General features: G+C 69.4%; 211 protein-coding genes, 1 tRNA gene and 1 pseudogene (1 of these 213 running past the window's edge). 67 read left to right on the forward strand and 146 right to left on the reverse strand.

Annotated features, from left to right (window positions below; genetic code table 11):
* Positions 1–399 precede the first annotated feature (399 nt).
* The 3 genes from ASD93_RS07505 to ASD93_RS07515 form a co-directional block, all read right to left on the reverse strand.
* Positions 400–1,242 carry a DUF4184 family protein gene (locus ASD93_RS07505; protein WP_056120983.1) on the reverse strand — a complete coding sequence of 281 codons (843 nt, stop codon included), beginning with the start codon at positions 1,240–1,242 and terminating at the stop codon, positions 400–402.
* A gap of 48 nt (positions 1,243–1,290) precedes the next feature.
* Positions 1,291–2,598 (reverse strand): tyrosine--tRNA ligase, encoded by a 1,308-nt coding sequence (gene tyrS / locus ASD93_RS07510; protein WP_056120985.1) that lies wholly within the window; start codon positions 2,596–2,598, stop codon positions 1,291–1,293.
* Between the two features lie 72 nt (positions 2,599–2,670).
* Positions 2,671–3,618 carry an aldo/keto reductase gene (locus ASD93_RS07515; protein WP_056120988.1) on the reverse strand — a complete coding sequence of 316 codons (948 nt, stop codon included), beginning with the start codon at positions 3,616–3,618 and terminating at the stop codon, positions 2,671–2,673.
* Between the two features lie 54 nt (positions 3,619–3,672).
* Between ASD93_RS07515 and ASD93_RS07520 the strand changes: the two genes are divergently transcribed.
* The gene (locus ASD93_RS07520) at positions 3,673–4,059 is read left to right on the forward strand and encodes a MerR family transcriptional regulator (protein WP_056120991.1); all 387 of its coding nucleotides are present in this window, start codon (positions 3,673–3,675) and stop codon (positions 4,057–4,059) included.
* Here ASD93_RS07520 and ASD93_RS07525 read toward each other — a convergent pair.
* On the reverse strand, positions 4,035–4,385 hold the full coding sequence (locus tag ASD93_RS07525; protein WP_235566913.1) for a VOC family protein: 351 nt from the start codon (positions 4,383–4,385) through the stop codon (positions 4,035–4,037). The two genes, ASD93_RS07520 and ASD93_RS07525, sit on opposite strands and share 25 nt — an antisense overlap.
* Positions 4,386–4,538: 153 nt before the next feature.
* Between ASD93_RS07525 and ASD93_RS07530 the strand changes: the two genes are divergently transcribed.
* Both ASD93_RS07530 and ASD93_RS07535 read left to right on the forward strand, forming a co-directional pair.
* A complete protein-coding gene (locus tag ASD93_RS07530) occupies positions 4,539–5,153 on the forward strand; it encodes a hypothetical protein (RefSeq protein WP_056120993.1) in 615 nt (204 codons plus the stop codon).
* Positions 5,154–5,181: 28 nt separating this feature from the next.
* Positions 5,182–5,778, forward strand: a complete 597-nt coding sequence (locus ASD93_RS07535; protein WP_157536903.1) for a hypothetical protein — start codon at positions 5,182–5,184, stop codon at positions 5,776–5,778.
* Between the two features lie 34 nt (positions 5,779–5,812).
* Here the strand turns inward: ASD93_RS07535 and argH are convergent, their stop codons facing one another.
* From argH to ASD93_RS07575, 8 genes are all read right to left on the reverse strand, one after another.
* On the reverse strand, positions 5,813–7,243 hold the full coding sequence (gene argH, locus ASD93_RS07540) for an argininosuccinate lyase (RefSeq protein WP_056120995.1): 1,431 nt from the start codon (positions 7,241–7,243) through the stop codon (positions 5,813–5,815).
* The gene (locus ASD93_RS07545; RefSeq protein WP_056120997.1) at positions 7,240–8,373 is read right to left on the reverse strand and encodes a heparan-alpha-glucosaminide N-acetyltransferase domain-containing protein; all 1,134 of its coding nucleotides are present in this window, start codon (positions 8,371–8,373) and stop codon (positions 7,240–7,242) included. Before ASD93_RS07545 ends, argH begins: the two co-directional genes overlap by 4 nt.
* A 16-nt stretch (positions 8,374–8,389) precedes the next feature.
* Positions 8,390–9,313, reverse strand: a complete 924-nt coding sequence (argF, locus tag ASD93_RS07550) for an ornithine carbamoyltransferase (protein WP_056120999.1) — start codon at positions 9,311–9,313, stop codon at positions 8,390–8,392.
* The gene (locus ASD93_RS07555) at positions 9,310–10,524 is read right to left on the reverse strand and encodes an acetylornithine transaminase (protein WP_056121001.1); all 1,215 of its coding nucleotides are present in this window, start codon (positions 10,522–10,524) and stop codon (positions 9,310–9,312) included. The genes argF and ASD93_RS07555 overlap by 4 nt, the downstream gene beginning before the upstream one ends.
* Positions 10,521–11,420 carry an acetylglutamate kinase gene (gene argB / locus ASD93_RS07560; protein ID WP_056121004.1) on the reverse strand — a complete coding sequence of 300 codons (900 nt, stop codon included), beginning with the start codon at positions 11,418–11,420 and terminating at the stop codon, positions 10,521–10,523. Before argB ends, ASD93_RS07555 begins: the two co-directional genes overlap by 4 nt.
* Entirely contained in the window at positions 11,417–12,574 is a 1,158-nt protein-coding gene (gene argJ / locus ASD93_RS07565) for a bifunctional glutamate N-acetyltransferase/amino-acid acetyltransferase ArgJ (protein WP_056121006.1), read from the reverse strand. The genes argB and argJ overlap by 4 nt, the downstream gene beginning before the upstream one ends.
* Complete coding sequence (argC, locus tag ASD93_RS07570) at positions 12,571–13,617, reverse strand: N-acetyl-gamma-glutamyl-phosphate reductase (RefSeq protein ID WP_056124166.1); 1,047 nt, start codon at positions 13,615–13,617, stop codon at positions 12,571–12,573. Before argC ends, argJ begins: the two co-directional genes overlap by 4 nt.
* A 224-nt stretch (positions 13,618–13,841) precedes the next feature.
* Positions 13,842–14,822 carry an NAD-dependent epimerase/dehydratase family protein gene (locus ASD93_RS07575; RefSeq protein WP_056121008.1) on the reverse strand — a complete coding sequence of 327 codons (981 nt, stop codon included), beginning with the start codon at positions 14,820–14,822 and terminating at the stop codon, positions 13,842–13,844.
* A gap of 231 nt (positions 14,823–15,053) precedes the next feature.
* On the opposite strand from ASD93_RS07575, the gene ASD93_RS07580 reads away from it, so the two are divergent.
* Positions 15,054–16,184, forward strand: coding sequence for an AAA family ATPase (locus tag ASD93_RS07580; RefSeq protein WP_056121010.1), 1,131 nt, complete (start codon positions 15,054–15,056; stop codon positions 16,182–16,184).
* 9 nt (positions 16,185–16,193) lie between these two features.
* On the opposite strand, the gene pheT is transcribed toward ASD93_RS07580, so the two are convergent.
* The 10 genes from pheT to infC form a co-directional block, all read right to left on the reverse strand.
* Positions 16,194–18,740: a phenylalanine--tRNA ligase subunit beta gene (gene pheT / locus ASD93_RS07585; RefSeq protein WP_056121011.1), complete on the reverse strand. Its 2,547-nt coding sequence runs from the start codon at positions 18,738–18,740 to the stop codon at positions 16,194–16,196.
* Complete coding sequence (pheS, locus tag ASD93_RS07590) at positions 18,740–19,780, reverse strand: phenylalanine--tRNA ligase subunit alpha (protein ID WP_056121013.1); 1,041 nt, start codon at positions 19,778–19,780, stop codon at positions 18,740–18,742. The genes pheT and pheS overlap by 1 nt, the downstream gene beginning before the upstream one ends.
* Positions 19,781–19,828: 48 nt before the next feature.
* Positions 19,829–20,743: an amino acid ABC transporter permease gene (locus ASD93_RS07595; protein WP_056121015.1), complete on the reverse strand. Its 915-nt coding sequence runs from the start codon at positions 20,741–20,743 to the stop codon at positions 19,829–19,831.
* Positions 20,740–21,387 carry an amino acid ABC transporter permease gene (locus ASD93_RS07600; RefSeq protein ID WP_056121017.1) on the reverse strand — a complete coding sequence of 216 codons (648 nt, stop codon included), beginning with the start codon at positions 21,385–21,387 and terminating at the stop codon, positions 20,740–20,742. Before ASD93_RS07600 ends, ASD93_RS07595 begins: the two co-directional genes overlap by 4 nt.
* A 66-nt stretch (positions 21,388–21,453) precedes the next feature.
* On the reverse strand, positions 21,454–22,365 hold the full coding sequence (locus tag ASD93_RS07605) for a glutamate ABC transporter substrate-binding protein (RefSeq protein WP_056121020.1): 912 nt from the start codon (positions 22,363–22,365) through the stop codon (positions 21,454–21,456).
* A 118-nt stretch (positions 22,366–22,483) separates the two neighbouring features.
* Positions 22,484–23,269 carry an amino acid ABC transporter ATP-binding protein gene (locus tag ASD93_RS07610; protein ID WP_414843708.1) on the reverse strand — a complete coding sequence of 262 codons (786 nt, stop codon included), beginning with the start codon at positions 23,267–23,269 and terminating at the stop codon, positions 22,484–22,486.
* 86 nt (positions 23,270–23,355) lie between these two features.
* Positions 23,356–24,153, reverse strand: a complete 798-nt coding sequence (locus ASD93_RS07615) for a TrmH family RNA methyltransferase (protein ID WP_056121024.1) — start codon at positions 24,151–24,153, stop codon at positions 23,356–23,358.
* 96 nt (positions 24,154–24,249) lie between these two features.
* Positions 24,250–24,633: a 50S ribosomal protein L20 gene (gene rplT / locus ASD93_RS07620; RefSeq protein WP_056121025.1), complete on the reverse strand. Its 384-nt coding sequence runs from the start codon at positions 24,631–24,633 to the stop codon at positions 24,250–24,252.
* A gap of 29 nt (positions 24,634–24,662) precedes the next feature.
* Positions 24,663–24,857 (reverse strand): 50S ribosomal protein L35, encoded by a 195-nt coding sequence (gene rpmI, locus ASD93_RS07625; RefSeq protein ID WP_056121027.1) that lies wholly within the window; start codon positions 24,855–24,857, stop codon positions 24,663–24,665.
* 69 nt (positions 24,858–24,926) lie between these two features.
* A complete protein-coding gene (gene infC / locus ASD93_RS07630; RefSeq protein WP_082569367.1) occupies positions 24,927–25,583 on the reverse strand; it encodes a translation initiation factor IF-3 in 657 nt (218 codons plus the stop codon).
* A 272-nt stretch (positions 25,584–25,855) separates the two neighbouring features.
* Here infC and ASD93_RS07635 point away from each other — a divergent pair, with 272 nt between their 5' ends.
* Positions 25,856–26,233, forward strand: a complete 378-nt coding sequence (locus ASD93_RS07635; RefSeq protein ID WP_414843709.1) for a DUF1844 domain-containing protein — start codon at positions 25,856–25,858, stop codon at positions 26,231–26,233.
* On the opposite strand, the gene ASD93_RS07640 is transcribed toward ASD93_RS07635, so the two are convergent.
* From ASD93_RS07640 to ASD93_RS07670, 7 genes are all read right to left on the reverse strand, one after another.
* The gene (locus ASD93_RS07640; RefSeq protein WP_056121031.1) at positions 26,230–27,621 is read right to left on the reverse strand and encodes a pyridoxal phosphate-dependent decarboxylase family protein; all 1,392 of its coding nucleotides are present in this window, start codon (positions 27,619–27,621) and stop codon (positions 26,230–26,232) included. The two genes, ASD93_RS07635 and ASD93_RS07640, sit on opposite strands and share 4 nt — an antisense overlap.
* Positions 27,622–27,732: 111 nt before the next feature.
* Complete coding sequence (locus ASD93_RS07645; RefSeq protein ID WP_056121033.1) at positions 27,733–28,500, reverse strand: SseB family protein; 768 nt, start codon at positions 28,498–28,500, stop codon at positions 27,733–27,735.
* On the reverse strand, positions 28,484–29,230 hold the full coding sequence (gene priA, locus ASD93_RS07650) for a bifunctional 1-(5-phosphoribosyl)-5-((5-phosphoribosylamino)methylideneamino)imidazole-4-carboxamide isomerase/phosphoribosylanthranilate isomerase PriA (protein ID WP_056121035.1): 747 nt from the start codon (positions 29,228–29,230) through the stop codon (positions 28,484–28,486). The genes ASD93_RS07645 and priA overlap by 17 nt, the downstream gene beginning before the upstream one ends.
* Before the next feature lie 55 nt (positions 29,231–29,285).
* Positions 29,286–29,936 (reverse strand): imidazole glycerol phosphate synthase subunit HisH, encoded by a 651-nt coding sequence (gene hisH / locus ASD93_RS07655; protein ID WP_056121036.1) that lies wholly within the window; start codon positions 29,934–29,936, stop codon positions 29,286–29,288.
* On the reverse strand, positions 29,933–30,541 hold the full coding sequence (gene hisB, locus ASD93_RS07660) for an imidazoleglycerol-phosphate dehydratase HisB (protein ID WP_056121038.1): 609 nt from the start codon (positions 30,539–30,541) through the stop codon (positions 29,933–29,935). The genes hisH and hisB overlap by 4 nt, the downstream gene beginning before the upstream one ends.
* Entirely contained in the window at positions 30,538–31,632 is a 1,095-nt protein-coding gene (locus ASD93_RS07665) for a histidinol-phosphate transaminase (RefSeq protein WP_200950643.1), read from the reverse strand. Before ASD93_RS07665 ends, hisB begins: the two co-directional genes overlap by 4 nt.
* Before the next feature lie 14 nt (positions 31,633–31,646).
* Positions 31,647–32,033 carry a LysM peptidoglycan-binding domain-containing protein gene (locus ASD93_RS07670; RefSeq protein WP_056121043.1) on the reverse strand — a complete coding sequence of 129 codons (387 nt, stop codon included), beginning with the start codon at positions 32,031–32,033 and terminating at the stop codon, positions 31,647–31,649.
* Positions 32,034–32,304: 271 nt separating this feature from the next.
* Here ASD93_RS07670 and lexA point away from each other — a divergent pair, with 271 nt between their 5' ends.
* Both lexA and ASD93_RS07680 read left to right on the forward strand, forming a co-directional pair.
* The gene (lexA, locus tag ASD93_RS07675) at positions 32,305–32,985 is read left to right on the forward strand and encodes a transcriptional repressor LexA (RefSeq protein ID WP_056121045.1); all 681 of its coding nucleotides are present in this window, start codon (positions 32,305–32,307) and stop codon (positions 32,983–32,985) included.
* A gap of 57 nt (positions 32,986–33,042) precedes the next feature.
* Entirely contained in the window at positions 33,043–34,506 is a 1,464-nt protein-coding gene (locus ASD93_RS07680; RefSeq protein ID WP_056121046.1) for a hypothetical protein, read from the forward strand.
* Here the strand turns inward: ASD93_RS07680 and metE are convergent.
* Both metE and ASD93_RS07690 read right to left on the reverse strand, forming a co-directional pair.
* The gene (metE, locus tag ASD93_RS07685) at positions 34,503–36,839 is read right to left on the reverse strand and encodes a 5-methyltetrahydropteroyltriglutamate--homocysteine S-methyltransferase (RefSeq protein ID WP_056121048.1); all 2,337 of its coding nucleotides are present in this window, start codon (positions 36,837–36,839) and stop codon (positions 34,503–34,505) included. The two genes, ASD93_RS07680 and metE, sit on opposite strands and share 4 nt — an antisense overlap.
* The gene (locus tag ASD93_RS07690; RefSeq protein WP_056121050.1) at positions 36,836–37,795 is read right to left on the reverse strand and encodes a methylenetetrahydrofolate reductase; all 960 of its coding nucleotides are present in this window, start codon (positions 37,793–37,795) and stop codon (positions 36,836–36,838) included. The genes metE and ASD93_RS07690 overlap by 4 nt, the downstream gene beginning before the upstream one ends.
* Before the next feature lie 213 nt (positions 37,796–38,008).
* On the opposite strand from ASD93_RS07690, the gene ASD93_RS07695 reads away from it, so the two are divergent.
* A complete protein-coding gene (locus ASD93_RS07695; RefSeq protein ID WP_056121052.1) occupies positions 38,009–39,928 on the forward strand; it encodes a prolyl oligopeptidase family serine peptidase in 1,920 nt (639 codons plus the stop codon).
* On the opposite strand, the gene hflX is transcribed toward ASD93_RS07695, so the two are convergent.
* Positions 39,925–41,454, reverse strand: coding sequence for a GTPase HflX (gene hflX / locus ASD93_RS07700; protein ID WP_056121054.1), 1,530 nt, complete (start codon positions 41,452–41,454; stop codon positions 39,925–39,927). The two genes, ASD93_RS07695 and hflX, sit on opposite strands and share 4 nt — an antisense overlap.
* 105 nt (positions 41,455–41,559) lie before the next feature.
* Here hflX and ASD93_RS07705 point away from each other — a divergent pair, with 105 nt between their 5' ends.
* The gene (locus ASD93_RS07705; RefSeq protein ID WP_056121056.1) at positions 41,560–42,201 is read left to right on the forward strand and encodes a class I SAM-dependent methyltransferase; all 642 of its coding nucleotides are present in this window, start codon (positions 41,560–41,562) and stop codon (positions 42,199–42,201) included.
* Between the two features lie 41 nt (positions 42,202–42,242).
* Here ASD93_RS07705 and dapF read toward each other — a convergent pair whose 3' ends face one another.
* The 18 genes from dapF to ASD93_RS07795 all read right to left on the reverse strand — a co-directional run bounded on the left by dapF (position 42,243) and on the right by ASD93_RS07795 (position 59,554).
* Entirely contained in the window at positions 42,243–43,115 is an 873-nt protein-coding gene (gene dapF / locus ASD93_RS07710) for a diaminopimelate epimerase (RefSeq protein WP_056121059.1), read from the reverse strand.
* 41 nt (positions 43,116–43,156) lie between these two features.
* Positions 43,157–44,080 (reverse strand): tRNA (adenosine(37)-N6)-dimethylallyltransferase MiaA, encoded by a 924-nt coding sequence (gene miaA / locus ASD93_RS07715; RefSeq protein WP_056124171.1) that lies wholly within the window; start codon positions 44,078–44,080, stop codon positions 43,157–43,159.
* A complete protein-coding gene (miaB, locus tag ASD93_RS07720) occupies positions 44,080–45,630 on the reverse strand; it encodes a tRNA (N6-isopentenyl adenosine(37)-C2)-methylthiotransferase MiaB (protein ID WP_056121060.1) in 1,551 nt (516 codons plus the stop codon). Before miaB ends, miaA begins: the two co-directional genes overlap by 1 nt.
* A 54-nt stretch (positions 45,631–45,684) precedes the next feature.
* Positions 45,685–46,563 carry an ABC transporter permease gene (locus tag ASD93_RS07725; RefSeq protein WP_056121061.1) on the reverse strand — a complete coding sequence of 293 codons (879 nt, stop codon included), beginning with the start codon at positions 46,561–46,563 and terminating at the stop codon, positions 45,685–45,687.
* Entirely contained in the window at positions 46,560–47,477 is a 918-nt protein-coding gene (locus ASD93_RS07730; RefSeq protein ID WP_056121063.1) for an ABC transporter ATP-binding protein, read from the reverse strand. The genes ASD93_RS07725 and ASD93_RS07730 overlap by 4 nt, the downstream gene beginning before the upstream one ends.
* Before the next feature lie 53 nt (positions 47,478–47,530).
* On the reverse strand, positions 47,531–48,220 hold the full coding sequence (locus tag ASD93_RS07735) for a regulatory protein RecX (RefSeq protein WP_056121065.1): 690 nt from the start codon (positions 48,218–48,220) through the stop codon (positions 47,531–47,533).
* Positions 48,221–48,222: 2 nt separating this feature from the next.
* Positions 48,223–49,275, reverse strand: a complete 1,053-nt coding sequence (gene recA, locus ASD93_RS07740) for a recombinase RecA (protein ID WP_056121067.1) — start codon at positions 49,273–49,275, stop codon at positions 48,223–48,225.
* Positions 49,276–49,536: 261 nt separating this feature from the next.
* Positions 49,537–49,758: a DUF3046 domain-containing protein gene (locus ASD93_RS07745; RefSeq protein WP_056121069.1), complete on the reverse strand. Its 222-nt coding sequence runs from the start codon at positions 49,756–49,758 to the stop codon at positions 49,537–49,539.
* 42 nt (positions 49,759–49,800) lie between these two features.
* The gene (locus tag ASD93_RS07750; protein WP_056121071.1) at positions 49,801–50,109 is read right to left on the reverse strand and encodes a helix-turn-helix domain-containing protein; all 309 of its coding nucleotides are present in this window, start codon (positions 50,107–50,109) and stop codon (positions 49,801–49,803) included.
* 159 nt (positions 50,110–50,268) lie between these two features.
* Positions 50,269–50,739 (reverse strand): CinA family protein, encoded by a 471-nt coding sequence (locus ASD93_RS07755; protein ID WP_056121073.1) that lies wholly within the window; start codon positions 50,737–50,739, stop codon positions 50,269–50,271.
* Positions 50,736–51,308, reverse strand: coding sequence for a CDP-diacylglycerol--glycerol-3-phosphate 3-phosphatidyltransferase (pgsA, locus tag ASD93_RS07760; RefSeq protein ID WP_056121075.1), 573 nt, complete (start codon positions 51,306–51,308; stop codon positions 50,736–50,738). The genes ASD93_RS07755 and pgsA overlap by 4 nt, the downstream gene beginning before the upstream one ends.
* Positions 51,309–51,334: 26 nt before the next feature.
* Complete coding sequence (locus ASD93_RS07765; RefSeq protein ID WP_056121077.1) at positions 51,335–54,016, reverse strand: FtsK/SpoIIIE family DNA translocase; 2,682 nt, start codon at positions 54,014–54,016, stop codon at positions 51,335–51,337.
* Between the two features lie 71 nt (positions 54,017–54,087).
* Complete coding sequence (locus ASD93_RS07770; protein ID WP_056121079.1) at positions 54,088–54,582, reverse strand: GNAT family N-acetyltransferase; 495 nt, start codon at positions 54,580–54,582, stop codon at positions 54,088–54,090.
* 63 nt (positions 54,583–54,645) lie between these two features.
* Positions 54,646–56,322, reverse strand: a complete 1,677-nt coding sequence (locus tag ASD93_RS07775) for a ribonuclease J (RefSeq protein WP_056121080.1) — start codon at positions 56,320–56,322, stop codon at positions 54,646–54,648.
* A gap of 117 nt (positions 56,323–56,439) precedes the next feature.
* The gene (gene dapA / locus ASD93_RS07780) at positions 56,440–57,417 is read right to left on the reverse strand and encodes a 4-hydroxy-tetrahydrodipicolinate synthase (protein WP_056121082.1); all 978 of its coding nucleotides are present in this window, start codon (positions 57,415–57,417) and stop codon (positions 56,440–56,442) included.
* Between the two features lie 46 nt (positions 57,418–57,463).
* The gene (locus ASD93_RS07785; RefSeq protein WP_056121084.1) at positions 57,464–58,228 is read right to left on the reverse strand and encodes an SDR family NAD(P)-dependent oxidoreductase; all 765 of its coding nucleotides are present in this window, start codon (positions 58,226–58,228) and stop codon (positions 57,464–57,466) included.
* A 10-nt stretch (positions 58,229–58,238) separates the two neighbouring features.
* Positions 58,239–58,748 carry a dihydrofolate reductase gene (locus ASD93_RS07790; protein ID WP_056121086.1) on the reverse strand — a complete coding sequence of 170 codons (510 nt, stop codon included), beginning with the start codon at positions 58,746–58,748 and terminating at the stop codon, positions 58,239–58,241.
* Positions 58,745–59,554 carry a thymidylate synthase gene (locus ASD93_RS07795; protein ID WP_056124175.1) on the reverse strand — a complete coding sequence of 270 codons (810 nt, stop codon included), beginning with the start codon at positions 59,552–59,554 and terminating at the stop codon, positions 58,745–58,747. The genes ASD93_RS07790 and ASD93_RS07795 overlap by 4 nt, the downstream gene beginning before the upstream one ends.
* A gap of 107 nt (positions 59,555–59,661) precedes the next feature.
* On the opposite strand from ASD93_RS07795, the gene ASD93_RS07800 reads away from it, so the two are divergent.
* The 4 genes from ASD93_RS07800 (at position 59,662) to ASD93_RS07815 (ending at position 62,071) form a co-directional block, all read left to right on the forward strand.
* Positions 59,662–60,099 carry a TlpA family protein disulfide reductase gene (locus ASD93_RS07800; protein WP_056121088.1) on the forward strand — a complete coding sequence of 146 codons (438 nt, stop codon included), beginning with the start codon at positions 59,662–59,664 and terminating at the stop codon, positions 60,097–60,099.
* Positions 60,092–60,634, forward strand: a complete 543-nt coding sequence (locus ASD93_RS07805) for a DUF4395 domain-containing protein (protein WP_056121090.1) — start codon at positions 60,092–60,094, stop codon at positions 60,632–60,634. The genes ASD93_RS07800 and ASD93_RS07805 overlap by 8 nt, the downstream gene beginning before the upstream one ends.
* An 89-nt stretch (positions 60,635–60,723) precedes the next feature.
* Positions 60,724–61,149 carry an OsmC family protein gene (locus ASD93_RS07810; RefSeq protein WP_056121092.1) on the forward strand — a complete coding sequence of 142 codons (426 nt, stop codon included), beginning with the start codon at positions 60,724–60,726 and terminating at the stop codon, positions 61,147–61,149.
* A complete protein-coding gene (locus ASD93_RS07815; RefSeq protein ID WP_056121094.1) occupies positions 61,142–62,071 on the forward strand; it encodes a TIGR01777 family oxidoreductase in 930 nt (309 codons plus the stop codon). The genes ASD93_RS07810 and ASD93_RS07815 overlap by 8 nt, the downstream gene beginning before the upstream one ends.
* Positions 62,072–62,074: 3 nt before the next feature.
* On the opposite strand, the gene ASD93_RS07820 is transcribed toward ASD93_RS07815, so the two are convergent.
* Together ASD93_RS07820 and ASD93_RS07825 are read right to left on the reverse strand one after the other, a co-directional pair.
* Positions 62,075–62,524, reverse strand: a complete 450-nt coding sequence (locus tag ASD93_RS07820) for a hypothetical protein (RefSeq protein ID WP_056121096.1) — start codon at positions 62,522–62,524, stop codon at positions 62,075–62,077.
* Positions 62,521–63,336, reverse strand: coding sequence for a 4-hydroxy-tetrahydrodipicolinate reductase (locus tag ASD93_RS07825; protein WP_056121098.1), 816 nt, complete (start codon positions 63,334–63,336; stop codon positions 62,521–62,523). The genes ASD93_RS07820 and ASD93_RS07825 overlap by 4 nt, the downstream gene beginning before the upstream one ends.
* 59 nt (positions 63,337–63,395) lie before the next feature.
* Between ASD93_RS07825 and ASD93_RS07830 the strand changes: the two genes are divergently transcribed.
* Positions 63,396–63,890 carry a GNAT family N-acetyltransferase gene (locus ASD93_RS07830; RefSeq protein WP_056121100.1) on the forward strand — a complete coding sequence of 165 codons (495 nt, stop codon included), beginning with the start codon at positions 63,396–63,398 and terminating at the stop codon, positions 63,888–63,890.
* On the opposite strand, the gene ASD93_RS07835 is transcribed toward ASD93_RS07830, so the two are convergent.
* From ASD93_RS07835 to ASD93_RS07845, 3 genes are all read right to left on the reverse strand, one after another.
* Positions 63,878–64,480: a histidine phosphatase family protein gene (locus ASD93_RS07835; RefSeq protein WP_056124178.1), complete on the reverse strand. Its 603-nt coding sequence runs from the start codon at positions 64,478–64,480 to the stop codon at positions 63,878–63,880. The genes ASD93_RS07830 and ASD93_RS07835 overlap by 13 nt on opposite strands.
* Positions 64,481–64,572: 92 nt before the next feature.
* The gene (locus ASD93_RS07840; RefSeq protein ID WP_056121102.1) at positions 64,573–65,607 is read right to left on the reverse strand and encodes an aldo/keto reductase; all 1,035 of its coding nucleotides are present in this window, start codon (positions 65,605–65,607) and stop codon (positions 64,573–64,575) included.
* Between the two features lie 276 nt (positions 65,608–65,883).
* The gene (locus tag ASD93_RS07845; protein ID WP_056121104.1) at positions 65,884–68,166 is read right to left on the reverse strand and encodes a polyribonucleotide nucleotidyltransferase; all 2,283 of its coding nucleotides are present in this window, start codon (positions 68,164–68,166) and stop codon (positions 65,884–65,886) included.
* Between the two features lie 295 nt (positions 68,167–68,461).
* Between ASD93_RS07845 and ASD93_RS07850 the strand changes: the two genes are divergently transcribed.
* Genes ASD93_RS07850 through ASD93_RS07860 form a run of 3 tightly spaced genes read left to right on the forward strand, consistent with a single transcriptional unit; the run spans position 68,462 to position 69,566 of the window.
* Positions 68,462–68,644: a DUF5302 domain-containing protein gene (locus ASD93_RS07850; protein ID WP_056121106.1), complete on the forward strand. Its 183-nt coding sequence runs from the start codon at positions 68,462–68,464 to the stop codon at positions 68,642–68,644.
* Positions 68,645–68,658: 14 nt separating this feature from the next.
* The gene (locus tag ASD93_RS07855; protein ID WP_056121108.1) at positions 68,659–68,844 is read left to right on the forward strand and encodes a hypothetical protein; all 186 of its coding nucleotides are present in this window, start codon (positions 68,659–68,661) and stop codon (positions 68,842–68,844) included.
* A complete protein-coding gene (locus ASD93_RS07860) occupies positions 68,841–69,566 on the forward strand; it encodes a YrhK family protein (RefSeq protein ID WP_235566914.1) in 726 nt (241 codons plus the stop codon). Before ASD93_RS07855 ends, ASD93_RS07860 begins: the two co-directional genes overlap by 4 nt.
* Before the next feature lie 99 nt (positions 69,567–69,665).
* Here the strand turns inward: ASD93_RS07860 and ASD93_RS07865 are convergent, their stop codons facing one another.
* Positions 69,666–71,117, reverse strand: coding sequence for a cation:dicarboxylate symporter family transporter (locus ASD93_RS07865; protein WP_056121110.1), 1,452 nt, complete (start codon positions 71,115–71,117; stop codon positions 69,666–69,668).
* 181 nt (positions 71,118–71,298) lie between these two features.
* On the opposite strand from ASD93_RS07865, the gene ASD93_RS07870 reads away from it, so the two are divergent.
* A complete protein-coding gene (locus ASD93_RS07870) occupies positions 71,299–72,558 on the forward strand; it encodes an ATP-binding protein (protein WP_056121111.1) in 1,260 nt (419 codons plus the stop codon).
* On the forward strand, positions 72,555–73,238 hold the full coding sequence (locus ASD93_RS07875; protein ID WP_056121113.1) for a response regulator: 684 nt from the start codon (positions 72,555–72,557) through the stop codon (positions 73,236–73,238). Before ASD93_RS07870 ends, ASD93_RS07875 begins: the two co-directional genes overlap by 4 nt.
* A 33-nt stretch (positions 73,239–73,271) precedes the next feature.
* On the opposite strand, the gene ASD93_RS07880 is transcribed toward ASD93_RS07875, so the two are convergent.
* A complete protein-coding gene (locus tag ASD93_RS07880) occupies positions 73,272–75,245 on the reverse strand; it encodes a glycosyltransferase (protein ID WP_056121115.1) in 1,974 nt (657 codons plus the stop codon).
* 287 nt (positions 75,246–75,532) lie between these two features.
* On the opposite strand from ASD93_RS07880, the pseudogene ASD93_RS16310 reads away from it, so the two are divergent.
* Both ASD93_RS16310 and ASD93_RS16315 read left to right on the forward strand, forming a co-directional pair.
* A pseudogene (locus ASD93_RS16310) lies at positions 75,533–75,808 on the forward strand (DedA family protein); the annotation flags it as partial.
* 204 nt (positions 75,809–76,012) lie between these two features.
* Complete coding sequence (locus ASD93_RS16315; RefSeq protein ID WP_056124185.1) at positions 76,013–76,831, forward strand: DNA/RNA non-specific endonuclease; 819 nt, start codon at positions 76,013–76,015, stop codon at positions 76,829–76,831.
* 3 nt (positions 76,832–76,834) lie between these two features.
* On the opposite strand, the gene ASD93_RS07890 is transcribed toward ASD93_RS16315, so the two are convergent.
* The 5 genes from ASD93_RS07890 to ASD93_RS07910 form a co-directional block, all read right to left on the reverse strand.
* Positions 76,835–77,488 (reverse strand): FMN reductase, encoded by a 654-nt coding sequence (locus tag ASD93_RS07890; protein ID WP_056121117.1) that lies wholly within the window; start codon positions 77,486–77,488, stop codon positions 76,835–76,837.
* A 22-nt stretch (positions 77,489–77,510) separates the two neighbouring features.
* Positions 77,511–78,713: an LLM class flavin-dependent oxidoreductase gene (locus tag ASD93_RS07895; RefSeq protein WP_056124189.1), complete on the reverse strand. Its 1,203-nt coding sequence runs from the start codon at positions 78,711–78,713 to the stop codon at positions 77,511–77,513.
* A 76-nt stretch (positions 78,714–78,789) separates the two neighbouring features.
* The gene (locus ASD93_RS07900; RefSeq protein WP_056121118.1) at positions 78,790–79,941 is read right to left on the reverse strand and encodes a N(5)-(carboxyethyl)ornithine synthase; all 1,152 of its coding nucleotides are present in this window, start codon (positions 79,939–79,941) and stop codon (positions 78,790–78,792) included.
* Between the two features lie 75 nt (positions 79,942–80,016).
* Positions 80,017–81,774, reverse strand: coding sequence for a glycoside hydrolase family 13 protein (locus ASD93_RS07905; protein WP_157536904.1), 1,758 nt, complete (start codon positions 81,772–81,774; stop codon positions 80,017–80,019).
* 43 nt (positions 81,775–81,817) lie between these two features.
* Positions 81,818–82,933, reverse strand: coding sequence for an ROK family transcriptional regulator (locus tag ASD93_RS07910; protein ID WP_056121123.1), 1,116 nt, complete (start codon positions 82,931–82,933; stop codon positions 81,818–81,820).
* Positions 82,934–83,046: 113 nt separating this feature from the next.
* Here ASD93_RS07910 and ASD93_RS07915 point away from each other — a divergent pair, with 113 nt between their 5' ends.
* Genes ASD93_RS07915 through ASD93_RS07930 form a run of 4 tightly spaced genes read left to right on the forward strand, consistent with a single transcriptional unit; the run spans position 83,047 to position 88,400 of the window.
* Positions 83,047–85,224: an alpha-galactosidase gene (locus tag ASD93_RS07915; RefSeq protein ID WP_056121125.1), complete on the forward strand. Its 2,178-nt coding sequence runs from the start codon at positions 83,047–83,049 to the stop codon at positions 85,222–85,224.
* Between the two features lie 32 nt (positions 85,225–85,256).
* Positions 85,257–86,543 carry an ABC transporter substrate-binding protein gene (locus ASD93_RS07920; RefSeq protein ID WP_056121126.1) on the forward strand — a complete coding sequence of 429 codons (1,287 nt, stop codon included), beginning with the start codon at positions 85,257–85,259 and terminating at the stop codon, positions 86,541–86,543.
* A gap of 1 nt (position 86,544) precedes the next feature.
* Positions 86,545–87,483: a carbohydrate ABC transporter permease gene (locus tag ASD93_RS07925; RefSeq protein ID WP_082569242.1), complete on the forward strand. Its 939-nt coding sequence runs from the start codon at positions 86,545–86,547 to the stop codon at positions 87,481–87,483.
* Positions 87,483–88,400, forward strand: a complete 918-nt coding sequence (locus tag ASD93_RS07930) for a carbohydrate ABC transporter permease (protein ID WP_056121128.1) — start codon at positions 87,483–87,485, stop codon at positions 88,398–88,400. Before ASD93_RS07925 ends, ASD93_RS07930 begins: the two co-directional genes overlap by 1 nt.
* A 55-nt stretch (positions 88,401–88,455) precedes the next feature.
* Here the strand turns inward: ASD93_RS07930 and ASD93_RS07935 are convergent, their stop codons facing one another.
* Together ASD93_RS07935 and ASD93_RS07940 are read right to left on the reverse strand one after the other, a co-directional pair.
* The gene (locus tag ASD93_RS07935; protein WP_056121130.1) at positions 88,456–89,337 is read right to left on the reverse strand and encodes an alpha/beta fold hydrolase; all 882 of its coding nucleotides are present in this window, start codon (positions 89,335–89,337) and stop codon (positions 88,456–88,458) included.
* Positions 89,338–89,348: 11 nt separating this feature from the next.
* The gene (locus ASD93_RS07940; protein ID WP_056121132.1) at positions 89,349–90,803 is read right to left on the reverse strand and encodes a carboxylesterase/lipase family protein; all 1,455 of its coding nucleotides are present in this window, start codon (positions 90,801–90,803) and stop codon (positions 89,349–89,351) included.
* Positions 90,804–90,886: 83 nt separating this feature from the next.
* Between ASD93_RS07940 and ASD93_RS07945 the strand changes: the two genes are divergently transcribed.
* The 3 genes from ASD93_RS07945 to ASD93_RS07955 all read left to right on the forward strand — a co-directional run bounded on the left by ASD93_RS07945 (position 90,887) and on the right by ASD93_RS07955 (position 95,364).
* Complete coding sequence (locus ASD93_RS07945; protein ID WP_082569243.1) at positions 90,887–92,086, forward strand: acyltransferase family protein; 1,200 nt, start codon at positions 90,887–90,889, stop codon at positions 92,084–92,086.
* A gap of 49 nt (positions 92,087–92,135) precedes the next feature.
* Positions 92,136–94,259: a RecQ family ATP-dependent DNA helicase gene (locus ASD93_RS07950; protein ID WP_056124197.1), complete on the forward strand. Its 2,124-nt coding sequence runs from the start codon at positions 92,136–92,138 to the stop codon at positions 94,257–94,259.
* Between the two features lie 61 nt (positions 94,260–94,320).
* Positions 94,321–95,364, forward strand: coding sequence for an isopenicillin N synthase family dioxygenase (locus ASD93_RS07955; RefSeq protein WP_056121134.1), 1,044 nt, complete (start codon positions 94,321–94,323; stop codon positions 95,362–95,364).
* 189 nt (positions 95,365–95,553) lie between these two features.
* Here ASD93_RS07955 and rpsO read toward each other — a convergent pair whose 3' ends face one another.
* Positions 95,554–95,823, reverse strand: a complete 270-nt coding sequence (rpsO, locus tag ASD93_RS07960) for a 30S ribosomal protein S15 (RefSeq protein ID WP_056121136.1) — start codon at positions 95,821–95,823, stop codon at positions 95,554–95,556.
* A 220-nt stretch (positions 95,824–96,043) separates the two neighbouring features.
* Here rpsO and ASD93_RS07965 point away from each other — a divergent pair, with 220 nt between their 5' ends.
* On the forward strand, positions 96,044–97,075 hold the full coding sequence (locus ASD93_RS07965; RefSeq protein ID WP_056121138.1) for a DMT family transporter: 1,032 nt from the start codon (positions 96,044–96,046) through the stop codon (positions 97,073–97,075).
* On the opposite strand, the gene ASD93_RS07970 is transcribed toward ASD93_RS07965, so the two are convergent.
* The 3 genes from ASD93_RS07970 to ASD93_RS07980 all read right to left on the reverse strand — a co-directional run bounded on the left by ASD93_RS07970 (position 97,038) and on the right by ASD93_RS07980 (position 99,507).
* Positions 97,038–97,601, reverse strand: a complete 564-nt coding sequence (locus ASD93_RS07970) for a YceI family protein (RefSeq protein ID WP_056121141.1) — start codon at positions 97,599–97,601, stop codon at positions 97,038–97,040. The genes ASD93_RS07965 and ASD93_RS07970 overlap by 38 nt on opposite strands.
* A 141-nt stretch (positions 97,602–97,742) precedes the next feature.
* Complete coding sequence (locus ASD93_RS07975) at positions 97,743–98,111, reverse strand: FKBP-type peptidyl-prolyl cis-trans isomerase (RefSeq protein WP_056121142.1); 369 nt, start codon at positions 98,109–98,111, stop codon at positions 97,743–97,745.
* A 184-nt stretch (positions 98,112–98,295) separates the two neighbouring features.
* The gene (locus tag ASD93_RS07980; RefSeq protein WP_056121144.1) at positions 98,296–99,507 is read right to left on the reverse strand and encodes a PrsW family intramembrane metalloprotease; all 1,212 of its coding nucleotides are present in this window, start codon (positions 99,505–99,507) and stop codon (positions 98,296–98,298) included.
* Between the two features lie 61 nt (positions 99,508–99,568).
* On the opposite strand from ASD93_RS07980, the gene ASD93_RS07985 reads away from it, so the two are divergent.
* A complete protein-coding gene (locus tag ASD93_RS07985) occupies positions 99,569–100,432 on the forward strand; it encodes a fumarylacetoacetate hydrolase family protein (RefSeq protein ID WP_056121146.1) in 864 nt (287 codons plus the stop codon).
* A 53-nt stretch (positions 100,433–100,485) separates the two neighbouring features.
* Here the strand turns inward: ASD93_RS07985 and ASD93_RS07990 are convergent, their stop codons facing one another.
* From ASD93_RS07990 to ASD93_RS08010, 5 genes are all read right to left on the reverse strand, one after another.
* Positions 100,486–100,938, reverse strand: a complete 453-nt coding sequence (locus tag ASD93_RS07990; RefSeq protein WP_056121148.1) for a DUF4190 domain-containing protein — start codon at positions 100,936–100,938, stop codon at positions 100,486–100,488.
* 87 nt (positions 100,939–101,025) lie between these two features.
* Positions 101,026–102,504 (reverse strand): aspartate ammonia-lyase, encoded by a 1,479-nt coding sequence (locus ASD93_RS07995; protein WP_056121150.1) that lies wholly within the window; start codon positions 102,502–102,504, stop codon positions 101,026–101,028.
* A gap of 118 nt (positions 102,505–102,622) precedes the next feature.
* Positions 102,623–103,597, reverse strand: coding sequence for a phosphodiesterase (locus tag ASD93_RS08000; RefSeq protein ID WP_082569244.1), 975 nt, complete (start codon positions 103,595–103,597; stop codon positions 102,623–102,625).
* Positions 103,598–103,628: 31 nt separating this feature from the next.
* A complete protein-coding gene (locus tag ASD93_RS08005) occupies positions 103,629–103,961 on the reverse strand; it encodes a hypothetical protein (RefSeq protein ID WP_056121152.1) in 333 nt (110 codons plus the stop codon).
* Positions 103,958–105,253: an inorganic phosphate transporter gene (locus ASD93_RS08010; RefSeq protein ID WP_056121154.1), complete on the reverse strand. Its 1,296-nt coding sequence runs from the start codon at positions 105,251–105,253 to the stop codon at positions 103,958–103,960. Before ASD93_RS08010 ends, ASD93_RS08005 begins: the two co-directional genes overlap by 4 nt.
* Before the next feature lie 190 nt (positions 105,254–105,443).
* On the opposite strand from ASD93_RS08010, the gene ASD93_RS08015 reads away from it, so the two are divergent.
* Complete coding sequence (locus ASD93_RS08015; protein ID WP_056121160.1) at positions 105,444–107,567, forward strand: S9 family peptidase; 2,124 nt, start codon at positions 105,444–105,446, stop codon at positions 107,565–107,567.
* A gap of 759 nt (positions 107,568–108,326) precedes the next feature.
* The gene (locus ASD93_RS16160; RefSeq protein WP_235566915.1) at positions 108,327–108,608 is read left to right on the forward strand and encodes an endonuclease domain-containing protein; all 282 of its coding nucleotides are present in this window, start codon (positions 108,327–108,329) and stop codon (positions 108,606–108,608) included.
* 113 nt (positions 108,609–108,721) lie between these two features.
* Here ASD93_RS16160 and ASD93_RS08025 read toward each other — a convergent pair whose 3' ends face one another.
* The 5 genes from ASD93_RS08025 to coaBC form a co-directional block, all read right to left on the reverse strand.
* Complete coding sequence (locus ASD93_RS08025) at positions 108,722–109,750, reverse strand: ATP-dependent 6-phosphofructokinase (RefSeq protein WP_056121162.1); 1,029 nt, start codon at positions 109,748–109,750, stop codon at positions 108,722–108,724.
* An 89-nt stretch (positions 109,751–109,839) separates the two neighbouring features.
* A complete protein-coding gene (locus ASD93_RS08030; protein ID WP_056121164.1) occupies positions 109,840–111,996 on the reverse strand; it encodes a DEAD/DEAH box helicase in 2,157 nt (718 codons plus the stop codon).
* A 200-nt stretch (positions 111,997–112,196) separates the two neighbouring features.
* Positions 112,197–112,841: a hypothetical protein gene (locus ASD93_RS08035; RefSeq protein WP_056121166.1), complete on the reverse strand. Its 645-nt coding sequence runs from the start codon at positions 112,839–112,841 to the stop codon at positions 112,197–112,199.
* Between the two features lie 84 nt (positions 112,842–112,925).
* Positions 112,926–113,822, reverse strand: coding sequence for a glycerophosphodiester phosphodiesterase (locus ASD93_RS08040; protein ID WP_056121169.1), 897 nt, complete (start codon positions 113,820–113,822; stop codon positions 112,926–112,928).
* 77 nt (positions 113,823–113,899) lie between these two features.
* Positions 113,900–115,126 carry a bifunctional phosphopantothenoylcysteine decarboxylase/phosphopantothenate--cysteine ligase CoaBC gene (gene coaBC / locus ASD93_RS08045; RefSeq protein WP_056121171.1) on the reverse strand — a complete coding sequence of 409 codons (1,227 nt, stop codon included), beginning with the start codon at positions 115,124–115,126 and terminating at the stop codon, positions 113,900–113,902.
* A 50-nt stretch (positions 115,127–115,176) separates the two neighbouring features.
* On the opposite strand from coaBC, the gene ASD93_RS08050 reads away from it, so the two are divergent.
* Positions 115,177–115,893, forward strand: a complete 717-nt coding sequence (locus ASD93_RS08050; protein ID WP_056121173.1) for an NRDE family protein — start codon at positions 115,177–115,179, stop codon at positions 115,891–115,893.
* 95 nt (positions 115,894–115,988) lie between these two features.
* On the opposite strand, the gene ASD93_RS08055 is transcribed toward ASD93_RS08050, so the two are convergent.
* The 6 genes from ASD93_RS08055 to ASD93_RS08080 form a co-directional block, all read right to left on the reverse strand.
* Positions 115,989–116,852, reverse strand: a complete 864-nt coding sequence (locus ASD93_RS08055; protein ID WP_056121175.1) for an aldehyde dehydrogenase family protein — start codon at positions 116,850–116,852, stop codon at positions 115,989–115,991.
* Entirely contained in the window at positions 116,849–118,291 is a 1,443-nt protein-coding gene (locus ASD93_RS08060; protein WP_056121179.1) for an aldehyde dehydrogenase family protein, read from the reverse strand. Before ASD93_RS08060 ends, ASD93_RS08055 begins: the two co-directional genes overlap by 4 nt.
* Before the next feature lie 11 nt (positions 118,292–118,302).
* Positions 118,303–119,310: a deoxyribose-phosphate aldolase gene (gene deoC, locus ASD93_RS08065; RefSeq protein ID WP_056121180.1), complete on the reverse strand. Its 1,008-nt coding sequence runs from the start codon at positions 119,308–119,310 to the stop codon at positions 118,303–118,305.
* Between the two features lie 178 nt (positions 119,311–119,488).
* Positions 119,489–120,223, reverse strand: a complete 735-nt coding sequence (locus ASD93_RS08070) for a hypothetical protein (RefSeq protein ID WP_056121181.1) — start codon at positions 120,221–120,223, stop codon at positions 119,489–119,491.
* Entirely contained in the window at positions 120,220–121,194 is a 975-nt protein-coding gene (locus ASD93_RS08075) for a bifunctional riboflavin kinase/FAD synthetase (RefSeq protein WP_056121182.1), read from the reverse strand. The genes ASD93_RS08070 and ASD93_RS08075 overlap by 4 nt, the downstream gene beginning before the upstream one ends.
* Complete coding sequence (locus tag ASD93_RS08080) at positions 121,191–121,640, reverse strand: hypothetical protein (protein ID WP_056121184.1); 450 nt, start codon at positions 121,638–121,640, stop codon at positions 121,191–121,193. The genes ASD93_RS08075 and ASD93_RS08080 overlap by 4 nt, the downstream gene beginning before the upstream one ends.
* A gap of 163 nt (positions 121,641–121,803) precedes the next feature.
* On the opposite strand from ASD93_RS08080, the gene ASD93_RS08085 reads away from it, so the two are divergent.
* Positions 121,804–122,937, forward strand: coding sequence for a peptidoglycan DD-metalloendopeptidase family protein (locus ASD93_RS08085; RefSeq protein ID WP_056121186.1), 1,134 nt, complete (start codon positions 121,804–121,806; stop codon positions 122,935–122,937).
* Between the two features lie 6 nt (positions 122,938–122,943).
* Here the strand turns inward: ASD93_RS08085 and ASD93_RS08090 are convergent, their stop codons facing one another.
* Genes ASD93_RS08090 through ASD93_RS08100 form a run of 3 tightly spaced genes read right to left on the reverse strand, consistent with a single transcriptional unit; the run spans position 122,944 to position 124,882 of the window.
* The gene (locus ASD93_RS08090; protein WP_056121192.1) at positions 122,944–123,312 is read right to left on the reverse strand and encodes a hypothetical protein; all 369 of its coding nucleotides are present in this window, start codon (positions 123,310–123,312) and stop codon (positions 122,944–122,946) included.
* Positions 123,309–124,196, reverse strand: coding sequence for a tRNA pseudouridine(55) synthase TruB (gene truB, locus ASD93_RS08095; RefSeq protein WP_056121193.1), 888 nt, complete (start codon positions 124,194–124,196; stop codon positions 123,309–123,311). Before truB ends, ASD93_RS08090 begins: the two co-directional genes overlap by 4 nt.
* Complete coding sequence (locus tag ASD93_RS08100) at positions 124,196–124,882, reverse strand: uridine kinase (protein WP_056121194.1); 687 nt, start codon at positions 124,880–124,882, stop codon at positions 124,196–124,198. The genes truB and ASD93_RS08100 overlap by 1 nt, the downstream gene beginning before the upstream one ends.
* Positions 124,883–124,943: 61 nt before the next feature.
* Here ASD93_RS08100 and ASD93_RS08105 point away from each other — a divergent pair, with 61 nt between their 5' ends.
* Positions 124,944–125,810, forward strand: coding sequence for an A/G-specific adenine glycosylase (locus ASD93_RS08105; protein WP_056121195.1), 867 nt, complete (start codon positions 124,944–124,946; stop codon positions 125,808–125,810).
* A gap of 3 nt (positions 125,811–125,813) precedes the next feature.
* Here ASD93_RS08105 and rbfA read toward each other — a convergent pair whose 3' ends face one another.
* From rbfA to nusA, 4 genes are all read right to left on the reverse strand, one after another.
* A complete protein-coding gene (rbfA, locus tag ASD93_RS08110; protein WP_056121196.1) occupies positions 125,814–126,248 on the reverse strand; it encodes a 30S ribosome-binding factor RbfA in 435 nt (144 codons plus the stop codon).
* A gap of 55 nt (positions 126,249–126,303) precedes the next feature.
* The gene (infB, locus tag ASD93_RS08115) at positions 126,304–129,093 is read right to left on the reverse strand and encodes a translation initiation factor IF-2 (RefSeq protein ID WP_056121198.1); all 2,790 of its coding nucleotides are present in this window, start codon (positions 129,091–129,093) and stop codon (positions 126,304–126,306) included.
* Positions 129,094–129,170: 77 nt separating this feature from the next.
* On the reverse strand, positions 129,171–129,443 hold the full coding sequence (locus ASD93_RS15725) for a YlxR family protein (protein ID WP_082569245.1): 273 nt from the start codon (positions 129,441–129,443) through the stop codon (positions 129,171–129,173).
* 77 nt (positions 129,444–129,520) lie between these two features.
* Positions 129,521–130,510 carry a transcription termination factor NusA gene (nusA, locus tag ASD93_RS08120; RefSeq protein ID WP_056121200.1) on the reverse strand — a complete coding sequence of 330 codons (990 nt, stop codon included), beginning with the start codon at positions 130,508–130,510 and terminating at the stop codon, positions 129,521–129,523.
* A gap of 123 nt (positions 130,511–130,633) precedes the next feature.
* On the opposite strand from nusA, the gene ASD93_RS08125 reads away from it, so the two are divergent.
* The 3 genes from ASD93_RS08125 to ASD93_RS08135 all read left to right on the forward strand — a co-directional run bounded on the left by ASD93_RS08125 (position 130,634) and on the right by ASD93_RS08135 (position 133,649).
* On the forward strand, positions 130,634–132,193 hold the full coding sequence (locus tag ASD93_RS08125; RefSeq protein ID WP_056121203.1) for an alanine/glycine:cation symporter family protein: 1,560 nt from the start codon (positions 130,634–130,636) through the stop codon (positions 132,191–132,193).
* 29 nt (positions 132,194–132,222) lie between these two features.
* Complete coding sequence (locus ASD93_RS08130; RefSeq protein WP_056121205.1) at positions 132,223–133,056, forward strand: DUF1206 domain-containing protein; 834 nt, start codon at positions 132,223–132,225, stop codon at positions 133,054–133,056.
* A 71-nt stretch (positions 133,057–133,127) separates the two neighbouring features.
* Positions 133,128–133,649, forward strand: coding sequence for a pyridoxamine 5'-phosphate oxidase family protein (locus ASD93_RS08135; protein WP_056121207.1), 522 nt, complete (start codon positions 133,128–133,130; stop codon positions 133,647–133,649).
* A 12-nt stretch (positions 133,650–133,661) separates the two neighbouring features.
* Here ASD93_RS08135 and ASD93_RS08140 read toward each other — a convergent pair whose 3' ends face one another.
* Genes ASD93_RS08140 through ASD93_RS08155 form a run of 4 tightly spaced genes read right to left on the reverse strand, consistent with a single transcriptional unit; the run spans position 133,662 to position 138,323 of the window.
* Positions 133,662–134,720 (reverse strand): TIGR00730 family Rossman fold protein, encoded by a 1,059-nt coding sequence (locus ASD93_RS08140; RefSeq protein WP_056121209.1) that lies wholly within the window; start codon positions 134,718–134,720, stop codon positions 133,662–133,664.
* A gap of 45 nt (positions 134,721–134,765) precedes the next feature.
* Positions 134,766–136,565 (reverse strand): proline--tRNA ligase, encoded by a 1,800-nt coding sequence (locus ASD93_RS08145; protein WP_056121210.1) that lies wholly within the window; start codon positions 136,563–136,565, stop codon positions 134,766–134,768.
* 58 nt (positions 136,566–136,623) lie between these two features.
* The gene (locus ASD93_RS08150) at positions 136,624–137,790 is read right to left on the reverse strand and encodes a hypothetical protein (RefSeq protein WP_056121213.1); all 1,167 of its coding nucleotides are present in this window, start codon (positions 137,788–137,790) and stop codon (positions 136,624–136,626) included.
* Entirely contained in the window at positions 137,787–138,323 is a 537-nt protein-coding gene (locus tag ASD93_RS08155; protein WP_056121214.1) for an RNA polymerase sigma factor, read from the reverse strand. The genes ASD93_RS08150 and ASD93_RS08155 overlap by 4 nt, the downstream gene beginning before the upstream one ends.
* Before the next feature lie 84 nt (positions 138,324–138,407).
* Here ASD93_RS08155 and pcp point away from each other — a divergent pair, with 84 nt between their 5' ends.
* From pcp to ASD93_RS08170, 3 genes are all read left to right on the forward strand, one after another.
* Complete coding sequence (gene pcp, locus ASD93_RS08160; protein ID WP_200950645.1) at positions 138,408–139,043, forward strand: pyroglutamyl-peptidase I; 636 nt, start codon at positions 138,408–138,410, stop codon at positions 139,041–139,043.
* A gap of 162 nt (positions 139,044–139,205) precedes the next feature.
* Positions 139,206–139,892, forward strand: a complete 687-nt coding sequence (locus ASD93_RS08165) for a GntR family transcriptional regulator (RefSeq protein ID WP_056121216.1) — start codon at positions 139,206–139,208, stop codon at positions 139,890–139,892.
* A complete protein-coding gene (locus tag ASD93_RS08170) occupies positions 139,889–140,908 on the forward strand; it encodes a 1-aminocyclopropane-1-carboxylate deaminase (RefSeq protein WP_056121218.1) in 1,020 nt (339 codons plus the stop codon). The genes ASD93_RS08165 and ASD93_RS08170 overlap by 4 nt, the downstream gene beginning before the upstream one ends.
* Before the next feature lie 30 nt (positions 140,909–140,938).
* Here the strand turns inward: ASD93_RS08170 and ispG are convergent, their stop codons facing one another.
* Positions 140,939–142,090 (reverse strand): flavodoxin-dependent (E)-4-hydroxy-3-methylbut-2-enyl-diphosphate synthase, encoded by a 1,152-nt coding sequence (gene ispG, locus ASD93_RS08175; RefSeq protein ID WP_200950647.1) that lies wholly within the window; start codon positions 142,088–142,090, stop codon positions 140,939–140,941.
* A 211-nt stretch (positions 142,091–142,301) separates the two neighbouring features.
* Between ispG and ASD93_RS08180 the strand changes: the two genes are divergently transcribed.
* Both ASD93_RS08180 and ASD93_RS08185 read left to right on the forward strand, forming a co-directional pair.
* On the forward strand, positions 142,302–143,558 hold the full coding sequence (locus ASD93_RS08180) for a low temperature requirement protein A (protein WP_200950649.1): 1,257 nt from the start codon (positions 142,302–142,304) through the stop codon (positions 143,556–143,558).
* A gap of 146 nt (positions 143,559–143,704) precedes the next feature.
* Positions 143,705–145,627: an anthranilate synthase family protein gene (locus tag ASD93_RS08185; protein ID WP_056121221.1), complete on the forward strand. Its 1,923-nt coding sequence runs from the start codon at positions 143,705–143,707 to the stop codon at positions 145,625–145,627.
* 417 nt (positions 145,628–146,044) lie between these two features.
* Here the strand turns inward: ASD93_RS08185 and ASD93_RS08190 are convergent, their stop codons facing one another.
* The 3 genes from ASD93_RS08190 to ASD93_RS08200 form a co-directional block, all read right to left on the reverse strand.
* Positions 146,045–147,304 carry an RNA polymerase sigma factor gene (locus tag ASD93_RS08190; protein WP_056121223.1) on the reverse strand — a complete coding sequence of 420 codons (1,260 nt, stop codon included), beginning with the start codon at positions 147,302–147,304 and terminating at the stop codon, positions 146,045–146,047.
* Positions 147,301–147,669, reverse strand: a complete 369-nt coding sequence (locus tag ASD93_RS08195; RefSeq protein WP_056121225.1) for a YciI family protein — start codon at positions 147,667–147,669, stop codon at positions 147,301–147,303. Before ASD93_RS08195 ends, ASD93_RS08190 begins: the two co-directional genes overlap by 4 nt.
* Before the next feature lie 82 nt (positions 147,670–147,751).
* Complete coding sequence (locus tag ASD93_RS08200; protein ID WP_056121228.1) at positions 147,752–149,098, reverse strand: M50 family metallopeptidase; 1,347 nt, start codon at positions 149,096–149,098, stop codon at positions 147,752–147,754.
* A gap of 81 nt (positions 149,099–149,179) precedes the next feature.
* Here ASD93_RS08200 and ASD93_RS08205 point away from each other — a divergent pair, with 81 nt between their 5' ends.
* The 3 genes from ASD93_RS08205 to ASD93_RS08215 all read left to right on the forward strand — a co-directional run bounded on the left by ASD93_RS08205 (position 149,180) and on the right by ASD93_RS08215 (position 152,292).
* The gene (locus tag ASD93_RS08205; RefSeq protein ID WP_056121232.1) at positions 149,180–149,761 is read left to right on the forward strand and encodes a hypothetical protein; all 582 of its coding nucleotides are present in this window, start codon (positions 149,180–149,182) and stop codon (positions 149,759–149,761) included.
* Between the two features lie 71 nt (positions 149,762–149,832).
* Positions 149,833–150,531: a YcnI family protein gene (locus ASD93_RS08210; protein WP_056121234.1), complete on the forward strand. Its 699-nt coding sequence runs from the start codon at positions 149,833–149,835 to the stop codon at positions 150,529–150,531.
* Positions 150,532–150,627: 96 nt separating this feature from the next.
* Positions 150,628–152,292, forward strand: coding sequence for a Mur ligase family protein (locus ASD93_RS08215; RefSeq protein WP_056121235.1), 1,665 nt, complete (start codon positions 150,628–150,630; stop codon positions 152,290–152,292).
* Here ASD93_RS08215 and dxr read toward each other — a convergent pair.
* Both dxr and ASD93_RS08225 read right to left on the reverse strand, forming a co-directional pair.
* Positions 152,289–153,374, reverse strand: coding sequence for a 1-deoxy-D-xylulose-5-phosphate reductoisomerase (gene dxr / locus ASD93_RS08220; protein ID WP_056121236.1), 1,086 nt, complete (start codon positions 153,372–153,374; stop codon positions 152,289–152,291). The genes ASD93_RS08215 and dxr overlap by 4 nt on opposite strands.
* A gap of 25 nt (positions 153,375–153,399) precedes the next feature.
* Positions 153,400–154,344, reverse strand: coding sequence for an FKBP-type peptidyl-prolyl cis-trans isomerase (locus ASD93_RS08225; protein WP_157536905.1), 945 nt, complete (start codon positions 154,342–154,344; stop codon positions 153,400–153,402).
* 187 nt (positions 154,345–154,531) lie between these two features.
* On the opposite strand from ASD93_RS08225, the gene ASD93_RS08230 reads away from it, so the two are divergent.
* A complete protein-coding gene (locus ASD93_RS08230; protein WP_082569247.1) occupies positions 154,532–155,248 on the forward strand; it encodes a lysophospholipid acyltransferase family protein in 717 nt (238 codons plus the stop codon).
* A gap of 18 nt (positions 155,249–155,266) precedes the next feature.
* Here the strand turns inward: ASD93_RS08230 and ASD93_RS08235 are convergent, their stop codons facing one another.
* Positions 155,267–155,752 (reverse strand): OsmC family protein, encoded by a 486-nt coding sequence (locus ASD93_RS08235; protein WP_056121239.1) that lies wholly within the window; start codon positions 155,750–155,752, stop codon positions 155,267–155,269.
* Positions 155,753–155,803: 51 nt separating this feature from the next.
* Between ASD93_RS08235 and ASD93_RS08240 the strand changes: the two genes are divergently transcribed.
* From ASD93_RS08240 to ASD93_RS08250, 3 genes are all read left to right on the forward strand, one after another.
* On the forward strand, positions 155,804–156,793 hold the full coding sequence (locus tag ASD93_RS08240; protein ID WP_056121241.1) for an asparaginase: 990 nt from the start codon (positions 155,804–155,806) through the stop codon (positions 156,791–156,793).
* 56 nt (positions 156,794–156,849) lie between these two features.
* On the forward strand, positions 156,850–157,965 hold the full coding sequence (ald, locus tag ASD93_RS08245; RefSeq protein ID WP_056121243.1) for an alanine dehydrogenase: 1,116 nt from the start codon (positions 156,850–156,852) through the stop codon (positions 157,963–157,965).
* A gap of 404 nt (positions 157,966–158,369) precedes the next feature.
* A complete protein-coding gene (locus ASD93_RS08250; RefSeq protein WP_056121246.1) occupies positions 158,370–158,747 on the forward strand; it encodes a DUF5655 domain-containing protein in 378 nt (125 codons plus the stop codon).
* 30 nt (positions 158,748–158,777) lie between these two features.
* On the opposite strand, the gene ASD93_RS08255 is transcribed toward ASD93_RS08250, so the two are convergent.
* The 7 genes from ASD93_RS08255 to ASD93_RS08285 form a co-directional block, all read right to left on the reverse strand.
* Positions 158,778–160,346, reverse strand: a complete 1,569-nt coding sequence (locus ASD93_RS08255) for an APC family permease (protein WP_056121248.1) — start codon at positions 160,344–160,346, stop codon at positions 158,778–158,780.
* 9 nt (positions 160,347–160,355) lie between these two features.
* Entirely contained in the window at positions 160,356–163,226 is a 2,871-nt protein-coding gene (locus ASD93_RS08260; RefSeq protein WP_056121250.1) for an FtsK/SpoIIIE domain-containing protein, read from the reverse strand.
* A gap of 66 nt (positions 163,227–163,292) precedes the next feature.
* The gene (locus ASD93_RS08265; RefSeq protein ID WP_056121253.1) at positions 163,293–164,153 is read right to left on the reverse strand and encodes a PP2C family protein-serine/threonine phosphatase; all 861 of its coding nucleotides are present in this window, start codon (positions 164,151–164,153) and stop codon (positions 163,293–163,295) included.
* 49 nt (positions 164,154–164,202) lie between these two features.
* A complete protein-coding gene (locus tag ASD93_RS08270) occupies positions 164,203–166,248 on the reverse strand; it encodes an ABC transporter ATP-binding protein (RefSeq protein ID WP_056121255.1) in 2,046 nt (681 codons plus the stop codon).
* Positions 166,245–167,978, reverse strand: coding sequence for an ABC transporter ATP-binding protein (locus ASD93_RS08275; RefSeq protein ID WP_056124214.1), 1,734 nt, complete (start codon positions 167,976–167,978; stop codon positions 166,245–166,247). Before ASD93_RS08275 ends, ASD93_RS08270 begins: the two co-directional genes overlap by 4 nt.
* 139 nt (positions 167,979–168,117) lie before the next feature.
* Positions 168,118–169,116: an aldo/keto reductase gene (locus ASD93_RS08280; protein WP_056121257.1), complete on the reverse strand. Its 999-nt coding sequence runs from the start codon at positions 169,114–169,116 to the stop codon at positions 168,118–168,120.
* A gap of 202 nt (positions 169,117–169,318) precedes the next feature.
* Positions 169,319–170,134, reverse strand: coding sequence for a large exoprotein (locus tag ASD93_RS08285; protein WP_157536906.1), 816 nt, complete (start codon positions 170,132–170,134; stop codon positions 169,319–169,321).
* A 157-nt stretch (positions 170,135–170,291) separates the two neighbouring features.
* On the opposite strand from ASD93_RS08285, the gene ASD93_RS08290 reads away from it, so the two are divergent.
* Entirely contained in the window at positions 170,292–170,789 is a 498-nt protein-coding gene (locus tag ASD93_RS08290) for a DUF4282 domain-containing protein (RefSeq protein ID WP_056121259.1), read from the forward strand.
* Positions 170,790–170,824: 35 nt separating this feature from the next.
* On the opposite strand, the gene ASD93_RS08295 is transcribed toward ASD93_RS08290, so the two are convergent.
* The 13 genes from ASD93_RS08295 to prmC form a co-directional block, all read right to left on the reverse strand.
* Complete coding sequence (locus tag ASD93_RS08295; RefSeq protein ID WP_056121262.1) at positions 170,825–171,574, reverse strand: YaaA family protein; 750 nt, start codon at positions 171,572–171,574, stop codon at positions 170,825–170,827.
* A gap of 84 nt (positions 171,575–171,658) precedes the next feature.
* Positions 171,659–171,919 (reverse strand): F0F1 ATP synthase subunit epsilon, encoded by a 261-nt coding sequence (locus ASD93_RS08300; RefSeq protein WP_056121264.1) that lies wholly within the window; start codon positions 171,917–171,919, stop codon positions 171,659–171,661.
* 34 nt (positions 171,920–171,953) lie between these two features.
* The gene (gene atpD / locus ASD93_RS08305; RefSeq protein ID WP_056121267.1) at positions 171,954–173,402 is read right to left on the reverse strand and encodes a F0F1 ATP synthase subunit beta; all 1,449 of its coding nucleotides are present in this window, start codon (positions 173,400–173,402) and stop codon (positions 171,954–171,956) included.
* A gap of 22 nt (positions 173,403–173,424) precedes the next feature.
* On the reverse strand, positions 173,425–174,321 hold the full coding sequence (locus ASD93_RS08310; RefSeq protein WP_056121270.1) for a F0F1 ATP synthase subunit gamma: 897 nt from the start codon (positions 174,319–174,321) through the stop codon (positions 173,425–173,427).
* 20 nt (positions 174,322–174,341) lie between these two features.
* A complete protein-coding gene (gene atpA, locus ASD93_RS08315; protein ID WP_056121272.1) occupies positions 174,342–175,982 on the reverse strand; it encodes a F0F1 ATP synthase subunit alpha in 1,641 nt (546 codons plus the stop codon).
* Between the two features lie 75 nt (positions 175,983–176,057).
* A complete protein-coding gene (locus tag ASD93_RS08320; RefSeq protein ID WP_056121274.1) occupies positions 176,058–176,849 on the reverse strand; it encodes a F0F1 ATP synthase subunit delta in 792 nt (263 codons plus the stop codon).
* Entirely contained in the window at positions 176,849–177,412 is a 564-nt protein-coding gene (locus tag ASD93_RS08325) for a F0F1 ATP synthase subunit B (protein ID WP_056121276.1), read from the reverse strand. The genes ASD93_RS08320 and ASD93_RS08325 overlap by 1 nt, the downstream gene beginning before the upstream one ends.
* 28 nt (positions 177,413–177,440) lie before the next feature.
* Complete coding sequence (atpE, locus tag ASD93_RS08330) at positions 177,441–177,680, reverse strand: ATP synthase F0 subunit C (RefSeq protein WP_056121278.1); 240 nt, start codon at positions 177,678–177,680, stop codon at positions 177,441–177,443.
* Between the two features lie 61 nt (positions 177,681–177,741).
* On the reverse strand, positions 177,742–178,554 hold the full coding sequence (atpB, locus tag ASD93_RS08335) for a F0F1 ATP synthase subunit A (protein ID WP_414843710.1): 813 nt from the start codon (positions 178,552–178,554) through the stop codon (positions 177,742–177,744).
* 128 nt (positions 178,555–178,682) lie between these two features.
* Positions 178,683–179,210, reverse strand: a complete 528-nt coding sequence (locus ASD93_RS08340) for a hypothetical protein (protein ID WP_056121280.1) — start codon at positions 179,208–179,210, stop codon at positions 178,683–178,685.
* Positions 179,207–180,370 carry an MraY family glycosyltransferase gene (locus tag ASD93_RS08345; RefSeq protein ID WP_056121282.1) on the reverse strand — a complete coding sequence of 388 codons (1,164 nt, stop codon included), beginning with the start codon at positions 180,368–180,370 and terminating at the stop codon, positions 179,207–179,209. Before ASD93_RS08345 ends, ASD93_RS08340 begins: the two co-directional genes overlap by 4 nt.
* On the reverse strand, positions 180,367–181,053 hold the full coding sequence (locus tag ASD93_RS08350) for an L-threonylcarbamoyladenylate synthase (RefSeq protein WP_056121285.1): 687 nt from the start codon (positions 181,051–181,053) through the stop codon (positions 180,367–180,369). Before ASD93_RS08350 ends, ASD93_RS08345 begins: the two co-directional genes overlap by 4 nt.
* Before the next feature lie 50 nt (positions 181,054–181,103).
* Positions 181,104–181,982, reverse strand: coding sequence for a peptide chain release factor N(5)-glutamine methyltransferase (prmC, locus tag ASD93_RS08355; protein WP_056121286.1), 879 nt, complete (start codon positions 181,980–181,982; stop codon positions 181,104–181,106).
* Positions 181,983–182,109: 127 nt separating this feature from the next.
* Here prmC and cysK (ASD93_RS08360) point away from each other — a divergent pair, with 127 nt between their 5' ends.
* Genes cysK (ASD93_RS08360) through epsC form a run of 3 tightly spaced genes read left to right on the forward strand, consistent with a single transcriptional unit; the run spans position 182,110 to position 184,615 of the window.
* Positions 182,110–183,048, forward strand: coding sequence for a cysteine synthase A (gene cysK / locus ASD93_RS08360; RefSeq protein ID WP_056121288.1), 939 nt, complete (start codon positions 182,110–182,112; stop codon positions 183,046–183,048).
* A gap of 26 nt (positions 183,049–183,074) precedes the next feature.
* Positions 183,075–184,028 carry a cysteine synthase A gene (gene cysK / locus ASD93_RS08365; RefSeq protein WP_056121291.1) on the forward strand — a complete coding sequence of 318 codons (954 nt, stop codon included), beginning with the start codon at positions 183,075–183,077 and terminating at the stop codon, positions 184,026–184,028.
* The gene (epsC, locus tag ASD93_RS08370; protein WP_235566917.1) at positions 184,025–184,615 is read left to right on the forward strand and encodes a serine O-acetyltransferase EpsC; all 591 of its coding nucleotides are present in this window, start codon (positions 184,025–184,027) and stop codon (positions 184,613–184,615) included. The genes cysK (ASD93_RS08365) and epsC overlap by 4 nt, the downstream gene beginning before the upstream one ends.
* A 580-nt stretch (positions 184,616–185,195) precedes the next feature.
* Here epsC and ASD93_RS08375 read toward each other — a convergent pair.
* The 11 genes from ASD93_RS08375 to ASD93_RS08425 all read right to left on the reverse strand — a co-directional run bounded on the left by ASD93_RS08375 (position 185,196) and on the right by ASD93_RS08425 (position 198,492).
* Positions 185,196–185,594, reverse strand: coding sequence for a phage holin family protein (locus ASD93_RS08375; RefSeq protein ID WP_056121293.1), 399 nt, complete (start codon positions 185,592–185,594; stop codon positions 185,196–185,198).
* A 23-nt stretch (positions 185,595–185,617) separates the two neighbouring features.
* The gene (locus tag ASD93_RS08380) at positions 185,618–186,421 is read right to left on the reverse strand and encodes an alpha/beta fold hydrolase (protein ID WP_056121295.1); all 804 of its coding nucleotides are present in this window, start codon (positions 186,419–186,421) and stop codon (positions 185,618–185,620) included.
* Positions 186,422–186,477: 56 nt separating this feature from the next.
* Positions 186,478–187,557 carry a peptide chain release factor 1 gene (prfA, locus tag ASD93_RS08385; protein WP_056121296.1) on the reverse strand — a complete coding sequence of 360 codons (1,080 nt, stop codon included), beginning with the start codon at positions 187,555–187,557 and terminating at the stop codon, positions 186,478–186,480.
* 5 nt (positions 187,558–187,562) lie between these two features.
* A complete protein-coding gene (gene rho / locus ASD93_RS08390; protein ID WP_056124222.1) occupies positions 187,563–189,617 on the reverse strand; it encodes a transcription termination factor Rho in 2,055 nt (684 codons plus the stop codon).
* Positions 189,618–189,808: 191 nt separating this feature from the next.
* Entirely contained in the window at positions 189,809–190,756 is a 948-nt protein-coding gene (thrB, locus tag ASD93_RS08395) for a homoserine kinase (protein WP_056121299.1), read from the reverse strand.
* Positions 190,753–191,841, reverse strand: coding sequence for a threonine synthase (thrC, locus tag ASD93_RS08400; RefSeq protein WP_056121301.1), 1,089 nt, complete (start codon positions 191,839–191,841; stop codon positions 190,753–190,755). Before thrC ends, thrB begins: the two co-directional genes overlap by 4 nt.
* A gap of 1 nt (position 191,842) precedes the next feature.
* A complete protein-coding gene (locus ASD93_RS08405) occupies positions 191,843–193,180 on the reverse strand; it encodes a homoserine dehydrogenase (RefSeq protein WP_056121302.1) in 1,338 nt (445 codons plus the stop codon).
* Entirely contained in the window at positions 193,173–194,591 is a 1,419-nt protein-coding gene (gene lysA, locus ASD93_RS08410; RefSeq protein WP_056121304.1) for a diaminopimelate decarboxylase, read from the reverse strand. Before lysA ends, ASD93_RS08405 begins: the two co-directional genes overlap by 8 nt.
* Positions 194,592–194,842: 251 nt before the next feature.
* Positions 194,843–195,655 carry a DUF2993 domain-containing protein gene (locus ASD93_RS08415; RefSeq protein WP_056121306.1) on the reverse strand — a complete coding sequence of 271 codons (813 nt, stop codon included), beginning with the start codon at positions 195,653–195,655 and terminating at the stop codon, positions 194,843–194,845.
* A gap of 2 nt (positions 195,656–195,657) precedes the next feature.
* Positions 195,658–197,322, reverse strand: coding sequence for an arginine--tRNA ligase (gene argS / locus ASD93_RS08420; protein ID WP_056121308.1), 1,665 nt, complete (start codon positions 197,320–197,322; stop codon positions 195,658–195,660).
* A 315-nt stretch (positions 197,323–197,637) separates the two neighbouring features.
* Positions 197,638–198,492: a transglutaminase-like domain-containing protein gene (locus ASD93_RS08425; protein WP_056121309.1), complete on the reverse strand. Its 855-nt coding sequence runs from the start codon at positions 198,490–198,492 to the stop codon at positions 197,638–197,640.
* 183 nt (positions 198,493–198,675) lie between these two features.
* On the opposite strand from ASD93_RS08425, the gene ASD93_RS08430 reads away from it, so the two are divergent.
* Both ASD93_RS08430 and ASD93_RS08435 read left to right on the forward strand, forming a co-directional pair.
* A complete protein-coding gene (locus tag ASD93_RS08430) occupies positions 198,676–199,485 on the forward strand; it encodes an SGNH/GDSL hydrolase family protein (protein WP_056121310.1) in 810 nt (269 codons plus the stop codon).
* Positions 199,486–199,529: 44 nt separating this feature from the next.
* Positions 199,530–199,602 (forward strand) — tRNA-Arg (locus ASD93_RS08435).
* A 290-nt stretch (positions 199,603–199,892) separates the two neighbouring features.
* Here ASD93_RS08435 and ASD93_RS08440 read toward each other — a convergent pair.
* From ASD93_RS08440 to ASD93_RS08445, 3 genes are all read right to left on the reverse strand, one after another.
* A complete protein-coding gene (locus tag ASD93_RS08440; protein WP_082569249.1) occupies positions 199,893–200,342 on the reverse strand; it encodes a DUF4279 domain-containing protein in 450 nt (149 codons plus the stop codon).
* A gap of 43 nt (positions 200,343–200,385) precedes the next feature.
* On the reverse strand, positions 200,386–200,562 hold the full coding sequence (locus ASD93_RS15905) for a hypothetical protein (protein ID WP_157536908.1): 177 nt from the start codon (positions 200,560–200,562) through the stop codon (positions 200,386–200,388).
* Positions 200,563–200,852: 290 nt separating this feature from the next.
* Complete coding sequence (locus ASD93_RS08445) at positions 200,853–201,443, reverse strand: hypothetical protein (protein ID WP_157536909.1); 591 nt, start codon at positions 201,441–201,443, stop codon at positions 200,853–200,855.
* Positions 201,444–201,943: 500 nt separating this feature from the next.
* Between ASD93_RS08445 and ASD93_RS08450 the strand changes: the two genes are divergently transcribed.
* Complete coding sequence (locus tag ASD93_RS08450; protein WP_056121317.1) at positions 201,944–202,198, forward strand: hypothetical protein; 255 nt, start codon at positions 201,944–201,946, stop codon at positions 202,196–202,198.
* 623 nt (positions 202,199–202,821) lie between these two features.
* On the opposite strand, the gene ASD93_RS15910 is transcribed toward ASD93_RS08450, so the two are convergent.
* Positions 202,822–203,475: an RNA polymerase sigma factor gene (locus tag ASD93_RS15910; protein ID WP_162253385.1), complete on the reverse strand. Its 654-nt coding sequence runs from the start codon at positions 203,473–203,475 to the stop codon at positions 202,822–202,824.
* Positions 203,476–203,602: 127 nt separating this feature from the next.
* Positions 203,603–205,396 carry an ATP-binding protein gene (locus ASD93_RS08455; RefSeq protein WP_162253386.1) on the reverse strand — a complete coding sequence of 598 codons (1,794 nt, stop codon included), beginning with the start codon at positions 205,394–205,396 and terminating at the stop codon, positions 203,603–203,605.
* Positions 205,397–205,752: 356 nt separating this feature from the next.
* Here ASD93_RS08455 and ASD93_RS08460 point away from each other — a divergent pair, with 356 nt between their 5' ends.
* The 3 genes from ASD93_RS08460 to ASD93_RS08470 are packed head-to-tail and all read left to right on the forward strand — an operon-like array spanning position 205,753 to position 208,894.
* Positions 205,753–206,676, forward strand: coding sequence for a ParB/RepB/Spo0J family partition protein (locus ASD93_RS08460; protein WP_162253387.1), 924 nt, complete (start codon positions 205,753–205,755; stop codon positions 206,674–206,676).
* Complete coding sequence (locus ASD93_RS08465) at positions 206,676–207,548, forward strand: ParB/RepB/Spo0J family partition protein (protein WP_162253388.1); 873 nt, start codon at positions 206,676–206,678, stop codon at positions 207,546–207,548. Before ASD93_RS08460 ends, ASD93_RS08465 begins: the two co-directional genes overlap by 1 nt.
* Positions 207,545–208,894 carry a DNA methyltransferase gene (locus ASD93_RS08470; RefSeq protein WP_056121324.1) on the forward strand — a complete coding sequence of 450 codons (1,350 nt, stop codon included), beginning with the start codon at positions 207,545–207,547 and terminating at the stop codon, positions 208,892–208,894. Before ASD93_RS08465 ends, ASD93_RS08470 begins: the two co-directional genes overlap by 4 nt.
* 367 nt (positions 208,895–209,261) lie before the next feature.
* Here ASD93_RS08470 and ASD93_RS08475 read toward each other — a convergent pair whose 3' ends face one another.
* On the reverse strand, positions 209,262–211,565 hold the full coding sequence (locus ASD93_RS08475) for a hypothetical protein (RefSeq protein WP_056121327.1): 2,304 nt from the start codon (positions 211,563–211,565) through the stop codon (positions 209,262–209,264).
* Between the two features lie 1,044 nt (positions 211,566–212,609).
* Here ASD93_RS08475 and ASD93_RS15915 point away from each other — a divergent pair.
* On the forward strand, positions 212,610–213,734 hold the full coding sequence (locus tag ASD93_RS15915; protein ID WP_157536911.1) for a dCTP deaminase domain-containing protein: 1,125 nt from the start codon (positions 212,610–212,612) through the stop codon (positions 213,732–213,734).
* A gap of 17 nt (positions 213,735–213,751) precedes the next feature.
* Here the strand turns inward: ASD93_RS15915 and ASD93_RS15730 are convergent, their stop codons facing one another.
* Both ASD93_RS15730 and ASD93_RS15735 read right to left on the reverse strand, forming a co-directional pair.
* Complete coding sequence (locus tag ASD93_RS15730; protein ID WP_082569251.1) at positions 213,752–214,774, reverse strand: adenylosuccinate synthetase; 1,023 nt, start codon at positions 214,772–214,774, stop codon at positions 213,752–213,754.
* Positions 214,775–214,777: 3 nt separating this feature from the next.
* Positions 214,778–216,886 (reverse strand): ribonuclease H-like domain-containing protein, encoded by a 2,109-nt coding sequence (locus ASD93_RS15735; RefSeq protein ID WP_082569252.1) that lies wholly within the window; start codon positions 216,884–216,886, stop codon positions 214,778–214,780.
* A gap of 622 nt (positions 216,887–217,508) precedes the next feature.
* Here ASD93_RS15735 and ASD93_RS08490 point away from each other — a divergent pair.
* The 5 genes from ASD93_RS08490 to ASD93_RS08510 all read left to right on the forward strand — a co-directional run bounded on the left by ASD93_RS08490 (position 217,509) and on the right by ASD93_RS08510 (position 223,242).
* Positions 217,509–219,698, forward strand: coding sequence for an McrB family protein (locus ASD93_RS08490; RefSeq protein WP_157536912.1), 2,190 nt, complete (start codon positions 217,509–217,511; stop codon positions 219,696–219,698).
* 8 nt (positions 219,699–219,706) lie between these two features.
* On the forward strand, positions 219,707–220,900 hold the full coding sequence (locus ASD93_RS08495) for an McrC family protein (RefSeq protein ID WP_056121341.1): 1,194 nt from the start codon (positions 219,707–219,709) through the stop codon (positions 220,898–220,900).
* Between the two features lie 62 nt (positions 220,901–220,962).
* Positions 220,963–221,382, forward strand: a complete 420-nt coding sequence (locus ASD93_RS08500) for a hypothetical protein (protein WP_056121343.1) — start codon at positions 220,963–220,965, stop codon at positions 221,380–221,382.
* Positions 221,383–221,695: 313 nt separating this feature from the next.
* A complete protein-coding gene (locus tag ASD93_RS08505) occupies positions 221,696–222,469 on the forward strand; it encodes a DUF4328 domain-containing protein (protein WP_082569253.1) in 774 nt (257 codons plus the stop codon).
* A gap of 29 nt (positions 222,470–222,498) precedes the next feature.
* Positions 222,499–223,242: an NYN domain-containing protein gene (locus ASD93_RS08510; protein WP_056121347.1), complete on the forward strand. Its 744-nt coding sequence runs from the start codon at positions 222,499–222,501 to the stop codon at positions 223,240–223,242.
* Between the two features lie 52 nt (positions 223,243–223,294).
* On the opposite strand, the gene ASD93_RS08515 is transcribed toward ASD93_RS08510, so the two are convergent.
* Positions 223,295–224,431, reverse strand: coding sequence for an epoxide hydrolase family protein (locus tag ASD93_RS08515; RefSeq protein WP_056121350.1), 1,137 nt, complete (start codon positions 224,429–224,431; stop codon positions 223,295–223,297).
* A gap of 62 nt (positions 224,432–224,493) precedes the next feature.
* Between ASD93_RS08515 and ASD93_RS08520 the strand changes: the two genes are divergently transcribed.
* A complete protein-coding gene (locus ASD93_RS08520) occupies positions 224,494–225,483 on the forward strand; it encodes a helix-turn-helix transcriptional regulator (protein WP_056124225.1) in 990 nt (329 codons plus the stop codon).
* Positions 225,484–225,528: 45 nt separating this feature from the next.
* Here the strand turns inward: ASD93_RS08520 and ASD93_RS08525 are convergent, their stop codons facing one another.
* From ASD93_RS08525 to ASD93_RS08540, 4 genes are all read right to left on the reverse strand, one after another.
* Positions 225,529–226,650 carry a hypothetical protein gene (locus ASD93_RS08525; RefSeq protein WP_157536913.1) on the reverse strand — a complete coding sequence of 374 codons (1,122 nt, stop codon included), beginning with the start codon at positions 226,648–226,650 and terminating at the stop codon, positions 225,529–225,531.
* Between the two features lie 170 nt (positions 226,651–226,820).
* Positions 226,821–227,909 (reverse strand): SIR2 family protein, encoded by a 1,089-nt coding sequence (locus tag ASD93_RS08530; protein WP_056121354.1) that lies wholly within the window; start codon positions 227,907–227,909, stop codon positions 226,821–226,823.
* A 65-nt stretch (positions 227,910–227,974) separates the two neighbouring features.
* Positions 227,975–229,174: a hypothetical protein gene (locus ASD93_RS08535; RefSeq protein ID WP_056121356.1), complete on the reverse strand. Its 1,200-nt coding sequence runs from the start codon at positions 229,172–229,174 to the stop codon at positions 227,975–227,977.
* A gap of 12 nt (positions 229,175–229,186) precedes the next feature.
* Positions 229,187–229,442, reverse strand: the 3' portion of a protein-coding gene (locus tag ASD93_RS08540) for an ADP-ribosylglycohydrolase family protein (protein WP_056121357.1). The gene runs 224 nt beyond the window's last position; 256 of the gene's 480 nt are visible here — the last part of the coding sequence; the start codon falls outside the window, past its right edge; its stop codon occupies positions 229,187–229,189.

Below are 229,442 nucleotides of genomic sequence, written 5' to 3' on the forward strand. Positions count from 1 at the left end.
TTGACAAGTGCACGCTGTTGAGTTCTCAAGGATCGGACGCACCCACCAACCAGCCTCACAGCCAGCCCAGCAGGGCAACTTCACAATCTTATCCGCCTGCGGGCCGCTCGTCAAATCGGGCGAACCGGAGTCCGAGGACTCCCGTTCGCGGTCGATGACCGCGCATCCGAGGAGGATGATCCCCTCCGTCGACCCGTGGGTCACACCTCTCGGAAGAGGTTCTGGATGGGGGTGTTTCCGCTTGAGGGGGCGGGGCCTTCCGGCCTCTCCGCTCTTCCCTTTGGGGCGAACAACAAGAACATTACGTGACAGCTCGACGTCCGTCGAATCCTGGCGACATCCCGGGCGTGTCGCGCGGCGGGAGCCGCGAGAACACGCGGCTCCCGGCGTCGCAGCGGGTCACGGTCGCGTCAGTTCCCGCGCGCGCGCCGAGCGCATCGCCTGCACGACGACGCACAGCACGACCGTCACGGCGCCCCAGAGGGCGCACGCCGGTGGGAGTACCCGATACGCCAGATGCGCCACCGTGAAGTCATCGTCCAGCGGACCCCAGATCGCGATGCCGGCGAACCAGGCGAGTCCGAGCACCACCGGCAGCGAGATCCACCACGCCCAGCGCACCGCTGCCGGAAGCACCCGCGCGACAGGCGCCGACCCTTCCCGACGGCTCAGCCAGATCAGCGCCCAAACGCCGATGATCGCCAGTCCGACGACCCCCGATCCGTACTGCAGCCACTTGAAGCCCCGCAGCGGGCCCCACTCCTCAGCGAGGAAAGGAAGGATGTCCACTCCCCACCGACCCTCGTGCGTGAACAGATCCCACGCAATGTGGCTCACGACCCCGAGGACGAGAGAGACCAGGAGGAGCAGCATCCCCCGCCCCGACACGCGCCAGCGCCGATCCGCCCCCGGTCCGGGCACGCTCGTGATCGACAGCGTCTCCTGCACCGCGGCACCGGCCCCACGATCCCACTCCCCCGGCAGCCGCGCGGAGAGCCACGACGGCGCCAGCTCGCGCGCGGCCGGGCGCAGCACCACGCGCCACACCAGCAGCAGTGCCAGCGCGAGGACGACCGTCGCCGGGACCCACGCGAGGTCGTGCGTGCGTCCGTAGTGCAGCGGAAGTCCGCGCACGAACAGCGGGAGGTCGGGCGCCATCGCTCCGACCGCGATCGCGGCGGGCACGAGCGGCGTGCGGATGAACGGCAGCGCAACCACCGCGTGGCTCGGCGTGAACGGCATGGGCCTCCGTCGGTGATCGAGGGCGGACGCACGGCGGCGCCGGCGGTGTCAGACCTGGACGAACACTCCGGCGAGAGTCTTCTTCCCTCGGCGCAGCACCGACACACCACCGGGCAGCCCGCCCGTGATCACCGCGGCCTCGTCGTCGACCTTGACGCCGTCGAGCGAGACTCCGCCCTGCGCGATCGAGCGTCGTGCCTCGGAGAGACTCGACGCGAGCCCCGTGTCGACGAGGCCCTGAAGGACCGGCGTGCCGGTCGCGACGGTCGCGTTCGGCAGCTCCTCGAGCGCCTGACCGAGGGTGGTGGCGTCGAGCGCAGCCAGATCGCCCTGGCCGAAGAGCGCCTCGGATGCCGCGATCACAGCCGCTGCGGCATCCGGTCCGTGCACGAACGTCGTGACCTCGAGGGCCAGACGCTTCTGCGCGGCGCGGCGGAACGGCTCGTCCGCGACGAGCTGCTCGTACTGCTCGATCTCTGCGCGCGTGAGGAACGTGAACACCTTGAGGCGCGTGATCACGTCCGCATCGTCGGTGTTGAGCCAGAACTGGTACATCCGGTACGGACTGCACATCGCGGCGTCGAGCCAGATCGCGTTGCCCGCGCTCTTGCCGAACTTGGTGCCGTCGCTGTTCGTGATCAGCGGCGTGCCGATGGCGTGCACCGACACGCCCTCCACGCGATGGATGAGGTCGGTGCCGCTGGTCAGGTTGCCCCATTGGTCGCTGCCGCCGGTCTGCAGCACGCAGTCGTAGCGGCGGTGCAGCTCGAGGTAGTCCAGGCCCTGCAGGATCTGGTAGCTGAACTCCGTGTAGCTGATGCCGGCCTCGGAATTGAGGCGCGCGGCCACGGCGTCCTTCTTGATCATCGTGCCGACGCGGAAGTGCTTGCCGATCCCGCGGAGGAAGTCGATGGCGCTGAGCGGCGCCGTCCAGTCGAGGTTGTTGACCATGCGGGCGGCGTTGTCGCCCTCGAAGCTCAAGAATCGCTCCACCTGTGCCCGCAGGTAGCCGACCCACTCCTCGACGGTCTCGACGGGGTTCAGCACGCGCTCGGCGTCACGGCCGCCGGGGTCGCCGACGAGCCCGGTCGACCCGCCCACGAGCCCCAGCGGCTTATGGCCGGCCAGCTGCAGGCGACGCATGAGGAGCAGCTGCACCAGGTTGCCGAGGTGGAGGCTCGGTGCGGTGGGGTCGAAGCCGCAGTAATACGTGATCGGGCCGCCGGCGAGCAGGGCGCGCAGCGCCTCCTGGTCGGTGGACACATGCACGAGTCCGCGCCAGACGATCTCATCCCAGACGTTCTCGAACGCCGGGTCGTTGGCGGGCGCGGTCGCGCTCACGACGGTTTCAGACACGCGGTTCAGGCTATCAGCGGGCAGACGGATGCCCCGCCCGCCCGCCGGCGCGGGGGGACGAGGCATCCGTGCTCAGGCGGTCTCCTCGAGGCGCGCGACCTGGGCGGCCGAGAGCTCGAATCGCACCGCGTCCATCGCCGCGTCGAGCTGGTCGAGCTTGCTCCCGCCGAGCATGGGCCGGATGCCGCGCGCGACATGCCACGCCAGCACGGTCTGTCCACGCGAGGCGCCGAGCTCCCCCGCCACGTCCTCGAGCACCTCGAGTCGGCGGGCGTTGCCGGGATGGTCGTAGATGTCGGGAATCGGCTTGGCGGGATTGTCATAGGCACCCGACAGCAGCGGGGTGTACGCCCACACCTCAAGGCGGTGCGCCGCAGCGTAGTCGCGGTGCTCGTCGCTCAGCACGCCGAACGGGTGGTTGGTGGGATTGGTGCCCGGGCGGGGGCGGAGAAAGGTGCTGTTGTGCTGCAGCGCGTCGATGGGCACGGCCCCGATGCGCCGAGCGTGCTCGCGGGCCCGCTCGACACGCCAGGCGGGGTGATTGGACGCGCCGACGCGGGCGACGGCGCCCGATGAGGTGAGTTCCGCCAGCGCGCCGACGGTGTCCTCTATCGGCGTCTTGCGGTCCTCCATGTGCAGCCACAGAAGGTCGACGGACGCGAGTCCGAGGCGGTCCAAGCTGCCCGCGAACGCCTCGCGCACCGCGCGCGGTGAGAGCCCGGCGCGCCGTGCAGGGAACGATCCCGCCCACAGCGGCTCGGCACCGAGCTTGGTCGCGATGCGCACGCGCTCGCGGACGCCCGGACGCGCGGCGAACCAGCGGCCGAGCAGTCGCTCGCTGGCGCCGCCGTGTCCGTCATCGGATGCCCAGAAGGCGTAGCAGTCGGCCGTGTCGATCCAGACGCCGCCTCGCTCGACGAAACGGTCGAGGATCGCGAACGAGGTCTCTTCGTCGACGGCGGTGCCGAACATCATCGCGCCGAGGACGAGCGGGGATGTGGGGGGTGTCGAAGTGGTCATGGTTCCAGCGTGCAACCTGGAGTTCGCTCCAGGTCAAGCCCTATCCTCGAATCCATGACCACTTACACGCCAGCCGAGGCTGCGGCGATCTCGGGCTTCTCCCTCGACACGCTCCGCTATTACGAGAGGGAGGGCATCCTCCCCCCGGTCGCACGCACCGCAGGCGGCCATCGGTCGTTCACGGATGCCGATCTCGGCACCCTCGGCTTCCTCAAGTGCCTGCGTGAGACGGGGATGCCCATCGAGAAGCTGCGACGCTACGGCGAACTGTGCCGCGATGAGCGCACGGTGCCCGACCGGGTCGCGCTGCTCGAGGAGCACGCCGACGCGGTCCGGTCGGAGCTCGACGCGCTGCGGGCTCAGCAGGCCCGGCTGGACGAGAAGCTCACGTGGTACCGGAGCGTGCTGGAGGCGAGTCAGGCGACGGCGATCTCGTCGTAGAGTCCGATCGTGTTGCCCTCGGAATCGCGGATGTAGACCCATCTCGAGTTCTCGTCGAGCGGCTGGATCTCTCCGACCTGCTCGCCACCGTTCGCGACCGCCGCGGCGACGGTGTCCTCGATGCGGTCGACGGTGAACACCACCGTCACGTGGGGCGACGCGCCCCGGAGGTGGAGGTCGCCGTTCACGCCTTCGCCTTCCGGCTGGCGAAGCATGCCCATCTCCTCCCCCCACGGCTCGTACTCGTACCCCAGGACAGTGCGGTAGAAGATCTGCGCCCGCGCGATGTCATCGACGGGGATCTCGAAGTGCTCCATCTTCGCCATGGGTCCACCGTGCCACTCGTGAGTCTCGATCGGAAGGCTGCGGCGATGAAGCCTCTAGGCTAAATTTCAGTGTATTTAGCTTAGAGACTTATGAGGATAAAGCTCAGACGCTAAACTCAACTGAATTCAGCCGTGAGACCTAAGGAGCACAGCATGTTCGTGGTGACCGCGGATCAGCGCAGGAGCCGGGCGGGCGCCGACCTGGTGCCGGCAGGACTCAGCGCCGTCGCCAGCCTCGCGGGTCCGCGTCTCACGCTTGCACCCGAGCGCACCGCCGGGGACGAGCTCCAGGTCGCGCTGGCAGACCCGCGTGCGCTGCTGGACGTCGCGCTGCACCTGACCCGGCTCCAGGCGTGGAGCGTCGGGATCGGGATCGGCGGTGTCGAGGAGCCGATGCCCGCCGATGTCCGTGCGGCCCGTGGTCCCGCATTCGTGAACGCGCGCGAGGGTGTCGACCGCGCAAAGAAGTCGCCCACGCGGGTCGCCGTCGTCGGCGGCGAGGAGGGGGCGGATGCCGAGGCGCTCCTCCGTCTGATGGTGGAACTGCGCGACCGCCGCACCACGGAGGGCTGGGAGCTGCACGACCTCCTGACCGAGGGGCTGACGCAGCGCGAGGCGGCAGGCCGTCTCGGCATCACGGAGGGAGCCGTGAGTCTGCGGGCGCGCAACGCGGGACTGCGCACCGAGGAAGCCGCGGTCCCCGTTCTCGAGCGGCTCCTGCGCCGCGCCGACGACGCTCTCGCGACGCCGGCCCCGCCACACGGCTGAGTCGGATCCCCGTGCCAGACTGAGCGGCATGATCGTGCCTCCCGAGCTGTTCTCGCTCGCGGTGCCGCTGTTCCTCTTCCTCACGCTCAGCGGCGCTCTCGTGCTCGTCGTGCTGAGCACGAAGCGCCCGCGAGAGATCCCCCTGCTCTTCGCCGGCGGGCTGATCCTGCTGTCGCTGGTGGTGGTCCTCGTGCTGCCGATCGAGATCCACCCCATTGGCGCCATCGCCATCGCGATGCTCGGGGTCGCGCTCGCCGCGGTCGGCGGGAACCCGGTGACCCGGCTCGTGCTCGAGGTCGCCACGCACGGCCGCGTGCCCGAGGGTGACAACGGCGGCATCATGCTGCGACCGCCCGCAGTCCCGGGGATCGTGCCCGACGACGCCCCGGCGCGCGAAGTCCTTCGTGGCGGGACGACGATCGGCTACCTCGAGCGCCTCGCCGTCGCGCTGGGGATCGTGGTCGGCTTCCCCGAAGCGATCGCCGTCGTCGTCGCGATCAAGGGCATCGGCCGCTTCTCCGAGCTCGCGGCCGCAGAAGCACGGGAGCGCTTCATCATCGGAACCTTCGCCAGCCTGCTGTGGGCGTGCCTCGCGGCGGGCGTCGTCCGACTCGCGATCTGGTGACCGCGGTCAGCTGACGGGCGCTGTCTCGCGGCGCTCAGAGCCCGAGCGCGTGCGCGGCGGCCTGGACGCGCTCGACGAGTTCGGCGCGCTGCTCCGCGACCCGAATCGGCGCCGTTCCTCCTGTGCCCGTGCGGCTGGCGACCGAGCCCTCCACGGTGAGCACCTCGCGCACGGCGGGCGTCAGCACCGGTGAGACCGCCAGCAGCTGTTCGTCGGTCACCTCGTGGAGCTCGATGCCGTCGTCCTCGCACACGCGCACAAGGTGACCGGAGATCTCATGCGCGTCACGGAACGGGACGCCGCGCTTCACGAGCCACTCCGCGACATCCGTCGCGAGGGAGAAGCCCTGTGGGGCGAGCTCGGCCATCCGGTCGGTGTGGAAGCGCAGCGTCGCGACCATGCCGGCGAACGCCGGGAGCAGGGTCTCGAGCGTGCGAACCGAGTCGAAGACCGGCTCCTTGTCCTCCTGCAGGTCACGGTTGTACGCGAGGGGCAGCGCCTTGAGTGTCGCGAGAAGGCCCGTGAGGTTGCCGATGAGTCGCCCGGACTTCCCTCGTGCGAGCTCCGCGATGTCGGGGTTCTTCTTCTGGGGCATGATGCTCGATCCTGTCGAGTACCCGTCGTCGAGCGTGACGAAGCGGAACTCCCGCGTGTTCCACAGGATGATCTCCTCCGCCAGGCGAGAGACGTCGACGCCGATCATCGCCGTGATGAACGCGAACTCGGCGACGACGTCGCGCGCCGACGTTCCGTCGAGCGAGTTCTCGGCCGGCCGCGCGAGTCCGAGCTCACGGGCGACCAGCTGCGGGTCCAGACCCAAGGTCGACCCGGCGAGCGCGCCGCCCCCGTAGGGCGACACCGACGCGCGCGCCGACCAGTCGCGCAGGCGCTCGAGGTCGCGCACGAGCGGCCACGCGTGCGCCTGCAGATGGTGCGCGAGCAGAACCGGCTGCGCGTGCTGCAAGTGGGTGCGGCCGGGCATCACCGCATCCGGGTGCGCCTCTGCCTGGGCGACGAGCGCATCCACCAGCCGGAGCACATCACGGGCGATCACGCGCGAATGGTCGAGCAGATACATGCGCACGAGCGTGGCGATCTGGTCATTTCGGCTGCGTCCCGCACGGAGCTTGCCGCCGATCTCGGGGCCGACCGTGCGGATCAGCGCCTGCTCCAGAGCACCGTGCACGTCTTCGTCGGACGGAGCGGGCCGCAGGGTGCCGTCCGCGACGGCGAGCGCCAGGAGATCGAGTCCCTCGTGCATCGCGGTCTCCTCGTCGGCCGAGAGGTAGCCGGCGGCGGCGAGCGCCTTCGCGTGGGCGTGCGAGCCCGCGATGTCGTAGAGAGCGAGATCCCAGTCGAAGTGCGTGGAGCGGCTCAACTCGGCCAGCTCCGGCGACGGTCCGCTCGCGAATCGGGCACCCCAGAGTGCGCCTTCGTTGGTCCCGTCGCCCTTGCTGTCGCTCACCGCACCAGCCTATCGACGGCCGAGCGCGCGGCGAGGCGGGACGACCGATCGACGACCCACTCCAGAGGCCCGCGCCCGACGAGCAGCGCCCACGCGGTGCACAGCACGATCGTCGCCAGCGCCATCGGCCAGAACGGCTCGAGATCGCGGAACCCCGCCAGGTCGCCGGGCTGCCCGAGCACGGCGGTCGCGACCGCGGCCCACACGAGGAGCTGGCCGACGTACGCCGTGAGCGGCATCGCGCCGACGGCGCGCAGCGGCAGGACGATCCACACGGCGATGGTGCGGCTGGCGAGGAGGCATCCCGCGAGCACAGCGATCGCGAAACCGCCTGAGCCGACGACTTCGAGCAGCCCCGTGGAATGCGGGCTGGCCGTCCACAGGGCGGCGAGATAGGACGAGCCCGCTTCGGTCTCCGCCACACCGGATGCGGCGGCTGCGCCATAGCCCACGATCGCGAGCGCGGCCCCCGCTGCGAGCATCCGCACCTGCACCCTCAGGCGGCGGATGTCTGCTCGCGCGAGACCGAGACCCGCGACGACGAAGGCCACCCAGGTCGTGAACGGGTAGTGCCAGCCAAGGGCGAGCGACAGCGCGTCGCCCGCGGCCGTGCCCCACAGCGGCAGGTCATCGAGCGCGACCTGCACGACCGGCATCACGACTGCCAGCAGGGATGCCGCGATCAGCAGCGGTCGGGCGCCGAGCGTGATCAGCGGCACCGCGAGAAGGAACAGCAGCGCGTACGCAGGCAGGATCACGTAGACCGGCACGCCCGTGAGGATGAGCAGGATGCCGATCACCCACAGCAGTACGGCACGCACGATCAGCTGCAGGCGGGCCGAGCGCAGCGCCGTCCCTGCCCGGGGCACGCGCCCGCCGGTCGCCAGCCCGATCGACACGCCCGCGAGGGTGGCGAACAGGATCGAGGATCGCCCGTCGACGACGGCCACCCAGGTGCCGGCATCCGTCCAGGTGAACGGATCGCGGATCCACAGCAGGTGCGCGGCGAACATGCCGATCACGGCCAGCCCGCGAGCGAAGTCGACTCCCGCGACGCGATCGGGACCGTTCAGGCGCGCCCAGCGGGACGCGAGCCATCCCGGCGCCGCCGGCGAGTCCGGCCCGCTCACGCGCGCATGGCCGTCGTCAGTCCTGCCGCAGCAGCCACACCAGGAGCGCCTTCTGGGCGTGGAGGCGGTTCTCCGCCTCGTCCCAGACGACGCTCTGCGGGCCGTCGATGACTTCGGCATCGACCTCGTAGCCGCGATCGGCAGGAAGGCAGTGGATGAAGATCGCGTCGTCCTTGGCGAGCCCCAGGAGGTCGGTCGTGACCTTGTAGCCGCCGAGGTCGCGGAGTCGCGCGAGCTTCTCCTCCTCTTTGCCCATCGACACCCACGTGTCGGTCACGATGACGTCGGCGCCGGCGGCGGCCTCGTTCGCGTCCGTGAACAGCGTCACCGACCCGCCGGTCTCGGCCGCACGGCGATCGGCATCGGCGATCACGTCGTCCCGCGGCGCGTAGGACTCTGGCGAAGCGACCCGGACGTGCATCCCTGCGGTGACCCCCGCGAGCACGTACGAGTGGGCCATGTTCGACATGCCGTCGCCGAAGAACGCCAGCGTGAGCCCGGCGAGCTCCCCCTTGTGCTCCTTGATCGTCAGCAGGTCGGCGAGCAGCTGGCACGGGTGGAAGTCGTCGCTCAGCGCATTGATGACGGGAACGCGGGTGCCCTCGGCCATCTCCTCCAGGCCGGCCTGCGCATAGGTGCGCCACACGATCGCGGCGACCTGGCGCTCGAGGACGCGCGCGGTGTCGGCGGGCGTCTCCTTGCCGCCGAGCTGGCTGTTGGCGGTCGAGATGATCAGCGGCGAGCCTCCGAGGTCGGCGATGCCGACGGCGAAGGACACCCGCGTGCGGGTCGAGGACTTGTCGAAGATCACCGCGACGGTCTGCGGTCCTTCGAGGGTCTTCAGCTTCCAGCGGTCCTTCTTGAGCGCGACCGCGAGGTCGAGGATCTCGTCCTGCTCGGCCTGGGTCAGATCGTCGTCGCGCAGCAGATGGCGGGTCATGCGTGGGCCTCCGTGGGGGTGTCGAGCAGCAGCGCGTCCTGCACGGTGCGCAGCGAAGCGGTGAGCAGGTCGATGAACTCGTCGATCTCGACGTCGCCGATCGTGAGGGCGGGCACGAGGCGCAGCGTCTCGTCGTTGGGTGCGTTGATGACCAGGCCGTGCTCCTGGGCCGCCGCGACGACGGCCTTCGCGACGGGGTGGCTCAGCGCCACCCCGAGCAGGAGTCCCCGCCCGCGCACCCCGGTGACGAGGTCCGAGTCGATGCCGAGGATCGCGGCGCGCAGCTGCTCGCCCCGTTCCGCGGCATTGCGCACGAGGTCGGCGCGCTCGATCTCGCCGAGGACCGCACCGGCGACCGCCGTGCCGAGGGCGTTGCCGCCGAACGTCGAGCCGTGCGTGCCCGGATAGAAGAGGTCGCTGGCGTGACCGAAGGTGATGAGGGCGCCGATCGGGAACCCGCCGCCGATGCCCTTGGCGACCGTGATCGCGTCGGGCGTGATCCCGGCGTGCTGGAACGCGAACCACTCGCCGGTGCGTCCTGCTCCGGTCTGGATCTCGTCGATCACGAGCAGTGCGCCGTGGCGCGAGGTGAGCTCCCGTGCCGCCGCGAGGTACCCCTCGGGCAGGTCGATGACCCCCGCCTCACCCTTGACGGGCTCGACGAACAGCGCCGCGACCCGGTCGTCGAGCGCGGCCTCGAGCGCCTCGACCGTCGAGTCGATGAACTCGACGCCCGGGGTCATCGGCAGGAACGGCTCCTGCATCCACGGCTTGCCGGTGAGGGCGAGCGTGCCCATCGTCCGGCCGTGGAAGGCGTCCTTCAGGGCGAGGATGCGCGGACGCTCGGCGCCGCCGTGGAGGCGCGCGAGCTTGAACGCGGCCTCGTTGGCCTCGGCGCCCGAGTTGCCGAAGTACACGCGCCCCGTGTCCCCCGTGCCCGCGAGGCGCTTCAGGCGTGCCGCGAGCTCGAGCTGCGGCGGGGTCGCGAAGTAGTTCGACACGTGCGCGAGGGTCGCTGCCTGACTCGCCAGCGCCGACACGAACACGGGGTGGGCGTGGCCGAGCGAGTCGACCGCGATCCCCGCGAGGAAGTCCAGGTACCGCCTGCCCTCGGCGTCCCACAGGTGAGATCCTTCGCCGCGGACGAACATCGCCATCCGCTCCCCGAAGCTCCTGACGAGGTCGCGCCCCGCATCGTCCTGCCACGTCATCCGAGCACCACCTCTGTTCCGATCCCCTTGCTGGTGAAGATCTCCACGAGCACCGAGTGCGGCACCCGCCCGTCGATGATCGCGGCGGTGTCGACGCCGCCCTCGACGGCCTCCAGGCACGCCTGCATCTTCGGGATCATCCCCGACTCGAGCGAAGGCAGCATCGCTCGCAGCTCGGTCGAAGTGAGGTGGGACACGAGCGAATCACGGCGAGGCCAGTCGGCGTAGAGCCCGGGCACATCCGTGAGCACGACGAGCTTCGCGGCGCCGAGCGCGACGGCGAGGGCGGATGCCGCGGCATCCGCGTTCACGTTGAGCGAGTGTCCCGGCTGATCCAGGTCGGGGGCGATGCTCGAGACCACAGGGATCCGGCCCGCGGCGAGCTGGTCGAGCACGGCCTGCGGATCGACCTCGACGACATCGCCGACGCTGCCCAGATCGTGCTCGATGCCCTCGATCACGACGCCGCGACGCCGGCCGCCGAACAGGCCCGCGTCCTCGCCGCTCAGTCCCGCCGCGTGCGGCCCATAGGCATTGATCTTCGCCACGAGCTGCGGGTTGATCTGGCCCGTGAGCACCATGCGCACGACGGAGATCGCCTCGGTCGAGGTGAAGCGATAGCCGCCCTTGAACTCGCTCGGGATCGCGAGGCGATCGAGCATCGACGAGATCTGGGGGCCGCCGCCGTGCACCACGACGGGCTTGACCCCGACGTAGCGGAGGTAGGCGACGTCGGCGGCGAAGGCGTCCTGCAGCTCCTCCGACACCATGGCGTTGCCGCCGTACTTGATCACCACGATCTGGTCGCGGAAGCGCTGGAGCCACGGGAGCGACTCGATGAGCGTCGCCGCCTTGTGGCTGGCTTCGTCGGGATCGGTGTCCTGGATCTCGGTCATGAGGAGTACGCGCTGTTCTCGTGGACGTAGTCGTGCGTGAGGTCGTTGGTGAGGATCACGGCGCTTGCGGAGCCCACCTTGAGGTCGATGACGACCTCGGTCGCCCGCGGCGTCAGGTCGACGGCTTCGCGCGGAGCGTCGGGGCCTCCGGCGGTGCATACGCGCACGCCGTTCATCCAGACATCCACGTCGTAGGGGTCGAATTCCGCCGCCGTCGTCCCGATGGCCGCCAGCACGCGCCCCCAGTTCGGGTCGTTGCCGAAGATCGCGGCCTTGAAGAGGTTGTTCCGCGCGACAGAGCGGCCCACCTCGACGGCGTCCTCTTCGGACGCCGCGTTGCTCACGAGAATCCGGATGTCGTGGCTCGCCCCCTCCGCATCGGACTGCAGCTGCTCCGACAGATCGAGGCACAGAGCGGCGAGCGCCGCACGGAAGGCGTCCGGATCGGGCGTGACACCCGAGGCACCGCTGGCGAGGAGCGTCACCTGGTCGTTGGTCGACATGCAGCCGTCCGAGTCGAGCCGGTCGAAGCTCGTACGGGTGGACGCCCGCAGATGCGCGTCCGCCTCCTCGGAGGTGAGCACGGCGTCGGTGGTGATCACGACGAGCATCGTCGCCAGGCCGGGGGCCAGCATCCCCGCACCCTTCGCCATCCCACCGATGGTCCAGCCGTCGCGTGCGACGATCGCCCGCTTCGGCCGCGAGTCGGTCGTCATGATGGCGAGGGATGCCGCCTCCCCGCCGTCCGCCGACAGCTCGGCGATCCCCTGCTCGGTCCCCGCGAGCACCTTCGCGCGGAACACCTCGTCGCCGGTGCCGATGAGCCCGGTCGAGCAGACGAGGATGTCTCCGGCGCTGACGCCGAGGAGCTCCGCCGCCTTCTCGGCGGTCTGATGGGTGGTCTGGAACCCGAAGGAGCCGGTGAAGCAGTTCGCGCCGCCGGAGTTGAGCACGATCGCCTCGACGACGCCGTCCTGCACCGCCTGCTGCGACCAGATGATCGGGTTCGCCTTGGCCCGGTTGGACGTGAAGACCGCCGCACCGGCCTTGCGGGGGCCGCGGTTGACGACCACGGCGACGTCGGGCTTCCCGGTCGACTTCAGCCCGACCGCGACACCGGCCGCCTCGAATCCCTGTGGTGCGGTGACACTCACGGCGCGACTCCGTTCACGGTGAGCGCGGTGCCTTCGGCCAGGCCCAGCGCGATGTTCATCGACTGGACCGCAGCGCCGGCCGTGCCCTTGACGAGATTGTCCACGGCGGTGACGACGACGACGCGATTCGCCGCTCGATCGATCGCCAGCCCCATCAGCGCCGTGTTCGCGCCGAGCACGTCGGCCGTGCGCGGAAACTCCCCTGCAGGCAGCAGGTGCACGAACGCCTCGTCGGCGTACGCGGACTCCCACGCAGCACGGATGTCGGAGTCCGACGCCCCCGGCGCGATCGGTGCCGTCGAGGTGGCGAGGATGCCGCGCGCCATCGGCACGAGCACGGGCGTGAAGGAGATGCCGATGTCGCCCGCGGCCCCCGCACCCCTCAGCGCCTGCGCGATCTCGGGGATGTGGCGGTGCGTGCCGCCGACCCCGTACGGGTTCGCGGAGCCGAGGATCTCGCTCGCGAGCAGCGTGGTCTTGAGGCTCTTGCCTGCGCCCGACGGTCCGACGGCGAGAACGGTGACGATGTCCGACGGATCGATCACCCCGGCCGCCACGCCCGGTGCCAGCGAGAGCGACACCGTCGACGCGTTGCAGCCGGGCGCGGCGATGCGCCCTGCCCCGACCAGCCGGTCGCGCTGCTTCGCGTCGCCCACCGGGAGTTCGGGCACGCCGTACGCCCACGGGTCGTGGAAGTCGCCTCCGTAGAACCGATCCCAGTCGGCGACGGATTCGAGACGGTGGTCGGCGCCGGCGTCGATCACGAGAGGGGTGTCGCCCAGAGCATCGGTGTACTGACCGGACTGCCCGTGCGGCAGCGCGAGGAACACGATGTCGTGCCCGGCCAGCACCTCGGCAGTGGTCTCCTGCAGCGTCAGACCCGCGAGCGAGCGCAGGTGCGGCTGGTGCTGGATGAGCGGCTGTCCCGCGTTGGAATGAGCGGTGACGCTGCGGATCTCGACGTCGGGATGCGCGGCGAGGATCCGCAGGATCTCGCCGCCCGCATAGCCGGATGCGCCGGATACGGCGACCGAATATGTCATGGATTCCACCTTAGAGTCTGGGTGCAGGGGCCGGAGACGGCGACGCCCGGGAGTCCATGACAGGACTGCGTGCGGGGTCGCCTAGAGTCGGCGCTCGCCCAGACGACGACGGCGCGCGGGAGCGGCGCTCGAAGCGAGCGTCGTGGGTCCCTGGGGCGCCGAAGGCATGTCGCGACGATAGCCGCCGGGTCGCGGCATCCGCAAATCGGCGCGTCACACGGCGGTCATGTGTCCATTGCGTCGAGAAGGGCGACCTCTTCGGCGCGCGACAGTCCCGCCCGGCGTTCGCGGTCGAGTCCGCGCTCGCGCTCGTCGGCCAGGGTTCGCAGGAGAGTCTCCCGCAGCGGCCGAATGCGGCCCCCGAGCAGGCGGTAGACCGCGTTGGAGCGGGTCCAGAAGCCGGGCATGTCGGCGGGGAGCCACAGTGGCAGCGAGCGCGGACCCATCCAGTAGGCGACCTCGTGCGCTTCGAGCCAGGCGTCGTCCGCCTCGCGCGTGGCGCCGGTGTGCCCGGCGACCTCGGCGGCCTCGCGCAGGATCCGATCCAGCGGCACGGGGTCGCCGACGGCGTTCGCGACGCCGGTCCACCGTTCACGTCCGACCGACACGACGAAATCGGCGAGGTCGTCGACATCGATCACCTGCGCGCCGCGGTCGATGCTGTCGGGAACGAGCACGTCCGCGGGGCCGGCGAGCGCGAACCGCCCGACCCAGTAGCCGAACCGGTCGGTGGGGTCCCCGGGTCCCACGATGAGTCCCGGCCGCGCGATCGCCGCACGGTAGCCGAGGGCGGCGCGCACGGATGCCTCGGCCGCCGCCTTCGCGCGCCCGTAGTCCGGCTCGTCGTCCGGGCCGAGCGCAGGGAGCAGCTCAGCCGATTCGTCGGCGCCGGGTTCGTCGTTCGCGGCGTAGACGGACACGGTCGAGATGCACGTCCAGTGCTTCGTGCGCTCCCCCAGCGCTCCGATCGCGGCCACCACGTGCGCGGGGTTCGACGAGATGTCGACGATCTCGTCCCACTCGCGCCCGATCACCTCCGCGTACGCGTCCGGGTGGTCGCGGTCGCCCGTCACGAGGGTCGTCCCGTACGGTGCGGATCGGCCGCCTCGAGCGAGGCAGGTCACGGAGGCTCCGGCATCCGCCCACCGCTCGGCCACACGGCCGCTCAGCCACCCGGTGCCGCCGAGGATCAGGACGTCGGTCATGGCTCCACCCAACCAGACCGGCCGCGGCCGCGGCATCCCCTCCGCTGTCGGCGGAGAGACGTGCACAACGTCGGCGATCCGTCGCGCTCGCGCCGGACCGACCGCGGGCAGGTCACTTTCCGGCGGCGATCTGCCGACGTTGTGCCCGCACGGCGCGGCGGAGCTACTCCCGCAGCGCGGCCCCTCCGCTCTCGGCGGATCCGCGTCGGACGCGCCTGCCAGGATGTCGGCATGCTGACCACCGTCGCCGTCTCGGGCTACCGATCGCTGCGCGATGTGGTCCTGCCCTTCGCAGCCCTCACCGTCATCACCGGCGCCAACGGCACGGGCAAGTCCAACGTGTACCGCGCGCTGCGCCTGCTGTCGCACTCCGCGGCGGGATCTCTGATCGGCGCGATCGCCCGTGAAGGCGGCCTGCCATCGCTGTTGTGGGCGGGTCCGGAGTTCGGCGGAGACCAAGGCACGGTGCGCAAGGGCCCGATCGCCGTCAGGCTCGGATTCGCGTCCGACGAGCTCGGCTACCTGGTCGATCTCGGCATCCCGCAGGTCGATCAGCGCAGCCTCTTCGCGCGCGACCCCGAGATCAAGCGCGAGCAGGTGTTCGCGGGTCCCTTCGCGAAGCCCGCGACGCTGCTGATCGACCGCCTGCGCGGCGCGACGCGCGTGCGCGACGGAGCGTGGATCTCCCTCGACCAGCAGCTCGCGCCGTACGAGAGCATCATCACCGATCTCGCCGACGGCGACACCGCGCCCGAGCTGCTCGCGCTGCGCCGTGCGCTCGGAGGCTGGCGGTTCTACGACCACTTCCGCGTCGACCCCGATGCACCGGCGCGGCAGCCGCAGGTGGGCACACGGTCGCAGACGCTCTCCCACGGCGGCGAGAACCTCGCGGCGGTGTGGGCGACGATTCAGGATGCCGGGCACGGCGCCGCGCTCGATGCGGCCGTGGCACGGGCCTTCCCCGGGTCACACGTGTCGGTTCTGCCGAGCGATGGCAGATTCCGGCTCGTCATGGCTCAGCCGGGCCTGCTGCGCCCGCTCGAGACGACCGAACTCTCCGACGGCACGCTGCGATACCTGCTGATGTGCGCGGCCCTCCTTCCCGCGCGCCCCGCGCCGCTCATCGTGCTGAACGAGCCCGAGGCGAGCCTGCATCCCGACCTGCTCGAGCCTCTCGGCGCGCTCGTCGCCGAAGCGTCCGCCCGCTCGCAGGTGATCGTGGTCACCCACGCCGAGCCGTTGTCGGGCGCCCTCGAGCGCAAGGGCGCGCTCACCCACCGGCTGGAGGCGCACGCCGACGGCACGCGGATCGCCGGGCAGGGCACGCTCGACCGCCCGGCGTGGCACTGGGGCTCCCGCTGAGCCCAGTGGCTACTCCCGCAGAGCGGCGCCGAAGCGCTCGGCAGCGACCGCGACCCCGCCCAGCTTCGCCTCGGTCGCCTCGGCGGCGGTGAGCGTACGGTCGGGCGCTCGGAACCGCAGCGCGAACGTAAGGCTCTTCGCCCCCTCGGGCACGCCCTGGCCGCGGTAGTCGTCGACGAGCCGCACCGACTCGAGCAGACCTCCGGCGCCCTCGGCGAGCGCCGCGCGCACGTCTCCGGCCGGCACGTCCGCCCCGAGCACGAGCGACACGTCCTGGGTGGCCGCCGGGAAGCCCGACAGCGACGCCGCGACGACCTTCTCGCCGGCGAGCGACAGGAGGAGGTCGAGATCCAGCTCCGCCACGATGACGCGTCCCGGGAGATCGGATGCCTCGGCCACCGCCGGCAGGAGCTCGCCGACGTAGCCCACCTCGACGCCGTCCACCGACAGTGCACCGGTGCGGCCCGGGTGCAGCGCGGCGCGCTGCCCCTGGGCGATCTCGACGGTGACGCCCGCCGCGGAGGCGATCGTCCGCACGGCGTCGACCGTGGCGGCGAGGTCGACGCCGACCGGCGCGAGTCCGGGCTGCTTCGCGACGAGGTTGCCGGCGAGCAGGACGGCGACATGGCGGTGCTGGGGCGGGATCGACCCGTCGAGCTCGGCAAGGGTCGCGGCATCCGGGCGCACCGCGAGCGGCGGAACGTGCGACGTACCGTACGCCACGCCCGGCTCGGGCAGGAACACCGAGCCCGTCTCGAACAGCGCGAGATCGGTGAAGCCGCGTGCCACGTTGCGGTGCGCGACCTGCAGCAGGTTGGGCACGAGCGAGCGGCGCAAGTACGCCGCCTGGCCGTCGAGGGGGTTCGCGAGCTTGACGCTGGGCAGGTGATCCCCCGACGCCGAGCCGTGGAGGTCGTTCTGCTCCTCGGTGGTGAAGGCGAACGACGGCGTCTCGACGAAGCCGGCCGCGGCGAGCGCGTTGGCGACACGGCGGCGACCCTCCTGGGCGGCGGTCAGACCGCGACCGGACGGCGGCGTCGGCAGGATCGACGGGATCCGGTCGTACCCCTCGATGCGGGCGACCTCTTCGGCCAACGTCCACTTGTCGGTGAGGTCGGGTCGCCACGACGGCGGGGTGACCCACCACTGCGGCTCGTCGGCGCGGTCGTCGGCGTCGCTGACCTCGGTGCCGACCATCTCGAGGGCGGCGACGATCTCGGCCTCGGTGTAGTCCACGCCGATCAGCGCCGAGACGAAGGGCTTCGGCAGGCTGATCGCGCGCTGCTCGACCGTGGCGAACAGGGCACCGCCGACCTCGAGGTCCAGCGTGCCGCCGGCGTACTCGACCATGAGGTCGGCCACGCGCCGCGCGGCGACGAACGGGACGAGCGGGTCGACGCCGCGCTCGAAACGCCGCGACGCCTCGCTGGGCAGCTTGTGGCGGCGCGCGGTGCGGGCGATCGAGACGGTGTCGAACGTGGCGGCCTCGATGAGCACGTTGCGCGTCGCATCGCTCATCTCGGTCGTCCCTCCGCCCATGACGCCGGCGAGGCCGATCGGGCCCGAGTCGTCGGTGATCAGCAGATCCTCGGGGCTGAGCGTGCGCATCTTGCCGTCGAGGGTCTCGAGCTGCTCGCCCGCCTCTGCCCGCCGCACGGTGATGCCGCCCTGCAGCTTGTCGAGGTCGTAGCCGTGGATCGGCTGCCCGAGCTCGACCATCACGTAGTTGGTGATGTCGATGAGGATCCCGAGCGAGCGGATGCCGGCGAGCGTGAGCCGCGCGACCATCCAGGCGGGGGTGGGCTTGGTGGGGTCGACGTCTCGGACGATCCGCGCGACGAACTCCGACGCGCCCACCCGGCCTCGGAGAGGGGCACGGTCGTCGACGACGACGGAGAACCCCTCGGTGGGCTGCTGGAGCTCGCTCCACGGACGTAGCCCGGGGTCGCGGAAGACCGCGCCGGTCGCGTGCGAGAACTCGCGCGCGACACCGCGGATGGAGAGCGCGTAGCCGCGATCGGGCGTGACATTGATATCGACCGCGACGTCGTCGAGACCGAGCAGCGCGATGGCGTCGGTGCCGACGGGGGCGTCGATGCCGAGCTCGACGAGACGCAGGATGCCGCTGTGCTCGTCACCGAGGCCGAGCTCCTTCGCGGAAGCGATCATGCCGTCCGACACGTGGCCGTAGGTCTTGCGCGCGGCGATCGGGAAGGGTCCAGGCAGCACGGCGCCGGGCAGGGTCACGACGACCTTGTCGCCGGTGAAGAAGTTGCGCGCGCCGCACACGATGCCGTGCACGGCGTCGCCGCCGTCGGCCGCCGCCTGGCCGTCGGGCGCCACACGCACCCGGCACCAGCGGATCGTCTTGCCGTTGGACTGCGGCTCCTCGACGAACTCCACAACCTCGCCCACGACGATGGGGCCCTGCAGCTCGAAGCGGAAGACGTCCTCCTCCTCGAAGCCGACCGATACCAGCGCGGCGAGAACGTCCTCGGGCGCGGCATCCTGCGGGACGTCGACGTACTCACGCAGCCAGGAGAGCGGGACGCGCATCAGACCACCATTCCGAACTGCTCGCTGAAGCGGACATCGCCCTCGGCCATGTCGCGCATGTCCTGCACGTCGCTGCGGAACATGAGCGTGCGCTCGACGCCCATGCCGAATGCGAAGCCCGAGTACTCCTCGGGGTCGATCCCCGCCGCGCGCAGCACGTTGGGGTTGATCATCCCGCAGCCGCCCCACTCGATCCACCGGGCGCCGCCCTTGAAGGTGGGGTGCCACAGGTCGAGCTCGGCGGACGGCTCGGTGAAGGGGAAGTAGTTGGCGCGGAACCGCGTCTTCGCCTCGGCGCCGAACAGCACCTTGGCGGCGTGGTCGAGCGTTCCCTTGAGGTGGGCCATCGTGATGCCCTTGTCGACGACGATCCCCTCGAACTGCGTGAAGACGGGGAGGTGCGTCGCGTCGAACTCGTCGGTGCGGTACACGCGGCCGGGGCACAGGGCGTACAGCGGCAGATCGCGTTCCAGCATCGAGCGCACCTGCACCGGACTGGTGTGCGTGCGCATCACGAGGTGGCGCTCGACGGGGTCGACGAAGAACGTGTCCTGCATCTGGCGCGCGGGGTGATCCTCGTCGAAGTTCAGCGCGTCGAAGTTGTACCACTCGTGCTCGAGCTCGGGGCCTTCCGCGATCTCCCACCCCATGCCGACGAAGATGTCGGAGATCTGCTCCTGGAGGAGGGAGATCGGATGCCGCGCCCCGGCCCGCGCCCGCTGAGGCAGCGCCGTCACGTCGACGCGCTCGGCCTCCAGCCGCGCGAACGTCTCGGCCTCGGCGAGCTCCTGCTCGCGCGCCGCGAACGCCTGGTTGACGCGCCCGCGGGCCTGGCCCACGAGCTTGCCGAACTCCGCCTTCTTGTCGGCGGGCACGGTGCGCAGCTGCGCGTTGAGCTGGGCGAGCGGCGAGCCGTCCGCGGTGTGGGCGGAACGGGCCGCCTTCAGCGCGGCGGTGTCGCCGGCGGCCGCGACGGCGGCGAGCGCCGACTGCACGGCCGCCTCCACCGCCTCGGGCGTGATCTCGTGAGCTTCAGACACGAGAACCGAGTCTACCGAGGGCGGATGCCCCGCCCCGCCCGGCCGCGATCAGGCGACCCCGCCCTGCCCGTACTTCCCAGCGCCCTTCTGCGCGATGATCAGCTCGGTGTCGGTGATCTCCTGAGTCGGTTGGTTCGCGTCGGCGACCCGCGGCGTCTTCGCCGAGCTGCGCAGCCGCTTCTCGACCGTGTTCGCGACGAACGAGAGGATGAGGCACAGGGTGATGTAGATCGCTCCCGCGACCATGGTGGCCGGGATGATCGGCGAATCGAGGTTCGCCTGGTTGCCGAGGTATTTCGCGTAGAACAGCAGCTCGGGGTACGTGATGATGAAGCCCAGCGCGGTGTCCTTCAAGGTGACGACCAGCTGCGCGATGATGACCGGCATCATCGCGCGGATGGCCTGCGGCAGAAGCACGAGTCGCATGACGCCCGCCTTGCGCAGGCCGAGGGCATAGCCCGCTTCCCGCTGTCCGCGGGGCAACGACTCGACTCCGGCGCGGATGACCTCGGCCAGCACCGATCCGTTGTACGCGACGAGCGCGATCACGACGGCCCAGTACGGCGACATCTTCACGCCGATCACCGGTAGCCCGTAGTAGAGCAGGAACATGAAGACCAGAACCGGCACAGCGCGGAAGAATTCGACGACGACCGTGAACGGCCACCGGATCCACGCATGGTCGGACATGCGGCCGATGGCGAGCACCAAGCCGAGCACCAAGGCGCCGACGGCTGCGGCGGCGAATGCCGCCAGGGTCCGCAGCGTGGCGAGGCCGAACTGAACCCACACGTTCGAGAACGTGAAGGCGTACCACTTCTCGGCACTGAGCTGCCCCGTCGCCCACAGGCGCCAGATCAGCCAGCCCAGGAAGGCGAGGACGACGAGCACCGTGAGCACGCCGAGGACGCGGTTGCGTGCGATCGCCCGGGGACCGGGAACGTCATAGAGGACCGAACTCATCGCGCCACCCTCCAACGGTTCTCGAGTGCGCGTTGCGCCCACGACAGCAGCAGGACGAGCGCCACGAAGATCACCATGACCCACAGGATCACGACCATCTGATTCGCTCCGTCCTCGCTGAGATAGTTGCGGATCGATCCGAGGTTGACCACCGAGAACCCGGCGGCGACCGTCGTGTTCTTCAGGAGCGCGATGAACACGCTCATCATGGGCGGGATGACCGAGCGGAAGGCCTGCGGGAGGATCACGAGTGTCATCACCTTGCCGAAGGGCAGCCCGAGGGCGCGTGCGGCCTCGGCTTGTCCGACGGGCACCGTATTGATCCCGGACCGGATGGTCTCGGCGACGTACGTGGCCGTGTAGATGCCCAGCGCGATGACGGCGAGCAAGAAGAACGGCATCCGCACCTGGAGCAGGATCGGCACCGCGAACGCGAAGGCGAAGAACACCAGCGTCAGCGGGGTGTTGCGGATGATGTTGACATAGGCCGTGCCCACAGCGCGGGCGACGGGGATCGGCGAGACGCGCATCGCGCCGACGATGAATCCGAGAACGAGCGCGATGAGCCCGCCCCACAGGAACAGGGCGAGGGTGCCCCATAGCGCCTCCCCCCAGATGGGGAGGTTGTCGGTGATGACGCCCACGGCGCTCCTCTCGCGTGTCGTTGAAGGTGAGGGTCCCGGGGGCTCACGCCCCCGGGACCCGTGGGATCAGTCGACCGCGGGCTGCTCGCCCGCGATACCGGATTCGGCGAGGTTGGCGTCGAAGATCGCCTGCCAGATGTCGCCGCCGTCGGTGAACACAGTGTTGATGTGCTCCTGCAGGGCGGCGTCGCCCTTGGCGATGCCGACGCCGTAGCGCTCCTCGCTGAAGGGCTCACCCGCGAGCTTGAGCGCCTCGGGGTCCTGCTGCACGTACCCGGCGAGGATCGCCTCGTCGGTCGTGATCGCGTCGACCTGCCCGTTCTTCAGCTGCTCGATGCACGCCGAGTACGTCTCGAACTCGGTGGTCTCGGCCTCCGGGTACTCGTCGCGGATCCGCTGCAGCGAGGTCGAACCGGTCACCGAGCAGACCACCTTGCCAGCGAGGTCGTCGGGACCGTTGATGTCCTCGTTGTCAGCCGCGACGAGCAGGCCCTGTCCGGTGATGAAGTACGGGCCTGCGAAGTCGATCTGCTCCTTGCGGGAGTCGGTGATCGAGTAGGTGCCGACGTAGTAGTCGATGTCGCCGTTCACGAGCGCCTGCTCGCGGTTGGCGGAGGGGATCGTGACGTACTCGATCTGGTCCTCGTCGAACCCGAGCGACGCCGCGATCCAGCGGGCGACGTCGACGTCGAAGCCTGAACGCTCGCCCGTGGTCGCGTCCTCGTAGCCGAGGTTCGGCTGGTCGTTCTTCACGCCGATGACGACGCCTCCGCGCTCGGTCATCGCGTCGAACGTGGGGCTGCCCTCGAGCGTGACGTCCGTCGCCACCTCCCAGGGCTGGCCGCTCGCCGTGCCGCCGTCGCCGCCGTCTCCGCCGTCGCTCGGGTCCGCGCCCGGCGTGCCGCTGTTGCACGCGGTGAGCGCGAGAATCGCGATCGCCGAGATGCCGATACCCGTGATGATCCGTGTCTTACGCATGTTTCCTCCTGGTTGCTGTGTGCGTACTGGTTCCGTATGTCCGACGTTTCGGGTCCGTGCGGGCTGTCGTGCGAATTGTGGTGCTGGGGTTTCTCCTGGGTCTCCTGGCCTGACCCGGTCAGTGGGTCAGGAGCTTCGAGAGGAAGTCCTTCGCGCGGTCGCTCTGCGCGTTCGTGAAGAACTCCTCGGGGGTCGCCTCTTCGACGATCTGCCCGTCCGCCATGAAGACCACGCGGTCCGCGGCCTTGCGGGCGAAGCCCATCTCATGGGTGACGACGATCATGGTCATGCCGTCCTGCGCGAGACCGACCATCACGTCGAGGACCTCGTTGATCATCTCGGGATCGAGCGCACTCGTCGGCTCGTCGAAGAGCATGACCTTCGGCTGCATCGCCAGCGCGCGGGCGATCGCCACGCGCTGCTGCTGTCCGCCCGAGAGCTGCGCCGGCAGCTTGGCCGCCTGAGGGCCGACGCCGACGCGATCGAGGAGCTGCCTGCCGAGCTTCTCGGCATCCGCCTTCTTCATGCCCTTGACCTTGATCGGCCCGAGCGTGACGTTGTCGAGGATCGTCAGGTGCGCGAAGAGGTTGAACGACTGGAAGACCATGCCGACGTCCGCACGCAGCGCCGCGAGCTCCTTGCCCTCCTTCGGCAGCTCTTTGCCGTCGATCTTGATCGTGCCGCTCGTGATCGTCTCGAGACGGTTGATCGTGCGACACAGGGTCGATTTGCCCGAGCCTGACGGCCCGATGACGACGACCACCTCGCCGCGGTTCACCGTGAGGTCGATGTCCTTGAGCGCCTGGAACTCGCCGTAGTGCTTCTGGACGTCGGTGATCTCGACCAGCGGATCGCCGCGTCGCACGGTGATGTTCGACGTCTTGGGTGCAGCGCTGTCATCCATCGTCATACGTCGACCCTAGGACCGGGCCGGGACGCTCTACCAGGGGTTGAACCGCGTCTTAACCGTGTTGTAACAGGACGCCGGGATCAGCCGGCCCGCTGCGCGAACGCCGTCTCGTAGAGGCACACGCTCGCGGCTGTGGCGAGGTTCAGCGACTCCGCAGCCCCGTAGATCGGGAGCCGCAGCGACAGATCGGCCAGCGCGAGGGCGGACTCCTCGAGGCCACGCGCCTCGTTGCCGAACAGCCACGCGGTGGGCTCGGCGAGCAGGTTCCGAGACGCGAGGAAGTCCCCGCCGCCGACATCCGCCGCGATCACTCGCACGCCCGCGGCGTGGGCCTTCTCGACGGCGGACGCCAGGTCGACGCCGACGGCGACGGGCACGTGGAAGAGGGACCCTGTCGTGGCGCGCACGACCTTGGGGTTGTAGGGGTCGACGGTGCGGCCGGTGAGGATGACGGCGTCAGCGCCCGCGGCATCCGCTGCCCGGATGATCGTGCCGAGATTGCCCGGGTCACGCACCTCCTCGCAGATGGCGACGAGACGGGGCATCGCGGCGAAGACCTCGCGCACCGACGTCGGCGCCTGCCGGGCCACAGCCACGATCCCCTGCGGCGTGACCGTGTCGGCCATCGCGTCGAGCACCGCTTCCGTCGTGAAGACGACCTCGATTCCCGCGTCGCGCGCCGCCTCGCGCACGTCGGCGTGGCGCTCGAGGGCCGCCGGGGTCGCGAAGACCTCGACGAGGGTGTCAGGACGGTGACCCAGCGCTTCTCGCGCGGACTGCGGGCCCTCCAGGAGGAACAGTCCGGTCTCCTGGCGGGCGCTGCGCTTCGTCAGCTTCGCGACGGCGCGGACGCGCGGAGAGCGAGGGTTCTCGAGCACGGGATCAGTCTAGGGTCGCGGCATCCCGATCCCCGTCATGACGGGACGACGAAAGGGCGCCCTCCGTGCGGAGGACGCCCTTTCGGAAGGGAGAGGTCAGGCGCTCTTGGGAGCGTTGACGTTCTCGGGCAGCGCGGCCTTGGCCGTCTGGACGAGCGACGTGAAGACCGCGGGCTCGTTCACGGCGAGCTCGGCGAGCATACGACGGTCGACCTGCACGCCCGCGAGGCCGAGGCCCTGGATGAAGCGGTTGTACGTGATGCCGTTCTGGCGGCTCGCAGCGTTGATGCGCTGGATCCACAGGCGGCGGAAGTCGCCCTTGCGCTTGCGACGGTCGCGGTACGCGTAGACGAGCGAGTGGGTGACCTGCTCCTTCGCCTTGCGGTACAGACGCGAACGCTGACCCCGGTAACCGGAGGCGCGCTCGAGGATGACGCGACGCTTCTTGTGGGCGTTGACCGCCCGCTTGACTCTAGCCATTTCTTCTGTTTCCTATCGTGCGTCGGCGCTCAGAGGCCGAGGAGCTTCTTTGCGACCTTGGCGTCACCCGGGGCCAGGACCTGCTCCTGGTTGAGGCGGCGCGTGCGGCGCGACGACTTGCCCTCGAGGTTGTGGCGCATACCGGCCTGCTGCTTCATCAGCTTGCCGCTACCGGTGACCTTGAAGCGCTTCTTGGCACCCGAGTGGGTCTTCTGCTTCGGCATCTCTTCTTCCTTCGTTTCACTTCCCGCCCAGGCGGGAGTCGGGTCCCGCCTGGCGGGAGTATGTGGGGCCTATTCGGCCGTGGCGGCCTCGGTCTCGACCGCGGCGTCGTCGTCTGACGCGCCGGGGCCGGTACGAGCCGAACGTGCGGCTTCCTTGTTCGCGGCGCGCTGAGCGTTCTGCTCGGTCTTCACCTCGGACTTGTTCTTGTGCGGGGCGACCACCATCACCATGTTGCGGCCGTCGATCGTCGGGTTCGACTCGACGGTGCCGAACTCGGCGACGTCCTCCGCGAACTTGCGGAGAAGGCGCACACCCTGCTCGGGACGCGACTGCTCGCGACCGCGGAACAGGATCATGGCCTTGACCTTGTCTCCCGACTGCAGGAAGCCCTCGGCGCGCTTGAGCTTGGTGATGTAGTCGTGGGCCTCGATCTTCAGACGGAACCGGACCTCTTTGAGGACGGTGTTCGCCTGATTGCGACGCGCTTCCTTGGCCTTCTGCGCAGCCTCGTACTTGAACTTGCCGTAGTCCATGATCTTGACCACGGGCGGCTTCGAGTTCGGGGCCACCTCGACGAGATCGAGGTCGGCCTCCTGGGCCAGGCGCAGCGCCACCTCGATGCGGACGACGCCGACCTGCTCACCCGCGGGTCCGACGAGGCGGACCTCGGGGACGCGGATGCGGTCGTTGGTGCGGGGATCGCTGATGCGGAACTCCTCTTTCATACGGATGTCGGCCACCGCGGCACATGGGACGTGACGCGGGCTGAAGAGGAGTTCATTCCACCCGCTCGGCGCTCAGCGCCGGCTTCTGCACCCTGTCGTCGCGCACGGTTCTCCGCTCGCGAGCATCTGCCCCGAACGCTGCGCGGTCGGGACGGAGTGCGTGACCCGGTAGCCTGGAACGGCAAGCGCGGGTGGGATGTGATCCTCTTTCGATCCGGAGCAGAACGCACCGGAGCCCGCACGAGTCTAGCAGAGAGAAGCGCGTGACCACGATTCCGCCCTCAGACGACGACCGCCACGCCCGTTGGGAGGAACAGGAACGCTCGGCATCGGCCGCAACGCGCGACATCGCCGACGTCCCCGCGGTCGAGGTCATCACGACCGCCGCCGTGCACCTGATGAGCGCCGCCGCCGTGAAGGTCGGCCTCGCGGACGATCCCGCCACGCAGACCGACCTCGACGAAGCCCGCAAGCTCATCAACGCCCTCGCCGGCCTCATCACCGCGGGTGCTCCCGAGATCAGCGACATGCACGCGCGGTCCCTGCGCGACGGCCTGCGCTCGCTCCAGCTCGCGTTCCGTGAGGCGTCGACCATCCCCGACCCGATCGGCAAGGGCCCCGGCGAGAAGTGGACCGGACCGGTCACCTAGTCCCGGATGCCGAGCGCCGCCGCGCCGCGCGCGACGGCGTCGATCGTCCGGCGCACCGCCTCCTCGCCGGTGCCGAAGTTGCTCACCGCGAAGCGCACGACGGTACGCCCGTGCCACGTCGAGGACGAGGCCCACACGGTCCCCTCGGCGCGCAGCCACTCCCCGAGCGCGGCCGTCTCCGCGTCGTCGCGCGCCGCGAGGCACACCTGGGTGAAGACGACGTCGTTGACGACCTCGAGGCCAGGAATGCCCTCGAACCCTTGGGCCAGGGCGGCCGCGGCATCCGCCAGCCCCTCGACGAGGCGAGCGACACCGGACCGTCCCAGCGTGCGCAGCGCCGCCCACACCGGGACGCCGCGCGCCCGGCGGGAGAGCTCGGTCACGCGGTCGTAGGGGTCGGAGATGCTCTCCACCGTCGGCAGGTACGCCGCGTGCGCGCCGAGCGACGCCGTCATGGCGGCCTCGTCCCGGACGATCGCGAGGCCGCAGTCGTAGGGGACGTTGAGCGTCTTGTGCGCGTCGGTCGCCCAGGAGTCCGCATCGGCGACGCCCTCGGTGAGGTGCCGCAGCCGAGGGCTGGCGGCCGCCCACAGCCCGAACGCTCCGTCGACGTGCACCCAGGCTCCCGCCTCGTGCGCGATGGCGATCGCTGACGCGAAGTCGTCGAACGCGCCGGAGTGCACGTCGCCGGCCTGCAGCGCGACGATCGCCGGTGCGTCGTCCGCGGCGAGCGCGCGCTCGAGCCCTGCGACGTCGATGCGCCCCTCACCGTCGGCGCCCACCGTGACGGGCTCGCCCAGGCCCGCCAGGCGCCCGCCCAGCACCGCCGAGGTGTGCACGGCCCCGCCCGCGAGGAATCTGATCCGAGGGCCGGCCTGCAGGCCCGCGAGCGGATCCGCGCCGGCACGCCGCAGCAGGGCGTCGCGCCCCACGGTGAGGCACGAGGTGTTGGCCATGGTCGCGCCCGTGGTGAAGCCGAGGCCGCTGGCGGCGGGCAGGCACAGGATGTCGAGCAGCCACGTGGCCGCGACCTCCTCAACGGCGGCCGTCGCCGGCGTCGGCTGACGCGATCCGGTGTTCTGATCCCACGCCGAGACGAGCCAGTCCGCGCCGAGAGAGGCGGGGTACGCGCCTCCGATGACGAAACCGTAGAACCGCGACGACCCCATCGCCATGAGCCCCGGGCCGGATGCCTCTGCCAGCTCATCCACGACCGCGGCCGCGTCCGCGCCGCCGTCGGGAAGATCCCGGACCAGGCGCGCGAGCATTCCGTCGACATCGAGCTCCGGCCGGATCGGACGCTCATCCACAGTGTCGAGCCACTCCGCCGCGCGACGGTGCGCGACCTCCAGCGCCTCGCGGTACTGCTGCCTCATCGTGACGTCCATGACTTCCCTTCCGCCGAGCCGATCCTCCGCCGGTCGGCGGAACGCGGCAAGAGGCCACGGCAGGATCGCCGACTCCTGGAGAAGAGAGCCGCGTGGCGCGCCGGATACGTGTCAGGCGCGGACGAGCTTGACGGTGAGCGAGTCGACCAGCACCGCGATGCGGTCGTCCGCCGCCCATCGGGTCGCCAGGCGCGAGAGCACCGCGTCGAGCTCGACCTTCTCGAGTCCGTGGATGAGGTGCAGGCGCACGACGAGCTCAGGGCCCCGCAGGCGCGCGTCGGGGTCACCGGGCTCGACGGCGAGATCGATCACCGCGAGCTCGCCGCCGATGCTCTCCTGAAGTCCCGCGAAGACCTCGGGCGACACGAAGCTCGGCTCCCAGGAATTGCCTTGCGCGATCGCCCAGAGGGCCGGCCGACGCAGGACGAACTCGGTGGTCGAACCGGGGTCGATGACGATGAGGTCCGTGTCGTCGGCGGATGCGGCGGCCGCGGTGCGCGTGCCGTCAGCAGGCACCGGGCGGGCAGAGGCATCCCACCGCTTCATTGCGTCGACCGATGTGAACACGGGCAGCACCCGGCGGCCGTCCGGGGCGGCGACCGTGACGATCGAGAGCTCCTGCGTCTTGTCGACCGCCAGTCCATGGGCGCCGATGCCCTCATCGCCCTTCTCTGCCAGGAGCGGGATCAGCAGGCGCGCCGCTCGATACGCGTCGACGACCTCGGTCTGACCGCCCGACCCGTCGCGGAACGCGAGGAGCGCGGCGAGCAGCGCGGGGTCGGCCGAACCGTCGTCGCCCGAATGCGGGTTCGCGTGGAAGCTGCGACCCTCCCAGGGGACGCCGGCGGAGTCCGCGTGGGGGTCAGTGTCCGGCGACATCCAGCGCCTCGGCGAGCGTGAAGGCGCCGGCGTAGAGCGCCTTGCCCACGATCGCCCCCTCCACGCCGAGCGGGACGAGGTCGCGCAGCGCCGCGATGTCGTCGAGGCTCGACACGCCTCCCGACGCGACGATCGGCTTCGGGGTGCGCGAGGTCATCTCACGCAGCAGCTCGACGTTCGGCCCCTGCAGCGTGCCGTCCTTGGTGACGTCCGTGACGACGTAGCGGCTGCACCCCGCCGACTCGAGGCGATCCAGCACGGTCCACAGGTCTCCGCCCTCGCGGGTCCAGCCGCGAGCGGCGAGTGTCGTGCCGCGCACATCGAGGCCGACGGCGATGACGTCGCCGTAGCGGCCGATGACGTCCGCTGCCCACTCCGGATTCTCCAGGGCCGCGGTGCCGAGGTTGATGCGCGCTGCACCGCTCTCGAGCGCGGCTTCGAGCGTGCGGTCGTCACGGATGCCGCCGGACAGCTCGACCTGCACGCCGCGCACCTGCTTGATGACCTTGCGCATGATGCCGGCGTTCGATCCGCGGCCGAAGGCGGCGTCGAGGTCCACCAGGTGGATCCACTGCGCACCCTGACGAGCGAAGTCCAGAGCGGCGTCGACGGGGTCGCCGTAGCTCGTCTCGGTGCCCGCCTCCCCCTGTGTCAGGCGCACGGCCTTGCCGTCGGCGACGTCGACGGCGGGCAGCAGGATCAGCTCGGGTGTTGAGGCGAAATCGTTCATGGCTCCTCGTGCGGGAAGGTCTCGGAAGAGGAGAGCTCCCGTAGACGGCACGATCTCAGAGGGTAGCCCCGCGGAGGCCGTCGATCCAATTCGCGAGAAGCCGGATGCCGGCATCCCCCGACTTCTCGGGGTGGAACTGGGTCGCCGACAGGGGACCGTTCTCGACGGCTGCGAGGAACGGCTGACCGTACGTGCACCACGTGAGCGCGGGCTGCGGGAACGGCGGCTGGACGTCGAGGGTCCAGTGCTGCGCGCCGAACGAGTGCACGAAGTAGAACCGTTCGTCCTCGATGCCGCGGAACAGGCGCGAGCCCTCGCCGGGGTCGACGGTGTTCCAGCCCATGTGGGGCAGCACCGCGGCGTCGAGCTCGGTGACCGCGCCCGGCCACTCCCCCATGCCCTCGGTGTCGACGCCCCGTTCGACGCCGCGTTCGAACAGCACCTGCATCCCGACGCAGATTCCGAGCACGGGCCGCCCGCCGGCCAGCCGCCGCTCGATGAGCTCGTCGCCGCGGATCGCGCGCAGCGCTTGCATGACCGCGCTGTACGCCCCGACCCCGGGCACGACGAGACCGTCCGCATCGCGGACGAGTCCGCGATCGGAAGTCAGGCGCGCATCGGCACCGGCGGCATCGAGCGCCTTGACCGCGGAGTGGACGTTGCCGGATCCGTAGTCCAGCACCGCGACGACGGGTCTGGAGCTCACAGAGCGCCCTTCGTGCTGGGGATTCCGTCCACGAGCGGGTCGAGCGCCTTGGCCTGCCGGAACGCGCGCGCGAACGCCTTGTATTCCGCTTCGGCGATGTGGTGGGGATCGCGTCCCGAGATCAGCCTGACATGCACGGTGAGAGCGGCGTTGAACGCGATCGCCTCAAAGGTGTGGCGCACGAGAGAGCCGGTGAAGTGGCCGCCGATGAGGTGGTGCTCGAAGCCCGCAGGCTCTCCGGTGTGCACGAGGTAGGGCCGTCCGCTGATATCGACGACAGCTTGCGCGAGCGCCTCGTCGAGGGGCACGAGAGCGTCGCCGTAGCGGGAGATGCCCGACTTGTCGCCGAGCGCCTCGCGGATCGCCTGCCCCAGCACGATCGAGATGTCCTCGACGGTGTGGTGGGCGTCGATGTCGGTGTCGCCCGACGCTCGCACGGTGAGGTCGGTGAGCGAGTGCTTCGCGAAGGCGGTGAGCAGGTGGTCGAAGAACGGCACGGTGGTGTCGATGCGGCTGCGACCGGAGCCGTCCAGGTCGAGTTCGAGCTCGACGGTGGACTCGCTCGTGGAGCGGCGGAGGGACGCGGTACGCGGGGCGGCGCTCATGCGTTCGATCCTACCGAGGCGAGCGCGTCGAGGAACGCGGTCGTCTCATCCTCGGTGCCCGCCGTGACGCGCAGGTGCTGCGGGATCCCGACGTCGCGGATCAGCACGCCGCGGTCGTACAGTGCCTGCCAGGTGGCGGCCGGGTCGGCGACGCCGCCGAAGAGGACGAAGTTCGTCCAGGATTCGTGCGGCGTGTACCCGAGCGCCTCGACCGTGGCCGAGATGCGATCGCGCTGCGAGACGATCTCGTCCACCATGCGCAGCATCGTGGACGCGTGACGGAGAGCAGCGGATGCCGCCGCCTGCGTCAGCGCACTCAGGTGATACGGGAGTCGCACCAGGCGGAGTGCGTCGACGAACGCCGGATCGGCCGCGAGATAGCCGACGCGGGCCCCCGCGAACGCGAATGCCTTGCTCATCGTGCGCGACACGACCAGCCGCTCCCGGCCGGGCAGGAGCGTGAGGGCGGACCGCTCATCGCGGGGAGCGAACTCGAAGTACGCCTCGTCCACGACCACGACTCCGGGCGCGGCGTCGTACACCGCCTCGATGACGTCGAGGCCGAGCGGGGTGCCGGTCGGGTTGTTCGGCGCGCAGAGGAAGACGACGTCGGGCGCGGCATCCGCCACCTGCGCGGCAGCGTCGGAGGCGTCGACCGTGTAATCGGCGCCGCGCGTTCCCGCGATCCACTCGGCGCCGGTGGCGCGCGCGAGGAGCGGATACATCGAGTAGGTCGGAGCGAATCCGAACGCCGTGCGTCCGGGCCCGGCGAACGCCTGCAGGACGTGCTGCAACACCTCGTTGGAGCCGTTGGCGGCCCAGATCTGCTCACGCGTGAGGCCATGGCCGAGATAGTCCGCGAACCCTTCGCGCAGATCGGTGAACTCACGATCCGGGTAGCGGTTGACGTCGCGCAGCGCGAGTGCGATCGAGTCCATGATGTCGTCGGCGACCTCCTGCGGAACGGGATGCGTGTTCTCGTTCACGTTGAGAGCGACGGGCAGAGGTGCCTGCGGCGCGCCGTACGGCGTCATACCGCGCAGATCGTCGCGCAGGGGCAGGTCTTCGAGGTGGGGACTCACCCCTCCCATGGTAGAGCGCGGACTCAGCGCTCCGTGGCGTATTCCGCCGGGATCGCGAGCGTCTGACCTGCCTGGAGCGTCACGCCCTCGAGCGCGTTCAGGCGGACGATGGCGTCGACCACATCACGCGGGTCGGCCTGCGGCGCGACTTCCTCGGCGATGGTCCACAGCGAGTCGCCGTGGAACACCGTCACGGTCTCGAACGAGCCGGCGGGTGCGCCGGCGTCGCGCGACGCGAGAGCGGAACCCCCGGAGACCATGGCGACCGCGATCGCGATGACCGCGGGCAGCGCCGCGATCGCAGCCAGCACCCGCCGGCCGCGCACCGTCAGACGCAGGCGCGTGCCGTTCGCGGCCCGCGAGAACGAGCGTCGGCTCAGTGCCGGTGTGGTGATGCTGATCGCGGTCATGATCTGCTCCTCTGAGTGGGGGGAGATTCGCATCCGCCGCTCGGCCGGGAGCGATGGATGCGAATCTCTGTACCGAAGTTATCTTCGATGCTCTACGATGTCAACAGCCGGATCCGGCGACGATCCATCGAACGCGACACGCGGTGATGCTGCCCCGTTCGGCGGTCGAAGCCGGATACGGTTTCGATACGAGTACCCCACCACGGGCCTCCGACATTCGAAGACCGCTGCACTCCACGGGCCCCCGTGGACGGCGAGACAGGAGCCGGACATGAGCGACGCCACAGGGCGCGAACGACCGCAGACGCGGCGCCGCAAGAGCCTGAGCGACAAGCAGCGCGCGATCCTCGAGGTCATCCAGCGGTCGATCGTCCGGTACGGCTACCCGCCGAGCATGCGCGAGATCGGCGACGCCGTCGGCCTCAAGTCCCTGTCGAGCGTGACGCACCAGCTCAACCAGCTCGAGCTGAGCGGCTATCTGCGCCGCGACGCCGGCAAGACCCGTGCGATGGAGGTGCTCATCGATCTTCCCGGCTTCGCGACCGAGAATCCGGCCGATTCCGCGCCGTCGGTCGGCGACGCCGCGCTCGTCCCGCTCGTCGGCAGGATCGCCGCCGGCGTGCCGATCACCGCCGAGCAGCAGGTGGAAGAGATCTTCCCGCTCCCCCGGCAGCTCGTCGGCAAGGGCGACCTGTTCATGCTGAAGGTGTCGGGCGAGTCCATGATCGACGCCGCCATCTGCGACGGAGACTGGGTCGTGGTGCGCTCTCAACCGGATGCCGAGAACGGCGACATCGTCGCGGCGATGCTCGACGACGAGGCCACGGTCAAGACGTTCCGTCAGCGAGACGGACACACCTGGCTCCTCCCGCGCAACTCCGCGTTCGAGCCCATCCTCGGCGACGACGCCGTCGTCCTGGGCAAAGTCGTGGCGGTGCTGCGCGCGATCTGATCACCCGTGACGGGTGATCCTTAGCGCAGCAGGGCGCAGGTCGGCCAGAATGTCGCCATGAGCGACATCGACAGCGCGGATGCCCAGGCTCTGACCGCGCGCATCCGCGAGCTGGAGTCCGAGAACGCCCGTCTTGCGGCCGACGCCCCGGCGAAACCCCGTCCGACGGGCAGTCGATGGCGTGCGATCGTCTCGGCCATCTGCATCGTGGTCGCCGCGATCCTGGTCCCGGTGTCGATCGTCTCAGCGTGGGCACGCGTTCAGCTTGTGGAGGAGGACGCCTTCGTCGCGACGCTGGCACCGCTCGTCGACGACGCCGCCGTGCAGTCGATGATCATCGACGAGACCATGGAGGCGGTGAACGCCAAGGTCGATTTCCACGAGCTGACTGCGAACGTCTTCGACGGCATCACCTCGATCGACGGCTTCCCGCCCCGCGCCGCGCAGGCGCTCGGGCTGCTCCAGGCACCTGCGGCCGACGGACTGGAGAACCTCGTCAACGAGGCAGTCACCCGCGTCGTCCGATCGGATGCCTTCTCCGACGTCTGGGCGACCGCGACGAGAGCCGCCCACCGGGCCCTGACCACCGCGGCGACCTCGGACGGCGGCGGCCTCGTCGTGCGCACCGACGAGGGTGTGGGCATCCAGCTCGGGGCGATCGTCGACAACGTCAAGCAGCGGCTCGTCGACCGAGGGGTCAGTGCCGCTCAGCTCATTCCGGAGATCGACCGCGTCGTCATCATCGGCGAGGGCGACAACCTCGCCGCGATCCGCACAGCGTACGCCTTGGCCACGACCCTCGGGTGGTGGCTGCCCGTGATCACGCTCGTTCTCTTCGGGCTGGGCATCGCCATCGCCCGCCGGCGCAGCGTCGCCGTGCTCGGCACCGGCCTCGCGATCGCCATCGGCGCGGGCGCATTGGCGGTCACCCTGTCGATCGGCGATACCGCCGTCGGCATCGTCGCCGGCGACCTGAGCCTGTCTCCCTCGGCTCTCAACGTGATCTACGACCAGCTGGTCGCCTCAATGGCCCAGACGGCCGTCGTGCTCAGCGTGCTCGGTGTGTTCGTCGCTCTCCTCGGCTGGGCGATGGGACGCTCCGCCGCGGCTGAAGGCGCCCGTGGGGCCGTTCGCGGGCTGAACTCCTCTGCCCGTCGCCAGCTCGCCTCGCGCGGGCTCGACACCGGAGGCTTCGGCGGCTGGCTCGCGCGCCACAAGGTGCTCGTGCGCACGGCCATCGCGGTCCTCGCGGTGCTGTGGCTCTTCGCCCTGCGTCCGCTGTCGTTCGGCGACATCGTGCTCGTCATCGTCGTCGCGTTCGTGGTGGCCTGGATCCTCGAGCTCCTCCAGCGCCGCGCAGAGGAGCACGCCGAGGCGGAGGCCGAAGCGGAGGTGGAGGCGTCCGAGATCATCGATCCCGACGCGATCGTCGTCGTCGATGAGGTCGTGGTGGTCGAAACGGCAGATGCCGCGACCACCGGGGCCGCGGCATCCACCTCCAAGAAGGGTGCGAAGGGCTAGACCGCCGCACCGACCTTGTCGCGGATCGACCGCGTCGCCTCGATGATGTTGCGCAGCGACTCGACGGTCTCGTCGTAGCCGCGGGTCTTGAGACCGCAGTCAGGGTTGACCCACACCTGGCGCAGCGGCAGCTCGGTCGCGGCGCGGTCGAGAAGCTCGGCGACCTCCGCCACCGACGGCACGCGGGGCGAGTGGATGTCGTAGACGCCGGGTCCGATGCCGTGGGTGAAGCCCGACTCGGCGATGTCGCCGATGACTTCTCCACGGCTGCGGGCCGCCTCGATCGAGGTGACATCGGCGTCGAGGGCCGCGATCGCGTCGATGACGACGTCGAACTCCGAGTAGCAGAGGTGGGTGTGCACCTGCGTGGCCTCGGCCGCGCCGGCTGTGGCGAGTCGGAACGATCCGACAGACCACTCGAGGTACGCGGGCTGAGCGGCCTTCTTGAGCGGCAGCAGCTCGCGCAGCGCCGGCTCGTCGACCTGGATGACCGAGATTCCCGCGGTCTCGAGGTCGGCGATCTCGTCGCGCAGGGCGAGGGCGACCTGGTTGGCGGTATCGGCCAGCGGCTGGTCGTCGCGCACGAACGACCAGGCGAGGATCGTCACCGGACCCGTGAGCATGCCCTTCATGGGCTTGTCGGTGAGGGACTGCGCGAAGGCCGACCACGCGACCGTGATCGGGGCCGGACGCGACACGTCGCCCCACAGGATCGACGGACGCGTCGCGCGGGAGCCGTACGACTGCACCCAGCCGTTCTCGGTCACGTCGAACCCGTCGAGGTTCTCGGCGAAGTACTGCACCATGTCGTTGCGCTCGGCCTCGCCGTGGACGAGGACGTCGAGCCCGAGGTCCTCCTGGAGCGTCACGACGCGCGCGATCTCGTCGCGGAGGAACTGCTCGTACTCCTCGGTCGTGATCTCGCCCTTGCCGTGGCGGGCGCGGGCGCGGCGGATGTCGCCGGTCTGCGGGAACGACCCGATGGTCGTCGTCGGCAGCACGGGGAGGCCGAGTGCGGCATCCTGGGCCGCCACGCGCGCCTCGTAGTCTCCGCGGGCGAAGTCGTCCGCCGTGAGGGCGGCGGCGCGCGCGCGCACGGCGCCGTCGCGCACGCCGGGTGCGCTCTGACGGTCGGCGAGGGCGTCGGATGCCGCAGCCACGTCGTCGGCGATCGCCGCGGCTCCCTCCGCGAGGCCACGGGCCAAGGTGACCACCTGGGCGGTCTTCTGGTCGGCGAACGCGAGCCACGAGGCGAGTCGAGGCTCGAGAGCGGACTCGTCGGCGACATCGTGCGGCACGTGCTGCAGCGATGTCGACGTGCCGGCGGAGACCTGCGCCGCTCCCAGCTCCTCGAGAGCCTGGAGCTTGCCCCACGCGCCGGCGAGGTCGCCGCGCCAGATGTTGCGGCCGTCGATCACACCGCCGACGAGGACCTTGCTTTCGAGCCCCGGCGCGGCAGCGGGGACCGCGCCGCGGGTGAGGTCGATCGCGAGCGCCTCGACGGGCGAGCCGGCGAGTGCGATCCACGCCTCGGCGGAGAGCTGCGCGTAGCCCGCGGTCACGAGGATCGCCGGGCGGTCGGACGCGCCGCCGAGGACGGCGTAGGCGCGCTGTGCGGCCGCGGCGAGCTCGGCGGTCGACGCGGGGAGGCTCTCGCTCACGAGGGCGGGCTCGTCGAGCTGCACCCACTCGGCGCCGGCGGCGAGCAGCGAGGCGAGCAGCGAGGCGTAGACGGGGAGCAGGTCGTCGAGGCGGCTGAGCGGATCGAAGCCGTCGGGTGCGGCATCCGACGCCTTCGCGAGCGCGAGGAGCGTGACCGGACCCACGATGACGGGGCGGACCGTGAAGCCGTCGGCCTTGGCCTCGGCCACCTGACGCGCGAAGCGGTCGTTCGACAGGGCGAACGACGTCTCGGGCCCGATCTCCGGGACGAGGTAGTGGTAGTTCGTGTCGAACCACTTGGTCATCTCGAGCGGGGCGTTCTCGCCGGCGCCCCGGGCAGCCGTGAAGTACGCATCGAGGCCGACCGTGCCGTCGGCGCCGCGCAGGTCGGCGAAGCGCTCCGGAAGGGCGCCGACGGCGAGGGCGGCGTCGAGGACCTGGTCGTAGTACGAGAACGACTCGGGGATCGAGGAGTCGGCGCGACCGAGGCCGAGTTCGGCGAGGCGCTCCCGGGTCGCGCGCCGCAGGTCGGCCGCGGTGGCCTCGAGCGTCTGCTCGTCCGTCTTGCCGCTCCAGTGCGATTCGACCGCGCGCTTGAGCTCGCGACGGCGTCCGATCCGCGGGTAGCCGAGGATCGTTCCGCGGGGGAATTCGGGGGTGGTGTCGGTCATCGTGCGGCCTCCTGTTCGAGGGGGTGGGTGAGAATGCCGGCGTCGCGGAGGACCGCGAGCACCGTGTCGTGGCTGTTGAAGGCGTAGAGATGCACGCCGGGGGCCCCGCCGGCGACGACGTCGCGTGCGAGGTCGGCCGCATGGGCGACGCCGAGCGCGCGCTGCCCTTCGGGCGTCGGCTCGACCTCCAGTGCGATGGCGAGCTCGGAAGGCAGCTCTTCGCCGCTGAGCTCGAGCACGCGGCGCAGGCGTCCGGGAGACGTGATCGGCATGATCCCCGGCAGGATCGGAATCGTCACGCCCGCCTCGCGGGAACGCTGCACGAACGCGAGGTAGTCGTCGGCATGGAAGAAGAGCTGGGTGATCGCGAGGGTGGCGCCGGCGGCCTGCTTCGCGAGGAGGGCATCGATGTGCTCGCGCGGATGCCGCGACCTGGGGTGTCCGTTCGGGAACGCCGCCACCGCGATGTCGACCTTCGGTCGCGGCTCGACGCGCACCGCTCCGGGAACACCCGGGATCGCCTGCTCCGTGTAGGGCTCGCGCTCCGCCTGCACGCGGTCGATGAGCTGAACCAGCTGTGCGGAGCTCTCGAGGTCGCCGAGGAACGCCTCCGCGTCCTCGGCGCCGGTCGGCGGGTCGCCGCGCAGAGCGAGGAAGCTCGTGACCCCGGCGTCGAGGAACTCGCGGATGAGCGCATTCGCCCCGGCATAGGTGTTGCCGACGCAGGTGAGGTGCGCCAGAGGCGCCACCGGCGTCTCGCGCAGGATGTGGCGCAGCAGGTCGAGCGAGCGCCCGCCCGTCGAACCGCCCGCACCGTAGGTCACCGAGATGAATCGCGGCCCGACCTCGGCCAGACGCAGGATCGTCTCGTGGAGCGCGAGGGTTCCGGCCTCGGACTTCGGCGGGTACACCTCGAACGAGAACGGCACCGGAGGGGCGCTGAGATCGATCGACATGGCGTGCTCTCGGGGTCGGGGGACGGAGGCCGGGCGGCCGCGGACGGACGCGCCACCCGGGCGACGGGGACGCGGTGTCATCGCGGGCGGGTGCCGGGCTCGGCTGTCGCTCCCTGCCCGAGGAGAACCCCCGGGCGACGATGGGTCCAAGCTAGCCCAGCGCCGCGCGCAACCCCCTCCCTATGACCTTGTGTTTCGCCGTACCGTGGTGTCGTGAGCACTCCCCTGCCCTACGGAACCTGGCCTTCCCCGTTGTCCGCACGGGCGGTGTCGGCGGCCTCGCCGCGGATCGAGGGCGCGCGCTACGTCGGCGAGGAGATCTGGTGGGGCGAGACGGTCGCCGAGGAGGCCGGGCGCACCGCGGTCCGGCGGCGCACGGCATCCGGCGCGGTCTCCGATGTCATCGCCGTGCCGTGGAGCGCACGCTCGCGCGTGCACGAGTACGGCGGCGGCTCGTGGACCACCGTCGAGGATGATGCTCTCGTGTTCGTCGAGAAGGGCGACCAGCGGGTCTGGGCGGTCGGCCGGGGTGGTGCCCCGCGGCCGCTCACGCCCGTCGTCGGCGACATGCGCTTCGGTGGGCTGACATGGCAGCACGGCCGGCTGCTCGCCGTGCGCGAGGTGCACGGGGCGTCGGCCGTGCCGCATCGTGACATCGTCGAGATCCCCATCGACGGACGCGCAGCGAAGGATGCTGCCCTCCTGTCGTCGCTCGTCGGGGACAGCCACTTCCTCGCTCATCCGTCGCTCTCCGCCGACGGATCGCATCTGGCATGGATCGCGTGGAACCATCCCGCCATGCCGTGGGATCGCACGGAGCTGCGCGTCGGTCGCCTCGAGGACGGTGTCGTGGCCGAATGGACCACCGTGGCGGGAGGCGCGACGGCACCGCTTCAGCCCCGGTGGATCGGCGACGACGATCTGCTCTACGCCGACGATCCGACAGGCCGCTGGAACCTCTGGAGGCTGCGACTCAACGCCGATCTCGAACACCGGCCGATCGCCCCCGCCGACGCGGACACCGGCGGTCCGCTGTGGGTGCTGGGGCAGCGCTGGTTCGCCGTGCTCGACGACGGCCGGGTGGTGGCCATCCGCACGCACGGCGCCGACGAGCTCGTCCTGATCGACGGCGAGGACGTGCGCGGCATCCCGTGCGCGGGTGTCGCAGGGCTGTCGATCGAGGATGCCCGCGGCTCACGGGTCCTCGTGAGCGGAGCGGGAGACGACGGCACCGCGCTGTGGGACGTCGACGTCGACGAGCCCGCCGCCAGCCGCACCGTGATGGGCGGCGAATCGCCCTGGGGCGCAGAGTGGATGCCGCAGGCCCGCGCCGTGACGTTCGAAGGGCCGCGCGGTCCGGTCCACGCCTTCGACTACCCGCCGACGAATCCGGAGGTCACCGCTCCCGCGGAGGAGAAGCCGCCGTACCTCGTGCTCGTCCACGGCGGTCCGACAGCACATGTCGGCGGAGCGGCATCCGGCAAGATCGCCTTCTTCACCAGCCGTGGGATCGGCGTGCTCGACGTGAACTACGGCGGGTCCAGCGGCTACGGCCGCGCCTACCGCGAGCGCCTGCTCGGACAATGGGGTGTCGTCGATGTCGACGACGTGATCGCCGCGGCGACGGGCCTCGCGCGCTCGGGTGCCGCCGATCCCGGGCGCCTCGCAATCGCCGGCGGCTCTGCGGGGGGCTGGACCGTGCTGTGCGCGCTGACGCTCGACGACACCTTCGCGGCGGGGATCAGCAGGTACGGCGTCGCCGATCTGCGCCGCCTGGCCGAAGACACGCACGACTTCGAAGCACGCTATCTCGACTCGATGGTCGGTCCGCTGCCGGGAGCGGAGGCGCTGTATATCGCGCGATCGCCCTTGTCCCGCCTCGATCGGCTGCGAACGCCGCTGCTCATCGAGCATGGATTGGACGACCGCGTCGTACCGCCCTCGCAGTCCGAGGCCGTGCGGGACGCGCTCCAGCAGAACGGCGTCCCGCACGCCTACCTGGCGTTCGAGGGCGAGGGGCACGGCTTCCGCCGGGCGGAGACCGTCGTGCGCCAGCTCGAAGCCGAGATCGCGTTCCTCGGCAAGGTCCTCGGGTTCGAGCCCGAGGGCGTCGAGCCCCTCGACCTGGACTAGCTCGGGCGCGCGAGAAGGAACGGCGCGAGGCGCGCCGCGAGATGCTCCCCGACGCGGGCGTGCACCGCCGTGCCCCCTGCTTCGTGCGCCTGCGACAGGATCATGCCCTGCTCGTGGATCGCCGAGACGAGGTCTCCACGGTCGTAGGGCACGAGCACCTCGAGCTCCACCGCCGGAAGCGGCAGAGCCGCCTCGATGGCCGCGCGCAGCTCCTCGATGCCCTCCCCCGTGCGCGACGACGCGAAGAGCGCCTTCGGCTCGAGGCCGCGCAGCACCAGCCGTGTGTCCTCGTCGACCAGGTCGGCCTTGTTGAAGACCACCAGCTCCGGAATGTCGCGTCCTCCGACGTCGCCGATCACATCGCGCACCGTCGCCAGCTGTGCGGCCGGGTCGGGGTGCGATCCGTCCACCACGTGCACGATCACGTCCGAGCCCCCGACCTCTTCGAGGGTCGAGCGGAACGCCTCGACGAGCTGATGCGGGAGGTTGCGCACGAAGCCGACCGTGTCGGTGAGCGTGTACACGCGTCCGTCGGTCGTCTCGGAGCGGCGAACCGTGGCATCCAGCGTCGCGAAGAGGGCATTCTCGACGAGCACGCCGGCGCTCGTGAGGCGGTTGAGCAGGCTCGACTTGCCGGCGTTGGTGTAGCCGGCGATGGCGACCGAAGGGATCGTGTGCCGCTTGCGCTCGGCCCGCTTGGCGTCGCGCGCCGGCGCGAAGTCGCGGATCTGTCGGCGCAGCTGCGCCATGCGGGTGCGGATGCGTCGACGGTCGAGCTCGATCTTGGTCTCACCGGGACCGCGCGAGCCCATGCCCGCGCCGCCGGCGCCGACCTGGCCACCGGCCTGACGGCTCATCGAGTCACCCCAGCCGCGGAGGCGCGGAAGGAGGTACTCGAGCTGCGCGAGCTCGACCTGCGCCTTGCCCTCGCGGCTCTTGGCGTGCTGGCTGAAGATGTCGAGGATCACGGTCGTGCGATCGATGACCTTCACCTTGACGACGTCCTCGAGCGCGCGGCGCTGGCTCGGCGCGAGCTCGGTGTCGGCGATGACCGTGTCGGCGCCGACCGCTGCGACGATGTCCCGCAGCTCCTGCGCCTTGCCGCGGCCGACGTAGGTCGCGGGGTCGGGATGCGGCCGGCGCTGGAGCACACCGTCGAGCACGACGGCGCCCGCGGTCTCGGCGAGGGCGGAGAGCTCGCGGAGCGAATTCTCCGCGTCTTCCTGCTCGCCCTGCGGATGCACGCCGACGAGGACGACGTTCTCCAGACGGAGCTGCCGGTACTCGACCTCGGTGACGTCCTCGAGCTCGGTCGAGAGACCCGGAACGCGGCGAAGCGCAGCGCGCTCCTCGCGGTCCCACTGGTCGCCGTCGGTGTCGCCGCTGCCGGTGGTGGCCTCGTCCTGCAGCGCCTGAGCGGCGCCGAACACGCGCACCCCGGATCGCGCATCGGCGCGCGCCAGCACGCGATCCACCGGGTCCACCGGCGTCTCGTCGGTGCTCTGGGGGGTTGTCGTATCCGTCATTCGTTCCTCTCGAACTGATGCTTTCCCGGCGTCATCGGCCGGTTCGAGGCATCCGTGAATTCTAGCCTCCCGTGCCGGGGAGCTCCTCCGCTAGGCTCATCAGCCATGGGGAGTGAACACTACTTCAGTGCATCGCCCGCCAGTCCCGAGAACCTCCGCCGCATCCGCGTCACCCTCGCCGGCCGTGATGTCGAGGTGACGACCGCAGGCGGTGTCTTCAGCCCCGATCACGTGGACTCGGGCACCGCGGTGCTCTTCGGCAACACTCCCCCGCCGCCACGCGGTGGGAATCTGCTGGACCTCGGCTCGGGGTGGGGACCCATCGCGCTGACGCTCGCACTCGAATCTCCCCACGCCACGGTGTGGGCGGTCGACGTGAACGAGCGGGCGCTCGATCTCGTTCGCCGCAACGCCGCCGCGCTCGGCCTCGACAATGTCAACGCCGTGCTGCCCGACGATGTTCCCGACGACATCTCGTTCCGCACGATCCGCTCGAATCCGCCGATCCGGGTCGGCAAGAACGAGCTGCACGGACTCCTCGACCGCTGGATCCCCCGGCTCGACGAGCGCGCCGATGCGTGGCTTGTCGTGCAGCGCAACCTCGGATCGGACTCGCTGCAGCGCTGGCTGACCGCGACCTTCGAGCGCGGCTACAGCGTGCACCGCGCCGCGACCGGGCGCGGATTCCGCGTGATCAAGGTGCGACGGCACGGCACGCCGCCGACCGAGGCGATCACCCTTCCCTGACGCAGGCGATCAGCGCGGGCGGGTCTCGCGCCGGCGCGGGCTCAGGCCAGCGTGACCTCGCCCGAGTAGACGAGGGTCGCCGGGCCGGAGAGCAGCACGTGATGCTCGTCGCCGACGAGCGGCATCCGCACACCGAGCGTTCCGCCGGGCACCTCCACGGTCCAGTGATCCGGCGCGGCCGGCCCCGCCCAGTGGCGCACCGCCAGAGCGGCCGCCGCCACGCCGGTGCCGCAGCTGAGCGTCTCGCCGACGCCACGCTCGAAAACCCGCATGCGGATGGATCCCACACCGTCCTGGACGAGCGGATCGCTCGGGACGACGAATTCGACGTTCGCTCCGTGCGCAGGCTCCGGGTGCAGCTGCGGCAGGACGGTGAGGTCGAGGCCCTCGAGCTCACGCGTGTCGGGGAGCGCGACGACGATGTGGGGGTTGCCGACGTCGATGCCGAGGCCGGGTCGGGCTGCGCCGATCCCCCGCGCGCGCACGAGCACGTCGTCACCCTCGACGCGCCATGCTCCGAGGTCGACCTCGAGGCCGAGGTCGCTTCGCGTCACCGCCTTGACGCCGGCGCGGGTTCCGATGGCGAGTGGCTCGCCGTCGAGCGAGGCCCAGCCGACCTCGGCGAGGTACCGCGCGAAGACGCGGATCCCGTTGCCGCACATCTCGGCGGGTGATCCGTCGGCATTGCGGTAGTCCATGAACCACTCGGCTCCGGATGCCGCGGCCTGAGCTCCTTCGTCGATCACCGACGCGCGCACGACGCGGAGGATCCCGTCGCCGCCGATGCCGAAACGGCGGTCGCACAGCACGGCGACCTGATCGTCGGAGAGCTCGAGCATCCCGTCGGGATCGGGGATGATGACGAAATCGTTTCCGGTGCCGTGCCCCTTGGTGAACGCGACGGTCTGCGGCATGCCCCAAGTCTAGAGGCGCGCGTCGCGGCGTTCGGCCGGTCTCAGGCGAGGTCGATGAGGTCGGCCGGGGGGTGCCCCGGCTCGACCCAGCGCACCGCGTCGTAGCGCTTGAACCACGACACCTGCCGGCGCGCGTACCGCCGCGTGAGCGCCTGCGTCTCGGCGATGGCCTCGCGCTCGGTCTGCCGCCCGTCGAGTTGCGCGAGCGCCTGCGCGTAGCCGATCGCGCGGCGCGCGGTGACGCCGTCCTCGAGTCCGGCGTCGCGCAGCGCGGCGACTTCGTCCAGCAGGCCGTCCTGCCACATCCGCTCGACGCGGACGTCGAGGCGCGCGACGAGCTCGTCGCGTGGCAGGGACACGCCGATCAGCGTCGTCGGGTCGTGCCACAGCACCGGCTCGTCTGGCAGGGCCGCCCCATGGGTGGGAGCGCCCTGCGCCAGCACCTCGAGCGCCCGCACGATGCGCCGGCCGTTCTTCGGGTCGACGCGCGCGGCGGTGACGGGATCGACGGCGCGCAGGCGTGCGAACAGCACTCCGGGGCCCTGCGCCTCGAGCTCGGCCTCGAGTCCGGCTCGCAGCGCGACGTCGTGGGGCGGGAAGCGGAAGTCGAAGACGACGCTCGAGACGTAGAGCCCCGAGCCGCCGACGAGGATCGCGTCGGAGCCGCGGCCGTGGATCTCGGTGATGACGCGGCGCGCGGCATCCTGGTACCACGCCACGGCGGCGTCCTCGGTCACGTCGAGCGCGTCGAAGAGGTGATGACGGATGCCGCGCCGCTCCGCGTCGGGCAGCTTGGCCGTGCCGATGTCCATGCCGCGGTAGAGCTGCATGGCGTCGGCGTTGACGATCTCGGCGGGGACACCGCTCGCGATGAGCGCCTCAGCGAGATCGAGCGACAGCGCCGTCTTGCCGGTGCCGGTGGCGCCGACCACCCCCCACAGTCGCGGCGGGCCGGCCTGAGCGATCACACGCCGATGCGCAGCGTCGGGAGTCCGAGCGACACGGCGCGTGGCGCATCACTCTCGCCTGCCGGCGCCGGGACGCCGCAGGACTCGGCCTGCGTGCGATCCCACGCATCTCCCGACCGCGTGCGGCGGATGCGCAGGGGCGCGCCGTCCGTGGAGTCCGCCAGCAGGTGGAAGGGGGCTGCGTGGGTCACGACGACGCTGACGAGGTCGCCGGGACGCGGGATGTCCGATCCCGCAGGCACCTCGAAGTGAACGAGGCGGTTGTCTTCGGCCCGCCCGGTGAGCCGGTGCGTCGCCGCGTCCTTCTTGCCCTCGCCGGTGGCGACGAGCACCTGCAGCTCGCGGCCGACCTGCTTCTGGTTCTCTTCCAGCGAGATGCGCTCCTGGAGCGCGATCAGTCGCTCGTAGCGCTCCTGGACGACCTCCTTCGGAACCTGGTCGGGCATGGTCGCCGCGGGCGTGCCCTCTCGGATCGAGTACTGGAAGGTGAATGCGCTCGCGAACCGGGCCTGCTCGACGACGCGCATGGTGTCCGCGAAGTCCTCGTCGGTCTCGCCGGGGAAGCCGACGATGATGTCGGTCGAGATGGCGGCATCCGGCATCTTCGCGCGCACGCGGTCCAGGATGCCGAGGAATCGGTCGCTCCGGTACGAGCGGCGCATCGCCTTGAGGACGCGGTCGCTGCCCGACTGCAGCGGCATGTGCAGCTGCGGCATGACCGCGGGCGTCTCGGCCATCGCGTCGATGACGTCGTCGGTGAATGCGGCCGGATGGGGGCTCGTGAAGCGGATGCGCTCGAGGCCGGGGATCTCGCCTGCGGCGCGCAGCAGCTTGCCGAACGCCTGGCGGTCCCCGAACTCGACACCGTAGGAGTTGACGTTCTGACCGAGGAGCGTGACCTCCATCGCGCCGTCGTCGACGAGGAGGCGGATCTCGTTGAGGATGTCGCCGGGGCGGCGATCCTTCTCTTTGCCGCGGAGGCTCGGCACGATGCAGAACGTGCAGGTGTTGTTGCACCCGACGGAGATCGATACCCAGCCGCTGTGGATGCTGTCCCGCTTGGTCGGAAGGGTCGAGGGGAAGATCTCGAGCGACTCCAGGATCTCGAGCTCGGCCTCGCCGTTGTGGCGCGCGCGCTCGAGGAGGCTCGGCAGCGAGCCCATATTGTGGGTGCCGAAGACGACGTCCACCCAGGGCGCCTTCTGCTGAACGGTGTCCTTGTCCATCTGGGCGAGGCAGCCGCCGACGGCGATCTGCATGCCCTCGTGCTTGTCCTTGCGCGACTTCAGGTGGCCGAGCGTGCCGTACAGCTTGCCGGCGGCGTTGTCGCGCACGGCGCACGTGTTGATGACGACGACATCGGCGTCCTCGCCCGTCTCGGCGCGGACGTAGCCGGCGCTCTCGAGTGACCCGGAGAGCCGCTCCGAATCGTGGACGTTCATCTGGCAGCCGAACGTGCGCACCTCGTAGGTGCGCGCACGGCCGTCAGCGGTGTGCGACGCGGGCGACGCCGTGATGATCGTCGGCGCGGAGGACGGAGAAGACATGGTGCTCACATTCTACGAGTCCTCGTGACCGTCCTCGGCGGTGCCGGATCTCGCTCAGCGGATGCGCCGGCGAATGCGGATCGCCGACAGGGTCGTGCACACGATCGCGAGCACGATGAGACTGACGACGACGAACCACGCGGGCACCATCCACTCGCCGACCTGCAGATCCAGCCCGTAGACGAGGCGCAGGGCGTCATCGGCGCCCGGCGCGTCGGCGGTCATCGCCGCGAGGGTGTCGTCGGAGAACTCGCGGCGCAGCAGCATCCCTGCCTGCGCGAACGGCAGAGCCGACACGACGGATGCGACCGCCGGAGGGAACACGCCCACCGGAATGTAGGCGGCAGCGACGAATCCGAGGACGGTGCCCACGATCGTCGCGAGGCCGGAGTAGGCGCCCGTCGTACGCACGAACGACACGATCAGCGCGGAGAGCGACGTGAAGGCGATGCAGGAGAGCACGACGATCCCGAGGCTTCGGACGATGGCGCCGGGACTCAGCCAGGTGCCGCGAAGGAGCCCGAGGTAGAGGACGCTGACCACGAGGACCGCTGTGGAGATCAGCACGGCGATGGTGGCGGCCGACAGGAGGTACCCGAGCACGAGCTGCCCGCGGCGCAGGGGCGCGACCAGGAAGTCCTTGAAGCGGCCGGACTGGTCGTCCTCGACGAGGACGGAGAGGCCGCCCAGGCCGGTGGTGACCGTCGTGATGAGCACGATTCCCGCGAACATCCAGCTGTCCACGAACGCCTGCACCTCGTCGGCGCTCGCACCGGGAACGGATGCGACGAGGTCTTCGGTCTGCAGGTTGCCCAGGAACAGCGTGTAGAGCGCGAACAGGATGATGGCGCCGAGCAGTGAGAAGAAGACGTTCAGCCGATCACGGAAGAACAGCCGCAGGTTGCGGCCCACGATGGCCAGCACGACGCTCATGCCGCCGTCTCCTGTGCGGATCGGCCCGTGAGCGCCAGGAACACGTCGTCCATCCGCCCATGGCGGAATTCGAAGTCGCGGACGGCTTCCCCGTGGGACGAGAGGATGCCTCGGGCGGTGTTCGCATCGCGAACGCCGATCACCACGGTGTCGCCGTCGCGCTCCGGGTCGCCGCCGGCGAGCCGTGCGAGCGTGATGAGCCCCTCGGGATCGGCGGTGGTCACCGTCAGAACACTCCTGCTGTGCTGGGCGCGCAGTCGCGACGGGGTGTCGTCGGCGATGATCCGGCCCTCGTCGATGATGCACACTCGCGAGGCCTGCTCGGTCTCTTCGAGGTAGTGGGTCGTGAGGAAGATCGTGAGGTCGCCCGGCGCGCTGAGCTCATGCAGGGTGTGCCAGACGAGCGCACGACTCGCGGGGTCCAGTCCCGCCGTCGGCTCGTCGAGGAACAGGACGGCCGGGCGGTGCAGCAGCGCGCGTGCGATGTCGACCCGCCGGCGCTGCCCGCCCGAGAGGGTTCCGTATCGCGCGTCGAGGAAGCCCCCGAGGCCGATGAGCTCGGACACCTCGGATATCCGCATGCCCATCGACGTCTTCGCGACTCTGGACAGCTGCCCCCGCAGCCGCAGGTTCTCTCGCACGCTGAGCAGCGGATCGAGGAGCGAGTCCTGGAAGACGACCCCGATGCTCTCCCGCACGCGATCGCTCTCGCTGCGCACGTCGAATCCACTGACACGGACGATCCCCCGATCGAACCCCAGCACCGTGGTGAGGCAGCCGATGGTGGTGGACTTGCCGGCACCGTTCGTGCCGACGAAGGCGAACACTCCACCGCTGGGGACAACGAAGGAGATGTCGTCCACGGCGGTCTTCGCGCGATATCGCTTCGTCAGTCCCTCGACTTCGACGGCCATGCCGCTCCTCTCGTCCCGTCCGACGATATCGGGGAGCCGGATGACCGCGCGGCTCAGCGGAACCGGACGCCGGCCGCTCCGCGGTCCTGCTCGTCGAGGGCCGCGCGCGCCGCGGCCATCGCGACCGACCCGCGATATCCGCGTCGGGCGAGCTGCCCGGTCAGCCGGCGGAGCGCAGTCTCACGCTCCACAGATGACAGCGACCTGGCTTTGCCCCGGGCGAACTCCAGAGCGCGCTCGGCGTCGTCGTCGGGCAGTGTCGCGAGCGCCGCGTCGGCGATATCGCGCCGGATGCCCCGCTTCGCGAGGGTCTGCGCGATCGCCTGTCTACCTTGATCCTTGCGATCGACGGCGGAGTGAATCAGCTGGTCGGCGAGGGCCGCGTCGTCGAGGTACCCGTACTCCTCGAGGCTCTGCAGCACCCGTTCGGCAGCCTCGGTGTCGAGCTGGCGCTCCCGGAGCACCGCGCGGGCCTCCGATACGGAAAGAGAGCGCGCCCGGAGCTTCTTCAGGAGCGCCTTCTCGGCGAGGTCCGTCGCCTCGGCGATCGCCTCGTCGACGTCGGGAGAGTCATGCTCGGCGACCCACGTGGGGTGCCACTCCTCTGCCTCGGTCGGCTCAGCCGCTTCGGCGCGCGACACCGACCGCGCGGCGACCTGCGGCTCGGAGCCGCCGAACAGAGGGATGACGGGGGCGAGCCCATCGGCCGCGACCGACCGCTCGCCCCCGTGCGATGCCGTCATGATCAGGCCGGGCGGCGCTGAGCCAGCTCGTCGTCAACGGGAACTTCGACGGCCTTCGGCTGGCCGATGCCGAGCTTCGCCTTGATCTTCGACTCGATCTCGGCCGCGACGTCTTCGTTCTTGATGAGGAAGTTGCGCGCATTCTCTTTGCCCTGGCCGAGCTGTTCGCCGTCGTAGGTGTACCAGGCGCCGGACTTCTTGACGATGCCGTGCTCGACGCCGAAGTCGATCAGGCTGCCCTCGCGCGAGATGCCGACGCCGTAGAGGATGTCGAACTCGGCCTGCTTGAAGGGCGGGGCCATCTTGTTCTTCACCACCTTGACGCGCGTGCGGTTGCCGACAGCGTCGGTGCCGTCCTTCAGCGTCTCGATGCGGCGGATGTCGAGGCGGACGGAGGCGTAGAACTTCAGCGCCTTGCCACCGGCAGTGGTCTCGGGAGAGCCGAAGAACACACCGATCTTCTCGCGCAGCTGGTTGATGAAGATCATCGTGGTGTTGGTCTGGTTGAGCCCACCGGTGAGCTTGCGCAGCGCCTGCGACATGAGGCGCGCCTGCAGACCCACGTGCGTGTCGCCCATCTCGCCCTCGATCTCGGCCTTGGGCACGAGCGCGGCGACGGAGTCGATGACGACCAGGTCGATCGCCCCGGAGCGCACCAGCATGTCGGCGATCTCGAGCGCCTGCTCACCGGTATCGGGCTGCGACACGAGCAGGGAATCGATGTCGACGCCGAGCTTCTGCGCGTAGTCCGGGTCGAGCGCGTGTTCGGCGTCGATGAACGCGGCGATGCCGCCCGCGCGCTGCACGTTGGCGATCGCGTGGAGCGTGAGCGTGGTCTTACCCGACGACTCGGGACCGTAGATCTCGATGATGCGGCCACGGGGAAGACCACCGATGCCGAGCGCGACGTCGAGGGCGATCGATCCCGTGGGGACGACCTCGACGGGAGCACGCTCGTCGCTGCCCAGTCGCATGACCGAGCCCTTTCCGAACTGCCGGTCGATCTGGGCGAGGGCCGATTCGAGGGCCTTCTCGCGGTCAACTGCTGAGGGCATGACGTGCTCCTAATGCTCGCGTTCCGTCGCCTGTAGGCTGTCGCGCTCCGGCCCCGGTGGGACGGATGCTGCGACAAGGCGTGAGGTGTCGTTCGACGTTGTCCACGCTAGGGAAGGGCTCCGACATCCGTCTTCGCTCCCCCGCTCTCGGGGACAGAAACGTCCTCGACACCTGCTGTGCAGAAGCCTACGCCGGTATCGAACACCCGTTCGAAAGGACACGCCGCGATTTCTCCACTCGCGCGGCCTCGAACGCGTGGCTCAGCGCTTGGGCTCGAGGCGACCGGCGCCGTAACGCCGTTCGAGCGGAACGTCGGTCTCGGCGCACAGCGCCAGCCACACCTCGCGCGGCGGCACGCCCGCCTTCAGTGCTTCGGCAGCGGTGCGGCCGCCGGCTCCGGGCAGCACGAGGTCGACGACGAGCGCGTCGCCACGCAGCCCGAATTCGTCGTCGACGGCCCGGTCGAACTCACTGCGGCGCATGAAGGCGTGCGACTCCCGGAGAGGCGGTGGAAGAGGAAGGCGTCAGCGGAGCGACAGCTCGGCGTCGACGGCGGCGACGAGATCGTCGGGGACCACGTCGGGGAAGGTCTGGAGGCCCTCGAGCACCGAGATGCGGTCGCCGACTTCGCGCATGATGATCGAGATGGGCACATCGAGCGCCTCGGCGACCGATGCGAGGATCTCGCTCGATGCCTCTTTCTGGCCTCGCTCCACCTCGCTCAGGTAGCCGAGCGCCACGCTGGCGCGGCTCGCGACCTGACGGAGGGTGCGACCCTTCTGCTGGCGGAAGTCACGAAGCACTTCGCCGATCTCTTGACGAACCAGGATCATTGTGGGCCCCCTCCTCACTTCTGATTCCGCTTGTCCGGGTGGACAACAGTACAGCACCGGATGATGCCAATCTAATCCCGCGAACTGGGGAATGGGTGGGAATCACCGAATGTAACCGAGAAGAAACACGGTGTGTTCCCACATCGTGCGACCGATCGCTCACGGGTCGGAGACCCGGGCGATCGCCGCTCTCAGCGCCCCCGTGGCCGCCGCCTCCCGAATCGCCGTGCGATCGCCCTCGAGCACGAGAGTCGACCCCGAGGAGCCCTCCGGCGTGACCACGGCGATGCACACCGTGCCAACGGGTGTGCCGTCCTGCGGGTCCGGCCCTGCGACGCCCGTGGTGGCGATCCCCACGTCGGCACCCAGAAGGCGTCGGACGCCCACGGCCATCTGCCACGCGACCGCCGGGTCGACCGCTCCCGCCGAGGCGAGCAGAGCGGCGTCGACCCCGAGCACGTCGCGCTTGACGTCTGTCGCGTAGGCGACGACTCCCCCGCGCAGAGCGGCGGACGCTCCCGGCACCTCGACGATCGTGGAGGTGACGAGACCTCCGGTGAGCGATTCCGCGACCGCGACGGTCCACCCCTTCGCGGCCAGCGCGGCCAGGAGCGCTGCGGCCGCCGTCATGCCGAGTCCTTCGCGCGCCGCGCCCCCCGAGCCTCGGTGATGACGTAGTCGATGCCGCTCGCGACCGTCAGCACGACGGCGATCGTCATCGTGATGCCGTTGACCCAGAAGATCCAGTCGCCGACGAGGGTCCACAGCGGCAGGAGGGCGAGCGACAGGGCCACCCCCTGCGCGAGCGTCTTCAGCTTGCCCATCCATGCCGCCGCGACCACGTGGTCGCTCGCGACGATCAGACGGTGGACGGTGATGCCGACCTCGCGCACGAGCACGACGATCGTGATCCACCATGGAAGCTCGCCCAGGATGGAGAGCCCGATGAAGGCGAACCCGGTGAGCACCTTGTCGGCGATGGGGTCGAGCAGCTTGCCCAGGTCGGTGACGATGTGGTGCCGGCGGGCCAGGTACCCGTCGATGCCGTCGGTGGCGATCGCGACGATGAACAGCACCGCCGCCCACCAGCGCAGCGGGCCGTCGGTGCCGCCGTCGGCCAGCAGCATCCACAGGAACACGGGCGCGCACAGGATGCGCACGATCGTGATGGTGTTCGGAAGCTGCCGCGGAATCGCCATGGGCCGAGCCTAACCGTGCGACCGCGTCAGTCGCGGCCGGTCAGGCCCCAGGCGTCCTCGGACCCCTCGTCGCCCTCGACCACCGGGTAGCCGCCGTACTGCGCGTCGACGGCGTCGGCGCCGTAGGGATCGGATGCCGGTGCCGGCGCATCCGGAACGTCCTGGCCCCGCAGGCGGGCCAGCACCGCCGGAAGCTGATCGGGCGTGACCAGCACATCGCGGGCCTTCGAGCCCTCGGACGGGCCGACGATCTCGCGGGATTCGAGCAGGTCCATCAGCCTGCCGGCCTTCGCGAAGCCGACGCGGAGCTTGCGCTGCAGCATCGAGGTCGATCCGAACTGCGTCGAGATGATCTGCTCCGCAGCCGCGAGCAGAAGCTCGAGATCGTCGCCGATGTCGGCGTCGATCTCCTTCTTCTCGGCCGCGACGGCGACATCGTTGCGATACTCCGGACGGGCCTGCGCGGTGACGTGCTTGACGACCTTCTCGATCTCCAGCTCGCTCACCCAGGCTCCCTGAACGCGCAGCGCCTTGGAGGCTCCCATCGGGAGGAACAGCCCGTCGCCCTGCCCGATGAGGCGATCGGCGCCCGGCTGGTCGAGGATGACGCGCGAGTCGGTCACGCTCGTCACCGCAAACGCGAGACGCGAGGGGACGTTGGCCTTGATGAGTCCGGTCACCACGTCGACGGACGGGCGCTGCGTGGCGAGGACGAGGTGGATGCCGCTCGCACGCGCGAGCTGGGTGATGCGCACGATCGAGTCCTCGACGTCGCGCGGGGCGACCATCATGAGGTCGGCGAGCTCGTCGACCACGACGAGGAGGTACGGATAGGGCTTGAGCACCCGTTCGCTGCCGGGCGGGAGGATGACCTCGCCGGCGACGACCGCCCGGTTGAAGTCGTCGATGTGGCGGAAGCCGAAGGACGCGAGGTCGTCGTACCTCATGTCCATCTCCTTCACGACCCACTGCAGCGCTTCGGCCGCCTTCTTCGGGTTCGTGATGATCGGCGTGATGAGGTGCGGCACGCCCGCGTAGGAGGTGAGCTCGACGCGCTTCGGGTCGATGAGCACCATACGGACGTCGGCGGGCTTGGCCCGCATCAGGAGGCTCGTGATCATCGAGTTCACGAAGCTGGACTTGCCCGAGCCCGTCGAACCCGCCACCAGGAGGTGCGGCATCTTCGCGAGATTCGCCACGACGTACCCGCCGCCGACGTCCTTGCCGACGCCGATCGTCATCGGATGCGTGGACTGCTGCGCGTTCTGCGACCGCAGCACGTCACCGAGCGTCACGATCTCGCGGTCGGCGTTGGGGATCTCCACGCCGATCGCGCTCTTGCCGGGGATGGGCGCGAGGATGCGGACCTCGTTCGAGGCGACCGCGTAGGCGATGTTGTTGGTGAGCGCCGTGATGCGCTCGACCTTCACGCCGGGCCCGAGAGAGATCTCGTACTGCGTCACGGTCGGGCCGCGGGAGAAGCCGGTGACACGCGCGTCGACCGAGAACTGCTCGAGCACGCTGGTGATCGCCTTGACGGTGTCGTCGTTGGCCTGCGAGCGCGCGACGTGCGGTGTGCCGGCTGCGAGTGCAGTGACGGCGGGCAGTCGATAAGGCGCCGTGGTCGCCGCCGCGGGCGCGTCGGTGCCGATGCCCGCGAGTCCGGGCAGCACGCCGTCCTCGAGCGGGTCGTCGCTGTCGTCGCGCAATGACGTCTTCGACGCCTTCGACGCCTTCGCGGCGGTCAGCACCGCCGGGTCGATGATCTCGGTGAGCGCGTCGGCCGGGTCGGGTTCGGACGCGGGCGGCGCCTCGAAGACCTGGTCGAATCCGCCCTGCGAGGCGCCGGGTGCGAGCAGTGCGGTGAGGTCGTCCGACCCGAGCACCCCGTCGGGATCCTTCTCACGCCCGGTCTTGTTGCGGCGCCACCACGGCAGCGACGGGTCGTCGGTGTCGGCGTCGTCGGATGCGGCATCCGTCACGTCCGTCGCGGGACGGGGCTCGGCGCCGAACATCCACGCGTACAGCTCGCCGAGGCGTCGCCCGATGCGGTTCGGCGGAGTCTTCGTGATGATCAGGATGCTGAGGACGGCCAGCAGCGAGAGCACGATGTACGCGCCGACGTCGGTGAGCACGAGCGCGAGCGGCTCGCCGAGCATCCACCCGAACAGGCCGCCGGCTTCACTGAGCGCGGGGAGACCCTCGCTCGGCTGCGGGCGTCCGCCGGCGACATGGCAGAAGCCGGCGATCGTCCAGATGAGCAGGCCGAAGCCGATGCCGATGCGTCCGTTGTCATGCACCGAGGACGGGTGGCGGAACATCCAGCCCGCGAGCACGAGCAGCAGGACGGGAAGGATGAAGGCCTCGCGGCCGATGAGGCCGCCGACCGTGAAGGCGCTGATGCCACCGGCGACCTCGTTGCCGATGAAGAACCACTCGTTGACGGCGCCCGCCACCGCGAGCAGCACCAGCAGGAACGGGAAGCCGTCGCGGCGCTGATCCTTCTCGAGCGTCTCGGGTCCGAACGCCCGGAACAGTGCGCCCGTCGCGTGCGCGAGGCCCAGCCACGCGCGTGCGAGCAGCGGAGGCCGATCGGTCTCGCCGACATAGCGCGTCGGCGCCGGCGCGGGTTTCTTGGCGCGCGACGAGGATGCCTGCGTGCGTGAGGGCGCGCGACCGTTCTTGGTCGGGCTGGAGCTCCTGGCCATTCCCCCACGGTATGCCGGGCCCCCGACTTTTCCGCGGAGCCGCGCGGAGCTTCCGCGGCGCCGGATCCGCCTCAGCGCAGGCGCTTCACCATGGTGTCGCGCCCGTGACCGGCCTCGACGACGGCGAATCCCTCGCTGCGGTACAGCGTCGCAGCGAAGTTGCCGCGCTCGACGCTGAGGCTCATGCGCCCGAATCCCTGCGAGCGCGCGTGGTCGCACAGGCGCTGCAGCAGCGCGCGGCCGACGCCGTGCGCGCGCCAGATCGGCCGCACGCCGATGATCAGCTCGGGCACGCCGGTCCCGACGTAGCCGAACCCGGGATCGCTGCGGGGCAGCATCCGGTACCACGCGGCCCCGATCGGCTGGCCGTTCGCATCCTCGGCGACGAAGCCGGCGTCGCTCGGGCGCATCCATCCCGAGACGTAGCGGCTGTGCTCGGAGCTTGCGATCAGCTGATGCTTCGGCTGACCGCCGCCCGGGCGCCAGTTGGCCGCCTCGACGACCATGTCCCCGAGGAACGCGCCGTCCGCCTGCGTGGCGGCGCGAACGGAGAAGGAGGGGGGCATGCCGCGAGTTTAGCGACGGACGACGGATGCCTCGTCCCGCACGTCAGTGCGTGACGGAGGGTGTCACGCCTCGATGACGAGCGGGATGATCATCGGCCGCCGGCGCAGCGACTGGTTCACCCAGCGGCCGATCGTGCGGCGCACGACCTGCGACAGTGCGTGCGGGTCGCGCACGCCCGACTTCGCGGCCTCGGCCAGCGCGGCAGCGATCTTCGGCTTGACGCTGTCGAACACCGCGTCGTCCTCGGCGAAGCCGCGCGCATGGATCTCGGGTCCCGAGATCACCTTGCCCGTGGAGGCGTCGACCACGACGATCACCGAGATGAACCCCTCCTCGCCGAGGATCCGGCGGTCCTTCAGGTCAGCATCGGTGATCTCCCCGACGGACGATCCGTCCACGTACACGAAGCCGAGATCGAGCTGTCCGACGACGCGCGCGTCCCCGTCCTTGAGGTCGATCACGGTGCCGTTCTCAGCGAGGATCGTGCGCTCGGGGTCGATGCCGGTGTCCTGCGCGAGGCGCGCATTGGCCATGAGGTGGCGGTACTCGCCGTGGATCGGCAGCACGTTCTTCGGCTTGAGGATGTTGTAGCAGTAGAGCAGTTCGCCGGCCGCGGCGTGACCGGACACGTGCACCTTCGCGTTGCCCTTGTGGACGACGTTCGCTCCGAGCTTGGTGAGGCCGTCGATCACGCGGTAGACCGCGTTCTCGTTGCCGGGGATGAGGCTGGACGCGAGGATGACGGTGTCGCCCGGACCGGGCTCGATCGCGTGGTCGAGGTTGGCCATGCGGCTGAGCACCGCCATCGGCTCGCCCTGCGACCCGGTCGACATGTAGACGATCTGGTCCTCGGGAAGGTCTCGAGCCTTCTTGTAGTCGATGAGGACGCCCTCGGGGACGTTGAGGTACCCGAGATCCTCGGCGATGGTCATGTTGCGCAGCATGCTGCGACCGAGGAGCGCGACACGGCGGCCATGGGCGGCTGCGGCATCCAGCACCTGCTGCACGCGGTGGACGTGGCTCGAGAAGCTCGCGACGATCACCCGGCGCGGCGCCCTGCCGATCACCTGGTCGAGCACCGGGCCGATCGAGCGCTCCAGCGGGGTGAACCCCGGCACGTCGGCGTTCGTGGAGTCGACGAGGAAGAGGTCGACCCCCTCCTCGCCGAGGCGGGCGAATGCGCGCAGGTCGGTGAGCCTGCCGTCCAGCGGCAGCTGGTCCATCTTGAAGTCGCCCGTGGCCAGCACCAGGCCGGCCGGCGTGCGCACGGCGACGGCGAGCGCGTCGGGGATCGAGTGGTTCACCGCGATGAACTCGAGGTCGAACGGCCCGAGGGTCTCGCGCTGGCCCTCCGCCACCGTCAGGCTGTACGGCCGGATCCGGTGCTCCTTGAGCTTCGCCTCGGTGAGCGCGAGGGTCAGGCCGGAACCGACGATCGGGATGTCGGACTTCAGCTTGAGAAGGTAGGGAACCGCCCCGATGTGGTCCTCGTGGCCGTGGGTCAGGACCACGCCGACGATGTCGTCGAGGCGACTCTTGATCGGCTCGAAGTCCGGAAGGATCAGATCGACGCCGGGCTGATGCTCCTCGGGGAACAGAACGCCGCAGTCGACGATGAGGAGCTTTCCGCCGTACTCGAAGACGGTCATGTTGCGGCCGACCTCTCCGAGTCCGCCGAGCGGCGTCACACGGAGGGTGCCCGGCTGGAGGGCGGGCGGGTCGAACGGGGTGCTGGGCATGGTCGGCCTCCTGGACTCATTCCGATGCGCCGGCGGGGCCGGTGCATGCTCCGGATGCCGCAGCATCCGCTTCGTTCTCGCGCCGGCGTCTCGCTCTGGAGGCGCCGGTGCTCATTGTCATCTCGTGGTGCCCGAGACCTTCGGCAGGGCGCCGCCGGCGGCGGCGTTGCGGTCGGGGCGGAAGTTGGAGAAGTCGGCGCCGGGGACGCCCGTCACCAGGGCGAGCTCGTCCTCGATCTTCGCGGCCTCCCACTCCTCGGGTCCGACCAGCGGCAGGCGCACGCGCGGGCTGCCGATACGGCCGAGGCCGTGCAGGATGTACTTCGCCGAGACCGTTCCGGGCACGTGCGTCATCACGGCGCGCACGAGCGGCTCGAGCTGCTGGTGAGCGGCGGTCGCGGTCTTCAGGTCGCCCGCGTTGACGGCGTCGACGATGGCCCGGTACGGCGCCGGTGCGATGTTCGCCGTCACGCCGATGAGGCCCGTCGCGCCGATCGCGAGGTGCGGCAGCACGTTGGCGTCATCGCCCGAGAAGTACATCAGGTCGGTCTGGTTGAGCACACGGCTCACCTCGCTGAAGTCGCCCTTGGCGTCCTTGATCGCGAGGATGTTCGGGTGCTTGGCCAGGCGAAGGATCGTCTCGTAGCGGATCGGCACACCGGTGCGGCCGGGGATGTCGTAGAGGATCACCGGCAGGTCCGTGGCATCGGCGACGAGCCGGAAGTGGGTGAGGATGCCCGCCTGCGTCGGCTTGTTGTAGTACGGCGTGACGATCATGATGCCGTCGGCGCCGACCTTCTCGCTGGCCTTGTAGAGCTCGATCGCGTGGGCCGTCTCATTGGAGCCGCCGCCCGTGATGATCTTCGCCCGGCCCGCGGCGACGTCCTTGCCGACCTCGACGAGACGGATCTTCTCGGCATCGGTGAGGGTCGAGGTCTCGCCGGTGGTGCCGGTGACGACGATGCCGTCGGCGCCGGCGGCGATCACGTCGTCGATGTGCTTCTCGACAGCGGCCCAGTCGACTTCGCCGTCGGCCGTCATCGGGGTGACGAGCGCGACGAGAACCTGTCCGAAGGGGTTGCCCGTGTGCGTCATGTCCCCAGGTTATCGGGATGCCGCGGCCCGCGCGGTGCGGGAGGGCTCAGCGTCCTGTTGCGGCGGCGCGTGCCACGAGCGCCGAGGGGGCGAACCGCGTGAGCGCGACCAGCGTCTTGTACTTGGTGGACGGGATCGACACCGCGCGCCCACGCGCGGCGTCTCGGAGTGATTCGCCGACGACGGTCGGCGCGTCGAGCCACATCCAGTCGGGCACGCCCTCCTGCCCGGGTGGGAGCCCCGCGCGCTCGTGGAAGTTCGTGTGGGTGAACCCCGGGCACACCGCGGTCACCGTGACTCCGCGCTTGGCGTACTCGACGTTCGCCCAGCGACTGAAGCTGATGAGCCAGCCCTTGCACGCGCCATAGGTGGAGCGCGGTGTGAACCCGGCGACGGATGCCACATTGAGGATGCGGCCGTGACCGCGGGCGAGCATCGGGCCCAGTGCCGCGTGGGTGAGCCGCAGCGGCACCTCGACGTGCAGGTCGAGGTGTCGCACCTCGTCCTCGACGTCGTTGCGGTCGAACGCCAGCGGCAGCCCGAATCCGGCGTTGTTGACGAGCATCTCGACGGGATGCTCGTGATCGGCGAGGCGCCGCTCGAGCTTCTTGCGCTGTCGCGGCTTCAGCAGGTCGAGCGCCATCACCTCCACGCCGACGTGGTGTCGGGGGATCAGCTCGCGAGCCAGGTCGTCCAGTGCCTCGCGGTCTCGCGCCACGAGCACCAGGTCGGCGCCGCGAGCCGCGAGCTGCCGCGCGTACTCCGCACCCAGACCTGAGCTCGCTCCGGTGATCACCACTGTCTTCGCCATGCGGGAAAGCCTAGGCCGGTCGCTCCAACCGGAGGAACCGGTAGCGGATGCCGCTCCTCGACGTGTTCCAGTCTTCGGCCGGCTCCGCGGCGACGGTGCGCCATTCCGAACGGTCGGGCGCGAAGGTGTCGCCGTCGACCGCGAGATCGAGCTCGGTCACCTCGAGGCGATCGGCCGATCCGATGCTCTCGCGGAAGAGCTCGCCGCCGCCGATGACCCAGATCCACTCGGGCGAGGAGTCCGCCGCCGTCGCCAGCGCCGCTTCGAGCGAAGCAGAGCGCTCGGCGCCCGGTGCAGTCCACTCGCCGGAGCGCGTCACGACGATGTTGCGTCGCCCGGGGAGGGGACGGAACCCGTCGGGAAGTGACTCCCAGGTCCTGCGGCCCATGACGACCGGCGCCCCGGAGGTGACCTCCTTGAAGTGCGCCAGATCCTCGGGCACGTGCCACGGCAAGCCGCCCTGCGCACCGATCACGCCACCGGATGCCTCGGCCCACACGAGGCCGATGCGTGCGGTCATACCGCGACCGCTGCCCGGATCGCCGGGTGGTGCTGGTAGTCCTCGACGACGAAGTCCTCGAACGCGTAGTCGAAGATCGAGTCGGGCGTGCGCGCGAACCGCAGCGTCGGGAAGGGGTAGGGATCGCGCGTGAGCTGCTCGCGCACCTGCTCGAGATGGTTGTCGTAGATGTGGCAGTCGCCGCCCGTCCACACGAAGTCACCCGGCTCGAGTCCGGTCTGCTGAGCAACCATGAGCGTCAGGAGGGCGTACGAGGCGATGTTGAACGGAACCCCGAGGAAGAGGTCGGCGCTGCGCTGGTACAGCTGGCACGAGAGCCGGCCGTCGGCGACGTAGAACTGGAACATGGCGTGGCACGGCGCGAGCGCCATGTCGGGGATGTCGGCCGGATTCCACGCCGAGACGAGGAGGCGCCGGGAGTCGGGGTTCGCGCGGATCTGGTCGATGACCTGCGAGATCTGGTCGATGTGCGCACCGTCGGGCGTGGGCCACGAGCGCCACTGCACGCCGTAGACGGGGCCGAGTTCGCCCTCGTCGTCGGCCCATTCGTCCCAGATCGTGACGCCGTTCTCCTGCAGCCAGCGCACGTTCGATTCGCCGCGCAGGAACCACAGCAGCTCGTACGCGATCGACTTGAAATGCACGCGCTTCGTCGTGATGAGCGGGAAGCCCTGCGACAGGTCGAACCGGATCTGACGCCCGAAGGCGCTCGTCGTTCCGGTGCCGGTGCGGTCGTCCTTGTGCGTGCCGTGCTCCAGCACGTCGCGCAGGAGGTCCTCGTACGGGGTGGGGATCGCGCTGGTCACGGCTGCCACGATACCCGCGCCCTCCCCCACGGGGCTCTGTTACGCCCGGAACGTCACATTCCGGCATCCGGTATCCATTCAGGTGAACAGAGCTAACCTGATCAGTTGTGAACCTCGTCGCCGCGCTCGTCGCCATCGCCGTCCTTCTGGCGGTGACGATCGGCATCGGCGCCTACCTGCGCTACGCGCAGTCCCGGCCGCGGCGTCACGTGCCGCACGAGGTCGTCGAGCCCGGGCGTCTGGGCGCGGACGGACTCGGCGAAGTCGCCACACTGCTGCAGTTCAGCACCGAGCTGTGCGCGCGGTGCCCCGGGGTGCACCGCACCCTCGCGTCCATCGCCGACGCCCACGAGGGCGTGCGGCACCTCGACGTCGATCTCACCCATCGACCCGACATCGCCCGGCACTTCCACGTGCTCCAGACGCCCACGACACTCGTGCTCGACCGCGACGGCGTGGTCCAGACCCGCTTCGGCGGCGCCCCGAGCCGTGAGGTGCTCGAACTCGAACTGAACCGCCTGATTTCGGAGGACGCCAATGTCTAGAGACGCGGATGCTCCCGCCCCGCGCGGCATCGACCCCCGAGGTCCCCGGTTCGTGGCCGGGATCACGGCGCTGCTGCTCCTGATCGACGTGTTCCTCGGGCTCACCGGGCTCTCGACCGCCTACACCGCGTCCGGCTGGGCGGTGGCGACGGCGTCCCTTGCCGAACGCGCACTCGACCCGGCGTTCCTCCTCCTGCTCGCGATCGCGCTCCTCTTCCTGTGGGGTGTGCTCTCGCCCCGCACCGCGCCGTGGGCCGCGCTCTTCCGCACGTTCGTGGCGCCGCGACTGGCGGCCCCGACCGAGCTCGAGGACCCTCGCCCCCCGCGCTTCGCGCAGGGCGTCGGCCTGTTCGTGGCGGCGATCGGCCTCGTCCTCCAGCTGTTCGGCGTGCCGTGGGCGCTCACGATCGCGGCCGCGATGGCGTTCGTCGCGGCATTCCTCAATGCCGCGTTCGGGCTGTGCCTCGGCTGCCAGCTGTACCTGCTGCTGCAGCGGGTGGGCGTGGTCGGCCGCGCCCGTCCGGCGTCGGTCTGACCGGCTGTCAACCCGTCGCGCGGCACCACCGCCGCCGTTAGGCTGACCGCGAGACGCCCGGTCGTCGGGCGCAGCGACAGGAGGCACCCATGACGGTCACGAGCGAAGCCACCACCGCCTGGAAGGGCGGCCTCTTCGACGGATCGGGCGAGGTGACTTTCGTGTCCTCGGGCCTGGGGACCTTCGACGTGAACTGGAAGGCCCGCAGCGAGGGGTCGACCAGCACCACCACTCCCGAAGAGCTCATCGCGGCTGCCCACGCATCGTGCTTCAGCATGGCCTTCTCGCTCGCCCTTGCCGAGAACGGCACCCCGCCGGAGTCGATCGACACGACGGCATCCGTCACCTTCAAGCCGGGGACCGGCATCACCGGCAGCCACCTCAACGTCAACGCCGTCGTACCGGGCCTCGAGCCCGAGGACTTCGAGCGGCTCGCCCAGGAGGCGAAGGCCGGCTGCCCGGTCTCGCAGGCGCTGGCCGGCATCGACATCACGCTCGAGGCGACGCTTGCCTGATGCTGCGGCTCCGCGATCCGGCGCACGCCGGGTGGTGGTCGCGGGCGCGTCGGGCCTGATCGGTTCCGCGCTCGTCCGGAGCCTTCGCGCCGACGACATCGAGGTGACTCGCCTCGTGCGTCACGCGCCCGTCGCGGCGGACGAGGTCGAGTGGCTCACCGATGCCGCGCCCCTCGACCCGAGCGTGCTGGCCGGCGCCGAAGCGGTGGTCGGGCTCAACGGCGCGAGCATCGGGCGCTTCCCCTGGACGCCGAAGTACCGCAACACGCTCCTCTGGTCGCGGGTGACCCCCACGCTGGCGATCTCGCGCGCCGTGCGGGAGCTGGGGACGGATGCTCCCGCCTTCGTCTCCGCGTCGGCCGTCGGCTTCTACGGCTCGGCGCCGGGGAGGCGCCTGGACGAGACCTCGCCGCGTGGGGAGACGTTCCTGGCCGACCTGTGCGGCGAATGGGAGGCGGCGGCGCACGCGGCCGGTGACGACGCACGGGTCTCGGTGCTCCGCACGGCGCCCGTCGTGCACCGGGACGGCGTGCTCAAGCCGCTCATGCTTCTCACGGACCTCGGCGTGAGCGGGCCGATCGGACGCGGGACGCAGGCGTGGCCGTGGATCTCGCTGGACGACGCGGTGCGGGCCATCCGCCACGTCATCGACGCGGGACTCACCGGACCGGTGAACCTCACGGGGCCCACCCGCGCGACGGCCAACGACCTCGGCTTCGCCCTCGCGGTGCGACGAAATCGCCCGTTCCTGCTGCGGGCGCCGACGTGGGCGCTGCGCGCGGTGCTGGGCTCGGACGCCACCGAGGCGCTGCTGACCACGGACGCTGACGTCGCACCCGCCGTGCTCGAGGCATCCGGGTTCACGTTCGAGCACCGCACGGTCGAGGATGCCGTCGCCGCAGCCGTTCCCGCGGCGGACTGACGGTCAGGCCCGGCGCTCGGCGCTCTCCAGGCGGATCGCGCGGCGCACCGCCTCGCGGGCTCGACGCCGGTCGCCGGACGCGTCGTACGCGAGTCCGAGCCGATACCACGCGCGCCAGTCCTCGGGGCGGGCCTCGACGTCGGCGCGGTAGGCGGGGAAGAGCGCATCGGCCTCGGACCGCACCGCGCGTCCGCTCGGTCGCACCTCGACCTCTTCGGTGGGCAGGGCGTCCTCCGACTGCAGCCGCCGGGCGAGCTGCTCCGCGCGCACCCCGAACCAGATCTCCCTGCCGAGCGCCCACACCGCGATGACGGGCAGGACGACGAGCGCGACACCCATCAGCACCCCCACCGGATCGCCGCTCACGAGCAGCAGCCACGCCCGCTGTGCCACGAGCGCGACATACAGAGCCAGGAGCACCGCCATGACGGCGACGCCGATGCGCGCGTTCATGCGCCGGTGGCCCTCGCGACCTGTCCGGGCACGCCGCCCTCGTCGACCGGAGTCTCGGCGACAGCGGCGCCCGGGGATCGCAGCCCGATGTCGAGGAAGCTGTCGAGTCCCACGATGACACCGGTGGCGTCCTTCGCGGCCGCCAGGGCGAGACGGATGCCGGGACCGTACGCGAGCGCAGGCTCGACGGTGTCGTGGACGATCGTGAGAGATTCGCCGGCGCCCGCGAGGATCGTCTCCTGACGGGCCATCACGCCGGGGCGCCGCAGCGAGTGGATCGGCACACTGGCGACCTGCTGGCCGCGGGCGCGCTGGTCGACATGGGGCGATTCGACCGGCCCGACGCCGGCGCGGGCCGCGGCGATGAGCTCCGCGGTGCGCACGGCGGTGCCGCTGGGCGAGTCGATCTTGGTCTCGCGGTGCGCCTCGACGATCTCGACGGACGGGAAGAACGGCGCGGCGGCCGCGGCGAGAGCCGAGCCGATCACGGAGCCGAGCGAGAAGTTCGGGATGAAGACGGCGCCGGTCCCGGCGGCCTCGACGAGCGGGCGCACGAGTGCGATGCGCTCCGCCGACCAGCCGGACGTCCCGACGAGCACGTTGATGCCGCGCTCCACGGCGGCGCGCACGACGTCGATCGACACCGCGGGGACCGAGGCATCGATGACGAGATCGGCGCCGTCGAGCTCGGCGAACTCGGAGCGCGACGTCAGCACGGCGGCCACCTCGAACCCGTCTTCGTGCTCGACCACCTCGCGGATGATCCCGCCGAGTTTGCCGGTGCCTCCCACGATGGCCACGCGCGTCGTCATGCGCTCCATCCTAGGCGCGACGGCACTCCCGACCCGTTGCGCCGCCTACGCTGGATGACGTGGCAGCACTTCGCGAATCCCCCGTCGATGCCCCCGCGGCGCATGAGCTCCTCGCCGAGTACTTCCAGGCGCGCACCGCCGGATTCGCCGATCAGAACGTTGCGTACACGACGACATTCCCGCTGCCGGCCGCGTTCGTCCCCCCTGCCGGAGTGTTCCTCATGGTCCACGACGACGAGGGCCGCGCCGTGGGCTGCGGAGGCATCCGTCACATCGCGGACGGCGGGCACGGCACCCGCTACGAGGTGAAGCACCTCTACCTGCGTCCAGAGACCCGCGGCCGCGGCTGGGGACGGATGCTGCTCGACGGCCTCGAGGAGCGCGCACGCAAGCTCGGTGCTCGCGAGCTCGTCCTCGACACGCACCACTCGCTCGAGGCTGCCGGTGCGCTCTACGCGCGCTCGGGCTTCGTCGCGATCGAGCCGTACAACGACAATCCGAACGCATCCCGCTGGTACGGGAAGGCGCTCGGTGAGGGCGCTCAGACCGGATAGACCTCGGGGAGCCCGGTGCGCAGCTCCACCGGGAGATGCGCGAGGTCGTTGTGCGACAGCAGGGTCCACGGGCGGCCCTGCTTCTGCGCGATCACGGTGAGGCCGCAGTGCGCCTGGTTGAGGGTCATCCAGCGCCACTCCGGCGCCTGCAGCACCTCGCGCACGAACCACGCGATCACGAAGTTGTGCGTGATGATGAGCTCGTGGACCTCGCCGCGCTTGCGGGCGAGGTACTCGCTGACAGCGTCGGCCATCTGAGCCCGGCCGGCCTCGACCTCGGCTTCCGTGACGGAGCCGAAGAAGGGCTCGAAGGCGGAGGGGGTCTCGACGGTCATCCCCGTCGGCACGCAGTCGAAGAGGAGTGCCGAGGGCTCGGGCCGGAGTGAGGGCATCCGCTCCTGCACCGCGCGGGCGGTCTGGCTCGCTCGCTCCAGCGGCGAGTGCCAGACGGCGTCGAACGGCACGCCCGACAGACGATCGGCGAGGAGTGCTGCCTGGCGGCGGCCCCGCGGCGACAGGGGTCCGTCGACGAGGCCGTGCTCGGCATCCTGGTGCTCACCATGCCGCACGAGGTAGATGTAGTGCGTCACGCAGCTCACTCCGTCGGGGGTCGCGTGCCCCGACGGGACACTCATTCAGCCTACGTCACGAAACGATCACGGCCCGTCGACGTGTCGGCGTGCTACTCGGCGGCGCGGGCGATGTCGGCCAGCTGCGCGCGACTCAGGCGCACGCCCACACCCTGCACGAGCTCTTCGACGTGCTCCGGCGCGTAGGCGTTCACGATGGGCGCCGTGACGAGCCTCTGAGCGAGCAGCCACCCGAGCGCGACGGCGGCGTCGGGCACCCCCAGCTCGCTGCCGACGGCGTCCAGCGCACGCAGGGTGCGACTCCCCCGCCGGTTCAGATTGGCTGCGAGCTGAGCGCCGCGCACGGAGAGCGTTCCCCGCTGCCGCGTGCGCTGCCGACCCGCGAGGAAGCCGTGTTCGAGCGCGTGCGACGGCGTGACCGCCATGCCCTGCGCCCCCGCGACGAGGCGCAGATCGGAGTCGAACTCGTGACGGCGCAGCACGTTGAACGGCACGTCGAGCACGGTGATGCGCGGGAAGCCGGCCGACGAGTAGATGCGGGCTTCCACCAGCTGCGCGGGCGTGTAGCCCACCGCGCCGATCGCCCGGACCTTTCCGGTCTCGACCAGCCACTCCGCGGTGGCGAGGGTGTCTTCGAGGGCCGACGTCGCGTCGGTCGTCGCGTCGAGGAAGAGCACATCGATGCGGTCGGTGCGCAGCCGCGTGAGCGATGCCTCCACGGCGCGGATCAGGTTGACCGATCCGAGTCCGGGGTTGTCGGCATGACCGCCGATTCGCACAGCGAGGACCACCTCGTCGCGCAGGCCGCGCGAGTGGATCCACTGGCCGATGATGTGCTCACTGCGGCCCGAGGAGTAGCTGTCGGACGTGTGCACGGCGTTGCCGCCGAGCTCGGCGTAGGCGTCGAGGATGGCGTGACTGGACTCGAGATCGACGTTCCAGCCGAACTCCGCTCCGCCCAGGATGAGCGGGAACACGTCGAAGCCGCTCTCGCCGAGGGCGACACGCACATTGGTGCCGATCGACGGTCCCTGCACGGGAATCGGGGCCGATGGATGCACGCCCAGCGGTGCACCGGCTTGAGCGCTCTGCGAAGAGAGCGTCGATCCAACGCCGAAGAAAGCCATGTGTCACCCCCTCACGACGACTCCCGCAGGTGTCTTCGTGATCGCCTGTTCCGCACCCCCCGGCACGTACCTATGAGGGTAGGCCAGTCCGGACATGAGCCCGGCCATTGACGCGTACAACCGGTAAACATTGCATAACGCTTTCATCACGTGGCGGCTCGCCTCTCCCTCGTGTCCCCCATTCGGCGGACCGATCGCGCGCCACCACGTGAGACGACGGATGCCCGCCCCCTCCGCGAAAGGAGGGGACGGGCATCCGGACACTGCGTCGGGCGATCAGCCCTCGGCGGGAGCGTCTCCCGGGCCTTCGCTCGCGGCCGCGGAGCCTTCCTGGTCCGCCGCCTCCTCGAGCACCGGCTCGAGCGACAGCTTGCCGCGGTCGTCGATCTTCGTGATCTTGACGAGGATCTTCTGGCCGACGCCGAGCACGTCCTCGACGTTCTCCACGCGCTTTCCGCCCGCGAGCTTGCGGACCTCGCTGACGTGCAGCAGGCCGTCCTTGCCGGGAAGGAGCGAGATGAACGCACCGAACGTCGCGATCTTCACGACCGTGCCGAGGAACTGCTCACCCACCTCGGGGTTGGTCGGGTTGGCGATCGCGTTGACCTGGGCGCGGGCGGCCTCGGCCGACGCGCCGTCGGTGGCGCCGATGTAGACGGTGCCGTCCTCCTCGATGGAGATCTGCGCGCCGGTCTCATCCTGGATGGCGTTGATCGTCTTGCCCTTGGGCCCGATGAGCTCGCCGATCTTGTCGACCGGGATCTGCACGCTGATCACGCGCGGCGCGGTGGGCGCCATCTCGTCCGGGCCGTCGATCGCGGCGTTGAGCACGCCGAGGATGGTGAGGCGGGCCTCCTTGGCCTGGGTCAGCGCGGCCGCGAGCACCGACGACGGGATGCCGTCGAGCTTCGTGTCGAGCTGGATCGCCGTGACGAACTCGCTCGTGCCGGCGACCTTGAAGTCCATGTCGCCCAGCGCGTCCTCGGCGCCGAGGATGTCGGTCAGCGCCGCGTAGCGGGTCTGGCCGTCGACCTGGTCCGTGACGAGGCCCATCGCGATGCCCGCGACCGGCGCGCGCAGCGGCACACCGGCGTTGAGCAGCGACAGGGTCGACGCGCAGACCGAGCCCATGGACGTCGAGCCGTTGGAGCCCAGCGCCTCGGAGACCTGACGGATCGCGTAGGGGAACTCCTCGCGGCTGGGCAGCACCGGCACGAGCGCGCGCTCGGCGAGGAAGCCGTGCCCGATCTCGCGACGCTTGGGGCTGCCGACTCGGCCGGTCTCACCGGTCGAGTAGGGCGGGAAGTTGTAATGGTGCATGTAGCGCTTGCTGGTGACGGGCGACAGCGAGTCGATCTGCTGCTCCATCTTGAGCATGTTGAGCGTGGTGACACCCAGGATCTGGGTCTCGCCGCGCTGGAAGATCGCCGACCCGTGGACGCGCGGGATGACCTGCACCTCGGCGTCGAGCGGACGGATGTCGGCCAGGCCGCGACCGTCCATGCGGACACCCTCGGCGAGGATGCGTCCGCGGACGATCGTCTTCGTCACCGACTTGTATGCGGCGCTGAACTCCAGCGTCGCGACGGCGGGCAGCTCGCCCGACTCGACTGCGGCGAGGAGCTCGGCCTTCACGGCACCCTTGAGCTCGTCATCGGCGTTCTGACGATCCTGCTTGTCGGCGATCTGGTAGATCGGGACGAGCTTGTCGTAAGCGCGACCGGCGACGAAGTCGTAGGTCTCCTGGCTGTAGGGCAGGAAGACGGGGAACTCCTTGACCTCCTTCGCAGCGGTGCTCGCGACGGCGTTCTGCGCCTCTACAAGCTGCTTGATGAAGGGCTTGGATGCCTCGAGACCCTGCGAGACGATCTCTTCGCTGGGCTTGACGGCGCCGGCCTTGATGAGGTTCCAGCTGTGCTCGGTGGCCTCGGCCTCGACCATCATGATCGCGACGTCGCCGTCGGGCAGGACGCGGCCGGCGACGATCAGGTCGAAGACGGCCTCCTCGAGCTGGGTCACGGTCGGGAAGGCGATCCACTGGTCGGCGTTCTCACCGTGGCCGGGGATGAGCGCGAGGCGCACGCCGGCGATCGGGCCGGAGAACGGCAGACCGGAGATCTGGGTCGACAGCGACGCGGCGTTGATCGCGAGCGCGTCGTAGAACTCGCCGGGCGCGATCGAGAGGACCGTGACGACGATCTGCACCTCGTTGCGAAGACCGTCGACGAACGACGGGCGCAGCGGGCGGTCGATGAGACGGCAGACGAGGATCGCCTCCGTCGAGGGACGACCCTCGCGACGGAAGAACGAGCCGGGGATCTTGCCCGCCGCGTACGAGCGCTCTTCGACGTCGACGGTCAGCGGGAAGAAGTCGAAGCCCTCGCGGGGCGACTTGCCGGCGCTGGTGGCCGACAGGAGCATCGTCTCCTCGTCGAGGTAGGCGGCGACAGCGCCCTGCGCCTGCTGGGCGAGTCGTCCGGTCTCGAACCGGACGGTGCGGGTGCCGAAGCGTCCGTTGTCGAGGACGGCTTCGGCGGCGGTGATTTCAGGACCTTCCAAGAGGTCTCTCCTTCTTTGTTTAGACTCGCGGATCCGTGTGATGCGCGAGCACTTCGAAGGAGCAGGAACAGGCAGATCTCGGCGCGCGGCGGTAGCCGCGGATGTGCGCCAGCACTGGCCACCAGTAGAAATCCACCCGGCGCGAACGCGACGAGGAGACCACCACAGGGGACCAGCTAGCTGCCGGCCTGCTCCGTGAGCTCATGTTGAATTGAGCGGATGCCTCAGGGCAACCTTTGCGATCCTACCAGTGACGGCCCTCCATCGACGGATCGGGGGCGGCTAGGGTGGAGACATGAGCACCGACGAGAAGCCGGCGGGCGCGGCATCCGATGAGATGAAGCGCAAGTTCAAGGAAGCACTCGACAAGAAGAACTCCCAGCACCGCGAGGGCGAGGCGCACATGGACGGCGACTCGTCCGTGCACGGCACGCACGGCGCCGTGACGAAGCGGGAGTTCCGCCGCAAGAGCGGCTGACGATCGAGGCCGGCATGAGCGACTTCCGCGAGCGGAACCCCGACGACGAGCGTGACGTGCCGCTCGACGACGAGGTGGAGTTCGAGCTGCCTCCGGCGACTCTCGATCCGATGGAGTCCGTCGAGGACCAGATGGACGAGCTCGACCTCGAGGAGCGCGAAGCGGCCATCGAGTCCGGCGAGATCGACTCCGGGGCGTGAGCGATGGCGCATCCCGGCCCTGGGAGGGTGCCGGGACCGTGAGCAACGCCTCGAGCACGGCGCCCGCCCGCGTGCGGCGACTTCGTCGCGAGGCGTGGGGATTCGCCATCGGGTCGCTCTGCTTCCTGGCCGGCGCACTCCCGTTCTACGCGGACTGGGCCGGCGCCGTATGGACGAACGTCACTTTCTTCGTCGGCTCGATCTTCTTCACCGCCGCCGCGCTGATCCAGCTGCTTCTGAGTGGCCGCCGTCCGCCGCGGCAGCACACGAACCGACCCGATCGGGCGGACTGGTGGTCAGCGGCAATCCAGTTCGCCGGGACGCTGGCGTTCAACGTCTCCACCGCGGTAGCCCTGATCGCGGCGATCGCCCGACCGGATATGGTGGGCGCCGGCTGGCGCCCCGACTTCTGGGGATCGATCGCGTTCCTCGTGTCGAGCTTCCTCGCGATCGAGGCGACCCGCGGGCGTGAGCGACTGTGGGATCGAGACGCCCGCACCTGGCACGGCACCGGGCTCAACATGCTCGGGTCGGTGGCGTTCATGGTCTCGGCGATCGCCGCCTTCGTGGTCCCGGCCACGGGAGACCTGGTCAGCGTGCAGTGGACGAACACCGGCACCGCCGTCGGAGCCGTCTGCTTCTTCACGGCCGCCGTCCTGTCCCGCCGGACCATCCATCGCGGCGCGCTGCTCCGCCGCCTCCGCCGTCACCCGGCGACCTGATCCCGCCGCCGACCGCGCGCAGTGCACGTCGGCGCTCCGGCCGTCCGCACACGGGTCCGCGCCCCGACGCGGTGGCGAGGGGGCGCGGATGCGCGAGGATCAGCGGCTGAGCTGAGTCTCGCGGTCCCGCGCACGCTGCGCCTTGGCATCGGCCTCGGCGACGGCGGCTTCCTCGAGCCCCTGGATCCCGACGGCGTCGGGCGAGTCGGACATCCCGTCGTGGTCGTCGCCCGACAGCGTGTTCTCGTCGAACGGCAGCTCGCCGGCGAGCACCCGACGGGCACGATCCGCGTCGAACTCCTTCGTCCACGACCCGATGAGCACGGTCGCGACCGCGTTGCCGGTGAAGTTCGTGAGTGCGCGACCCTCCGACATGAAGCGGTCGATTCCGACGATGACGCCGACGCCATTGACGAGGTCGGGGCGATAGGCCTGGAGTCCACCGGCGAGCGTCGCGAGCCCGGCGCCTGTGACGCCCGCGGCGCCCTTCGACGCGATGATCATGAAGACCAGCAGGCCGATCTGCTCGGGAATCGACATCGGCGCGCCCATTCCGCTGGCGATGAAGAGCGAGGCCATCGTCAGGTAGATCGCCGTGCCGTCGAGGTTGAACGAGTAGCCAGTCGGCACCGTGATGCCCACGACGGGCTTGGAGACGCCGAGATGCTCCATCTTCGCGATCAGGCGGGGCAGCGCCGACTCGGAGGAGGACGTGCCGACGATCAGCAGGTACTCGCGGGCGAGGTACTTCACGAGGCTGAAGATGCTCACGCGCGTCACGGCGTAGAGCAGCGTGCCGAGGATTCCGACGATGAACACGATGCACGTGATGTAGAACGCGACCATGAGCAGGCCGAGGCTCCAGATCGCGGCGATCCCGGTGTCGCCCACCACCGCGGCGATCGCGCCGAACGCGCCGAGCGGCGCCAGCCACAGGATCATGCCCAGGATGCGGAACACCAGCGCCTGCAGGTTCTTGACCGCGTTCATGATCGGCTGGCCCTTAGGCCCCATCTGCTGGAGCGCGAAGCCGACGAGGAGCGCGATGAACAGCACCTGGAGCACGCTCTCCCCCGTGAACGCCGAGAAGAACGTGGTGGGAATGATCCCGAGGATGAACTCCTCGGTCGTCTTGGCCTCAGCGGTGGCCTCGTACGTGGCGCTGGCCATGTTCAGGCCTTCTCCCGGGTGGAGGATGTTGCCGACCACGAGCCCGATCGCGAGGGCGAAGGTCGACATCACCATGAAGTACAGGAGCGCAAGCCCGCCGATCTTGCCGACGGTCGCCGCCTTGGCGATCGATCCGACGCCCACCACGATCGTGCAGAAGATGATCGGCGCGATCATCATCTTGATGAGGCTGACGAACGCGACGCCGAGCGGTCTCATCGCCTGCCCGACCTCGGGCCACAGAAGTCCGACGGCAGCGCCCAGCACCACCGCGGCGATCACCGCGACGTAGAGCCACGTGTGCTTGTCCCATGCCTGCTTGCCGCGGCGCCAGTTGAAGCCGGGAAGAGTGAACGAAGTCGTCCGGGTCGAAAGAGCCATCATCGCCTCCTGAGGGGACAGTCGCTGTCCGTGCGCCGGGCCCGAGCGGGCCGGTGGTGACCCCCAGAGTGCGGGAGGCTCCCGCCGTCGACGAGTTGTGGTCGTATTGGTCGCAGTTCGACCGGTCCGGATTGGGCTCCGACCGGCGAGGATGGAGCGAGCACAGCCACGAGGAGGTCGCATGCCCGCAGTCGGCCGTCGCGTCAGCGCCGCCTCGCTCGTGTTCGTCGCCGTCGCCGCGGGCGTGGTGGTCCTGGTCGCCGTGCTCGCGGTGCTCCTCGTCGTCGATGCGCAGCGCTCCGCGCGCGTCGAGGCCGAAGAGGTCACCCGCGGTGTCGCGACGTCGATCGCGGTGACGCCGGCCGTGGCCGACGCGCTGGCCGGCGACGATCCCACGGCGGCCCTCCAGTCGTACGCCGAGGCGATCATGAGCGAGGCGGGCGTGGACTTCGTGACGATCATGACGCCGGACGGCATCCGCGTGTCGCATCGGGACCCTGCGGAAGTCGGTCGCCCCTACCTCGGCACGATTCCGCGGGATCCCGCTCCGCTGACGGAGGAGTTCACCGGCACGCTCGGCCCGTCGGTGCGCACGATCGCGCCGATCGAGGCCGATGGCGAGCTCGTCGGATGGGTATCCGTCGGCCGGACGGTGGGCAGCATCGCGACGGACCTCCTCCCACGGCTGCCGTTCGTCGTCGTGATCGCACTTGCGGTGCTCGTCGCCGGGCTCGGCGGCGCGATGCTCGCTCGGCGGACGACGCGTCGGCTGGCCGGAGATCTCCCCGCCGGAAGCATCCGGGACGCGGTCGCCTCCTACGAGTCCGTCCGTACGCTCGGCGAGGCGCTGCGCGCGCAGACCCACGAGCACGGCAATCGCATGCACACCGCGGTGTCGCTGCTCGAGCTCGGACGCACTCCGGAGGCGATCGAGATCCTCACGGAGACGTCCCGGCAGAGTCAGGCGCTGGTGGACCAGGTCGCCGCGCGTCGCGACGGCGACCCGACCGTGGGCGCCCTGCTGCTGGGCAAGGCCGCGCAGGCGCGCGAGCGCGGCGTCGAGTGGAGCGCCGAAATCGATCCGTCCGCGCCGCGGAGCGTGCTCTCCCCCGTGGATGCCGTGTCCGTGGTGGGGAACCTGATCGACAACGCGCTGGATGCTGCAGCGGCCGGCGCCCCGCCGCGCTGGGTGCACATCTCATTCGAGCCCGCCACGACCGACCTGCTCAGGATCGTCGTGTCGGACAGCGGCGCCGGCATCCCGGAGGATCTGCAGGAGCGGGTGTTCGAGCACGGGTTCTCGACGAAGCCCGCGGGGACGGACGGCCGCGGTGTGGGGCTGGCCCTGGTGAGGTCGATCGTGGAGGATGCCGGGGGCAGCGTCTCGATCGCCTCCGCGCCGACCACGTTCACGGCCGTGATCCCGGCGAGGCGGGCATGATCGGCGTCCTGCTCGTCGACGACGACGCGCTGACCCTCGAGCTGCACCGGTCGTATGTCGAGCGTCTCGACGGCTTCCGTGTGACGGGCGAGTGCACCGGCGCGAGGGCCGCCGTCGCCGCGATCCTCGACGGGTCGGGCGAGGTCGACCTCGTGCTTCTCGACGTCACGATGCCCGACGGCACCGGCCTCGACGTGCTGCGCCACATCCGCGCGCGGGCGTCCGACGTCGACGTGATCGCGGTCACCGGTGTGCGGGACGCCGACGTCGTGCGGCAGATGGTGAGTCTCGGCGTCTCGCAGTACCTCGTGAAGCCCTTCGCCTTCGGCGTCTTCCGCGAGAGGCTCGAGCAGTACCGCGAGTACCGTCAGCGGGCGGCGGAGGCAGCAGGCGCCCCGACCCAATCCGAGATCGACGCGCTCCTGGGGGCCTTCCGCCCGTCGATCCCGGTGGCCCTCCCCAAGGGGCTGTCGGTCGACACGCTCGCGAAGGTGACGGCGGATGTCCGGGCGCACGGCCCGGTGTCGGCCGTGGAGTCCGCCGCGCGGCTCGGGATGTCCCGCGTCGCCGCTCGCCGCTACCTCGAGCACCTCGTCGGGGCGGGCCGCGTCATCCGCTCGCCTCGCTACGGCGCTCCCGGGCGACCCGAGTCGGAGTACGTCTGGCGAGACGGCGCGTGAGGCGATCACGGCCACGAGGAGCGGGACTGCGCCTCACGGAGTACGCGCGCGAGATCGCACGTCGCCGCGTCCACCGATGATGACGTACCCGGAGTGCTTCGCCGCGATGCCGTCGCCGGCCTTGCGGCCGTGGAGGCGGCGCCAGACCCAGGGCAGCACGTCGCGCCCCAGCCACGTTCCCTCCGCCACCGGGTCGTCGTCGACGTGCAGGGCCGCATCGAGGCCGCCCAGGGCCCCGGCGTCCGGGACGCCGAGCGCATCGGCGGCGCGGTAGGCGAGGAAACGGTGGCCGCGTGAGCGAAGATGCACGCGATCCGACGCCCACAGCTCGAGGTCGCCGATCGCGGGCAGCGACTCCATGTCGAGCAGGATCGCGCCCGTGTCGGCCGCCACGCGCCTCAGCTCGGAGGCGAAGGCCGCGAATCGCCGTCCGAGCAGCACCGCTGCCCTCCGCCGGGGAAGGAACGGCGTCACCAGCAGGACGTCGGCGCCGGCATCCCGGAGCGCCCGGACCGACGTCTCGACCTCGGCGGCGAGCGCCGCGATGTCGACGGGGCGCCCGACGAGGTCGTTGGCGCCTATGAGGATCGACACCAGGTCGGGGCGCAGCGCGAGGGCGCGAGGCAGCTGCTCCTCGGTGAGGTCGCGCACGCGGCGGCTGCGGACGGCGAGGTTCGCATAGCGGAACGGCTCCGCGTCCGAGCCCTCATGGGCGAGAAGCTGCGCGAGCCGGTCCGCCCACCCGCGATGCTGCCCCGCGGGCATCCGCGACGTGTCGCACAGTCCCTCGGTCAATGAGTCGCCCAGTGCGACATACCGCGACCAGCGGGGGCGCGCGGCGGGAGCCGCGGGGGGCGCCGAGGGCCGGGTCGCAGCCCGCCGGAGCAGCGCGTCGTCGATGGGACGCAGCATCCGTGCGTCTTCGTAGTGCCCGATGAGCTGGCTGCACAGCGCGTCCCACGTGCGGTGCCGCACGGACTCCTCCGCGGCGGCCGCGAACGCGCGCCGTTTCGCGTCGTCGCCGACCAGGTCGGCCACGCGGGCGCGGAGGTCGCTGAGATCGCCGGGGCGGTAGAGCCAGCCGTCGATGCTCGAGCGCACCAGATCGACCGGACCCCCCACGCCGGTGGCGACCACGGGGACGCCGCTGGCGAGGGCCTCCTGGATCGTCTGGCCGAACGTCTCGCTCTCCCCCGGGTGCACGAAGACGTCGAAGCTCGCCAGGGTCTCGGCCAGGGCGGCGCCGCCGAGGTGGCCGGTGAACAGCGCACGGGGCAGCATCCGCTCGAGCGCGGGCCGCGACGGACCGTCACCCACGATGACGAGCCGCGTGCCCGGCAGATCCGCGACCGCGGCGAGATCCTCGACCTGCTTCTCGGGGGCGAGCCGCCCGACGTAGCCGATGACGGTCTCACCGGGGGCGACCTGCGACCGCCAGCGCTCGCTGCGGCGGTGCGGGGCGAAGCGGACGCTGTCGACGCCGCGACCCCAGCGACGGAGCCGGTCGACCCCGAGCTCCTCGAGCTGGCGCATCGCCGGCGACGACGGCGCGAGCGTGATCGTCGCACGTCGATGCAGACGCGAGACGTGGCGGCCGACCAGGGAGGTGGCGCGGGGCATCCCGTACTTCCGCGCGTAGGCCACGATGTCGGTCTGGTAGACGGCGACCGCGGGCACGCGGAGCGCATCGGCCGCAGCGAGCCCCTGCCATCCCAGCACGAACGGCGACGCCAGGTGGATCACGTCGGGGCGGAAGTCGCGAAGGATCGCTGTGAGACGGGCGGCACGGGCGAACACCACCCGCACGTCGGGATACCCGGGCAGCGGGACCGAACGCAGCAGCTCGGTGCGGGCACCGTGGAGGTCGCCGTCGACCTCTCCGGCTCGGGGGGCGATGACGAGCGTGTCGTGCCCTTCGGCTGCGAGGTGGCGCAGGATCTGGAGCACGGACCCCGTCACCCCGTTCATGTGGGGCAGGAACGATTCGGCGAGCAGTGCGACTCTCACGCCTCCAGCGTGGGGGCAGGGCAGCGAGCGGATGCCGCAGACCGGCGTGTGCGCACGAGTGTTCACCCGATCCACGCCCGGGTGTCACCTCCCCGACTCTCCGGCGCCGGGCGTTCGCCGGCCGTTCACCGCCGCCTGATACCCAGAGGGACGTGCTCGAGGATCTGCTCACCGGTGTCGCCGCGAGTCCCTGGGCGCTGCCGCTGCTGTTCGCCCTCGTGCTCGGGGACGCCTTCCTCGTCGTCGTGCCGGGCGAGGCGGCCGTGACGGCGTTCGGGGCGCTGGCCGTGGCCCAGGGCGAGCCGCCGCTTGGAGCGGTCGTCGCGGTCGCAGCGGTCGCCGCCACGATCGGCGATGCGGCCTGCTACCTGGTCGGCCGCACGATCGGGCTCGAGCGATGGCGGTGGATGCGAACGCCGCGCGCGCGCGCGGCGTTCGCATGGTCCCGCGCACGTCTCGAGCGCCGCGCGGCGCTCGTGCTCTTCACGGCCCGGTTCATCCCGTTCGCGCGGCTCGCGGTGAACCTGACCGCCGGCGCGAGCCGCATCCCGGCACCCCGCTATCTCGCGATCGCCGCGTGCGCCGCACTGGCGTGGGCGGGCTACCAGGCCTTCGTCGGGGCGCTCGTCGCTGCGATCCTGCCCGGGGGGCCGGTGGCGGCCGTCGTCGTGTCGATCGTGCTCGCGGTCGGGATCGGCGTCGCCGTCGATGCCATCCTCGCGCGCCGGCTGCGGCGCGCCGCGGGCGGGGCGGGCCAGGATGGGGATGTGACAGCAGCGACCGGCTACGACGACGGCTTCCTGGGCATCCCCCTCCCCCTTCCGCGGCCGGTGGGCGATGCGCCGGTGCGCGAGCTCCCCTACCCGCGGTTCACCGTGCTGCTCGACCCGGTGCGCCGCCTCGCGGCCATGACCGGCGTGAACATCGACGGTGCGATGCTGCAGGACCTGCCCCGCACCGGCGAGTGGGAGCTCGACCCCCGTGTCCCGGCGTCGGAGCAGGCGGGGCCGGCGGTGTATGCCGACAACGACCTCGACCGCGGGCATCTCGTGCGCCGGCGCGATCCCGGGTGGGGCACCGTCGCCGAAGCGCGCGCGGCGACCGAGGCGACGTTCTTCTACACGAACGCCGCGCCGCAGGCCGGCGCCTTCAACCAGTCGAAGGAGCTCTGGCTCGGGCTCGAGGACCACGTGCTCGCGTACGCCGACGCCACCGACCAGCGGGTGAGCGTGTTCACCGCACCGGTTCTCGCCGCCGACGATCCGCCGTACCGGGGCATTGGCATCCCGCGCCGCTTCTTCAAGGTCGCCGCCTGGTCCGCAGCGGACGACGAGGGGATGCCGCGGCTCGAGGCCGCCGGATTCGTCCTCGACCAGTCCGAGCTCATCGACGACGCGCAGGGTGTGCTCGAGGTCGAGCGCCTTGGGGCGTTCCGCACGTTCCAGGTGCCGATCGCCGACATCGAGGCTCTCGCGGGCGTCGACCTCGGACCGCTCGTCGAGGCCGATGTGCTGCCGCGCACGACGCTGCGCGGAGAGGACGCGTGGCGCCCCCTCCGCACAGCGGAGGACGTGGTGCTCGGCTGAGGTCTACTCGCCCGCGAGCCCGCCGAGCAGGTGACCGAACGAACGGCCCTCGCCGAGGTAGTTCGCCGGGTCGAACGGGTCGTCGTTCTTCGCTGGCTCCCGTCGCGCGACCGCCTCGGCGAGCTCGCGCGCGCCCCGGTCGATCCGCTCGCCGAGCGGGGCGACCTGGTCGCCGGCTGCGCCCCAATCGCTCGACGCCGCGAACACGCCGGTCGAGACCGGCTCCGCGTGCAGGTAGGTGAACAGCGGCCGGATGGCGTAGTCGATCGCGAGCGAGTGCCGGGCGGTGCCCGCGTTCGCACCGATGAGCACCGGCTTTCCGGTGAGCGCATCGGGGTCGAGCACGTCGATGAACGACTTGAACAGCCCCGAGTAGCTCGTCGAGAAGATCGGCGTCACCGCGATGACCGCGTCGGCCGAGACGACGGCGTTGACCATCGACTCGAGCGCCGGCGGCGCGAACCCGGTGAGGAGGTTGTTCGTGATGTCGTGCGCGTAGTCGCGAAGCTCGAACACGTCGACCTCGACCGGGATCTCCCACTCCGACAGCTGCTTCGCGGTCGCGGAGGCGAGCCGGTCGGCGAGCAGGCGGGTCGAGGAGGGGTTGGAGAGGCCGGCCGAGATGACGGCGATGCGGCGGGAAGTGGTGGTGGTCATCGTTTCGTCTCGCTTCGCTCGTTCAGCGACCGGTGGCGTTGCCGAGGCCGAATGCCGCGCCGGCGGGGGCAGGGGTGTCGCGGTACGGGCTGTCGCCGACGAGGTTGTCGCCGCGGTTCGCACCGGGGACCGCCTGACGCGGCGCCTGGTCGCCGTACGCCGCCTTGACGAGGTTCGCGTGGCTCGGGGCATCCGGGATGTCGGCGGGACGGTTCTCGGCGAGCTCCTTGCGGAGCACCGGCACGACCTCGCCGCCGAGGATGTCGAGCTGCTCGAGCACCGTCTTGAGCGGGAGCCCGGCGTGGTCGATGAGGAACAGCTGACGCTGGTAGTCGCCGTAGTAGTCGCGCATCGCGGCGTACCGGTCGATGACCTGCTGCGGCGACCCCACGGTGAGCGGCGTCATGTCGCTGAAGTCCTCGAGCGACGGGCCGTGACCGTAGACCGGGGCGTTGTCGAAGTACGGGCGGAACTGGTTGACCGCGTCCTGCGACTTCGCGGCCATGAACACCTGGCCGCCGAGCCCGACGATCGCCTGCTCGGGCGTGCCGTGGCCGTAGTGGGCGTAGCGCTGCCGGTACAGGGCGATCAGCCGCTGGTAGTGCTCCTTGGGCCAGAAGATGTTGTTCGCGAAGAACCCGTCGCCGTAGTACGCGGCCTGCTCGGCGATCTCCGGGGTGCGGATCGAGCCGTGCCACACGAAGGGGGCGACGCCGTCGAGGGGGCGCGGAGTCGAGGTGAATCCCTGCAGCGGGGTGCGGAACTGTCCCTCCCAGTCCACGACGTCCTCACGCCAGAGGCGGTGCAGCAGGTTGTAGTTCTCGATCGCGAGCGGGAGGCCCTGGCGGATGTCCTTGCCGAACCACGGGTAGACGGGTCCGGTGTTGCCGCGGCCGATCATGAGGTCGACCCGGCCGCCCGACACGTGCTGCAGCATCGCGAAGTCCTCGGCGATCTTCACCGGGTCGTTCGTGGTGATCAGCGTCGTGGCCGTCGACAGGATGAGCCGCTCGGTCTGGGCGGCGATGTACGCGAGGGTCGTCGTGGGCGAGGAGGACCAGAACGGCGGGTTGTGGTGCTCGCCCAGGGCGAAGACGTCGAGCCCGACCTCTTCGGCGTGCTTGGCGACGGTGATGGCGTTGCGGATCTTCTCCGCCTCGCTCGGCGTGGTGCCGTTCGTCGGGTCCTCGGTGATGTCGCTCACCGTGAAGATGCCGAACTGCATCTGGGGTGTGATGTCGTTCACGTCGCTCCTCGCGTTTTCTATGCATGTGAATGTATCTCATGCAACGCGGCGTGCGTCAGGATATTCCGATCCGGTGGGGAAACGCCGATTCGCGTCGCTGGAACTCGAGGATCGCAGGGTTCCCGACGACTCCGTCGGCGATCTCCGTCGCCCGGTGGATCGTCTCGTTCGCCGTCCACGCGGCCGATCCGCCCATCACCACCGGAACGAAGTTGAGGAGCGCCTCACTGATCTCCCAGCTGGCCGAGTTCCACAGGTAGGACGGGCTGTGGTCCACCCCGTAGTAGTTGATCGTCCCGCCGACGGTGAACATCGGGTCGAGGAACGAGGTCGGCCGCGCCCACTCGAAACCCATCCCCTCGTCGCACGAGACGTCGACGATGAGGCTGCCCGGCCGGAAGGCGCCCAGGTCGCTCTCCCGGAGGTAGAGCAGCGGACGGTTCGGGTCCTGCAGCGTGCAGTTCACCACGATGTCGCTCTCGGCGAGGAACGGCGCGAGCGGCACACGACCGTCGTCCGTGATCACCTCGCTGAGATACGGCTCGTCGTCGTGGTCGAACTGGATGATGTGCGCGGCGTGGATGGGAGCGGCCACCGAGGCCGTCCGGCGGTTGGTCAGCACGCGCACCTCGTGCACGCCGTGCGCGCGCAGCGCGGTGACGGCGCCGCGGGCGGTCGCCCCGAAGCCGATCACGACGGCCGTCAGGCGTCGCCCGTAGTCGCCGGTCGATCCGCACAGCTGCAGGGCGTGCAGCACCGAGCAGTACCCGGCGATCTCGTTGTTGAGGTGGAAGACGTGCAGCCCGAACGCGCCGTCGCTGCCCCAGTGGTTCATCGCCTCGAACGCGATGACGGTCAGGCGCTTGTCGATGGCGAGCTGCGTCATCGCCTCGTCCTGCACCAGGTGCGGCCATCCCCACAGCACCTGACCGTCGCGCAGACCGCGGAGGTCCTCGAGCTGGGGCTTGGGCAGCAGGACCACGTCGGAGGTCGCGATGACGTCTTCCCGCGAGGCGATCCGTCCCACGAGCGGACGCAGCTCGTCGTCGGCAACGCCGAAGCGCTCGCCGTAGCCCGCTTCGACGGTGATGCGGCTGCGCAGCTCCTCGTTGATGCGCTCGAAGTGCGCGGGGTGGATCGGCACGCGCCGCTCATCGGGTTTGCGCGACGTGCCGATCACGCCGAGAGTCAGTCCGGCAGCGGTCATCATGGGCCTCGTTCCGTGCGGAGAGCAGGACGGTCCCCGGGCTCCCGACGCTACACCCGGGCGCGACGCACGCCGTCAGTCGCTCGATCGGCGCACGCGGAGGACGACCGCTTCCCACGGGCGGAGCGAGACGACGTCACCGTGGATCGCCGGCTCGCCCGGGAGGTTTCCGAGCACGAGTTCGCCCGGGACCGCGAGCTCGGCGATCGAGGCGGATCGCGGCGAGCCGGAGATGTTGCACGCGACGACGAGCGTCGTGCCCTCGAGCGATCGGGTGAAGGCGTACACGTCCGGGTCGTCGGGAAGCAGCATCCGGAAGTCTCCGAACCTCACCACGCGATCGTCGTGACGCAGCGCGATCAGCCGTCGGTAGTGATGGAAGACGGATGCCTCGTCGACACGTTCTGAGGCGGCATTGACATCGACGTGGTTCGGGTTCACCTGCAGCCACGGCTCTCCCGTCGTGAACCCCGCGTGCGTCGTGGCATCCCACTGCATCGGCGTGCGGGCGTTGTCGCGGCTCCCGAAGGCGAGCGCGCCCACCAGCTGCTGCTCGTCGAGGAGTCCCAGCGCCCGTGCAGAGGAGGCGAAGTTGAGCGACTCGATGTCGCGGTACGAGGAGAGCGCGGCGAAATGGGCATTCGTCATGCCCAGTTCCTCGCCCTGATAGACGTAGGGCGTGCCGCGATGGAGGTGGAGCAGCGTGGCGAGCGCGGTCGCCGAGTCCCGCCGGTGGGCGCCGTCGTCGCCGAACCGCGAGACGATGCGCGGCTGGTCGTGGTTCTCCCAGTAGAGCGAGTTCCACCCGGTCGATTCGAGCCCGTGCTGCCAGCGGGCCATCGTCGCCTTCAGGTCGCGCAGATCGAGCGGTCGACGATCGAAGCGACCGCCGGGGCCGTGGTCGAGTCCCATGTGCTCGAACGTGAAGACCATGTCGAGTTCGGCGCGTGCCGGGTCGGTGAGCAGCACGCCGTCCTCGACGGTCGCCCCCGGTGTCTCGCCGACCAGCAGCAGGCCGTCCCGGCGCCCGTGGAAGACGTCGCGGTGCATCTCCTGGAGGAACTCGTGCAGCCGCGGTCCGTTCATCGTGAACGGTCCCGCATCGCCGAACAGCCCGTGCGCGACCGCGCCGTCCGACAGCGAGCCGTCGGGATGCGTCGCCTTGGAGATGAGGTTGATGACATCCATCCGGAAGCCGTCGATCCCGCGATCCAGCCACCACCGCATCATCGCGTACACCGCGTCGCGGACCTGCGGGTTCTCCCAGTTGAGGTCGGGCTGCTTCCTGCTGAAGAGGTGGAGGTAGTACTCCCCCGTATCGGCGTCGAGCTCCCACGTCGACCCGGAGAAGAACGACTCCCAGTTGGTCGGCTCCGCACCGGGCTCCCCCGGCGCGAATCCCGCCCGGGCAGGGCGCCACCAGTACCAGTCGCGCTTCGGGCTGTCGATCGACGAGCGGGACTCCGCGAACCACGGATGCTCGTCGCTCGTGTGGTTGACGACGAGGTCCATCACGACCTTGATGCCCCGTGCGTGGAGAGCCGCGACGACCTCGTCGAGGTCGTCGAGCGTGCCGAAGAGCGGGTCGATGTCCTGGTAGTCGCTGATGTCGTAGCCGTTGTCGTCCTGCGGGCTGCGGTACATGGGCGAGAACCACACGACGTCCACGCCGAGCTCGGCGAGGTGGTCGATGCGGCGGAGCACCCCGCGCAGGTCGCCGACCCCGTCGCCGTCCGAGTCCTGGAACGAACGCGGATAGATCTGGTAGACGACCGCGGACGTCCACCACGCGGGCGTGTGCGCAGCGGGCGGAGTCGTGGGGTGGGCGGACATCATGGCCTCCTCGCGATCGTGTGCGGGTTCGGGAGCGTGTCGGTCAGTCGAGACGGATGCGGTCGACCGCGGCCTGGATCGCGACAGCGGCCGCGCCGCGGGCCCAGGCGATGAAGCCGGTGTCGTCGACGTAGAGCTCGACGGCCTGCGCGCGAGGATCGCGCTCGGCGGCGATTGCGGCGCGCACGACGCCCTCGGCGAGCCGGAAAAGTCCGATGCCCTCGCCGGCCAGGACGACCGCGGGCTGCAGCGTGAGATTGGCCGCGACCACCGCGAAACGTCCCAAGGCGGCGGCGGAGGCGTCCACGATCGCGGCGGCCGCCGGAACCCCCTGCGCCGCCAGCTGCAGCGCCTCGTCGTAGTCGACCGGCCGCTGCAGCGCCGACGAGACCTGCGCCGCGATGGAGCCGGAGCTGAGCATCGCCTCCGAGCATCCGTGATGCCCCGCGCTGCACACCGGGCCGCCGTCACGAAGCGGGATATGGCCGCCGAGGCCGAGGCCCGCGTCGGGCGAGCGCACAACCTCTCCGCCGACGACGAGGGCGTAGCCGACACCGGCGCCGATGGTGATCACGACGAATCCGGCGATGCCACGGCCGAGCCCGAACCAGCGCTCGGCTTCGGCGAGCGCGATGAGGTCGTTCTCGAGCGACACCGGTGCACCGACGGCGGCTTCGAGGATGGGGCCGAATGCGACATCCTCCCACCCGAGGAAGGGCGCATACACGACCGTGCCGCCGCGCACCGCTCCTCCGAGCGCGACGCCCACTCCGGCGAGCGTTCGCGACGTCATCCCGCCGAGGAGCGTGGCGACCTGCGCTGCCACGCGCGCGGGCTCGTGGCTCTCCAGGGGCGCGGAGGCCTGGGCGAGCGGCTCGGCGCGCACGCCGGTGATGACCGCGTGGATGTGTTCGCCGGTGATCTTCACGCCGGCGAAGGTCCCGATCCCCGGTGCGACGTCGAGGGGGCGCACGGGTCGGCCGACCGAGCCGTCCGCCGAGTCGTCGAGTTCGACGAGAAGTCCTTTGTCGAGGAACGGTTTGGCAAGTCTGGTCAGGCTCGCCGGCGACAGGCCGAGGCGCGAAGTCAGTGCACTGCGCGCAATCGGGCCGTGAATCAGCACGGCGCGGGCGAGTGCGCTCTCGCTGTCGGTCAGCATGGCGAATCCTCCCTGATTGGTTCCATGATGACACGAACTGGCACACGTTTCCGACTTGTCCGCGCGAATTCCGCCCTCTTGTCCCTGTATTAATTCCGTGCTAGAACTAACCCATGAACTCCTCGGACCGATCGCTCGATGTCGAGACCTCCTCGATCACGGCTTCGCCTTCGGCCGAGCCCCAGGTCCTGCACCTCTGCCGAGGCGGAACGAGCGTGGTCGTCGACCTCGCGTCCCACCCCGCTCCCGCGATCGTGCACTGGGGTGAGGGGCTCACGGATTCCACCGAGGCGACGCTCCGGGGCATCGCTCGTGCCGCCCGTGGCCAGCGGGTGTCCGGGGGGCTGGACCGCACGCCGTCGCTCAGCATCCTCCCGACCGCCGCCCATGGGTGGTTCGGCACGCCCGGCCTCGAAGGTCACCGCAGCGGCGCCGGCTTCAGCGCGCTGTTCGACGTGGTCGGAGTCCAGGCGAATCAGCACCGCGCGACGATCGCACTGAGCGACTCCGAGGCGCGGCTCGCCGTGCAGGTCGAGCTCCGCGTCGGTCCGAGCGGCCTCTTCCACCAGCGCATCACGCTACGGAACACCGGCGACACCGACTACATGGTCAACGGCGTCCTTGCGACCTTCCCCGTTCCCTGGGATGCCACCGAGATCCTCGACACGACCGGCCATCATCTCCGCGAGCGTTCGCCCCAGCGCCGCGCGTTCACGCTCGGCACCCATCTCCGCGAGAGCCGCCGCGGTCGACCGGGAGCGGATGCGACGCTCCTGCTCGCAGCGGGCCGTCCCGGCTTCGGCTTCGAGTCCGGCCGAGTGCACGCCGTCCATGTCGCGTGGAGCGGTAACCACCGGGTGCTCGCCGAGCGCACGGTGACAGGGGACGCCTTCCTCGCGGGCGGCGAGCTCCTCGGACCCGGCGAGATCATCCTGCCGCCCGGCGAGTCGCTCGCCGCTCCGTGGACGATCGGCTCGTGGGGAGACGGTCTGAACGAGCTCTCCCACCGGTTCCACGACGAGTGGCGCCGCCGTCCGCAGCATCCGCGCCGTCCGCGCCCGGTGACGTTGAACACCTGGGAGGCGGTCTACTTCGATCATTCGCTCGAGCGGCTGACGGCGCTCGCGGATGCCGCGGCAGGCGTCGGTGTGGAGCGATTCGTGCTCGACGACGGCTGGTTCTCCGGGCGGCGAGACGACACCGCCGGACTCGGCGACTGGTTCGTCGACCCCGACGTCTGGCCGCGGGGACTGCACCCGCTGGTCGACCATGTCCGCGCGCACGGCATGGAGTTCGGGCTGTGGGTCGAGCCGGAGATGATCAACCCCGACAGCGACCTCGCCCGCGCCCACCCCGACTGGATCCTGCGCGGCCGCATGGCGCTGCCGCCGTCAGCGCGCCAGCAGCAGGTCCTCGACCTTTCGCACCCGGAAGCGTACGACCACATCGCCGGCCGGCTGCACGCTCTCCTCGACGAGTACCCCATCGCCTACCTCAAGTGGGATCACAATCGCGACCTCGTCGACGCCGGAAGCGGACCCGAAGGGGTCGCCCGCGTCCACTCCCACACGCTGGCCGTGTACCGCCTGCTCGATGAGCTCAAGGCCGGTCACCCGGGCCTCGAGATCGAGAGCTGCGCATCGGGCGGCGCGCGCGTGGATCTCGGGATCCTCGACCGCACCGACCGGATCTGGACGAGCGACAGCCTCGACCCACTCGAACGGCTGGACAACCAGCGCTTCACGGGGCTCGTGGTCCCGCCCGAGATGATGGGCATGCACCTCACGAGCCCGATCGTGCACTCCTCGGCGCGCGCCGTCTCCCTCGATCTGAGCGCGGCCGTCGCCCTTCTCGGTCACTTCGGCATCGAGTGGGACCTCACCACGGCGGACGAACCGACGCGCGACGCGATCGCTGCGTGGGTGAGGCTCGCCAAGCGGGTGCGGCCGCTCGTCGCCACCGGTCGCGTGATCCACGTCGACGGGACCGAGCCGGGGATCGACCTCCGTGGCATCGTCGCGGACGACGCGGCATCCGCTCTGTTGATCGTCACCCAGACGGCATCGACGGTGGCGCACCCGCCCGGGCGGATCCGGATGCCGGGGCTCGAACCGGCACGGGTCTATCGCGTCCGCTCGCTCGGCGGCGACCCCGAACCGGCGCAGTCCCCGCTCGAGTGGGCGATGCACGACCTTTTCCTCACCGGACACGAACTCGCGACGGTCGGGCTCCGGCCCCCGGTGCAGTTCCCCCAGCACTCGACCGTGATCGAGATCACCTCGGAGCCCTGAGCCCCGAAAGACAAGCGCAAGGAGGCGCAACGATGAGACTCACTCACCGACGGACGACCAGGGCGATCGGAGTGCTCGCCTTGGCGAGCGCTGCGATCGTGCTCGGAGGCTGCGCATCGGGCTCCGGCGGGGTCACGACGCTGAACTTCTTCCAGTTCAAGGGCGAGGCGCTCGATGACTTCAACGAGATCATCGCCGACTTCGAAGCCGAGAACCCCGACATCCGCGTGGTGCAGAACCAGGTCGCCGACGCGGACACGATCATTCGGACGCTCCTCGTCAAGGACAAGGCGCCGGATGTCATCACCCTCAACGCCAATGGCGGATTCGGCAAGCTCGCCCAGGCGGGAGTGTTCTACGACTTCTCAGACGAACCGGTGCTGCAGACGATCAACCCCGCCGTTCAGGAGATCCTGGCGGCCCTCGGCAACAAGACAGGCGAGGTCAACGGCCTCGGCTATGTCAACAACGCGAACGGCGTGATCTACAACCAGGACATCTTCGACGAGCAGGGCCTCGAGGTCCCCGAGACGTGGGACGAGTTCATCGCCGTGTGCGACGCACTGCAGGATGCCGGAATCACCCCGTTCTACGGAACTCTCGCCGATTCCTGGACCGGACTGCCCTCCTTCAACGCGCTGGGTGCGTACCCGTCCCAAGGCGACTTCTGGGACGAGATGAGGGCGGAGGGCGAGAACGTCGGCCCCGACTCAGCGGTGTCGTTCCAGAAGGATTTCGCGACAGCGATGGACCAGCAGTACGAGCTCTTCTCCTACATGCAGGACGGATACCGCGGCAAGACGTATGACGAGGGCAATGCCGCGTTCGCGAACGGCGAGGTCGCCATGCTGCTGCAGGGCATCTGGGCGATCAACCCGGTCAAGGCTGTCAATCCCGACATCAAGGCCGCGATCTTCCCGTACCCCGCGGTCGACGATCCCGACGACAGGCTTCTCGTCTCCGGCGTGGACGTCGTGGTGACGATGGGCAAGAACACGCCTCGCAAAGAGGAGGCGCTGCGGTTCATCGACTACCTGTTCGAAGTCGGTGTGATCGAGGAGTTCGCCGCATCCCAGAACATGGTGCCCTCCGTCGAAGGCGCTGAGATCAGCGATGACCCGTCGCTCCAGTCGGTGAAGCCGTTCTTCGACGAGGGCCGGATCACGGGCTTCATCGACCACCAGATCCCGCCGAGCATCCCGCTCGCGTCGATCGACCAGCAGTTCCTTTACAGCGGCGACGCAGAGGCGGCGCTCGCCACGCTCGACAGCGAGTGGGCCAAGGTGGCCGCCCGCACGATCCCCGTGACAGGAGAGTGACATGACGACGATGACGGAGGCCGTGCGCGCCTCATCGACGGGCGGCACCGCGAAGAAGCGAGCCACCCGGGTGCGATCCGGCGAGAAACGGGCCGGCTCCACGTTCTACTGGATGGTATGGCCGGCGGTGATCGCCTTCGCCTTCTTCCACACCCTTCCTGTGCTGATCGGCATCTTCTTCAGCTTCACGAACTATCCGGGCTACGGCGACTGGAACTTCATTGGGCTGTCGAACTACATCAACCTGTTCAAGGACAGTCGGGTGCTCAACGCATACGGCTTCTCGTTCCTGTTCGCCATCGTCGCGACGATCCTGACGAACGTGATCTCGCTGGCTATCGCGCTCGGCCTCAACGCCAAGATCAAGGCGCGCAACTTCTGGCGAGGTGTCTACTTCGTCCCGTACGTGCTGGCCATCCTCGTGATCGGCTTCGTCTTCCAGTTCTTCTTCTCGAACTCGCTCCCGAAGATCCTGGCCGGCATTCCTCTGTTCGCCGACAACATCCTCACGAACGAGACCTGGGCGTGGACCGCCATCGTCGCCCTCGGCGTCTGGCAGGCCTGCGCGTTCGCGATCATCATCTATCTCTCGGGGCTGCAGACGATCCCGGGCGAGCTGTACGAGGCAGCAGCCATAGACGGCGCCAAGCCGTGGCGGCAGTTCACCTCGATCACGTTTCCTCTCATCAGTGCCTTCTTCACGATCAACGTGGTGCTGAGCCTGAAGGGGTTCCTGCAAGTGTTCGACCAAGTCGTCGCGCTCACCAACGGCGGACCGGGCACCGCGACCGAATCCGTCACGCTGCTGATCTTCCGTGGCGGCTTCACCGGCGGCGAGTTCGCCTACCAGGCGGCGAACGCCGTGGTCTTCTTCATCGTGATCACGATCATCTCGCTGCTGCAATTCCGTGTCCTTCAGCGCAGAGAGGCCGATTTCTGATGACCAGCACGACCAACACCGCGGCCCAGCTCGAACAAGACGTCGCCGCGGTCGACGCACCACGACGACGGTGGCGCACGTCCGGCGACGCCGATGACACTCGGAGGACGAACTGGTGGGCGACTGCGCTCATAGCGGTCTGCTCGCTCACCGTTCTGATCCCGCTCTACCTCGCGGTCGTCGTCGCCCTCAAGACGCCGGCACAGCTCACCGAGGGAACGGGCTTCGAGTGGCCCAACCCGGTCCGGTGGGAGAACTTCCCCGAGGCGTGGCAACGGACCAACTTCGGCCAGGCCCTGACGAACACGGCGCTGATCACCGTGGGCGCGGTGGCCTTCACGCTGCTGACCAGCTCGATCGTCTCGTACGCGATCGCGAGGAACATCCATCGCCCGTTCTTCAAGGGAGTGTTCTTCTACTTCCTGGCGGCGCTGTTCATCCCGTTCCCGATCATCATGCTGCCGCTCGTGAAGCAGACGGCGATCCTAGGACTCGACAACCAGGCCGGCATGATCATCCTCTACACGATCTACGGCCTGTCGATAAACATCTTCATCTACACCGCCTACATCCGTTCGATCCCGATCGAGTTGGAAGAAGCGGCGCGGATGGACGGGGCATCGACCTGGCGGGTGTTCTGGTCGGTGATCTTCCCGCTGCTCATGCCGATGAATGCCACGGTCGGCATCCTCACGTGCGTATGGGCATGGAACGACTTCATCATGCCGCTCGTGGTGCTCACAGATCCGGCCGCTCGGACGCTGCCGCTCGCGCAGTACGTGTTCCAAGGACAGTTCAACACCGACTACACGGTGGCATTCGCCTCGTACCTGATGGCGATGGCGCCCCTGCTGATCGTCTACATCTTCTCGCAGCGGTGGGTCATCTCCGGGGTCACCCGCGGCTCGATCAAGTAGACCGCGGATGCGCGCCCGGTGGCGAGGCCGGGCGCGCATCCGTTCCTGTGGATCGTCAGGCCTCGGCGAACAGCGCGAGCATGTCGCGCACGAGCTGGTGCGGGGCGGTCTCGCACGGGGCGTGGCCGGTCGGATAGACCGCGAGGTGCGCTCCGATGCGCGCGGCGTACTCGGCATGCTGCTCGGTGGGCCACAGGTCGGACTCGCCGACCGCGATCAGCTTCGGGATGCCGATGCGGGCGACGTCGTCGGCGAAGTCGGGGGTCGTCATCATGAGTCCCACGACGTCGTCGATCACCGGGCGCTGCGTGACGGCCATCCGCTCGCGCACGAACGCGATCCGCAGCGGCGGAGTGCGATTGAGGTTGTAGCGGATGCCCCACAGGATGAGCCCCGCCGCGCGGTGCGGGGGCATGTCGGAGATCGGGCCGATGTGCTTGACGCCGCGGAAGACCTGGCCGGTCGCCGGCGGCGCGGCCATGAGCGTGATGCTCGCGAACAGGTCGGGGCGCTCGACGAGGGCGAGCTCGGCGAGGAGGCCGGCGAAGCTGTAGCCGAGGACGTGCACCGGGCCGCCGCCGTCTTCGAGGATCGCGATGAAGTCGTCGAGGAAGAGCCGGTAGTCGTAGTGCTCGCGCGGCGGGTCGAGGTTCTGCGGCCCCGCGTCGACCGAACCGTAGTGGCCGGCGAGGTCGTAGGACTCGACCCGGTACCCGGCCGCAGCGAACAGCGGGAACAGCAGGATGAAATCCTCCTTGGAGCCCGCCACGCCCGAGACCAGCAACACCCGCGGCGCCGCGGCGTCGCCCAGGCGCACGCGCGCCAGTGGGCCGCTCGGCGCGGCGAACAAGTCGTGGACCGTCCCCTCGGGGAAGACGCGCCAGTCGATGTCGGGGATGGCGCGGTCTTTCTCGAGCGCGTCGTCGATCGTGGTCATCGCGCGGAAGACTACCGCTCCGGGAGCCCGATGAGCTCGTCCTGCCGCGGCGCGTAGTCGATATGCCCGCCGTCGGCGTCGAAGGCCTGTACCGGGCGGCGTGGCGACCAGGGCTCCCATCCGGGGTCGCCGTCGACCACGAACGACACCCACGCGTGGTGCGTCGCGTCGGCGAGTGCGCGCGGGCCGTCGCGTCCGCCCAGCGCGATCGCGTCGGGGGTGTCGAGGCGATCGAACACGAAGCCGAGCTCCATCGCATGTGCCGCCCCGAGTCCGTCGACGGGGCTGCGCCACCGGAACTCGTACACCCACGTGGGAGCGCCGCGATCCGTGCGGCTGTCGGCGAACCGCGTGATCGGGCCGCGCAGCAGCACGTCGGTCATCACCTCGCCCAGCAGCTGACCGGGCGACGCGTCGGGACTGCGTCGACGATGCGCTTCGAGCACCCGCTTGGGCACGCGCGCCGCCATGCGCGCGAGTGACAAGGTGGCCGCGGTGATCCGGTCGATCGCGCCACCGGGCACGAACCAGAGGCGATACTCCTCGCTGGTGCTGCCGATGAGCACCGGGATGCCGCGTCCCGCACCCGCGAGCAGCGCGTCGAGCGGGTTCTCGGGCACGGTCTCGCCGTCGATCACCAGCGCGACGGTCGGTCCGCGGCCGAGGGGAGAGCCCCCTGCCGCGACCTCGGTCTGCGCCGCGACGAGGTCGTCCGCAGCGACGCCGGCGAAACCGTCCCGCGTCGGCGCGACTTCGAGACGCTTGGCGATGGCGCGCGTCATCCGGCTCGCCTTCCTCGGCGGCTGGGCGACCAGGGGTCCACTCTGCAGGATGGCGCGGTCGAACAGTTCCCCGGCATGGGGAAGGGCGAGCAGCGCGGTGAGCGTGTTCGCGCCCGCGGACTGCCCCATCGCCGTCACCCGGGCGGGGTCTCCCCCGAAGGCGGCGATCTCGCGCCGTACCCAGCGCAGCGCCGCCTCCTGGTCGAGCACGCCCAGGTTCTTCGGCGCGTCGTCGAGGACGGCGAAGCCCTCCTGTCCGAGCCGGTACTGCACCGAGACGTAGACGATGCCGTGGCGCGCGAACGACGCGCCGTCGTACCCGGTGAGCGCGGCCGAGCCCCGGCTCAGGGCGCCGCCGTGCACGAAGACCAGGACGGGCATCGGCCCCCGATCGGCGCGGTCCGACGGGGTCCAGACGTTCACCGTGAGGAAGTCGTCGCCGGCGACCTCGACCGTCGGCAGGTACGGGGCGAGGGCCGGCGGGTACACCGCCTGCGGTGCCGTCGCACCGAAGGCGGCGGCATCCCGCTCCCCTTCCCAGTGGGGAGGCGCAGCGGGAGCCCGGAACCGGAGCTCGCCGACCGGCGGAGCCGCGTACGGGATGCCGAGGTACTTGTCGATCCCGCCCTCGCTCGCGCCGCGCACGAGCCCGCTCGAGAGCGACAGGACGGGGGAATCGGGCATGCGGGTCTCCTCGCGTCATCTCGGCTCCTCGGCGCCGCGCAGCCGCGGTGGTCGAGAACCCCAGGATAGGGTGGCTGGGCGCCATGACCGATCCAGCGAACACCGCGAGCGCGGCATCCTCGGCTCCCCCTCCGACCGGGAGCACCGGCGTCGTGCGCATCAAGCGCCGCGTGCCGTTCTGGGACAACGCCCGCTTCGCGTGCATCGTCCTCGTCGTCCTCGGCCACTCGGTGCAGCGCCTCACGTACGACTCCGACATCGCGCTCGGCCTCTACCTGCTCGTCTATGCGTTCCATATGCCGGCATTCGCGATCATCTCCGGGTACTTCTCGAAGTCCGACGCTCCCAACCGCCGGCAGATGGCCCGCGTCATCACCGACATCCTCGTGCCCTACGTGATCTTCGAGGGTCTGTGGAGCCTCACCAAGTGGATCGTCGAGGGCAGCGCCAACCCCAACCTCACGGAGCCTTCCTGGACGCTGTGGTTCCTGCTCGCGCTGGGGATCTTCCGGCTCGTCCTGCCGTACCTCGCGCTGCTGCGCTGGCCGCTGCTGTGGACGGTGCTCATCTCGATCGGCGCGGGCTACCTGCCCAACATCGACTCGACGTTCTCGCTCTCGCGGACGCTCGGGCTGCTCCCGTTCTTCACCCTCGGCTGGTGGCTGCGCGAGCACGACGTCGTCGCGCGCTTCGGCCTGCTTGCCCGGCGCCGGTGGGGCGTGACCCTGGCTGCGGTCGGCGTGTTCGCGCTCGCCGGGTGGTCGGCATGGTTCTTCGTCGACGACTGGCGCGCGATGAACCTGCGCGAGTGGCTGTTCTACGACGACAACTACGCCGCACTCGGCGGCACGCAATGGTGGGCGGGCGGCGTCCGCCTCGCGCTCATGGTCGTCGCGATCGTGCTGAGCGCGGCGTTCTTCGCGCTGCTGCCCCTCGGGACCCACTGGTGGACGCACTTCGGGCAGTACACGATGTACGTCTACCTGCTCCACTCGTTCGTGCTCTATCCCTTCCGCGAGTCTGGAGCGCTTCGCGACCTCGAACCGACGTGGCTGTGGCTTCCGATCGTGATCGTGGCGTCGGTGCTCATCGCGCTGGGACTTGCGACGAAACCGGTGCGGTGGGTGTTCCGCCCCCTCGTCGAGCCGCGTCCGGGGTGGCTGTTCACCGACCGCACGCTCGCGGGACGTGAAGGCCGTCGCAACGACCCGACCGGATCCCGTCGACCTCGCGCGCAGCCGAAGCCGCCACAGGCGCACGCCGATCCCCGTCAGAACGGATGAGCCGGCGCACGGCGCCGGGAACGTCGGCCACGGCGTGTACGGTCGCGGGGTGAGCGACGACACGACCGAAGACCTGCATGCCGAGGCGCTCGAAGCTCTGCGCCGCCTGGTCGACAGCGCGGACGCGTCGTTCCACGACGGCCAGTTCGAGGCGATCGAGACGCTCGTGCGCGGGCGCTCCCGGGCGCTCGTCGTCCAGCGCACCGGCTGGGGAAAGTCCGCGGTCTACTTCGTCGCCACCCTCCTTCTCCGCCGCCGCGGGACGGGGCCGACGATCCTGGTGTCGCCGCTGCTGGCCCTCATGCGCGATCAGGTCGCGGCGGCCGAGCGGGCGGGTGTCCGCGCAGCGAGCATCAACTCCGCCAACCCGCTCGAGTGGAACGACATCCTCGCCCGGCTGCGCTCCGACGAGCTCGACGTGCTCCTCGTCAGCCCGGAACGGCTGAACAACCCGAGGTTCCGCGACGAGCAGCTGCCTGCGCTCATGGCGCGCGTCGGGCTGCTGGTCGTCGACGAGGCGCACTGCATCTCGGACTGGGGCCACGACTTCCGGCCCGACTATCGCCGTCTGCGCGACCTGATCGCGGGAATGCCCGTCGGCGTGCCGGTGCTGGCCACCACCGCCACGGCGAACGAGCGCGTGGTCCACGACGTCGAGGAGCAGCTCGGGTCCGGCGGCGTGGGCGTCCTCACGATCCGCGGGCCGCTTGCGCGCAAGTCGCTGCGCCTCGGGGTGCTGCGCTTGCCGGATGCCGCCACTCGGCTCGCGTGGCTGCTCAGCCACCTCGGCGACCTGCCCGGCAGCGGCATCATCTACGCCCTCACGGTGTCGGCGGCCGAAGACACCGCGCGACTGCTGCGCGAGGCCGGCCACGCCGTGCGGGCCTACACCGGGCAGACCGACCCCGCCGAGCGCGAGGAGTCCGAGCGACTGCTCAAGGAGAACCGCGTCAAAGCGCTCGTCGCCACGAGCGCGCTCGGAATGGGGTTCGACAAGCCCGACCTCGCATTCGTGCTGCACCTCGGTGCGCCGTCGACCCCGGTGGCGTACTACCAGCAGGTGGGCCGCGCCGGGCGGGCGTCCGACCGAGCCGACGTCCTGCTGCTGCCCGGGCCGGAGGATCAGGCGATCTGGCAGTACTTCGCAACGTCTTCGATGCCCGACGAGGCGAAGGCGACCGCGGTGCTCGACGAGCTCGCGCACGAAGGCGGCCCGCTCTCGACCGTCGCCCTCGAGGCCCGCGTCGACATCCGGCGGAGCCGGCTCGAGCTGCTCCTGAAGGTGCTCGACGTCGATGGGGCGGTCGCACGCGTGCAGGGCGGCTGGTTGTCGACCGGGCTGCCGTGGAGGTACGACGCCGAGCGCTACGGCCGCATCGCCGAGGCGCGCACCCGCGAGCAGCAGGCGATGATCGCGTACGAGACCACGACCGGCTGCCGGATGGAGTTCCTCCAGCGCGAGCTCGATGATCCCGCCGCCGCGCCCTGCGGGCGGTGCGACAACTGCACGGCGCCCTGGTATCCGACCGACGTCGCCGCCCAAGCGTCCGCGTCCGCGGACGCCGCGATGAACCGTGTCGGAGTCCTCGTCGAGCCCCGCGCCCAATGGCCCTCCGGCATGGACAAGCTCGGGCTCGGTCTTCGCGGCAACATCGCCCGCGACGACCGCCTCGAGCCCGGCCGGGTGCTCGCGCGACTCACCGATCTGGGGTGGGGCGGCCCGCTCCGCGCGCTGTTCGCCACGGGGACGCCCGACGCCGAGATCTCCCCATCCCTCGCAGACGCCTGCGTCCGGGTGCTGGCGGACTGGGAATGGGAAACCCGCCCGGCCGCCGTCGTGGCGATGCCGTCGCGCTCGCGTCCGTTGCTGGTCGCCTCGCTCGCGCGCACCATCTCGGAGGTCGGACGCCTCCCCCTCCTCGGATCGCTCGCTCTCACCGCCGCGGCGCCCAGCGGCGACGGCGGGAACAGCGCGTATCGACTCGCGGGCGTGGCCGAGAGCTTCATGGTCGAACCCGAACTCGCGGAGTCCCTGGCTGCCCTCGACGGCGCCCCGATCCTGCTGGTCGACGACCTGGTCGACAGCCGGTGGACCATCACGGTCGCCGGTCGGCTGCTGCGGCGGGCGGGAGCGGGGCCGGTGCTCCCGTTCGCGCTGGCCGCGCGCGCGTGACGCGCGCTTAACCCTCGGAAACAAACGGGCGGATGCTGCGGCATCCGCCTACTCTCGCTGCATGACCGACCTCAACCTGCCGATCCTCGACCTGTCCGAGCTCGATCACGGCCCGGAGGCCGCCGCGCGGTTCCGCGACGACCTGCGCGCCGCCACGCACCAGGTCGGGTTCTTCTACCTCACCGGCACCGGTGTCACGCCCGACCTCGAAGCGCGACTGCACCGGGCCGCGCGGGACTTCTTCGCCCTGCCCGAGGCCGACAAGCTGGCGATCGAGAACGTCAAGAGCCCGCACTTCCGCGGCTACACCCGCATCGGCGGCGAGCGCACCCAGGGCAAGGTCGATTGGCGCGAGCAGATCGACATCGGCCCGGAGCGCGAGGCGATCTCCGACCCCGAGGCGGCCGACTTCTTCCGCCTGATCGGCCCGAACCTGTGGCCCGCGGCGCAGCCCGAGCTGCAGGACGTCGTCTCGGAGTGGCACGACCACCTCTCGGGAGTCGCCCGCAAGCTCCTTCGCGCGTGGGCGCTGTCGCTCGGCGCGCCCGAGAACTACTTCGACGAGCACTTCGGCGAGCCCTCGACGCTGATCAAGATCGTCCGCTACCCGGGCAAGGAGGATCCCACTCCGCAGCAGGGTGTCGGTGCCCACAAGGACTCCGGCGTGCTGACCCTCCTGTGGGTCGAGCCGGGCAAGGGCGGGCTCCAGGTGCAGCGTCAGGACGGCGCCACCGGGGAATGGCACTGGGTGGATGCACCGCCGGTGCCCGGCGCCTTCGTCGTCAACATCGGCGAACTCCTCGAGTACGCCACGCAGGGGTACCTCGTCGCAACGAATCACCGCGTGATCTCGCCGCGCTACCCGGACGACCGCATCTCGGTGCCGTTCTTCTTCAACCCCGCGCTGGACAAGCGCCTTCCGCTGATCGAGCTTCCCGTCGAACTGGCCGGCGAGGCGCGCGGAGTCACCCAGGATCCGGCGAATCCGATCCACGCCCTCTACGGCGAGAACGCGCTCAAGTCGCGCCTGCGCGCGCATCCCGACGTCGCGGCCATCCACCACGCCGACCTCGTCGCAACCCGCGCCTCGGCCTCGACGTCGTAGCCCCGGCATCCGTCCCCGCCACTTCTGCGGAGATCGGCGGTTCTCCGGAGAGTTCGGCCCGGATCGGTCCGGAGAACCGGCGATCTCCGGAGAACCGGCGCGGGCAGCCCCGGCGAATGGAAGAAGGCCTCCCCACACCGTGGGGAGGCCTTCACAAGAATGTTCTGCGCGATAGAACGCTGGTCGCGATTAGCGGCGCAGGCCGAGACGCTCGATGAGCGAGCGGTAGCGGTTGATGTCGATGTCCTGGAGGTAACCCAACAGGCGACGACGCTGACCGACCATCAGGAACAGGCCACGACGCGAGTGGTGGTCGTGCTTGTGCTCCTTGAGGTGCTCGGTGAGGTCCTTGATGCGCTGCGTCAGCATCGCGACCTGCACCTCGGGGGATCCGGTGTCACCGGGGTGCGTCGCGTACTCTTCGATGATCGCCTTCTTGGCGTCTGATTCGAGCGGCATAGATGGGATCCCCTTTCTCGTCGTTGCGCGGTGCCCGACGCCTGATGCGTGAGCTCTCTTTCTCCGCGGCCGATCAAACGGCAACCTCAAGAGTCTACCAGCCCGGAAGACCCGGACGTTAACCGGCGCAGACGTAGTCCAACGGTCGCTCTGCGGCGGATTTCGGACGTCGCACTCGAGCGCGCCGCGGGGCGTCGCCTGCCCGGCGTAGAGTCGCCGGGTGCCCACCACCGACGCCCCGTCCGCCGACGCGTCGCGCGATCGGACGCCGTCGTCCGGCTGGATCACGACCCAGTTCGTGCTCGCCGGGATCGTGTGGGGTGCGAGCTTCCTGTTCATGAAGGTCGCGCTCACCGGCATCTCCCCGGCGCAGGTCGCGTGGACCCGCATCCTCCTGGGCGCGCTGACCCTCGGCGCCCTGGTGCTGCTGCGCCGCGAGGCGCTCTCGCGCAGCCTGAAGGTGTGGGCGCATCTCCTGGTGCTGGGCCTCACGTTCTGCGTGATCCCGTTCCTGCTCTTCTCGTGGGCGCAGCAGCACGTGAGCTCCGGTGTCGCGAGCATCTTCAACGCGACCACGCCCATCATGACGGCGATCATGGCGTGGCTCGTCTTCCGCGTCGAGAAGCTCCGGCTGCTCCAGGTGCTCGGGATCGGCGTCGGCATCCTGGGCGTCGTCGTCATCATCGCGCCGTGGCAGGGCATCTCTCTCGACGGCAGCCTCGTGGCGGAGCTGGCGATCCTGGGGGCGACCGCGAGCTACGGCTTCAGCTTCGCCTACATGCGCAAGTTCGTGTCGAACACGGGGATGTCGGCGCTCGGGTTCACCTTCGGGTACATCGCGATGGCCGGCGTGGTCATGGCGCTGCTCACGCCCTTCCTCGTGCTCACGCCGGTGGCTCTCGATGTGCCGATCATCGTCAGCCTCGTGCTGCTCGGATGCCTCGGCACAGCGATCGCCTACGTGTGGAACCAGAACACGGTCCGCGCGTGGGGACCGACGCGGGCCTCGACGGTGACCTACATCACCCCGGTGGTGGGCGTGATCCTCGGCATCCTGATCCTCGGCGAGACGGTGACGTGGAACGAGCCCGCCGGCGCGCTGATCGTCTTCCTCGGCATCCTGCTCGCACAAGACCGCCTCCGGCTGCGACGCCGGAACGACGAAGGGACGGATGCCGCGGCATCCGTCCCCCCATCCGCCGAGGCGGACGATCTCAGTCCTGCTGCAGAGCGCCCTGCAGGTCGAGCGTGATGGTGATGTCCTTGCCCACGAGCACGCCGCCGGTCTCGAGCGCGGCGTTCCAGGTGAGTCCGAAGTCCTCGCGGTTCACGACCGTCTTCGCCGTCGCGCCGGCCTTGTAGTTGCCCCACGGGTCGGTGCCGAAGCCGCCGAACTCGAACTCGAATGAGACGGGCTTGGTGATGCCGCGGATCGTCAGGTCACCGTCGACGAAGAAGTCGTCGCCTTTGACGTGGGCACCCGTGGAGACGAACTCCATGGTCGGGTGGTTCTCGACGTCGAAGAAGTCGGCTGAGCGCAGGTGGTTGTCGCGTCCGTCGTCCTTCGTGTCGACCGAGGTGACGTCGACGCTGGCCTCGACCTTGGCGTCGAGCGGGTTCTCCGGCGCGATCAGCGTGGCGCTCTTCATGCCGAAGGTGCCGCGCACCTTCGAGATCATCATGTGACGCACGCTGAAGGTCACCTCGCTGTGCGACGGATCGAGCACCCAGGTGCCCGTCTTGTAGCCGGGAACGTCGATCGTGGTGGAGTCGGTCATGCTCTTCCTTCGTCTGGGGAGTGCCGCGGACGCGGCGGCATGACGTATCCAACGTGCGGCGGCGCGTTCTATTCCCATGAATAGAAAAAAGAGGGGCGGATGCCGCGGCATCCGCCCCTCTCGGAGCTGTGTGCGGGCCGGTCAGCCGACCGCGATGAGGTCGATGATGAACACGAGGGTCTTGCCGCCGAGGAAGTGGCCGCCGGCAGGACCGTAGGCGAGGTGAGGCGGGATCACGAGCTCGCGGCGGCCGCCGACCTGCATGCCGGGGATGCCGTCCTGCCAGCCCTGGATCAGGCCGCGGAGCGGGAACTGGATGCTCTCACCGCGGCTCCACGAGGAGTCGAACTCCTCGCCGGTCTCGTACTCGACACCGGCGTAGTGCACGGTGACGGTGTCGCCGGGCTTCGCCTCGGCGCCGTCGCCCACGATGATGTCGCGGATGACGAGGTCGGTCGGAGCCGGGCCCTCGGGGGCGTCGAACTCGGGCTTGGTGCGGTCGTCAGTCATGGTTCCATCCAACCCGAGCCGGTCGCCGGGGTCAACGCGAGCAGCGCTCATGACAAGACTCAGCGCCCGGTGTCGCGGCGATGCCTGCGTTCCATCCGGGCGCTGAGTTGATCTGCCCTCAGGATGCCGGGGCGGGAGCGAACGTGTCAAGACCCTCCCCGTGACGCCCGCCGCCCACCCGACGTCACGGGGCGAACAGCGCCGCACGCGCCGCGACGGTGCGCTGCAGGAGCACCCGCTCGTCCTCGGCGGCGTTCGGGTCGCGCCCCGTGATCGCCCGCTGCCGGGCCGCGGCGAGGGACGTGGCATCCGTGATGAAGCCCTTCATCAGCGCCGTGCGGTCGCCGCGCAGCGTCGCGGCCCACGCGAGCCCGGCCTTGCGGCCGGCGCCGGTCGCGAGCATGTCGGCCTCCTGAGGGGTGAACCAGCCCGCGTCGGCGTACTCCCCCAGTCGCCGGCGCGTGAGACGCGACTCCTCGCGGCGCAGTGCGATGACGCCGAGGAGGAACCCCACGAACAGCGGCACCTGCAGCGTGAGGTAGAGGCCCCAGAAGTCGCCGAGCACGGCCGAGGCGTTCCAGATCGCATGCAGGATCGTGGCGCCGATCATGCCCACGATCCACGCGCCGAACGCCCGCGCTCCGCGCGAGCCCCGGCGGGCGGCGAGCCCCAGCGCGAAGCCGGTGACGCTCGTGAACATGACATGGGCGAACGGCGACAGGATGCCGCGCATGAAGAACGTGATCGTGGTGTCGGCCGCGCCGCCCTCGAGGAAGCTGATCGCGAAGTACTGGATGTTCTCGGTGAAGGCGAAGCCGGCGCCGATGAGGGCGCCGTAGACGATCCCGTCGACCGGCCCGTCGAAGGCCCTCCGCGCGACGAGGAAGATGATGTACACGCCCAGGCCCTTGCCGAACTCCTCGACGATGGGGGCCTGGATAATCGCGGACACCGCTTCGGCCTCGGGGGTCGTGGCGCGACCGAAGACCATGGTGAGAAGGACATCGACGCCGAGCGCGATGCCGACCGCCGCGATAGCGCCCCAGGCGACGGCGAAGATCACCAGTCCGCGCGGCTCGGGCTCCCACCTGTCGACGATCCGGACAGCGAGCAGCACGCCCGCGAGCGGGATGAGCGCGAGGAGCATGCCGATGAGCGAGGCCGCCGGCCCGATCGCGTTCAGGAAGTAGCCGACGAGGGCCACGAGGACGACCACCAGGATGCCGGCGATCCAGATCGGCGCCGTGCGGCCGCGCTTCGGCGGGACCGGCATCACGGCGGGCGAGACCGTCGCCGGCGCGATGGCGGCCGGAGTCGCGTGCCGGGGCTGGGCGAGTGCCGACGGGAAGTCAGGAGGCACCAGCGATGGCCGCTCGTCACCGTGCGCGGACGTCATGGGCTCAGCCTATGGCCGTCCAGGCCCCGAGCCCGGCGTGCGCGGCGGGTAGGTTGGAGGAATGCGTTTCGCCCATGTGATCCGGCCTGGGTCCGACGACCCTCGCCTCGTCCTCGTGGACGGCGACGACGCCGTGCTGGTCGATGAGCTGTTCGATGGGGCGCCGCGGCGGCTGGAGGATCTCATCGCCGGCGGCGACGCCCTGCTCGATCGTGTGCGCGAGACGGCGGATGCCGGGGTGCGGCATCCGCTCGCCGGCGTCCGCTACGCATCCGCCCTGCTCAACCCTCCGGTGATCCTCGCGATCGGCCTGAACTACGCCGCGCACTCGAGCGAGCTCGGTCTGAAGACCGACTCCACACCCACCGTGTTCGTGCTGTGGCCGAACTCGCTGACCGGCCACGACGCGACGACGACGTGGCCGCGGTCGCTCAGCGAATCCGTCGACTACGAGGCCGAGTTGGGAGTCATCATCGGCAGGCCGGCCAAGGACGTCTCCGCCGACGACGCACTCGACCACGTGTGGGGGTACACCGTGGTCAACGACATCACCGCACGCGACATCCAGTACTCCGAGGCGCAGTGGTCGCGGTGCAAGTCCTTCGACGGCTTCACGCCGACGGGACCCTTCGTCGTGACGCGGGACGAGATCCCCGACCCGCAGGACCTCCGCATCTGGACGGTGCTCGACGGTCACACGATGCAGGATGCCTCCACCGGCCAGATGGTCCGCACGGTCGCGACCCTCATCGCACACCTCTCGAAGTCGGCCACGCTGCTTCCGGGCACGCTCATCTCGACGGGCTCCCCCGGCGGGGCGGGCTACTCGCGCGACCCACAGGTGTTCATCCGCGATCGGTCGACGGTGACCGTGGGGATCGACGGCATCGGCGAGCTCACCACGCACTGCCGCATCATCGGCTGACACACGACGAAGCCCCCTCGCCGCGATGCGGGAGGGGGCTCGGCCGACGAGTGCTAGTCGCTGACGTTCGAGCAGTCCACCGGGAGCCCGCGAACGGTGATGGTGCCCTCGAATCCGACCGCCTGGCACGCCTGGTACGTCTCGGTCCCGAAGGTGATGAGCGGGATGATCACTGCGAAGAACAGGATCACGCCGAGCACCATCAGCACGGCGCTGATGATGATGGCGGCGAGCGCGAAGCCGTTCTTGTGTCCGGCCTTGCGGCTCTGCACGAGCGCGATGATGCCGAGGATCAGCGCGATGAGCTGCACGAAGAACGACAGGATGAACGCGACGATGCCCATCGTCCGCCCGGGGACGGGGGCGTCCACGGGTGCGCCGTACGCCGGCGGCGGTGCCGACGCGTACTGGGGCGCGGCGCCGTACTGCGGCTGCGGAGCGCCATAGGCCGGTGGCGCCGGCGGAATGTTCGACGCGGGGTCGTTGGGGTTCTGCGGATCGGTCATGCGTGTTCCTCTCGCGTAGGTCTGTGATCGACCGTAGCGGGCGGCGCGGCGGCCCGGCAATCACCGCGCCGGTGCCGGGCGCGCGGGTCAGATCTGCGGATCGTCGACGACGATCGGCTCGTCCACGGTCGCGATGACCGGAATCGCGGCCGTGATGACCTCCAGTCCGGACAGCCGTGCCGGCGAGAGCTGCTTGGCGACCTCATCGGCCGACATGAGCCCGGCCTCGACGACGAGGTCGCCGACATTGCGCCCTGTCAGGAGTGCCGCCTTGGCGAGAGCCGCGGAGGCCGCGTACCCGATGAACGGGGTGAGCGCCGTCACGACGCCGACGGAGGAGCCGACCATCGCCCCGAGCCGCTCACGATTGGCCGTGATGCCGTCGACGCAGTTGACGCGCAGGGTCCACATGGCCCGGCGCATCCAGGTGATCGACTGGAAGATCGAGTGCGCGATGACCGGCTCGAACGCGTTGAGCTGCAGCTGCCCGCCCTCGACCGCCATCGTGACAGTGAGGTCCGCGCCCGCGACGGCGAAGGCCACCTGGTTCACGACCTCGGGGATCACGGGGTTGACCTTGCCGGGCATGATGCTCGACCCCGCCTGACGGGCCGGGAGGTTGATCTCGCCGAAACCCGCCTGCGGACCGGACGACAGCAGTCGCAGGTCGTTGCAGATCTTCGACATCTTGATCGCGTTGCGCTTGAGCGACGAGGAGAACGACATGAAGGCGCCCGTGTCGCTCGTGGACTCGACGAGGTCGGTCGCGAGGTCGAGGTCGAGACCGCTGATCTCGCGCAGGTGGCGCAGCACGGCCGCGCTGTAGGCGGGATGCGTCGTGATGCCGGTGCCGATCGCCGTCGCGCCCATGTTGATCTCGTAGAGGAGATAGGCGTTCTCGTTGAGTCGGCTGTAGTCCTCGCCGAGGGTCGTCGCGAAGCCGTGGAACTCCTGCCCGAGCGTCATGGGCACGGCATCCTGCAGCTGCGTCCGCCCGACCTTCAGGACGTCGTGGAACTCGACCGCCTTGGCGAGGAAGGCCTTGCGGAGCAGATCGAGTTCGTCCAGCAGGGAGCGGAGGTCGAGGCCGAGCCCGACCTTGATCGCCGTCGGATAAACGTCGTTCGTCGACTGGCTGCGATTGGTGTGGTCGATGGGCGAGAGGTAGGCGTAGTCGCCCTTCTCTCGTCCGGCCAGCTCGAGCGCGATGTTGGTGATGACCTCGTTCGCGTTCATGTTCGTCGACGTGCCGGCCCCGCCCTGGATGACGCCCACGACGAACTGGTCGTGATGCTCACCGTCGATCACGAGCTGTGCGGCGCGGTCGATGAGGTCGGCCTTCTCGGCATCCAGCACACCGATCTCGCGATTGGCGCGGGCCGAGGCCTGCTTGACCATCGCGAGCGCGACGACGAGGTCCTTGTAGACCGAGATCGGCCGCTTCGAGATGGGGAAGTTCTCCAGTGCGCGGGCGGTGTGGATGCCCCAGTACGCGTCGGCGGGGATCTCGAGGGATCCCAGGGAGTCGGTCTCGGTGCGTGTGCGCGTCATTGCGTCCAGAGCCATGGTGCTGGTCCTTGTGGGTTGGTCACGGCGGTGTGGGAACGCCTCAACCCTACGCGCGGACCCGGCGCGGCACCGGTGTACTCCGGGTACACCCGGCGCACCGCCGTGTACATCGCGTCTATCGCGCGGGCTTGCGCGAGAACACCTCGAGACGCTCCTCGGGCGTGAGCCGCGACATCCGCTCCACCCACTCGGCGGAGAAGAAGTCGCCGGTCGGGGCATCGACGACGGGCACGACGGCATGCGTGATCGTGTCGTCGTAGACGTGGACGAGGTGGAAGGACTGCCCGGCGTCCATGCCGTTCACCTCGGACGCCGGCCGGGCCAGGTTCATCGTGTAGCAGGTGGCCGCGGCCACACTGACCGGGACACCCACGAACGTGCCGTTCGTGGAGTAGTGCAGGTGACCGGCGAGGATCGCCCGCACGTCGGAGCCGGCGATCGCCTCGGCGAGGCGGCCCTGGTCGCGCAGCTCGAGGATGTCGAAGAGCGGCACATGCGACGGCAGAGGCGGATGGTGCATCGCCAGCACCGTTCCGAGCGGCGCGGGCGTGGCCAGCACGTCGGCGAGCCACTCGAGCTGGGCGGCGTCGAGATCCCCGTGGTGCCACCCCGGCACCGTGGAATCCAGCACCACGAGCCGCAGTCCTCCGAGGTCCCACACGCCTGTCACCGGCTGCTCGGAGGGCTCGAGCCCGAGCAGGTCGCGTCGCAGAGCGGGACGCTCGTCGTGGTTGCCGGCGACCCAGATCACCGGTGCGCCGAGGCGCGCCGCGATCGGTTCCACCGCCTCGCGCAGGGCGAGGTAGGCCTCGGGCTCGCCGAGGTCGGTGAGGTCGCCGGTGAACACGATGGCATCGGGGCGGATGCCGGTCCTCTCCGCCGCCTCGAGGGTGAGCGTCAGATTGGCCGCCGTGTCGAACCGGCCGGCCAGCGCGCGGTTCCCCGCCAGCAGATGGGTGTCGCTGAGGTGCAGCAGCGTCCGCCTCGCGGGGGCGTACTGCCCGAACCGGACGGATGCCGCGGCCTCCGCGTGACCGGGGAGTCCGGGCGAGGCGCCGTCGGCGGCGGAAGAGGGTGGCGTGGCGACCATTCCCTCAGCCTAGGGCCGGGCTCGGACGGGCTCAGTGGTTGAAGATGATCAGCAGCAGGCCGCCGGCGACCGCCGCCCCCGCGACGCCGAACGAGAGGTAGGCACCGACGAGCGCCATGCGCTTCTGCCCGTCGGTGAGCGGGCTCCGCTTGGCGGCCTTCGCAGCCGCCTTCTCGGCCTTGCGGGCCTCCTTCTCGGAGATGACGGTGATCGCGTCGGTGAACTCGGCCGGCGCCACGACGGGCGCACGACCGGCACGGACCAGGAGTCGGAGGCCCGTGGCATAGGCGGCGACGACGATCGTGGCAGAGATGAAGGCGGCGACGAACACCTGGACGAAGGCCAGCCAGTTGATGACGATCACGCGTCGCCTCCGCTCTTCGGTCCGCGCGCGGATCGCTCGGCGGCTTTGGCGGCCCTCTTGGCTTCGGCCTCCTGCGCGGCGCGCTGGCGGGCCTCCTCCCGAGCGATGGCTCGCTGACGTCGCGTGGGCGGCGGGTTGCGCTTGACCTTGACCGCCTTGCCGGAGTCCGCCACCTCGCTCATCGCGTTGGCCGCGGTGACCTCGTCGCGGCGCGAGCGCATGTACAGGAACAGGATGATCGCCACCGCGATGATCGCGTCGATGATCACACCCCACACCGGCAGCCAGACCACGAGCAGTGCGGCGAGCGCTCCCACGGTGCCGGCGGCGGGGAGGGTGAGCAGCCAGCCGACCATGATGCGGCCCGCGGTCCGCCAGCGCACCGTCGCGCCGCGTCGGCCCAGGCCCGAGCCGATGACCGATCCCGACGCCACCTGCGTCGTCGAGAGCGCGAAGCCGAGGGCGCTCGAGGCCAGGATCGTCGAGGCCGTCGAGCTCTCGGCGGCGAAGCCCTGCGCGGGCTTGACGTCGGTCAGTCCCTTGCCCAGGGTGCGGATGATGCGCCAGCCGCCCATGTACGTGCCGAGGGCGATGGTGATGGCGCACGCGAAGATCACCCACGTCTGCGGCTCGGGGTCGCTCGCCGACTGGAGGCCGGAGGTGATCAGGAGGAGGGTGATGATGCCCATCGTCTTCTGCGCGTCGTTCGTGCCGTGCGCGAGGGCGACCAGCGAGGACGTGAAGATCTGGCCGACGCGGAACCCGTCGCGGCCGTCGGGCCTGCTGTCGTAGCGGCGCGTGATCGCATACGCGATCTTCGTCGCCGAGAACGCGATGATGCCCGCGGTGAGCGGCGCGATGATCGCGGGGAGGATCACCTTGGACATCACGACGCCGAAGTCGATCGCCGCGACGCCCACGCCGACGATGGTGGCGCCGATGAGACCGCCGAAGAGCGCGTGCGAGGACGACGAGGGCAGCCCGAGCAGCCACGTGAGCATGTTCCAGGTGATCGCGCCGATGAGACCGGCGAAGATGATCTCGGGGAAGATGGCCGCGGAGATCTCGGATTCGTTGATGATTCCGCCCGAGATCGTCTGGGCGACCTCGGTGGACAGGAACGCCCCGACCAGGTTCAGCAGAGCGGCCAGCAGCACCGCCGTCTTGGGCTTGAGAGCGCCGGTCGCGATGGGCGTCGCCATCGCGTTCGCCGTGTCGTGGAAACCATTCGTGAAGTCGAAGAACAACGCGAGTGCGATGACCAGCACGATGATGAGGGTTGCGGTTTCCACCGTTCGCTTTCCGTAAGGGGATGTGGAGAAGATGCCGACGGGATCGGCGTGACGAACGAACAGTTCACCTTGAGTTCAGGAACCGGCAACCGGCCAGAAAGAATCCTTACACCGCCCCGCCCTGCGGTCAACTCGGGACGCGGTGCGGGAGGAGGGGTCTCCCGCCCTCCGACACGGCTACCGTGGGACCGTGACCGTTCACGACACCCCCGCAGCAGCATCCGCCCCCGTCGCCGAATCACGGCCCGTCGTCCGCAGCCATCACGGCGACGACGTCGAGGACCGTTACGAGTGGCTGCGCGCCAAGGAGGACGTGGCCGTCCTGGCGCACCTCGAGGCGGAGAACGCGTACACCCAGCAGCGCACCGCGCACCTCGACGGATTGCGCGCGAAGCTCTTCGACGAGATCAAGGGCCGCACTCTGGAGACCGACCTGTCGGTGCCCACGCGCCGCGGCGACTGGTGGTACTACGGCCGCACGATCCAGGGCAAGCAGTACGGCATCCAGTGTCGATCTCCGCTCTCCTCCCCCGACGACTGGACGCCGCCGGAGCTCTCGCCCGAGGCGGACGTCCCCGGCGAGCAGATCCTCCTCGACGGCAACGTCGAGGCGGACGGCCACGAGTTCTTCTCGCTCGGCAGCTTCGAGATCTCGAACGACGGCACCCTCATGCTGTACGGCGTCGACGTCGCCGGCGACGAGCGCTACACCGTGCGCGTGCGCAACGTGGTGACCGGCGAGCAGCTTCCCGACGAGATCCCGGGCACCTTCGCCGGGGCCACGTTCTCGCCCGACGGGCGCTTCATCGTCTACACCACCGTCGATGACGCGTGGCGGCCCGACACCGTGTGGCTGCACGAACTCGGCACCCCCGTCGACAGCGACGAGAAGCTGTTCCACGAGCCCGACGAGCGGTACTGGGTCGGTGCCGGCTTCACCCGCAGCGACCGCTTCCTCATGATCGAGGTGGGGTCGTCCATCACCTCCGAGGAATGGCTGGTGGATGCCGCGGCCCTGCGCACCGAGCCGCGCGTGGTGTGGCCCCGGTCCGAAGGGGTCGAATACGAGTCGTCCCACGCCGTGATCGACGGCGAGGACGTGCTCTTCGTGCTCCACAACGACGGCGCCCTGGACTTCGAGCTCGTGCGGGTGGCGGCATCCGATCCCCGCGGCGAGCGCGCCGTCGTGATCCCGCACCGCCCCGGACATCGGCTGCTCGGCGTCTCGACGTTCCGGGACTGGGGCGTGGTGGGCTATCGCCGCGGCGGACTCCCCCGCCTCGGCCTGCTCGACTACACCACCGGCGACGTCAACGAGCTCGAGTTCGACGAACCGCTCTACGCCGTCGGATCCGGGGGCAACCCGGAGTGGGCTCCGCCGCTGCTGCGCATCGGATACGGCTCGTTCACGACCCCCGGCACGGTCTACGACTACGACCTCGCGACCGGCGACCTGCTGCTGCGCAAGCGCCAGCCGGTGCTCGGGGGCTACGACCCGGAGGCCTACGCCCAGGCACGCGTGTGGGCGACGGCGCAGGATGGCACGCAGATCCCGCTCTCGCTCGTCTGGAAGCGCTCGTTCGGCGACGCAGGCGAGACGCCGCGGCCGCTCCATCTGTACGGTTACGGCTCGTACGAGCATTCGATCGAGCCCGGGTTCTCGGTGCCGCGCCTGTCGGAGCTGGACCGCGGCGTGATCTTCGCCGTCGCCCACGTGCGCGGCGGCGGCGAGATGGGTCGTCAGTGGTACGAGGACGGCAAGCTCCTCCACAAGCGCAACACCTTCACCGACTTCGTCGACTGCGCCCGGCATCTCGTCGACCACGGGTACACCACGCCGTCGCAGATGGTGGCCGAGGGCGGCTCCGCGGGCGGTCTGCTGATGGGCGCCGTCGCCAACCTCGCGCCGGAGCTGTTCGCGGGTGTGCTGGCCGACGTGCCGTTCGTCGACGCGCTCACCACGATCCTCGACCCCTCGCTCCCTCTGACCGTGATCGAGTGGGACGAGTGGGGCGACCCCCTGCACGACGCCGACGTCTACGCCTACATGAAGTCGTACTCGCCCTACGAGAACGTGCGGACGGATGCTCCCTACCCGCGGATCCTCGCCGTCACGTCGCTCAACGACACCCGTGTGCTCTACGTCGAGCCGGCGAAGTGGGTCGCGCGTCTGCGCGAGGTCGGCGCCGACGCCCTCCTCAAGTGCGAGATGGTCGCCGGTCACGGCGGCGTCTCCGGCCGCTACAACGCCTGGCGCGAGCGGGCGTTCGAACTGGCGTGGATGCTCGACGTGCTCGGCGTCGCCGACGCCTGACCTGACCTGCCCTGCCGAGGTCAGGAGATCTGCCGACGTCAGGACCGGTCTGCCGGCATCGGTCCTGATCCGGGAAGGTCTCCTGATCCCGGGTGCAACGTGATCTGAGCCGCCGGCTCCTCCACACACCTGCATGGAGGCGAGGAGCCCACCGGCGCGCTCAGAACGACGATCGTAGGGGACGCGCGCGAGCACGCTTGGCGGGTGCCCCGGGACTTGACAGCGTGGATCACTCGACAGGGCGGAGTCGCTCACTCGAGCGTCGCCCGCGACCACGGCTTCTCAAAGCACGACGCCGCGACCTCGGTGGCCGCGGGCCGTCTGCAGTGGGTTCGGCGCTCATGGCTCGTCGCTCCAGCTTGCGACCCGGCGCTTCGCGCCGCGGCGGAAGCCGGCGGACGAGCGACCTGTGTGAGCAGCACGCGGCGACTCGGTCTGTGGACGCCCGAACACGACTGCCCGCACGTGTCCGTCTCGCCCGGTGCGTCCAGGTTCTCCGCCGGCGGGCTTGTCGTGCACTGGGCAGTCGGCCCGGTGCCGGTCCCCCGCCATGTTGCCCATGAGCCGCTCCTCAACGTGTTGTTCCACGTTGCCCGCTGCCTACCGCCGGCGGATTCACTCGCGGTGTGGGAGTCAGCGCTCCGGACAGGACAGACCGACGCCGCTGTCCTTCGCGCGGTGCCCTGGAGCAGCACTCGCGCGCAGGGGCTGGCCGACCGCGCAGGAGCCCTTTCCGACTCCGGGATCGAGTCACACTTCATGCGGCTCATGCACGGAATCGGTGTGAAGGTACGCCAGCAGGTGTGGATCGACGGTCACCCCGTCGACGGTCTCATCGGCGAGCGGCTCGTCGTGCAGGTCGACGGGTTCGAACATCATCGGGCGGCGGATCGCCGCCGAGACATCGCCGCGGATGCGCGCTTGATGCTGCGGGGGTTCCACGTCCTGCGGTTCGACTACGTGCAGATCCTCTTCCACCCCGAGCAGGTGATCTCTGTGATCCAGACAGCGATCGCGCAGCGACGACACCTCGCTCAGTGATTCTCCCTGGTCAGGAGAAACGCTCAGATCAGGATGCTGGAGCCCGCCCCGCTCCTGATCTCGGCAGATGACCTGATCTCACACGGATGCCTCGGTGGAGGCATCCGCAGGGCTCAGCCGAAGAGTGCAGCGGCCTCTTCGTACCGGTAGAGGGGCACGGTGTTGAGTTCACCGAGAGCCTCGGCGAACGGCACGCGCACGATGTCGGTGCCGCGCATGGCCACCATCTGGCCCCACGCGCCGTCGATGACGGCATCGGCGGCGTGCAGACCCAGGCGCGTGGCGAGCACGCGGTCGAAACCGGAGGGCGATCCCCCACGCTGGATGTGACCGAGCACGGTGGAACGGGTCTCGATGCCGGTCCGGCGCTCGATCTCGGGGGCGAGCACCTCGCTGATGCCGCCGAGGCGCGGACGGTTGAACGCGTCGAGGCCCTTGTCGGAGAAGGCCTCGTCCTGCCCCTTGAGCTTGAAGCCCTCGGAGACGACGATGAGCGGCGCGCGGCCGCGGTCGTGCGCCTTGGAGACGAGGTCGCAGATCTCCTCGATCGACATCGGCACCTCGGGAATGCAGATCGCATGGGCACCGGCGGCCATCCCGGCATGCAGGGCGATCCACCCGACGTGGCGCCCCATGACCTCGGCCACCATGCAGCGCTGGTGCGAGTCTCCCGTGGTGCGGAGTCGGTCCATCGCGTCGGTGGCGATGTTGACGGCCGTGTCGAATCCGAACGAGTAGTCGGTCGCACGCAGGTCGTTGTCGATCGTCTTCGGCACGCCGAGCACGTTGATGCCGTCGTTGGCCAGACGGTTGGCGGCCGCGAGGGTGCCTTCGCCGCCGATCGCGATGATGCCGTCGATCCGGTGGCCGTACAGCGTCTTGGCGATGTTCTCGGCGCCGCCGCGCGGCCCCTCATACGGGTTGGTGCGGCTCGTTCCGAGAATCGTGCCGCCGACCTTCGACAGGCCCTTCACCTCGTGGCGCGTCAGCGGGAAGAAGTCCGCGTCGACGACCCCGCGCCAGCCGTCGCGAATACCGACGAACTCCAGGTCGTACGACGTGGTCCCCTTGAGGACGACGCCGCGGATGACCGCGTTGAGCCCGGGGCAGTCGCCGCCGCTCGTCAGGATGCCGATCTTCATGGCTGTGGTCCTCGCTGTCGGGGGAAGAGGGTCGGCGACGCTGCCTCACCCGACATTAGTGCCCGGATGCCGCACCCTGCCACACGCGGTCAGTCCGCGCCGAGGGCCCGGCGCGTGAGGTGCATGAGCGCCGACAGCTGCACCGAGTCGCTCGACTGCGGGTCGACGGCCTCGCCGTCGAGCGCGCGGGCGGCGAGCCCCTGCTTGGAGTCGATCAGCTCGGCGATCTTCGTGTCGATCGTGTGCGCGGCGATGATGCGCCACGCGGTGACCGGCTCGTCCTGGCCGATGCGGTGCACGCGGTCGATCGCCTGCGTCTGCTCGGCGGCTGTCCACGACAGCTCGGCGAGCACGACGTTGGACGCGGCCTGCATGTTGAGGCCGACGCCCGCCGCGGTCAGCGAGCAGACCGCGATCCCCACGCCCGCGTCGTTGTTGAAGTCGTCGATCGCCTGCTGGCGCACCGGCGTCGTCTGGTCGCCGCGGATCGACACCGTGCGCAGGCCGGCGCCCGCGAAGTGCGCCTCGGCGGCATCCATCACATCGATGTGCTTGGCGAAGAACACGACCTTGCCGACCGAGCGCTGCAGCTGCACGGCGTAGTCCGCCGCGAGAAGCGCCTTGGCCTGACCGATCTTGCGCACCATGGTGAAGACGTTCTCGGAGCCGGTCCCGGCGGCCTTGGACTCCTCCAGCTCGTTCTGCGCGACGAGACGCACGATGTCGCCGTCGATCTCGCCGGGGGCGAGGCCGCGATCGCCGCGGGCCTCGATGATCCGGCGGTAGCGGGCGGCCAGTCGCTCGCCGAGCTCGCGCTCCGCCTGGCGGATCGAGCGGCCGAACTCGTCGTCCAGCTCGACCGGGAGGTCGGCGATGAGCTTGTCGGGCAGGTCCGCGGCGACATCCTTCTTCTTGCGCCTCACGATGCCCATCGAGATCACCGCGTCGCGAGCCTCGGGGTAGAACGCCTTGTCGGCCGGTGTGAGACCCGTCTCGTCGAGCTTCTCCATCAGCTCGGGCCCGGGCTTCTCGCCGGTCGTCCAGCCGAGGAATCGCCAGATCGCGTCGAAGTCCTCGACGTCGTTGATGAGCGGCGTTCCGGTGAGGGCGAGCAGGAGCGGGTCGCGCACCTGCTCGCGAATACGCGCGGCGAGCGCGAGCACGTTCTGCGAGCGCTGCGAGCCGAGATTCTTGATGAAGTGCGCCTCGTCGACGACCATGCCCTTCAAGCCCAGGTCGCCGAGCCAGGACAGGTGCCGGTCGAGCACCTCGTAGTTGACGATGAACACGTCCGCGAAGGCGTCGATGGCCTCGCCGTCGCCGTGGATGACGGTTGCACGCCGGTGGGGCGTCCAGCGCTCCACCTCGCGGGCCCAGTTCATCTTGACGACATTCGGCACGACCGCCAGCAGCGGATACGCGCCGGCGACGGATGCTGCGAGCACGGACTCCGCCGTCTTCCCGAGGCCGGGCTCATCGGCCAGGAGGAAGGTGCGGTGCCCTTCGCGCACGGACTCGAGGAAGCGCGACTGATGCACCATGATCTCGAGGCCCTTGGGCGAGAGGCGGTCGAACTCCGGCACGGGCGGAAGGTCCATGGTCGCGGCACCGCCGCCGGCGCCCGTCTCGAAGGCCTTGTAGAGCGGACCCATGAGCTCCCAGCCGTCGAGGCGACGCCGCGGCGTCTGCTTGGGAGCGCGGAGGGAGAGGTCGGGCGCGAGGAACGGGTTGGACTCGCGGCGCGCCTCCACCTGCTGCGGTACCACCTGGCGCTCGGCCAGTGCGGCGGGGACGACCGTCGCGGCGGCCGGGGCGGCATCGGTGATGATGAGCTCGTCAGGCGGCAGCTCCGCGCCGGATTCGAGTAGCCAGTCGCGGCGCATGCGCCGCGCGACCGGCGAGGCGGCCTGATCGACCTCGAGCAGCTGGATGAGCGACGTGTCGCGCGCAGCCGTCTTCGCGAGGATGGTGGCGACGCCGTCGAGCCGCTTGAGGAGCTCGGCGCGAGCGGCGTCGGTCACCGAGGTGTCGGCCTTCACACGGGCGCGCTCCTCGCGCACCAGGAACGCGATGACCTGGAACTTGACGCGGTTCGTCGGTCCGAGCTTTCCTCGCTGGGCCTTGGCTTCGACCTCACGCACCTTGCGGGCGAGGATCGGGATGATGGGGGCCTCGTCGTCTCGACGTACGGACGAAGACTTGCGGCGACGCTGCGCCGACGTCTGGGCGGGTGCCGTGGGCGGCATGCTCCTCCTGAGCGTGAATGCCGGCGAACCGGCGGTGAATCGGTGTGGACACCGAAACGGCTGCGATGCTCCCGCTGGCGGCGCGGACGCCGTCGCAACACGGGACGGGTGCTCTCGCCGTCGGCCGCGGGCACTCGCTTCTGCGAGCTGCGACGTCGACAGCGGATTCCCCTGGTGCCAGTCTAGCGGACGCGGGCGGCTCAGCCCCAGACCGTGTCGACGATGTCCTCGGTGTAGCCCTGCGGGGCGAAGTTGATCCACGAGGTCGACACCCAGCCGCCGTCGCCGACGTAGTGGGTCTCGCCGCTCGCGTACTCCTCGTCGTCCTGCGTGACGCCCTTCTGCTCGAAGCGGCACACGGTCCCGCTCCCGAGCGACTCGCACGCGGCTCCCGAAGCGGCGAGCTCGGAGGTGATGAACTCCTCCTGCCCGGCATCGATCGCGGTGACGTTGGTCGCCAGCCCGTACTCGCCCGGCATCCCCCACGAGCAGCGGATGGTCGGCGCCCCGCCGTCGATGATCTGGATGAGGTCGACGTCCTGCGTGGAGAGCATCGTCACGCCCGGGTCGTTGAGAGGCGGATTGTCGGCGTTGAGGCTGGCGAGCATCGATGGGGAGTAGAGCTCTTCGCACGCCTGCGGAACGTCGAACTCCGCGCCGGGGAGCTCCGTCTCGATCGGGGTGGGCGAAGCACCCGTGGGGCGTGGCGAGATCGACGGGGTCGCATCTCCGCTGGCGTCGGGCGCCGGCTCGGGGCGGCACCCCACGATGAGGGCGGCCGCGACGGAGAGGAGGGCGATCGCGCCCAGCGAGCGGACCGCGATCCGACGTCGATCGTGCAGCATCCGGCCTCCGTGCTCTGGGGAACCCTTCGACCCTACGATGCCCCTCGCACACCTGTCGGGGGACGCGCCGCGCGCATCGAGGCCCTAATCGTCGGCCGACGCCACCTGCCACTGCGACAGCAGGTGCGGATCATCGGTCACGATGCCGTCCACGCCGAGCGCGGTGACCGCGTCCCACTGCGCATCCTTGTTGAGCGTGTAGACGACGATGCGTCCCCCGGCTGCGTGTATCTCGTCGACGACCTCCGGTCGCGCGAGCACAGCCTTGCGCGAGACGACGATGCCGCGCACGCCGGCCTGCTCGGCCGCCGCCACGACGTCCTTCGGGAGGTGCTTGAGGATGAGAAGGCGCGAGACGACCTCCGACTCGATCGCGCACAGGGCGAGCGTGCGGGCGTCGAAGCTCGCGAGGGCGATGCTGCGATCGAGATCCCGCGCGGCGATCTCGTCGATCGCTCGGGCCACCGCGGCAGCATCCCACGTTCCCTTGAGCTCGACGATCGCGCGGCCGCCCGCGGCGGCGAGCACGTCGAGGAACTCGGGGAGCGTCGGCACCCGCGTACCGGCGTAGGCCGGATCGAACCACGACCCGGCGTCGAGGGACTGCACCTCGGCGAGCGTCAGATCGGCGAGGTACCCGGTGCCGTCGGTGGTGCGATCCACCTTGCGATCGTGCAGCAGCACGGGGTGGCCGTCGGCGGTCAGCGCGACGTCGACCTCGACGTAGCCGAAGCCTCCGGCCAGCGCGGCCGTGATCGCCGGCAGGGTGTTCTCGGGAGCGGTGGCGCCGCCTCCCCGGTGGCTGGCGATGAACGCGGCGTCACCCGGACCTCGCGGGTCCCCCATGAGCTCCGTGGCGCTCACGCGCGCGGGACTGGCGCCGAGGAAGGCGATCACCAGGCTGGCGGCCGCGAGCACGCAAACGACGAGCAGAGCGTGGGTCCGGTCGCGCGTGCGATCGGATGCCGCGGAAGGGGGCATCGGGTATGTCCTCCGGGTCGTACACCGTGTCCTCTTCGACACGGTGCGCCCACTCTACATGCGCCGTTACCTTTCCGTTACCTCTTTTCGGAACGGATGCCGCTTACGGCATCCCAGATCGCGTCGGCGACGTCGCGCTTGGTTCCGTCGGCCGTCGCGACGACCTCGCCGGCGGCATCCAGCAGCGTGACCTCGTTGCGATCCGCCTCGAATCCCTGCGCCCACCCCACCTGGTTCACCGCGAGAAGATCGGCGCCCTTGCGCGCGGCTTTGCGGCGTCCGCGGTCGAGCAGGGTCTCACCGTCCTGCGGGGTCTCCGCCGCGAATCCGACCACGATCTGCCCATCGCGACGGCTCCTGACCAGGCCCGCGAGGATGTCGGCGTTCTCGACGAGGTGCAGCGTGATGCCCGGCCCCTCCGCGGCATCCTTCGACAGCTTCGCGTCCGACACCTCGGCGACGCGATAGTCGGCGACGGCAGCCGCCATGACGACGACGTCCGCCCCGGCGGCGGCGTCGCCGACCGCGACAGCGAGCTCCGCCGCCGTGCCGGTACGCACGACGCTCACGCGCGGGTGCGTGGAGGCGCCGGAGAGCACGCCTTCGTCGACGTGCGCGGCGATGAGCAGCACGTCCGCACCGCGATCGGCCGCCGCGAGGGCGACCGCGATCCCCTGCTTCCCGCTGGAGCGGTTGCCGATGAAGCGGACCGGATCGATGGGCTCGCGTGTGCCGCCGGCCGACACGACCACGTGCATTCCCGAGAGATCGGCGCTGCGGGCCCCCGCCGCGGCGAGCGCCTCCGTCACGATCTGCTCCGGCTCCGACATCCGTCCTGGGCCGCTGTCGCCGCCGGTGAGTGCGCCGTCGGCGGGGCCGACCATAACCACTCCGCGCTCGCGCAGCGTGGCGATGTTGTGGACCGTCGCGGGGTGCCGCCACATCTCGGTGTGCATCGCCGGGGCCACGACGACCGGTGCCGTGGTGGCGAGTAGGGTCGTTCCCAGGAGATCGTCCGCCAGCCCGGCTGCCATCTTCGCCAGCGTGTTCGCGGTCGCGGGCGCCACGATCACGAGATCGGCCGACTGGCCGAGCGCGACGTGACGCACGCGAGCGACGTCCTCGTGGACGGAGGTCGTGACAGGGTTGCGGCTGATCGCCTCCCACGTCGGAAGGCCGACGAAGCGCACGGCGTCCGCGGTCGGCACGACGTGCACCTCATGTCCCTCCTTCACGAGGAGGCGCACCAGGTGCACCGTCTTGTAGGCGGCGATCCCGCCCGAGACTCCGACGACGACGAACACCCTCCGATCTTGGCACGACCCGGATCCCGGCAGGCAGGAGAACGCCCTCGATGTGCACCGTCGTCATCCGCGTGCCCGACTCCCCCGATGAGCCCACACGAGTGCTCGCGGTCCGCGACGAGGACCCGGAGCGACCCTGGAACCCGCTCGGACCCTGGTGGCCCGAGGCGCACGACGGCGTCGTCGGCGTGCGCGATGCGCGAGCCGGCGGTGCGTGGCTGGCCGCCGATCCCGGCACCCGCCGGCTGGCGGTGCTGCTCAATCGAGCGGATGCCTCGGCCCGACCGGAATCGGAGCTCATCTCGCGCGGCGGCATCGTGCTCGACGCGGTAGCCGGCCGGTCCCCCGAGGGCGCCCCGCCGACGCACGGCTTCAATCTGGTCGAGGTCGATCCGGCCGGCGCGCGGGTGCTCACCTGGGACGGCGAGCGGCTGCGCACGACGGAGCTCGCACCGGGGACGCACATGATCGCGCACGACGACGTCGATGACCCGGGCACGCCGCGCATCGCGCACTGGCTCGCCGAGTTTCAGGCGGCCGGTCTCTCCGGCGACGCCGAGTGGTGGATGCCGTGGGTCGACGTCCTGCGCCGGTCGGCGCAGCTGGAGCCGACGGATGACCGGGCGATCATCCGCGACAACCGCCCGTACGGCTACCCGACGCTGTCGCTGCTCGCGTGCGTCGCGTCCGTTTCGTCAGAAGGCGTCGACGTGCACTACGGGGAGCTGGACGAGCCCGGCCGCTGGGGCGGGCTCGACCTCGACTGATCCGCGCCCCCCGCTTGCCGAGAACGCGCCTGTGTCCTCGACACGCGGAGTCGGGCGTACACAAGTGCGTTCTCTGCAAGCGGTGCGGGGCGGGGTCAGACCAGGCTCTTGGTGTGCCAGACCGTCTTCGTCTCGGTGAACGCGGCGATGCGCTGCAGGCTCGGAGCCGCGGCATCCGCTCCCGACTCGGGGGGAAGCACGCGTGTGAGCGTCTCAGCGGCGGCGATCTGCAGGTCGACCCAGTCGAGGTCACCGGCGCCGACGAGGTCGAGGCCGTGCACATCGGGGTGCGACGCGAGCCACGGCGCGAGCTCGGCGGGCGATCCGGTGAGGACGTTCACCACGCCGCCCGGCACGTCGGAGGTCGCGAGCACCTCGGCGAGGCTGATCGCCGAGAGCGGGAAACGCTGCGAGGCGACGACGACCACGGAGTTGCCCGAGACCAGCGCCGGCGCGACCGCGGAGACGAGCCCGAGCAGGGCGGTGTCCTGCGGGGCGATCACGGCGACCACACCGGTCGGCTCGGGCACCGAGATGTTGAAGTACGGACCGGCGACGGGATTGCCGTTTCCGGCGACCTGGCCGAACTTGTCGCACCAGCCGGCGTACCAGACCCACCGGTCGATCGCCTCGTCGACCTCCGCCTGCGCGGCGGAGCCCGACACGCCCGTCTGCTGCACGATCTCGTCGACGAACTGCGCACGGCGGCCCTCGAGCAGCTCGGCGACGCGGTAGAGCACCTGGCCGCGGTTGTACGCGGTCGCGCCGGCCCAGCCCTTCACGGCTCCGCGGGCGGCGGTCACCGCGTCGCGGGCATCCTTGCGCGAGGCGAGCGCCGCGTTGGCGAGGAACTCGCCCTTGGCCGAGACGACCTCGTAGGTGCGTCCGGACTCGGTGCGGGGGAAGGCTCCTCCGATGAACAGCTTGTACGTCTTCGGCACGGTCAGTCGCTTGCTCACGCCGCCGCTCCCTTCAGGTACGCGAGGAGGCCGTGGCGGCCGCCCTCCCGGCCGTAGCCGGACTCCTTGTATCCGCCGAACGGGCTCGACGGGTCGAATCGGTTGAACGTGTTCGCCCAGATCACACCGGCGCGCAGCCGGTCGGCGACCGCGAGGATGCGCGAGCCCTTGTCGGTCCAGATGCCCGCCGACAGGCCGTACGGCGTGTTGTTGGCCTTCTCGATCGCCTCCGCGGGCGTGCGGAATGTGAGCACCGACAGCACCGGACCGAAGATCTCGTCGCGAGCGATCCGGTGGGAGGCCTGCACGTTGGTGAAGATCGTCGGAGCGAACCAGAACCCGCTGTCGGGGATGACGCAGTCGGCGCTCCAGCGCTCCGCGCCCTCCTCCTCGCCGATGCGGCTCAACTCACGGATGCGGTCGAGCTGCTCACGCGAGTTGATGGCGCCGATGTCGGTGTTCTTGTCCAGCGGGTCGCCCAGACGAAGCGTCGACAGGCGCGACTTGAGCCGGTCGACGACCTCGTCGTGGATCGACTCCTGCACGAGCAGTCGACTGCCGGCGCAGCACACGTGACCCTGGTTGAAGAAGATGCCGTTGACGATGCCCTCGATGGCCTGGTCGATGGGGGCGTCCTCGAAGACGATGTTCGCGGCCTTGCCGCCCAGCTCGAGGGTGAGCTTCTTGTCCGTGCCGGCGACGGCCTTGGCGATCTCGCGGCCGACCGGAGTCGAGCCAGTGAAGGCGACCTTGTTCACATCGGGGTGGCGGACCAGAGCGGCACCGGTCGCCCCGGCGCCCGTGACGATGTTCACCACGCCCGGCGGCAGATCGGCCTGCTGCAGGATCTCCGCGAAGATCAGCGCAGACAGCGGCGTGGTCTCGGCCGGCTTGATCACGACCGTGTTGCCTGCCGCCAGCGCCGGCGCGATCTTCCACGCGAGCATCAGCAGCGGGAAGTTCCAGGGGATCACCTGGCCCGCGACGCCGAGGGCGCGCGGGTTCGGACCGAGACCGGCGTAGTCGAGCTTGTCGGCCCAGCCGGCGTAGTAGAAGAACCACGCGGCCACCAGCGGCACGTCGACGTCGCGGCTCTCCTTGATCGGCTTCCCGTTGTCGAGGCTCTCGGCGACGGCGAGCTCTCGCGCGCGCTCCTGCACGAGGCGGGCGATGCGGAAGAGGTACTTGCCGCGATCGCGGCCGCTCATCTTCGACCACGTCTTGTCGTGGGCGCGGCGCGCGGCGGCGACGGCGGCATCGACATCTGCTTCACTCGCCGTCGCGATGGTCGCGATGTGCTTCTCGTCCGCCGGGGAGATGGTGGCGAAGCTCTCCCCGCGACCGGGACGGAACTCGCCGTCGATGAACAGCCCGTACTCGTCGCGGAGGTTCAGGATCGCTCGCGACTCGGGAGCGGGCGCGTACTCAAGAAAACTCATGTCTCGGGTCCTCAGTCGATCGTCACGTAGTCGGCGCCGGAGTAGTGGCCGGTCTTCAGCTTCTGGCGCTGCAGCAGCACGTCGTTGAGCAGACTCGACGCGCCGTAGCGGAACAGGTGGGGCTGCAGCCACTCCTCGCCCACCGTCTCCGCGACGGTGACGAGGTATTTGATCGCGTCCTTGGATGTGCGGATGCCGCCAGCCGGCTTGACGCCCACCTTCTCGCCGGTCGCGCGATGCCAGTCCCGCACGACCTCGAGCATCAGCAGCGTCACCGGCAGGGTCGCGGCGGGCTGCACTTTCCCGGTCGACGTCTTGATGAAGTCGCCGCCGGCGAGGATGGCGAGCCATGACGCGCGCTTGACGTTGTCGTAGGTGGTGAGCTCACCGGTCTCGAGGATCACCTTGAGCGACGCGTAGGTGCCGTCCTCACGACGACAGGCCTCCTTCACACGGGCGATCTGGTCGAAGACCAGGCCGTACCGGCCCGCGAGGAATGCGCCGCGGTCGATCACCATGTCGATCTCGTCGGCGCCGTGCGCGACGGCTTCCGCGGTGTCGGCGAGCTTGATCTCGAGCGAGGAGCGCCCGCTCGGGAACGCTGTCGCGACCGCCGCCACGGAGACCAGCCCGTCGTCGGGGTCGCCGTGCGCGGAGCCCAGCGCCTCGACGGCGTACGGCACCATGTCGCCGTACACGCACACGGCGGCGACGCGCGGGCAGGTCGGGTCGGACGCATCCGGGTTCAGCGCCTTGGCGACCAGCGATCGCACCTTGCCCGGCGTGTCGGCGCCCTCGAGCGTGGTCAGGTCGATGAGATCGATGATCTTGTCGAGCGCCCACGCCTTGGAGGATGTCTTGATCGAGCGGGTGCCGAGGCCGGCCGCCCGCTGCTCCAGGCCCACGGCATCGACGCCGGGCAGGCCGTGCAGATAGCGGCGGAGGGTCGTGTCGTCGGGTTCCCCGCCGAGCAGCGCGACGGCCCGCTCGGGCAGCGTCTGCAGATCGGTGCGGCTCATGGTGCTCCCTCTGTCTGGTGATCCTGCTCGCGGGGGCGAGGATCGCTCACCTCGTCGCGCAAAACGTCAAGCCTACCCGGCTCGGTCGGGTGCGCCGCGATCGCCGGTGACCGTCGGATGCCGCGCACGGCTCGATCGTAGGCTCGTCGGGCCTGGCCGGTCTACGGGTCGGCGGGCCCTACGCCGGGGGCGCGGCCGGCCAGATGAGCTCCGCCACCAGTTCGTCCGGCGTCATGCCGCGTCGCGCGGCCTCTGCCTCGAGCCGGGCGATCGTCGAGGGCGACAGCGCTCCCGGCCGGGCAGCGGCGTCGGCGGGTCGCTCGCGAAGCAGCAGCGACAGCACGGGCACGACGATGGCGCCGAGGGCAGCGAGGATCGAGGCGATCCCCATCGTTCGCGAGTACGCTTCGCCGCCGGTCTCGTCGGTCCACACCGGGTACACGACGAGGACGAACACCAGCGCGAACAGCGCGAGCGTCACGATGAGGCCGATCCGCACGACGCGCTGACGACGATCCGCCAGCAGCAGGAGCAGGCACGCGAACGCCAGGCCGACGGATGCCGCGACCATCGTCCACAGGACATCCCAGAACAGCTCCGCCTCCCACGACGGCTGGGCCCACAGCGCGATGATCGCGAGGACGGCGGTGATGACCGCCACCGCTGCGCCGACGAGCCCGACGATCTGCAGGCGCCGCCCGAGCAGCGACGCGCAGCAGAGCACGGCCACGCTGAAGGCGCCGACGAGACCCGTCGTGCCGAGGACCTTCCACGCCGGATCGCCTAGCTCGGCGCCGAGCAGTACGACGATGCCGCCGAGGGCGGCGAGCCCGAACGAGACGATGATGATGCCGACGATCACGCGGCGGAGAACGGACATCCGGGGTCGGGTCTGCTCCACCGCGTCCGTCATGTCAGCTCCTCGCGCACCCGGATGACATCGTCGGTCATCTGCTCGATGAGCGGACCGATCCCCTCGAACGCGACCATACCGCGGATGCGGGCCACGAATTCGATCTCGACCGTGTGTCCGTAGAGATCGAGGTCGGTCTCGTCGAGCACGTACGCCTCGACCTGCCGCAGGACGACGTCGTCGAAGGTCGGGTTGGTGCCGATGCTGATCGCGGCGGGATAGCGGATGCTGCGCCGCGCGTCCCGGTGATGATCGGCGTCGAGTGCGCCGCCGTCGACCAGCCAGCCCGCGTAGACCCCCTCAGCGGGCACGAAGCCCTCGAGGTCGGACGACAGGTTGGCGGTCGGGAATCCGAGCTCGCGGCCGCGCTTGAGTCCGTGCACGACCACGCCGCGCACCGAGTGTGAGCGGCCGAGGATCCTCGCCGCTCCGGCCACGTCGCCCTCCGCCAGCAGTTCGCGCACCCAGGTGGAGGACACCCTGCGCCCGGCATCGATCGCGCGCACGTCGTCGACGATGTCGACCTCGAAGCCGAACTCGGCGCCGAGCTCTCGCAGGAGGTCCGGCGTGCCCGCTCCCCCACGGCCGAAGCGGAAGTCCCCGCCCACCAGGACGATGCGCACGCCCAGGGCGCCGACGAGGACGTGTTCGACGAACTCGCGCGCACCGAGATCGGCGAGGGCCCGGTCGAACGTCAGCAGCAGGGTCGCGTCGACGCCCGCGCTGGCGAGCAGGTCGAGCTTCTGGTGCGCGCCGACGAGACTGTCGGGGCAGATCTCGGGGCGGAGGAGCGCCAGCGGATTGCGGTCGAACGTGACGGCGACGACACGCGCGCCCGCCTCCGCAGCATCCACCCTTGCGCGATCGATCACGGCTCGATGTCCGGAGTGGACACCGTCGAACTTGCCGATCGCGACGACCGAGGGTCCGAAGCCCTCAGGCACCTCCGCGGGATCGCGGAAGACGATCACGAGGCCACCACAGCACTCTCGAGCGCGGTCTCGCGCTCCGCCGGGCGATGCGTCATGAGCCACCACAGCCCGAAGAACGGGAGGACGAGGGGGACGAACACGTACCCGAGCCCGAACCAGGACCACACGCTCGGATGGGCGAACAGCTCGGGCAGCGCGAGGCTCAGCGCACCGACGACCAGCACACCGACCAGTTCGAAGACGATCGCGATCCACGCCACGAGATACCAGCCGCGAGAGCCGGCGAATACGAGCGCCAACGTCGCGACGATGTAGACCAGCGCCGACAGCGCCGACAGCGCGTACGCGAGCGGGGCCTCCTCGTATCGCTCGACGATCTGGACGAACGAGCGACCGGTGGCGGCGAGCGCCATGATCCCGTAGACGACGACGAGGACACGGCCGATTCCGGTCATGCGGCGGCGAGGACGAGCGGGGGATGTCATGGCTCGTCAATCTTAGTTCGGGCCGCACGGTTGACCTCGCGAGGCAGTCACATAGGCCACTTGTTTAACACCAGTAGACAGACACACCGATAAGTGACAATATTCACAGCACGGACCCGTGCCGTACTTCCCTATCCGCCTCTCCCCTTGCGAAGTACCCACCATGCGATCGATCCGTACCCTCTTGCTCGCCGGCGCCGCCGCTGCGGCGCTGACCATCGGCATCATCTCCCCCGCTTCGGCGATTCAGCTGAGCGCTGCTACGCCGACGCCCACGCCGACCGCGACCGCGAAGGCCACGCCGACGCCCACGCCGACCGCGACCCCGAAGGCCACGCCGACGCCCACGCCGACCGCGACCCCGAAGGCCACGCCGACGCCCACGCCGACGGCGGCGACGTTCCGTCTGCCCCTCGCCGCGAAGAGCTACTCCGTCTCCTCCTACTTCGGCCCCCGCTGCATCCCGGTCCGTTACGGCCCCACCGTTCATCGAGGCGTCGATATGGCGGCCGCGGGCGGCGCTCCCATCCACGCCGTCGCCGCGGGAATCGTGACGGCGACGGTGAACGGGACGTCCTCCCAAGAGGGCTACATCTCCGTGCGCAGCATCATCGACGGCGTCGAGTACAAGACCGTCTACATGCACATGTGGTCCGCGACGACACACGTCAAGGTCGGCCAGACCGTCACCGCGGGCCAGCGCATCAGCCAGGTCGGCACCAGCGGAGCCTCATCCGGAAACCACCTCCACCTGGAACTGTGGAAGTCGACGCCCGCCGGCATGGTGGCGACGGATGCCGCGGCCTTCCTCAAGAACAAGGGGGTGGACCTGTACACCTCGGCGTACCGGGTGAATGCCAAGCCGACGCCGGCGACGTGCACGTACTACACGGTGGGGGGCGTGAACTTCCGCACCGGACCATCGACCGGCTACTCGGTCATCCGCATGCTGCCTCTCGGCACCGCCATGGTCCACGTCCCGGGCACGATCACTGCGGGCTTCATCCCCGTCAAGGTCGGCACGCAGACGGGATGGGTGTCGGCATCGCTGGTCTCGCCGACCAAGCCTCCGGCTCCGGCGGTCGTCGCGCCGCGCCCCGTACCGAAGCCGCCCACGTATGCCGCGACGGCGGCACTCAACCTCCGCACCGGACCTTCCACCGCCAACGCCCGGATTCTGTTGATCCCCAAGGGCGCGAACGTCGGCGTCATCAAGGCGTCCAGCGGCCAGTGGCGCCAGGTGTCCTACGCCGGCAAGACCGGCTGGGTGCACTCGACGTATCTCGTCAAGCGCTGACCCCGCTCACGCGATCTGGACCGTCCAGATCACGTGCATGCGCCACACCATGACGGCGACTGCGAGCGCCGCGATGCCCATGATCACCGTGCTCCAGCGGCTGCGCTCGAGCAGGGCCCAGGCGACTCCGGCGATCGGCAGCAAGGCGGCCGAGATCAGGTACACCCAGAACTCGAGCGCGCTGCCGGTCGGGGTGTTGCCCGCGAACGGTGCGATGACCGCCACGACGATCTGCACGACCAGCAGCAGCTCGACGAGCGCCAGGGAGCCCACGGTGAGGTCGCTGGGCCGGCGGCCCGCAAGCCCGGCGATGAGGCACAGCGATCCGGCGAGCACCGCGACGGCGACCTCCGCGATCGTCAACCACAGGATCATCGGGGAGCCTCCTCGGGCATGTTCATGATGCTCTTGACGTCGGAACCGCGCCCGCCCACGATGCCCACGAGCGTGCCGGAGGGGTCGATCGCCGCTGCGCGCTCGTGCTCGAGCCGGGCGGCGGCGCCGGCGAGCCGTTTGCCGTGGCGCAGGTCACGCGCCTCATCGGCGGTGACGTCGAACCGGCCCAGCACGGATGCCGCGACCTCCGCGGGGGCGATCAGGGGCCGATCGCCGATCTCCTCGACGCGCGCGGCGTCGGTGACGTCGAACGGGCCGATGCATGTGCGCCGGAGCGCCGTGAGGTGCCCCCCGACCCCGAGCGCGGAGCCGAGGTCGCGCGCGAGCGATCGGATGTAGGTGCCGCTCGAGCAGTCCACCACCACGTCGAGGTCGACCACCTCCGCTTCCCGCCGCTCGGCCAGGACCTCGAAGCGCGACACCGTGACCTCGCGGGCCTTGAGCTCGACCTCCTCGCCGGCGCGGGCGAGGTCGTAGGCGCGGCGGCCGTCGACCTTGATGGCCGAGTAGGTGCTCGGAACCTGCGAGATGCGGCCGGTGAGCGGCGCGATCGCGGCGTGGATCGCGGCGGAGGCGAGGGACGAGGCATCCGTCGCCGCCACCGCCTGGCCGTCTGCGTCGTCGGTGTCGGTCGCGACGCCGAGTCGGATCGACGCCGTATAGGTCTTGTCGAGACCCACGATGAATGTCAGCAGGCGCGTCGCCCCTTCGACGCCGAGCACGAGGAGTCCGGTCGCCATGGGATCGAGCGTGCCCGCATGCCCGATCTTGCGCGTCCCCAGGGCACGGCGGGCGCGCGCGACGACATCGTGCGAGGTGATCCCGGCGGGCTTGTCGACGAGAAGGATGCCGGCGGCTGCCATCAGCCGGACTCCCGCGCCGTGCGCCGCGGGTGCGCGAGGTCGCTGTTGTCGACGATGGCGGATGCCGCGGCCTGAGGCTGCGCCTCGCGGAGGTAGATCCTCTGCCCCTGGCGATACCGCGCGTTCGACGGCGCTTCCGGATCGGGGTCGCTCCCGTCACGGTCCGCCAGGCGCCGCGCGGCGACGGGCTCCGGCACGTCGAGCCAGAGCGACCAGTCCCACAGATCGCGCAGTTCCGGGCGGTGCAGGAAGATGCCGTCGACCACGAGCACGGCATCGCGCGGAGCTGTCACCCATTGAGACTCCTCGACCGCGTCGCGGGCCACGTCGAAGGAGGCGAGTTGGAACCCGGTCGCGCCCGAGGTCTGCGCGCCGTCGCGGAAGGGGTCGATGAGCACGCGACGGAAGGTGCCGTAGTCGAAGGAGTCGCGGTAGAACCCGTCGGGACTCGTCCGCCCGCGTGCGTAGCGCTCGGATCGCGGGCGATGGAAGCCGTCGATGCTCGCCCGGTAGACGGCGGCGCCCTTCTCGGCGAAGACCTCCGCGAGACCGTCGGCGAATGTCGTCTTCCCCGCTCCGTCGACGCCGTCGATCGCGACGATCACGCGGCCGCCGGGGTTCCTCCGCCTCACCTCGTCGCGCAGTTCGCGCCACAGCGTGGTGACGGGGGTGATCGGCAGGCGCATGCCCCCAGCCTACGGCCGGACACGGCGCTGCCCGGCTCGCGTCGAGCATAGGCTGAACGGCATGCCCGACCTCGCGACGCCGCTCATCGGGTGGTACCGCGACAACGCGCGGGACCTGCCCTGGCGGCATCCGGGCTTCGGCGCGTGGGGCACGCTCGTGAGCGAGTTCATGCTCCAGCAGACTCCGGTGAACCGGGTGATCCCGCACCTCGAGGCGTGGCTCGCACGCTGGCCCACGCCGGCCTCGCTCGCCGCGGATTCTCCGGCCGAGGCCGTTCGGCAGTGGGCGAACCTCGGCTACCCGCGACGGGCTCTGTGGCTGCATCGCGCCGCCGTCGAGATCCGCGACCGGCACGACGGCATCGTTCCCCGCGACGTCGACGCCCTCCTCGCACTGACGGGCATCGGGGATTACACCTCGCGCGCCGTCGCCGTCTTCGCCTACGGGGACCGTCACCCGGTGGTGGACACGAACACGCGGCGTGTTCTCGCGCGGGCGATCGGCGGACGGTCGCAGCCGGGGCCGCCGTCCAGAGGCGACCTCGCCGCCATGACGGCGATCCTCCCGACCGGCGACGCCGACGCCGCGGTGACGAATGCCGCCGCGATGGAGCTCGGAGCCGTCGTGTGCACCGCCCGATCGCCGCGGTGCGACGTGTGCCCGATCGCGGATCGGTGCGCGTGGCGAGCGGCAGGGTATCCGGACACCGGCGATGACCGCCGCCGCCAGGCGCGCTACGAGGGCAGCGACCGACAGGCGCGCGGTGCGGTGCTGCGCGCGCTGAGGGATGCCTCGGCCCACGCCGTGGCCCTCATCGACGTCGCGAGCGACTGGCCGGACATGCTCCAGCGCGATCGGGCGATCGATTCCCTCATCGCAGACGGGCTGGTCGAGGCATCCGATGGGCTCCTGCGCCTGCCGGCGTGAGGATCAGTCCTCGTCGTCGGCTTCGCGCGGCTTCACGTACGGATCGGCGTCGCCGGCATACGAGGCCGACGATGCGAGCCCGGCCACAGCCGCGTCGCGCTCGCGCGCCTCGCGGAGCAGATCGGCGATGTGGTCGGCGTTCTCGGGAATCGCGTCGAGGATGAACTCGAGCGACGGGGTGAGCCGCGTGTTGAGGTGCTTGCCGACCTCGGAGCGCAGCATCCCGGTCGCCGAGGTGAGCGCCTCCGCGGACGCCGCCCGCTCCTCCTCGGTGCCGAGCACCGTGTAGAACACCGATGCGTGCTGAAGATCGCCCGTCACGCGGACGTCGGTGATCGTCACGAACCCCAGCCGGGGGTCGCGCAGGCCCTTCTCGAGCCGTTCGGCGAGGATCACGCGGATGCGGTCGCCCAGTCGTGCCTGACGTTCGCCGGCCATGTCCGTTCCTTTCGACAGGTGAGGGGCGCCCTCGGGCGCCCCTCACCGATTGCGATCAGCCGCGAGGCTTCTCGACCATCTCGGTGGTCTCGATCTCGTCGCCGATCTGGATGTCGTTGTACTTGCCGAGGCCGATACCCGCCTCGAAGTCCGTGCGGACCTCGGTGACGTCGTCCTTGAAGCGGCGCAGCGACTCGATGGCCAGGCCGTCGGCGAGGACCACGCCGTCGCGGATGACCCGCGCCTTGGCGTTGCGCGTGATCGTGCCCGAGCGGACGATGACACCGGCGATGTTGCCGAACTTCGAGGAGCGGAACACCTCTCGGATCTCGGCCACACCCGACTGGATCTCTTCGTACTCCGGCTTGAGCAGGCCCTTGAGCGACTGCTCGACATCGTCGATCGCGTTGTAGATGACCGAGTAGAACCGGACGTCCACGCCCTCGCGAGCGGCGCGCTCGCGCGCCTTCGTGTCGGGGCGGACGTTGAAGCCGATCACGATCGCGTTGTCGATCGTGGCCAGGTTGATGTCGGACTCGGTGATCGCACCGACGCCGCGGTGGATGATCCGCAGCTGGACCGAATCGTCGACCTCGATCTTGAGGAGCGACTCCTCGAGCGCCTCCACGGCACCCGACACGTCGCCCTTGATGATGAGGTTGAGCGACTCGACCTTGCCCTCTTCGAGAGCGCGGGTGAAGTCCTCGAGCGAGATGCGCTTGCGGGCCTTGGCCAGCTGGGCGTTGCGCTCGGCAGCCTCACGCTTCTCAGCGATCTGGCGGGCCAGGCGGTCCTCTTCGGTCACGATGAACGTGTCGCCGGCACGCGGCACCGAGTTCAGACCCTGCACCTGCACCGGACGCGAGGGGTAGGCCTCTTCGACGGCGTCGCCGTTCTCGTCGGCCATCGCACGCACGCGGCCGTAGGCCGTGCCCGCCACGATCGCGTCGCCCACGCGCAGCGTTCCGGACTGGATGAGCACGGTGGCCACCGAGCCGCGGCCCTTGTCGAGCTTCGCCTCGATCGCGACACCGCGGGCAGCCTTGTTCGGGTTGGCCGTGAGGTCCAGGCCGGCGTCGGCGGTCAGCAGGACCGCGTCGAGCAGCTCCTGGATGCCGGTGCCCTGACGGGCCGAGACGTCGACGAACAGCACGTCGCCGCCGTACTCCTCGGCGACCAGGCCGTACTCGGTGAGCTGCTGGCGCACCTTGGCCGGGTTGGCGTCGGGCTTGTCGACCTTGTTCACCGCGACCACGATCGGCACGTTCGCCGCCTGGGCGTGGTTCAGCGCCTCGACCGTCTGCGGCATGATGCCGTCGTCGGCCGCGACCACCAGGATCGCGAGGTCGGTCACCTGCGCGCCACGAGCACGCATGGCGGTGAACGCCTCGTGACCCGGGGTGTCGATGAAGGTGATGGCGCGCTCGATGCCCTCGTGCTCGGTCCACACCTGGTACGCACCGATGTGCTGCGTGATGCCGCCGGCCTCGGCCGCGACCACGTTGGTCTGGCGGATGGCGTCGAGCAGTCGCGTCTTACCGTGGTCGACGTGGCCCATGACGGTGACGACCGGAGGCCGGATCTCGAGGTCTTCCTCGTTCTCCGCCTCCAGCTCGGCCTCGAGGTCGAGACCGAAGCCCTCGAGGAGCTCCTTGTCCTCGTCCTCGGGCGAGACCATCTGGATCTTGTAGCCGAGCTCGGCGCCGAGCACCTCGAACGTGGCCTCGTCCAGCGACTCGGTGGCCGTGGCCATCTCGCCGAGGTTGAAGAGGATCGTCACGAGCGTGCCGGGCTGGACGGTGTAGCCGCGCAGTGCCTCGAGCTTGTCGGCGAAGTCGGCGATGGACGCGCCTCGGCGCAGGCGGATGATCTCGCCGTTGCCCTTCGAGACGTTGACGCCGCCGACGACCGGCGCCGACCGCATCTCGAATTCCTGCCGCTTCGCGCGACGCGACTTGCGCTGCTTCGACTTGCCGCCGCCCTTGCCGAACGCGCCGGCGGTGCCACCGCCGGGGCCGCGGCCGCGGCCGCCACCGCCGCCGGGACGACCGGCGAAGCCGCCGCCGGGCGCACCCGCGCCGGGCGCGCCGCCGGGACGCTGGAATCCGCCGCCGCCGCCGGCACCACCGGGACGGCCGGGGCCGCCGGGACGCTGCTGGAACGGCGCGCCGGGACGGCCGCCGCCACCGGGACGACCCGCGCCGCCGGGGCGCGGGGCGCCGGGGCGGGGCGCGCCGGGGCGCGGAGCCTGCGGGCGCGGGATGTTGCCGGGGCTCGGGCGCTGGCCCATGCCCTGTGCCGACGCGAACGGGTTGTTGCCCGGACGCGGTCCGGCGGGGCGCTGGCCCATGCCCTGCGCGGACGCGAAGGGGTTGTTGCCGGGGCGCGGAGCCGCACCGCCGGGGCGGGGACCCGCGGGAGCGGGTGCACCGGGCTTCGGGCCGGAGGCATCCGGCGCGGCCGTGTCGGCAGCGGGTGCCTCAGCAGCGGGTGCCTCGGCAGCAGGTGCCTCGGCGGCCGGAGCGGCCGGAGTCGAAGCAGCCGGAGCCGGCGCGGGAGCGGCGGCAGCGGGTGCGGGTGCGGGGGTGTTCGCCGCCGGGGCAGCGGGCGCCGCAGGGGCGGCCGGGCGCGCGGGACCGGGCCGCGCCGCGGGGCGGGCCGGAGCGGCCTGCTTCGCGTCACCGGCGGGCGCCGCGGTGCCGTCGGCCTCGAGGGCGGCGCGCAGCTTGCGGGCGACCGGGGGCTCGATGGTCGACGACGGGCTCTTCACGAACTCGCCGAGCTCCTTGAGCTTCGCGAGAGCGACCTTGCTGTCGACGCCGAGTTCGGAAGCGATCTCGTGCACGCGTGGTTTGGCGTTTGCCACAATTCTCCTGTCTGGGATCTACCCAGGCAGGGCAGACCGTTAGTCGCGGACGGGTCTCATTTCGAGCCGTTCACTTTTTTTCCATAGCCGTTCAGCCGTTTCTCGATGGTCTGCGTGTCAAGCGGGCCTGACACACGCAATGCCCGCACGAACGCTCGGCGCCGCAGTGCGGCATCCAGGCATTCACTCGTCTCGTGCACCCACGCACCCCTCCCCGGCAGGACTGCGTGCTCGTCTGGGACGAGGACGGAATCGATGACGACCACCCTCAGCAGGGCGGAGCGGGAGGCACGCGTGCGGCATCCGACGCACGTTCGTACAGGATCCATTCTACACCGGAGGAAAGATCCCCCGGACCCCCCTTTCCCACACCGAGCCGCCGGGACCACCGTCGCCGGGGCGACGGTCAGGCATCCTCCAGGATGCTGTCGGGCTGGATGTCGATCTTCGCGCCGGTCAGCTTGGCGGCCAGACGGGCGTTCTGGCCCTCTTTGCCGATCGCGAGGGACAGCTGATAGTCGGGCACGAGGGCGCGTACAGCCTTGCTGGAGGCATCCAGGATGAAGCTCGAGGTCACCTTGGCCGGCGACAGGGCGTTGGCGACGAATTTTGCCAGCTCCGGGTCGTAGTCGACGATGTCGATCTTCTCGCCGCCGAGCTCCTCGGTCACCGCGCGGACGCGGCGTCCAAGCTCGCCGATGCAGGCGCCCTTGGCGTTGATGGTCGGGTCGTTGGCCTTGACGGCGATCTTGCTGCGGTGACCGGCCTCGCGGGCGAGCGACACGATCTCGACCAGTCCGGCGGCGATCTCGGGCACCTCGAGCGCGAACAGCTTGCGGACGAGTCCGGGGTGCGTGCGCGAGACCGTGATCTGCGGCCCCTTGGTTCCCTTGGACACCGAGGTCACGTAGACGCGCAGGCGCGATCCGTGGGCGTACTCCTCGCCGGCGACCTGCTCCTCAGGCGGAAGGATGGCCTCCACCGTGCCGAGGTCGACGTGCACCATGCGGGGGTTGGGCCCCTGCTGCACGACGCCGGCGACGATGTCGCCCTCCTTGCCGCGGAACTCGCCGAGAACGGCGTCGTCGGCGATGTCGCGCAGACGCTGGCTGATGACCTGCTTGGCGGCGAAGGCGGCGATGCGGCCGAAGTCCTCGGGCGTGGACTCCTCCTCGCCGATGACCACGTCCTCGTCGTCGAGCACCGGGATGAAGACGGCGACGTGGCCGGTCTTGCGGTCGAGCTCGGCGCGTGCGCCCTCGGGAAGCTCGCCCGTGGGCGACGTGTGCTTGGCGTATGCCGTCAGAATGGCCTGCTCGATGATCCGCACGAGCTCGTCGAAGGGGATTTCCTTCTCTCGCTCGACAGTCCGCAGCAATCCGAGATCGATGTCCACTCTGGGCCTCCGTATTCAGCTCTCACCGACGCATCCTGCCGCCGGAACCCTCCCACGTTACCGGATGCCGGGTCCCTCGACGCTGGGAACGGCCTGGCGGGGCGGCGCGAATCACCCCGTCGGATGGTGGCCTCCGCGCGGGGCGATCGCCATACTGAGCGCGTGGACGCTGTCAACGAGTGGATGGTCGCGTGGGGCGACAACCTGTGGAACTGGATCGTCCTTCCCGTCGTGGTGCTCCTCGGCCTGTATTTCACGGTGCGCTCCGGAGTCGTCCAGTTCCGGATGATCCCCGAGATGTTTCGCACCCTCACCGACAAGACGCCCCGCGGCGAGGGCGGGAGAACGCAGTCGGTGTCTGCGTTCCAGGCCTTCACCATCTCCGCTGCGTCGCGCGTCGGCGTGGGCAATATCGCCGGAGTGGGCACGGCCATCGCGCTCGGCGGTCCCGGAGCGGTGTTCTGGATGTGGGTCATGGCCTTCATCGGCGGCGCCTCGAGCTTCATCGAGTCGACTCTCGCGCAGCTGTTCAAGGTGCGCGACCGCAACGGCTTCCGCGGCGGACCCGCGTACTACATGCAGCGCGGCCTCGGCCGCCGATGGATGGGGATCCTCTTCGCGGTGATCCTCATCGTGTGCTTCCCCTATGCCTTCAGCGCGCTCCAGGCGAACACGATCACCGCCACGCTCAGCGCGACGGTCGGTCCGCAGGCGCCGCCGTGGCTCCCCTGGGCGGTGGGCTTCGTGCTCGCCGTCCTCACCGCCCTCGTCGTGTTCGGCGGCGTCCGGCGCATCGCCTCGGTGACGCAGGCGGTCGTGCCCGCGATGGCTCTGGCCTACCTCCTGCTCGGGCTCGCCGTGGTCGCGACCAACGTCGACTACATCCCCACCGCCTTCGCCGAGATCTTCACGCAGGCGTGGGGCTACAACGAGGTCGTGGGAGCCACGTTCGGCTACATCGTTCTGCAGGGCGTGCGCAGAGGCATGTTCTCCAACGAGGCGGGCCTCGGCTCGGCGCCGAACGCCGGTGCGACCGCCGCCGTGACGCATCCGGTCAAGCAGGGTCTCGTGCAGACCCTCGGCGTCTACTTCGACACCTTCCTCGTGTGCTCGATCACGGCGTTCATCATCCTCGTGTCCGAGCCTGACCTGGCGAATGCGTCGCGCGGCATCAGCCTCACCCAGAACGCGCTGGTCTCCGCACTCGGCGACTGGTCGAGCGTCGCGCTCACGGTGATCATCTTCCTGCTCGGCTTCAGCTCGATCCTGGCGAACTACTACTACGGCGAATCCAACATCGAGTTCATCACCGAGCGCGGCGGCGTTCTCGCGGGCTACCGGATCCTGGTCGTGCTGGCGGTGCTGGCCGGCGCGGTCGTCAGCGCCGACTTCGTGTGGAGCTTCGCCGACGGTGTGATGGGGTTCATGGCGCTGACGAATCTCATCGCCATCGCACTGCTCTCGGGTATCGCCTTCCGGCTGCTGAACGACTACACGCAGCAGCGCCGGAGCGGCCGTGATCCGCTGTTCACGCGCGACCTGATGCCCGACGTCAAGGGGATCGCGGTGTGGGAGGACGCGCGCAGCGTCAGGGGGCCCGCCGATCCGGTCGCCGAGGACCGCCAGGCCGCGAAGCACCGCGACCACCTGCACACCGACAAGGGCGGGCGCAAGACGACCTAGCCCCCGCGCGCTCGCCGTAGGCTGACCGCATGGCGGCATCGTCACCGAGGACCGCCGCGAAGACCGCGGCCAGAGAAGCCGAGTCGAGTGCGACCTTCGAGGTGCTCGCCAGGGCGGGATATGTCGCCAACGGCATCGTGCACGTCCTGATCGGCGTCATCGTGCTCGTGCTCGCCTTCGGCGGAGACGCCGAAGGCGACCAGGCCGGCGCGATGAAGGCCCTGGCCGCGGCGCCCCTCGGATTCGTGCTGCTGTGGCTCATCGCCGTCGCACTGTGGGCGCTGGGACTGTGGCACCTGGCCGAGGGGGTCCTCGCGCGGGACCGGTCGGACGACGTGGCGGGGGCGGCGCGGAAGTGGGGCCGCCGCGCGGCGGAGTGGGGGCAGGCCCTCGTGTTCGTCGCACTCGGGCTGATCGCGGCGGCCATCGCGCTCGGCGCGAGGCCCAACGCCGAGAAGACGGCCGAGACCGCCAGCCGTGGCCTCCTCGACATCCCCGGCGGGCCCGTCGTGCTCGCACTCATCGGGCTGGGCATCGTCGCCGGCGGTGTGTCGTTCGTGATCATGGGCACCCTCCGCAGCTTCCGCAAGCGTCTGGACATCCCCGAGGGCGCACGCGGGCGCGCCGTCGAGATCGCCGGCGTCGTCGGCTTCGTCGCGAAGGGCGTGGCGCTCGTGATCGTCGGCATCCTGCTGCTGATCTCGGCGGTGCGGTCGGATGCCGAGACCGCGGGCGGTCTCGACGGTGCGGTCGAGGCGCTGCTCGCCCTCACCCTCGGACCGTTGCTGGTGGGGATCGTGGGCGGCGGTTTCATCGCCTACGGAGGGTTCACGATCGCCCGCGCGCGCTACGCGCGCATGTGAGGTCGCTAGGCCGCGGCATCCGCCCTGTCAATGCCTTGCCGCGCGCGGGAGCGCGGAGGAGCGTCGAGGGCATGGCAGAGACGACACCCCAGGAAGTCACCGGTCCCGACGCGATCGAGCGCGTGCGCGAGCTCGTCGAGGACATCGACTTCACCATGCTGACGACGAGGGATGCCGCAGGCAACCTCGTGAGCCGCCCGATGAGCACACGCCAGATGGATGAGGGCGGCGACATCTGGTTCTTCACGCTCGAGCACACCGACAAGGTCGTCCAGGCCGAGAGCGACCCCGAGCACGATGTGGGCCTGTCGTATCTCGACGCGAAGGACCATCGCTATGTCTCGGTGGCTGGCCGCGCGAGCGTCGTGCATGACCGGGCGAAGATGGAGGAGCTCTACTCCCCCGACCTCGACATCTGGTTCGAGAAGGGTCTCGACACCCCCGATATCGCGCTCCTCCGCGTCACTCCGGTGGAGTGCGAGTTCTGGGAGCCGGCACACGGAAAGCTCGTCGCCGCGGCAGGCATGCTCAAGGCGCTCGTCACCAAGGACACGCCCGACGACATGATGCGCCACGGCCGGGTCAGCTGCTGAGGCGTCGCGGGTTCAGGCTGCGCGGGCGGGTCCCTGCGGTGCACTCGGCAGGGCGTTGATCGCGCGGATCAGGCGATAGAGCGAGCCGACGTGCACGGGATTCAGCCGCAGCACCAGCCTTGGCAGCGTCGCGCGCGCCTCGTCGTCCGCCTCGGCTCGCAGCGGGCCGGTGCGCTCGATGCCACCCGACTCCAGCAGGGAGGCGAACTGGTCGTTCAGCGCGTCGACCTCGGCGTCGGTGGGGGTCGCCTTGAGGCGCAGCACGAGCCGGTCGCCGATCCACCGCAGGGAGTCGTAATTGCGCCAGAAGCCGGTGACCGCAGCGGCGGCCTCGTCGACCGAGTCGGTCAGCAGCAACCGGTCGAAGTCGTCCGCCGAGATGAGTCCCGATCCGGCGAGCTGCTCGTGAACGAAACGCTCCAGCCCGCGCCAGAAGGTCCCGCCCGGCTTGTCCAGCAGCACGATGGGCGTCGGCTCGGCTTTGCCCGTCTGCTGCAGCGTGAGCAGTTCGAACAGCTCGTCGAGAGTGCCGAACCCGCCGGGCACGCAGACGAACCCGTGCGACTCCTTCACGAGCATGAGCTTGCGCGTGAAGAAGTACTTCATCGCGACGTTGCGCGCGTTCTCTGCGATGACCGCGTTCGGGCGCTCCTCGAACGGCAGGCGGATGGAGACTCCGAGGGACCGCTCCGAGCCCGCCCCTTCGGCGGCGGCCTGCATGATGCCCGGGCCGGCGCCGGTGACCACCAGCCATCCGCTTCCGGCGAGCGCCTCGGCGACGCGCGCGGCGGCGAGATAGACGGGATCGTCCGGCCGCGTGCGCGCGGAGCCGAAGATCGTCACCTTCGGCACGCCGGCATACGGTGCGAAGTGCCGGAAGGCGGCGCGCATCTCGGTGAGCGCGGCCGTGGTGATCTTCAGATCGAGCCTGCTCGCGCCGTCGAGGCCGAGGCCGACTCCGGTGGCGAGGATGCGGGCGATGAGGTCGGTGTTCTCGACGATTCCCGCATCCGCGATGACAGCGCGCAGGTCGTCGGTGACAGCTGCCGAGACGATCGCATCGCGGGCCATGCTCCCAGCCTCCCACGCGTTGCGCGGCGCGGGGCGATCCCTGGATCAGCGGGCGGTGAGGCGTGCGACCGCGTCGGCGGCCGGGACGACCTCGCGGTCGCCCGTGCGGCGGTCCCACAGCTCGACCTGGCCGTCGGCGGCACCGCGTCCGACGATCAGGATCTGCGGAACGCCCACGAGCTCGGCGTCCCCGAACTTCACGCCGGGAGACACCTTGGGCCGGTCGTCGTAGAGGACGTCGCGACCGGATGCCTCGAGCTCGGCCGATATCCGCTCCGAGAGTTCGAACACCGCGGCATCCCTGCCCGTCGCGACGACGTGCACGTCGAACGGCGCCACCGAAGCGGGCCACACGAGCCCCCGCTCGTCGTTGTTCAACTCCGCGAGGATCGCGAGGATGCGCGTCACGCCGATGCCGTAGGAGCCCATCGTGACGGTGACGAGCTTGCCGTTCTCGTCGAGGACCTTGAGCCCGAGCGTCTCGGCGAAGAAGCGTCCGAGCTGGAAGACGTGGCCGATCTCCATGCCGCGCGCGAGCTCGACCGGGCCGGAGCCGTCGGGCGCGGGGTCGCCGGCGCGCACATTGGCGACCTCGACGAACCCGTCTCCCGTGAAGTCGCGCCCGGCGACGAGGGTGTGCACGTGCTTCTGGTCGATGTTCGCGCCGGTCACCCATGCCGTGCCGTCGACCACGCGCGGGTCGAGGAGATAGCGGATGCCGGTGGCCGACTCCTCGCCGAGCACGGGGCCCGTCTCGGACCACGGACCGATGTAGCCCTTGACGAGCAGCGGGTGCTTCTCGAAGTCCTGCTCGGTCGCGGGCTCGACGGCGGCCGGGGCGAAGGCGACCTCGACGCGCTTGTCGTCGATGTCGCGGTCTCCGGGCACGCCGACGATCACGAGCTCACGGGTGCCGTCGAGGTGCGTGAGCGCCAGCACGACGTTCTTGAGCGTGTGGGCCGCGGTCCACTCGGTGAGGCCATCGGTGCCGGGACCCGCGATCCCGGGGGCCGGCGCGGCGAGGTGGGCGTTGGAGTGATCGACGAGCGTCTGAATGGTCGGCGTGTTCGGCGAATCGAAGATGACGGGCTCGCCGATTCCCTCGAACGCGATGGCATCGGGCACGGTCGTCGTGTACGCCTCGACGTTGGCGGCATACCCGTCGGCGGAGCGCACGAACGTATCCTCGCCCACAGCGATCGGGTGCAGGAACTCCTCGGACCGGGCACCGCCCATGAGCCCGTTGTCGGCCGCGACGATCACGTACTCCAGACCGAGCCGCTGGAAGATGCGCTCGTACGCATCGCGCTGCGCCTGGTACGAGGCATCCTGCCCCTCGTCCGTGTAGTCGAACGAGTAGGCATCCTTCATCGTGAACTCGCGGCCGCGCAGGAGGCCCGCGCGGGGGCGTGCCTCATCGCGGTACTTGTCCTGGATCTGATAGATCGACAGGGGAAGGTCCTTGTACGACGAGTACAGGTCCTTCACGAGGAGGGTGAACATCTCCTCGTGCGTCGGCGCGAGCAGGTAGTCGGCGCCGCGGCGGTCCTGCAGACGGAAGATGCCATCGCCGTAGGACGTCCACCGGCCCGACTGCTCGTAGGGCTCGCGCGGGAGCAGCGCCGGGAAATGCACCTCGTAGGCTCCCGCGTTCGACATCTCGTCGCGGATGATGCCCTCGATCTTCGCCTTGACCCGAAGGCCCAGCGGCAGCCACGTGAAGATGCCCGGCGCAGCGCGGCGGATGTAACCGGCGCGCACGAGCAGACGGTGGCTCGTGACCTCGGCATCGGCCGGGTCTTCGCGGAGCGTGCGGAGGAAGAAGTGCGACAGACGGGTGACCACGAGGGTCAAGTCTAGAGGGGTCGGGCGGAGCCGCCTCGGGCGAGCGGGTTCCTCGCGCTCAGGGATGCATCATCCCGAGCACCGCCGCCGCCAGCGGCGCGGCCTCTGCCGCATCGCGCGAGAAGTCGGGCGTCAGCGTGAGGATGTTGACCCCGTCCGTCACGACGACGACCGACTCCGATCCCTCGTACCGGTTCAGTCCCGGAACGATGACCGCGCCCTGAGCGCCGTCGACGGACACGGCACGGGCGTCCGCCGCGTCGAGCGCCGTCTGGAACGTGATGGCACCGCCCGGGACGACGCCGATCCGGACCACCTCACCGGAGATCGCGTCGCCACTGCCGGACGTAAAGTGCAGGTCGCACCAGTTCGTCGCCTCGGCGAAGAGCGCGATTCCCTCCATCTGCTCCGTGGGCTCCCCGCGGCTGCTCTGGGCGAGCAGTGCCACCCGCTCGAACCCGTAGACGGCCGGATCGATCGACGCGGCGAGCCCCTGGCAGTCGGCCAGCCGCCACCACTGCGGGGTGCGCGTTGCCGGGCTTGCCGCGGGGTGCTCCGCGAGGCGTTCCGAGGCAGCCGTGAAGAGCCCCTCCACTGCTGCCTCCGTCACGGCGACCTCGGATCCGAACGAGCGCACCACGAGCCACGTGCCGTCGACGGATCCGGCCTCCGTGCACTCCATGCCGCCCTCCACCCCGACGCATCCCGTGGGGGTGCCCTCGCGGAGATCGTTCCCGACCACCGAATCCGGGTACGCGTGGAGGTGCGTGATCGCCGCGAGATAGACGCCGTCGGACACCCACACGCAGTCGATCCCGCCCAGTACGTCGTCGGCGCCCGTCCTCCAGCGATAGTCCGAGAGCATCATGTCGATGCCCGACACCGCCTCGACCGCCGCTTCGTCGAGGGCGTTCTCGCACTCCCCGCCGAACGGGAGCACGCCTTGCGCGGGTGGAGCCGGCGGAGTCGGCTCGGGTGTCGGCGACAGCGTGGGGGTCGGCCGAGGCGTCTCGCTCGGCGTGGCGAGGGTGCCCCGGTCGATGCCGAGCCCGACAAGCGAGGCGGTCGCGACCGCTGCGCCACCTATCCCCGCGACCAGGACGAACGCGACGGACGCAGCGATGATCTGCATGCGCCGCTGGCCGGCGGGGTGGAGCCGCTGGGCACCGGCGCGGAGCGCGTCCCGCATGTCGGAGAGCTCGCGTGGGGTGAGTTCGGCGTTCATGCCCATGCTCCTTCCATCGCGGCCAGCTCGTGTCGCAGTTTGGCCTTCGCCCGGGCCTGGCGGGACTTCACGGTTCCGATCGGGATCCCGAGCGTCTCGGCCGCGACACGGTCCGGATACCCCTCGAGCACGGTGAGCACCAGGACGCTCTGCTCGCGCGCGGGAAGGCGCTTCAGAGCGGCCAGCACTCCCGACTCGTCGGGCGCGGCGGGTGCGGGCTGATCGCGCACGGCCGGCGTCCGGGCGAGCAGCGCGCGATATCGGCGACTCGACCGCTCGAGATTCCGCGCGGAGTGCGAGACCGTGTTGAGCAGCCACGGCAGCGGCGAGCCGTCGACGAGGCGCACGGCCTCCCGCTTGCGCCAGAGCTCGAAGAAGGCGATCGAGACGGCATCCTTGGCGTCCTCCCGCGTGGTGAGCAGCCGGCCCGCCTGGCGGAACAGACGCGCCTGATGCAGGTCGAACAGCTCGGTGAGGGCGGACTCCTGGCCCTCGCACAGCCGCGCCCACACCGCCGCGTCTCCTTCGCTCATACCCTGTAGTGTCCGCGCTCGGGCGAATGGTTCCCAGAGGGAGGCCATTCGCGCCCAAAAAGTGCGCGCCGTACGCTGGATCGTGTGACCACCGTGCTCCTCACCGGCTTCGAGCCCTTCGGCGGCGACGCCGGCAACCCCTCGGGCGAAGCCGTGCATCTGGTCGCCGCCCACTGGGCGGGACCCGAGGTGCTGGTGACCGCGGTGCTGCCGGTCACGTTCGCCGGTGCGACGTCCCGGCTGCGCGAGCTCATGGCCGAGCACCGGCCGGACGTCGTGATCGCCGCCGGTCTCGCCGGCGGCAGGACCCGGGTCGGCGTCGAGCGCGTCGCCGTCAACCTCGTCGATGCGCGCATACCCGACAACGACGGCGCACAGCCCATCGACGAGCCGAGCGTCGCAGGCGCACCGGCGGCTCGCTTCGCGACTCTGCCGGTGAAGGCGATCCTCCGTGCGCTCGAGGACGCGGGCATCCCCGCCGAGGTGTCCTACTCGGCCGGCACCTTCGTGTGCAACCACGTGTTCTTCACCGCGCTGGACGCCGCCCCGCCGGGCACGCGCGCCGGATTCGTCCACGTCCCCTGGTCCGCCGAGCACGCGCCGGATCCGGATGCCGCCACCCTGCCGCTGCGCGAGATCGGCCGGGCACTCGAGATCGCGGTGCGCACAGCCCTGACGACAGCGGCCGATACCTCGGTTCCCGGCGGCGCTCTCCACTGACCTCGACGAGCACAGCGTCGGCGACTTCGCCCGCGCCGTACGGCGGGCGGCGGCACGCGCCGGGAATCGGGACGGACTGCCGACGGTGTGCTCGGCCGTCGCGGACTGAGTGCCGGCGCCCGCGCGCTCGCCAGCGCGCTCCGCGTGCAATATATTGCATATATGCCCATTCCTTCCGAGACGCTCGCCCCCCGCGCCCTGCTGCGCGACGAGGTCCTCGCCCGCCTGCGCGACGCCATCGTCGACGGCACCCTCGCACCCGATGAACAGCTACGCGACACCGAAATCGCGAACTGGCTCGGTGTGAGCCGCACGCCGGTCCGTGAAGCGATGCTCGAACTCGGCCGTGCGGGTCTCGTCCGCGCGTTGCCGGGCCGTTCGACCGTCGTCGCGCCGCTGGAGGCGCGGGCGATCCTCGACGCTCGCGACGTCGTCGCGGCGATGCATCGCATCGCGGTCGCCGCCGCGGTCCCCCGCATGACGCCGGCGGATCTCGACCGCATGCGCGCCGCGAACGCCCGATTCGCCCAGGCGCAGCGAGACGGCGACACGGATGCCGCGCTCGCCGCCGACGAGGAGTTCCACGCCGTCGCGGTCGAGGTGTGCGGCAACTCCGCCGTTCGGGCCGTCATCGGCCAGTACGAGCCCGTTCTGCACCGGGCCGAGCGACTGCGATTCGCGTCCACGGAGGGCCGGGACTCCGCCTCGCGGCACGAACGGCTGATCGAGCTCTGCGCCGCCGGCGACGCAGAGGGCGCAGCATCCGTCGCCGAACAGACCTGGCGGAGCCTCACCGTGCCGTCGCCCACCCACCCGTCCCCCGACGCCCGGCCCGAGGAGACCTCGTGAAGCTCGATCAGTTCCCCCGCTACCCGCTCACCTTCGGCCCGAGCCCGCTGCAGCACCTCAAGCGGCTCACGCAGCACCTCAGCGGTGCGCAGGTGTGGGCGAAGCGCGAGGACGTGTCGAGCGGCCTCGCGTACGGCGGCAACAAGGTGCGCAAGCTGGAGTACATCGTCCCCGACGTGCTCGCCTCCGGCGCCGACACGCTCGTCTCGATCGGCGGCTACCAGTCCAACCACACCCGGCAGGTCGCCGCCGTCGCCGCGCACCTGGGCCTCAAGGCCCGTCTCGTGCAGGAGAAGTGGGTGCCGTGGGACGACCCGGTGAATGACAAAGTCGGCAACATCCTGCTCTCGCGCATGATGGGTGCCGACTCCCGGCTCGACGACGCCGGATTCGACATCGGCATCCGCGACTCGTGGAAGGACGCGCTGGCCGAGGTCGAGGCATCCGGCGGCACGCCCTATCCGATCCCCGCGGGCGCGTCGGAGCATCCGCTCGGCGGACTCGGCTTCGCGAACTGGGCCTTCGAGGTCGCCGAGCAGGAGAAGCAGCAAGGCGTGTTCTTCGACACCATCGTCGTGTGCACCGTGACCGGCTCGACACACGCCGGCATGATCGCCGGCTTCGCGGCACTCGAGGACCTGACGGGCGTGAAGCGCCGCGTCATCGGCATCGATGCCTCGGCGACTCTCGAGAAGACGCGCGATCAGGTCGCACGGATCGCACGGAACACCGCGGCGCTGATCGAGCTGGGCCGTGACCTGCGCGACGACGAGATCCAGGTGCTCGAGGGCTGGGCCGGCGAGCTCTACGGCCTCCCGGTGGAGTCGACGATGGACGCGATGGCCCTCGGCGCCCAGCTCGAGGCGATGATCACCGACCCCGTCTACGAGGGCAAGTCGCTCGCCGGACTGATCGACCTCGTGAAGACCGGCGACATCCCCAAGGACTCGACGGTGCTCTACGCGCACCTCGGCGGGCAGCCGGCCATCAATGCCTACCACTCGCTCTGGAGCTGAGCGGGGGTCGCCTCGACCCGATCCGTGCGGTCAGCTGGTGACGACCTGCGCGGTGCCGACGGGAGCGGCGGGACCCATCTCGGCGGCGATGCGGTTCGCCTCCTCGATGAGGGTGGCGACGATCTCCGACTCGGGGACCGTCTTGATGACCTGGCCCTTGACGAAGATCTGTCCCTTGCCATTGCCCGAGGCCACACCGAGGTCGGCCTCGCGCGCCTCGCCGGGTCCGTTGACGACGCAGCCCATGACGGCCACGCGCAGGGGCACGGTCATGTCCTTGAGGCCCTCGGTCACGTCGTCGGCGAGTGTGTAGACGTCGACCTGGGCGCGGCCGCACGACGGGCACGAAACGATCTCGAGCTTGCGCTCGCGGAGGTTCAGCGACTGCAGGATCTGGTGGCCGACCTTGACCTCTTCCGCCGGCGGCGCCGACAGCGAGACGCGGATCGTGTCGCCGATGCCCTCGCCGAGCAGGATGCCGAAGGCCGTCGCGCTCTTGATCGTGCCCTGGAACGCGGGGCCGGCCTCGGTCACGCCGAGGTGCAGCGGCCAGTCCCCCATCGCCGCGAGCAGGCGATACGCCTGCACCATGATGACCGGGTCGTTGTGCTTGACCGAGATCTTGAAGTCGTGGAAGTCGTGCTCCTCGAACAGGCTCGCCTCCCAGCGAGCGCTCTCCGCGAGCGCCTCGGGCGTCGCCTTGCCGTACTTCTCGAGCAGGCGCGGGTCGAGCGAGCCCGCGTTCACGCCGATCCGCAGGCTGACCCCGGCAGCAGAAGCGGCCTGTGCGATCGCACCCACCTGATCGTCGAACTTGCGGATGTTCCCCGGGTTCACGCGCACCGCCGCGCAGCCGGCATCGATCGCCTGGAAGACGTACTTCGGCTGGAAGTGGATGTCGGCGATGACCGGGATCTGGCTCTTCTTCGCGATGATGTGCAGCACATCGGCGTCGTCCTGCGAGGGGACGGCGACGCGCACGATTTCGCATCCGGATGCCGTCAACTCGGCGATCTGCTGCAGCGTGGCGTTGATGTTCGTGGTCGGCGTCGTCGTCATCGACTGCACGCTGACCGGTGCGTCGCCGCCCACGAGCACCTTGCCGACCTTGATCTGGCGGCTCTTGCGGCGGGGGGCGAGCGTGACGGGGACCTTGGGCATCCCGAGATTGACGGCTGGCACGATCCCAGCCTACGCGCAGCGAGTGAGGCCCGGCCGCTTGCGGACGGGGCCGAGCGAGCAAGCGTCGAGCGCCGTAGGCGCGAGCCCACGCGCAGCGAGTGAGGCCCGGCCGCTTGCGGACGGGGCCGAGCGAGCAAGCGTCGAGCGCCGAAGGCGCGAGGGACGTGGCCGAGCGTCGACGATGCGGATGCCGCGCCGGTATCGTGCCCGCATGAGCGAAACGACCGCGACCGCCCGCAGCCATCGCGTCGCCAGGATGACGGGCCGTGACCCGCTCGAGCGGCACAGGGCGGCCACTCCCCTCGAGCTGCTGTTCGATTTGACGTTCGTCGTCGCTTTCAGCCAGATCTCGACCGAGGCCGCGCACTTCCTCGAAATCGGCGAGGTGAGCACGGCGCTGCTCGGTTTCGCCTTCGCCGGCTTCGCGGTCACGTGGGCGTGGATCAACTACTCCTGGCTCGCCTCGGCCTACGACAACGACGACGTCTTCTTCCGCATCGCGACGCTGATCGAGATGGTGGGCGTCCTGATCCTGGCGCTGGGCGTTCCGCCGTTGTTCGAGTCGATCCACGAGGGCGAGTACGTCGACAACGGAGTGATCGTCGCGGGCTACGTCATCATGCGCATCGCCGCGATCGCCCTCTGGCTGCGCGCTGCCGCGCACGACCCCGCACACCGCAAGACGTGTCTCGCGTACGTCGTGAACATCTCGATCGCCCAGCTCGGCTGGATCGCGCTGATCTTCGTCAACCTCCCCCTCCAGACGACGCTGATCTGCGCGACGATTCTGGCGTTGTTCGAGCTCGCCGGGCCCCCGTTCGCCGAGTTGAAGTTCGGCCGGACGCCGTGGCATCCGCACCACATCGCCGAGCGCTACGGGCTGCTGGTGATCATCACCCTCGGCGAGGTCATCCTCGGCACGATCCTCGCGATCTCCGCCGTCCTCACCGCGCAGGGCTGGACGTTCGAGACCGCCCTGGTCGCCTTCGGCGGCACGAGCCTCGCCTTCGGCCTGTGGTGGGTGTACTTCATGATGCCGTCGGGCATGTTGCTGGCGCGGCATCCGGAGCGCGGATTCGTGTGGGGGTACGGACACATCATCCTGTTCGCATCCCTCGTCGGAGTCGGGGCGGGCCTGCACGTCGCGGCGCAGGTGATCACGCACGAAGCGCACGTGGATGCCACGTTCGCCCTGCTCTGCGTCGCCCTCCCGGTGCTCGTCTTCGAGATCATGCTCTTCACGCTGTACACGCTGCTGCTGCGCCAGTTCGACCGCTTCCACATCTGGCTGTTCGTCGGCGCCGTCGTGATGCTCGCACTCAGTGTGGTCGCGGTGAATGCCGGGGCGTCCATCGGCACCGCGCTGCTCATCGTCGGCGCCTCGCCCGTCGTGATCATCGTCGGCTACGAGACGGTCGGATGGCGGCACCAGGCAGCGGCGCTCGAGAAGGACGCCGCCCGAGCCTGACCGGTGCCTGTGGTAGGTTCGCCCCATGTCCGCACGCCTCACCTGGTGGCTCACCGCATAGGCGGTGGGTTCGCGCGACCACAGACCGCCCTCGTGGCGGTCTTCTTTTTCGTAGGGTTGACCGCCCCCACGACGAAAGACCGATCATGACCGGGCCTGCCCACCCCTCCCTCCGTGAACTGGCCGCGCGCGGCATCCCGTTCGCCCTCATCGCCCGCGACGGCGCGACGGTCGAGATCCTCACCGGCGACGTCGTCGACGTCGAGCTGCTCGCCGACATCCCGCTGACGGACTCCGCCGGCGTGTCGCGGGAGGTGCTCGCGCTCGTCCCGTTCCGCCAGGTGCGCGAGCGCGGGTTCGCCTGCCACGACGACGGCGCCCCGCTGCGCTGCCTCGTCGTGTCGGAGCACACGAGCGTGCCGCGCGAGGTCGCACTCGCCGACCTGCCGAGCGCGCCCGTCCCGCTCACCGACGCCGGCTTCGACATCGCCGACGAGGCCTACGCCGAGATCGTGCGCACCGTCATCGCCGACGAGATCGGACGCGGCGAGGGCGCGAATTTCGTGATCCGCCGCGACTTCACCGCGGGGGTGGAAGCGGATGCCGCGACCGCCGCCCTCACATGGTTCCGCGCACTGCTCGAGTACGAGCGGGGCGCCTACTGGACGTTCGCGATCGTGACGCCGGGGCACGTCGCAGTCGGCGCGAGCCCGGAGGCGCACGTGAGTGCGCAGGGCGGGGTCGTGACGATGAACCCCATCTCGGGGACCTTCCGCCATCCGGCCGGCGGCGCGACCGCCGAGACGCTCACGGAGTTCCTGGAGTCGACCAAGGAAACCGAGGAGCTCTTCATGGTCGTCGACGAGGAGCTGAAGATGATGAGCGCCGTCTGCTCCGACGGTGGCCGCATCACCGGCCCGCACCTCAAGGAGATGTCGCGCCTCACGCATACCGAGTACGTGCTGCGCGGCCGCAGCCGGCTCGACCCGCGCGACATCCTGCGCGAGACGATGTTCGCGCCGACGGTGACCGGGTCGCCGATGCAGAACGCCTGCACAGTGATCACGCGCCACGAGCAGACCCCGCGCGGCTACTACTCCGGCGTCGCCGCGCTGTTCACGCCGAGAGCGGATGCCGCGCCCGGCGGGCAGTCCCACGATCTCGATGCCCCCATCCTCATCCGCACCGCCTACCTCGAGGACGGCCGGCTGCGCGTGCCCGTCGGCGCGACGCTCGTGCGGCACTCCGACCCGTACGGCGAGGTCGGCGAGACGCACGGCAAGGCCGCCGGAGTGCTGGGCGCGATCGGCGCGATCGCCCGCGACCTCGCCGCCGAGCCGCTCGAGGCGATCGACGAGGACGCCCCGGCCGCCGAGCCGCTTCCTCTCGCCGACGATCCCGCCATCGCTGCGCTGCTCGCCTCGCGCAACGGCCGCCTCGCGTCGTTCTGGCTCGAGCCGCAGGGCGGCGACGACGGCCCGTTCCGCGGCCGCGGCGCGCTGGTCGTCGACGCGGAGGACCGCTTCACGACGATGCTCGCGCACCAGCTGCGCCACCTCGGGCTGGATGCCCGCATCGTTCCGTGGAGCGCCGTGACCGATGCCGAGATCGACGAGGCGGAGCTCGTGGTCTCCGGGCCTGGCCCCGGAGATCCCCGTGACCCTGCCAGTCCCCGCATGATCCGGATGCGCGAGGTCGTCGCCCGCCGCCGGGCGTCGGGACGGCCGCTGCTGGCAGTGTGCCTCAGCCACCAGATCCTCGCCGACTCGCTAGGGATCGAGCTGGCCCCTCTCGCCGCACCGCACCAGGGCCTTCAGAAGACCGTCGACGTGTTCGGGGAGCCCGCATCGATCGGCTTCTACAACACCTTCACCGCCCGCGTTCCCGTTGGCACGACGCACCGCGGCGAGACCGAGATCGCCGCGGATGCCGACACCGGCGACGTCTACGCGCTCCGGGGGCCGGGCTACGCGTCGGTGCAGGGGCACCTCGAGTCGATCCTGTCGCGCGACGGCATGGTGACGCTCGAACGGCTCGTCGCCGCCGCGCTGGAGCCCATCGGATCCTAGGCTCGCGCACCGCGATGCACCCTTGCGCGGCCACGCCGACGCTCTCGTTTCGGCATGTGAGTTCCGGCTCACACACACCTTCGGCTGAGCCCCACGCACCCATCGTCATGTGAGCCCCAGCTCACATGACCTTCGCCCAGGGCGATCCGGGTGTGTGAACGCGAACTCACATGCCGACGCTCTCGTTTCGGCATGTGAGTTCCGGCTCACACACACCTTCGGGTGAGCCCCACGAACCCATCCTCATGTGAGCCCCAGCTCACATGATCTTCGCGCAGGGCGATCCGGGTGTGTGAACGCGAACTCACATGCGCAGAGCTACTTATGCGAACCGCAGCAATCCGAATCACGCGAAGAGGTTCCCATCTCCCCGCTCCCCATGTCCCCGCGAGTGCCAGCGCTCGAGAGCCCCCACGCTCAGCGGCCGGCACGCGCCGCGAGCAACCTGCGCTCGGCCTCGTTCGCCGTGAGCTCGAGCGCCAAGAGGTCCTCGGCGAGCGCTTCGGCGTCGCGGCCGGCCTCGCGCAGCAGCGACGCGCGCACGGCGTGCCACAGGTGTGAGCGCGCGAGCGGGTCGGCCAGCGCGTCGACTTCGGCGAGCGCCGCCTCCGGGCCATCGACCCGTGCAAGCGCGACGGCCCGGTTCAGCCGCACGACGGGCGATCGGTCGTACGCGAGCAGCATGTCATAGAGGGTGAGCACCTGCAGCCAGTCCGTGGCCGAGGCATCCGCCGCGTCCGCGTGACAGGCCGCGATCGCCGCCTGCAGCTGCCAGCGGCCCGGACGACGCAGCCGGGCAGCCCGCTCGAGAACGACCCGCGCCTCGGCCAGGAGTCGGGCGTCCCATCGAGATCGGTCCTGATCGCCCAGCAGCACGAGCGCTCCGTCGACCGCACGCGCCGACTCGCGCGCACGGTGGAACGCGAGCAGCGACCGCAGGCCGAGCGCCTCGGGCTCGCGGGGCAGCGCGTCGGCGACGACGCGCGCCAGCCACAGCGCATCCTCCGCCAAGTCGCGGTCCGCCGACGCGTCCCCGCCGGCGACGAGGTGCGCCTCGCTGTACATGACCGACACGATGGTGAGCACGATGTCGAGGCGCTCCGCGCGCTCCTCGCCCTCCGGAATCCGCAGCGGGATCCCCGCCGTCCCGATCTTGCGCTTCGCGCGCACGATCCGCTGACCGACGGCTGCGTCGGCGCTGAACGTCGCCCGCGCGATCTGCGCCGTCGTCAGGCCGCACACCGCCCGCAGGGTGAGCGCGAGCTGCGCCTCCGGCGCGAGGGCGGGGTGACAGCAGCCGAACAGCAGCGGAAGACGCTCGTCCGCGTCGACGCTCTCCGCGTCGCTCGCCGCGCTCACGGTCACGTCGGCCGCCAGGAGGGGAAGACGATCGCGCATCCCTCGATCGCGCCGCAGGAGGTCCAGCACATTGTGGCGGGCGGCCTGCAGCAGCCACGCGCCCGGCTTCGGCGGGATACCGCGGACGCGCCACGCCCGCAGCGCCTCCTCGACCGCTTCGGCGACCGCCTCTTCGGCGAGATCCAGACTGCCGAACGAGCGGGTCAGCGTCGCGACGAGCTTCCCCGACTCCTCGCGCACGGTGCGGGCGAGGAGAAGGTCGGATGCCGCGGCCCCGGCGACGGGATCGTCAGGGGTCGCGGCATCCGTCCCGCTCACTGGTCGAACTGGCTGTAGTCGGTCACCATCGGCCGCACTTCGACCGACGTGCCGGGCAGGTCGAGCATCGGCCAGGAGCGGGCGAGTGCCAGCGCCGCGTCGAGATCCTCTACGTCGATGACCGAGAAGCCGCCCACCGCCTCGCGTGCCTCGGTGAACGGGCCGTCGACGAGGACGGGACCGTCGGCCCCGTGGCGCACGGTCGTCGCGGTCGTGACGGGCTGCAGTTCGGCGCCGGCGTCGCTGATCTTGGCGTCGTGCTCCTGGAACCACTCGTAGACGCGGCCGTAGACCTCCTGCGCGCGCTCGGGTGGCACCGCGGCGTCGAGCTCGGGCGTCGAAGTGAACATGATGACGTACTTCACGGTCGTGGTCCTTTCGTCAGTGGAACCGTTTCATCCCCACAGCGAACGGGCAAGACCGTTTTCGACAGCATCCGCGAAAAAACTACGGACCGAACAGCGATAGCGGATTGACGATGTCGGTCAGGATCAGCACGCCGCCCATGACTATGAGGGCGACCACGACCACGAACGTGATCGGGACGAGCTTCGTGGCGTCGACCTGCCTCGGCGGCGGACGGTGCATGAGCTTCGCCCACGCGCGCCGGATGCCGTCCCACAGCGCGACCGCGATGTGACCGCCGTCCAGCGGGAGGAGCGGGACCAGATTGAAGACGAAGAGTGCGATGTTGAGCGAGGCCAGCAGGGAGAGGAACCCCGCGACGCGGTTGAGCACCGGCGCCTCCGCCGCGGCGACCTCGCCGGCGAGGACGCCCGCCCCGACGATGCTGAGCGGCCCGTTCGGGTCGCGCTCCGCGCCCGTGATGAGGGTGCTGCCCGCCTCCCACACCTTGACGGGCATCTGCCAGATGATCCCGGCGACGGCGCCGACGTTCCCGATCGCCGTCTGAGGACCGACCCAGATGGGTTCACGCAGGTAGTCGACCTCCTGGCGGATCCCCGCGATCCCGACCTCCTCGGTCAACGGATCGCCGTTGTCGTCGAGCACCGCTCTGCCGCGCTCGTCGGTGACGGCCTGCTCCACGGTCGCCGGGGTGAGCGTGAGGGTCTGCTCGTCGCCGTCGCGCTCGACGGTGATGTCGATCGCCCGGCCAGGGGACGCCTGGATGAGCGCAGCCGCAGCGGCGAAGGTCGCCACCTGCTGCCCGTCGACCGCGACGATGACGTCTCCGGGCTGGATTCCGGCCGCGGCAGCGGGGGCCGCGGGATCGGATGCCGCGCACTCCGTGCGATCCGCATCGGACGGGATGATGCATTCGCTGACGCTCGAGACCGTGGTCGTCGCGGTCTGCACGCCGATGCCGGAGATCAGGATCGCGAAGAGCACCATGGCGAACAGGAGGTTCATCGTGGGTCCGCCGAGCATGATGATCACGCGCTGCCAGATGGGGAGCTTGTAGAAGACGCGGTCCTCGGAGGCCTCGAGCGTCTCGTCGTTCGCCGCGCGGGCGTCCTGGACCATCGTGGCGAAGAATCCGCCACCGGCGCGGCCGGAGCGCTGCCCGGCTGCCGCGGCCGCGAGCTCCTTCGGCGACGGCGGATACATGCCGGCCATCGAGATGTAGCCGCCCAGCGGGATCGCCTTGATGCCGTACTGGGTCTCGCCGATGCGGCGCGACCACAGCGTCGGGCCGAAGCCGATCATGTACTGGCCGACGCGGACGCCGAACTTCTTCGCCGGCCACAGGTGCCCGAGCTCATGGAGGGCGATCGACACGGCGAGCCCCACGACCAGGAGCACGACGCCGATGACGAATGCAAGAGCTTCCACACCCACACGGTACCCGCGTCCGCCTTGGAGTTGGCCTGGACCCCGCTCGGAGGAGCCTAAGCTCGATCCGAGGAGGATCCGGTGACCCCACGTCATGTCCGCACCCTGCGCGGTGCAGCGGCGGCCTGGGTCGCGACGATCGTGGCGGCGACCTCTCACACCCTCGCCGGCGGCGGGGCCCCCGCTCCCGTCCTCGTCGGGGTGGTGAGCATCCTCGCCTGGCCCGCCGGCATCGCGCTCGTCGGTCGCCGCCTGTCGGTCGGGCGCATCGCCGCGGCCGTGGCCTCGGCGCAGCTGCTCTTCCACGTCGCCTTCGCGGTCGCCGCCGGCGCCGACCCGTCGGCCGCCACGGGCCACCTCCACCATGTCGTGCTCGACGGCGCCGGACTCGGCGCCAGCCTCGTGCCCGACGCCCCCATGCTCCTCGCACACGCCCTCGCCGCGGTGGCGACCCTCCTCGGCCTGTACGGCGGCGAGCGGATGCTGCGAGCCCTGGGCCGCGGCATCCGGTCCGTCCTGCAGCGGGTCGAGGTCACGCTGCACGCCCCGCGAGCCGCGGTGCGGCGCACGGTCGCAGGATTCACCCTCGCGCCGTCACGCGGCGTCGTCCTCTCGGACCTCTCGCGGCGGGGTCCCCCGTCGTTCGTCGACGCGGTCGTCTGACCGCGGCATCCGACGGCACGCGCATCCGCGCGTGCCGGTCATCCCTGCATTCCTCGACGAAAGAGATACCCATGACCACCACCCGCTTCCGCCGCACCCTCCTCCTCGGCTCCGCCGTCGGCGTCGCCCTCGCGCTGGGCGTGCCGCTGGCCGCCTCCGCACACGTGCACGTCGACCCCGGCACCGCCTCGGCCGGCTCGACCGAGACCCTCACCTTTGCCTTCTCGCACGGCTGCGACGGCTCACCCACCACGGCCGTCGTGATCGACGTGCCCGAGGGCGTAGGAAATGTCACACCCGTCGTGCAGGGCGGCTGGACGATCTCGCGCGAGCTGGGCGCCGACGGCGTTCCGACACAGGTCACGTTCACGAGCGAGGTCCCCGTCGAGGACGGCCTCAAGGCGACCGTCGCCCTCGACGCGCTGTTCGACGAGTCCGCGGCCGACACGTCGATCGCGTTCCCCGTCACCCAGGTGTGCGTGGACGGCGAGACCGCGTGGACCGAGGTCGCCGAAGACGGCCAGAGCGAGGACGACCTCGAGTCCCCGGCACCCGTGGTGGAGGTCGGGCCCGTCTCCGCGGAAGGCGACGGCCACGGCGACCACAGCGACTCGGCCGCAGGCGACGGACACGATGAGGGCGACTCCTCCGAGGCCGCATCCTCGGACTCGGCCGACCCCGTCGCCCGCTGGCTGGCCGCCGGTGGCCTGGTCGCCGGCATCGCGGCGCTCGTCGTGGTGCTGGTGCGCGGCCGCTCCCGCAAGAGCTGACGCCGGACGAGGAGGCGCCGGTTCGCCGGCGTCCTCCTCGCCCCGGTTGCAGAGAGCATGGGTGCCGGGCGCCGCGGATGAGAGGATGGATCCGCCATGCCGACCGATGCGCCTTCGAACCTCCCTCCCGTCCTGCGACCGGATGCTCCCCCCGTCCACTCCCTCGACGATCTCGCCGCACGGTTCGCCGTCGACGTGCGCGGCGACGTCTCGGGCGTGACGCTCACGGGCATCACCCTCGCCACGGCCGATCTGCGCCCGGGCGACGTCTTCGTCGCGGTGCGCGGCGTGAACCGCCACGGAGCGGAATTCTCCGCCGCCGCGGCCGAGAAGGGCGCGGTGGCCGTGATCACCGACCGCGACGGCGCGGACCTCGCTGCGGCGAGCGGCCTCCCGGTCGTCCTCGTCGACGACCCCCGCGGCCTCCTCGGGGACCTGTCCGCGTGGGTCTACAGCACCGGTCGCGACGACGAGCTCCCCCTGCTGTTCGGCACCACCGGCACCAACGGCAAGACCAGCGTGTCGCACCTCCTCGAGGGGATCCTCGGCCAGCTCGGCGCCGTCACCGGGCTCTCCTCGACCGCCGAGCGCCACATCGCCGGCCAGGTGGTCGTGTCGCGACTGACGACGCCCGAGGCCTACGAGATGCACGCCCTGCTCGCGCTCATGCGCGAACGCGGCGTGGAGGCCGTCGCCGTCGAGGTCAGCGCACAGGCGCTCAGCCGACGCCGCGTCGACGGGATCGTGTTCGACGTCGCCGGCTTCACCAACCTCACCCACGATCACCTCGACGATTACGCCGACATGCGCGAGTACTTCGACGCGAAGCTCCCGCTGTTCCTCCCTGATCGATCGCGACGGGCGGTCGTGTGCGTCGACTCGGACCAGGGTGCCGAAGTGGTCGCACGCAGCCAGGTCCCGACGGTGACGGTGGGCACTCCTGCGCTGGCCGCCGATCCGACGGCCTCGGCCGATGCGGACTGGGTCGTCGACATCCTCGACGAACGGCAGATCGGCACGGAGTTCCGCCTCACCGCACGCGATGGTCGCTCGCTGACCACCCTCGTGCCGGTCATCGGGCGGCACATGGCCGCCAATGCCGGCCTCGCGATCGTCATGATCCTCGAGGGCGGCTACTCGTGGGAGCGCCTCGTCGCGGCGCTGGACGGCGAGCGCATCGACGCCTACCTCCCCGGGCGGACGGAGCTCGTCTCGGGCGAGACCGGCCCGGCCGTGTACGTCGACTTCGGTCACTCCCCCGACGCGTTCGAGAAGACCCTCGCCGCCGTGCGACGGGTGACTCCCGGCACGGTGGTCATGCTCTTCGGCGCCGACGGCGACCGCGACGCGACCAAGCGCCACGACATGGGGCGCACGGGCGTCGAAGGTAGCGACATCCTCGTCATCACGGACCACCACCCGCGCAACGAAGACCCCGACTCCATCCGCGCGACGCTGATCGAGGGGGCGCGGCGCGCGCGACCGGATGCCGAGATCCACGAGTTCTCGCCGCCCGAGCGCGCGATCATCGAGGCCGTCGCGCTCGTCGGCGACGGCGACGCGATCCTGTGGGCCGGTCCCGGCCACCAGGACTATCGCGACATCCGCGGGGTTCGCACGCCCTACTCGGCCCGCGAGCTCTCGCGCCGCGCCCTGCGCGCCGCGGGGTGGCCCGTCCCCGAGCCGCACTGGCCGGTGCCGTATCCCGAGGACGAGACGCCCGCCTCGGATCCGCTGCGTCCGGTCTTCCCCGAGTCCTAGCCCGCGGCGGCGATCTCGCGGTCGGCGGCTTCGCGCGCCCACCGCTCGGCCTCAGCCAGCGTCTCGCGCGTCAGCGCATCCGGCGCCTCGTGGCGGTCGACCACGCGCTGCACGGTCTCGAGGATGCCCAGGAAGCCCAGGCGTCCCTCGTGGAAGGCGTCCACGGCCTGCTCGTTGGCGGCGTTGAACACGGCGGGGAAAGTGCCGCCGGCCCGTCCGACGGACTTCGCCAGCCGCACCGCGGGGAACGCCCTCTCGTCGAGGGGCTCGAAGGTCCAGGATGCCGCGACCGACCAGTCCAGCGGACGCCCGACACCCGCGACCCGATGCGGCCAGTCCAGCCCCAGCGAAATGGGAAGGCGCATATCGGGCGGCGACGCCTGGGCGATCGTCGATCCGTCGCTGAACTCCACCATCGAGTGCACGATCGACTGCGGGTGCACGACGACGTCGATCTCGCCGTAGGGCACGCCGAACAGCAGGTGCGCCTCGATGACCTCGAGTCCCTTGTTCACGAGCGTCGCCGAGTTCGTCGTCACGACCCGCCCCATGTCCCACGTGGGGTGCGCGAGGGCTTCCGCGGGTGTCACGCTCTCGAGTGACGCGCGACTGCGGCCGCGGAACGGACCGCCCGACGCGGTCAGCACCAGCCGGCGCACCTCCGCGCGATCGCCCGATCGCAGCGCCTGGGCGATCGCGGAATGCTCGGAGTCGACCGGGACGATCTGCCCGGGCCGGGCGATCGCCGTGACCAGGTCGCCGCCCACGATGAGCGACTCCTTGTTGGCGAGCGCCAGGGTGCGCCCGGTCTCGAGTGCGGCGAGTGTGGGGCCGAGACCCACGGAGCCGGTGATGCCGTTGAGCACCACGTCGGCCTCGACATCCCGCACGAGCTGCTCGGCCTCGGCCGCGCCCATCGCCACGTGCTCGACGCCGAATTCGACGGCCTGCGCCTCGATGGCGGCGCGATTGGCGCCCGCCGACAGGCCGACGACCTCGAAGCGCCCCGGATTGGCGCGGATGACGTCGAGCGCCTGCGTTCCGATCGAACCTGTGGAGCCGAGGACGAGGACGCGTCGCATCGCGCCAGCCTACCGGCGACCCGGATTACTGCTCGGTGACCTCGACGATCTCCAGCGCGAAGACGAGGGTCTCGCCGGCCAGCTCGTGCTCGCTCGAGCCCGCCTCGCCGTAGCCGCAGGTCGGCGACATCGAGACGAGGATCTTCGAACCGACGGTCTGGCCCTCGAGCGCACGCTGGAAGCCGGCGACGACACCCGTCGTCGAGAACTGCGCGGGCTCGCCGCGCTCGTAGCTCGAGTCGAACACCGAGCCGTCGCTCCACTTCACGCCCGTGTAGTTCACGGTGACGGTGTCGCCCGGCTCGACGGTCGCGCCGTCGCCCTCTTCGAGCACCTCGAGCTGCACGCCCTCGGGTGCCTCACCCTCGGGGATCGTGATCGTCGGGATGCCGTCGGCCGAGTACTCGACCGTGGGGAAGACGTCGCCGGGCTCGGTCGCCGCGCACCATGCGTCGGCCGGAGTCACTTCGAGCACGTCGATGACGTACACGAGCGCGCCGCCCGACTGGCTCTCCGGGGTGGCGACCACGAGGCGCGAGCCTTCGGTCGCGCAGCCGAAGTACGCGTCGGGGCCCGAGCCGATGGTGATCGGCTGCGGCGGGATCGGCTCGCCGTCGAAGCCCCCGGCCTGCAGCTGCTCGCCGGTCGCCGCGTCGTAGACGGCCAGGGCGTAGGTGACGTAGTCCCCGTCGGCGATCTGGGTGCCGTCGCCCTCGACGGCGACGACGCGCTCGGCGCTGGTGAACTCGAGCGGCGCCTCGAACTCGACCGTGGGGAGCTCGCCGACCTCGCCGGAGACACTCACGGACGCGGCGACATCGCCTTCGGGCACGGCGACCGCGCACAGGTCGCTGGCGGCGCCGGTCTCGCTCGCGGTCGGCGTCGACTGAGGCGCCGACCCCGCGCAGCCCGCGAGGAGGACGGCCGACAGGGCGGCGACGGAAAGAGCGACGAGCGGGCGAATGCGCACGGTGAGACCTCGAGTCGATGTCAGGGAACGCTCCATCATTCCGCATGTTTCCTCTGTCTGCGCTGAGAGCCCGGTCATGCCTGTGGCGGCATGAAAACGGGAGTACCCTCGACGGGTGACTTCCGACCTGGTGCCCGACGCGGACGACCCGACCGCCGACGAAGCGCCGGAGCAGCCGGTGACACGCATGGGCGCGACGTATTTCCTCGGCCGATTCGTGCTCACCCCCCTCGCCCGACTCATCTACCGACCTCATGTGGAGGGCGGCGCGAACGTCCCCAAGAGCGGGCCGGTCATCTTCGCGAGCAACCATCTGTCGTTCATCGACTCGATCGCGATCCCCGTCTCGGCCCCGCGCCCCGTGCACTTCCTCGCGAAGGCGAGCTACTTCGACAGCCCCGGCTTCAAGGGATGGGTGTCGAAGGAGTTCTTCACGGCGATCGGCGCCATCCCGGTCAAGCGCGGAGCGGGCCAGGCTGCGCTCGACGCGCTCGAGCAGCAGCGCCTCCTCCTCGAGCACGGCAGCGCCGTCGCCCTCTACCCGGAAGGCACCCGCTCCCTCGACGGCCGCCTCTACAAGGGCCGCACCGGCGTCGCCTTCCTCGCTCTCCAGACCGGCGCTCCCGTCGTTCCCGTCGGGCTCATCGGCACCGACAAGGTGATGCCGGTCGGCGCGAAGCGTCCGTCTCTGAGCGAGCGCGTGACCGTCAAGTTCGGCGAACCGCTGGACCTCGCGCACCACGGCCCTGCCGAGTCGGGCCGCGCTCGACGGCTCGCGACCGACGACATCATGGCCGCGATCCACGCGCTGTCCGGCCAGGAACTCGCGAACGCCTACAACGAGGCGCCGGCGCACACGCCGATCGAGCGCATCAAGCAGGTTCTCCCGCACGAGCGCCGCTGAGCGCCCGGTCCACCTCTGTCACGCAGAGGACGTCCCGGCGACGACGATCGTCGGCTCGTGGCGCACCGGGAAGTTGACCGAGTTCGCGATGAAGCACCACTCGTTCGCCTGCGCGTGGGCGGCGGTGGCGGCATCCGTCATCGATGCATCCGCGACGGTCACTCGCGGCCGCAGCACCACCTCGCGGAAAGCGCCCCCGCCGCGACCGTCCTCGACCATGAGCCCTGACGCGTCGTCCTCGTAGCCGACCACCACGACGCCGGCCGTGACGCACGCGTGGAGGTACGACAGCAGGTGACACTCGCTCAGCGACGCGAGGAGGAGGTCCTCTGGGTTCCAGCGCGACGGATCGCCGCGAAAAGGCTTGTCGGATGAGGCCAGCAGGGTCGGCTTGCCCTCGATCTCGACCGTCGAGGAGCGGTCGTATTCCCGGTAGCCGGAGGTGCCGGTGCCCCGGTCGCCCGTCCACGTGGTCCGGACGGAGTATCGATGCTCGCCCAACATGTGCACAGTCTGTCATGCGGGCCCGTGGCGACTCGGCGGTAGGCTGGCCGGGTGCCGCAGACCTTCGCCGCAGCCGACGCCGTCGAGCTCGCCGTCGTCGACCGCAGCGGGTTCATCGAGTCGCGGCATGCGGGCATCGCGGTGGTGCTCGGGGCGGACGGATCGATCGTCGAGCGCCTCGGCGACCCGTCGGCGCTGATCCTCCCCCGGTCGAGCCTCAAGCCGCTGCAGGCCGTCGCGTGCCTCTCGGCGGGCGCATCGCTCCAGGGCGTCCCGCTCGCACTCGCGACGGCGAGCCACTCCGGCACCGACCGCCACGTCGAGGCCGTTCGCGAGATCCTCGGCGCCGCCGGTCTCGGCGAGGAGGATCTCGGCTGCCCGCCCGCCTGGCCGGGCGACACCGCCACGCGCGACGAGCTCGTGCGCGACCGCGCCGAGCCCGCGCGCATCCGGATGAACTGCTCGGGCAAGCACGCCGGCATGCTCCTCGCGTGCGTCGCGAACGGCTGGGACACGGCGGACTACCTGGCGCCGGGGCATCCGCTGCAGCTCCACATCCGCGAGGTGGTGGAGCGCCTGCTCGGCGAGAAGACCTCGGCGACCGCGATCGACGGGTGCGGCGCCCCGGTGTACGCGACGACGCTGTTCGCTCTCGCGCGCGCGATCCACCGGATCGGCACCTCGTCCACGACCTCGCCGTTCGCGCTGCACCGCAGCGCCGGCACCCTCGTGCAGGCCGTGCGTGAGAACCCCTGGACGATCGACGGACCCGGCCGAGCCGACACGATCGCGATCGAGTCGCTCGGGGTGTTCGCGAAGGGCGGCGCCGAAGGCGTGATGGTGATGGTGGCTCCCGACGGAACCACGGTCGCCCTCAAGATGCTCGACGGCAGCGGCCGAGCCGCGACCGCCGTCGCCCTGCGGCTCCTCGAGCGCGCCGGCGCGCTGTCCCCCGCCGACGTGTCGGCCACCATGCAGAAGCTTCCCCTGTCGATCTCCGGCGGCGGGCAGGATGTCGGGGCGATCCGCCCCGCTTTCTAGAGGCGCTCCCACGAGGAGCCCGAGCGCTCCAACGGCGGAGCGGAAAGGATCACACGATGCGGATCAGCGTCCCCACCGAGGTGAAGAACAACGAGTATCGGGTGGCACTCACGCCCGCGGGCGTGCACGACCTGGTCTCCGCGGGTCACGAGGTGTTCGTGCAGCGGGGCGCGGGCACTGGCTCGTCGATGCCCGACAGCGAGTACGAGGCCGCCGGCGCGATCCTCCTCGACGATGCCGCCGAGGTCTGGGCGCGCGCCGAGCTGCTGCTGAAGGTCAAGGAGCCGATCGCCAGCGAGTACGGATACTTCCGCGACGACCTCGTGCTCTTCACCTATCTACACCTCGCGGCCGACCGCCCGCTGACGGATCAGCTGATCGCCGACGGCATCACCGCGATCGCCTACGAGACCGTCCAGGTCGCCGGCGGCGGCCTCCCCCTCCTCGCCCCGATGAGCGAGGTCGCGGGGCGTCTGGCTCCGATGGTGGGCGCCGCGACGCTCATGCGCTCGGCGGGCGGCCTCGGCCTGCTCATGTCGGGCGTCCCCGGCACGCGCCCGGCGCGCGTGACCGTGATCGGCGGCGGCGTGGCAGGGGCCAACGCGGCGGTCATCGCCGTGGGCATGGGCGCGGACGTCACGGTCTTCGACACCAACGTCCAGCGCCTGCGCTACCTCGACGACCACTTCCAGGGCCGCGTCAAGACGGCGGCGTCGAACCCGTTCGACCTGGACCGCGCCGTGGTCGACTCCGACCTCGTCATCGGCTCGGTGCTGATTCCCGGCGCCAAGGCGCCCAAGCTCGTCACCAACGAGATGGTGTCGCGCATGCGTCCGGGAAGCGTGCTCGTGGACATCGCGGTCGACCAGGGCGGATGCTTCGCGGACACGCGGCCGACCACCCACGCAGACCCGACCTTCAGGGTCCACGACAGCGTGTTCTACTGCGTCGCGAACATGCCCGGCGCGGTGCCCAACACGTCGACCTCGGCCCTGACCAACGCGACCCTCCCCTACATCCGTCAGATCGCGCGCCGCGGCTGGCAGGACGCCCTGCGCGCCGATCCGGCTCTCGCGGCCGGCCTCAACGTGGTCGGCGGGAAGGTCGCGAACGCCGGCGTCGCGACGGCTCACGGCCTCGAACTGACGCCTCTCGAAAGCGCCCTCGCGTAAGGACGAACGGATGCCGCGCCCTGCGTTCTGCGCGGGGCGCGGCATCCGTGTGTCGGTCTGATCCCGGAGGCGGCACGCCCAGGGGCGCCGAAATCAGGAGATTCGACGAGATCAGGAGCGCGGGGCGCCGATCGACCTGATCCGGGCGAATCGCCTGAGCTCGGAGGCGGAAGCATGCGAGCGGATGCCGCGCCCCGCGTTCTGCGCAGGGCGCGGCATCCGTGTGTCGTTCTGGCGCCTTCTCAGGCCAAAAGACGGCTTCGTGCGCCGACACGCCGGGGATGGATGCCTCGTCCTCGGCGTGTCGCGTGACGGGGCCGTCTTTTCGTGCGCGGGCGAGCGCGGCGGGCAGCCGATCCGCCTTATCTCGGCGCCTCCGCGTCCGCGGTGCAATACTCGACGGCATGATCGAGCGCGCCGAGTGGACGGTCGAGGATCATCTCGCCGCGGGCGACGAGCGGACCGTCGCCCTGTGGCGCCGTTTCGCCGCCGTCCTCGAGGGCTTCGGCCCGGTCACAGTGTCGGTGAGCAAGACGACCGTGACATTCAAGGGGTCGCGCCGCGGCTTCGCGGGCGCACGGCCCACCGCCACGGGTCTGGTCGGCTACTTCGACCTCATGCGTGCGCTGCCGGCCGACCGTCGCATCCGATCGTCCTCGCCCTACGGCCGGAAGCTGTTCGTCCATCAGTTCCGGCTGACGGGCGACGACGACCTCGACGCGGAGTTCGTCGGCTGGCTCGAAGAGGCCCACGCCGTGGGGTGCTGCGCGCATCTCGCCTGACCGGGCCCGCGCTCGGAACGGGCCCGCGGGTCAGGCGAGTCCGCCGTCGATCGAACGGGTGTAGTCGGCGGGGTCGTCCGGAACGAGCACCTCGGTGTCGCGGTTCAGGCTTTCGCCGCGGAAGAACGGCTTCGAGCGCGGGAAGAAGAACCACAGGAACATCAGCAGCACACCGAATGCCAGGGCCCCGATGCCCATCAGGAACGTGCTGCCGACGGGGCCGATGCCGCCGCCGTAGCCGTAGTCGGGGCTGTACATGTCGATCGCGGACTGCACGAACGCGTAGGTGAGCATCAGCGAGCCCAGCAGTGGGAACAGGAACTTGTAGAAGAAATTGCGGGCGGACGTGAACAGCTCGCGCCGGAAGTACCAGACGCACGCGTACCCGGTGATGCCGTAGTAGAAGGCGATCGCGAGGCCGAGCGACAGGATCGAGTCCTGCAGGATGTTGTCACTGATGAGCGTCATGCCGACGTAGTAGACGATCGCAACGATGCCCATCACGAGCGTCGAGAACGACGGCGTCTTGTACACCGGGTGAACCGTCGCGAACTTTTTCGGCAGTGCCTTGTAGGCGGCCATCGCGAGCGTTCCGCGCGCCGTAGGGAGGATCGTGGTCTGCGTCGACGAGATCGCCGAGATCATCACGGCGACGACGAGCACCCAGCCGAGGGGGCCCAGGAGGCCGTCCTTGATCGCGAGGAAGAAGTCGTCGGCGTTCGCCTCGTTCCCGAGGCCCGTGCCGCTCTCACCGAGTCCGGCGTACATCATGGCCGCGATCGTGACTCCGACGTAGGTCACCAGCAGGATGACCGTCGTCAGCAGCGCCGCGCGGCCGGGGATGCGCTTGGGGTCCTTGGTCTCCTCGTTGAGGGCGAGGCAGGTGTCCCAGCCCCAATAGATGAAGAGCGCGAGCAGGATCGCCTCGACGAAGCCCGACCACTCTGTGAAGGCGAAGGGGTTGAACCACGACCAGTCGAACGGCGTCGGGTCGGGGGCGGTGCCGGCGAAGAAGTGCCACAGCGCCGCGACGACGAAGATCGCGAGGGCGATGTACTGGATCGCGAGGAGGATGTTCTGGATGCGCTCGCCGATCTCGACGCCGCGCCAGCTGACCCAGGTCATCGCCGCGATGAAGACGACCCCGGTCACGGTGACCAGGGGCACGTTGTCGGAGAGGAGGGCCTCCTCGGGGCTGCGCACGATCCCGTCGATCAGTGCCCAGAAATAGATGCCCGCGATCTGCGCGAGGTTGGCGAGCACCACCATGCCCGCCACCGCGACACCCCATCCGCCGAGCCACCCCACCCACGGACCGAATGCCTTGGTGCCCCACGTGAAGGTGGTGCCGCAGTCGGGGATCTCGTTGTTGAGCTCGCGGTACGCGAACGCGATGAACAGCATCGGGATGAAGGCGATGACGAAGGCGATGGGCGCCTGCGCGCCGACGGCGAGCACGACGAAGCCGAGGGTCGCCACGAGCGAGTAGACGGGTGCGGTCGAGGCGAGGCCGATGACGGTCGAGCCCCAGAGTCCCAGCGTCCCTGCTGCGAGTCCTTTGCCTGCCGGCCGTTCGAGATCGATAGGGGATGTAGCCACACTGTGAAGCTATGGGGTGCCTCCCGGACGGTCAAGGAGCCCCGAGGAACGGATCGGCCGGACTTGCGATGACGAAAGGACGATGCGAACGGGTTCAGCACCGCCGACCACGAGCCAGGCTCGCCCGCGTCCGGGCTCGCAGTAGGGCGGCAGCCCCCGTGCGCCGGTGAGGAGCCGCAGCTCCGCCGCGCACGACGCGTCGACGACGAGCTCGTGGTCGCCCCGCACGTCGGAGAGCAGCCGCCAGTGGCGCTGCCAATCGTCCGGCTCCCCGGATACGACCACCGGGCCGTGCGCGGTGATGGAGGGGTCGGCGACATAGGCGTCGAGATCCGAGATGCGGATGCCGCGCGCCTCCCAGTCCGCCAGTGCGGCTCGTGCCGACGGCGATCGTCGCGAGACGAAGCCGGTGAGGTGCGCTGTCGGACGCCACTCGCCGGGGTCACTGCGCGCCTCGTCGGCGAGGGCCGGGGCGAGCGCCACCTGCACCTCGACGCCGCCGAGCATGCCCCGGCCGGCGGGCGTGCCCGCTCGGAATCGGTCGGCCTCTCCCCCGGCGGCGATGTGCTCGACCCTCGTCGGAAACGCGAGCAGCAGGCGACGCGGAAAGAGGTCGGCGACACGCGCGACGGCTCCGGTGAGGCGCCGCGCGGAGGCGACGACGAGGAAGCCCCCGGGTCCGGTGCCGCGCAGGAGGTCTTCGAGCCTCTCGACCACGACCTGCGCGTGGTCGGGCGGCAATCGGGCCGTGATCGCATCGAGGTCGTCGATGCAGACGACGGTGCCGGGTCGCGGCGGTTCGGCCGCGAGCGCGGCGACGGCATCCCACACCCCCTCCGGATCGCCGGGCACACGAACGACGTCGCCGGTCGCCTGCGCGGCGAGGAGCCGGAGCGCGTTGCTCGCACCCGCGCCGGGCCCGCCCAGCACCAGGAGGCCGCGGTCGGAGACCTCGATCGTCGCGACGCTCTGGCGCTGGAGCCCCGGCTCGTCGGCCAGACCGAGGACCAGCTGCGCAGGATCGCCCCCTCGGAGCCGCGGGTCGTCGAGGGCGAGCCGCCGCGGGAGCTCCGGGAGCCAGGGCCGGCGCGGGTCGGGTCCGTCGTGAGGTGCGGAGGCGGCGGCGACGTCGGCGGGCGCGGACAGGGCGACCCGGACGCGTCGCGGGCGTGCGTCGCCGGCGCCGCGCACGAACGCATGCCCACGGCCATCCGGCCCGCCCGGCAGGTGGGCGGCATCGTCCGTGCCGAGGACGGTGCGACTGTCCGCCGCGTCGGACACGCGGAGGCTGATGCGCAAGGGGCAGTTCGCCAGAAGGCTTTCGCGGATCACGCCGGCAGAGCGCTGGGTGCCGAGGATGAGATGGATGCCGAGTGCCCGTCCTCGCGCGGCGACGTCGGTGAACACCGCGTGCAGCTCGGGATGGTCGGTGAGCAGCGCCGCGAACTCGTCGACGACGACCACGAGGCGGGGCAACTCGACCCGCGGATCCAGGATGTCGCGCGCTCCGGCGCCCGCGATGACGCCCTCGCGCCGCCGCACCTCGGCGCGCAGGCTCTCGATCGCCCGGCGCGCGCCCGTCCCGTCGAGGTCGGTGATCACACCCGTCACGTGGGGAACGCCTGCGAGGACGTCGAAGGCCGTACCCCCCTTGAAGTCCGCGAGCAGGAACGAGACCTCGCGCGTCGAGTGCGTGCGGCACAGCGAGAGGATCCACGTGATCAGCAGCTCGCTCTTTCCCGACCCGGTCACGCCGGCGACGATCGCATGGGGTCCGTCCGCGACGAGATCGATCGCCGCCGGCACCGTGCCGTCGAGACCGATGACAGCGGTGAGAGCCCCCGTGCGGGCCGTGCGCGGGTCGATGAGGGGCCCGAGCTGGATCGGGCCCGCGTCGCGCCCCGCGATGCCGAGCGTGCGCTCCGCGCGGCGTGCGAGCGTCTCTGCGAGCGCTGCCGCCTGGTCGCGGGCGATCGCCTCCACCTTCACCTCTGCGGCCTCGCCCGCGCGCTCGAGGCGCCCCACCCCGGGCGACCCGACCGTCAGCACGGTCGCGCACCGTGGCGGCAGCGGCTCACCGGGGAGGCGACGCGCGATCGCGATGTCGGCGTCGGGCGGCACGGCCTCGCCCGGCGCGATGATCGCGACTCGCCGGCCCCCGGCCACGCGCCGATGCGGCAGGCGGTCCGCCCACCGCTGCGACGCGTCGAGCCCACCGACCAGGGCGAGCTCCCCCGGAGGGAGCGCGAGACACAGCTGCAGGACGAGCGCGCGCTGCACGGCCGCCGCGAGCAGCGGTGCACCGACGACGACGACGCCCTGCCCGGCCGGCACGACGACGGGACCTCCCGTCAGCCGGCCGGCGCGCACACGGAGAGCGGCGGCATCCGGATCTCCTTCGCCGCCGGCCAGACGCAGCGCGCTCGCGATCTCGCCCTCTCCGGCGACCAGCGCGTCGGCGCGCTCCGGAGACTGCCGCCAGACGTCATCCTCCCGGGCGACGAATGCCGCGACGTCGGGATGCCGTGTCCACAGGCGCCGGCGTTCGGACGCGTGGCGGGCGTCCACGGCGCGGGAGATCTCGGCGCGTGTGCGGACCGCCGTCGCCAGATGTCGCTTGCGATCGCGGCGAGCGGAACGCGCGGCATCCGCCATCGTCGCGACCGCGATCAGGGGCCCGAGGGCTGCGAGCCACAGCGACAGGATCGACCCGGTGACGAACCAGAGCCCGACAGCCCCCACGACCGGCACGATCGCCGCCACGACAGGGAAGGGCGGCCGCGCGGGCGGCGACCACGCGGCGGGGAGTGAGAGCGGCTCAGCGGCGTCGTCGGCGGGGTTCACGAGCGCGGAGAAGGCGGGGGCCGGCGAGAGGTGCACCGCTCCAGTGCACCGCTGCGACGCGGCGCGAGGCCCCCGTCGGGGCGCATTCGTGGAACCGGGGCGTCAGTCCGCCGCTGTGGAGGAGGCGTCCTCGTCGGCGCGCACCTCGCGCGCGCTCTCGGCAGTGTCGTCGTCATGGTCGTCGTCGTCGAGCGGCTCGGGCATTCCGACGTCGAGCACGATGATCGTGATGTTGTCGCGCCCGCCGTTCTCGAGCGCGGCGTCGAGCATCGCGGTCGCTGCGGCGGCCGGATCGCGATTCTCGTCGAGGAAATGACGGATGCCGTAGTCCGTGAGTTCCTTCGTGAGCCCGTCCGAGCAGATCACGAACCGATCGCCCTCGGCCACCTCCAGCCGGACGTAGTCGGGCGTCACGCCCTCACTCGGCCCCACGGCGCGCGTGATGACGTTGCCGTAGGGGTGGTTCTCCGCCTCTTCCGGGCTGAGACGCCCGGACGCGATGAGCTCCTGCACCACCGAGTGATCCGTCGTGATCTGGATGATCGATCCCTCGCGGACGAGGTACACGCGTGAGTCGCCGATGTTGAGCGTCACCCAGTGCGCGGCCTCGCCGCTCGTGTCGAGGTAGACGCCCGTGAGGGTCGTGCCGGTGCCGTCGTCGGTGGCCTCGGGGTGGGAGGCGATGTCCTTCACCGCGCGCGCGAGCGCCTTCTCGATCGTCTTGGGGTTGACCGTGCCCGCCTCGGTCATCGCCTTGAGCCGGTCGATGGTGCTGGCGCTGGCGATCTCCCCGCCGACATGGCCGCCCATGCCGTCGGCGACGACGAACAGCGGGTACGCGGCGAAGACGGCGTCCTGGTTGACCTCGCGGCGACGGCCGGTGTCGGTGACCGCCGCCCAGGCGAGGTCGAGCGATCCTCCCGGCACGGGGACCGTGCGCGACTGGGTGGAGACCTCGGGCACGCGTGTCCTCCCGATCGACGTTCGCGAGGCCCGGCGGCCTGACGCGTCCTCACATACTAGTCGGTTCCCCTCCCCCGTCCTCGGCGGCGGGGCTGGGCGACGCGCCGGATGCCGGGGCTCCGACGGTCACCGGATCGACGAGCACCTCCTCGTCCATGGGCGCCTCGAACTGCGCGTTGTAGAGGCGCCAGTAGGCGCCCTTCGCCGCGAGCAGCTCGTCGTGCGTGCCCTGTTCCACGATGGCGCCGTTCTCCATCACGAGGATGAGATCGGCGTCGCGGATCGTCGACAGGCGGTGCGCGATGACGAACGCCGTGCGATCCTCGCGCAGCCGCGACATCGCCCGCTGGATGAGCAGTTCGGTGCGGGTGTCGACCGAACTCGTCGCCTCGTCGAGGATGAGGATGCGCGGATCGGCCAGGAAGGCGCGCGCGATCGTGATGAGCTGGCGCTCGCCCACACTGAGGTTGGTCGCCTCGTCGTCGAGCACCGTGTCGTAGCCGTCGGGCAGTGCGTGGACGAACCGGTCGACGTAGGCGGCGGTGGCCGCTCCGACGATCTCCTCCTCCGAGGCATCCGGTCGTCCGTAGGCGATGTTCTCGCGAATGGTCCCCGAGAAGAGCCACGTGTCCTGGAGAACCATCCCGGTGCGCGAGCGCAGGTCGTCGCGCGTCATGGCACGGGTGTCGACGCCGTCGAGCGAGATGCGGCCGGAGTCGACGTCGTAGAACCGCATGATGAGGTTCACCAGAGTCGTCTTGCCGGCGCCGGTGGGGCCGACGATCGCGACCGTGCTCCCCGGCTCGGCGGCGAGCGACAGGCCGTCGATGAGCGGTTTGTCCTCGACGTAGCGGAACGAGACGTCTTCGAATGCGAGACGGCTCGCGTGGTCGGGCGCCGTCTGCGCGTCGGCATCGTCGGGCTCCTCCTCCGTCTCATCGAGAAGCTCGAACACGCGCTCGCCGCTCGCCACGCCGGACTGCAGCAGGTTGGCCATCGACCCGAGCTGGCTCAGCGGCTGCGTGAACTGACGCGAGTACTGGATGAAGGCCTGCACGTCCCCGATCGAGAGCAGGCCGGCAGCGACCTGGAGTCCGCCCACGACCGCGATGGCGACGTAGACCAGGTTCCCGATGAACATCATCGCGGGCATGATGATGCCGGAGAGGAACTGCGCGCCGAAGCTCGCCCGGTAGAGCTCCTCGTTCTCGGCGCGGAAGTCGGCCTCGACCTCTTTCTGGTGACCGAACACCTTCACGATCGAGTGACCCGAGAAGGTCTCCTCGACGCGCGCATTGAGGATGCCGGTCGAGGTCCACTGCGCGACGAACAGCTTCTGCGAGCGCCGCGCGACGAGGACGGTGATGAGGATCGTGAGCGGGATCGTCACGAGCGCGATCACCGCCAGGAGCGGCGAGATGACGAACATCATCACGAGCACCCCGACCACCGTCAGCAGCGAGATGACGACCTGCGAGAGGGTCTGCTGCATCGTCTGGCCGATGTTGTCGACGTCGTTCGTGACGCGGCTCAGCAGCTCGCCCCGCTGCACCTTGTCGAAGTACGAGAGAGGCAGTCGCTGGATCTTGTCCTCGACCTGGAGGCGGAGCCGGTGCATCGCACGCTGCACGATCCCGTTGAGGAGCCGCGCCTGGAGCCAGCCGAAGAGGCTCGCCAGCACATAGACCGCAAGCACGCCGGCGAGGATCCAGGCCAGCTGCTCGAAGTCGACACCCGCTCCCGGCACGAAGTCCATCGCGGCGATCATGTTCGCCTGGTCCTGGTTGCCCTGGGCGATCAGCCCGTCCACGACCTGCTGCTTGGTCGCGCCCGCCGGCACCTGCAGCGAGACGAAGCCCGCGAACACGACGTTCGTCGCGTTGCCGAGGAGCTTCGGACCGATCACGCTCAAGCCCACGGAGAGCACCGAGAACACCAGCACCACGATCAGGAGCGGCATGTCCGAGCGCAGTGTGCCGAGGAGGCGCTTGGCGCTCGGACCGAAGCTCTTCGCCTTCTCGCCGCCGGCGACCTGACCCATCGGACCGCGCTGGAGCGGCATCCGCTGCTGTGGTCCCCGCTGCGGGCCGCTCATGCCGCCGCCTCCGCCGTGAGCTGGGATTCGACGATCTCGGCGTACGTCTCGCAGGTCTCGACGAGCTCGTCGTGGGTGCCGATCCCCACCATGCGCCCGTGGTCGAGCACGACGATCTGGTCGGCGTGGCGGATGGTCGAGACGCGCTGGGCGACCACGATCCGCGTCGCATCGGGCAGCCGGGTGTCCAGCGCCCGGCGGAGCGCGGCATCCGTCCTCAGATCCAGCGCAGAGAACGAGTCGTCGAAGATGTAGACCTCCGGACGTTTGACGAGGGCTCTCGCGATCGCGAGCCGCTGTCGCTGCCCGCCCGAGACGTTCGTGCCGCCCTGCGCGATCGGGGCCTCGAGCCCCTCGGGGAGCCCCTCGACGAAGTCCCGCGCCTGCGCGAGGTCGAGCGAGTCCCAGAGCTCCTCGTCGGTGGCCTCGGAATTGCCGTAGCGCAGGTTGGACGCGATCGATCCCGAGAAGAGGAACGCGCGCTGCTGCACGAGGCCGATGCGCTGCCACAGCTCATCGGGGTCGTACTCGCGCACGTCCACGCCGTCCACGCGCACCGAACCCGCGGTGACGTCGAAGAGCCGGGCCACCAGGCCGATGAGCGTGGTCTTGCCCGCTCCGGTCGAGCCGATGATCGCCGTCGTCGTGCCGGGCTCCACCGAGAAGGAGAGGTCGCGGAGCACCGCGTCCTCGGCGCCGGGATAGGCGAAGTCGACCGCGTCGAACTCGACGCGCCCGGCGGGCACCGGCGCCTGCGCCGCGACCGCGGGAGCCGCCACCGACGGCGATGTGTCGAGCACCTCGCCGATGCGGTTCGCGCACACGGCGGCGCGAGGGATCATGACGAACATGAAGGTCGCCATCATGACCCCCATGAGGATCTGCATCAGGTACTGGAGGAAGGCGAACAGCGTGCCGATCTCGACGCCGTTCTCCTGCACCTGGAACGCCCCGAACCAGATCACCGCGACGCTCGACACATTCATCACCAGCATGACCGCGGGGAACATGAGCGCCATCAGGTTGCCCGCCTTGAGTGCGGTCTGCTGCACCTCGTCGCTCGCGGCGGCGAACCGCACGCGCTCCTCGCGCTCGCGCACGAACGCCCGCACCACACGGATGCCGGTGAGCTGCTCGCGCATGATCTGGTTCACGCGGTCGATGCGCTTCTGCATCTTCGTGAAGGCGGGGACCATCCGCCACACGATCGCGCCCACGATCACTAGCAGCACCGGGATGGCGACCGCCATGAGCCACGCCAGCCCGGCATCCTGCCGCACCGCCATGATGACGCCGCCGATCGCGAGCATCGGAGCCGAGATCATCAGCGTCGCCGAGACCTGCACCAGCATCTGGACCTGCTGCACGTCGTTGCTGTTGCGCGTGATCAGCGACGGAGCGCCGAACTGGCCGACCTCGCGCTGCGAGAAGGCGACGACGCGGTGGAAGATGTCGCCGCGGAGGTCGCGCCCTATCCCCATCGCGAGCCGCGATCCGAAGTAGACGGCGACGATCGCGCATGCGACCTGCACGAGGCTGACGGCGAGCATGACGCCGCCCGTCTGCCAGATGTACGGGATGTCTCCCGTGACGACGCCGTTGTCGATGATGTTCGCGTTCAGGGTCGGCAGCAGGAGCGACGCGATCGACTGCGCGAGCTGGAACACGACGACGGCGATGATGAGGGCCCAGGCGGGGCGCAGGTAGCGCACCAGGAGCTTTCCGAGCACGGTGGTCCTTCCGGTGCGCGAGAGGGCGCCGGAAGGCGGCATGCGCACAGAGTGCGACGCTACGCCTCGCGGAGTGCGCGTGACAAACCCTCCGCGTACGCCCTCGGCGAACCCGCGCGACGCGGGTGGGAAAGCGGTCTCAGACGCGCGCGGCCGGGTCCTCCGGCAGCGGGAACAGGGCGTCGATCGTCGTCAGGTCGTCCGGCGTCGGCGACCACGCGGACGCCGCGGCGGCGTTGGCGCGGATCTGCTCCGGCGAGGTCGCACCGGCGATCACGCTCGCCAGCGACGGCCGCGCCAGCAGCCAGCCGAACGTGGCCTCGAGCATCGTGACGCCGCGCTCGTCGCAGAAGGCCTGGAACGCCTCGAGCGCGTCCCACGGCGCCTCCTGCCAGACATGCTGCCGCTGGCGCATGATGCGGGTGTCGCTGGGCGCGTGGTCGCGGGTGAACTTGCCGGTGAGCAGGCCGTTGTGCAGCGGGAAGTACGGCAGGAAGCCCAGCCCGAAGCGCTCGACCGCCGGCAGCACGTCGCGCTCGGCCGCTCGCGCGAGGAGGCTGTAGTGGTTCTGTGCCGAGACGAACGGCACGCCCGCGCGCTCGGCGGCGACGTAGTGCGCCTCGGCGATCTGCCAGCCGGCCAGGTTCGAGTGGCCGATGTAGCGCACCTTGCCCTCGCGCACCAGGTCGGCCAGCACGTCGAGCGTCTCCTCGATCGGGGTGCCGGGGTCAGGGGTGTGCAGCTGATAGAGGTCGATCCACTCGGTCTGCAGCCGGGTGAGGGATGCCTCGACCGCACGCCGCACGTACGTGCGCGACGCCTTCGATCCCGTCACCTCGTACCCCATGTCGCGTCCGAAGTGCCCGAACTTGGTCGCGAGCGTCACCCGGTCTCGACGACCCTTCAGCGCCTCGCCCATGAGCGTTTCTGATAGCCCGGGATCCTTGCCGTACATGTCGGCGGTGTCGAGGAGCGTGACCCCCGCATCGATCGCAGCATCCAGCACCTCGCGGGTGCCCTCGAGCGTCTCCGTGCGCGTGCCGGCGCGGCCGAAGTTGTTGCAGCCCAGGCCGACGGCGGAGACGAGGAGGCCGGAGGCGCCGACGCGGCGCAGGGGGACGGCGGGTTCGGAGGTCATCCCTCCACGTTATCCGGCGCCGCGGCATCCGCTCTCCGACCCGGCGGCTGTGCGATCGTTCGTCGGAGATCTGCGGTTCTCCGGACCCGCCGCCGCGATCTCCTCCGCAGAAGCGCAGATCTCCGGAGAAACGACGACAGAACGACCCCGGGACATGCGACGACCCCCCACCTGAGAGGTGAGGGGTCGTCGTGTCGAGAAGCTACGGCTTCGGCTCTTCCGGTGCTGCGGGCGGCGGCGTGACCGGCGCGGGCGGCTCGGTCGCTGCCGGGGGCGCCGGCGGTGCGGCGGCCGGAGGCGGCGTCACGGGCGGCTCGGCCGCTGCGGGCGGCGGCGTGACCGGCGCGGCGGCGGGCGGCGGCGCGACGGGCGGGGCGGCAGGGCCCGCCAGGGGTGCGGGCGGCGGGGTGTAACCGGCCGGGGGCTGGTAGCCGGCCGGGGGCTGGTACCCCGCAGGCGGTGCGGAGTACCCGGCAGGTGCGGCGCCGGCGGTCGCAACCGGGGCGCCCGGCTGCACCGGAATGCCCTGCCACACGACGTTGTCCTTGAGGAAGGTGTTTCCCCACGGCGCCGGGGCGATGTTCGGGTTCCAGGTCGAGCGGCCGAACGCGAGAATACCCAGCCAGATGAAGTAGCCGATCGGGAAGATCAGCCACAGCAGCAGGTACGGCCAGTCCTTCTGCAGCTTGAGGCCGACACGCCACCCGACGAGCACCGAAGCCGCCAGGGATGCGAGCCCGAGGATCCAGCCGACGACAGGGATCTGACTGAGGAGCGACGAAGCAACGATCGCTCCCAGCATGACCCATGGGTTGAGGTCGCCGAGCTTGGCGAAGACCATCATGTTGTACACGGGCACCCACGCCCGCCACTTGCCCTGCACACCGGCCTTCTCGAAGATCCTCATCAGGAACCACGAACCGATGACGTATGCGGCGATGGCGAAGATCACCAGCAGCGGCAGCAGCACGAGCCAGAGCGCGATCAGCGCCCCCACCCCGTAGTCGTCGTCGTACATGAACGTCCTCTCCGGAACGATCTTCGGCATGCACCGCACGCCGAGCGGGGCGCCACGCCCCGCGCGTCACATGCTATCGAGGCATGCGCGACCGTGTCAGCAGACACGTCGCATTCGGGGGCTGACCCCCGTGGCCGCGGTGGGTAGCCTGAGGATCATGACCGACTCCACCTCCGTCCCGCCCCTTCCCGACCTGACCGCATCCGAGGCGGCGCAGGCGGCTCGCGCGGGAACCGCGCCCGCCCCGGCGACCACGCCCGCGTACGACCCGGCGGCGGACCCCGACAACACCGGTGTGCCGACGTCGCTCAGCGACGACGCCACGGCCGTGGGCCGCGGATTCTTCTCCGCGCTGTTCGACCTCAGCTTCCGCACCTTCATCACCCGTCGCCTCGCGAGCGTCTTCTACCTCGTCGGGCTCATCGCGATCGCGATCGGGTTCCTCGTCTACCTGGTGAACGGCCTCGTCGGCGGTATCTCGTTGCTGTGGATCAACGCGGGCGCCGGCATCACGGCGATCATCGCGACGATCATCATCGTCCCCCTGGTGTCCTTCATCGCGATCATCGCGCTGCGGTTCATCATCGAGGCCGTCGTCGCCCTCATCGCGATCGCCGAGAACACCGAGCGCACGGCGCAGCACACACGCGACTGACCCGCAGTACGCCCGACTCACCTCAGGAAGCCGGGTCAGGCGAAGAGCTCGAGCTCGCCCTCGGCTCCGTCGCGCACGCGCAGGCCCGCAGCATCCGCCCATCTCACGAAGCCGTCGCGGCTCGCGATGCGCGGACGCTCCTCGGCCAGGCGCCGCACCAGCGCACCCTTGGCGTGCTTGTTGAAGTGGTTCAGCGCGCGCACGGCGCCGCCCTCCCCCTCGGCGACCACCCGCACGTACGCAGACGCGATGCCGGCCGGCACGGGACCGAGCGCGACGTACGCCTCGGAGCGCAGATCGAGCACGAAGCGCGGCCTCTCCTCTGCGAGGGCCACGGTGACGGCATCCGCCCACACCCGCTTCAGGGACGGCAGCCCGGGCAGCGACGCGGTCGCGCCGAGGCGGTACGTGGGGATGGCGTCGAGCGCGCCCACGGGGCCGAAGGGAGCGGAGTGCACGCGCACGTGGGCTCCGAGCCAGCGGCGCGCCGCCGGCGGGAGGGATGCCGCGTCCAGGGCCTCGAACAGCACGCCGGTGTAGCGGTCCACCGCCGGCATCGTCGGGGCACCCTGCAGCGCGGCGTTGACGGCCACCTCGTGCCGCTGCGTGGCGCTGAGCTTCAGCACGCGCGCCGCGGCGTCTTCATCGGCCGACAGCGTGACGAGCGCTTCGACGACGGCGGCCCGCTGCGGCGCGAGCGAAGGAAGGGCGAGGGATGCCGCATCCAGCGGTCGCGCACGGCCGCCCGGGCGCTTCGTCTCGGATGGGGGCAGGAGGATCAGCATGGTCACCGCGGTCGTTGAGCGAGCGAAGCGAGACGAAACGCCCCGCGTCCGGTGACGAACGGGGGCGTTTCGCTCAGAGTGGTGTCAGGAGATGAGCGCCGCGTTGCCGGCGACGATCGTGAGATCGTCCCCCTCCATGGAGAGGAAGCCGTCCTGCGCGTTCGCGACGATCTTCGAGCCAGAGGTCTCGGTGATGCGCACCTGACCCTCGGCGAGGATCGCGAGCACCGGCTCGTGACCGGCCATGAAGCCGATCTCGCCCTCGACGGTCTTGGCGACGACGAGCGACGCCTCTCCCGACCAGACCTCCGCGTCGGCGGAGACGAGACTCACCTTGAGGGGCACTTCGACTCCCTTCGCTCGCTCAGCACAAGCATGATCAGCCGTTCTCCTTCTGGATACGGGCCCAGTTCTCCTCGACGTCGGAGATGCCGCCGACGTTGAAGAAGGCCTGCTCCGCCACGTGGTCGAAGTCGCCCTTGACGATCGCGTCGAACGACTCGATGGTCTCCTTGATCGGGACCGTGGAGCCCTCGACGCCGGTGAACTTCTTGGCCATGTAGGTGTTCTGCGAGAGGAACTGCTGGATGCGGCGTGCACGCGACACGACGATCTTGTCTTCCTCGGACAGCTCGTCGACACCGAGGATCGCGATGATCTCCTGCAGTTCCTTGTTCTTCTGGAGGATCTGTTTGACGGCGGTGGCCACGCGGTAGTGGTCTTCGCCGATGTAGCGCGGGTCGAGGATGCGGCTCGTCGAGGTCAGCGGGTCGACGGCGGGGTACAGACCCTTCGAGGCGATCTCACGCGAGAGCTCGGTGGTCGCATCGAGGTGGGCGAACGTGGTCGCCGGAGCCGGGTCGGTGTAGTCGTCGGCGGGCACGTAGATCGCCTGCAGCGAGGTGATCGAGTGTCCGCGCGTCGACGTGATGCGCTCCTGGAGCACACCCATCTCGTCGGCGAGGTTCGGCTGGTATCCCACGGCCGAGGGCATGCGGCCCAGCAGCGTCGAGACCTCGGAGCCGGCCTGCGTGAAGCGGAAGATGTTGTCGATGAACAGCAGCACGTCCTGCTTCTGCACGTCGCGGAAGTACTCCGCCATCGTCAGCGCCGACAGGGCCACGCGAAGACGCGTGCCCGGCGGCTCGTCCATCTGGCCGAAGACGAGGGCCGTCTTGTCGAAGACACCCGCCTCCTCCATCTCGTGGATGAGGTCGTTGCCCTCACGGGTGCGCTCGCCGACACCGGCGAACACCGACACACCACCGTGGTCCTGCGCGACGCGCTGGATCATCTCCTGGATGAGGACCGTCTTGCCGACGCCGGCGCCGCCGAAGAGGCCGATCTTGCCGCCGAGGACGTACGGCGTGAGGAGGTCGATGACCTTGATGCCGGTCTCGAACATCTGCGTCTTGGACTCGAGCTGGTCGAAGTTCGGCGCCTTGCGGTGAATCGGCCAGCGCTCGGTGATCTCGATGGTCTCACCGGGCTCGCCGTTGAGGACCTCGCCGATCACGTTGAAGACCTTGCCCTTGGTGACATCGCCGACGGGAACGGTGATCTGCTCCCCCGTGTCGCGCACCTCCTGGCCGCGGACGACGCCGTCGGTGGGCTTGAGCGCGATGGCGCGCACCAGGTCGTCGCCGAGGTGCTGCGCGACCTCGAGGGTGATCTCGTTCGACTCGCCGTCGATGACGATGGTGGTCTTCAGCGCGTTGTAGATGTCGGGGATCGAGTCGTGCGGGAACTCGATGTCGACGACCGGACCGGTCACGCGCGCGACGCGGCCGACGACCGGGGTCTCGGTCTTCTCTGCGGTGAGGCTCATGGCTTCTTCTCTTTCGTGTGGTCTATTTGCCCGACGCCAGAGCGTCGGCGCCGCCGACGATCTCGGCGATCTGCTGCGTGATCTCGGCCTGGCGTGCGTTGTTGCGCAGGCGGGTGTAGTCGGTGATGAGCTTGTCGGCGTTGTCGCTCGCGGACTTCATCGCCTTCTGCGTCGCGGCGTGCTTGGCCGCCGACGACTGCAGGAGGGCGTTGAAGACACGGCTCTGGATGTACACCGGCAGGAGCGCGTCGAGCACCGTCTCGGCGTCCGGCTCGAACTCGTAGAGCGGGTACACCTGAGCGGATGCCGATTCCTCGGCCTCGACGACCTCCAGCGGAAGCAGGCGCACGGTCTCGGGCGTCTGCGTCATCATGCTGACGAAGCGGTTGTAGACGAGGTTAATCTCGTCGACGCCGCCGTCGTCGCCACCGCGGTCGTACGCGTCGAGCAGTGTCGCCGCGATCTCCTCCGCCGTGTGGAAGTGCGGGGTGTCGGTGTCACCCGTCCACTCGGCGGCGGCAGCCATACGACGGAACTGGAAGTAGCCGACGGCCTTGCGGCCGATGAGGTAGAACACCGGCTCCTTGCCCTGCTGCCGCAGCAGCTCGGCCAGCTCGAGGCCCTCGCGGAGGATCTGCGAGTTGAACGCGCCCGCCAGGCCGCGGTCGGACGCGAAGATCACGACGGCGGACCGGCGGATCACCTCGCGCTCCCGCGTGAGCGGGTGCTCGACGTTCGAGTGCGTCGACACGGCGGAGACGGCTCGCGTCACGGCACGCGCGAAGGGCGAGGACGCGCGCACACGCGCCATCGCCTTCTGGATGCGCGAAGCCGCGATGAGCTCCATCGCCTTCGTGATCTTCTTGGTCGTCTGAGCAGTGCTGATCTTCTGCTTGTAGACCCGGAGTTGTGCGCCCATTGTCTCTGTCCGGTATCGCCTTAGCGGCGGCCCTTGACGATCTTCTCCTGGTTCACGTCTTCGGCACCCGCCGCCGCGACCTCTTCGTGGCCGGGCTTCGAGATGGCCTGGCCCTTGCCGGCCTGGAACTCGAGAATGAACTCGTCGGTCTTCTTGGTGAGCTCGGCCACGGTGTCGTCGTCGAGGACGTTGGTGTCGCGCAGCGTGTCGAGCACGGTGGTGTTGCGACGCAGGTAGTCCAGGAGCTCGCGCTCGAACGACAGGACGTCCTCCACCTCGATCGAGTCGAGCTTGCCGTTCGTTCCGGCCCAGATCGAGACGACCTGCTCCTCGACGGGGTACGGCGAGTACTGCGGCTGCTTGAGCAGCTCGGTCAGGCGCGCACCGCGGGCGAGCTGACGGCGCGAGGCGGCGTCGAGGTCCGAGGCGAACATCGCGAACGCCTCGAGCGAGCGGTACTGGGCAAGCTCGAGCTTGAGCGTGCCGGAGACCTTCTTGATCGACTTCACCTGGGCGTCACCGCCGACGCGCGAGACCGAGATGCCCACGTCGACCGCGGGACGCTGGTTCGCGTTGAAGAGGTCGGACTGCAGGAAGATCTGGCCGTCGGTGATCGAGATCACGTTGGTCGGGATGTAGGCCGAGACGTCGTTCGCCTTGGTCTCGATGATCGGGAGGCCCGTCATCGAGCCGGCGCCGAGCTCGTCCGACAACTTCGCGCAGCGCTCGAGCAGACGCGAGTGCAGGTAGAAGACGTCACCGGGGTACGCCTCGCGGCCCGGCGGGCGGCGCAGGAGCAGCGACACGGCACGGTAGGCCTCGGCCTGCTTGGTCAGGTCGTCGAAGATGATCAGGACGTGCTTGCCGTCGTACATCCAGTGCTGGCCGATGGCCGAGCCGGTGTACGGCGCCAGGTACTTGAAGCCGGCCGGGTCCGAGGCCGGGGCGGCGACGATGGTGGTGTACTCCATCGCTCCGGCGTCTTCGAGCGCGCCCTTGACGGCGGCGATCGTCGAGCCCTTCTGGCCGATGGCGACGTAGATGCAGCGCACCTGCTTGTTGGTGTCGCCCGAGTCCCAGTTGGCCTTCTGGTTGATGATCGTGTCGATCGCGATCGCCGTCTTGCCGGTCTGGCGGTCGCCGATGATCAGCTGACGCTGGCCGCGGCCGACGGGGATCATCGCGTCGATGGCCTTGATGCCGGTCTGCAGCGGCTCGTGCACCGACTTGCGCTGCATGACGCCGGGCGCCTGCAGCTCGAGGGCGCGACGGCCCTCGATGCCGGTGATCTCGCCGAGACCGTCGATCGGGTTGCCGAGCGGGTCGACCACGCGGCCGAGGTAGCCCTCGCCGACGGGGACCGACAGCACCTCGCCGGTGCGGGTGACGGGCTGGCCCGCCTCGACGCCGGAGAACTCGCCGAGGACGACGACGCCGATCTCGTGCTCGTCGAGGTTCTGCGCGAGTCCGAGCGTGCCGTCCTCGAACGTCACGAGCTCGTTCGCCATCACGCCGGGGAGTCCCTCGACGTGGGCGATGCCGTCGGCGGCGTCGATGACGGTGCCGACCTCGGTCGCCGCTGCCCCGGTGGGCTCGTAGGCGGCGACGAAATCCTTCAGCGCGTCACGGATGACGTCGGGGCTGATTGACAGTTCTGCCATGGTCTTCCCTTTGTTCCAAGTTCTGTGTGTGGGGCGCTCGGCCCCGAAATCTCCGCCCGCGGCGGGAAGTGTGTGCTAGCCGGCCAGTCGCTGGCGGAGATCCGCCAGCCGGGACGACACGCTGGCGTCGATCACGTCGTCGGCGATCTGCACGCGCAGCCCGCCGACCACCGTGGGATCGATGACCGTGTTGAGCGACACCTGGGTGCCGTAGCGCTTGGTGAGCGTCCCGGCGAGACGATCGACCTGCGCGGCGCTGAGCGGGGCAGCGGTGTAGACCGTCGCGACCGTGCGTCCGCGCTGGTCGGCGACCAGCTTGGTCGCCCGCGACAGCAGCTGGCGCACGCGACGCTCGCGCGGCGCCTGGACGAGGGATGCCGCGATCAGCGTCGTGGCCGGGCTGACCCGGCCCGCGAGCAGCGTCTCCACGAGCGTGCCCTTGGCCGAGGCATCGCCGAGCCTGCTGCCCAGCGCGAGCTCGAGCTGAGGGTTCTCGGCGACCGTGCGAGAGAAGCGGAAGAGCTCCTCCTCGACATCGGCCGTCGGCTCGGCGACCGCGGCTGCGCGCACGGCCAGCTCTTCGATGCCGTCGACCAGGTCGGACGCCGAGGACCAGCGCTGCGCGACCACGGTCGTGAGCAGCGACGCCGTCGTCGGTGAGACCGCCGTGCCGAACACCGCTGCGACGACCTGGGCGCGAGCCGCGGCGGGCGCGGCGGAGTCGGCGAGCGCACCGCTCAGCTGCGACGAGCCGCCCACGGCGTGCGCCGCGGCGAACAGCTCGCCGGCCACGTCGAGGTCGACGCCCGACGCGGCGTCGAGCGCCTTCGTCGTCGCCGCGACGGCCTGAGTGGTCGCACTGCCCATTACTTCGTCGCCTTCTCTGCCTCGGATGCCTCGAGCTCGGCCAGGAAGCGGTCGACGACGGCCTGAGCCTTCTTGTCGTCGGACAGCGTCTCGCCGATCACGCCGCCGGCGAGGTCGAGGGCGAGTGTGCCCACCTCTCCGCGGAGCGACACGAGAGCGGTCTGGCGCTCGGCCTCGATCTGCGAGTGCGCCGTAGCCGTGAGGCGCGCGGCCTCCGCGGTGGCGGAGTCCTTGGCCTCGGCGACGATCTTCTTGCCGTCCTCACGGGCGGCATCGCGGATCTCACCGGCCTCCTTGCGCGCGTCGGCGAGCTGCGCGGTGTACTCCACCAGAGCCGCCTCGGCCTTGCGCTGGGCCTCGTCGGCCTTGGCGATGTTCCCCTCGATCGCGGTCGAGCGCTCGTCGAGCAGCTTCTTCATCCGCGGAAGGGCGACCTTCCAGAAGATGACGAGGATGACGATGAAGCACACCGACGACCAGATGATGTCGTACCAAGCGGGAATGAGAGGGTTGTGCGCTTCCGCACCCTCTTCCGCGGCGTACGCGACAAGAGCGTTCAGCATCCTGTCTCCTTTGTAGAGGTCGAGTGGATCAGGCGTAGCCGAAGATGAAGCCGGTGGCGATGCCGATGAAGGCGAGCGCCTCGGTGAAGGCGATACCGATCCACATCAGCACCTGCAGGCGGCCGGCGAGCTCGGGCTGACGAGCAACGCCCTCGATCGTCTTGCCGACGACGATGCCCACACCGATGGCGGGGCCGATCGCTGCCAGGCCGTAGCCGACGGTGGCGATGGAACCGGTGACCTCGGCGAGAACCGTAGTTGCGTCCACGGGGGTGTTTCCTTTCGGTTGTGGGCGGCTCTGCGTCCCTTGGCTGCAGAGCCGTCCCGTATCAGTGCTCTTCGGCGACCGCGAGCTGGATGTAGACCGCGGTGAGAAGGGCGAAGACGTAAGCCTGGAGGACGGCCACCAGGATCTCGAACAGCGTGAAGATGAAGCCGAACGCGAGGCTGCCAGCGCCGAGGATGGACCACCAGCCGCCGAGCTCGACGATGAAGAACTGCGTCGCGGCGAAGAAGAGGACCAGCAGCAGGTGGCCGACCATCATGTTCATCAGAAGTCGGAGGGTCAGGGTGACCGGACGGATGATGAAGGTCGAGATGAGCTCGATCGGCGTGACGATGATGTAGATCGGCCACGGCACGCCCGACGGGAAGAGGGAGTTCTTGAAGAAGTTCTTCGGGCTCTTCCTGATGCCGGCGTAGATGAAGGTGACGTAGCTCACGATCGCGAGCGTCAGCGGCACCGCGATGGTGCTCGTGCCGGCGATGTTCAGGAACGGGATGACTCCCGTGATGTTCATGAACAGGATCATGAAGAACATCGTCGTGAGGATCGGCAGGAAGCGCTGGGCGTCCTTCTTGCCGAGCAGGTCCTCGCCGATGTTGACGCGGACGAAGTCCAGGCCCATCTCGACGAGGCTCTGGAACCGTCCCGGAACGACGCGCATGCGGCGCGTGCCGAGCCAGAAGACCACGATGACCGCAACGGTCGCGAGGAACTGGATCAGATGGATCCGGTTGATCGTGAGCGGATCGCCGAACAGCACGATCGCGGGAAAGGTGATGAGACCATCCGGGAAGAACTCAACGATCGAAGGACCGTGGAACTCCGGCGGAGCGTCCGCGGCAGTGGGGGCGATCAGGGTCGCAGCTTGAGTAAACAGCGCTGGCTCCAGCTTCGGGGCATCGGTCGAGAACCGTTGCGACGATGGTCGATGAGCGTCACTCCGCAAGTGCTCGCAGAGCGAGCGGCGGGCGCGGAATCAGCCTATCAAACTTGAGAGGTCCCTGAGTCCTGTCCCGGACGATCCTGTCCGCGCTCGGCCGGTTCGTCGCGGCGATCGCCGGCATCGGGGTCGGTCGGCAGCTGCACGTCGCTGACGTGGGGCACCCGCATCCGCATCAGCACGACGACGTCGACGGCGAGCGATGCGAGCACGCTGACCACGACCGCGAGGAAGAACACGGTGGGCTGGATCCACGGCTGCCCGCGCAGCACGAGCAGGATCACGATGAAGACGAGGAACTTGAGGATCCAGCCGCCGAGCACGATGCCGAAGAACACCGGCACGTACAGCGGGTCGCCGTACCAGCGGTTGGCGATGAGGATGCTCGCGACGGTGATGCCGAGGAATCCAGCGGCGACCAGCACGCCCACGAGCGCGCTCCAGAGGCCGTCGGTGCCGGCGACGAGGTAGCCGATCACTCCCCCGACGAGCGCGAGGCCGCCGGTGACGATGCCCGCCCACACCAGGACGGTGCGCAGGATCGGGGTGCTCGAGACGGGGCTGGGGGTCATGCTGCGTCCTCCAGGACGGGTCGGGGCGCGGCCGCAGGGCGGCGCGAGGGGATGAGGGTCACGACGAGGCACGCGGCGGCGCCGACGACGCCGAACGCGACGCCGAACAGGTAGTCGCCGGGCCAATTCTCGGACGTGCCGATGTACATGAGCAGCACGGCGATGCTGACGGTCGCCGTCCACGCGTAGAAGATGAGCACGGCCCCGAGGTCGGAGTGGCCCATGTCGAGCATCCGGTGGTGGAGATGCTTGCGGTCGGGTGAGAACGGGGACTTGCCGCGACTCATCCGCCGCACGACGGCGAGGCCGAAGTCGAGCAGCGGCAGCAGGACGATGACGACGGGGAGCAGGATCGGGATGAAGGCACCCAGGAGCTGCGAGCGGCCGAACTCGTCGTTGTCGCCCACCATCGCCGGTGTGATGCTGCTGGTGACCGCGATGGCGGACGACGCCATCAGCAGCCCGATCATGAGGGCGCCGGAGTCGCCCATGAACAGCTTCGCCGGCCGCCAGTTCAGGGGCAGGAACCCGGCGCAGACGCCGATGAGCACCGCCGCGATGAGCGACGCGAGGTTGAAGTACGAGCTGGCACCCGTGTCGCGCGAGAGCATGTACGTGTAGGCGAAGAAGACGCTGTTCGCGATGAGGCAGACCCCGGCCACGAGGCCGTCGAGCCCGTCGATGAAGTTCACCGCGTTCATCACGACGACGATCGCGAACACGGTGAGGGTGAAGCTCATCCAACTCGACCCCATCGCGATCCCGCCGATGGGGAGCGAGTAGATCTGCAGCTCGCCGAACCAGGCGATGATCCCGGCGGCGAGGAACTGCGCGCCGAGCTTGATCATCCAGTCGAGGTCCCACAGGTCGTCGGCGACGCCGACGAGCACGATGAGGAACGTCGCCCCGAGGATCGCCCAGATCTGGACCGGCTCGCTCCAGATGATGGCGAAGAACGGATGCTGCGACGAGACCAGGAACGCCGCCACGACGCCGGCGAACATCGCGATTCCGCCGAGCCGCGGAGTCGGCGTCTTGTGGACGTCGCGCTCACGGATGCCGGGATACAGCTTGTACCGGAGGCTGAGACGCCAGACCGTCCAGGAGAGCGCGAAGGTGACGCTGGCCGTGAAGAGGACGATGAAGACGTACTGCTTCACGGGGCGCTCGGGTCGTCGGGGTCGGGCTCCAGCAGGTCGCCCAGCACGTCGCGGAGCTGCGCGCGGGAGATCGCCCCCTCGCGCAGCACGCGGACGACGGGCTCCTCGCCGCCGACCAGGCTGGTCGCGTCGATGATCGTCGAGGCGATGCCGTCGGCAGACATGCCGTCAGCGAGATATACCGCGACGCTCTCGCCCAGCATCGCCTGGGCGTCCTCCGCGGCGATCGCGGCGGCCTTGCCGGTGAGGTTGGCGCTGGACACCGCGAGCGGTCCGGTCTCCTCGAGGAGGGCGAGCGCGATCCGGTGCGCGGGCATGCGCACGGCGACCGTGCCGCGCGTCTCGCCGAGATCCCACGACAGCGACGGCTGCGCGGGGAGGACGATGGTCAGCCCGCCGGGCCAGAACGCCTCGACGAGCGCCTCGACCGGCTGCGGCACCTCGGCCACGAGGGCCCGGAGCGTCGCGACGCCGGCGACCAGCACGGGCGGCGGCATCTGGCGTGTGCGGCCCTTCGCGTCGAGGAGCTTCTGCACGGCCTTCGCGCTGAACGCATCGGCGGCGAGGCCGTACACGGTGTCGGTGGGAACGACGACGAGATCGCCGCGGCCGATGGCCTGGCGCGCCAGGCGCATGCCGGCCAGCAGCTGCGCCTCATCACGGCAGTCGAAGATGGGGGACATGTCGCGCACAGTCTAGTTGCGGGCTCGTGAACGGATGCTGCGAGCCGGGGTCAGGGCCGGATGGCGGTCGTCGCCCGGTCGCGCATCGTGAGGTCGGGGTGCGTCGATGCCGCGCGCCACCCGTCGGCGCGCAGGATCCCGCGGATCGCCTCGCCCTGCCACTCTCCGTGCTCGATGACGATCGTGCCGCCCGGATGCGCCAGCCGGAGACCCACCCCGCTCAAGATCCGCACGACGTCCAGCCCGTCTTCTCCCCCGTACAGCGCGGCCGGCGGGTCGAAGAACCGCACCTCCGGATCGCGCGGGATCGCGGCATCCGGAACGTACGGCGGATTGGATGCGACGACCGAGACCGTCCCGTCGAGGTCGGGGAACGCGTGCGCGAGGTCGATGAAGGCGAGCTGCGCGTTGTCGGCGCCGACGCGTGCGAAGTTCTCCTTCGTCCACACGAAGGCCTCCACCGAGTTCTCGGCCGCGAAGACACGGGCGTGCGGGACCTCGGTCGCCATCGCGAGGGCGATCGCGCCGCTTCCGGTGCCGAGGTCCACGGCGACAGGAGAGGCGGATGCCGCGGCCCGCAGCGCGTCGATCGCCAGCTGCGCGACCATCTCGGTCTCGGGGCGGGGCACGAAAACGCCGGGGCCTACGCGCAGCTCCAGGTGACGGAAGGGCGCGAGGCCCACGATGTGCTGCAGCGGCTCCCTCGTCGCCCGGCGGGCGACGAGGGACCAAAGGCGCGCGGCGTCGTCGGGTGAGAGCACGTCTCCGCGGATGGTCGCCGCCTGCACTCCCCCGCGACCCGTGCCCAGTACGAAGGCGGCGAGCAGTTCGACGTCGACCTCGGGATCGGGGACGCCGGCGTCGCCGAGGCGCGCGGTCGCGGCGCGGAGGGCGTCGGACAGGGCGGTGGGGGGTTCGGGTGCAGGCATGAGCCCGTCCAGCCTAAGCCCGGCAGGGTACCGGGCCGAGGCCAGGCCGCTGTCACACAAGGACTCACGAAAGCCGTGCCCCCGTAGGCTGTCTCCCACCCGCTGACCTTCCCTCGAAAGGCCCGAAATGACCGGCATCCACCCCGACATCACCTCCGCCTTCGGGAACACCCCGCTGGTGCGCCTCAACCGCGTCGCAGAGGGCGTCGGCGGCAACGTGATCGTGAAGCTCGAGTTCTACAACCCGGCGTCGAGCGTCAAGGACCGCCTGGGCATCGCGATCGTCGACGCGGCCGAGGCATCCGGCGAGCTCAAGCCGGGCGGCACCATCGTCGAGGCCACCAGCGGAAACACCGGTATCGCGCTGGCCATGGTCGGCGCGGCACGCGGCTACCGCGTCGTGCTGGCGATGCCCTCGTCCATGTCGATCGAGCGTCGCCTGCTGCTCAAGGGCTACGGAGCCGAGCTCGTGCTCACCGACCCGGCCGGCGGCATGAAGGGCGCTCTCGCCAAGGCCGACGAGATCCTCGCCGAGATCCCGGGTGCTGTGCTCGCCCGCCAGTTCGAGAACCAGGCGAACGTCGAGATCCACCGCAAGACGACGGCCGAGGAGATCCTGCGCGACACCGACGGCCAGGTCGACTACTTCGTCGCCGGCATCGGCACGGGCGGAACCATCACCGGCGTCGGCCAGGTGCTCAAGGAGCGCGTGCCCGGCGCGAAGGTGATCGCCGTCGAGCCGGCCGATTCGCCCCTGCTCACCAAGGGCACCCCCGGACCTCACAAGATCCAGGGAATCGGCCCGAACTTCGTGCCCCCGATCCTCGACCAGGGCGTCATCGACGAGGTCATCGACGTCGAGTTCCCCGACGCGATCGAGACCGCACGCGCGGTCGGGACCCAGGACGGCATCCTCGTCGGCATCTCCTCGGGCGCCGCGATCTGGGCGGCGCTGCAGATCGCCGCACGCCCCGAGGCCGAGGGCAAGAACATCGTCGTGATCGTGCCGTCGTTCGGCGAGCGCTACCTCTCGACCGCACTCTTCGAGAACCTGCGAGAGGATTGACGCACACCGCTGCAGAAAGGCGCTCCGTGCCAGGGATCCACTCCGACATCTCCACCGCCTTCGGCGAGACCCCCCTGGTGAGGCTCAACGCTCTCACCGAGGGCCTGGGCGCCGAGGTGCTCGTCAAGCTCGAGTTCTACAACCCGGGATCGAGTGTGAAGGACCGCCTCGGATACGCGCTGATCGCGGCGGCCGAGGAGTCGGGCGAGCTGAAGCCGGGTGGCACGATCGTCGAGTCGACGAGCGGGAACACCGGCATCGCACTGGCGCTGATCGGCGCCGCGCGCGGGTACAAGGTCATCCTGACGATGCCCGCGTCGATGTCGAAGGAGCGTCGCACGCTCCTCAAGGCCTACGGCGCCGAACTCGTGCTCACCGACCCGTACAAGGGCATGACCGAGGCCGTCGCCGAGGCGGAGCGCATCGTCGCCGCCACCCCCGGCGCGATTCTCGCGAAGCAGTTCGAGCACGAGGCGAACGCCGATATCCACCGGCGCACGACCGCCGAGGAGATCTGGCGCGACACCGAGGGCAGGGTCGACTACTTCGTCGCCGGTTCGGGCACGGGCGGCACGATCACGGGCGTCGGGCAGGTGCTCAAGCAGCGCAACCCCGAGGTGAAGATCGCCGTCGTCGAGCCCAAGGACTCCCCCATGCTCAGCGAGGGTCGCGCGGGCGGTCACCGCATCCAGGGCATCGGACCCAACTTCGTGCCCGCGGTGCTCGACCGCTCCGTGATCGACGAGATCTTCGACGTCGAGTTCGACGACGCGATCCGGGTCGCGCGCGACCTCGCCACCCGCGAGGGCATCCTGGCGGGCATGTCGGCCGGCGCGGCCGTGTGGGCGGCGCTCGAGATCGCGGCACGGCCCGAGGCCGCCGGCGCGCGCATCGTCGTGATCGTCCCCGACTCCGGGGAGCGCTACCTCTCGACCGCCCTGTACGAGCACCTGCGCGAGCCCGAGAAGGCGTCGTCGTGAGCGAGCGGATCGGGACCCTCGCGCGCGTGCGCGAAGACCTCACCGCGGCACGTCTCCGCGATCCCGCGGCGCGCAGCAGCCTCGAGATCGCCCTCCTCTACCCCGGCCTCCACGCGATCTGGGCGCATCGGGTGTGGCACGCGCTGTGGGTGCGAGGCCTGCGGTTCGTGGCGCGCGCGGGCTCGCAGATCACCCGCTGGCTGACGGGCATCGAGATCCACCCCGGTGCGACCATCGGCCGCCGCTTCTTCATCGACCACGGCATGGGCGTCGTCATCGGTGAGACAGCCGAAGTCGGCGACGACGTCATGCTCTACCACGGGGTCACACTCGGCGGACGTCAGCGCGAGGGCGGGAAGCGGCATCCCACCATTCAGGACGGCGTCGCGATCGGCGCGGGCGCGAAGGTCCTCGGCCCGATCACGATCGGCGCGGGGTCTGTCGTCGGCGCGAACGCCGTCGTCACGAAGGATGCTCCGGCCGACAGTGTGCTCGTCGGCGTGCCCGCCAAGCCCCGTCAGCGCCGCGACGGCGAGGAGACCCGCGCCATCCTGACGGCACCCGAGCACCTCGAGTACCACATCTGACGCCTCCGGATCGCCGGGCCCCGCCGGCTCGCGGGGCCCCGTTCCGTTTGTGCGCGCGCCCCGTTCCGTTTGTGCGGGAGAAAGTGCGTGTCGAGCCCGGGCCAGGCGTGCATACGCCCGCACAAACGGAGCAAACCGAGGTGAGGAGCCGCGGGGAGGCGGAGGGGGCGACGCATCCAGCGATCCGAGGTCGGGCGGCGAGCACAACTCCGGCAGGTAGACGAGGTGGTGAGGCCGCGCCCCCGGAGTTCCGTGGCCGGAGCCCGCGGCGCGGGCAGAACTGCCGGAGTTGTGCACCAGAGTAGGTCGACGGGCGCCCTGATCCGTTTGTGCGGGCGAAAATGCGTGTCAAGCCTGGGTCGGGCGCGCATGCGCCCGCACAAACGGAGCAGACCCAGGTGAGGAGCCGCGGGGGCGGAGGGGGCGACGCATCCAGCGATCCGAGAGACCTGCCCTACGCCCGCCGAACCCGCCGAGCCGGACCCTCCGCCTGATCCGTTTGTGCGGGAGAAAGTGCGTGTCAAGCCCGGGTCGGGCGCGCATACGCCCGCACAAACGGATCACATCAGGGTCGGCAGGGTCAGGACCGCCGCTCGTCCACCTTCTTCTTGATGAACAGGGGCGGGAGAAGCCAGGTCGCGAGCGCGGTCACGAGCCACACGACGAGGGTGCCGATGATCCAGGCGACGGGGCCGTCGATGCCGATGCCGGCCGCCGGGATGACGACGGCGATCAGCAAGGCGACGAAGGTCGACAGCAGTCCGATGCCGCCGATGAGGGCGTTGGCGTGGCGGCGCGTGATCTTGAAGAGCCACGGCGCCAGGATGCTCTGCAGCACCGCGAAGATCACGACGGCCAGGACGATCCCCCACCAGTCGTTCCAGTGCAGGGAGAAGCCGGGCAGCAGCAGGTCGGCCGCCACGAGACCGAGGAACGCCGAGACGAGGAAGATCAGGGCGCGGATGATCAGCGTGAGCACGGGCCGAGCATAGCGCCGCGGCGTCAGGCGACGAGCCCGGCGCGCCTGAACAGATCCGACAGGAGCATCCTCACCAGGTCCGGCTTCTCGTGCGGCAGCGCATGGCCGGCATCGTCCACGATCACCACGCTCGCGCGGCCCCATGCCTCGGCCGCGGCCACCTGGGACCGGTACCCGATGAGGCTGTCGCGGCGGCCGAGCATGAGGAGCGTCGGCAGGTCGTCGGCCCCGTGGCCAACGTCGAAGTCGGCCGACTCCATGATGCGACCGACGATGTCGGCGTCATAACGGTCGAGCGAGCCGGCCACCCCGTCGCGGAATCGCGCGACCGCCTCGGCGGTATGCCAGACGAAGTACCCCTCGAACTCCCCGCGCTCGCGCTCGCTCAGGGCGTCCAGCGCCCCGTCCTCGGCCTCGACGACCGAGACCGGCTCCGGCCGCAGGTCCGCGGGCAGCGTGCAGAGGAGAGCGACGGCGCGCACCTGATCGGGCATGCGCGCGGCCACCGCCCGCGCGAGGAAGCCGCCCAGCGAATGCCCGAGCACGACGAACGGTCTCCCACGGAACTCCGCCGCGATGAAGGCGCACAGCAGATCCGCCACCTCCTCGGCGCTGTCGACGGACGTGCGGATGCTGTCGCCCATGCCCGGGAGGTCGGGCGTCCAGCGCTCGAAGGCCGGCGCAGCGGGCAGCACCAGGTCGAGGATCGCCTCGATCTCGCCCCGCGACGAATAGCCGCCGTGGAGCGCGAGGAGCGGCATCCCCTCCCCCTGCCTGCCGCCGTGCAGCTGGGCGCCGGAGGGTGCGGTGAACACGAACGCGGGCATGGGGTCCTTTCGACCCGCCCGACGCTAGAGCACGATGACGCCTCGCGCCAGCGGTCCTAGCCGTCGCCACCCAGCGCCGCGAGCCGCGCCTCTTCGTCGGCCTGGATGGCCGACTCGACGAGGGGCTCGAGCGCGCCGTCCATGACCTGGTCGAGGTTGTAGGCCTTGTAACCGGTGCGGTGGTCGGCGATGCGGTTCTCGGGGAAGTTGTACGTGCGGATGCGCTCGGACCGGTCCATGCCGCGGATCTGCGACTTGCGGGCATCGGATGCCGCCGCCTCGAGCTCTTCCTGCTGGCGGGCGAGGAGCCGCGCGCGGAGCACGCGCATGCCGGCCTCGCGGTTCTGCAGCTGCGACTTCTCGTTCTGCATCGACACGACGATGCCGGTCGGGACGTGCGTGATGCGCACGGCCGAGTCGGTCGTGTTGACGGACTGCCCGCCGGGGCCGGACGAGCGGAACACGTCGATCTTCAGGTCGGCCTGGTTGATGTCGATCTCGTCGGGCTCGTCGACCTCCGGGAACACGAGCACACCGGTGGTCGAGGTGTGGATGCGCCCCTGCGACTCGGTCGCCGGCACGCGCTGCACGCGGTGCACGCCGCCTTCGTACTTGAGGTGCGCCCACACGCCCTGCGCGGGGTCGCTCGAGGAGCCCTTGATCGCGACCTGCACGTCCTTGTAGCCGCCGAGGTCGGACTCGTTGCGCTCGAGCAGCTCGGTCTTCCACCCCTTGGAGGCGGCGTACTGGATGTACATCCGCAGCAGGTCGGCGGCGAACAGCGCCGACTCGGCGCCGCCCTCGCCCTGCTTGATCTCCATGATCACGTCGCGGGCGTCGTCGGGGTCGCGCGGGATCAGGAGTCGCCGCAGCTTCTCCTGCGCTTCGGCGAGCCCGGCCTCCAGGCTGGGCACCTCCTCGGCGAACGCGTCGTCCTCCTTCGCGAGCTCGCGCGCGGCGACGAGGTCATCGGATGCCGCGACCCAGTCCTCGTACGCCTTCACGATCTTCGACAGCTCGGCGTAGCGCCGGTTCACCCGCTTGGCGCGCGCCGCATCGGCGTGCACCGCGGGGTCCGACAGCTCGGTCTGGACGGCGGCGTGCTCCTCGATCAGCCCTTTGACGGACTCGAACATGGAGATCAGCGGATGCTGTTGTCGTCCGCGTGGCTGCGTCCGCCGCCGTGGCCCGTGGTGGGCGCCGGGATCGACTTCTGCATCTGCACGAGGAACTCGACGTTCGACTGCGTCTCCTTGAGCTTGCCGAGCACGACCTCGAGGGCCTGCTGGGGCTCGAGGCCGGCGAGCGCGCGGCGGAGCTTCCAGGTGATCTTGACCTCGTCGGCCGAGAGCAGCATCTCTTCGCGGCGGGTGCTCGACGCGTTGACGTCGACGGCCGGGAAGATGCGCTTGTCGGCGAGCGAGCGGTTCAGGCGCAGCTCGCTGTTGCCGGTGCCCTTGAACTCCTCGAAGATGACCTCGTCCATCTTGGAGCCGGTCTCGACGAGCGCCGTGGCGAGGATCGTGAGCGATCCACCGTTCTCGATGTTGCGCGCCGCACCGAAGAAGCGCTTCGGCGGGTACAGCGCGGACGCGTCGACACCACCGGTCAGCACGCGACCCGAGGTCGGCGCCGAGATGTTGTAGGCGCGGCCGAGGCGCGTGATCGAGTCGAGCAGCACGACGACGTCGCGGCCCAGCTCGACGAGGCGCTTCGCGCGCTCGATGGCGAGCTCGGCGACCGTCGTGTGGTCCTCGGCGGGGCGGTCGAACGTCGAGGCGATGACCTCGCCCTTGACCGTCCGCTGCATGTCGGTGACCTCTTCGGGGCGCTCGTCGACGAGCACGACCATGAGGTGTACCTCGGGGTTGTTCGTCGCGATGGCGTTGGCGATCTGCTGCAGCACGATCGTCTTGCCCGCCTTGGGCGGCGCGACGATGAGGCCGCGCTGGCCCTTTCCGATGGGCGCGACGAGGTCGATGATGCGCTGCGTGAGCTTCTCGGGCGCGGTCTCGAGGCGCAGGCGCTCCTGCGGGTAGAGCGGCGTCAGCTTGCCGAACTCCACGCGGGTCGCGGCATCCTCCACCGACAGGCCGTTGACGGCGTCGACCTTGACGAGCGCGTTGTACTTCTGGCGGCTCGACTGCTCGCCCTCGCGGGGCTGCTTGATCGATCCGACGACGGCGTCGCCCTTGCGGAGGTTGTACTTCTTGACCTGGCCGAGCGAGACGTAGACGTCGCTCGTGCCGGGCAGGTAGCCCGAAGTGCGCACGAAGGCGTAGTTGTCGAGCACGTCGAGGATGCCGGCGATCGGGATGAGGACGTCGTCCTCGCCGATCTCGGTGTCGAACTCGTCGGTCGTCTGCGTGGCGCCGCGGCGCTTGTTGCGCTGACGGTTGCGGGCGTTGCCCTGGGGCTGCTCGTCGTCGCCGTCGGCCGGAGCGGACTCCTTCGGGGCGTTCTGGTTCTGGTTGCCCTGGTTCTGGTTGCCCTGCGCCTGGTTGCCCTGCGCCTGACCACCCTGACCACCCTGACCGCCCTGGGCGTTGCCGTTGCGGTTGCGGCTGCGGCTGCGGCTGCGGCCACGGCCACGGCTCGGTGCCTCGTCGCCGCCGTCGGCGGACTCGCCGGCGTCGGTGTCGGATGCCTCGGCCGCGGCGTCGCCCTCAGCGGGCGTCTCAGCGGTCTCGGCCGGAGCGTCGGCGGCAGCCTCGGCCGGAGCATCGGCGGCGGTCTCGGCCGGAGCCTCGACCTCGGCCGGAGTCTCGGCGGCAGCCTCAGCAGGAGCCTCGGCCGGAGCGGCCTCGGCGGGCGCCTCAGCGTCGGCGGCAGCCTCGGCCGGCGCCTCGGCGGCGGGCTCGGGCTGCGGGTCGGTGCTCTTGGCACGGCGCGGCGCACGCTTGCGGGGCGCCTTGGCCGGTGCGACCGGAGCCTCGGGCTCGGCGGCCGCGGGCTCTGCCGGAGCGGCCTCCGCCGCGGGCTCGGCCGGAGCCTCAGCCTCGGGGGCCGGGGTCTCCGCAGGCGCGTCGGCGTCAGCGGTGTCGGTGGCCTCCGCCGGAGCGGCGGCCTCGGTCTCAGCCGGGGCGGCGGCCTCGGCCGCGGTCTCGGCGATGCCGGCGTTCTCGACCGATTCGGGCGCTTCCGTGCGCTCTTCGGCCGATGCGTCGGCAGTGTGGATCTCGGAGATGGACTCCACGAGTTCTCCCTTGTCATACGAATGGAAATGCACGTTCGCACGGACGCGCTGCAGAGCAGGCATCTACCCGATCCTTCGGCGGAACTCAGGCCCTTCGGTCGGCGTATATGCCGTGATGGTGCTCAGAGACCGTCAAGAGGATGGGGGGTCGTGCGCGGTTCGCAGATTGCGACGGAGGCCAGATTCACGACTTACGTGGAACCCTCCGCGTACTCCTTCACTGTACCACCCTTGAAGTCGACGGCGAGCATGAGCGACTCCCACGGGGTGTCACCCGCCTCGGCGGCCAGAGCAGCGGCCTCGAGCCGGCGGCCCGGTCCGTCGGCGAGCACGAGCACGCTCGGACCCGCCCCCGACACCACGGCCGCGAAGCCCTGAGCGCGCAGCATCCGGACCAGTTTGTCGGTCTCGGGCATGGCGCTGGCCCGGTAGTTCTGGTGCAGCTTGTCCTCGGTCGCCGCCTGCAGCAGCTCGGGGCTCTGCGTCAGCGCCGCGATGAGCAGAGCCGAGCGCGACACGTTGAACACCGCGTCTTCGCGCGGCACCTGCAGCGGCTGCAGGCTGCGCGCGACCTCGGTCGACATCGTGAACTCGGGCACGAACACGAGCGGCGAGACGCCGCGGTGCACGAGCAGCTTCTTGTGCTGAGGGCCGTTCTCGTCGACCCACGCGATCGTCAGTCCGCCGAACAGCGCCGGGGCGACGTTGTCGGGGTGTCCCTCCAGCTCGGTGGCCAGGCGCAGGAGTGTGTCATCCGAGAGCGTCACCTCCGGCTCGAGCAGACCCTTGGCCGCGAGCAGGCCCGACACGACGGCGGCCCCCGACGAGCCGAGTCCGCGGCCGTGCGGGATGACGTTGTGCGCGCGCAGGCGGAGGCCCGGCATCGGTCGTCCTGTCGACTCGTACGCGTAGGCGATCGCCCGCACGACGAGGTGGGAGGCGTCGCGCGGCACATCCTCCGCACCGGCCCCGCTGACCTCGATCTCGAGCTCGCCCTCGGGCAGCGCCGTGACGTCGAGCTCGTCGTACACGCTGAGCGCGAGGCCGAGCGTGTCGAATCCCGGTCCGAGGTTCGCGCTGGTCGCCGGCACCCGCACGACGACCCGACGCCCCGTGACCGAGGCGGCGGGTGCGTTCACGCGGTCGCCCCCACGGGCGAGAGCTGCAGGACGGATGCCACTTCCGACGTCGTCGCGTCGACCACCGTGGGCTCGACCTGGCTGCCGTCGGCGTTGCGCAGGGCCCACTGCGGGTCCTTGAGCCCGTGGCCGGTGACGGTCAGCACGACGCGTGCGCCCTTCGGGACCACGCCGGCCTCGATGCGGTCGAGGAGCCCCGCGACACTGATCGCCGAGGCGGGCTCGACGAAGATGCCGACCTCTCCGGAGAGGAGCTTCTGGGCGGCGAGGATGCGCGCGTCGTCGATCGCACCGAAGTAGCCGTCGGTCGCCTGACGCGCCTCGAGGGCGAGCTCCCACGACGCGGGATTGCCGATGCGGATCGCGCTGGCCACCGTTTCGGGGTTGCGCACGACCTCGCCGCGCACGAGGGGTGCGGAGCCCTCGGCCTGGAACCCGAACATGCGGGGAATGCGGGTCGAGACGCCGGACTCGGCCTCTTCGCGGTAGCCGCGCGTGTAAGCGGTGTAGTTGCCGGCGTTGCCGACCGGGATGAAGTGGAAGTCGGGGGCGTCGCCGAGCTGCTCGACGACCTCGTAGGCGGCCGTCTTCTGCCCGTCGATGCGGTCGGGGTTCACGGAGTTCACCAGGTGCACGGGGTAGTGCTCGGCGAGCTCGCGCGCGATCTCGAGGCAGTCGTCGAAGTTGCCGCGGATCTGGATGAGCTGACCGTTGTGGGCCACCGCCTGGCTGAGCTTGCCCATCGCGATCTTGCCCTCGGGCACGAGCACCGCCGCGGTGATGCCTGCGTGCGCCGCGTAGGCGGCGGCCGACGCCGACGTGTTGCCCGTCGACGCGCAGATCACGGCCTTCGCGCCGTGGTCGATCGCGCGGGAGACGGCGACCGTCATTCCGCGGTCCTTGAAAGAGCCCGTCGGGTTCATGCCCTCGAACTTCACCCAGACATCGGTGCCGGTCAGGCGCGACAGCGCCGGGGCCGGCAGGAGGGGCGTTCCGCCCTCCCCGAGGGTGACGACGGTCGAGGCATCCGTGACGCCCAGACGATCGCCGTATTCGCGCAGGACTCCGCGCCAGACGTGTGCCATGTCAGTCTCCTTCCACACGCAGGACCGAGACGACGCGCTCGACGACGCCGCTCGCGGCGAGACGGTCGACCGTCTCGCTGAGGTCCTGCTCCAAAGCCTTGTGCGTGCCGATCACCAGGCGCGCGGTGCGGGCGTCCTCGCCCACGACGGTCTGCTCGAGGCTCGCGATCGAGACGCGCCCGTCGCTCAGGGTCCCGGCGACGGTGGCGAGCACGCCCGGCTCGTCGTCGACCTCGAGGGTGATCTGGTACCGGGTCGTGACGCGCCCGATGGGGACGATCGGCAGGTTCGCGAGGGTCGACTCGCCGACCCCGACACCGCCGGCGATGTGGCGGCGGGCGGCCGAGACGACGTCGCCGAGCACGGCCGACGCAGTCTGCACGCCGCCGGCGCCGGCGCCGTAGAACATGAGGTTGCCGGCAGCCTCGGCCTGCACGAAGACGGCGTTGTTCGCGCCGTGCACGCTCGCCAGCGGGTGGGCGCGGTCCACCAGCGCCGGGTACACGCGCACCGAGATCGCATCTCGATACGCGGCTTCGCCGCTACTCGATGGGCGGGGCTCGTCGCCGGTCAGTCGCTCGCACACCGCGAGGAGCTTGATGACATAGCCGGCGTGGCGCGCGGCATCCATCATCGACTTGTCGATCGCCGTGATGCCCTCGCGGTGCACCGCGTCCAGCGGAACGGTCGTGTGGAAGGCGAGGCTCGCGAGGATCGCGGCCTTCTGCGCGGCGTCGTAGCCCTCGACGTCGGCCGTCGGGTCGGCCTCGGCGTACCCGAGGCGCTGCGCGTCGGCGAGCACGTCGGCGAAGTCGGCGCCCTCGGTGTCCATGCGGTCGAGGATGTAGTTCGTCGTGCCGTTGACGATCCCCATGATGCGCTGCACGCGGTCGCCCGCGAGCGAGTCGCGCAGGGGGCGGATGATCGGGATGGCACCGGCCGCCGCGGCCTCGTAGTAGACCTCGGCACCCACCTGGTCGGCCGCATCGAAGATCTCCGGGCCGTGCGTGGCGAGGAGGGCCTTGTTGGCCGTCACGACATCAGCGCCCGAGTTGATCGCCTGCAGCAGGTAGGTGCGCGCCGGCTCGATGCCGCCCAGGAGCTCGATGACGATGTCGGCGCCCACGATGAGCGACTCGGCGTCGGTGGTGAGCAGCTCGCGGGGCAGGTCGGCGTCGCGCGGAGCGTCGACGTCGCGCACGGCGATCCCGACCAGCTCCAGTCGGGCACCGGCGCGGTCGGCGAGCTCGTCGGCGTGCTGCTGCAGCAGCGACGCGACCTGCGAGCCGACGGCGCCTGCTCCCAGCAGTGCGACGCGGAGACGGCGGTAGTCAGTCATGCGTTCCCTTCGGGTGGTGGAGGCCGGCGTCGCGGGCGAGCAGATCGTCGATCGTCTCACCGCGCACGATGACGCGCGCCTCTCCCCCGCGCAGCGCCACGACGGGCGGGCGGGGGACGTAGTTGTAGTTGCTCGCGAGCGAGAAGCAGTACGCGCCGGTGGCCGGCACCGCGAGCAGGTCGCCGGGCGTGACGTCGCCCGGCAGGTACTCGGCGTCGACGACGATGTCGCCGGACTCGCAGTGCTTTCCGACGACGCGCACGAGCGCCGGGGCCGCGTCGCTCGTGCGGGAGGCGAGCCGTGCCGAGAACTCGGCGCCGTACAGCGCCGGCCGTGCGTTGTCGCTCATGCCGCCGTCGACGCTCACGTACAGGCGCTGCGCGTCGTCGCCGACCTCGACCGCCTTCGTCGTGCCGACTTCGTACAGCGTCACGCCGGCGGGGCCGACGATCGCGCGGCCGGGTTCGAACGCCAGGTTGGGGACCGGGATGCCGCGCACCTCGCACTGGCGGGCGACGGCATCCGCGATTCCGACGGCGAGCTCCTCGATGGGAGTCGGGTCGTCGGCCGAGGTGTAGGCGATGCCGAAGCCGCCGCCGAGGTTGAGGACGGGCAGGTCCCCGCCGGCGCGGAGCTCGGCGTGGAGCTCGACGATGCGGGCGGCGGACTCCTCGAACCCGGCGGTGCCGAAGATCTGCGAGCCGATGTGGCAATGGAGGCCGACGAGCGTCAGCCCCGGAAGCTCGCGGATGCGGGCGGCCGCGGCGGGAGCATCCGTCAGCGTGAAGCCGAACTTCTGGTCTTCGTGGGCCGTCGCGAGGAAGTCGTGCGTCTCGGCGTGCACGCCGCTGTTGACGCGCAGCAGCACCGCCTGGTTCACGTCGCGGCGGTCGACGATGGCCGCGAGGCGCTCGATCTCGATGAGGCTGTCGATGACGATGGAGCCGACGCCCGCCTCGACGGCGGCCTCGAGCTCTCGCACGCTCTTGTTGTTGCCGTGGAAGCCGAGCCGTGCGGGCTCCGCTCCGGCGGCCAGGGCGACGGCGAGCTCGCCGCCGGTGCACACGTCGAGCGCAAGGCCCTCCTCGGTCACCCAGCGCACGACCTCGGTGCTCAGGAACGCCTTGCCGGCGTAGTACACGCGCGCCTGCACGTCGTAGAGGGCGGCAGCGGCGCGGAACGCGTCGAGGGTGCGGCGGGCCCGGGCGCGGACCTCGTCCTCGTCAAGCACCCACAGCGGCGTGCCGAAGCGGTCCCGCAGCGCGGTGGCGGGGATGCCGCCGAGCACGAGGACGCCCTCGTCGTCGCGTGCCGCGGCCTCGGGCCACACCAGGGGTGCGAGCGCGTTCGCGTCATCGGGCTCGACGAGCCAGTCCGGTGCCAGGGAGCGGGACTGCGAAGGGGCGGACACGGGTAGGACCAATCGGTTCGAGCTTCGGCGCAGAGCCGTCCGGGGCGACCGGATCGGCGCGGATGCCTCGGCCGGATTGCACGTGCCGAGCGTCCTTGCAGTCTAGGGCACAGCCCATGCCGGGCCCGTGATGTGTGACGCCTGCGGCCCCCCGGTCGTTGAGCGAGGAAGCGCAGCGACCGAAACGAAACGCAGCCACCCCCGGTCGTTGAGCGAGGGAGCGCAGCGACCGAGACGAAACGCGGCAGACGTCAGCCGCAGCTGCCGTTCGCCTGCAGCGCGGGGTCGGTCACGATGGCTCCGTCGACGTCCGCCTCGGCGACGAGCGTGTCGCCGACGACCTCGACGCCGGTGAGCGTGACGCCGGCCGGGATGTACTGGGCGAGGCACACGCTCCAGTCGCGCACGACGATGTCGGCGAGCGCCCCGAAGCGGTCCGACAGGGCACCCGCGTCGATCTGGGCGCCGGCGAGCTCGAACGACGCCGGCGTGAGCACGAGGTCGCCGTCCGACACGGAGGGCGTGAGCGCGACGCCGATCGGGAACTCGATCCCGAAGAACTGCAGCTCGGTGCTCATGGTGACGTTCGGCGCCGCGAGACCGAGCGTGTCGGCGGGGAAGCCCTCGACCGTCGCCATCAGGCTGCGCAGCTGCTCCTCGTCGAGGGTGACCGTCGCGGTGGCGCCGCCCATGTCGACGCCCTGCTGGATCGGCACCTCGGTCGCCGTCACGGTGACGTCGCCCTCGAATGCGCCGACGGGGACATCCTGCGACGACACCGTCACCTCATTGAGGCTGCCGCCGATCAGCTGCGGGATCAGCAGGCCCGGCACCTCGACGTCGACCTCCTGGTCGGCGGGAAGCGACAGCTGCTTCGAGATCTCGTTCTTGACCGTGCGCTCGACCATGTCGCGCGCGACGGCCTCGGCGATGAAGAACGCGGCCACGGCGAGCGCGACGAGGATCACCAGGGCGACGATCCACGGCCACACGCGCCGACGGCGGCGCGGGGGCTCTGCGACCTCCCAGCCGGGAGGCAGCTCTACGGTGTCGCCGGTGCTCATCGCTACATCCGTTCCGGCGCACCCACGCCGAGCAGGCCGAGCCCGTTGCGGAGCACCTGGCCGGTGGCGTCGTTGAGCCACAGACGGGTGCGATGCACGGCCTCGACGGGTTCGTCGCCGAGCGGGATCACCCGGCAGTTGTCGTACCAGCGGTGGTAGACGCCCGCGAGCTCCTCGAGGTAGCGCGCGACGCGGTGCGGTTCGCGCACCTCCGCGGCGAACGCGACGATGCGCGGGAACTCCTGCAGCACGCCCAGCAGCGCCGACTCCGTCGCGTGCGAGAGCAGCTCGGGGGCGAACTCCGAGCGGTCGACTCCGGATGCCGCGGCATTGCGTGCGACGTTGTGGGTCCGCGCATGCGCGTACTGCACGTAGAAGACGGGGTTGTCGTTCGTGCGCTTCTGCAGCACGTCGAGGTCGACGTCGAGGTTCGAGTCGGTGGAGCTGCGGACGAGTGCGTAGCGCGCAGCATCCTTCCCCACCACCTCGACCAGGTCCTCGAGGGTGACCACGGTGCCGGCGCGCTTGGACATGCGCATCGGCTGGCCGTCCTTGACGAGGTTGACCATCTGGCCGATGAGGATCTGCAGGTTCACGCCCGGCTCGTCGCCGAAGGCCGCGCACATCGCCATCAGGCGCTGGATGTAGCCGTGGTGGTCGGCGCCGAGCATGATGATGCAGCGGTTGAAGCCGCGCTCGCGCTTGTCGAGGTAGTAGGCGAGGTCGCCCGAGATGTAGGCGGGCGTGCCGTTGGAGCGGATGACGACGCGGTCGCGGTCGTCGCCGAAGGTCGTCGAGCGCAGCCACACCGCGCCGTCCTCCTCGAAGATGTGTCCCTGCTCGCGCAGACGCTCGACGGCGCGCTCGACGGCGCCGGATTCGTGCAGGTCGTTCTCGTGGAAGTACACGTCGAAGTCGACGCCGAAGTCGTGGAGGCTCTTCTTGATCTCCTCGAACATGAAGCCGACGCCGAGCGCGCGGAACGCCTCCTGCTTGGCGTCGGGCTCGAGCGCGTCGATGTCGCCGTCGTAGGCGAGCGCGACGCGGCGCGCGATGTCGCCGATGTAGCCGCCGCCGTAGCCGTCCTCGGGGGTCGGCAGGCCCTCGTGCGCGGCGACGAGGCTGCGCGCGAAGCGGTCGATCTGGGCGCCGTGGTCGTTGAAGTAGTACTCGCGGGTGACCTGCGCGCCCTGGGCGGAGAGCATGCGGGCGAGCGAGTCGCCCACCGCGGCCCAGCGGGTGCCGCCGAGGTGGATCGGCCCGGTCGGGTTCGCCGAGACGAACTCGAGGTTGATGATCTCTTCGGTGCGGGTGGTGTTGGTGCCGAAGGCGGCGCCGGCGTCGACGATGGTCTTCGCGAGGGCTCCGGCGGCCGCGGCATCCAGTCGCACGTTGATGAAGCCGGGACCGGCGACGTCGACGCTCGCGACGCCGTCGAGCGCGGCAAGACCGTCGGCGATCTCGGCGGCGAGCTCACGCGGGTTCGCGCCGATCGTCTTGGCGAGCTTGAGCGCCGCGTTGGACGACCAGTCGCCGTGCTCGCGGTTCTTCGGACGCTCGAGCGGCAGGTCGGCGGCGGTGAGACCCTCGGCGGCACCGGGTCGTCGCGCCTCGGCGAGGGGGACGATGACGGCGAGCAGAGCAGCGGAGAGGGCGTCGGGGTTCATAGCCCGCTAATTCTACGGGCGCGAGCGGCGCACCCCGCTCCGCCCGGTCGTTCACCTCGGTCGTTGAGCGAGCGAAGCGAGACGAAACGCCGCCCCGGTCGGTCACCCCGGTCGTTGAGCCAGCGAAGCGAGACGAAACGCCCCACCCCGCGCCCCCCGGTCGCTCCCTCGGTCGTTGAGCGAGCGAAGCGAGACGAAACGCCCCCCGGTGGCCCGGTCGTTGAGCGAGCGAAGCGAGACGAAATGCCCCCCGGTGGCCCGGTCGTTGAGCGAGCGAAGCGAGACGAAACGCCCCACCCCGCGCCCCGGCCCCCGTCAGGCCAGCTGCACCAGCGACGTGAAGTCGTCGAGCGACGGATCGGATGCCTCAGGCAGCGTCTCCGGGAGCATGTCGAGCCCGTCGAGCGGCGGAGCATCCGGAACGACCCACGCGTCGACGCGCATGCGATCGAGCCCGACGTACCCGCCGTGGTAGCTGAGGAAGGCGCAGTCCGCGGCATCCCTCCCCGTGGCGATGCGCACGAGCGAGCGGCGGTTCGCGAGCCGTGTGCCGTCGATGACGTACCAGGCGCCGTCGTGGTAGGCCTCGGCGACGGCGTGGAAGTCCATGGGCTGCAGCCCCGGCGCGAAGCAGGCGGCGTAGCGGGCGGGCATGTCCATCGCGCGCAGCAGGGCGATGACGACGTGGGCGTAGTCGCGGCACACGCCCTGACCGGTCATGAGGGTGGTGACGGCGCTGTCGGTGCCCTGGCTGAGTCCGGGCGTGTAGGTGGTGCTCGTCGCGACGAACTCCGACACGGCCGCGATGAGGTCGTGGCCGGAGAGTCCCTTGAACTGGCGGCGGGCCTGCTGGAACACCTCGTCGGACTGGCAGTAGCGGCTCGGACGCAGGTAGGTGATGGCCTCGAGGTCGCTCGTGCGGCTGGTCGCGGTCTGCCCGTCGACGGTCGCCTCGTAGCGGACCTCGAGCCGGCCGGCCTCGCCGAGCAGGCGGTGGAGGCGGCTGCCGGACTGGTCGACGATCTCGGTGGGCGTGTAGACGCGCTCGCCCTGGGTGAAGGTCAGCTGCTCGCTCGCCAGGGGCACTCCCTGGGCCGCCGTGATCTGGAAGATGAGGTCGACGGACGACCCCAGATCGAGGTCGAGTTCGGCGGTCAGGACACGTTGCACCGAAGTATCTTACGCACGCCGAATGGGGTGTTCCTGCGGGTGCGCAGAATGCGCGCGGAGGGGCCTTCGCGCGCCAGATCTGCACTGCTTTCGGCGGGCCGTGCGGCTCAGGTTCTGCACCGTGTTTCCCAACGATTCGGGGTCGGAATCGGTGCGCGCCGATTCGTGACGTAGCCTCGCTTCATGCACGCGCCCGGGAGCCTCCGCGTACGGCGTCCGTGGCTGCCGGTCCTGGGCGCTGCGCTCGCCATCGCCGCGGTGTGCGCGCTCGGCATGTGGCGGCCCTGGGTGACCCCCTCGGCACCAGTCGCGAGCGAGGCCGATACGGTCGTCGCCGTGGCTCCCGCGATGCTCGAACTCCCCGATGCGCCGCGCGTGCTCGTGTTCGGAGACTCGTGGGTCTACGGCTCCGCCGCGACCATCCCGGCCCTCGGCTTCGCATACCGCCTCGGTGAGAACCTCGGGTGGGATGCCGTGGTCGACGGCGTGCGCGGCTCCGGCTATCTGAAGCCCGGCATCGACGGCGGCTCGTACGGCGAGCGCGTCGCCGCCCTCGACCCGGCACTCGACCCCGACCTCATCATCCTCGAGGGTTCGATCAACGATCGCCGGCTCCCCGCCGAGGGGTACACGGATGCTGTCACCGCCGTGTGGAACGCGCTCGAGTCCCGCTATCCCGACGCCGCGATCGTGATCCTCGGCCCGGCGCCGCAGGTGCTCCCCGTCGAGTCCGCGACCGCGCGCATCGACAGGGATCTGGCGAGCTTGGCCGCTGCCCGCGGCTGGTGGTACATCTCCCCCATCGCCGGCGATTGGATCACCGAGGCCAACTACCTCGACGTCATCGACATCGGCCCGGTCGGCCGCAACCACCCCTCGACCGACGGTCACGCCTACCTCGCCGAGCGCGTCGCCGAGGCGATCATCGAGATGACCGCACCCACGGATGTCGTCGCCGACGCACCGCTGGACGAGGAGATCGTCGCCCCCTGACGCGGCGGGAGCGCCGGCCGCAGGGTGATAATCTCGACCGGTACGCCTCCGTAGCTCAGGGGATAGAGCGTTGGTTTCCGGTACCAAAGGTCGCAGGTTCGATTCCTGTCGGGGGCACGAATGCGAGAAGGCCGGCCCGGAGGGTCGGCCTTCTCGCATTTGTGTCTTTGACAGCAATCGAACAGCCCGCGAAGCGGGCGTGTTCGGGGGCCCCACGCGCCGAGGCTCCGCGCGCCGCGAAGCGGCGTGTGGAGAGCGCGAGGGATCCTGTCGGAGGCTGAACCATCGAGATCGTTGAGCCGGCGCGCAGCGACGGCGTTGGCACCAGCCCTGCTCGGCGTGGACGTCCGCGGTCTTGGTCGCTAAGCCCCGCTGCTGGATCCCCGAGCAGTGGTCTTCTCGACCACCTACGCGCTCTCGTCCTCGTCCTCGTCCTCGTCGTCGAAGTAGACCGTTCCCAGGACGTCCACGCCGAGTGCGGCGATTTCGACCGCCAGGTCTGCAGGCAGAAGAAATCCTCCCTGCCATGAATCCGAGTTGGCGGACCAAGTGATGTGCGCGTCGCAGTCGGCCGGCAGACTTGCGATCCGCCCGAACGCGGGGCGGCATGCGCTCAAGAGTTCGCGCACGGCCCGAGTTCCGGTCTGGTCGTCCTCGGTGTTGTCGAGCCGGCCGGTGTCGTACGACCAAACGTTGAGTTGGCGAGCATGTCCCGACCGCGTGATCGACCCTCTCAGCTCAGATTGGGTCGGCTCGACTCCGAGCAGTTCGGTGACGATGGCCGGTGGGGTGTCGCTCGATAGCACGACCAATGACGCGAGCCCGGAACGAATCACCCGGCGAGAGACAGCCTGCACGCGACCGCACCACCTCCCGCACGCGACGGGTGGATCACTCGGCTCATGCGTCGCGGCAGCTGGATCCCTTCAGCGGGGCGGCGGACGAGTCCTCGATCTCGAACAGCGAAGAAGACACCGGCGAGAAGACGGCGAAGGTGTTGCGGACGGTCTGCGGCGCGAGCGTCTTGGAGAGCCCACTGATCCAGCGTTGAATCTCGGCATAGTCGACATGGCTCAATCGGCGGCTCCCCCACCGCGGGATGATGTGCTTGTTCAGCGCTGGTACCCGATCAGCGTGGTCGGCTTCAGCTGGCTCGGCTCTTGAGCCAGTCCCTCGCCCACGAATCGACCGTCACTTGCGCGAGCGGAGGGTCGACGTAATCACCTGGCGCATTGGCGAACTCGACTGTGCAGAGGAACCCCCGCCTCACGCTTGGTGCGGTACCCGCGCTTGTCGATCTCCGTGTGGTCCGCTTGCGGTACCGAACGCGATACCGCCGACCTGACGACGTGTTGCAACGCGAGACACTACCCATCCACCCGTCGACCGGCGATGTAGCTCATACCCTCGAGATGTCCCGCTTCCCGCGCCTTACTAATCCAGTCCGCCGCGGTGCGGTGCGGGATCCCGAACTCACGCTGTACCGCCTGCGTCGGTGGCTGATTGGACAGCGCAGCGACACCGTAGACGATCTCGACCGCCTCCATGCGGCGCTCGGTGTTCTTGCGCTGCCTGACCATGTCCACAATGAACCATGGCAGCACTCGCTCGCGGCTCGTCGTGAGCTCGCTCGCCTTGATCCACTTGCCGCCGTCCATCAGGTTGAGCGTGATGCACTCCGGAGCCGCCGCCTTGAGCACGTCCGCGGTGCGGGCCTTTCGGAGTGTCACCGCGTTGATCTCGGCGCCTTCTCGAGCCGTGTAGGTGGCCTCGGCGATGACGTAGCGACCCGCTCTCTCGTCGAATCGGGCGTGGATCGCCGTGTCGAACGGCACGTCGGGTTGATCTGTGGCCATCGCTCGGAACTCGGGCACGATGCGCAGCCCTGTTCCGATGGGCCGAGTGGCATGGCGGACGGTGACCTTCGCGCCGGTGAGGGATCGCACGTCGATTTTCACCCCTTAAGTATTGCGTAGCCGAGCCACGAATTAGCATGTACAATGCTGGCATGGGTAGGCATGCCGCACCAGTGCCTGGGCAAAGAGTCTGTATCCGCCGAAAGGAAGCGAGGGCAATCACCATGTCGAGGCGTCTCTGACGTTGACAGGCGCTTGCGTCCGGCCTAGTAGTCGATCTGGACCTGAAGTGGAATGGGCGCTGCTCGCCGCCGGAATAGGTGCTAACTCACGTGACGGCCGAAGAGGCGTGCCGCGCTAGTCGGCGAACCACCTAAGACCCAATCGAACAATGAGTCCCCCGCATGCCTACGGTCGTCTGGCTTACAGGCCGATCGTAGCTCGCTCCTGCGGCCCCGTGCCGGGCTTTCGCGGCATATGGTCCCGCGCTTCACTCAGTCCGTTTTTCCACGACCCGAAACTAAGCGGCGTCCCCTCACACTCGATCTCCCTGCCAGACAGGCGAACCAGAAATCTTGACCAGCATTCGGAAGGAGCCCACCGTGTTGCGTTTCACGATGCATCTCGATTTCACCGGGTCCGAGGGCGCGAAGTCGATTACAGACCTCGCAGCGCAATTGGAGTTGATCGCAATCAAGCTACGAGACTCGGTATCGAGCGACCTTGCGAGCAATCAACCTCGCCAGATTCCGGCGAGCACCGAGCGCAGCAGCTCGATGCCCATCGCGGACTGGCTCGGTTATCGGGTCGGGCAGTGGAAGGTCGCGTCCAACCCCCGGCGAACATCGCCAAAGTGATCGAACGGATGCGTCAACCAGTCAAACAACCGGGGTTGCGACAGGGTCGACAGCGCCAATCTCGGGTTTCCGACTTTCGCGTGTCGATGACACACCGGCTCAGTCGCAGATACCTCTCGCGTATAGCCGGGGCGAGGTCTCGACGAGCACTTCTCGCAGGCGACTCTGGAAGTCGCCGCCGCGAGTGCGCCTGTGTTTGTCCGCGACGTATTGATGCCAGCGCGAGGGGTGCCTCGGGGAATCCCCGACCGTCCACACACGCGGGCGGTCCAACCGACGCGAAATCTCGCGTTCGACCCATCCGACCTGCGCCTCGAAGTGATTCCGAGCTTCGCCGCTAAACCCTCCACCTAGCCCCCACCCGAGGAGCAGCTGATCAGCCGAGCCAATCAGCGACCGCAGCTGGGGGCGCGCAATATCCCACCCGTCGAGCGCTGACCCAGCCGTTGTGATCTCCAGGACACTCCGGGTGGGAACCGCCAAGAGGTTCGCTATTCGCATCTCGTCGCAGCCGAGCAGATCGCGGACGACCTCCAGCCGGCGAGTAGTTGCCGTGCCAGGACCCAATGCCGGGTTGATAAGGATTGCGCCCAGAACCTGAGGAGAATCCGTGGCTCGACGGTTCATGCTGCAGCCCCGAGGGAGGCGCGAAGTCGAGAATGCGCAGACGAAAGACGCTTCGAGATCGCGGGCGCCTGAACCCCCGTCCTTGCTGCAATCTCGCGGCCGGAATAGCCGAGGTCGATCAGGAGGACAGCCTCGAGCTCCATATCGGGAAGCGCGGCAAGCGCAGGTCCCAGCGAACCGAAAGGAAGCGCTCCACGTTCGATCACGTCGCGGTCGCGCTCGAGGTGCAGCACCCTCGTCATTTCGGCAGCTGCGACTACATCTCGCGGGTTTCGCTGTCCGGTCAGCCGCATGGACTCACGCCGTGCCTCGTTATACATAGCTGTGGTCACGTAGGGGGTAAATGGGCGACCTCTGTCCGAACAGAATGCGCGAGCGACGCGGGGAATCGCCATCAGCGCCGCGTTGGCTACATCGTCGCGGTCAGCGGCGTGGTGGCACACGGTCGCGGAGATCCTGCGCGCACTATCGCTCAGTCGCCGAACCAGCTCATTCATCGCCCGCGTGTTGTCCGCCTCGCAGGTCTGTGCTGCGAGAACCAGCTCATCGACAGTCAGCTCAGCGAGCTCAAAAACAGAAAAACCTTCCATGAGGTGCTCCTTCGGAATCTGGGAAGGGGCGACCTGGAAGGTCGGAAAGAATAGGTTCACTTCTCGGTCTGTGGCCCCAGGGACTTGCCCCAGGAAAGAACGAACCCCTTCAGGGTGGTGTTTAGTTGGCGCTACCAGCCTAGAGCGCAACAGGGCTTTCGTCCATGCTGCGCCCCAGGCTTAGTGCCTAAGCCGCTTCCGCAGCCTCGGCAGAGTCAGGAGAAGTAACCAGGTCGATGTGGCCGAGCGACTTGAGGGTGTCATCAAGATTCGGGGACCACACACTCGCGCGCTCGCGCTCGTAGAACGTGCGACGCTCAGAGTCGGGGTCCGCGTTCACCTCGGCGTCCCCGAGTGTGAGGAGCAACACTTCCAGCGCCGCGCGGAGGCGAGGGTTCGTCCCATGACCCATGTAGAGGTCGCTGTAGAACCGATGGGCCTGGTTGACGAACAGCACACGCTGCGCGCCACGCTGGATGCACCGGTAGAACGGCGCTCCGGGCAAGTCCTCGAACTCGATAGCGTAGTGATTCTCGGCCTGCTGGGCGGTCAGCTCCTGCTCGATCAGGGATCTGTCGATCCCAGTTTCCTTAGCCTTCTTGTCCACTTCGCGCTTGAAGTTCTCGTCGGCCTCCTTCTTACGCACAGGAGTCTCGACGGGAGCCTTTTGCGTCTGGAATTTCTTCGCTTCCTCGAGCGCAGCGATCGAGGGCTTCTTGTCCTCACCCTCAGCCGCTTCGCGGATGACCTTCGCGTTCTTTTCGTAGTCCGACTTCATCTGATTGATTGCGGCGAAGATCCCCGCCTTGTCCTTGAGCATGTCCCAGATGGCGTCGCTGGGCGTCACCTGCTGCTTGGACGTGGTGATCGAGAAGTAGTCGTCGAGCGTGGCCTCGAAGTCGACCTCCACCGCCCAGAACCGGTCTGTCGTGGCGTTGAGCACGCCGAGGTGCTGGCGCGGGGGACGGACGACATCGATCTGCCTGCCATTTCGAAGGAAGATGATGCCGTTGTTGCTATCGGCGATCCCAAGACGCTCGTTCATGTCTCTGCGCGGGTTGGGGCGAGGCTTAGCCTTCGCCTCAGGCTTGCGGAAAAACGACGCCGGGAACCGCGAGAACCGCACGCGCATACGCCCGATGACTTCTCCGGTCTGCTTGTCCGCGACTTCGAGTGTCGCGGGCGTGTACGCCACAGCTCGATCTTCATCGAGGTCGTAATAGCGGAAGCCTTCCGTGAGAAACAGCGGATCGCAAGGCTCCACGACCTGGCCATCAACGGAGATCGGAGTGTCCAGGAGGTAGTTGCGGTAGATGATGCCGATCTCGGTGACGAGCTTGCCGCGCAGTGCGTCGCGTTGGCGGAGGTCCACACGATCGAGGTTCTCCCAGATGATCACTGTGCCGTGATCGAGGTCCGCGCGACCCAGCCTTTTCAGTTCGTCGAAGACAAACCTCGGCGGGCGCTCCTGCGTTTCCTTCGGCATCTCGATGCGGTTTCCGCTCGTCCACTTGCCATCGCCGATTTCATCGACATCGAGATAGGCGCTGGTCCAGTCAGTGCTCTCGGTCTTCGAGTACACCGTCACTCGACGCGCCTGGCTCACCGAGGCGCTCGGGAGCCCGTAGCCGTACTTGCCGAACCCCACCCGGTTATTGTGCCGCGTGCCGGCGCCCCATACGAGCGAGGCTCTAACCATTGCGGGTACCATTCCGTGGCCGTCGTCGACGATCGCGATCTTGGTGGGCTTGTGTCCCTGATCGAACCCGAAGAGAAGGTCGATGTGGCCGGCCCCCGCCTGAACGGAGTTGTCGAACAGCTCGCTGAGAGCGAAGGCGGTCGACTTGTACCCGATGTCGCGCATGCCGCGCACGAACGCGTCACCGACGACGATGTCCCAGCCGAACTGGCTTCCCTCGAGGTGGCGGATCAGATCGTGCTGAGCCTCGATTCCCGGGATGGGCGTGGTGTCCATAGTCATGATTCGTATCCTTTCCGTAGGACGGGCAGTGCACCCGTCAGTGGCTACATATGGGTATAGGTCTCGCGATGCCGAAAAGTTTCCGTGTCCATCCAAGTTCGTTGCGATGCCGGTCATACCGCGGCCAGGGGCAGAGTGGGATGCGGGTGTGTTCGGTCCGCCGAGTATCGAGCCGGCGGGTATGGTGGGGACCGCTCGTGCAACCCACTAGCGCCGCGTACCACCGTTCTCTACCTCCGAAGGGCGCGGTCTACGAGCCTCGACCCAAGCGCGACGCGTGCCGGATCGCGCATCAGACGGAGAGATCAACCGTCTTCTACCGCGATGCCGTGGCTAGGACGCGTCGTGTCGGAAGCATGCGGCAGGCTCGCAGAAAGTATTTTGGAAGGGTGGCGGCCAGGTTGGAGAGAGTTTCTGAAGCGATCAGGGATCAGGCGGTCGCTGGCGTGGAACCACACCGGTTCGAGCAGGGCGGGCGGCACCCCGCACTCGAGGTGCAGGACATCCCAGTATCCAAGATTCGTCCCGAATATGGCCTAGGACGCAAGCGCGATCGCGACGGCCACCGGGAGCTCCGCAGGTCAATTGAACAGTTTGGCGTGCTCACACCGATCACTGTGCGGCTTGCGCCCGACGGAAGTGGTGACTACCTCCTCATCAAGGGTCAGGGGCGCACGCTGGCGTGCGAGATGCTCGGACTCGCGACTATCCCGGGAATCGTAGTCGCCCCAGACTTCGCTGAGGATGAGAAGGTCCAGCAGTTCCTGGTCGAAAACGTGGCCCGACTTCGGATGCGGCCAGTTGACAGGGCTCTCCTGATTTCGCGTGCCCGGCAGCGCGGCGAGGAGACCGTGGACGTCGCGCGGCGGTTCGGAGTGACGCCCGCAACTGTTCGTCGACTGCAGGCTCAGCTCGAAACCGCATCCAAGACTGAAGTTGCAGCGCTGAGAGATGGCAGCGTAAACCTCGCCCTTCACGCCGTGATCTCCCGCCATGTGCTCGATAGCGCGGAGCGGGCCGATGTGGTCGGTGAGATTGCAAAGTTCGATTTGCGCACCCGCGAGGTCGATGAGTTATTCCGCGCCATCGGATGGGCAAGTCTGGTAGAGCTTGGCGGCAAGGCCCATCGCCGGTCAAGGTTGCTATTGATTTCTTGGGCGTGCCACGCTCTTTCGGGACTCGGTAAGGGAGCGATCGATGACCGGCTCAGCCAGCTCGCCGAACGGCTGCCGCTCTCCTTCGGTGAGGAAACCCATGTTGCTGGAGTGGTAGGCGCATGATGAGACTGATCGAGATTCCGCCGAGCGAGCTCGTCGTCGGCGATGAGCTGCGGCGGTCTGGTAGCGCCAAGCAGTTTGAAGAGCGGCTGCGTTCATCGATTGAAGAGATCGGGCTGGCCGAGCCGATCAAAGTGGCGCCGATGCCGTCAGGGAAGTTCCTCGTGGTTGACGGCACGATGCGACTCCGCGCGATCAACGCAATTCGAGAGAGCGACGACACCGCCTTCGACACAGTGCCGGCCTACCTGACCGACTACGAGCGTCGCTATGAGATTCGCTTTCAGACCGACATCTATCAGGATCTGCTCCCGAGCCAGCTCGCACAGCTGGTCGAGCACCTCCACGAGTCGGAGGGCGTGAAGAAGGCCGACATCGCGCGCTACATCGGGGTTTCTCCGGCGACGCTGCGCAACTACACCGGTCTTTGGCGCCTCGTCCAGCGCGCGGGGCAATTCGCCAAGGTTGTGGAACTGATGGACGCCGGCGTCTTCCCCGCTTCAAACCCTTATGCCTGGCTCCGCCTCACGGCGGGTGGTCTCGATCTGGTTCTCCAGCAACTCGCGGGGGACGCAAAGACGCCTGAGACTTGGATATCTGAGGTGACCTACGCAACGCGCCAAGGTCACGTCACTCGATACACGACGAGCGAGATCGAGTCAGTCACCGGAGCGCTGGCCGACGCCTACTACGTCTCGGACTCGGAGACCCGCAGCGCTAAGAAGGATCTCGGGACCCGCCGGGCGATGAGGGCCGCGCCCGTCGAGCGACGCCGCTCCAAGGCAGCGGTGAAGAACTTAACGCGTGTGTCGCAGCACTCGACTGACCCGGTGCTGAAGGCCGCTGCAACCTCCTTCAAGGTGTACCTGACATGACCAACTCAGCGACGGACTGGACGCAGTCCTTCTTCGATGTGGCCGAGTCCGACTCGATCGACGGTGGCACGACGAGCATCGGTCCGCTTTGGCATGCCGCGGGTGCTCGATGGGGCCACTCGATGCACACGATGTGCTCGTATCACGGCATGTTTCCGGCGCGGCTCGCGCATTACTTCATCCAGACGTACTCGAATCCGGGCGATGTGGTGGTCGACCCTTTCAGTGGTCGAGGCACAGTGCCGTTGCAAGCTCGGGTTGAGGGCCGGCGGACCATCGCAAATGACCTCAGTCCTCTCGCCTATGTACTGTCGAGCGCGAAAGCGAACCCTCCATCATGGGGGAAGATGATGGACGCGGTGGGTGTGCTGGAGAAGGGCTACCGGGCGCCTCAAGACGACGTGGATGTCTCGCCCGACATTCGCATGCTTTACCATCCCGACACTCTCAAGCAGCTCGTCTATATTCGCAGCTGGTTGCTGAGCGAGGAGCGGACGACTTGGGCTCCTCAAAAGCATATGATTGCGGGCGCGTTGGCCGGAATCATGCACGGCGGGCATCGACGCGATGGCAGTTCACAGTACTTGAGCATCTCAATGCCAAATACATTCAGCATGTCACCTCGATACGTAGCGAAGTTCATCCGTGAGAAGAGTCTGGTGCCACCAGATCAGGATGTTTTCGCCCGCATTAGAGACAAGCTCGCCCGACTCTACCTCGATGCGATCGAGGGCCCCGAGGGGGTCACCTATTCGGCGGATGCGACGAGCTTGCTGGCTGACGGCGTCGTCCGGCCGGGTAGCGTCGACCTGATCGTCACCTCGCCGCCGTACCTTCGCGTGGTGAATTACGCCACCGCAAACTGGATACGCCTGTGGTTGCTCGGCGTCGACGAGGTGGGTCGTGACCAGGGCGCGGGTAGAAAGCAGCTGGACGGCGTCTTGGATCATGGGCACGGCTACCCCGCATATCAGACGTTCATGCAGCGCCTCCTTTCGGGGATCGAGACATCTCTCAAACCGACCGGCGTCGCCGCCGTGGTGATCGGCGACGTCATCGAGCCCGGTAAGGAACGAGTGCCGCTCGCTGAGCAAGTCTGGAGCGAGCTGAGCGCCGGCTCAGGCCTAAAGCTAGTTCAGTTGATCGAGGACCATCTTCCGGTTGAGAAAAAGGTCAGCCGCATCTGGGGCGACACCAAAGGACAGGCGACCGACAAGGATTGCGTACTGGTGCTGGCCCGTAAAGACGCAGAGATTTCCGCGATCGACTCGGAGCTCGACTGGGACGAGCCTTATAAGGATGGAGGCCCGGACGCGGCTCACGAGCGCCTTCAACGGAAGCCCTAGATCAGAGGCACGCCTGCGTGAATCGCGGGTGGCAGGGCTCGGAGCGTTTCGACAAGGAATAAGAAAGCGCTGACTCCGGCACCGCGTCTTCCCGCGAGTAGCCGACCGCTGAACGCCCGAACGCTGACGATCAGTGATGGGCCACCGGCGACGTCGTCCGGAGCATAACCTCCCGGCGTACGACTGCCTCATACCCCTCTGGGCGAGGGAACTCCGTCAGGCGGTCCTCCTGGATGGCCGGCATGGGCACGCACGGCTGAGCCGAGCCACCCAGTCTGCCACACCCCGGGCCGACCTCGAACGGTGGTTCTCAGACCGCCTTCTTGTGTCCGATAGCCAGTCACCGCGATACCAGCGCGCATCTGAGCTAGTCGTCATCATCGAGGCTGTCACCGAGGATCCCCTCGGTATCGGTCGCGACCAGCACCGAATCGGCCACGATCATCTGGAGTTGCTTCAGCAGCTCCGGATCGAGTTCTGCTTTCTCTTCGACCTCGTGAATTCGATAGAGCCCCAAAGCCACCGGGATCATGTAGGCAGACTTGCGGGCCTCCTGAACGGCCAAGGTGTAGGAACGGTTGCTCAAGACATCTTGGAGCTTGTCGAAGTCAAGGTTGAGGTAGATATCGACACCCTTGCCGCTATCGTCGACTCGGCCGACTGATCGCGCGTCGAAGTCATGTGTATCCCAGCCTGACTTGTCGACCCAGGAGACCTGCGGTCCCACGGGCACAGCTTGCTTGACGACCCTCTTGACCTTTTGCTCTCCGGCCCGCCCCGATCCGCCATCCGGTTCACGCGGAGCTATCACCGAGATATCGACCGTGTCGATGAGTTCCCCGCCAGGTACCTGAAGGCGCGCGGTCAGCTTGTAATCGCCGAGCTCTGCGTCCTCCGTGGCGGCAACCAGCCACTGAGCTGCACCGCCGAGGAGTTGAGAACGCGTCGTGGGGTAGACGTCCTTGGTTTCGCCCTCCGGACCCTCCACGGTGATCGTCAGGTCGGCGTCATGTCCCGGGAGATAGCCGTTCTTGGCGTCAAGATTCACCATGAGCCGCTTCTTTGTGCCGCCTTGAGTGACGACGAGCACATGGGGCGCAAACTGGAGCGTGGTCGGAATGACAGGCAAAGCGGTGTCATCGGTGTCGCGAGGTTGTCCGGCGCCACCCTTCTTGTTCTTTTCCCCGTCCGCCTCGACCTCGATCTCGACATCAACCTCGGCAGTGCGCCCACCAAGCTTCCCGATGATCTTGGCCAGCTTCTTGAGATCCTTCTCACTGGCTTTGCTCGCAGTATCCTTCAGCGACTCCTCACGAAGCTTCTCCTGAAGACGCTGCAGCTCCTCATCCTGAATCAGCAGCTCCGCGAGCTCACTGAAGATGCGCTCGTGCATCGCGCCCCTCAGCCGCTCGCGCGTGGACGCGAATGCGCGGATCTTTGCATCCTGGCTCAGGAAATCGGCTTCGACTTCGATGATGATGCGCGAGTAGAGGTGAGGATATTTACAGACCCGCTTGATCCATTCTGCCTTGCCGGAGTCTTGACGCTGGCCGTTGAGTGTCACAACTATTGCGCTATCGGCATCCACGAATGCCGATGCCGTGTTTGCTCCGGGCTTGACCCCTTCCCTGTCGATGACCCACACGTGCACTTTGATCTCGCCGTCGTCCCCGAGATCGATCGTTGCGCGGTTCTGGTAGCCGACCTTTGTTCCTTTGGAGCCCTCGTCCTCCGTACCGCGGGACTTCAGCGCGCCGCCGACACCGACCATTGTGCGGCGCCCAGGGGTCTTGTCGACGAGGCGATTCGAGCCGAGATAGTAAGGAATAACAGGCTCGTAAAGCGCGGCGTTGTAGTACTTGTACTGGTTGAGGAGAGGACCCTTGATGCCCAGGTCGTATTCGACATGGACGATCTGAGTGCCAAACGGGAAGCCGATCACGTCAGCAGCTTCCCCGTCGAGCGAGAGAACTTTCTGGTTCTCGTCGACGGCGAAATAGTACGCCGGAGTTCGCATGTCTGCGGAGTACACCTTCTTAACGACGGTGACCGCCACGCCATCGACCTCGCCGTCGAGCAGAGCAGGGTGGCGCCGCGACACGATCGCGGTACCGCCTTCGGCAAACCCCAGAGCATTGGAACCACCCCAGCCGTACATCCCCATGAGGAAGGGCTTATCGCGCTTGTTACCTCTATGGATGGACAGGATCGTTTCGGGCAGGCGGTCGGCCGTCTGCCCGATTCCACGGTCACGCATGACCGCCGTTGGCCGATCGGGAGCGCCGGACTCCACGAAGTCGATTGCAACGTCCTCGGCTAGACGTTGTCTGTCGGCAATCGAGAGCTCGCCCACTCCGCCGTCAGGTACGCCGAACAACACCGTCGCCGCCTCCAGAGGACTGCTCATGGCCCCAATCATCGCCGACAGGTCAGTGCCAAACGTAAGACGCGCCTCCCTCTCCAGGACGGCATCGATCATGTTGGTGATTCGTTCGTTGAGTGCAAGCCGACTGTCGGACGCGGCGTTGATAGCTCCGAAGTTGTCGTCCATGTCCCCAACCGCGCGCCACCTGATCGCGCCCCTTTCAGCCAGCGCGGCCTCAAGTGCAGCGAAGTCGACAGTGGTCTTGACATCGAGCGCAGCACGGAGGATGTCAATGTCGCTAGTCACTTGGGGGTTCCTTCCCTGGCGGCGGCGTGGTCGATCACAGTCGGACGCCGACGCACGCCTGCGCTGTGCTGGTTGGGCAATCCACGAGATTCCGCGCTGAAGGCAACGGCCGCGAAGTCTTTCGAACCCAGGCTTTCAACCCCGCGGCGAAAGCGTTAGGCCCTGGTCTCATGTGCAGCCGGAACGTAGCACGTCATCACCACCAGATTCCCCCACGGCCGATTATGGCAGTCCGCGCTTTTGTCGGGCGCACATGTCAAAGGCGAGTCCTGTCCTGCGCGCCGAAGGTTCGATCCCGCGACCTGGCACGGTAGCGCAGTTCAGGGGAGCGACGGCATGCCTCTGTCACTCGACCCAACCTGGGAGGTAGTTCCACTGCTCAGCCTACTGATCACGCTTCTATGGCCCCGGTCTGGATGGGATGCTCACGGAGACAGTCGGCCACCGACGATGACGCGAGCGCGCCCGGCCACGAACGAGCGCGGTGACACCGAGGAAGAACCGCAATGCACATATCACTTCTTGCGAGGATGTGCCAGCGTTTGACATATGCCCGTACCCTGACAGCATGCGCGGTGGTCTGCGGCAGTGGAAGCGAGATGGTGGCCACTGCGACTTACCGCACCCTCCCTGTTGGGTCAGGCCGTCCAGTCGAGCGCGGATAGCGGACCATCACCGCGTAATCATCGGACGGCTTATGCGGGCGACGCGGGCGTGTTTGAAGTTGCCGCTCGCCTTTCGTCCGTTACCCCCCACTCCGACATCTCGCATGTCAAAAGGTGGCGCCGCGATGCCCAGCCGTGAGCCGGCTTTACGGCAGCCAGCCTCATAGGAGCGCGGCACCACCAGCGCCTTCAGGGACCGACCTGAGTGCCAATACGAGCGAACCCGCTCGGATGGCGGCACCTGCTTTGCAGGCACCGGAAGTCGGGTGGCCGAACGCCACATGCCACCTATCCCGCTGCGCCACTCGCATCCTCATCCACTTCATGCGCTACCTTTGCGGATGACCGCTTCGAGTCAGTCCCCCGGCAAGGAAACGACATGGATCTAGTCGCAAAGTTCAAAGACTGGGGTAAGAAATTCGAAGACTGGCGTAGCAATAGGGCGCCGGCCCAAGAGTCGCCAGCCGAAGTTCAACCCGACGCTAGCGACGCCCACTCGATCGCCGGGTCGAACTCTACCGATGCCATGGACGACTGGGACCGGAATAAGGAGCGCGACAGCGCTCGCCAGCATAACTCCTCGTTGGACTTTGCGGCAACCGACGAGGAGGCTACCTCGCGGTTCCGCGTGACCCGCTCGACCGACCCATTCCCGGATGTGCCACCTGCCCTCCTGAACAGCGCAGACATCGCGGACTATGTAGCGCGCACGGGCATGATCTACCCTTTCAACCCGGACCGACTCAAGACCGCAAGTTATGAGATCGCGGCGCTGGGACGATACATCTACATCGACGCGAACGGTCAGCGGATTGAGGGTGAGCTGAAGCGCGGGCAGTCGCTAACTCTACCCAAGAACAGCATTGCATTTCTCACAACCGAGCCCTTCCTTCGACTCCCGGATTACATCGCTCTTCGCCACAACCTAAAAATTGACCACGTCTACAAGGGTTTGCTGGTAGGCACCGGCCCTCTCATCGACCCCGGTTTCGTTGGCAGAATTTCGTTGCCTCTTCACAACCTCACCGAGCACAATTACACGTTGGTCGGAGGGCAGGGCATTATCTGGGTGGAAGTCACCAAACTGAGCCCGAATCCAGCGTGGGGAGCCATCCCTCGAACGCCCGATCGCGCACGTTACGTCAACTTCCGCGCTGACCGGACTCGCGATCGAGTCGTTGACGACTACATTCAGCAGGCGGTCGGCACACTCGGGCTACCCTCGAGCAGCTCCGCAACAATCGCCCGCAACGCGGCAGAAGCCAAGAGCGTTGCGCAAAAGGCGCAGAAGGATCTTGCAAGGAATACGACCTGGCTCGGCATTACCGGAGTAGCCGGGGTGATTGCTCTAGCCGTCGCAATCTTCAGCATGATAATCCCGATGACCTTCAAGCTAAGCGAATTGGAGGTGCGCGTGAATGACGTCGATACGGTTCAGAGTCCGACGCCAACTCCTAGTTCATCGCCATCGCAAACCCCGGCGCCTACAGCGCCCACCCCGTAGCTGAGGCTCGTCGGCAGTCAAATCACCGCGTGGAACTCCTCGCGACTCACGATCCTCGCCGCATCAAGTCCGAGATAATCAATTCTTGACTGCAGCGCCTCTTCAATCCTTTGCACGAAGCCCGCCGCCTCAGCTCTGCCACGATCGGTTTGAACATCTGACACGTAATCAAGATGGTTCAAAATGATGTGGGAAGGACTGTTCGCGTAGATGGCGCGGCGAACGACCTCAGGCTCGAAGTCTCCTACTCTTCGAATTCTGTTGGTGACCGTCGTTCGTTCGATCAACTCTTTGCGGCCAGTCTTTGCGCCGATGTCTTCCCAACTGCGCTCGAAAGCCAGGCTTCCACTGTTTCCAGCCACGCGAATCGGAAAGGACCTTGCCACCAGTACGACTTGGTCAACGTCTCGAGGGCTCAGACCTGTCTCCGACAGGAATCCGGCTGCGGTGGTATCGCGACTTGTAGCAAAGTCACCTTCGAGGCCGTGCAGCAGTGAAAGGCCGTAGCCCTGCGTCCCCTCGATGAGCACACGCCCGCGTTCACTTATTGTCGCGTGCAGCAGCGGGAGCGTGTCTCCGAGGTAGGGCCTCAACTCCTCGACGTCCGCAGCGCGGACAGTGCTGCCGTCCCGCCTGATGCGACGTGCCACTGCCGAACCAGTCCCGGAACCGGTGCTGCCGATTCTTCGCGCCAACTGAGCCTCACGCTCCGCGTCAACATCGGCGGCGGTGACGACCACCGCACGGGGATCCACAACGAGTCGATCTGGCCCGAGCCCGAGCGATTCGATTTCCCGTAGAAGCAGCGATGCGTCTATGTAGCTCCCGGGTGGAAGGACAGCAACGATCCCTGGCCAGAGGACCGCCGTTGGAAGCTGCCGGAAGACGTGCGTCTGTCCGTCGTGCACCGCAGTGTGACCGCTATTGGGTCCCCCGACGCGTACAGTTACCGAGGCACCGTATCGACTTGCCCAGGCATGCGCCACCTTCCCTTTGCCTTCGCTCCCGTACTGCGCTCCGACGATGATCGAGATGGGCATGACTTAGGGTCTCTCCTTCGCGAGCTTGTCGGCGAACGCCTCAACGGCGTTCATCGGTCCTGTGTTGTCGAAGACGATCGATGCGAGTCCCCGGAGGGCATCAACTTCCCTCTCCGAGATTGAGTTGTCTACTTCATCGAATCGCTCCGCTGTATCGGCTCTTTCAGAGTATCTGGACCGACGGACAGCGGCGTCAGCCTCGACGAAGACTTTGAAATGAGCAGGCCCCGCCTGCTCGGTCCAGAAGGCCGAGTCCTCGGGATAGCGAACACCGTCCACCACAACGCGGTCTGCCTCACGCACACGTGCGAGAACCTCATGACTCAGCCAGGTCTGACGACCGGAGGCGTGTAGTCGCTCGCCTTCGACCCTCAGCGCCAAACGATCCGATGTGCCAAGGAGTTCTGCGATCACCTCGCTATACCTGACACGTCTGAATCCTCGCACCTCCAGCAGCTCGGCGAGCGTCGACTTCCCCGCCGCGAAGTGGCCGGCGATGGTCACGACGGATGCTCGCGGGCGGACTGAGTCGGTCGTTGGAACAATCAGGTAACCCTCACGGTCGTCGCCAACCCCCTCATACTTTCCTTCCCAAAACGCCTGACCGACGATCGCGCTGCTCAGGGCGTCAATCTCATCGTGGGTGCGGGACTGTCCATCCGACAGCCCCGTCAGCCCGTACTCGGACAGGCACTGGGCGAGGGCAGACAGGCTCACTCCCTTTCGTGGCATACCAAGGATGTCCTGCATAGCGCCTGGGAAGCTTTCAATTACCGGTATCCCGAGCTTGCGGAGGTCAGTTGCCAAGCGGATTCCGCGAGCTGTGAGTTGCTGCATGCTTCGGATGAGCGCGGGGTATGTCTTGACGCCTCGAGCCCAGAGGACGCGCTCCGCCGTCCGCACGATTCCGGCTTCAGCGAACGCGGGATCATCATCCGTTACCGACGTGCGGCCGAATGGCAAGGAGAGTGGGGCGTCAATAGACACCAGAGTCGGTTTCGCAGCGACCGTCGCCTCGAGGATGTCACGATCCGAGCCGATCATGCGGGTGCGAGCAGAAAAACCGTCGAGCACAGCCCATCCAGTCGGCTTCGACTCGCTACCAGTGAGGTCGATCCCGACCACTGTCACCCCTTCTGCAGCGGGCAGGTCGTTACGAGTCAACCGCGGTGATGTAGAACCGGTGAAAGCTCTCACAACTGCCCTCCCAGATCTGGATTCTCGCCACGATTCGAAGGACGAGCGACTGAATTCCACTGGCTCCGCCCCTGGGTCGAGCGTCCAGGCAGCGTGCTCGAGGAGGAACTTCATGTTCTCGACGTCTGCATGGTTGTACCGCAGGAGCGACTCCAGCGCCGCCAAGTCACCGCGCTGGTACCAAAACCAGAGGCCAGGAGCGACTGCGCCGTTCAATCGCGCGACCCGATCGTCCCGAGCCAACCCGACCGCGGCCTCAATCCGCTTCAGCCCGCCGGAGTACCCGGCGCGCGCGAGGACATGGCGAAGATCGACATGTCCGAGAGGTTCAGGGAGGCGAGGAATCTTGTGTCGAAGGAAGGGCAGATCGAAGTGAGCCCCGTTGAACGACACGACGACGCTGTCACCGAGTTCGGCCGCAAGGAGGTCGAGGCCCTCTCGCCAGTTCTCCGCAGCCGTGACTTCGAAACGATCATCCCGCGACCAGCCGATCACCGTGACGTCATGGTAAACCCGGCTCAGGCCGGTCGTCTCAATGTCTAGGAAGAGCGCGCGACGTGGCATCGATGCGGGAATGCGCCATCGTTCTGGCGGGGGGACCCGGGCGACAAAGTAGGAGACGTCTTCTCGCTCAAACGCCTCGATCGCGCGATGTGCCGAGCTAGTCACCCGAGCACGCATACCCCGAGGAAGACTAAAGGGATCGTCGACGACATCAGTCCAAGTCGTGATGTCATGCCCGTGGAGCTCGCGAGCAGTCTTGGGACCCACACCGTCCAATACTTCAAGGCTCCGCACAAGAGGTGATCCCGGCGCTCGGTGGTAGGTCCTCGAACGCCCTTCGTCCACGTCAAAGTTGAGCTGCTCCTGGGACCAGGATTGGACCGCAGGCTCCGCGCTCTTGTAGTTCGCCATAGCCCTCAAGTATCGCTGCTGTCTGCGGTCTCAGCCTCGCACTGTACCGCGCGATCTCGGCGCCTGACATGCGCCGACAGGCGGTCCGGCTCGAGCGTTCGATCTAGGACTCCACAGGCGACCAGGATCACAGCGCTGGGCCTCACGCCGTGCCGTGCCCCGCTTCAATTTGCGGGAGGACGACGTGCCCGACAGACGTCCACGCCGTACGGGTATTCCTTCTCGAAGGGCCAGCTAACAATGACGGTTCAACCTGGGCTTCGCTTACGGGGCCGAGACTCCGGCGCTTCCCTGCGGGTCACCGATGTCCTGAGGCAGAACTGTCACCGATGTCCTGAGACATCAAAACCCCGCTGTCTGCGCCGTGAGGACATCTTGCCCACAATCGGTGAAATCTCAGGTGTATCCGGGAAATCGAAACGTGCCCCTGAAACCTCCAAGATCTGCGTGATTCCGCGGGACTTGGCGTGTTTCCGCGAGTGCCCGAAACCCTCCTGGGACGCTACCGGTACCAAACGTCGCGCGGACCGACACGATTGCGGACTCGACGCCGAGCGCGGCAATCTGCCGTAGTGCGAAGCGCCTCCATAGACTCAAGCGGAAGCGGGAGTCAGGAGCACCGGTGGCAGAGACGGACGTGCGTAGAGCGGCGCGAGCACGAGCTGGACTGGAGTACCTGGCGCGGACAGCGCCGACGGGCGACTATGTGCCGATCAACGAAGTTTGGGCGGATGCGGAGCACACGGTCCCTCTCACCGATCATGAGACCGAGCTGAATAGTTCGCGCGGACGCCGTCGCGGCGAGACCGACTGGCGTTGGGCAAGTGCCGATCTCGTTGCAGCGGGTTGGCTGCGGAAGCATCCTGACGGTTCAGGGAAGTGGGCGATCACCGAAGCAGGCTTGCGTGCGCTCGACGACTTCCCTGCGGACGACTTGTTCGCCGAGGCTCAACGGCGGTACGCGACGGGACGTATTGAACTGCAGGCAAACATAGAGGACGCACTCCCGACTGTGTGGGTTTCTTCGGACGCCGCGCAGCGCAAGCTCCTACTTGCCGCCCGCGCGTGGGTGGATGAAGGGTTGAAGAAAGGCGGATCGATCTTCAGCCCCGGGCTGTCGGTCTGGGAGCCGTCAACGGTGACCGCGCTCCATGCGAAGTGGACTAGCTCGGCAAAGGTTGAAGGCAAGAACTTCGTCGAGAATCTCGAGATCCAGCTTCAGGACCAGGCGGACGCCGTCAAGCTGCTGATGGCGGAGATCGTCTCCGTTCAGGTACTCCCGATCGCAACCGTGATGGGACACGCGAAAAAGACGGAAAAGGTCCAGTCGGTCCTGCGGCTGATGGAGCACCCGGTGTCGATCCCCACGGTGTTCGATGAGGCATTCGGCGGCGGCGCCTTCAATCCCGGTACGGGGATGATGTCCCGCATCAATCACGCTGTGACGATCATCATCAATCTCGCGAAAGCCTGGGTGGACCTAGATGCGGACGCGCAGGAGCGTGTTCTGGGTGACCCACGCGCGTGGCGCGAATTCGTGCTCTCGGTGGATGGCGATTCGTTCCCGACTCAGCGATATGCACTGATGTACCTGGTGCACCCTGGGTTCTTCGGGCCGATCGTCTCGGAGGATCACCGTCACCGAATCCGGCAAGCCTTCATCGGCGAGATCGGAGGGCAGTTCAGCAACGACGCAGATGACGATCTGCGGCGGATCGTGATCGCCCTGCAGACAAAGGGCGGCAAGCCGGTCAACTTCTACGCGAGTCCGCTGCGGGACGTTTGGCACGCGGACCCCACACCGCACCATCCGACCGTCATCCACGAAAATGACGAGCCGGAGCCGGAAGATGAGGATGCAGTGTCGGCGGATCCGCGAGGCTTCGCTCCCAGCGAGATTGACCACGTCGGGCTCAGTCAGACACTGAACCTAGACGACCAATGGGTTGCCCGTGTTGTTGACGCGCTTTATCGGCGCGGTCAGGTCATCCTCTATGGCCCCCCCGGCACCGGCAAGACCTTTGTCGCCAAGGCCTTGACCGACGCCATTACGGGCCGACCCGACGCAGCCCGACGGATCCAGTTCCACCCTTCCTACACGTACGAGGACTTCTTCGCGGGGTACCGGCCGCGTGAGAAGAATGGACAGCTCGTGTTCGAACTCGCGAAAGGGCCGCTGAGTCGCATCGCGGAGGACGCGCGCAGAGATCCGGACGTTGCTCACGTGCTGCTGATCGACGAGATCAACAGAGCAAACCTCTCGAAGGTGTTCGGGGAGCTGTACTACCTGCTCGAGTATCGGGACGAGGCGATCGATCTCCTGTACGCCGGCTCAGGCACCGACGGCGGCGACACGTTCTCATTGCCAAAGAACGTCCTGATCATCGGCACGATGAACACGGCGGACCGCTCTATCGCCCTGCTCGACTCGGCCATGCGCCGACGATTCTCATTCTTTGAGCTGCATCCCGATGTGCCGCCAGTCGCCGGGATCCTCGAGCGTTGGGTCGACGCCAATCCGCAGAGTCTTCCGTTGCCAGCGCTCTTTGCCGAGCTGAATGCTCGAATCCGCGAGCGCGAGGATCGGATCGGTCCGAGCTATCTGTTGCGTCGAGAGAACCTCGCTGCGACGGACCTCGAGGCAATCTGGACCGAGAATCTCCTTCCGCTCCTGGAGGAACGCCATCTGGGAACGGGAGTCGACGTAGCATCACGATTCGCACTCAAGTCTCTGTTCGATGCTGTCGAGCCGGACCCTGCCCCCGACATCGAGGGAGTGAGCGACGGCTCGACCTCGGCCGAGGCGAACTGAACGCGGCCGTGTCTCATCGCATCTCGATCAGCGAGAAGGGCGAGAGCTTCGTTGATCTGACGCTCGCGCAAGCGATGGAGATCCAGGCGCTGCGCTTCTGTCGCGTCACGCCGACTTCCATCGCCGGGCGGTGGCGGATCACCGACGTCGGGAAGATCGGTGTGGCCGTCGTCGAGGGCCGGGAGCTGCGTGTTGTGCCCAAGACCTCGCTCGAGAACATTGTCTTCATGGCCTCGATGGGCGGAGTTCAATTGAACCTGGCCGCGACCGAGACACAGCACGGAGCTGAAACGTCGATCCCGACTGCGATCGCCAGTGCGTTTGTAAATGCACTCGACCAGGCGACCCGGCGCGGACTGCTCAAGGGCTACAGAAGCATCCAAGAATCGAGCACAGTCGTGCGCGGTCGATGGGACATCGCACGACAGCTGGCTGTGAGACCCGGGATCCCCATCCCGGTTGAGATCGACTTCGATGACTTCACAGAAGACATCGACGAGAACCGCATCCTTCATACGGCGCTTCGCGTGCTCGATCGGCTCGACGGTCTGACCATCGGCCTGGGTCACACCCTGAAGGGGATGCAGGTACTTTTCGTCGACGTCGAGTCCTTGCCGCGTGGCCTGCCCCTCCCCGAGATCCGGCTACACCGCCTGAATCAGCACTACGCCGCCCCACTGCAGCTCGCACGAGTGATCCTTGAAGCAGTGTCGTGGACACATCGCGAGGGGGCCACGGTCGGAGGCACTTTCCTCGTGGACATGGCACAAGTCTTCGAGGGCTACGTCGCGAATCGCCTCCACACGATCCTCGCTGAAGACGGACTCACGGTCACTGCGCAGGACCGCCACTACTGGCTCGATACGGATCGCGCGATCGCGCTACGGCCCGACATCGTCATTTCAGCCCACGGAGTTCCTTTGACCGTCGCCGACACCAAGTACAAAGTGCTGGGCGCCGGGCATGGTTCGCCACCGAACGGCGACGTCTATCAGGCGGTGGCGTACGCACTCGCACTGAACGTGCCGGACGCTCACCTCCTCTATGTCTCAGGTGATGTCATCGAGCGCACCCTTGAGATTCCTACGGCGGGAGTGCGCGTCTACGTCCATGCGATCCCAATCTCCGGAACCATCGAACAGGTCGAAGCTGGCGTTGCCCACCTCGCTCGGACGCTCACGGCGGACGCAGCATTCGCCTAGCGAAGCAGGTCATCGCGTCGTCACAAGCCTTCACCGCGTCGGTGCACCGATAGAGTCCGGTCATGGTTGACCGCTACTCGCTCAGCGATCGGCAGATCTATGGCGCCGAGGACGACTTCGAGATGGACATGATCCTGAATGCGCTCGATCGTGCCGTACGCGATCCTGCTCCCGCGCCAGCCGAGCCCGCGAGCCCCAGCATCAAGAACGTGAACGCGTCCAAGCCCGCCGCGGCACTCGAGCTATGCAACAAGACTCCGTACAGGACCCAGGCCGCGGCCCGTGATGCGCTCGCCGGCTGGCGGAACGCGAAACCAGACGACCCGAAAGTCCCGCAACGCGTGTATCCATGTGATCGCTGTGACGCGTGGCACCTGACGCGCAAGCGGACCGGGAGTCACGTCCCGCCGTGGGATCGGAACGCCGCTTGGGTACGACCGGCGAGTCAGCTCGCCAAGTTGCAGCGACGATTCGAAGACTGAATCCGGGCGCTCGCGGAGCCCGTGGCACGCCGTTGCACCAGCCTGCCTGCGTCTCGGGCGCGCGATCGACTTTCCGTCAGTCATTGATCTGGATCTCGGTCAGGTTGCACGATAGCGAGCGCCATGGCCACCCGGGCGCGGCCCCTGGATGGGGCTAGCGTTGCCGAGTACTCATGCCGTCATCGTGCGCCGAGGGCGGCATCCGGCGTGTCGCTTTCAACTCTTCAGCGGATCGCTAGAGTGAGCAATCGATCCGCGGACTTCGCTGTCCGGATCGCACGATAAGTCCACAACATCACAAGGATGCCCGCCGATGAGCACCACCCCTGCCCCACCTCCTGCCGGCTGGTACCCAGCGCCGAACGGATCGTCTGAGAAGTGGTGGTGGGACGGCGTGCAGTGGACTCCTCCGGCTCCGCAGCCGGGCTCCCAGCCGGCGGCATCCAGAGTTCCTGTCAGGTTGGCGGTGGCGACGCAGGTGCTGCTGATCGTCTCTGGCTTGACATCCGTTCTCACCATCGGAGTCGAGGTGTTCGGGATCGGCGCGGTGACGCGCTACCTCGACGGACTCGACTACGACATCGAGCTGCTCAACGCGTACGACCGAGTCAGCCTGATGTCCACGGTCGTGTCGTCCATGGCCCTCGTCGCCACCGGCGTGCTGTGGCTCATCTGGCAGTACCGGGCCGCCAAGCAGGTGCAGGGCCGCACGCGACGCTCACCCGGCTGGCACGTCGGCTCCTGGCTGATTCCCGTTGTCTCGTTCTGGTTCCCGTACCAGAACATCTCGGACCTTTGGCGGGCGACCGGACGCTCCCGGCCCGCGTGGCAGATCCTCTGGTGGCTACTGTGGATCTCGAGCGGCACCCTCATCCAGGTGTCGAGCATTATCTACAACAACGCCGAGGTGCTGGAGCAGTTCCGCGATTCGATGTGGGCGAGCATCGCCGGCGAGGTTCTGCGGGTGGCCGCCGTGCCGTTGGCGTGGATGGTCGTTCGGGGAATCACCCGGGGCCTCTCCCGCGGCACCGCACTTCCCGCACCAGCGCGGTGGAACGCGGACCCGGGACTCCCGCTCGGGCGCTGAGGTCCGGGCGCAACTGCCATGCTGATCCCATGGCGCAGCCCAACGACCTTCTCGCAGTCCTCATCGACGCGGACAACGTGCCGCCGTCCAGCATCGGCGCGGTGCTCACCGAGGTCGCACGATTCGGTACGGCATCCGTGAAGCGCGTCTACGGCGACTGGACCCAGCAGCGCCTCAGTAGTTGGAAGGCGCCGGCGAGCGAGCACGTCATCCAGCCCATGCAGCAGTTCGCGAACACGGTTAAGAAGAACGCCACCGATAGCGCACTCATCATCGACGCGATGGACCTGCTGTACACACGCCGCTTCCAAGGGTTCTGCATCGTGTCGTCCGATAGCGACTTCACTCGCCTGGCCTCGCGCATCCGGGAGGACGGCGTGACCGTCTACGGGTTCGGGGAGCGGAAGACTCCTGAGGCGTTCCGGAACGCGTGCGACCAGTTCACCTACCTCGACGTGCTGGACGAGCCCGCCGCCGAGGGGGCTGTCAAGGCTCCGGCGCCGACTCGAGCGACGCGCGCAGAACTCCGGTCCAACACGAAACTTCTGTCAGGGCTTCGAACTTCCATCGCGACTGCCTCCGGAGAAGATGGTTGGGCCAACCTCGCGGTGGTCGGTGCCCTAATGCGCAAGCAGCAGCCTGACTTCGATCCGCGCAACTGGCACTATGCGAAGCTCTCCGACCTGGTGCGAGCGACCGAACTCTTCGAAGTCGAGTCGCGACCAACCGGAGGCGTTCAAGTCCGCAACAAGCCCAAGACTGCCGCCAAATAGCGGAGTCGGCGCGCCGCGGCATCCGCTCTCCTTCGCCGCGGCGCGCCTCTCCTCACTCCAGCCCGTCGAAGAAGTCGCGGATGTCGTCGGCCAGCAGTCCCGGCTCCTCCATGGCCGGGAAGTGTCCGCCCTCGGCGTGGTCGGTCCAGTGGCCCACCGCTCCCCACGGATCCAGGGCGCGGCGGATGATCGGGTGCGTGTCGAACGCGACCCAGGCCGAGGGCACCTCGGGGGCGTAGGCGAACGCGAGCTCGGTGTGCTCGGCCTCGTAGTAGAACTGGGGGCTCGAGGCGCCGCTGCGCGTGAACCAGTACAGCGCGACGGTCGTGAGCAGCTGGTCGCGATCGACGGCCGGCACGTGGTGGCCGTCGTCGCGGCGGGTCTTGAACTTCTCTCCGATCCACGCGAGCAGTCCGACGGGCGAATCGGTCAGCGCGGGGCCGATGGTGTCGGGGCGGTGGTTGTGCATGCCGAGGTATCCGCTCTCCGCCTTGAGCTCGGCCTGCAGCGCTTCGAGCTGACCGGCCTCGTCGTCGGTCAGGCCGTCCGGCATGGGGAACTTGTCGCCGACCACCCCCAGCACCATGCGATCCACCCCGAGGTGCGTGCCGATGACCCGCTGCGGGAAGACACCGGCGAGGCGGGCGGCGATGCCCGAGCCGATGTCGGTTCCGTGCACGGCGAAGCGCTCGTAGCCGAGCCGCGTCATGATGTCGGCGTAGGCATCCGTCGTCCGTCCCAGCTCCCACCCGCTCGCGGACAGCGGAGTGGAGAAGCCGAAGCCCGGGGGCGATGGGATGACCACGTGGAACCGGTCGGTCAGCAGTGGGATGAGTCGCTGGTACTCGACGAACGATCCCGGCCAGCCGTGGCACAGCAGCAGCGGAGTGGCCGCCGCGTTCGCCGATCGCACCTGCACGACGTGGAACGTCTGCCCGTCGACGACGGTGGTGAACTGGTCGAGCGCGTTGAGCTTCGCCTCCTGCTCACGCCAGTCGAATCCGTCACGCCAGTAGTCGGCGAGCTCGGTCAGAAACCGAAGCGGGATGCCGCGGCTGAAGTCATCGCGGTCATCCCGGTCGGGTGCGGCGATCGGCCAGCGAGTGCGGGCGAGTCGATCGTGCAGGTCATCGAGGTCGGACTGCGGGATGTCGATGCGGAAGGGCGTGAGCCCGGTGTCGTTGTTCATGACTCCGACGATTCCAACCAATGCGGCAGGTTAGCTTCCGCAATATGCGGAATGATCGGATCGTGCTCGAAACCTCCGCCCGCCTGCTGGAGTTGCTGTCGCTGCTGCAGCTCCAGCGAGATTGGACGAGCTCCGAACTCGCAGACCGGCTCGCCGTGAGCACGCGGACCGTGCGGAGCGACATCGGCAAGCTGCGCTCGCTCGGGTACCCGGTGGATGCTCGACCCGGCGTCGCCGGCGGCTACCGGCTCGCCGCGGGTGCAGCGATGCCGCCGCTGCTGCTCGACGACGACGAAGCCGTCGCCGTCGCGATCGGGCTGGGCGCGGTGGCGACATGGCGACTCGGGATCGAGGAGACCTCGCTCACCGCGCTCGCGAAGATCGAGCAGGTGATGCCCTCACGCCTGCGTCGGCGCGTCGACGCGGTCCGCGAGGCGACGAGTGTGGTCCCTGGCCCGGAACCGCAACCCGACCTCGCGGTGCTGAGCGCGGTCGCCGCGGCGATCCGAGGCCACGAACGCCTGCGGTTCGGGTACACGACGCACGATGGCAGCGCGTCGGCACGCCATACCGAGCCGCAACGGCTCGTGAGCTGGGGACCTGTCTGGTATCTCTTCGCGTGGGACCTCGACCGCGATGACTGGCGGGTCTTCCGAGTCGACCGCATGGTGCAGCATCCCCCGACCGGCGTGCGATTCCGTCCCCGCGTCATCCCCGAAGACGCCCTGGTCGAGCACGTCGTCCGCCGCATCGTCCAGGCGAGCTGGACGTACCGGGCGCGGGTCGTCGTGCATGCGTCGGCCGCCGCCGTCGCTGCCGCGATCCGCATTCCCGTCGACGTCGAGGCGATCGACGAGTCCACGTGCCGGGTCGAGCTCGGATCGGACGACCCCGACCAGCTGGCGTTGCTGCTGGCGCAGCTCGACGCCGACGTCGAAGTCGTCGACGGCGACGAGCTGAAGGGGGCGTTCGAGCGCCTCGCCGCGAGGTTCGCGCGGGCGGCGAACCCCGACGGCGAGACACGCCTTCACGCCTCCCGGCCGCAGCGGTGAGGCCGGCTGGGGCTACCCGGCGGCCGAGGCCCTACCGCCGTGCGATCACACCAGCGCGGTCCAGGTCGCCCACACCCAGGGCAGCATCCCCAGGAACACGAAGCCCGCCACGTAGCTCAGGGCCGGGTAGACGGGTGAGGAGAGGTGGCGAGCCCACGCGACCTTCGTCGTCATCCGCGACTCCCGCGGTGGCGGGGCATCGAGCGAGCTCAGCAGGTCGAGCCCGATCCAGTCCTTCATCGCGCGACTCAGCTCTTCGGTCGACTCGCGACTCAGCAGCGCGACGAATCGGCCGCTGCGCCGCACTCGGTACATGTCGAACGTGAGCCAGATCCACGCCAGGAACCCCACGATGGCGGCGATGACGGCGACGGGCACCAGCACCTGCGATTCCAGCAGCTGCACGCTCCATCGATCGTCCTCCTGGAGTCGTTCCAGCTCCTCCGCGCTCACGAACACCGCCACCAACGCTCCGATGAGCGCACCGAAGAACAGGAGCGCGGTACCCCACGTCGCCGACACGAACCACATGATCCGGGTGAGAAGGAGATTGCGCTCGGCGAACGGAGCCGGCCGCGGCAAGCGGTAGGCGATGTAGAAGCAGAGGAGGCACGGGGCGACCACGATCGTCGCGAGGGCCGTGGACGTCAGGACGTTGAGCACTGCCCGCCCCTGTCCCTCCCACGGCAGCACGTTGAGGAAGCCGAGAGACACGAGGATCGCCATCACGACGAACGCGATGCTCCACGGAGGCCGAGCGATCCATCGGCGATTGTCCTGCATCTCACTCTCGAACGAACGCCAGAACGCCGGCGGGTCCCAGCGCTCGACGAACTCGGCGATCGCCGGCATCTGGAGTGAACTTGCCGCCCGCCCCGGGCCGAGATCATCGTCGAAGGTCTCGAAGCGGTGCTGGAACGTCTTCGCGAAGGTCATGACGCCGACCTGGTACAGCTTGCCCTCGTAGTCCGCGAACTGCTGTCGCAGGTCTTCCGTGAGGTCCAGATCCTCGGCCGGCTGACGGAAGGCCCGGGCGACATGCTCGCGAAGGAGTTCGTTCACGGGTCCCGTGAGGTACTTCACGGCCGCGCGCATGAGCTCCGTGGCGTCATCCCAATCTGATGGAGCGGATGCCGCGAGCGACATCGCCACCGCGCGAATCCGCACTCGATCGATCCGATCGAGTTCCCGCGCCGAGGCCAGCTCCGCGAGCGGTCGTGCGATCCGGCCAGGCACCTTCCGAGCAACGCGCAACCGGCGCGACGAGCTTCGCGTCATCCGTCTCCCCCAGACTCGGACGCCCCCGCGCCCCCTGGACTGAGGTTACCGATATCTCGTCAGGCCACCGTCCCGTAGACGGCATCCCAGTCCCCCGCCGTCTCGTAGACCGGCGCAAGGACCTCGGGGATCTCGGGGTAGTCCCGCACCCACACCACGTGCACACCGAGCGGTCGAAGCGTGTCCTCCGTCGCGCGGTCGGCCTCGGGGTTCTTCTGCTTCAACAGAGCGACGTGCCGCCCCACTGTTTCGCGGATCTCCTCGATGTCCGTCACGCCTTCGGCCACGAGCGCGGCGACGCGCTCCCGCTTCGAGTAGTGGAGCAGGCGACGGAGGTTGTGATCCTCCATCGAGAGACCGACGAAGACGGCCGTGTGCTCGCGAAGCAGGTGCAGGAAGCTGTAGTTGAACATGCTGGTCGCGTTGTTGAACACGTCGAAGTAGTCCTGCTCGGTCAGTACGAGCCCGTCCGGAGCGTGCTTGCGCAACTCCTCCAGGGGTTGGTCGAACCGCATGAGGCCGTGCACGTGGTAGACACTCGTCTTGCTCAACCTCGACGACGCCGAGGCGCGCTCGACGGTGCGGAGGATGAGATTCCTGCTGCGTTCGCCGCGAAGTGCGGACGAGTAGCGCGCGCAGTACTTCACGACCGAATGGGACTGCAGCAGGTTGTCGAGGTTGAAGGTGACGACCGCCCGTACCTTCGGATTCCGCGTGAACGTGTCACCCTCCCGCGCCACGCACATGGCCGAGACGGCCTTGAGTGTCGTGTTCTTGTCGAGCCGCTCAACGAGCTGCGCCGCCGTGCCGTGGGTGATCTTGGTGCCCAGGGTCCACTCGAAGTCTCGATACAACGCGTTCCACACGAGCTCGGCGAAGGCCTTGCGCTGCTCCTTGGTCGAGTCGCCCGTGAAAGGCGTCCGCTCCTCGAGGAGGCTGGCGAGCATGGGTGCCGACATGTCCTCAAGGCCCGGATACGGCGGCGAGCCGTCGTGCAGGTCGGCGAACACCCGCTCCATGAGCCCCGCCCAGTTCGGCAGCCCAGAGGCGTACGAGACGCCCGCTCCGAGCACGAGAGCGATTCCGCGACGCGCGTACGCTTCCCGCAGCCTGGCCCTGCCGTCTCGAATCGGCTGCTTCTTGATCACTGGAGGACCCCCAAGCGGTCCGCTGCCCATCGGCATTCACCGTGCGACAGCATCCGGTATCGCCGCTAACTCGACCTCGCCCCGACGAGCCGCGCGCCGCCGGCGGTGATGGCGACGGGTGCCTTGCGGGCCTTGAGGTCGCGACCGGTCGCCGCGCTCCATTCCGTGAGGACGCGCTGCACCTGCGGGCCGAGCGGAGCGGGCGCTCCCGTCGGGGGGTTCGTAACGCCGTTGGGAATGACCGTGGCGTAGAGGAGCCACGAGTCAGCGCCGTTGCGAAGGATGCGGCTCTGCACCACGCGGAGAAGCTCCGAGAGCGGAAGCGCCAGGCCGAAGAGCGCATCGGACCGGCTGTGTGGCGCCATCTTCACCTTCTCGCCGACGAGCTTCAGACGCCCCTCGACACTCACGCCCTCGGCCCGGAGATCGCGGATCACGTCGTTATTCGAACTCAGCACGACTTCGATCCAGGATGCCGCGGCGACGGCCGCGAGCTCCTCCCGGGCGAGGTTTCCATTCTGCGTGCGCTCGTCGAGCATGAAGGCGAGCTCCTCGGCGATCCGGTAGATGCGGTCGTCATCGGTCTCGTTCATGCCGACCTGGTTGCGGATGTTCGTGATCGCACGCCACGCCTCGTAGAGCAGGTCTTCGAGCAGCGAGACGAAGGTGCTGTTCGCCGCGATCGCCTTCGGGTACTCGGCCGGGCCGTTCACCTCGGTGCCGAATGCCAGCTGGAGCTTGAACAGCCTCTCGTAGGCATTCCGCCGCACTGACTCGGGGTTCGACCGCAGCTCACTCACCGCACGGAAGGTCGGATAAGGCGCTTCCGCACCGAAGAACAGCGCCTCGGTCGTGTCGAGCCAGCGCTGCGTGAGCGGCGAGGCCGAGCCGAGCGCCTCACCGGTGCGGAACTCGCGGACGAGTCGCCCGAAGATCTGCAGCGCCCGCGTGTTCTCGATCATGTACGCGTAGATGAGATGCTCCCACGAGCGGGGCATCGGGAGTCCCGTCGGCGACGTCGGCGGCGGCCACTGCGAGAAGTAGCCCTCCGCGTGCCGCGTCGTTCGCACGGGCGGCGGCTGCGCCGGGCTGCCCGCCAGAACGGCGAGGGCCGGCGTCGCGGGCGTGCCGAGCACGTTGGCCGCGGACCACGCCTGGTCGATGGCGAGCAGGATGTCAGTGGGATCCGCCTGCAAGACGGCGGCGACGACGGCGGGCGGCTGATTGCCCGCCTTCTCCATACGGTCGATGAGTTGCTTGAACACGGGCCGACTCCTTCAATTCGCCGCCGCGGACGCGGCGCCCGTCGGTGGCTGTTGCTGCTGCTGTTGCTGCTGCTGCTGCTGCTGGACCTTCGCTTCGAGATCTCTGCGCTCCTGCAGCAGTCGCGTGGCCTCCGCCATGGCACGCGGATCCGTCGCCGGGACGTACGCCCAGGGGTCGACCCGCATGTCGCGCTTGAGATCCGCCGCTTCCATCGCCGCGAGTACCGTGTCGAGCTTGTCCCATTGGCCAGCATCGAAGTCCGGCCGG

This window comes from Microbacterium sp. Root180 (assembly GCF_001428485.1).
In the GTDB taxonomy this organism is placed as follows: domain Bacteria; phylum Actinomycetota; class Actinomycetes; order Actinomycetales; family Microbacteriaceae; genus Microbacterium.

Bases quoted from the DNA above. Each gene is read 5' to 3' on its own strand.
- deoC (WP_056121180.1), bottom strand. From the start codon at position 119,310: ATGAGCCGCACCGATCTGCAGACGCTGCCCGAGCGGGCCGTCGCGCTG.
- ASD93_RS08140 (WP_056121209.1), bottom strand. From the start codon at position 134,720: ATGGCCCGCGATGCGATCGTCTCGGCAGCTGTCACCGACGACCTGCGC.
- ASD93_RS08080 (WP_056121184.1), bottom strand. From the start codon at position 121,640: ATGACATCCCCCGCTCGTCCTCGCCGCCGCATGACCGGAATCGGCCGT.
- ASD93_RS08230 (WP_082569247.1), top strand. From the start codon at position 154,532: ATGGGCGCGACGTATTTCCTCGGCCGATTCGTGCTCACCCCCCTCGCC.
- ASD93_RS07985 (WP_056121146.1), top strand. From the start codon at position 99,569: ATGCGTTTCGCCCATGTGATCCGGCCTGGGTCCGACGACCCTCGCCTC.
- ASD93_RS15915 (WP_157536911.1), top strand. From the start codon at position 212,610: ATGGATCTAGTCGCAAAGTTCAAAGACTGGGGTAAGAAATTCGAAGAC.
- atpD (WP_056121267.1), bottom strand. From the start codon at position 173,402: ATGAGCCTCACCGCAGAGAAGACCGAGACCCCGGTCGTCGGCCGCGTC.
- ASD93_RS08210 (WP_056121234.1), top strand. From the start codon at position 149,833: ATGACCACCACCCGCTTCCGCCGCACCCTCCTCCTCGGCTCCGCCGTC.
- ASD93_RS07995 (WP_056121150.1), bottom strand. From the start codon at position 102,504: ATGGCTCTGGACGCAATGACGCGCACACGCACCGAGACCGACTCCCTG.
- thrC (WP_056121301.1), bottom strand. From the start codon at position 191,841: ATGGCACACGTCTGGCGCGGAGTCCTGCGCGAATACGGCGATCGTCTG.
- ASD93_RS07535 (WP_157536903.1), top strand. From the start codon at position 5,182: ATGATCGTGCCTCCCGAGCTGTTCTCGCTCGCGGTGCCGCTGTTCCTC.
- ASD93_RS08100 (WP_056121194.1), bottom strand. From the start codon at position 124,882: ATGCGCCTGCCGATCACCCCCGTCACCACGCTGTGGCGCGAACTGCGC.
- ASD93_RS07930 (WP_056121128.1), top strand. From the start codon at position 87,483: ATGACCAGCACGACCAACACCGCGGCCCAGCTCGAACAAGACGTCGCC.
- infC (WP_082569367.1), bottom strand. From the start codon at position 25,583: ATGAAAGAGGAGTTCCGCATCAGCGATCCCCGCACCAACGACCGCATC.
- ASD93_RS07530 (WP_056120993.1), top strand. From the start codon at position 4,539: ATGTTCGTGGTGACCGCGGATCAGCGCAGGAGCCGGGCGGGCGCCGAC.
- ASD93_RS07990 (WP_056121148.1), bottom strand. From the start codon at position 100,938: ATGACCGATCCGCAGAACCCCAACGACCCCGCGTCGAACATTCCGCCG.
- ald (WP_056121243.1), top strand. From the start codon at position 156,850: ATGCGGATCAGCGTCCCCACCGAGGTGAAGAACAACGAGTATCGGGTG.
- ASD93_RS08340 (WP_056121280.1), bottom strand. From the start codon at position 179,210: ATGACCCCCAGCCCCGTCTCGAGCACCCCGATCCTGCGCACCGTCCTG.
- ASD93_RS08040 (WP_056121169.1), bottom strand. From the start codon at position 113,822: ATGCCCCCTTCCGCGGCATCCGATCGCACGCGCGACCGGACCCACGCT.
- dapF (WP_056121059.1), bottom strand. From the start codon at position 43,115: ATGCCGCAGACCGTCGCGTTCACCAAGGGGCACGGCACCGGAAACGAT.
- ASD93_RS08470 (WP_056121324.1), top strand. From the start codon at position 207,545: ATGACCAACTCAGCGACGGACTGGACGCAGTCCTTCTTCGATGTGGCC.
- argF (WP_056120999.1), bottom strand. From the start codon at position 9,313: ATGACCCGCCATCTGCTGCGCGACGACGATCTGACCCAGGCCGAGCAG.
- ASD93_RS08320 (WP_056121274.1), bottom strand. From the start codon at position 176,849: ATGGGCAGTGCGACCACTCAGGCCGTCGCGGCGACGACGAAGGCGCTC.
- ASD93_RS08085 (WP_056121186.1), top strand. From the start codon at position 121,804: ATGCGATCGATCCGTACCCTCTTGCTCGCCGGCGCCGCCGCTGCGGCG.
- ASD93_RS07975 (WP_056121142.1), bottom strand. From the start codon at position 98,111: ATGACTGACGACCGCACCAAGCCCGAGTTCGACGCCCCCGAGGGCCCG.
- ASD93_RS08270 (WP_056121255.1), bottom strand. From the start codon at position 166,248: ATGAGCGGCCCGCAGCGGGGACCACAGCAGCGGATGCCGCTCCAGCGC.
- ASD93_RS07705 (WP_056121056.1), top strand. From the start codon at position 41,560: ATGGGGAGTGAACACTACTTCAGTGCATCGCCCGCCAGTCCCGAGAAC.
- ASD93_RS07775 (WP_056121080.1), bottom strand. From the start codon at position 56,322: ATGCCCAGCACCCCGTTCGACCCGCCCGCCCTCCAGCCGGGCACCCTC.
- ASD93_RS07955 (WP_056121134.1), top strand. From the start codon at position 94,321: ATGACCGACCTCAACCTGCCGATCCTCGACCTGTCCGAGCTCGATCAC.
- ASD93_RS08180 (WP_200950649.1), top strand. From the start codon at position 142,302: ATGAGCGAAACGACCGCGACCGCCCGCAGCCATCGCGTCGCCAGGATG.
- ASD93_RS08460 (WP_162253387.1), top strand. From the start codon at position 205,753: ATGCGGCAGGCTCGCAGAAAGTATTTTGGAAGGGTGGCGGCCAGGTTG.
- ASD93_RS07970 (WP_056121141.1), bottom strand. From the start codon at position 97,601: ATGACCGACTCCACCACGATCGACGTTCCCGGCTACAAGACGGGCACC.
- ASD93_RS07745 (WP_056121069.1), bottom strand. From the start codon at position 49,758: ATGCGCCGCAGTGAGTTCGACCGGGCCGTCGACGACGAATTCGGGCTG.
- ASD93_RS08515 (WP_056121350.1), bottom strand. From the start codon at position 224,431: ATGAACAACGACACCGGGCTCACGCCCTTCCGCATCGACATCCCGCAG.
- ASD93_RS07670 (WP_056121043.1), bottom strand. From the start codon at position 32,033: ATGACCGCGATCAGCATCACCACACCGGCACTGAGCCGACGCTCGTTC.
- ASD93_RS07755 (WP_056121073.1), bottom strand. From the start codon at position 50,739: ATGACGGCGGCCGCAGCGCTCCTGGCCGCGCTGGCCGCGAAGGGGTGG.
- ASD93_RS15735 (WP_082569252.1), bottom strand. From the start codon at position 216,886: ATGGCGAACTACAAGAGCGCGGAGCCTGCGGTCCAATCCTGGTCCCAG.
- ASD93_RS08215 (WP_056121235.1), top strand. From the start codon at position 150,628: ATGCCGACCGATGCGCCTTCGAACCTCCCTCCCGTCCTGCGACCGGAT.
- ASD93_RS08050 (WP_056121173.1), top strand. From the start codon at position 115,177: ATGTGCACCGTCGTCATCCGCGTGCCCGACTCCCCCGATGAGCCCACA.
- ASD93_RS08325 (WP_056121276.1), bottom strand. From the start codon at position 177,412: ATGCTGAACGCTCTTGTCGCGTACGCCGCGGAAGAGGGTGCGGAAGCG.
- ASD93_RS08130 (WP_056121205.1), top strand. From the start codon at position 132,223: ATGGCGGCATCGTCACCGAGGACCGCCGCGAAGACCGCGGCCAGAGAA.
- ASD93_RS07840 (WP_056121102.1), bottom strand. From the start codon at position 65,607: ATGGCTTTCTTCGGCGTTGGATCGACGCTCTCTTCGCAGAGCGCTCAA.
- ASD93_RS07750 (WP_056121071.1), bottom strand. From the start codon at position 50,109: ATGATCCTGGTTCGTCAAGAGATCGGCGAAGTGCTTCGTGACTTCCGC.
- ASD93_RS07640 (WP_056121031.1), bottom strand. From the start codon at position 27,621: ATGGACGTCACGATGAGGCAGCAGTACCGCGAGGCGCTGGAGGTCGCG.
- ASD93_RS07515 (WP_056120988.1), bottom strand. From the start codon at position 3,618: ATGACCACTTCGACACCCCCCACATCCCCGCTCGTCCTCGGCGCGATG.
- hisB (WP_056121038.1), bottom strand. From the start codon at position 30,541: ATGAGCGCCGCCCCGCGTACCGCGTCCCTCCGCCGCTCCACGAGCGAG.
- ASD93_RS08380 (WP_056121295.1), bottom strand. From the start codon at position 186,421: ATGCCCGCGTTCGTGTTCACCGCACCCTCCGGCGCCCAGCTGCACGGC.
- ASD93_RS08285 (WP_157536906.1), bottom strand. From the start codon at position 170,134: ATGTACGACGACGACTACGGGGTGGGGGCGCTGATCGCGCTCTGGCTC.
- ASD93_RS07935 (WP_056121130.1), bottom strand. From the start codon at position 89,337: ATGACCACGATCGACGACGCGCTCGAGAAAGACCGCGCCATCCCCGAC.
- ASD93_RS08505 (WP_082569253.1), top strand. From the start codon at position 221,696: ATGAGCACCACCCCTGCCCCACCTCCTGCCGGCTGGTACCCAGCGCCG.
- ASD93_RS07735 (WP_056121065.1), bottom strand. From the start codon at position 48,220: ATGACGGCATCGCACGGGGGCGAGCGGTCGGTCGCGGCCGATGGGCTC.
- ASD93_RS07855 (WP_056121108.1), top strand. From the start codon at position 68,659: ATGAGCGACTTCCGCGAGCGGAACCCCGACGACGAGCGTGACGTGCCG.
- ASD93_RS07770 (WP_056121079.1), bottom strand. From the start codon at position 54,582: ATGCCCCCCTCCTTCTCCGTTCGCGCCGCCACGCAGGCGGACGGCGCG.
- ASD93_RS07980 (WP_056121144.1), bottom strand. From the start codon at position 99,507: ATGACGTCCGCGCACGGTGACGAGCGGCCATCGCTGGTGCCTCCTGAC.
- hflX (WP_056121054.1), bottom strand. From the start codon at position 41,454: ATGACGGATACGACAACCCCCCAGAGCACCGACGAGACGCCGGTGGAC.
- ASD93_RS07725 (WP_056121061.1), bottom strand. From the start codon at position 46,563: ATGAGCGTCGTGCTGGCCATCGTGGGCCGCAACCTGCGGCTGTTCTTC.
- priA (WP_056121035.1), bottom strand. From the start codon at position 29,230: ATGAACGATTTCGCCTCAACACCCGAGCTGATCCTGCTGCCCGCCGTC.
- prmC (WP_056121286.1), bottom strand. From the start codon at position 181,982: ATGCCTGCACCCGAACCCCCCACCGCCCTGTCCGACGCCCTCCGCGCC.
- ASD93_RS07870 (WP_056121111.1), top strand. From the start codon at position 71,299: ATGCCCGCAGTCGGCCGTCGCGTCAGCGCCGCCTCGCTCGTGTTCGTC.
- ASD93_RS07785 (WP_056121084.1), bottom strand. From the start codon at position 58,228: ATGGCGAAGACAGTGGTGATCACCGGAGCGAGCTCAGGTCTGGGTGCG.
- ASD93_RS07900 (WP_056121118.1), bottom strand. From the start codon at position 79,941: ATGACCGCTGCCGGACTGACTCTCGGCGTGATCGGCACGTCGCGCAAA.
- miaB (WP_056121060.1), bottom strand. From the start codon at position 45,630: ATGTCTTCTCCGTCCTCCGCGCCGACGATCATCACGGCGTCGCCCGCG.
- ASD93_RS08250 (WP_056121246.1), top strand. From the start codon at position 158,370: ATGATCGAGCGCGCCGAGTGGACGGTCGAGGATCATCTCGCCGCGGGC.
- dapA (WP_056121082.1), bottom strand. From the start codon at position 57,417: ATGACGCACACGGGCAACCCCTTCGGACAGGTTCTCGTCGCGCTCGTC.
- ASD93_RS07865 (WP_056121110.1), bottom strand. From the start codon at position 71,117: ATGGCTCTTTCGACCCGGACGACTTCGTTCACTCTTCCCGGCTTCAAC.
- ASD93_RS07730 (WP_056121063.1), bottom strand. From the start codon at position 47,477: ATGGCCGTCGAAGTCGAGGGACTGACGAAGCGATATCGCGCGAAGACC.
- ASD93_RS08090 (WP_056121192.1), bottom strand. From the start codon at position 123,312: ATGATCCTGTGGTTGACGATCGCGGAGGTCGCCGTCGCGGTGCTCGCC.
- ASD93_RS08060 (WP_056121179.1), bottom strand. From the start codon at position 118,291: ATGAGTTTTCTTGAGTACGCGCCCGCTCCCGAGTCGCGAGCGATCCTG.
- lexA (WP_056121045.1), top strand. From the start codon at position 32,305: ATGAGCGACGCCACAGGGCGCGAACGACCGCAGACGCGGCGCCGCAAG.
- ASD93_RS07805 (WP_056121090.1), top strand. From the start codon at position 60,092: ATGTCTAGAGACGCGGATGCTCCCGCCCCGCGCGGCATCGACCCCCGA.
- ASD93_RS08465 (WP_162253388.1), top strand. From the start codon at position 206,676: ATGAGACTGATCGAGATTCCGCCGAGCGAGCTCGTCGTCGGCGATGAG.
- ASD93_RS08125 (WP_056121203.1), top strand. From the start codon at position 130,634: ATGGTGGCCTCCGCGCGGGGCGATCGCCATACTGAGCGCGTGGACGCT.
- ASD93_RS08415 (WP_056121306.1), bottom strand. From the start codon at position 195,655: ATGAGCACCGGCGACACCGTAGAGCTGCCTCCCGGCTGGGAGGTCGCA.
- ASD93_RS08150 (WP_056121213.1), bottom strand. From the start codon at position 137,790: ATGAACGCCGAACTCACCCCACGCGAGCTCTCCGACATGCGGGACGCG.
- ASD93_RS07665 (WP_200950643.1), bottom strand. From the start codon at position 31,632: ATGGGAGGGGTGAGTCCCCACCTCGAAGACCTGCCCCTGCGCGACGAT.
- ASD93_RS08310 (WP_056121270.1), bottom strand. From the start codon at position 174,321: ATGGGCGCACAACTCCGGGTCTACAAGCAGAAGATCAGCACTGCTCAG.
- ASD93_RS07810 (WP_056121092.1), top strand. From the start codon at position 60,724: ATGACGGTCACGAGCGAAGCCACCACCGCCTGGAAGGGCGGCCTCTTC.
- ASD93_RS08510 (WP_056121347.1), top strand. From the start codon at position 222,499: ATGGCGCAGCCCAACGACCTTCTCGCAGTCCTCATCGACGCGGACAAC.
- ASD93_RS08235 (WP_056121239.1), bottom strand. From the start codon at position 155,752: ATGTTGGGCGAGCATCGATACTCCGTCCGGACCACGTGGACGGGCGAC.
- ASD93_RS08295 (WP_056121262.1), bottom strand. From the start codon at position 171,574: ATGCTGATCCTCCTGCCCCCATCCGAGACGAAGCGCCCGGGCGGCCGT.
- prfA (WP_056121296.1), bottom strand. From the start codon at position 187,557: ATGTTCGAGTCCGTCAAAGGGCTGATCGAGGAGCACGCCGCCGTCCAG.
- atpA (WP_056121272.1), bottom strand. From the start codon at position 175,982: ATGGCAGAACTGTCAATCAGCCCCGACGTCATCCGTGACGCGCTGAAG.
- ASD93_RS08280 (WP_056121257.1), bottom strand. From the start codon at position 169,116: ATGACCTCCGAACCCGCCGTCCCCCTGCGCCGCGTCGGCGCCTCCGGC.
- ASD93_RS07910 (WP_056121123.1), bottom strand. From the start codon at position 82,933: ATGCTGACCGACAGCGAGAGCGCACTCGCCCGCGCCGTGCTGATTCAC.
- ASD93_RS07595 (WP_056121015.1), bottom strand. From the start codon at position 20,743: ATGAGTTCGGTCCTCTATGACGTTCCCGGTCCCCGGGCGATCGCACGC.
- ASD93_RS08030 (WP_056121164.1), bottom strand. From the start codon at position 111,996: ATGCCGCCCACGGCACCCGCCCAGACGTCGGCGCAGCGTCGCCGCAAG.
- ASD93_RS07765 (WP_056121077.1), bottom strand. From the start codon at position 54,016: ATGGCCAGGAGCTCCAGCCCGACCAAGAACGGTCGCGCGCCCTCACGC.
- ASD93_RS08185 (WP_056121221.1), top strand. From the start codon at position 143,705: ATGACCGGGCCTGCCCACCCCTCCCTCCGTGAACTGGCCGCGCGCGGC.
- ASD93_RS08455 (WP_162253386.1), bottom strand. From the start codon at position 205,396: ATGACTATGGACACCACGCCCATCCCGGGAATCGAGGCTCAGCACGAT.
- ASD93_RS07850 (WP_056121106.1), top strand. From the start codon at position 68,462: ATGAGCACCGACGAGAAGCCGGCGGGCGCGGCATCCGATGAGATGAAG.
- ASD93_RS08000 (WP_082569244.1), bottom strand. From the start codon at position 103,597: ATGGTCGCCACGCCACCCTCTTCCGCCGCCGACGGCGCCTCGCCCGGA.
- ASD93_RS07605 (WP_056121020.1), bottom strand. From the start codon at position 22,365: ATGCGTAAGACACGGATCATCACGGGTATCGGCATCTCGGCGATCGCG.
- ASD93_RS07915 (WP_056121125.1), top strand. From the start codon at position 83,047: ATGAACTCCTCGGACCGATCGCTCGATGTCGAGACCTCCTCGATCACG.
- rpmI (WP_056121027.1), bottom strand. From the start codon at position 24,857: ATGCCGAAGCAGAAGACCCACTCGGGTGCCAAGAAGCGCTTCAAGGTC.
- ASD93_RS07825 (WP_056121098.1), bottom strand. From the start codon at position 63,336: ATGACGACGCGCGTGGCCATCGTGGGAGGCACCGGCAAACTCGGCGGG.
- ASD93_RS07580 (WP_056121010.1), top strand. From the start codon at position 15,054: ATGCTGACCACCGTCGCCGTCTCGGGCTACCGATCGCTGCGCGATGTG.
- metE (WP_056121048.1), bottom strand. From the start codon at position 36,839: ATGACCGACACCACCCCCGAATTCCCCCGCGGAACGATCCTCGGCTAC.
- ASD93_RS07525 (WP_235566913.1), bottom strand. From the start codon at position 4,385: ATGGCGAAGATGGAGCACTTCGAGATCCCCGTCGATGACATCGCGCGG.
- ASD93_RS07820 (WP_056121096.1), bottom strand. From the start codon at position 62,524: ATGAACGCGCGCATCGGCGTCGCCGTCATGGCGGTGCTCCTGGCTCTG.
- ASD93_RS08155 (WP_056121214.1), bottom strand. From the start codon at position 138,323: ATGAGCGAAGGAGACGCGGCGGTGTGGGCGCGGCTGTGCGAGGGCCAG.
- ASD93_RS08430 (WP_056121310.1), top strand. From the start codon at position 198,676: ATGCACGCGCCCGGGAGCCTCCGCGTACGGCGTCCGTGGCTGCCGGTC.
- ASD93_RS07555 (WP_056121001.1), bottom strand. From the start codon at position 10,524: ATGACGTGGCAGGACGATGCGGGGCGCGACCTCGTCAGGAGCTTCGGG.
- ASD93_RS07925 (WP_082569242.1), top strand. From the start codon at position 86,545: ATGACGACGATGACGGAGGCCGTGCGCGCCTCATCGACGGGCGGCACC.
- ASD93_RS08025 (WP_056121162.1), bottom strand. From the start codon at position 109,750: ATGAAGATCGGCATCCTGACGAGCGGCGGCGACTGCCCCGGGCTCAAC.
- recA (WP_056121067.1), bottom strand. From the start codon at position 49,275: ATGCCCTCAGCAGTTGACCGCGAGAAGGCCCTCGAATCGGCCCTCGCC.
- cysK (WP_056121288.1), top strand. From the start codon at position 182,110: ATGACCGGCATCCACCCCGACATCACCTCCGCCTTCGGGAACACCCCG.
- ASD93_RS07895 (WP_056124189.1), bottom strand. From the start codon at position 78,713: ATGCAGTTCGGCATCTTCACGGTGAGCGACATCACCGAGGACCCGACG.
- ASD93_RS16160 (WP_235566915.1), top strand. From the start codon at position 108,327: ATGCGGCTCATGCACGGAATCGGTGTGAAGGTACGCCAGCAGGTGTGG.
- ASD93_RS07505 (WP_056120983.1), bottom strand. From the start codon at position 1,242: ATGCCGTTCACGCCGAGCCACGCGGTGGTTGCGCTGCCGTTCATCCGC.
- argS (WP_056121308.1), bottom strand. From the start codon at position 197,322: ATGAACCCCGACGCCCTCTCCGCTGCTCTGCTCGCCGTCATCGTCCCC.
- rbfA (WP_056121196.1), bottom strand. From the start codon at position 126,248: ATGGCCGGCGAACGTCAGGCACGACTGGGCGACCGCATCCGCGTGATC.
- ASD93_RS15725 (WP_082569245.1), bottom strand. From the start codon at position 129,443: ATGGATCCTGTACGAACGTGCGTCGGATGCCGCACGCGTGCCTCCCGC.
- ASD93_RS08070 (WP_056121181.1), bottom strand. From the start codon at position 120,223: ATGACGGACGCGGTGGAGCAGACCCGACCCCGGATGTCCGTTCTCCGC.
- argC (WP_056124166.1), bottom strand. From the start codon at position 13,617: ATGACATATTCGGTCGCCGTATCCGGCGCATCCGGCTATGCGGGCGGC.
- pheT (WP_056121011.1), bottom strand. From the start codon at position 18,740: ATGCGCGTCCCGCTCTCCTGGCTGCGTGAGTACGTCGACGTCCCGCAG.
- ASD93_RS08135 (WP_056121207.1), top strand. From the start codon at position 133,128: ATGGCAGAGACGACACCCCAGGAAGTCACCGGTCCCGACGCGATCGAG.
- dxr (WP_056121236.1), bottom strand. From the start codon at position 153,374: ATGCGACGCGTCCTCGTCCTCGGCTCCACAGGTTCGATCGGAACGCAG.
- ASD93_RS07610 (WP_414843708.1), bottom strand. From the start codon at position 23,269: ATGGATGACAGCGCTGCACCCAAGACGTCGAACATCACCGTGCGACGC.
- truB (WP_056121193.1), bottom strand. From the start codon at position 124,196: ATGGCAGCCGCCGGCATCCTTCTCGTCGACAAGCCCGCCGGGATCACC.
- ASD93_RS07790 (WP_056121086.1), bottom strand. From the start codon at position 58,748: ATGACCGCACGCATCGGCCTCGTGTGGGCCGAGGCATCCGGTGGCGTG.
- rpsO (WP_056121136.1), bottom strand. From the start codon at position 95,823: ATGCCGCTCGAATCAGACGCCAAGAAGGCGATCATCGAAGAGTACGCG.
- ASD93_RS08035 (WP_056121166.1), bottom strand. From the start codon at position 112,841: ATGCTGCACGATCGACGTCGGATCGCGGTCCGCTCGCTGGGCGCGATC.
- ASD93_RS15730 (WP_082569251.1), bottom strand. From the start codon at position 214,774: ATGCCCATCTCGATCATCGTCGGAGCGCAGTACGGGAGCGAAGGCAAA.
- ASD93_RS08105 (WP_056121195.1), top strand. From the start codon at position 124,944: ATGCCCGACCTCGCGACGCCGCTCATCGGGTGGTACCGCGACAACGCG.
- ASD93_RS08290 (WP_056121259.1), top strand. From the start codon at position 170,292: ATGACCGACTCCACCTCCGTCCCGCCCCTTCCCGACCTGACCGCATCC.
- ASD93_RS08405 (WP_056121302.1), bottom strand. From the start codon at position 193,180: ATGACTGACTACCGCCGTCTCCGCGTCGCACTGCTGGGAGCAGGCGCC.
- ASD93_RS07940 (WP_056121132.1), bottom strand. From the start codon at position 90,803: ATGCCCGATTCCCCCGTCCTGTCGCTCTCGAGCGGGCTCGTGCGCGGC.
- ASD93_RS07680 (WP_056121046.1), top strand. From the start codon at position 33,043: ATGAGCGACATCGACAGCGCGGATGCCCAGGCTCTGACCGCGCGCATC.
- ASD93_RS07920 (WP_056121126.1), top strand. From the start codon at position 85,257: ATGAGACTCACTCACCGACGGACGACCAGGGCGATCGGAGTGCTCGCC.
- rplT (WP_056121025.1), bottom strand. From the start codon at position 24,633: ATGGCTAGAGTCAAGCGGGCGGTCAACGCCCACAAGAAGCGTCGCGTC.
- ASD93_RS07520 (WP_056120991.1), top strand. From the start codon at position 3,673: ATGACCACTTACACGCCAGCCGAGGCTGCGGCGATCTCGGGCTTCTCC.
- ASD93_RS08350 (WP_056121285.1), bottom strand. From the start codon at position 181,053: ATGTCCCCCATCTTCGACTGCCGTGATGAGGCGCAGCTGCTGGCCGGC.
- ASD93_RS07645 (WP_056121033.1), bottom strand. From the start codon at position 28,500: ATGTCGCCGGACACTGACCCCCACGCGGACTCCGCCGGCGTCCCCTGG.
- argB (WP_056121004.1), bottom strand. From the start codon at position 11,420: ATGACCGAGATCCAGGACACCGATCCCGACGAAGCCAGCCACAAGGCG.
- ASD93_RS07690 (WP_056121050.1), bottom strand. From the start codon at position 37,795: ATGTCGATCGATCTCAGCGCCCCTCCGGTGCCGTTCTCGTTCGAGGTG.
- ASD93_RS07890 (WP_056121117.1), bottom strand. From the start codon at position 77,488: ATGACCACCACCACTTCCCGCCGCATCGCCGTCATCTCGGCCGGCCTC.
- ASD93_RS07905 (WP_157536904.1), bottom strand. From the start codon at position 81,774: ATGTCCGCCCACCCCACGACTCCGCCCGCTGCGCACACGCCCGCGTGG.
- ASD93_RS07575 (WP_056121008.1), bottom strand. From the start codon at position 14,822: ATGACCGACGTCCTGATCCTCGGCGGCACCGGGTGGCTGAGCGGCCGT.
- ASD93_RS08165 (WP_056121216.1), top strand. From the start codon at position 139,206: ATGCCCATTCCTTCCGAGACGCTCGCCCCCCGCGCCCTGCTGCGCGAC.
- pgsA (WP_056121075.1), bottom strand. From the start codon at position 51,308: ATGGCGATTCCGCGGCAGCTTCCGAACACCATCACGATCGTGCGCATC.
- ASD93_RS08500 (WP_056121343.1), top strand. From the start codon at position 220,963: ATGGTTGACCGCTACTCGCTCAGCGATCGGCAGATCTATGGCGCCGAG.
- ASD93_RS07945 (WP_082569243.1), top strand. From the start codon at position 90,887: ATGACCGATCCAGCGAACACCGCGAGCGCGGCATCCTCGGCTCCCCCT.
- ASD93_RS07875 (WP_056121113.1), top strand. From the start codon at position 72,555: ATGATCGGCGTCCTGCTCGTCGACGACGACGCGCTGACCCTCGAGCTG.